Genomic DNA, 230,686 nt, shown 5'->3' on the forward strand with positions numbered 1-230,686 from the left:
CGATTATCCCAGTCTATTATTATACTAGACCACATGTTTATAAAGATAATGTCACTGGTGTCTATACTTTAATTAACCGACAACCACAATTTAAATATGCGGATATCAAGTAATATTTAAACCTAATGAGGTCGAGGTGTGCGGGTCTTTTGCATACCCCGGCCCTTTGTTAGAAAGAAGGGGTTAATATGCTCAAATTTATCGTACAGCGTATTCTTTGGGCCTTAGTCACCATATGGGCAATTATAACGATTACGTTCATTATTATGCACAGCATACCAGGGGATCCATTTGCAAGAGAAGGTACGATGCCTGAGGCAGTCTATCAAAATCTTAGATCCTTTTATAATTTAGATGAGCCACTGTACGTTCAATATGGACTTTATCTCAAACAAATCGCCCAATTTGATTTTGGACCATCTCTAAAATCTTCCACACTGACAGTAAATGATTATCTTGTAAAAGGTTTTCCCGTTTCCATGCAGCTTGGGATTCAGGCTCTACTAGTTGCCATCTGCTTTGGCCTTATCTTAGGAGTAATTGCTGCTTTAAACCGAAATAAATGGCCAGATTACTTTGCAATGGTTCTAGCGATTATTGGAATTTCAGTTCCAAGTTTTATTCTAGCCACCTTTTTAATTAACTTCTTAGCTGTAGAATGGAGACTATTCCCGGTTGCTACATGGCAATCCTGGAAGCATACTGTTCTTCCAACACTTAGTTTAGCGATGTTACCGATGGCCTATATTGCTAGATTAATGCGTTCTAGCATGTTAGAGGTATTAAACCAAGATTATCTGATCACTGCTAAGTCAAAAGGATTAAGTAGAGGATTTATTTTAATTAAATATTCATTAAAAAATGCCATCCTACCTGTTGTTACTGTTCTAGGTATTATAACAGCTAATTTAGTTACCGGTAGCTTTATTGTCGAAATGATATTTGGTGTTCCTGGAATCGGTGAGTTATTTGTAAAAGGAATTTTTAACCGAGATTATCCGGTCATATTAGGATCCACTATTTTATACAGTGTCGTCTTAATTATTCTTATACTGATCGTGGACATCGCTTATACATGGATTGATCCAAGAATTAAAGTAACGGGGGAAAGTAAATAATGGAAAAACAACTCAAATTGACAGAAGATCTGTTTACCCCTGTAACGGACAACTTCAAAGATTCGGAAAAAATTGCCAAACCAAGTATTTCTTATTGGAAAGATACATGGAGGCGTTTAAAAGAAAATAAATTAGCCATGTTTGGGCTTATGATTATTATGTTATTAGTAATCATGGCGATCATTGGACCACATATTAGCGGATATACCTATTACGAACAAGACTTTACTAGGAAAAATTTACGGCCAAATGCAGATCATTGGTTTGGGACAGACACTTCCGGTCGGGACCTATTTACCCGTGCTTGGTATGGAGCAAGAATTTCCTTATTTATCGGTTTAATGGCTGCTCTTATTGATTTTGTCGTAGGGATTATTTATGGCGGTGTGTCAGCTATCCGTGGTGGAAAAACAGATAATTTCATGATGAGATTAGCTGAAGTATTATTTTCAATTCCGTATTTATTAATGGTTATTTTAATGATGATTGTGCTCGAAAGAGGTTTATGGCCGATTATTATTGCCATGACAATTACAGGTTGGATTCCGATGGCAAGACTTGTTCGTGGTCAAGTTTTACAACTTAAAGAGCTTGATTACGTTCATGCCGCAAGCGCAATGGGTGCACCAACCGGATGGAAATTAAGAAAACATATGATCCCGAACACGATGGGACCAATACTCGTCAATGTAACATTAACCGTTCCTACTGCCATCTTTGCGGAAGCCACTTTAAGTTTTCTCGGATTAGGAATTCCTGCACCACAGGCTAGTTGGGGAACAATGGCAAGTGATTCTTTAAGTAGTATTTTAGTAGGGAATTTCTATCAATTAGCAATACCAGCATTATTAATCTCAATCACGATGTTCGCTTTTAATGTATTCGGAGATGGATTAAGAGATGCTTTAGATCCAAAATTAAGAAATTAATAGAAAGATGGAGGTGATGATGATGGAGAAACTTTTACAAGTGGAAAACTTACATGTGTCCTTCAATACGTATGCAGGTGAGGTAAAAGCTGTACGAGGGGTTACTTTTACTGTGAATAAAGGGGAAGCCGTAGCGATCGTCGGGGAGTCTGGCTGTGGAAAAAGTGTTACAGCTAAATCGATAATGAAATTGCTTGCAACACCTCCTGCGAAATATAAAGAAGGGAGAATATTATTCCACAATAAGGATTTATTAACCTGTTCTGAAAATGAAATGAGATCTATCCGCGGAAATCAAATCAGTATGATTTTCCAAGATCCAATGTCTTCCCTTAATCCAACAAGTAAAATTGGGGATCAATTAATCGAGGGTTTGGTTAAACATAAACGGTTATCAAGATCGGCAGCCCTTGGACATGCAATTCAACTACTTGAGAAAGTAGGAATTCCCAATGCGAAAAATCGTTTGAAGCATTATCCACATGAATTTTCAGGTGGGATGAGGCAAAGGGTCATGATTGCCATGGCATTAGCTTGCGACCCACAGTTAATTATTGCCGACGAACCAACGACTGCCCTAGATGTAACGATACAGGCCCAAATATTAAGTTTGATGAAAAATCTTCAAAAAGAAACGAATACCTCCATTATTTTAATCACCCATGATTTAGGTGTGGTAGCAGAAGTGTGTGACAAAGTGATTGTTATGTATGCTGGAGAAGTAGTGGAGTCGGGCACAGTAGAAGAAATTTTCAGTAATCCAACACATCCATATACAAAGGGATTGATGAAATCAGTACCTCGACTAGATATGGACCGTGGAAATAGATTGTATTCGATAGTTGGAAGTCCTCCTGATTTGTTAGATCCACCGAAGGGTTGTTCTTTTTATCCAAGGTGTGAATATGCGATGAAGGTTTGCAAGGATTATCAGCCGAGCTTAGAAAATATACGGGGAACACAAGAATCAGCATGCTGGCTGCACCATCCACTTGCTCAAGCTGCTGCAGCAAAGGTGAAAGGAGGGTAATGAATGTCCGTTATACAAGCGAATAAACCATTATTAGAAATTAAAAATTTGAAAAAGTATTATAAAGTTTCGGGTAAAGAATTAAAAGCCGTAAATGATGTTAGTTTAACGATTTACCCAGGTGAAACCATTGGTTTAGTAGGGGAAAGTGGATGTGGAAAGTCGACTGCAGGAAAAACGATTATTCGTATGCATGAGGCGACAGGTGGAGAGGTACTATTTAATGGAGAGAATATTTTCAAATTAAAAGGAAAAGCTCTCAATAAATTAAAAAAAGACATGCAAATTATTTTCCAGGATCCTTACTCCTCCTTAAATCCGAGAATGACAGTTGAGGATCTTATTGGTGAACCCCTTGATTTACATAAGGTGGTAAAAGGGGCCGAAAGAAGAGCTAGAATTATCGAACTGTTAGAATTAGTTGGCTTAAAGGCCGAGCATATTAGTCGATTCCCACATGAATTTAGCGGTGGACAAAGGCAAAGAATCGGTATTGCAAGGGCATTGGCATTAAACCCTAAGTTCATAGTATGTGACGAACCAATTTCAGCACTTGATGTATCTATACAAGCACAAGTTGTAAATTTATTAAAAGACTTGCAAGATAAAATGAACTTAACCTATCTCTTTATTGCCCATGATTTGTCGATGGTTAAATACATTTCTGATCGGATTTTAGTCATGTATTTAGGAAATATGGTTGAGTTAACAGATAGTGACTCGCTTTACCGTGAACCATTACATCCTTACACACAAGCTTTACTCTCAGCCGTTCCAATACCTGACCCGATGATTAAAAGAGAAAGAATTGTATTAGAGGGAGAAGTTCCAAGTCCAATCGATCCGCCAAGCGGCTGTGTATTTCGGACAAGGTGTAAAAGTAAAATGGACATCTGCGAATCGAGTATACCAGAATGGAAAGAAGTAAAAGAAGGACATTTCACAGCCTGTCATCTATATAATTAATTCAGTGCAATAAAACGCTATCCGAAAAGATGGCGTTTTTTGTATATTTTAATAGTTTCGAATTGACCCATTTTTCCAAATTGTCCATAATAGTAATTGGAAAAGCGTAAGCGCCTTGTTCAGCCCCTTGAACTGGACAATTTTCGAAGTTCATTGATATTACAACTGTTAACATATTAAAGGAGAGAAATTTGTGAAGAAGAAATTATGGTATGGGGTTATTGGTTTTATTTTATTATTAGGCTTAGTAGTCGGAATGGTAAATAAGAAGGAATTAAAAGCAGAGGAAACACCGCTATTTACAAAGGAAAATTTAAAGGATACGAACATCGTGGAAAGTTGGAAAACTTTTAAAAAGGAAAATAAAATATCCTCTGCTGCTAAATTAGAAGATTTTAATTTGGTGTTAGATCATACTGGAAATATTGAATCAATAAAATTAAAACTTATCGAAAAAAAAGAAAATAAATTTACTGTTTTAAATCACCAATATTGTGTAAATTGTCCAAAAGCGCAAAATGTTGGGGTAACCATTTGGTTAGAAACGCACGAGGAATGGCCACAGTATGACAATCAGATGAATGCAGATGAGTTTTTTTCCAACTTAGCAACTGTTCATAAAAAGATGCAATTATGGAAAGACAAGAATAATATCTTATTCTTAGTACGCTCCAGGGAGTGGGATGACGAAATTTCTTTACCAGGGCAATATTATTCACTTGAAAATAAAGCATTGAATAAAATGGATGCCCCACATGATCAACTGACCTACAAAGGCTTCAACTTGCAAATACAAGAAAACGAAAGCATCCGTTTTGAATCAGATGAAAATACTATAAATATCATATTAGCTGATATAGAAAGATAAATAAATTTATAAAAATGGGAGCGAGCCATGTTATACGGTTACGCCCATTTTTGTCTAAATATAAGATAGGCTATGGGGATTTATTTTTTAGAATATTCGATTATTTCTCGGGAAAGCGCAGAATTAGACAATTTTGGTGCGTATGTGTCAATCCGTGTAAAAAATTAATAGATGTATGAAAATAGTGTCGGTATACGCTGTGAGATTGGTCGATTATCAGAATTCGGTGAAAAGTTGATCCTTTAATTTTGAAGAAATAAGTGATTTTTTAAGCTTAAGGACACCGGTTCCCTTATTATGTTGAAAGTCAATTATTTCCTAAACATTTTTAGTAATTAACCTACTTTAGTGACCGCGTGTATTAAAAAATCGATGTATATATTAAAATAATTTATCCTTGTCCGTTTAGAATGCTCTAAGTCAATATCTTTCATAATAATCATGAAAAAAGAAGCACAAAAAAGTGCTTCTTTCTAGTATCAATCTCTCATTTAAAATAAGCATCTCTTAATTAGATAAATTCTGCTTACGTTCCTGCTCAGCGATCATATCGTTATCTTCGGCATTATCTCTTGTTACTTTCTGTGTTAAAATGGCCCCAACTGCCACAAGGATCATTACCGCAATATAATAGCCTTTCTCGTTAAGTTCGAGACTATCTTCGTTGTATAGCCCTAGACAAAACATAACAACACCTGCGAATAAAGTAAAATAAGATAAGACGGTGAATGCCGGAGTATTTCTACGTCTATATTTTTGCATTCTAATAACCTCCATTAAATAATTACTTTAAGTATATTCAATATTCAATGTAAATTTCCTTCTTTGTAGTCGAAAAAAATATCACCCCCACATTAAAGTGGGGGCACTACAATATTTATATTTTTACCGGCATTACTTGTTCTTCCGAGTCTCCAATTTGCTTTTTCAAAAAATAGACAAGTGTCACTAAAACAAAAACGATCATAAAAATACTTAATACGAGCATTTCAGTCCGTAAATCTACAAAATTACCACTCGAAATGATATCTTTAAAACCTCTTATACTATAGGTCATTGGTAGCCAAGGGTTTAGGGCTTGTGCCCATTTTGGCAAAAGTTCCAGTGGGAAAGTGCCTGCACTAGAGGTGAGTTGTAAAATCATCACAACTAAAGCAACAAAACGTCCAGGCAAATCTAACCAAGTGACGATACCTTGGATCACAAACATAAAGGTCAAGGCAACAAGTAAAGTGAAAAGATAAAACAATCCGAGATTTTGTACTTTAAATCCTAGAATAAACACGAGAATGGTGCATACGAGTATTGCTTGTGCGACACTCATTAAACCAAATGTAAGGATTTTACTTACAAATAATCGGAAGCCTGTGGCACCTTCAACAGTTGAATTTCGTGCAGAAAAAACGGTTGTAAATACAAGGGAACCAGCAAACAGCGCAATGGAAATGAAGTAAGGGGCGATTCCCTTTGCATACAATTTAATTTTACGATCATCATTTGCTTTAATTTTGACTGGCTGTGCCATTAATTTAATCATCTGATCATCTGCTTTAAAGTTATCAGTTTTCCTAGCTGCATCTTTCAACTTACTTGCCAATTCACCAGATCCATCTGTTAATTTAACAGTGCCTGTATACAAAGATTCCGTTCCTTTTTCAAGTTGTCTCGTACCATTAGCTATTTTCTCCATTCCATCTGAAAAAGAGCCTAAACCATTCTGTAATTGAACAATTCCTATTGTTACTTGATCTGAACCACTTGCTAGTTGGCTACTACTAGGGACTAATTGAGAAAAATGAGAGTTGTATTGTACCAATCCATCATTTAATTGATGGAGTCCAACTTGTAACTGATCAACTCCCTGGAGCAACTCTTGTTGTCCACTATTCACTTTCTGGCTACCTACTATTAGTTTCTGATATCCCTGTTTCAATGACTGACTACCTGTAAGAAGTTGTTTCTGCCCTGAAAGTAATTCCTTCGAGCCTGTTGACACAGCTTGACTAGCACTCAATAATTTTTGTAAATCTGGGTTTGCAGCTAATTCTGGGTTTGCATTCATAAATTGCTGAAGTCCAAGTGCGACTTTGGAACTTCCATTCGCTAAATTTTCACTTGCCGAGACAGACCGAGTGAGACCACTATCAAGCTGATTGATTCCATCACCTGAACTTTGAACACCGGCAGTTAATTGACTGATACCTGCAAAATATGATTGTAATCCTGATTTTAATACATCTGTCCCCTGGATTGCTTTTGTTGAACCTTGTTGGAGCTCCGTTCCGGCTGTCGATAGTTTTTCGACACCATTAGCCAGCTCCTTAGCACCTGAACTTACCTTAGTTGACCCTTCTTGTAATCTAGATGCACCGTCATGAAGTGCAACTACACTACTATTTAATTTGTTTGCTCCATTGGACAGGGTAGTTAAATTGGTATGAACTTTTGCAACGCCATCGCTTACTTGTATTGATCCTGTATTAATCTCAGTTGCGCCTTTACTCGCATTGTCTAACCCAGTAGCTAATGCTTTAAATTGTGTAAAAATACTACGTGTATAGGCTTCTGTCAGATTTTGCGAAAGCTTTGTCCGAATTTCCTTTGTCGCGGATTCACTAATTTGTCCGCCAATAAAGTTATAATAACTGTTGGATTCGTAAATGATTTCTGCTTGCTTTGATGATTGTTCTGATAGGGAAGTCGCAGCAGCAGAGAAATCTTCTGGAATAGTAACGCTAGCATAGTAACGATTTTTTTCCATTCCAGCTTTTTCTTCTTCTTGATCAACAAATCTCCAATCAAAATTCTTCGTCTTTTTTAATTCTTTTATAAAATCTTTACCGATTGTCATAGACTTACCTTGATATATAGCTCCCTGGTCTAAATTGACAACTGCTACAGGTAGATTTTCTAAATTATTGTAGGGATCCCATGAACCTTTAATTAAAAAACCACTATAAAGAATCGGAATAAATGCAATCGCAATAAAGGAAATAATAAGCATAGGCTTTTTTAAAAAGTAGGCAACATCATGATTAAATACTTGAAAAGCTTTCATCATAAACCTCCAATCATCTTTATACAAGTCTTATGATGACCTAAAAACAGGAATAAAATTGGTTCTAAAAAAAGAAATTAAAAAGCAGAACAAAATAATGGAAAAGGAATACGATATATGGTAAAGTATAATTAACAAATCGTTAATTATAAATAATTTTACATAAATGAGGTGCGATAAAATGGGGAAATACAAATCAGAGCAGAAAGCCATTGATCAGTACGATTCTAGTCAGTACCGTACTCCTGACGGCTATACAAGCGATATTGTTATTTTTACCATTATTTCTAAACAAAATGAAATGTATAAACCACCGTCAAAAACATTGAAATTAATGCTTATAAAACGAACTGAAAAAGATGCGGGGGACGAACCTAATATTGAAGGGGGAAAATGGGCTTTACCTGGAGGTTTTATACATCCATCCGAAACAGCTTTTGAAGCTGCAAAGAGAGAACTGGAAGAAGAGACTGGAGTAACAGGGATCCGTGTTAAACATTTCGGTGTGTACGACAAACCTGAGAGGGATCCAAGAGGATGGATTATCTCTAATGCTCATTACGCGATCGTAACGGAAGAATATCTTTCTAAGAGAAAAGCAGCAGATGATGCATCTGAAGTTGAACTCTTTGAATTGTCTGAAGTATTTGGATTAAACTTAGCATTTGATCACCGGCAAATTATCGAAGATGCACTTTGGTTTATACGAAAAGATATGGCATTAACAACCTTAGCGAAGAATTTTTTACCTGGTGAATTCGTTCTTTCTGAATTACAAGGTGTGTTATTAACAGTATTGGATGACCCTTCGATTAAATTAGATGCTGCATTTTTTAGAAAAGCACCAACCTTACCATTTATTGAAAAAGTAACAGATAGTAGCGGTAATCCTAAAAAGTCAAACAAATATTCGAAAACTCCAGCACAATTGTATTGTTTCAACGATTATCAGCCTTTTGTTTCCGTCTACCAAGGGAAATCATAATTAACAATTAAGAGATTATTAATTTTTAATAATAGGAGATGGTAAAAATGACAAAAAGAGCATTGATAAACATTGATTACACCGTTGATTTCGTTGCTGATAAAGGGGCATTAACCTGTGGAAAGCCTGGTCAAGAAATTGAATATGAAATCGTTCAAATTACAGAAGAATTTATTAAAAATGGGGACTTTACTGTATTTGCTATCGATTTTCACTTGGAGGGTGATGAATATCATCCTGAAACCAAACTATTTCCACCTCACAATATTAAAGGCTCAGGTGGCAGAAAATTATACGGCAACCTAGAAGAAGTATACAATCGTAATAAGGATAAGGAAAATGTTTATTATATAGATAAAACAAGATATAGTGCTTTTGCTGGAACTGATTTAGAAATAAAATTGCGTGAAAGAGCGATTAATGAGGTGCATTTAGTTGGTGTTTGCACCGATATTTGTGTCCTGCACACTGCTATTGATGCGTTTAATAAAGGTTTTCAAATTATCATCCATGAGAAAGCAGTCGCCAGCTTTAACCAAAAGGGACATGAATGGGCACTTGGTCATTTTACAGGTTGTTTAAATGCCATCATTAAATAATTCTCCTGAAAAATTGATTGGAGGAAAATACAGTGAAGAAATATTACCCAGATGATAGCTTAGCTTTGCATACAGATGCTTATCAAGTAAATATGGTTGAAACGTATTGGCACGACGATATTCAGGATCGGAAGGCTGTTTTCGAATTATTCTTTAGAAAACTACCTTTTGGGAATGGGTATGGTGTTTTTGCAGGTCTTGAGCGAATCGTCCAATACGTTCAGAACTTTCGTTTTACAGAATCAGATATCGAATATTTACGCGATGAATTTGGTTACGAGGAAGAATTTTTGCAATATTTAAAGGGGATTACCTTTACGGGGAAAATTCGTTCGATGAAAGAAGGCGAATTGGTGTTTGGAAATGAAACGATCTTACAGGTTGAGTCAACTCTAGCTGAAGCACAATTACTAGAAACCGCTCTTTTAAACATCGTGAATTATCAGACGCTCGTTGCAACGAAAGCTTCACGAATCAAGCAAATTATCGGTTCAGACCAAGCAATGGAATTTGGGACACGTAGGGCACATGAAATGGATGCAGCTATCTGGGGAACTCGAGCAGCTTTTATTGCCGGATTTAATTCAACAAGTAATTTAAGAGCGGGTAAATTATTTGGAATTCCTGCTTCTGGGACCCATGCACATTCCATGATTCAAGCTTACATGGATGATTACACCGGGATGACAAAGTACGCACAAAGTTGTGCGAATCGAAAGAATAAAGTATTCATTCCTCTCGTTGATACTTATGACACATTACGTTCTGGCGTACCAGCAGCGATCCGTGTGGCTAAAGAATTCGAGGGGAAAGTGCAATTTGATGGTATTCGACTTGATAGTGGAGATATGGCTTATCTTTCTAAGGAAGCACGGAAAATGCTTGATGATGCAGGTTTTAAAGATGCTAAAATTGTCGCTTCCAATGATTTAGATGAATACACCATCATGCACCTAAAAGCACAAGGGGCAAGAATTGATATATGGGGAGTCGGTACAAAATTAATAACAGCCTTCGAGCAACCAGCATTAGGGGCAGTCTATAAAATTGTTTCAATTGAAAATGAAAATGGTGAGATGGTTGATACGATAAAAATATCAGCCAATCCAGAAAAAGTGACCACACCAGGAATGAAAAAACTTTATCGAATCATTAATAAAATAAGCCAACGATCAGAGGGCGATTATATTGCCCTTGATAAAGAAACTCCTAATGAAGAGGATCATTTAAAAATGTTTCATCCTGTCCATACGTCAATTAGTAAATTTGTTTCGAATTTTGAAGCAAAAGATCTTCATGAGGATATTTTTGTAAATGGAGAATTGGTTTATGCATTGCCTGACCTAATAGAAATTCAAAAATATTCATTAGAAAATTTAAATGTTCTTTGGGATGAATATAAGCGCTCCATGAACCCTGAAGAATATCCAGTGGATTTAAGCCAAGAATGCTGGGACAATAAAATGTCTGTCATCCAAAAAGTAAAAGAGAAAGTGGCTGCTAATAAGAAATAATGTGGGGGGTGTCAAAAAAATGGGGAAAATTGGAATATACGGATCTTCATTTGATCCAATTACAAATGTACACTTGTGGACAGCATCTACTGTTGCCCACCGAAAGCGACTGGATAAAGTTATTTTTCTACCATCATCTAAAAAGAGAAGAGACAAAACACCTAATATAACCGATGAGCACCGTTTGGAGATGATTCGATTAGCGATAATGGATAATCCGAAATTTGAATTAGATCCATATGAACTCACTGTTTTACCAGGTATGCACTATACCTACTATACAATGGAGTACTTTAAGACGAAATTTCCCCATGATGAAATTTATTTCATCATGGGTGCAGATCTATTAGTAGATATATCCGCAGGGCAATGGAGAATGTCTGATGAATTAATCAATAGAAACCAATTCATCATAATGGCTCGAAATGGAATCGATATGCTCGGGACAATTGCCAAATCACCTTTGCTAAGAAATCATGATGACGGTAGATTTCATTTACTGGATAAAGGGTTAGCAATGGATATTAGTTCATCCTATATAAGAGAAGAGTTTTCACGAGGCGGCGAACCGAGATATCTATTGCCGGAATCATGTTATCAATATATTGTAGACAATGGATTATATAAAGAAAGGCATGATTGAAATATGAGTAGTTTTCAAACAAAGGTTATTGCCGAGCTAAAGACAAAGCCTACTATCGATCCAAAAGAAGAGATTCGAATAAGTGTAAATATGATGAAGGATTACTTAAAAAAATATCCGTTTTTGGAATCGATGGTATTAGGGATTTCTGGTGGTCAAGATTCGACCTTAACTGGTAAGCTGGCACAAATCGCAGTGAATGAGCTGAATGGGGAATTAGGTACAGAAAAGTATAAATTTATAGCCGTTAGATTGCCATATGGCATTCAAGGTGATGAAGATGATTGTCAAGATGCAATTCGTTTTATTTCACCTGATGAGGTAGTTGTTGTAAATATTAAAGACTCAGTAGATGCAAGTGTTGCAGCTGTTGAAAAAGGAATGGGAAAAAAATTAACTGACTTTTTAAAAGGAAATGTGAAAGCAAGGCATCGGATGGAAACTCAATATAGTATTGCGGGTGCTTATAAGGGTATCGTTTTAGGTACTGATCATGCAGCTGAAGCCATCACTGGTTTCTATACGAAGTTTGGAGATGGCGCTGCTGATATGGTTCCTATCTTTAGGCTAAATAAAAGGCAGGGGAAGCAACTATTAAAAGAACTCGGTTGTCCAGAGCACTTATATTTGAAAGTTCCAACAGCCGATTTAGAAGATGATCGACCGCAACTGCCGGATGAAGTAGCATTAGGCGTAACATATGATGAAATCGACGACTATTTAGAAGGTAAAGAAGTAAATGAAAATAGTAAAACAAAAATAGAAACATGGTTCAAAAAATCAGAGCACAAAAGACAAGCACCGATTTCGGTTTTTGATAATTGGTGGAAATAAGAAAAGCGGAAGCGCCCGTTTAGCGCACGACAGGACTGGTCCGTTCCTTAATCTAGCTGCGGCTCCTAGCCCCTCGAGGTCATAAGCCACTCCTGACAAGAAGGTAAAAGGCAACCTTCTTGTCAGGACCGTCTTATGCTTGTCGGGGCTGGTCAGTCGCCACGCTTTTTGATGCATGAGATAAAGGAAACACGAAAAGCGATAGCGCGATTCGATGTTGACTTATCGTAAGGAGGAGAGGGACAGTACACTAGTCGCTGGAGCTAGACAAATTTCAAAGTCTAAATAGATTATGCTTTATAATTTTATAAAATATACAAACGTTGTTCTCTTCGGGACAGCGTTATTTCATTAAGTTAACATCGCCAAAATTACCTGAAGAAAATTGTGATATAAAACTACTATTCTATTGATATCAAACTGCTAGCAAATTGCTATAAACATGATAATACCTAATTATATCATGTTACATTAGATGCTTTCCTTTATTTCAGCTATTTCTAAACATTGTTGGCGAATTTTTTCTAAATGAGCCTTTCCCCAATTACTCATGAAGGTCAAATATGGTGTTAACTCATGACCATATTCGGTTAAGGCATATTCTACCCTTAATACTTTTTCGTCATATTCTGTTCGAATAATAATTCCATCATTTTCAAGCTCCCTTAATACTTGTGAAAGCATTTTTTTCGTGATTTCTGGAATCAATTTTTTCAATTCGCCGTATCGATAATTATTATGGCTTAAATGCCATAAAATCCGCGATTTCCATTTTCCTCCGACGACATCGATTGTGACCTCGACAGGACAATAATATTTTTTCTTCATTGAATGTCACTCCACTCTTCAATATATGCCATTATTTTACTATCAATAAATCAAACTGGATACAAAAAAGTGCCTACTTGTTCGGAAAAGTTCCTGTTGGTTAAGATGAGTTAGGAAAGGGGAATTAAAAATATGAATCTAATAAATAAGTTTAATCGTTCAGTTAGGTTGATCTTACTTTGGAACATCCTATTTTGTTTCGGATTAAGCGTATATACAGTTTTATATAATTTATATTTAATGGAATTTATAAATTTAAAAACGATAGGTACAATTACTGGAACAAGCTATATTTCATTTGCCATATTTTCTGTTGTTGGTGGTATCCTATCTGATCGCTTTGGACCACGGAAGGTTTTACAAATAGGGTTACTTATATTAATTATTGGTTTTATTGGTGGTTTAACAACAAAATCGATCTTTTTCCTATGTGCTTGGGCAGTGTTGATTGGTGTTGGCCAGGCATTTACAAATACCATGTTTGTTCCACTGTTAACTGAGTACTCAAAGGAAGAAGAACGTGTGAAGTTATTTAGTGTCGCTTTTGGAACTGGAAACCTGTTCATGTTTTTTGGAACACTTAGTTCTGGTGTGGTGGCTGAAAAGCTTTCTGGATTATATTCCATCTCAACAATAACTAGTTTACAAATGGTTATTTTCGCTGCTGCTACGATCATTTTTATTAGTGGTATTCCACTTTTATTAGTAAAAAATAGTGCAATTCTAAAACAAAAAAGTACAAAAGGTCAATCTTTTTCTTGGAAAGAAAATAAAAATGTATTTTCATATACAGGAGTAAAATTATTAGAAGGAATAGGCACTGGATTCACGATTCCTTTCATTAATTTGTTTTTAGCATCAAGATTTAATCTGAATTCATTAGAAATAAGTTTGTTTATGTCTGCTGCTGTCTTTATGACTGTAATTATGATTTTTGTTAATCCATATATCACAAGGAAATTTGGTGAAATGAAGATACTCTTTTCTTTACAAGCAATTCTTATCCCATGTTTAATTATTCTTGGATTTTCCACCAATATTTGGATATGCGGAGTTTGTTTCCTTTGTTTCCGTGCTTTGTTATTTGCAAGAATGCCGATTCAGTCAAAAATATTAATGCAGAAAACACCCGAATCGATACGCGGTTTAACGAACAGTGCTGGGTTTATGGCTTCAACAGCGGGAATCGGTATCGCGGGACCGATTAGCATGGCAATTGTATCAAAATTGGGAAGCTTTTTTGGGTATGGGTGGCTATTTACTGTTTCAAGTATATGTTTTGGTTTATCTGTCTATCTATTTTATTATGTTTTTGAAAGACAACATGAAGCTACATCTGTTGCTATAAGGAAAATCGCAAACTAGTCTAAGAAGAGTACATGGTCAATACACCATGTACTTTTTAAATACTAAATAAAGCATAACATTTTCGGACTTAGAAAATTGTCTAGCGCGAAAGTCGTTCTTTAACTTTTTGGGTTTCGAACATTTGATCTCGAGGAGCAAGACGCTTCTGAGTTTCGAAGCATTTGCTTGTCGGGGCTGATCAAGGCGCCAAGCGCTTTTCTTATTTTATAGGTCTCTAGACGGAGAAATAGTTAGAAAATTTCCGACTTGAAATGGAGAAGAATTCAGCACCAAGCTAGGGGTAGGTGTTACCTCTGCGGATTATAATGGAAAAAAAGAACAGGAGGAATTATTATTTTCAAAATTATTTAAATAGTATAAATTAAAATATATAGTCTGTTATAAAAGACTACTGAAGGAGAATACGATGAGAGAATATTCATTTCGGACATTTTTAACGATTTGGCTTGGCCAATTAGGATCTGTTGTAGGTTCTGGTTTAACCTCATTTGGACTTGGGGTTTGGATTTTAAAAGAAACGGGATCAGTTACCCAATTTTCATTAATTATTATGTGTGCCAGTGTTCCAGCGATCATAGCTGCTCCTTTTGCTGGGGTCATAGTTGATAAATGGAAACGGAAATGGGTTATGATCATTAGCGACACCGTAGCAGGTTTAAGTACACTTACGATTTTTCTATTAATCTATTTTAATGCTTTTGAGGTCTGGCATTTATACATAGCAGCGTCTGTTACTTCACTCTTTAGTTCGTTTCAAATGCCAGCCTATCAAGCAACCATTCCACTTCTTGTACGTAAGGAGCAGCTAGGTCGTGCAAATGGTATGCTGCAAATGGCTGATGCTCTTTCGGTCGTATTCGCACCTGTAGTGGCAGGATTTTTAATCATTTCTATTGGAATAAAAGGTATCCTTTTGATTGATTTCATCACATTTTTACTAGCTCTTTCCACGTTATTATTTGTGAAATTCCCTGAACTAAGTAATGAAGAAAAGGATTCAAAGAAAATTTCCTTTTTTCAAGATGCTTTATTTGGGTGGAAATACATTTGGGAACGACCAGGTTTAAGAGGTTTCCTGACTTACTTTGCAATTGCAAACCTTTTGTTAGGCTATTTCAATGTCCTTTTCTCGCCATTATTATTATCATTCACAAATGAGAAGATCCTCGGAGTTGCACTTTCTATAACCGGTGTTGGTATGCTACTTGGTGGAATCATGATGAGCACTTGGGGTGGACTAAAGAAAAGAGTATTATCCGTTCTAGGCTCTGGAGCATTAGGAGGAATCTTCCTCATGATGGCAGGCTTTAAAGAATCTGTTATTCTTGTTACAGCATCCGTTTTCCTACTATTTCTCCTATTGCCAGTAGGAAACGCAGCAAGCCAAGCAATCTGGCAAAGTAAAGTTCCATTAAACATCCAAGGTCGAGTTTTCGCCTTACGTAGAATGATCGCCATTTCACTATCACCGATTGCGTATATTAGTGCAGGACCTATTGTTGAAAAAGTCCTTGACCCAGCTGTACAAAATAGCACCCTCACACCGATGTTTACTCGCTTGATAGGCTCTGGTGACGGCCGTGGAATTGGATTATTATTCATTTTAATTGGACTTTCTTGGACCATCTCATCTGTGCTGATCTATCTCAACCCTCGCGTAAGAGGGCTAGAAAATGAACTACCAGATGCCATTAGCAATGACGAGAAAAGTGAAGGAAAAGAAGTGCTGGCATCGTCACATTAACAGCCTGAAAACAACTTGTATAACTTAGGGAGCATATTCTATTATGCTCTCTTAATTCAGTTTCTTCATTATTATATAATTTTACAAGGTTGTATTAGTTTAGTAGCAAATTTATGGAAAAGGCTATGGATAAATGGCAATGTTGAAATTGGACATGTTATCAAATAAAATTGGTTATACTGTTCAAATTGGATATGATACAATACATATTTTCTAAAGGAGACAAATAAATGAAAAAAATTATTCCGCATTTTTCTATCGACAACTGTAAAGACGCTTTAGCGTATTATCAGGGTTTGTTTGGTGGAAAAATAAAAAATTTGCAAACAGGAGCAGGCATCGAAATGTTTGAAGGGTAAGAAGACAAAATTATTCATGCCGAATTACATATAAACGATGATTGTGTATTATATTTTTACGAATTTTCTGATCCACAGTACAAAATAGGAAAGAATTTTAGTCTAGTTCTTGATATGGAAAGTGAAGAGGAAATCAATCGTATTTACGACGAGCTTGCTAAAGACGGAAATGTAAAAATGCCAATGCAAGATACATTCTGGGGAGCCAAACACGGCGTGATTGTAGATAAAAATGGCATTCAATGGGATCTGAATTTTACAAAAGAATAACTTCAAAAAAAGGTTGCTTTCATAAAGTTAGTTGCTTTTTAGCAAACTTTAACTTTAACATTCTGAGTTGATTGTAGCGGAAGTCACGTGCGATGTAAAAAAGTAAAATAATTTAAAACAAGCATCCGAGTGAAATGATATTCGATGCTTTTTTAAATGTTGTTTTGTGTGTTTGTGCATGTCAAGGGTTGGTCCACTTTCATATTTTAATAAGAAGATAAAAATATAAGAAGGTGAAAGGATGGCAAAATCCCTATACGGTTTTAAAAAGGATGAGAATGGAGTTCTATGGATTTGGAACTATGTAACAAACGCAAAAATTAAAATAGGCTATAAAATTGATACATTATTACATTATGAAAAGTCAGCTTATCAGGAAATTAGTATTGTCGAGTCTAGAGGCTATGGAAGAATACTTGCATTAGATGGAACACCTCAAATATCAACACAAGAAGGCTTTATATACAATGAAATGATTAGCCATATTCCCATCATTACCCATCCAAATCCAAAAAAAGTAGCAATGATTGGCGGTGGGGATTGTGGAAATGCGCGTGAAACGATGAAGTACGAGGGAATTGAGCAAATTGATGTTATCGAAATAGACGAGCGTGTCACAGATATTTGTAGAAAATGGCTAACCCCTGCTTCATATTATGAAAATGATTCTAGATTCCACTTGATTCATCAGGACGGACATGAATGGATTCAAGAGAATAAAGGCAAGTATGATGTACTTATGATTGATCGCCCCGACCCAGTAGGCCCGGGAAAAAAATTATTTAATCCTGATTTTTATCAATATGTTTATGATAGTTTAACAGATGACGGAGTAGTTGTCTTTCAATCAGGTTCTCCGTATTATAATGTTTCCACACTAAAAGGAACAGTCAAAAACTTAAATGGCTTATTTCCCATTGTCCGAACTTATTTAGTTACGATTCCTTTATTTCCATGTGGTGTTTGGAGCTTTACCCTCGCTTCAAAAAAATGGGACCCACTACAGGCAGACCTCAGCAAGTTGCTACAAGATACACAATATATTACACCAGAAGTTTTTTTAGCTGCTTTTGCTTTACCCAAATACGTAAAAAGGATAATTAATGAGGAGTAGAGTAACTAGTTTAGTAAGATGGCTCAACAAATTCTTTCTGAAAATCAGTAATGATTTGACTGTAGATTTCACTAATCTCTTTACAATACTTTTTTCGTAATGTACGCGATATTTCAATTTGAAAGGAATGAAAATTTTGCTGATACCCTAGATAGGAGTGTCCATCTCCCCATCTATGTAATTCGATCGATGGGTTCCCTACAAATTTATTATCCAAAATGATCTTTATCTGAGGGAATTTTTCTTTGCAAATTTTATTTAAATGTAAAAGAAGCCATTCTTTTATATCAGGAGAGCAGGATTTCCCCTTAAGTGTGCCGATTTCAATGGCATATGGACCATAATGTTCGTCTTTCATTCCATGGAAGGATAAATGCAGATATGGCTTGATAATTGTATTATTTTGATTAAGAATTCCTAACGAAGTAACGATATCATTTATAGCGTTTCGATATTCCTTTATACCTTCATCATTCTCCCCATTAGGCAAACGATTCAAATCCACGATATTCCTTGATACGGTACCAATAATACCCGCACATCCTGTTTTTTCTATTATTCTTTCAACTATTGAATCCGTAAAAAGATCGGCCGCTGGAGGCATTGCATGCAAGGCGTCCACGTGGCAACAGATGAATCCTTTGCCTTTATTATATTTCAAGTATTTGTGCTGAATATATCTTAATGGCATTTATCATACACCCCTAATTGTATTGAACTGAATCCTCCAATATTAAATGCAAAGCCATTTATTTTGGTTTCTATTGGATATCCTAACTCATTTAAGCTTGGCTTAAAAAAATATATAACCTTTATCGAATAAGAAAAGAAACTAATTGGGCTTTGCGTAATATATTAATAAAGATACCGGCTTTTTCACACAAATATGTATGGGAATGATATTTAATTACATTGGAGGTTTTTACATATGGAATTGATGGGAAAGCGATTCTGTATGATATCAGATAAGGAGCAGCTCTTACAAACCCTTCATCTGAATAATGTTCCATCAGTTGAACTGGTTGACCCCAACAACTCCAATTATCCGATTATTGGCAGAAAATTTGGCCATCATCAAGGAAAGGACATTGTCATCATACAAACAAAAGAGCAGGCTATGGATGAAGGATCCGATTTCTATACAAAGCTCCATGTCTTCGAGAGTGAATATTATTTAGAAATACAAGAACTTTCCGTGAAAAATGTCAAAATGGCTGTGAGTGAGCAGGTCATATTTAATGAAGTACCTATTCGAACGCCAATTTTCGGCTGGAGTTGGCAAGAAATAGACAGTACCCACTTGCAAGAAGATTGGTTAAATACAGCTGTTCGATCCCTTTATGTAACAGGGCTTCATTCAGGAGTTGTGAAAATCGGACTATTACCAAACGATTTGATTTTGATCATCGATATTAATCCTACCGACACATTGTATTTAGAAAAAATAAATCCAGTAAAACTCCCATTCACAATCGGTGCTGATATTGAATTTATGTTATGCTGCGATAATGAATTGTTGCCAGCCTCCACTTTCTTTCCTGTTGAAGGATCGATTGGCTGCGACGAAAGACAAATTGAACAGGATAGTGGTGAATATGCATTAGCGGAAATCAGACCTGAGCAAGGGGAGTCACCACAAGAGCTTTTTCATAATATAAATAAGTTATTAACCGATGCAGCTCACATGGTTCCTTATAAAAATGTTGAATTTAGAGCTGGAAGTATGCCTTTTTCAGGATACCAATGTGGTGGACATATTCATTTTGGTGTTCCACTTTCATTATCAGTATTACAGGCAATTGATCAATATTTAGCCTTACCTGTAGCTATGATTGAGGATTCAAGGACTGCAAAAAGACGAAGAAAAACAAAGCATGGTGGAATTGGCCGTTATCGTATTAAATCATATGGATTTGAGTATTTATCTTTAAGCTCTTGGATCATTGAACCGAAAATAACCTTGTCCGTCCTATGTCTTGCAGAGCTCGTAGTTGCTCATCATCATGAATTAGAATGTGATTTTCTCTTTCATCCTCTTATACAGAAAGCCTATTATCAAGGGAATCAAATTGTCCTAAAACAAATATGGCCTGAGATTAAAGCAAGACTTATCAAAACATCTAGCTATACACGAAATAAAAATGAATTGGATGATCTATTTGAGGTCATCGAGAAGGGTGAACCCATCCAAGAAAATATCGATATTCGATATAATTGGGAAAAGAACATTACAAAACAAAAATTTGATCGAGGTTTCACCATTCAAATACCGAAAAAGATAAGACTAAAATTTCAATTAAAAGAAGGTCAAAAGACGCTTATTCGTGCGGGCAATCGTTATTCTCAAGCAACGATCCAAGCTTATCCATTTACCTTTCGAAACCCGAATACTGTACAGCTTTCACAATCACTTCGAGACAAACTTTCTCTCCCACATAATTGGAATCCGAAATTAATATTTATGAATGGCCATCTTTCATTAGGTCCGATTATTGGCATTCTTGCTAAACGACCATTTGATCGACAAACAACTTATTTTCAGCATCTATCGCGTCTTGCAGATGTGAAGCAAATGCTTGTGTATGTATTTGAACCGAAAGATATCGATTGGGAGCAACAGCTTATTAAAGGAGTGACAATAAAAGGGGAGGGTATGTTTCCTTTTCCAGCTGTCATTTATGATCGAGCTTTTATTAATGATATTAAGAAAAATGATTTAGATGACGCTCGATTTAAGCTTGAAACTGTTTATAAAATTCCATTTGTCAATCCGACAAGATTATTCCAATTAACAGGGGATAAATGGGAATCACACATTCTCCTTGAACGTGAAAACGAAGAATTTCTTCCTGAATCAAGACTTTTAAAGCAACCATCTGATATGACAGAATTGTTAGATCAATATGGGGAAGTATACTTGAAACCACTCGGAGGAGCCTTAAGCAAGGGGGTTATTCGGGTGATAAGACGTCCAACAGGGATCTTTTTGATGAAAGATAAACTAATTCAGCAAATGAACGAGATAGATCAGTTATTTCATTTCGTATCTTCGCTCATCAAAAATACCCCATATCTCGTCCAAGAAGGAATTAGAAGAAAGAAGTTCAAGAATAAGAATTTAGAAATCCGTGTCTATATGCAAAAAAATGGTCAGCAAAAATGGTTACGTACGGGAATGGTCGCACGGCTAACCAATGAGGATGTACTAACAGAAGAAACAGAAAGTAATTTGCGTTTAAGTAAAGTGTTGAATTACTTGTACCAGGATCCCTCAGAAAAGCGACTCATTTTAAATCAAATTGCCAAAATTTCTAGAAATATTGTTTCAACAGTAGAAAAAGAGGTTGGGCCATTTGGTGAAATAGCGGTGGATGTGTGTATTGACCAATATAATTCCGTAAAACTTCTTGAAATTAATTCCAAGCCAGATAATTTGTTTTCACAAATTAGAGCATATCAATTACGAAATACAGCCGGAGTACGTTTGTTAAATTACGCTGCATCTCTAATCGGTTATGAAAGTGAAGAAAATTAAAATGTGCTTTTGTAGGAGGTGATTTCAAATGAAAAACTTAATGTTAAACGAGATAATCACTCAGATTGGTGGCGATTTTCACCACGGTTCAGGTAATCCAACCATCAAACATGTCCTCGATTACTCAAAAAAAGAAATCGAGGACCACACATTAGTCTTTCATATGGACGGCGAACGGATTAGGGGGAAGCACTGGAAAGAAAATCATTCCATTGTCATCGTTACCGATCAACCAAACCTATGTACAGATCTAGGGAAGAATATCATTCTCATTCAAACAACGGAATTAGAAAAAGCTTATTGGAAATTTATCGAATACTATCGAAGTCTTTTTTCAATTCCCGTTATTGGTGTTTCGGGGACTTGTGGGAAAACAACAACGAAAGAAATGATTCGGCAAATTTTAAATGAAGATTTTAAAGTGAAGGCTACATGGATGAGCATGAATTCAATGTCTGTCAATTTACGTTATTTAACAGGAATCGACGAAAAAACAGAAGTGGCTGTTTTTGAAATGCCTGTTGCCTATCCAGGATATTTACGAATCGCATGCAGATGTTTTCAGCCACAAATTCGGATTCTATTAAATATTGGTGTACATCATTTGGCTGATTGTGAAACACCAGAGGTTTATATGAAAGCAAAAGGTGAGATTGTCGAAGGAATGGATCCTGTAAATGGGAATTTGATTTTAAACGCTGACGATGAAAATATTAGAAAAATCATTGATCCTAGTCCTTATCAGAACATCATATATTTTGGCAAAAATAAGACTGCTCAATTCCGTGCTAAAAATATTCAATATGCAAAAGATGGAATGACATTCACCTTAATTTATGGTGAAAAAGACTATGAAGCTTTTATACCTGGCTATGGGGAACACAATATTTACAATGCTCTTGCTGCAATTGCAGCGGTAACCCTTGTAGGCATTGATATTCAAACTGCCATCAAACGATTAGCAACATTTGAACAGGTGAAGGAACATTTAGAAATGAAAGACGGTACCAACGGATGTACAGTTATTGACGATTCATGGAACTCTTCACCGCTTTCCATGGCAACAGGTCTTCAAGTGCTTAAGGATGTTTCAAGAGGGAAGAAATCGATTGCTCTTTTAGGATATATGCCCCAGCTAGGTGAAGGGCCATATGCAGAAGAGCAATATGCAGAGATGGGAAAAAAAGCATTCGAAACAAAGATAGATTTATTAATAATCGTTGGTGAAAAGGCGAAAGAAATTGGAATTGCTGCTTTAAGGTTAGGAATGAACGCAAACAAGGTTCATTTTTGTGAAACGGGTGATGAAGTATTTGATATATTGCAGCCTCACCTCAATGAAGATTCATTGATTTTTCTAAAAGTCACCCACCGAGTGATGAAAAGACCAAGCTTTCAGGAGCTGAAAAGAAAATTAATTCCTGAGGATGTTTAGTCATAACGAGGAGAATTAGCATGAAGAAAACGACACAACTAAGAAACATCATCTATAGTAATCAATTGGAATTCATTATGGAAGCCCATCATGCTTTATCAGCTAAAATCGTTGAAGAAGCTGGGTTTAAGGGGATATGGGCAAGCGGTTTATCGATTTCAGCTGCATTGGGTGTCCGTGACAATAATGAAGCTTCTTGGACACAAATTTTAGAAGTGTTAGAGTTTATGAGTGATGCCACCTTCATACCTATTCTTCTTGACGGTGATACGGGTTATGGGAATTTTAATAATGCTAGAAGACTAGTAAAGAAGCTGGAACAACGTCAAATTGCTGGTGTTTGTATTGAAGATAAAGTGTTCCCGAAAACCAATTCATTTATCAATGGTGAAGCCCAGCCATTAGCTGACATCGATGAATTTTGCGGAAAAATTAAAGCGATGAAAGACAGTCAAACGGATGATGATTTTGTTTTGGTTTCACGAGTAGAAGCATTTATTGCAGGTTGGGGACTGGAAGAGGCACTGAAACGAGCAGAAGCTTATCGAATTGCAGGAACGGATGCCATTCTCATTCACAGTAAACGATCAGACGTAAAAGAAATCGAAGCATTCATGAAAGAATGGGGCAACAGACTTCCAGTTGTCATCGTGCCTACTAAATACTATTCCGTTCCAACGAACCATCTCAGAGATTTAGGGATTAGTTTGTCAATCTGGGCTAATCACAATTTACGTGCTTCCATTAAGGCAATGCAATTTACTTCAAGACAAATTCACAAAGATGAAAGTTTGTTGCATGTCGAAAAAACAGTAGTTCCATTAGAAGAAGTGTTTCGTTTGCAGGCTGCCCAGGAACTAGCGGCAGCGGAAGAAATTTATTTGGGTACCTCTAAACCAACGATGAATTCTATTATTCTAATTAAACAAAGTGGAAAGACTTCATTATTTTTTGAACAAATGAACCAACTGAAAGCATTTGGAATCAAAGAAATTGATCATGTTGAATTAGGAAATTCAAGTTCGTCAATAGAAGGTGAGCTAGCCTATTTTAGAAATATAATAAACAAAATTGGTGAAAACACCCTTATTAGCTATAGCGATATCATGTATAAGCCACATCTCCTTCAAGAGTTAGCCGCTGAGACAAACGAGATTACGATTGTCGTTGATCCAGATATGGAAAGACAAAGTGAGGAGAAACATTATGTTATAGCTAACAGGTCGTATTCTAAAATGCTATATTCCAAAAATGTAGACTTGGTGAGATTAACAAACGATCCGAATGAACTGGGCTTGAACGGAGAATTTATAGGTCTTTGGAAAATTTCCGGAAAAGGGGTTAATTTAATTAGCGATGTATTAAATCAATTGGCTATGAGAAAAGATTTTGGGAAGCTTACTTTGGTTGATCTATTTAACCAAATCTTAATTACCCATAAAATTGCAGTGAAATATATAAGGGATTCATGGCTTGATATGGATACGTATAAGAAAATTCAGGAAAGTGGGTGATGGTTCATGATCGACACATCCCTTTTTGGTGCTGAACTAAAAAGTTTAGGATTTGAATTTTATAGCGGAGTCCCATGTTCGTATTTAAAGGATTTAATTAACTATGCAATCAATGAATGCGAATACGTCATGGCAGCAAATGAGGGTGAAGCGGTCGCAATATCAGCCGGAGCTGTACTTGGTGGAAAAAAGGCGGTTGTTCTCATGCAGAATTCTGGATTGACCAATGCCACATCCCCATTATCTTCCCTTATTCATACTTTTCAAATACCTATTCTTGGTTTTGTTAGCCATCGTGGGGAACCTGGCATACCTGATGAGCCTCAGCATGAGTTAATGGGGCAAGTCACTTCAGAATTGCTTAGTCTTATGAGAATTAGATGGGAATATCTTTCTACTGATTTCAAAATCGTAAAAGATCAATTGGTTCGAGCAAATAGGGCAATTGAAAACAATGAAACTTTCTTTTTTATTGTAAAAAAAGAGACTCTTAGTCCAGTAGATTTAATAGAACAAATAAAGAAAACTTCCGACAATAAGCACATTCAAATGAAAATAAAAGAAGATCAATTCCCTTCTAGAATGGATACGCTTCGAATCATTAATTCATGTAAAAATCAACATACTATTCAATTGGCAACAACAGGAAAAACTGGCCGTGAACTGTATGAATTAGAAGATGCACCTCATAACTTATATATGGTCGGGTCGATGGGGTGTGTAAGCTCTCTCGGATTAGGGTTGGCTTTAACTAAATCAAACAAATTAATTGTTGCGATCGACGGTGATGGAGCCCTGTTAATGCGATTAGGAAGTCTGGCTACAAACGGATACTATTCTCCTCCTAATTTACTTCATATTCTCCTTGATAATCACACCCATGATTCCACTGGAGGACAAAATACTGTTTCCCAAAATGTTCAATTCGTTGATGCAGCCGCTGCTTGCGGTTACAAACATTCACTTTATGCCCATAATCTTGAAGAATTGGAACAATTCATTTGCCAATGGCACCAATCTCCAGCTTTAACCTTCATATATATAAAAGTTGCAAAGGGCTCTAAAAAAGAACTTGGACGGCCTAAAATGAAACCTTTTGAAGTCAAAGATAGATTGCAGGTGTTTATCAATGATTAACACAGCAGTCATTTTAGCCGCTGGGCTTGGGAGTAGAATTCGAAGTCGGGTAGGAGAGAGGCCAAAAGGTTTTTTAAAATTAGACGAGGTTTCCATCATTGAAATGTCTATCAAAAAGTTAATAGAAATCGGGATTACAAGAATAGTAATAGGAACTGGTTATGCAAAAGAGGATTATGAAAATCTAGCCATGCACTATCCACAAATACATTGTATATACAACTCCAACTACGCAACAACGGGCAGCTTGTACACGCTTTATACGTTAAAGGACATTATTACAAGTGACTTTTTACTGTTGGAGTCCGATCTTATTTATGAAAAAAAGGCTTTAAAAGTGGTTGTAGAACATAATTGTCCAAATGTGATTCTAGCTAGCAAGCTAACAAATAGTGGAGATGAAGTGTACATCGAGGTGGACAATCAAAACTATCTTGTTCAAATGTCAAAAAAACGTGAAAAATTACAGGATATCTATGCTGAGCTTGTTGGAATAACAAAACTATCCCTATCTAGCTATCAAAAATTATGTAGTTGTATAGAAGATCAAAACTGGGATTATGAGACCGGTTTAGTGCAGATTTCTAGTGAAATAAACTTATATGTTCATAAAGTCAATGACCTCGTTTGGTGTGAAGTGGATGATGAATCCCATTGGAAGCGAGCGGTTCAATTTGTTTATCCCATTATTAAGGCCAGAGAAGTAATACCACTTCCTGTAAAGCGTAATATCCTTTTAAATCCGGGACCAGCAACGACGACCGATACCGTAAAATATGCTCAAGTAGTCCCGGATATTTGTCCACGAGAAAAAGAGTTTGGTCAATTGATGAAATCTATTTCAGCTGAATTAACCGAATTTGTTGCAAATAATGATGAATATGTGAGCGTCTTATTTGGTGGATCAGGAACTGCGGCAGTCGAATCAATTTTAAGTTCGGTTGTCGCTCATGGCGCGATCATTATCATTAATAATGGTGCATACGGAGAACGGATGTGCCAAATAGCTGAAATTTACGGAATAAATTATTTAAGATACGAAAGTCCACATGATGAAGCCATTAATTTACAAAATCTAGAAACCTTTATTCAAAAAGCCCATCAACCCATTTCACACCTGGCTGTCGTTCATTGTGAGACGACATCTGGTTTACTTAATGATATTTCTGCTATTGGCGAGCTATGTAAGAACAACAACCTTGCGATGATTGTTGATGCGATGAGCTCCTATGCTGCGATCCCAATTGATATGAATAGCATGAATATCTCCTACCTCGTGGCAAGTTCGAACAAAAATTTACAAGGAATGGCTGGTGTATCATTTGTCATTGCTGATAAGACCGAAATAGAAAAAACAAAAACGATCAAACCACGTAATTTATATCTTCATTTATTTGAGCAATACCGTTACTTCATAGAAACTAATCAAATGAGATTTACTCCACCTGTTCAAACTTTATATGCTCTTAAACAAGCGATTCTTGAAACGAAGTGGGAAGGGATACAGAATCGCTACGTAAGATATTCTCAATCATGGGAAACTTTAATTCACGGAATCAATCGTCTTGGTTTGGCACATCTCATTCATCCAAAGGATCATTCTAAAATCATCACAACGATCATTGAACCCAGCCATCCAAACTACCAATTTAATAAAATGCATGATTTTTTCTATAAGAATGGTTTTACCATTTATCCTGGGAAGTTGGAAAAGAAAAACACGTTTAGAGTAGCAAATATTGGAGATTTAACTCATTTGGATATGGAAAGATTCATATCGCTTCTCGAACAATACCTTGATAGCTTGTAATCTTTGATAGGAGATTGCTTATAGATGGAGCGTGAGGTGGACGATAAGATGAGACATAAATTAGCTGTAGCGGTATTGGTAGTCAATCAGGAAAATAAAATCCTTCTTATAAAGAATTTTGTAAGAGGCTGGGAATTTCCAGGAGGGTTTGTAAATTTCGGAGAATCGATAAACTCGGCGGCGAAAAGAGAAGTATTTGAAGAATCAGGTATCCATATCGAAGTGTTAAAGCTATTAGGATTAGAACAAATCGTTGCCAACTCTACATGTGTCATCATTTTAAAGGGAAAATCTATTAGTGGAAAATTAACCACTTCTAATGAAAGTCAAGAAGTTGGTTATTTCACATTTGATGAAGCAAATAAAATTATGACCCACGAGTGGTTTAGACAAAGACTTATACGTTGTATGGATGATAAAGAAATTCCATATTATATTGATCACTGATTCAAATGGGTTAAAGGGGAAAAGATGCGTTCTTTTCCCCTTTTTTATAAATATATCAAGTTAATAATAAGGGAGAAATCCAGGGCCAGGACCAAGACCAGAAATAGGATGGCAACATGGATCAAACATAGGCATGCAGCAAGGGTTAATAAATGGGACATGACAAGGATTCATCATTGGAAAGCAACAGTTTTGATGGAAACCAAAGCTAGGAAAAGTTGGACATCCCCCAAACATCTGTGGATTAACAATCGGTTGTGTCATTACAGGGGATGGAACAATCGGCTGAGTTGCTACGACTGGCGATGTGACAGCTGGATAAGTGGGCATTACATGTGGACTTACATAGGGCACTTTTTCCATATATATCTCTCCTCTTCATTTTAAACTACAACATAGTGTATGTGTCCCTAATTCTTTTCGAGTAGACGTTTACCTACATAAAGTAAAAGTTTATTAAAATAATCGAATTTTCAAATTCAATTATTTTACAAGCCATTTGCCCAAGCATTATATCCGCTAATGTATATAATACACTGAAAAATAATGAGGAGGGATTACATGCATACAGATATGCAGATTCCGATATTAGAAAATGATGAAAGAAGAATTTTTGGTGGGCATTTTGGCTTTGGAAGACCATTTGGCCATTTTGGAGGCTTTGGTTTCGGAAGACCATTTGGGTTTGGTAGATTTGGCTTTGGAAGACCATTCTTCGGTGGACCTTTTTTCGGAGGAGTATTAGGTGGGTTACTTGGTAGCGCTTTAATAGGACCGTGGGGATATGGTTACGGATATGGATATCCTTTTTATGGTTACGGTTATCCATATATGTACGGATATCCTTTTTATTAATATGAAACAGAGTATTTAATCGGTCGCCAAATTTTTGGGTGACCGATTTATCATGATGCTTATATTTCAAATACTGTAACGTACATCTATTACCATTTTTTTTATTGAAGAACCATACACTATATTAACGGCTTTTTAATAATCTTACCAGATAAAAGGGTGTGAAATCCATCATGATAAACGAAACTTTGGAACATCGTGTAAGATCACAATTAATAGATCGATATAATCAGTTAATTCATGAAGGGGAATCGACAATTGATACTTTCCCATTAGAAGTAAATATACAAAGTCGGGATAATTTAATTGCCTACTTATCAATAAAGAAAAAAAATACACAGGGATTTAGACAAGATTTATTGGATAGTGGCTTTTCCTCACTTGAACATTCTAAGTCACATATTTTATACAGTATGAAAAAAATTCTTACACATTTAGGAGTTAAGAAATTAAAACCAACACCTTTGACTGCAATCACACCTCAAGAATCAAGAAGCCTTATAAATAAACGTTCAGAAAATTTATTTGGCAAAAAAAATGAGCAGCTTCAATCAACTATTATGGTTACATTAGATTCAGAAAACGCAACACAAGAAGAGGCAGTAAAAGATCTTTTGATAAACGGCATGAATATCGCCCGTATTAATTGTGCGCATGATCATAAAGAAATATGGAAAAAAATGATCATTACATTACGTCAAGCAGAAAAAAGTTTACAAGAACAAGGAAACTATTCCAATCAGCGCTGCAAAGTTTTTATGGACATGGCGGGACCTAAAATACGAGTTGGTAAGCTTCTTCATGAATATCAACCACTTAAAATATTTGTTGATTCGTATAGAAAAACTGTTCATAAGACTAATATATATCTAGATTCTCAAGCAGAGCAGACGATAAAATATAAAAATAAGCTTGAACAATCGTATGTTTTGGCCGTGAAAGATCAATCCATTTTAGAACAGTTAAGGGTTGCGGATGAATTAATTTTTACAGATTCAAAAAAACGAGAGAGAAAAATGAAGGTTGTTGAAGTAATCAGTCCCACATGTGTAAAAGTGGAACTAAATAAAACAGCTTATGTTGATGAGGGTACGATTTTATTATATGGAAATTTAAAAATAGAAGTTCACTCGTTTATTCCCGAACCAGTAGAAATTTTCGTGATAAAAGGGGATATACTGCGTTTATATCTTGATCCAGAAAAACTAGGTCACCCCGCATCACTAAATGAGCCAGCAGGTGTTCCCGTTTCTATTGCCAAAGCATTCAAAAATGTGCGAATATCGGATCGGATATTCATAGACGATGGTAAAATCGCAGGAAGAGTAAAAGAAGTGAATAAGGAATTTATTGACATAGAAATATTGTCTCCCATAGTAGAGAAGGCAAAAGTAAGAGAAGACAAAGGGTTGAATTTGCCTGATTCGCTATTAAGCTTAAATCTACCTGCCATAACGAATCAGGACCTATTAGATTTACCTTTTATATTGAATAACGCTGATATTTTAGGTTTATCATTTGTTCATTCACCACTAGACCTCGTGAAATTGAGATATGAGTTAGGAAGATATTCTTCCCATAATATTGCTGTAATTGCAAAAATCGAAACAAAGGATTCCATCCACCATTTGGCTAGAATTATCCTTGAAGGGCTAAAATTCAAAGCATTTGGAATCATGATTGCTCGAGGAGATTTAACAGTTGAGGTTGGTCCTGAAAACTTAGCCTTTGTTCAAAATGAAATCCTTGCAATTTGTTCTGCTGCCCATGTACCTGTTATTTTGGCGACAGGGGTGTTAGAAAGACTAACCAAAAAAGGGGTCCCAACAAGATCAGAGCTTACAGACGCAGCATATGGAAAAATAGCTGACTGTGTCATGTTAAATAAAGGAAAGTTTATAAACGATTCTCTAAAAATGTTATCGATTCTGCTAAAAAAGGAAGAAAATCATTCTGATATCAAACATCTACCTCCACAAACATATGTGGAACAGTATAGAATTTTCTCACAATAATGTAGTTAGGCTAATAATTGACATTCAATAAACAAAACCGCGCTCCATTGCATAAGTATAAACATAATGATTATGGGGTTGGAGTGAAGAGAGAAATGGAAAAAGAACAAACATTGGAATCAAAGTCTCGAGACACTCTAGACGAAAAGGAATTAGAGATATTCCGATTAAAAAAACAAATCGCTATAAACCTATGGTTCCAAAGTATTGCCCAATTTGCTGAAGCAATCGCATTGTCCAAACTATTTTTCTTAGAGGATGGTAATATCGACCAACAAAACTTAGTTACTGCAGTATGGTTTCAAGCATTTGGACAATTATTTGAAGCAATTGGCGTAACAAACCAACTATACGCAGATGATCAGGAAGCACTATTTGCACAACGTATTTCGATAAATGGTGACTGGATGCAATCAATGGGTGCCGGTTTTGAAGCATTAACCGGTGAAAAAATATTCCGTGAAGAATTAAATAATGCGGCAAATGAATTAATACCGTGATTGAGTGCAGGTAAGTTTGGGTGATGAGCAAGTAAATTGAAGTAATGCGCAAGTAAAGGAAGTGAATGAAGATGAGGGGACCTTCCCGAGTGGTGATCTTCCGTCATGCTGAAAAACCAGCATATGTTCATGAAGATGGTTTAACCGAAAGGGGAAAAGAACGGGCAGAATTACTTGCAAATTTATTAATTAATAATTATCCGTCAATGCAAGCCATTTATGCTGCTGGTTCAGGACCAGGCGATTTAAGTGAGAGAAAAATTCAGACAGTTATCCCACTAATCATAAAGGTACTTTTATATGTGAATCAAGGAATTGCTCTTAACACGGTTTACATGAAATATGAAGTAAAAGAAGTAGTGAAAGAGATTATGAATAATCCTGCTTTTCAAAGTCACACCATTTTAATTTGCTGGAGCCACTCTCATATTCCCATGCTTGCAGAAGCCTTCGGTGCTAAAAATGTACCTTCAAAGTGGCCAACAAATCGTTATGATTTGATTTGGGATATAGATATGTATAACCATCGATTAAATCAAATACCGCAATTATTACTTCCAGGTGACTCATCGTCCATCATTCCGAGCTTAAAGTGAAACTCCCCCGAATAAACTATTTCGGAGGAGTTTTTTTCATCTGTTTTATGGGAATACATAAGAAAGATCATCTAATTACTCGATGATTACTATCATTTGCCGAGGTGAATTTAATGGAGCAGTTCCCGATCATTCATACAAATTTTTGGGATGCAATAATTGCGGTTCCAATTGTCATCATTATAACTCAATTAATTAAACTGTTTCTTCCTATTTCTAGAAGTTTTATACCGACGATAGCCAACTTAATCGGGTTAATCATATCGATTATCTTTGCTCATCCACATAATTTATGGGCAGGTATCTTTATGGGGTTCTTTTACGGAAACGCCGCAGTTGGAGTATATTCTTCTTTGAAAACTTCCATCCTTGCCTATAGAAACAAAGGGATGAAATAAGTCTTCCAAAATACCTTTTCAATCAGAGCATTTTTTCGAAAATAGATTCATAAATTCTAATGGTGAAGGGAGGGGGAGATATGGAGAACTTCATTCATTTATTGCATTCCGTTCAACAGTCATATCAAAAATGTGTCCTTGCAACCATCATCCATATCGATGGGTCCGCTTACTTACGCGAAGGAAATTCGATGTTAATTATGGAAAATGGTGAATGTATCGGGATATTATCGCCAGGTTGTTTAGAAGAAGATCTTGTTTTGAGATCAAAGGAAGTCCTTTTGTCTCAAACTCCGCAAACGATTTCTTACGATTTGAGAAGTACGGATGATTTAGGCTGGGGACAAGGTATCGGCTGTAATGGCATCATGCGGATTCTCTTAGAACCGATCACGGAAAATTATAAACATGACCTCCATTCATTATTAGTTTCATTAGAAAATGGCCATTCTGTTATTCGTGTGAAAGAATTTTCAGACGACTTTATCTTAAAAAACTCTACATTTTATTTTCCTCACCAACTTGAGTATAAAGAAATGATGGAAAATATTTTTCCAGAAACAAGCCGACTGATACTCCTAGATAATGTCTATAAATCAATTCATATCTACAAACCATCCCCCGTATTAGTGGTTTTTGGTGCAGGCGAAGACGCAAAGCCATTGGTTTCAATTGCCCTCAACATTGGCTTTAAGGTATTACTTTGTGATTGGAGACCCGGATATTGCAATGAGCAACATATACCTTCCGCTAATCAATACATTATTGGTTCCCCAAAGGTTATTTTAGATTCCATCGATTTTTCAAATCAGCATTATGTAGTAATTATGAGTCATAGTTTTATAAAGGATCAGGAGTTTCTTACATCGATTTTAAAAAAAGATGTACATTATGTTGGTGTGATGGGTTCAAAAAAAAGAACTCAGCAATTATTAGGCGAGGTAAAATTTCCGTCAAATTTATTTTCACCAATTGGGCTTTCTATTGGAGCACAGGGACCTAATGAAATTGCGGTTAGTATAATGGCGGAAATTGTTCAGAAATTTAGAGAATCATGATGAGGTTTGATAGTTTCGTAGATTTTTTAATAGAGGGGGAAAAAGCATGCACATTATCGGGAAGGGGGTATCCCGGAAAGAATCGCTAGATAAAGTTACTGGTCACGCCAAATATGTAGATGATTTTGAAACGAAGGAAATGTTACATGCTAGACTAGTCGTTAGCCCTTATGCACACGCATTGATTAAAAAAATCGACCTAAGTGAAGCCCGGAATATCTTTGGTATTAGGGCAATCGTGACAGGAGAAAAGCTTCCGCTTACTGGCGAAGAGCTTCGGGATCGACCCCCAATAGCGTTTGATCGAGTCAGATTCCACGGTGAAGTGGTAGCTATTGTCGTAGCTGACACAGCTGACATCGCTCAGCTAGGGGTGGACTTGATAAATGTAGATTATGAATTACTTCCAGTAGTCAATTCTCCTTCTCAATCACTAGAAAAAAACGCTCCAATTTTACATGAACATCTTGGAGACTACAAAAAAATTCAAGGAGTGTACCCTGAACCTGGAACGAATATTGCCACTCGAACAAAAATTCGAAAAGGAGATGCTAAGAAGGGCTGGCAAGAAAGTGAGGTGAGCGTCGAAGAAACGTTTGCTTTTCGGCCGTCTGATCATTCAGCTATGGAAACAAGATGTTCATTTGCACAAATCCATCCTGATGGAATGATTGAGATCACATCCTCGTCTCAGGCGCCATTTATGATTAAGAAAATGATCGGAGAGTATTTCGACATTGAGCCTGGGACTATTAAAGTCATTACTCCATTAGTTGGTGGTGCTTATGGGGGGAAAGCTTCGATTCAAATAGAAATTTTAGCCTATCTTGCTTCTAAAGCTGTAAATGGTAGATTGGTAAAAATAAGGAATAGACGTGAAGAAGATATGCTGACCTCACCTGGACACATCGGTCTTGAGGCAAAGGTAAAGCTTGGAGCAACGAAAGATGGACAATTAAAAGTGGCGGAGCTTCTCTATTTATGGGATGGTGGAGCGTATTCTGATAAATCGATTGATTTAAGTAGAGCAGGTGCAGTCGATTGTACAGGTCCGTACAATATAGAAAATATTTGGTGTGACTCTTTATGTATGTATACGAATCATCCGTATGCTGCTCCATTTAGAGGATTCAGCCATTCCGAAGTAGCTTTTGTTTTTGATCGAACAATGGATGTCCTTGCCAAAAAACTAAACATGGACCCTATAGAGCTCCGTCTAAAGAATGCCATTCTTCCAGGTCATACTACTCCTACTCAAGTCCTCTTAAATTCTAGTAATGTTGGTAATTTACCTGAATGCATCCGTCGATTAAAAGATTTAATCCATTGGAAGGAAGGGCAAATCATTGATCTAGGCAATCATAAAATAAGAGCAAAAGGAATTAGCTGTGCTTGGAAAACATCGACAATCGATCCTGATGCAGGCTCTGGAGTTATTTTATCATTTAATGAAGATGGTAGTATCAATTTGATTTCCGGTGTCGTCGAGATTGGCACAGGAACAAAAACGGTATTAGCCCAAATGCTTGCAGAAAAAATGAAAATGGATATAAAAGACATTCATGTTCAGATGCATGTAGACACACTTAATACTCCTGAACATTGGAAAACGGTCGCTAGTAGAGGAACATTTATGGGAGGAAGAGCTTTGTTAGCTGCTGCAGATGATATCATTCGGCAGCTGAAAAATTTAGCCTCCTGTATTTTGAGAGCCCCAGTAGAAGATTTAGATGTGGGATACGGCAAAGTTTTTTTGAGGGATGAACCTTATACGAATATAGCAATCAAGGAAATTGCTTATGGTTATACGTATCCGAACGGTAACTCTGTCGGTGGTCAAATCATTGGAAGGGGACATTATACATTAAGGGGTATTACTTATTTGGATAAGGAAACAGGAGCGGGAAAACCTGGACCCGAATGGACAGTAGCAGCCTATGGGGTAGAAATAGAGCTGGATACAAGGGAGTATAGGTACAAAATAATGAGAGCTGTTTCTGTAATTGATATTGGCAGGGTCCTAAACGAAAAAACAGCTGTTGGTCAAGTAAAAGGTGCAATGAGTATGGGTTTATCTTTCGCTGGACGTGAAACATTTTGGTTTGATCCGAAAGGAAAAGTATTAAATCCACAATTAAGAACGTATCGACCTATTCGATACGGGGAACATCCGAATTATGTAGTAGATTTTGTTAAGACACCTGAAATCGATGCCCCATTTGGAGCGAGAGGGGTAGGGGAACATGGACTACTTGGAATGCCTGCAGCATTGGGAAATAGTCTTTCCACAGCACTAGCATCCGAAATAAATCAATTACCTCTAATTCCTGAATTACTTTGGAAAGTGAAAGAAGGTGGGAAATAGAGTGTTATCAATAAATACGGAGTATTATAAACCGCAAAATATTAAAGAGGCAACAGAATTGTTTTTTTCCCTAAAAGCTGAAGATAAACGCCCTATTTATTATTCAGGTGGAACTGAAATACTTACACTAGAAAGATTAAATTTAATTCAGGCAGGAGCCTTAATAGATATTAAAGGAATACCGGAATGTACTACTTTTGAAATAAGGGATAATTTGTTAATCTTAGGCTCTGCTCTTCCTTTGACTTCTATAGAGGAAAAAAATCTCTTTCCTCTCCTTACAAAAACATCTATGGGTATTGCTGATCGAACAGCAAGAAATAAAATTACTCTCGGAGGAAATATTTGCGGCATAATCTTTTATCGTGAAGCTGTTTTACCTTTTCTTCTGACCAATAGTTTTGTAAAAATTGCCGACACAAATGGAGAACAGCAGGTTCCAATCCATGATGTGTTTAATCAAACACTTCAGTTAAAAGAAGGACAGTTCTTGACTCAAGTGCTTACAGAAAAAGTTGATTTACAACTTCCTTTTATTAGTGTGAAAAAGAGGCAGCAATGGGAAACTGGATATCCTTTATTAACCATAGCTTCAATGAAAAAAGAAAATCAATTGCGCTTTGCCTTCAGCGGTTTATGCCCATTTCCGTTTCGTTCCTCACAAATGGAGGCTGAACTTAATAAAACAGAAGTACCTGTTGAAGAAAGAATTACAAAAGCAATCGAACATATTCCCCATCCAATCCTAGATGATTTGGAAGGATCAAAAGACTATCGGCTATTTGTGTTAAGAAACACATTGACGGATATTTTTTTTGAAATGGAGGGGAAATAGTGGCACAGTCACCGATAAAAAAAATAAATATTTTCCTAGAGATAAATGGAGAAAAACACCAGGTAGATATAAGACCAGCAGATACACTTTTAGATGTACTTAGAAGAGAATTGTCCCTGACAGGAGCAAAACCAGGCTGCCTAAACGGTGATTGTGGAGCTTGTTCTGTTATGGTGAATGAGACAGTATATAAATCCTGTATTATGCTAGCAGTAGAAGCCACTGATGCTAAAATCACCACGATCGAAGGATTAAAAAATGCTCCGATACAAAAGGCTTTCATCGATCATTTTGCTTTTCAGTGCGGTTATTGTACTCCGGGATTTATTATGAACTGCCAGTCCATGCTTTTGAAAAATCCAGAACCTTCTCCTGCAGTTGTTCAAGAATGGTTAGCATCGAATATTTGTAGATGCACATGTTATCAGGAAATTGAAGAAGCTGTATTATCCGTCATTGACGAGCAGGGGAAAAACTGAAGTTAGGCTGACTCTTAAATGAGTTAGCCTAACTTCTCTTTTTTAAATTTGTCCTTCATCGCCACGCTTGTGATCTGTAAAGAAGAATATGAAGATAATGATTGATAGAGCTATAAGAAAAATTTGATTGTCAGTTGGTCTAATCGTTGGTAAATCAGTAAGGGACATGATCACCATTCCTTTATCGATTTTTAAAGAAGTTAGGATCCATTTTAAAATGCTTTGAGACAATTTTTTGAAAAAAATGATAATTCTTCTTAAGTATAGGAAGTGTCGGTTCATACACTGGTGCTCCGAAAATAGGTCCACTCACATCGACTGAAAACCGACTTGGTCCAATTACTGTACTTATCACTCGAATTTCATCAATAATTAAAAGGATGGAAATGATTACATCAATTACATCAATTAGAGCATTAGTAAATTTATCACCGAATTTACTTTCTAGTCGCGTGCCACCAAATAATGGTCCGCTTAAAGAGATACTAAATTCTCCAGGTGTTACAAAAACACCGATGATTGTTATTTGACCTGTCAATAATAATACAGCAGTAGCTAAGTTTAGATCCCGTTGAAGGGAAGCGATAACACGAATCTCCTCTTGAATAGTAGCGTTTTTTATCAATGTAATCACACCCTCCTGCCCATTTTATGCAGAGAGGATCTAGATGTGAATATGAAGTTTCACCTCCTTTATCCACACCATTTTTCCAAACCAAATACAATTATAACGAATTTTAAAAATATTTATTAAATAATGGCAGAGAAAGTTGAATGGGGTTTCTTATAATGCTAATGTGTTAATAGAATTAATTTAAGGAGGTGAAATAATGTTTGATTTTGCAGAAATTAATTACTTAGCTGTACTGCTAGCAACGATTGCAACAATGATTATCGGTTTTTTATGGTATTCACCCGTTTTATTCGGAGATGTATGGATGAAGGAAATAGGTTTGAAACCGGAAAATATGTCTGGAGGAGGCCAGATGACATACGTACTGACCGCTTTAACAGCATTAGGTGGAGCATTTCTCCTAGCGATCCTTCTTACATTAATGGATGAAAGAACGATCTTGAGTGGTGTTACAATGGCATTACTCATTGCTTTAAGTATCTCCTTAAAAATAGGAATGAACTACTTATTCGAAAGTCGTTCAAAAAGACTTTACTTTATCACGATTGGATATCATTTGGTTTCTTATATAGTAGCGGGGATCATTCTCGGGATCATGTAGTAATATGAAAAGGTATGATCCGGATCTAGGGCTAATCTCAAGGTTGAAAACACTCGGTGTTTCCGAAAGATAGGCCCATTCAGACAACACGAATTGGAAATCAACTAAGTTTATCCGAATACAGTGCTCATTCGGACATCACCAGTTGAATATCTACTAAAACTGTCCGAACACCGAGCTCGCTCAGACAACAACTATATGAAATCTATCAGCTTATCTGAATCCAAGTATGATTTCATTTAGTAAAAACATTTAGATGGTTTACCTTGGAATCAATATTTACATGTAGAGTTATCAAAAGCTTAGTGCTTCTTTTATCGATCACTTCATAAAATAATAAAGATTTACAAAGGGAGAGCTACTGACATGCATCGGATAAAATTTTTCATTAAACTATTTATTAAAGAGCCTTGGTGGTTTAAAATCCTCATCGTTACAACTTTGCTAGTTTCCTTCATTTTTAGCAGTTCATTTTTTTCATATAATCCTTATTATGAAAGCTTATCCAAATTAGCTGCGGCGATTTTTTTCGGTGCATATGGTATTAAGATGAGACGAAGTACTTTAACAGCAGTGATTTTAATTACTTTGGCAGCTATTTGTATTTATCTTTCAATCATGGGAATTTTTTAGTTATAACCATATTATTTTACATTATGAAACTACAATTTTATTAAACTTCTTTTTCTACTTGACTTAAAGTCAACTTTAAATCGTAATATTTCTCTTATCAATAGGTAGGAGGAATGAGTATGTATAATCAACGAATCATCATTACAGAAATAGGTCAATTAAAATTAATTGAAGAATGTCTTCTAGAACTGAATGACAATGAAGTTAGGGTAAAAGTTTTGGTAACTGGGGTGGCATTTGCCGATATTATGATGCGAAAAGGTAAGTATCCAGGAGTACCTGATACTCCCTTTACACCAGGCCATGAAGTTGTTGGAATCGTCGAATCGATTGGTAGAAATGTTACTTCCGTTAAAGTAGGTCAAATGGTCGCTGCTTTTTGTAAATATGGTGGATACACTCGGTACATTCACTTGCATGAACAGTCAATGCTTCCCATTCCAACTGGTATAAACCCATATACAGTAGTTGCCATGTTACTAAACTACTTAACAGCATACCAATTACTATTCCGAGTCGCAAAAGTCCAAGAAGGGAATAGTTTACTCATTCATGGTGCTGCTGGGGGAGTGGGCACTGCTCTCTTACAATTAAGTCAAGAAATAAATCTAGAACTCTACGGCACAGCTTCTCTTAAAAATAAGAAAAAGGTCTTATCAATGGGAGCGAAATATATCGATTATCAATCAGAGGATTTCGTGGAAAGAATCGCTACTGAAACAAGTAATGGTGTCGATTTTGTATTTGATAGCATCGGTGGATATCATTGGAATCGATCCTATCGAACGTTGAAACCAAATGGACTATTTGTAGGATACGGATTAGCTTTTGCAAACCAAGACCATGTTAATTTTGAAGAAAAACGTTTTATGATGGAGGAATGGAATCGAATCCTAACTACGAATAAGACATCTTCTGGTCATAAAGGACATTTTTACAGTATTTCTAAAGTTCAACATGTCGTACCGCATTCCATTAAAGAGGATTTAACACAACTCATTAAATTACTATCGCAGAATAAAATAAATCCGATTATTTCACACAAAATCCCGTTATCACAAGCTATAGAAGCTCATCAATTGTTTGAAAGTGGAGTGGATGGTAAAATACTTTTACTTTGTAATTATGAAGGAGAATAATGATGTTAACGATCGGAGAGGCTGCAAAGACAACCGGAATTCCTACTCATACAATCCGTTACTATGAAAAAATAGGGCTTATTCCTACTCCACAGAGAAAAAATGGTAAAGATAGATTATTTTCAGAAAAAGAAATTCAATTTATTAAATTTCTATTAGGTTTAAAAGCAACGGGAATGAGCTTAAGCGATTTAAAAGAGATCGTTGATGCTGGATGTCTTCTAGATGCTTCACCGACCGATCATGCAGAGATAATTTATAAAAGGAAGAAGATTCTTGAAAAGCATTTAGTAAATCTGAAAGAACAGCGCAACTCTATTAATCATGTAATCACGCAAACAGAAGAAAAAATGAAAATATATAATGAACTTTTACCCACTTAAATTGAAAGAGATCTAACTAAATAAAATTAAAGACAAGTGAATAATCAACCCAAAACTAACATAAGGTGGATTCAAAATGGATAAAAGAGTTCAATTTGACTTTGAAATCGAATTTACTAATGGCGGTGGGATACAAGGTCAGGATTTTCGTCTGGATATTGATGGAAATGACATTTCTGACGAAGAGTTAGCTAAGTATATCGTAGAGGATATGAGGTTGCTAATGGTTGGTGAAGTTAGGATACTTAACAAAAAAATAATAATGGAAAAACATAAGCGAATACTTGATGATGAGAATTCTGAGAAATAAACTCACACAAAATGTAAGTGAGAATCAAAAATTCCTTTTCGAATAAGTATTTTAGATTTATCGGTTATTTTGGTGACTTTTCTAGTTAAACTACTGATGCATTAACTGAAGGAGCTTATAAGACACCTTATTTTCAAAAACTGGATAGAAGTAACAGTTGAAACATTCATCTATCCAGTTTTATTACCCTATTTCCGCGACTTTACATAAATGGCACCTGTTGTTTGTAAAGAAATGCACCCTTCTAAATCCTCGTTTTTCAATAATCCAAGATTTAATGCAGCTTTAACCTTTTCTTCATCAGGGCGTTTAATAGTTAGAACTAAATCCACCATATTCAAGCTTTCTAAACGATCTACCGTTTTAACCTCGTCAAATTTTTCCACCCTACGGATTTGCCGTTCAAGCTTTAAATCCTCAATCAATAGTTCACCTTTTTCATTAAAGCCGACAGTCTCATCAAAATAAAGATTAAAGATTTTCTTCATTTCGCTTAAATTCGCTTCAATCTTTTTCTTTTCTTCATTTAGACGATTGTATTCCCATAGCATATTCTTCGTAATTTCTTTATACATCCAATTCCCATCCTCCATCTCCCAACAGATAATTCATCTTATGGTGGGAAAATAGAAAATATTCGTCACCTAGTTTATTAATCTCTCATGTATTTGGACAACCCTGAATAGAATGAAGCAGGAGGGTGAGAGCATGTCCAATAAGTTCATTGTTCGATTTTATTTTTCGGAAAAAGAATTCATCCAATTGCCAATGAAAGCGGCCAATTATCAAATCATATCTGACAAAATTATTTCAGCCTTTAAGGGGGATAAATGGATTTCATTCCCGTCGAAAGAAGGATTACGAAAAATCGACTGCACAACCATTTTCTTAGAAAAAATCATGTATTTTCAAATTGAAAAACCAACTAAGGTTCTGTTGGAAAAATACAGTGAAGAGGATTATATCACTTGGTAAAATAGATCAATCTAAAATCGAGTATAGATTTTCTTAAAATTCCTAAGTAACCTAGTAACTTTTTACAAAAAATTTCGTCTCTTATAGTGCCGGCATTAAAACTAATTGAGGTGCAATGAGATGAAAATCAAGAGCAAATTATCAAATATATTATCAACGTTAATCATACTATTTACCTTAACAGCTTGTGGAACAACAAATATAGATAAGGATGAAAAGAATAAGGTTGTAAATGGATCAAGCCCAACAACTGAAGACAAAAAACCAGCTGGAATTGTCGCAGGAAAGCTAACATCTAGTCTTGAGAATAATAGCCAGAATGGAAATTTCAGCTTTATTTTTTCAATTAAAAACGAAAAAGAAAAAGAAGATATCCTAAAATATAGCAGCACGCAACAATATGATTATTCTTTAAAAGACAGCACAGGTATGGTTGTGTACACATACTCCATGGATAAAATATTTGCTCAACAAATGTCAGAAACAACATTAAAGCAAGGTGAAATCATTTCGATGGAAATCGATTTAACTGAAAGCTTAAATCAACTTAATCCCGGGACGTATCAGTTGGAAGTTTGGTCAACAGCTATCGATCAACCTAACTTAAGAGAGAATACTGAAATTAACTGGGGGGGCATTGGAGAAGGTATGGAGGAAGACGGTAAACTAAAAGGCTTCCCTGTCACTTTTATTGGATTAATGGATAATAACTCCATCGAAGTTCTCAATGAAGAGGGAAATCCAGAGCATTACAGACTATCTGAAAAAGTTAAACCTGATATTGCATTATTTAAGAAGGATGATAAAATCACGATTTATTATAAAACAATTGATGGGCAGAAAGTTATTGAACAGGCGACGAAAGATTAATAGGTTATTTAAAGAACTGCAAAAAAAGCTGCAGTTCTTTCTTTTTATCTATTCTTTTATTCATTTCATTTGGAAAGCAAGCGATTATCCATTATGATGAGAGTGTGGATTTAATTAGCAACAAATCATAGGGGGATACATAATGGAAAATGCAAAATTTCGATTGGAAAAAGATTTTCTTGGTGAAAAAGAAGTTGATGTAAATGCATACTACGGTATTCAAACATTACGTGCAGTGGAAAACTTTCCGATAACAGGATATCGAATTCACACTGAATTAATAAAAGCAATGGCTATGGTGAAAAAAGCGGCTGCACTAGCAAACATGGAGTCAGGTCGACTGTACCATGAAATAGGTGAGGCAATTGTGAAAGCTTCCGATGAAATCATTGAAGGTAAACATCATGATCATTTTATTGTTGATCCGATACAAGGTGGGGCAGGTACTTCCATTAACATGAACACTAACGAAGTTATTGCCAATCGTGCTCTTGAAATCATGGGCAAAGAAAAAGGGAGCTACATTCATTTAAGCCCGAATTCTCATGTAAACATGGCGCAGTCGACAAACGATGCTTTTCCAACAGCTATACATATTTCTACATTATCATTACTAGACTCTTTACTTGTAACAATGAATAAAATGCATGATGTTTTTTCTAAAAAGGCGACTGAATTTGATTCGATTATTAAAATGGGAAGAACTCATTTACAGGACGCGGTGCCGATCCGACTTGGACAAGAATTTGAATCATATCGTCGCGTGTTAGCTCGTGATATTAAACGTATCAGCAACACTCGTGAGCATTTATATGAAGTGAACATGGGTGCGACAGCTGTTGGGACAGGCCTTAACGCAAACCCACAGTATATAAAAAATGTCGTTCTACATTTAAAGGAAATTACTGGATTCCCATTAGTAAATGCTGAACATTTAGTCGACGCGACACAAAATACAGACGCATACACTGAAGTATCTGCATCTTTAAAAGTGTGTATGATGAATATGTCTAAAATCGCTAACGATCTTCGCTTAATGGCATCTGGTCCTCGAGTTGGCTTTAATGAAATTTCCTTGCCAGCTCGCCAACCTGGATCTTCGATTATGCCAGGAAAAGTCAACCCAGTTATGCCAGAGCTTATCAATCAAGTTGCTTTCCAAGTTATTGGAAATGATCACACGATTTGTTTAGCATCTGAAGCTGGCCAGCTTGAACTTAATGTAATGGAACCAGTTCTTGTCTTTAACTTAATTCAATCGATCAGTATTATGAACAATGCATTCAATGCCTTCACTGATTTCTGTTTAGAAGGAATAGAAGCAAATGCTGAGAAGTTAAAAGCGGATGTTGAGAGAAGTGTTGGAATTATCACGGCAATTAACCCGCATCTCGGCTATGAAGCAGTGGCGCGAATTGCTCGTGAAGCGATTCTCACTGGAAAATCCGTTCGTGAGCTTTGCTTAGCTTATGATGTATTAACCGAGGAAGAGCTTGATTTAATTTTAGATCCTTATGAAATGACACACCCAGGTATTGCAGGGGAGTCTTTATTGAATAAAGAGTAATAATTAAAAACGAAAGCTCCGTTTATATGGAGCTTTCGTTTTTTCGTTAATGTCGTTCATAAAGGAAATGAACGACAAATTAAGGTGTTGTGCAATCGAAATGCCATTCATAAGGCAAATGAACGACAAAACTAGGTAAATCTGTAAACGAAATGTCGTTCATAAGGCTAATAAGCTACAAAACTAGGTAAATCCGCAAATTAAATGCCTTTCAGTGAGATAATTAATGACGATAATACTCAAAAAAACATAAGAACAGAGCAGACTATGCACTTTGATTTAAACTAGTATTCTTTTTCTTAATTCGACCTGCATAGATGGCTACAACCACACAAGTTGTGATTAATGTACCATGAAAAACCCAAACCATTTTTGCCAACGATAAGCTTTCTAGTAAAATAGGGGCAACAACAAACCCAAGTGCGAAACCTAATGATTTCAAAAGCATACCTACTCCAAAGATCCTCCCACGAATATGATTCTCCGTTTTTTGAAGAATCGTCGCATGTAATGTCGTAAAGCAAGCATCAAACACTCCAGTTAAAAGTGCAAACGGTAGGACGAGCCATAAATTATGATTAGATAGAAAAATAATGAACCCGGTTGACATCAAAATGGCCGTCAAAAAGCAGGCATAATAAAGTCTATTACTTTGTAAAAATTTTAATTTTGGAAGAATGAGCGTGGCCATCACAGAACCAATTCCCCAAACGCCCCAAATTAACCCATAGAAAAAGCTTTGTTTTGATGCATTGATACTTTCCGCAAGTAATGGAATTCCTAAATTATGTGATGCACCGGCAAATGCCCCAACTAAGAAAACGATATTTACTAAAAATAACATTGGCACCAAAAGGATATAGGAAAAAACTTCTTTTAAATCATTTCCAATATCAACTAGTTTCTGTTTTACTCCGCTTCCAATGGCCATCTTACTAACTGAGGAAGTTTGCCATTTCATTTTTATCAAGACAACAGCTGATAAAATATATGTAATAGCATCAATGACAAGGGTAATTTTATATCCAAGGAAATCAGTAATTACTCCAGCACCGATAAAACCACCAACTAAGCTTATTGAAGTTAAACGTGCAATTAATGAATTCGTTTCTAGAACTTTATCTTGACCAAAAATTTGCGGAATTTCCGCACTATAGCTTACAGCGAAAAAGCTACTAGTAAGTCCAATCAAAAAACAGACAATAATAATCATGATTGGATTTGGAAATGGGATTAAACAAAGAATGATAATCGCTCGAAAAATATCAGTATAAATCATGATTTTTCGTCGATCAAAGCGATCCGCAATGACTCCAGAAAATAAACTAGAAAGAACTCCACCGAGCGTTCGAAACGCCATAGTAGCTGCTAACCAAGCAGAACTGCCAGTTGCCACATACATCAAAACATTGATGGCTATCAAATCCATAAATGTCCCAAGGTCTGAAAAAGCTTTAACATATAGAAAAATTTTGCGATTCATAAATACTCCCTTATTCGTAGTGTTTTCTAATTTATTTTAAATAGTTTGAATTTATTTCGCAATACGAAATTCTAAATATTCAACAATTTCGGTGCAGGATTATGAAACAAAAAAGCGAATGTAATTTAAAGTAGATAATTTAATGGAGGTGTTTTTTTTGAATCATCCAATTTTAAACCAAATCGGAACAGTATTTATACCAGTTAGTAACATAGAGCTTGCAAGAGATTGGTATTGTGATATATTGGGAATTCAAGCAGAAGGAGAAATACAGTTTGGTCATATTTATGTTATCCCTATGAATGGTACGAGAATCGTTTTAGATAGTAAGATTTTTTCAGAAGAAAATATTTTAAATTTCCCGTTATTCCATTTTAATACAACAAATATTGATGATGCCTATTCATTTATAAAGCAAAAAAAGGTTCATTTATTAACTGATATTCAACATAATCACTATTTTAATTTTAAAGATCCTGACGGGAATACACTGATGATTTGTAAATGTTAATTCCAAATAAGGAGAAACAGCTATTATGATAAATAAAACACCAGAACAACTTGCTCAGTTACAATTGGATGCATACAATTCTAAGCAACTACAAGAGTTTATCGATCAGTATGACGATAATATTGTCGTATTGGAGTTTCCATCTAACAAAGTATTGATGGAAGGGAAGGAAGCATTTACTGAAAGATATCGGAAACTATTTTTAGATAATCCAGATTTAAATGCAGATTTAAAAAATCGTACCTTCATGGGGAACCATGTGATTGACCACGAATATTTAACAGGGAGAGCAGATGGGTCTACTGGGGAAGCGATTGCTATATATGAAGTGAATGATACACATATAGTAAAGGTTTGGTTTATTAAATAACCTATAACATAAAAAGTAGCGACCTGGAATTACAGGTCGCTACTATCAAAAGATTAATAATGTTTAATGCCCACTTGCTACACTACCATCGTCTTTCCCATCCTTTGTTACTTTCAAGATACCAACGGCACCTTTTGTTGCATGGTTAAATTGGTGAGTAACGATCGGATAGTTTCCTTCTTTTGTGACAGTGAATTCGACGACAGCACCACCACTAGCAGGTAACATGACAGTTTGCATGCCTTTCATGTGATTAAATGGATTTCCATCTATATATACATCATCGAAAATGGTCCCTACCACGTGGAAACTGCTTACTTCATTTGGTCCAACATTGTTGACATAAAATCGAACGCGATCTCCCACTTTAGCAATAAGAGGAGTGTCTACTAAACTAGTTGTTGTCCCATTAGTATTTAATTGACCTTCTTTAAGTGCTTTTGTTGAAAAAACGACATTTGTAGGGACTCCATTTTTAAAATCTTCAAGATCATTGTATTTATACCATTCATTTTGAACGATAACGAATTCACGGTCTATTTGGCCATCATTTGGATAACCATCTTTAGGCTTAACAATAATGACTCCGTGCATACCGTTCGCAATATGTGAAAGAACTGGCTTTGTTCCACAATGGTACATAAACACCCCAGGTTTATTGGCAGGGTAAGTAAACGAACCGCTTTCATTAGGCATAACATCAATGAAGTCTTTAGACGGTGCTGCGTGTACAGCATGGAAATCCATACTGTGTGGAATCGAAGGGTCCATATTCTTTAATTTAAAGTTAATGGTATCTCCTTCGTTAACGACAACGACAGGACCAGGCGCTTGCCCATTGAATGTCCAGGCTTTATACACATTTCCTTCACTAATCTCAATATCTGTAATCTGAGCGGTCATTTCCACATTCACTTCATTTTTACCAATACGTTCAAGCTTTAACGGAACAGGTGGTTGATTTAAATCTTTATGTGTTTCAATGAGGTTTGGAGTTGAAGCAGTCGTTTCAGCTTTTTTTTCTTGTTGTGGTTTTACAGATGTGGTATCAGTATTGCATGCTGTTAGTAATAGAATCATAGAGGCAGTAGTTAGAGAATATTTCCATAATTTTTGATGAACCTTCATGTTATTTCCTCCTAATAAAAAATTATTTTAATATGTGATTACAAGTTAATTGTATTCTCTGTCATGAATGATTAACGTGACTGCCATCACGCATTTTGAAAGCGTATTTGAACGTTATGTGAACTACTTCACATACATGTGATATATTCCACATTGTTGAATATTAGTCCCTATTTTTATAGTAATAATGTTATATCGGGAAAATTTAAATTAAGTAAATATTTTTTTGGTACATTAATATTTGACATCACAATGGAAAACCATTATAGTAAATTCCAATTAAATATTTCTTATCCAGAGAGGTGGAGGGAATTGGCCCTAAGATACCTCGGCAACAGGCACTACTTAGTGCACTGTGCCAATTCCAACAAGTGTTATTTGCTTGATAGATAAGAGGTGCGGTCGAAGAACATAAATAACCCCTTCTTGCTATTGTAAAAGCGATAAGAAGGGGTTTTTTATTTTATGATTAGATCGGAGGCGTGGTTATGAATATTTTTCGCGAAACAGAAGAGGAAACGAAGAAAGAGTTTCTTATAAATGAACTATTGGAAATGGGAATTTTCAAAAGTAGAAATTTACAGCTTTTCGAACTATCTTTAGCTGAATTGGAAGAGGAATATCAAAAATTTAGAGGAAGTTAACTAAATAGGCACTGGCAGCACTCCCCTTGCATATTGTAAAAGAAAAAAGGTGTGGTGGACAAATGCTCCATACGGTTAAGCTAGGTGAGTATTTGGCTTTAATTGCCTCTAATTATCGAATCTCATTACAAAAATTATTGGCTGCAAATCCAGGAATCAATCCAAATCATTTATTTGTCGGTCAAAAAATTCAAATACCCGGTTTGCCTGATCCAAATACGATTCCTTATCATATTCAAGTTTCTTTAGGACAAAGAAGACTAACATTATTTCATCACGGGCAAATCTTTAAAACGTATCCAATTGCCGTTGGAAAAATACTTACTAAGACTCCGTTAGGTGATTATGTAATCGTTAATCGCGAGCCGAATCCAGGCGGACCGTTCGGAGTTCTATGGTTGTCCCTTTCAAGACGAGGCTATGGTATTCATGGAACGAATAATCCATCTTCGATAGGTAAGGCTGTGTCTCATGGCTGTATTCGCATGCAAAATAAAGATGTATTAGAATTGGCTGGTTATGTTCCGAATGGTACAAGAGTCATCATCCAAGCATGATTTTTTGGGGATATTTTCTAATGTCCTGAGGGATGCTAGTGATAGGCATCTTGTTTGAAATAAGAAATATAGGGGGCTACTATGTGAAGAATGAGCCTAAATTTCCTTCTAGAGAACATCTTGATCAAGCTTTTACCATTCTTCAAGACAAAATTACGAGAATAGCAGTAGAGGAAGAAGAGGAAATGCTGCAGATGGAACAAGAACAAAATAAAACGTAAGATGGTTCTCTCCTAAGAGGACCATCTTACGTTTTTAAGGATTCAAATTCGGAACTTTTTGAAGGATCTTCTTATGTTCCTTTATTACATTTACACGTAATGACCATAAAAGAAAAATCAAACCGAAGAGGAAATATAATGAACCATTAATAACACCCATAGTTCTTGGATCGAAGACCTCGAGTAATACTCCGGTTAAAAACATTGAAAGTCCTAATAAAGTATTCGCCAGTGTCGCAGATAAACCAAAATACATTCCTTGTAATTTTAACGGAACTGTTTCCATTACGACAGTATCAATTAGCGTATTGCTAACACCACCAAAGATGGTTAAAATTCCAAATAACAAAACAACAAGAGCAAAAGATTGAGATTGACTGACGATGAACAAAATTAAACCTTCCACCATCATACAGATAAAAGCGAATAACAGGTAATGACCCTTTATCCATTTCGTTATTATTGGACTAACGATGAACCCCGTGCCAAGTACACTGTACAAAATTCCAACTCCCAAGTCAGCCGCCTGAAAAGTGTCGATCGCATACACACTAATAAGCACATTTTCAATTCCATTTGTTAAAGGTAGGACGAAATCAACGGTTACAAGCATGAATAATAATGAAGAGGAAAGGATAACTGAAAACAAAGTAGTAGCTTTTACTTTTTCACCGTTTACTTTCGTTTCTTTTGCGAAATTAGATTCTAATGTAGGGATCTTCATGATGATCAAACCTGCAATTAAAAACGATAGAATATTGATGACAAAGGCTGCCTTAGCTCCAAAAACAAATGAAACCAATCCCCCAGTTAAAGCTCCAAATATTAACACAAATCCTAAAAGAACCTGTTCCCATGAATTCACTTCCTTCATATTTTTCTGATTAATAATTGCTGGTATACTTGCTCTTCTTGTTGGTGAGTAAAGCGCTTCACCACTTGCTAATAAAAAGGAACCAACATAAACAATCCACATATCATCTGGACTATTTATCCACAAAAATGACAGAGCAATAAAAATTCGAAAGAAATCAGTCATCATTAACAGTTTTTTACGAGTCAATTTTTCTGCTATTGTACTGCTTAATGGACCAAAGAATAGGAAGGGCAGCATCCTTAAGGCTAGAGTGATTCCGACTGATAACCCAGATCCAGTCATTTGTAAAATTAAGGTCAGTAACGCGACTTGACTAAATCGGTCACCAATCCCGTTAATTATTCCTGCATAAAACAATTTTTGATACGATTTTTCAGCTTTAAATGCGTGAAACATAAAATCACCTTCATTCATTTGATTGACATCTAATTTAATAATCATCTAATTAGATAATAATCGAATTGGATGATAAAAGAAACTATTTTTTGGGAAAATTTCATGGTTTAGTCACTTAGGATTGAATTTATCTCAGACGTGAAGGCAGCAGAGAGTGTATAATAGATGAATACAATTACACTAGTCTCCTAGTTAGAGGAGGATTTTTTCATGTTACAAACAGCGCAACAAATATTAAAATCTCATTTTGGCTATGATGAATTTCGTCAAGGTCAGAAAAATACTATCGAACATGTTTTCAGTGGGCAAAATACATTATGTGTTATGCCAACAGGTGGAGGGAAATCGCTATGTTATCAAGTTCCAGCCCTCGTATTTCCAGGGACAACCATCGTCATTTCTCCACTTATCTCCTTAATGAAGGATCAAGTAGACACTTTGGAGCAACTAGGTATTGCAGCCACTTATATTAATAGTAGTTTGACGCAAAAGGACATTCAGGAACGGATGATGTTGGCTAGAAAAGGACACTATAAGCTCCTTTACATTTCACCAGAGCGTCTAGAGTCGGGACTTTTTCTAAAAGAATTAGCAGAAATTGAAATTCCGCTTATTGCAGTGGATGAGGCACACTGTATTTCTCAGTGGGGGCATGATTTCCGCCCAAGCTATATGTATATCTCAAGTATCCTAAACCATATTCAAACGAAACCAATTGTACTTGCGTTAACAGCAACCGCCACTTCACAAGTACGACAGGATATATGTAGATCATTAAGAATCGAAAATGAAGTAGTTACGAGCTTTGAACGGACCAATCTATCTTTTTCCGTGGTAAAAGGGCAAGATCGTGATCGTTTTTTACTTGATTATGTGAAAAAAAATGCAAACGAGTCGGGGATTATTTATGCAGCCACTCGAAAAACAGTCGATCAGTTATACCAAACACTGCAAAAAGCGAAGCTACCTGTCGCACGTTATCATGCTGGTCTTAGTGACAATGAACGTTTAGAACAACAAAATGCCTTTTTACAAGACGAAAAGCCGTTGATGGTCGCAACAAGCGCCTTTGGAATGGGGATTGACAAATCCAATGTACGCTATGTCATCCATTATCAAATGCCAAGAAATATGGAGAGTTATTATCAGGAAGCAGGAAGGGCTGGGCGTGATGGACTTGAAAGTACTTGTATTCTGTTATATGGAGCAAGTGATACGCAAATTCACCGCTTCCTAATTGACCAAACATTAGACCGCGAACGAATCTCAATGGAGCTAGAAAAACTGCATCAAATGGTTGGCTATTGTCATACGGAAAACTGCCTCCAATCGTGGATCGTCGAGTATTTTAATGAAGCTTCACCTGGAAATTGTGGTAAGTGTAGCAATTGCACCGATACTAGATCAGCTGTGGATGTGACAAAAGAAGCGCAAATCGTATTATCATGTATCATAAGGATGGGACAGCGTTTCGGAAAATCTACAGTAGCTAAAGTTCTGACCGGTTCAAAAAGCAAAACAATTATGCAATTTAATTTTCATACCTTAACTACATATGGGTTATTGCAAAACAAAAGTGCGAAAGAAATAACTGATTTTATTGATTATTTGATAACCGAAGAGATTATTGGAATTGAAAATGGACAATTTCCAACCATATATGTTTCCGCAATAGGAAAGAACGTATTAACAGGGAAACAAACAGTCAGTCGCAAAGAGGAGATTCAAGCTAAAACGATCTCTAAGTCTGATCCATTATTTGAGGAGCTTCGAACTTTAAGAAAACGGATTGCGGAAGAAGAAAGGGTACCGCCTTTTGTCATTTTTTCGGACACTAGCTTACAAGATATGTGCGTGAGGTTACCAAAAACGAACGCGGAATTTATGAATGTCAAAGGGGTAGGGGCTCATAAGTTGGAAAAGTATGGGCTGGAGTTCATTCAATTAATCCGGACATTTTGTGAAAAGAATCCAGATAGAGTAATTATAGAAACAACTAGTGATAGGAATGATACAAAAATAATTAAAATCGAAAAACCCAAAAGAGAGCAAAAAGAAGTCTCTAAGGCATCCCATCTTGTCACTTATGACTTATTTAATAATGGTTACACAATCTCAATGATCGCAAAAGAACGAAATATGTCTATTACAACCATCGAATCACATCTTATTAGAAGTGCAGAAGAGGGGAACTACATGGATTGGGACAAGCTTCTTCCCCATGAATACCGACTATTAATCAATGAAGCTGTAAAAAAAGCGGATACAGATAAACTCAAACCCATAAAAGAACTATTACCAGAGGAAATTAGCTATTTTATGATTAAATCCTATTTCTTCTTAAATCAATAGTAATTGAAAAAGATAAGCATCCTTAAAGTGGAGCTTGTCTTTTTCATTATTGAGGAATTATAAGTTATAAAACCTTTGAAGGATAAACTTAATCGTATTTCGTGAAAAATGTCCTTATATGGAGTCTTAAAGACAATACTTGTATTTGTAAGCAGTAAAATGTCTTTGATTAGGGTGAATAATGACAAAGCTAATCCTGAAATTTAGGCAAATGTGTTTATGAGTTAGAACAAAATGCTAATTTTTCACATCATTTACAAAGTATCTTGAATTCAAGATATTTTTCTTGTGCTATTATCATTTGAGTGGTAAAGTGATAGTAACGGAAGGGAGTGAGAACAAAAATGCAGCATAATACTCGCGGATCATTAATCTGGCTAAGACTCACTCGATTTACACATCAAAGTAACTTACTTTCAAATGAATTCTTAAAGCAGTTTGATTTAACAACTGCACAATTTGATGTGTTAATGCAAATATCATCATACGAACCATTAACACAAAGTGAACTAGCTGAGAAAGTCACAGTGACTCAAGGTGGTATTTCGCGTATGCTCGCTCGCCTTGAAAAAGACGGACTCATTGAACGCAAGCAAAAGTGGAAAACGAAAACAATTTTTTTAACAAAGAAGGGTCAGGAAAAACTTGATAATGCGTTTTTTGAACAACTTGCATTCCAATCTTCGTTTTTTGATGAATGTTTATCTAGAGAAGAACAAATAGTTTTATATTCACTTATGACTCGAGTACAAAAAAATAGTGAAAAAAAGAAACTACCGAACAAGTAATTTTCTTATTGAATCACTTGATTAATCAAATGACAAATAGGAGGGGTAATTTATGTATACAATTCCAGGACATCATCATATTTCAATGATTACAAAAAATGCAAAACAAAATAACCACTTTTATCGTAATGTACTTGGTTTACGTCGTGTGAAAATGACGGTGAACCAAGATGATCCGTCGATGTATCATTTATTTTACGGAGATAAAACAGGAAGTGCTGGGACAGAGTTATCATTCTTTGAAATCCCACTTGTTGGAAGCACATATCGAGGCACAAACGCTATTACTCAAATTGGTTTACTTGTTCAAACGGAAGCAAGCTTAACATATTGGAAAGCTCGTTTTGAGGCATATGGTGTACAACACAGTGACATCACAACGTATGCTAATAAACCTGCATTGCTCTTTGAAGATTCTGAAGGGCTCCGCATGGTGCTACTTGTTTCAAATGGTAAGACAGTTCAGCATTGGGAATCGTGGGATAAATCAATCATACCTGAAGAACATCGAATTCAAGGTATGGGATCAGTGGAAATAACCGTTCGCAGGCTCGATAAACTAGCGCGTACTCTTTCAGAAATATTTGGATACACAGAAGTTTCACGTACGGAAGATGTAGTAATTTTTCAATCGGTTCAAGGTGAAGTATTTGGTGAAATCGTTGCGAAATATTTAGACGGTCCTACTGAAAAACCTGGGCGAGGTAGTATTCATCATTTAGCCATTCGGGTCAAGGATGAGGCAGAGCTTGAATTCTGGGATAAACAAGTACGTGCACGTGGCTTCCATACATCAGGCATTGTGGATCGATTCTACTTTAAGAGCTTATACTTTCGCGAATCTAACGGCATTCTATTTGAAATTGCAACCGATGGACCAGGTTTTACAATTGACGGAGACATCGAAACACTTGGTGAAAAATTAGATTTACCACCGTTTTTAGAAAAACGCCGTGTTGAGATTGAAGGTAATTTAAAACCAATTGAGGATAATTAATTTTAGAAAAATATCTTATTGATCCAACAAAAGGTATGAAAGAAGACAAAAAGCCGAAACTCCTCAATTGGAGTTTCGGCTTTAACACTTGCAACTATAATAAAAGCGAAAATTTAACCTTTAAATAAAATAGAATACCTATTACAAGAAGTGCACCTAAAATAATTGGAAGCCAAGCACCTTTTGATGTATGTTTTTCGTTATCTTCCTTTTCAGTTTCAGAAAATGATTGACTGGTCTGATTGTTTTTTCCTTTTAATTTTAAATTAATTTTAGGCGAATTGGACTCGCTTTTATGTTCCGCAGCTGAAGCATATAGTCCTATCTTCTGATTCTTCGCTTCCAGCATAGCTTTTACAACACGTTCCTCATACCGATATGTCCCGTAATCATAGAAATCTTCAACCAAACCAGCAGCTGTGATTACTTCTTGATGCAACTCGTTTCCAACCTACACCCACGCAAGAAGTCGATTATATTTATCGAATAAATCATGACCATCGGTTTCTAACGAAATTGTCCCCTTTTTTAAAAATTGACAAGTAAATTTACTTGCTTCTTTGCCATACGGTTCGATTTGCTTCGTGCTTTCAGGAGTGTCAATGTATAAAAAACGCGTTTTATACGACTTTCCATTGATTGAAAAAGTAGCCGTATCACCGTCCGTACATTTTTCTAAGGTAGCCTTATATTTCTTACCAATTTGAAGCGGTTCGCTAGTATCAACGGTTGTTGGCTCAGACCCTCTGTTTGAAGCGAAAATATAACCCTCTAAGTCAATTTTGTTCACGGTTAGGCTTGCGACACATTTCGAACCATTATGTTTTTTTATAAGCGCTAGGAGCTCGTCTATATTTATAGCCGTTTTTGATAAAAGAGTGGGTTCGTGTAGAAGGTACATACAATCACTTGACCTGAAATGACCACCTAATTCATCCCGTCCACCGTTGTGAGCCATTGTTGTGTTTGCGGAATACATAGATATTCCTATTCTTAGCAAGAAAATGAATGTGACGATTACAATTTTTTAAGAAGCAAAAAAAATCCCCCCAATAAATGAAATCATATCATATCTCATTTTGTTATAGGGGAGAGGGTGATATTTAGTTTTGGTTAACGATTGATACCAATTGCAAATCAGACTTATTTTCATTCGTTTTTTTATAAAAACGAATTGCCCATAACATAAACAGGAACATCATAAACGGTACGGCTAAATCTACTATTTGAGATAGTAAGAATTCCTTACTAGATTCGTTTATAATCAAGAGGCTGCTATTCGGTTTCCCCATCTGACCAAATAATAATCCATAGACCATATTTAACCCAAAATGTATTCCCGTATTCGCCCAGATCGAACCTGTTTTATAAAAAGCATATGTTAATGAAAATCCTAAAACAATTGAGAAAATGATATTATCCAGGCTAAAACCTGCATACCAAAAATCCTCCAAGGCATAGACGGTAATACTGATGGAAAGAACCCATTTCATTGAAAGCTTATCCTTTAATAGGGTGATCAAATAGCCTCGAATCATTATATCATTGATTATTGATCCTAATAAATAGCCGACGATAACCTCTAATAATGGCATTCCGAAAAAGCGTTTATTTACTCCTACGAAAGTGTACTCACCAATCAGAAAATAATACCCATTTAACAGCACCCAAAAGGAAAATCCAATGAGAAAACTTAAAATAAAGTTTCGAGCCCAACCAGAATGGAAATGTACGCCAATACCTGATAACCCATTTAACCCAACAAATTTTGATAAAATATGCGCCAGAGGAAAAAATAAAAGAATGGTAGCCAGTTGTATGTACGAGTTTGATAGTTGAACAGGTAACAAATTAAAATATAAATCTAAGAAAATAAATCCAATGATTCCAACGAAAATGTTTTTTTTCAAAAAAATCCCTCACTAAAAAAAGAATGATTCCATCTTACCACATTTGAAGAAAAATAAGTAAACGGAAAATAATATCACATAATATTATTATGTTAACTAAGAGAAATATTTTAAATAAGAATACATTTAAGGGGTAGCGAATAAATTATTTTATGATAAAATCAATAAGTGAATTAAATACAAACCCGCTTCTTGCGGTAGAGGTTCTAGCTACCCTCTCTAAAAAACTAAGGAAATCAGGACAACTTTCTTAGTTGTGCTGTTTTTTTATTTTTTTAGGAACTTTCTAGAAAAAATAAAAAAGGAGATTACAAAAAATGAGAATCATAATGTACTTAGTTGCTATTATTGCAGCGAATGTAGTAACCGCAGCCTATGCACCATTAAACTTGGGACCGTTTATCGTGCCTATGGGAACCCTTTTAATAGGAGCAACATTTATTTTCAGAGATCTTGTTCAAAATAAATACGGTCGGGGAAAAACATATTTATTTATCGCGATTGCATTATTGCTTTCTGCCTTAGCTTCTTATTTACTTGGAGATACATTACTGATTGTTTTAGCTTCGGCATTATCATTTGCCGTAGCCGAAACAACCGATACGGAAATATATTCACGGTTAAAACTACCGATGGCTTGGAGGGTCTTTTACAGTGGGCTCGTTGGTGGATTGCTAGATTCAGTTATCTTCGTTATTATTGGTCTTAGCCCACTTGGTGCAAACTTTTTACCATGGGAAGCCATTCCATTCGCCATCATCGGTCAAGTATTAGTAAAAACGCTAATTCAAGCTTTAGGTGCCATTGTATTAAATATTATTAATAATCAATTTCATAAAAGTACGCTGGCTAATTAAGTGTATAAATGGACTGCTACAATTTGTGGCAGTTTTTTTTATGAAGTAAGAAAGTATAATTTTTCAGAAATTGAAAATTGTCCAGCGCAAGCGTCCTTGCCCCTCGAGGTCAAATGTTCGCCACCCAAAAAGTCAGAGAACAATTTTCCAGGTGGCTGTCGGGGCTTATCAAGGCGACCCGCGCTTTTCTAAAATTAATTACTAGATTTTAAGACTTGGTAATATAAATCACAGTTTGTTTTAGAGATCACTGTTAAAATAAGTAGAAGTCTAGGTTTCTAGTACTTACATTTTTGAAATGAGGTTTTAAACTTGAAGCTTCCACAATTAAAAATTGGGCATATCATGCCAAAGGTACCCATCCTACAGGGAGGAATGGGAGTAGGAATATCATTAAGTGGTCTGGCCACTGCCGTTGCAAAAGCTGGTGGAGTTGGAATCATTTCTGGAACTGGAATTACAGTTGATGAGCTTCGTGCTCATATTAGGAAAGCAAAGGAAGCGGTAAGGGATGCTGGCTACATCGGTGTAAATGTATTATTTGCGATGAATGATTTTGCTGAAAAAATGAAGACAGCTTTAGAAGAGAAGGTTGATTTTATTATTTCCGGCGCAGGTATTTCACGTGATATGTATGCATGGGGAAAAGAATATGGAATCCCTGTCCTATCTATCGTGTCTTCGGCGAAACTTGCTAAGCTTTCTGAGCGGCTTGGAGCTTCAGCTGTAGTAGTGGAAGGGTTTGAAGCCGGTGGTCATTTAGGAACAGATCGACCGATGTTTGATATTTTGCCTGAAGTAGTTGGAGCGGTAAACATTCCTGTGATTGCAGCAGGTGGAATTTTAACCGGATTTGATGTGGCAAAGGCGATTGAAATGGGAGCATCAGGTGTTCAGATGGGAACAAGATTCGTAGCAAGCGTTGAATGTGATGCTCCATTAGCCTTTAAACAAAAATATGTGGATGCAAAAAAAGAAGATTTGGTTCTTGTTAAAACAACTGTTGGCTTACAGGGAAGAGCAATTAAAAATCATTTAACTGATTTAATTACGGGATCTAACAAAATAAAAATTACCAAATGCCATGATTGTTTGAAAAATTGCTCCTATCGCTTTTGTACTTTAGATTCCTTAATCCAATCACTAAATGGCGATGTTGAAAACGGGTTAGTATTTGCTGGAGCGAGAGTGCATGAAATTGAAGAAATACTGCCTGTCCAACAAATAATCGATCAAATTATCGACGAATACTCTACTATTCAGATTGATAAATTATAATGCAATATCTGTAGAAATGTCTCCCAGTAGATAGACTGGGAGATTTTTTTTTGAAAATTATCACTTTACCTTATGATGCAACTTTTTTGAATGACATTCGTCAAAGTTATTGGAATTAATATCAAAATTAAGTAAATCTGGGGTGTCTTTCATGAAGATGTATCAAAAAATGGCTGCATTATTATTGGTCACGACATCAGTTGTGAGTTTAATGACTGGTTGTGGTTCTGTTGATCAAACACAAACTGAGCCGAAAGATATGGAAAACAAAATTGGGGGAAAGGTAGCAAATGATCAATCTTCAAGTAATATAGAGATAAAACATGAAGGGACTGGCATATTAGTTGGACGGATTGACCCACACAGCATTGAAATAAATATGAATGGGGAGCCCTTTGCTTTTCAATTAACGGACTTCGCTATGGAACAGTTAATTGCTTTTGAAGATGGAGTGGAAGTGAAATTTATTTATACCGATACAAAAATAGAACAAAAAACGATTGAGAAATTTATCGTCGAACCAAATAAGATCGTTCTTCAAAACTCCGTACTTGAATTAGATGAGGAGATATTGGGATTATTTAATCATATTAAAGAAAATCGGAGTTTAGTGGCAGTAGAAGGCTATCAACCATTTGATATTTTTCGACTCTATATGTACACAGAAGCAGGGGAAGATTATGGGACTCTTTACCATTTCTATCCTGAGGGTTCGATGGAAATATCTGAAGATCAGTTTATTAAAGAAGCTAGAAACGAGGTTACCTCTGACAATACTCGTAAGTTTATGACCAAATTAAACAAAGTAAGAGAATTTGAAGTGATTCAAAATGAACACGATGCTGCAGTAAACTTCATTTTTGAAGGGGAAGAACACGGTCATTCCTTTCACCTAAAACGTGTAGGAAACAGCTGGTTTGTGAAACCTTTGCCATTACAATAATGTAGAAAAATCCCTAAAATGGGGATTTTTTTGTATGAAAAAAATAAAAATATTATGTTATTATATTTTTTAATTTATGTCGCAAAAATATTTTGCTTTAGCTTAAAAGTTATTAATTACAAAAACTTCATTATCAATACTATCGTAAATACTGTTTTAAGTTGGATTAAAGATGCTTTTAATGTGAAATTATTATCTAAAGAAAGTATTTTTTGCACTATTTTAGAAGATTATTAATAGATGGCAAAAAAAGTTTGCAGTTATTAGTCTCAAATTATTAGAAAACGCTTTCAAAATAGTATTTATATTTTTGGCATGATACTTGCAAATATTTAATTACCATTTCAAGTAGAATTCATGTCAGTTGTCTCAACTATTTTTTGAATTAGATTTCTGAAAATTCTGCATGTTAATCGGAATTTCTTGTAAGTAATGATAGCTAGTTTTAAAAGCTTACAATCAAGAGGAAACATCTACAGAGGGGGACATTTATGTTAAATGAAAACAAAGATTTAAAAAGGGAATTAAAAGGTCGACATTTATTTATGATTGCTCTTGGGGGAGTCATTGGAACGGGATTATTTCTAGGTTCCGGCTACACCATCGGGGAAGCAGGACCTGGAGGTGCTATTTTAGCTTATTTAGTTGGTGGCTTCGTTATGTATTTAACAATGCTTTGTTTAGGTGAATTAGCTGTTGCTGTTCCAGATGCTGGCTCCTACCAAACATATGCAACAAAATTCATCTCTCCATCTTCTGGATATGTGATCGGTTGGTTATCATGGTTGAATTGGTCCGTGACAGTCGGTTTAGAGCTAATCACCGTTAGTATTTTAATGAAACGTTGGTTTCCAGACACTCCTGCCTGGATCTGGTGTGTGGTCTTCGCTGTTATTTTATATGCGATTAATGCATTATCTTCAAAGAGCTTTGCAGAAGTTGAGTTTTGGTTCTCTAGTATTAAAGTTGTTACCATTATAGGGTTTATTATATTAGGTGGCGCAGCAATGTTTGGCATTATAGATATGAATGGGGGAGACTCAGCACCTTTCTTATCCAACTTTACTGATCATGGCGGACTTTTTCCGAATGGGGTTTTGGCGATTTTGATCACAATGATTGGTGTCAATTTCTCATTCCAAGGAACAGAGCTTGTAGGGGTTGCGGCAGGGGAAAGTGAAAATCCTGAAAAAACAATTCCGAAAGCGATTAATAATACTGTATGGAGAATTCTTATCTTTTTCGTATTAGCCATGTTCGTACTTGCAGGATTGTTCCCATGGAAGGAAGCAGGACTAGTTGAAAGCCCATTCGTTGTCGTATTCGATAGAATCGGAATCCCATATGCAGCTGACATTATGAATTTCGTCATCATTACTGCTGTATTATCCGTTGCAAACTCTGGATTATATGCAACGTCTCGTGTAATGTGGTCGATGTCACAAAAGGGAATGATCTCTCCATTCTTTGGGAAGCTTTCCAAAAGAGGAGTTCCAATCAATGCATTGTCAGCAAGTATGGTAGTCGGTTGTTTATCTTTACTTTGTGGTGTATTTGCTGAAGATACGGTTTATTTATGGCTTCTATCTATCGCTGGTTTTGGTGCAGTAGTCGTTTGGGCATCCATTGCACTTTCGAATTACCTCGGTAGAAAGCAATTTTTAAAACAAGGTGGAAAGATAGAAGATTTAAAATATAAAACTCCTTTATATCCTTTTGTACCACTATTAGCACTAACATTAAATGTATTAGTTATTATAAGCTTAGCTTTCATTCCTGAGCAAAGAATGGCATTATACTGTGGAATACCATTTATGCTCGCTACGTACTTGTATTACCATTTCGTGGCAAAACGGAAAATGGCAGCCTATAACGGGAATAACGAAGTAGAGAAAAAAGTTTCTTAATTCTTATCGAAAGAAAGGACAAGGTGAATCGGAAAAAGCCTTGTTCTTTCTTTTTTTTATAAAATCGTGATGTAAATGGGCACAATGGATTATAATGGACATGATGATTTTTGAAGAGAATGGGGTTTATATGTTGCAGTTCTTTAAAAATAAAAAATGGTTACCGTTATTAAAATTGACCATCCCTTTTGGACTTCTTTTTTTCCTTCTATGGGAAGGTAAGAAATTTACTAAAGACATTGATGTGCATTTATTGCAAAAGCATATGAATGAACTTGGACTTTATCATGTAATCTTGATCCTTATCATTGGTCTAATCAGTGTCAATATCATGAGTTTCTATGATCTAATCCTAAAAAAGAGATTACATATGAATATCCCGATCCCATTACTTTTTCAGTATTCCTTTATTAGTAATACAATGTCCAATTTATTTGGATTTGGTGGGTTTGCTGGTTCAGCTTTAAGAACTTATTTTTACCAAAAATATAAACAAGATCGGATGGATGTGATAAAAGGGATTGCTGAGCTCTCAGCCTTTTATTTATCTGGACTTTCGATTCTTTGTTGGTGTTTCCTTCTTGGGCCATTAGATCATTCGATGTTAATTGAATATCGTTGGCTGTTTTTTGCCGTATGGGGTATTGCTATTTATTTGCCTGTTATGCTTTTAGTGCTATATTTTACAAAAAGAATCAACATCTTTCAAAAACAAGAACGTCGGTTTACTTATAGTCTTCTACTCATCTCCACACTTGAGTGGTTGTTTGTTTTTATTACAATTTTTATGATCGCAAAGGTATTGGGGATATCCGTATCTTTTTCAGAAACTCTCTCCATTGGAATAGTTGCAGCTTCGGCTGGGGTTATAAGTATGATCCCTGGTGGCTTAGGGTCATTCGACTTTATTTTTATGATTGGATTATCCAATCTTGGCGTTTTCGAGGAACAAGCGCTTTTACTCTTACTTTTATACCGTATTAGTTATTATTTCTTTCCTTTTTTCATTGGTCTATTTATGTTGATTCGTCATTTTTGGAAGCAATTGAATGTAAGATGGAGTGGGCTACCAACTGTTATAATTGGGAATGTTAGTCATTTTTTTGTGACGATTTTAGTGTTTTGCTCCGGGGTTATTTTGTTATTATCAGCATCCCTACCAGCTATAATTGAAAGAATTAAATTTATGGATCGACTTTTATCAATGCCGATTATGAATTTATCTCATTTATTATCTATTGGTGTAGGGATTACCTTATTAGGATTAGCTAGAGGGATTGAATATAAAGTAAAGAGGGCTTATTATTTAACCTTCATTATGCTAATAGTCGGAGCCATTTTTACCTTTTCGAAAAACTTCGATTACGAAGAAGCACTTTTTGTACTATTTGTTGCATTTGTTCTCTGGCTTTCAAGACAACGCTTTTATCGAGAAAATTTTGTTTACACCTGGGGAAGAATCCTCTTTGATGTAGTCGTTCTTTTCATCGTATTAGGTTTTTCTTAAGTATCGGATATGCCAATCTACCGAAGAATCCGATTCGAATTCCCGAGAAATTCCGTGATTTTATTTATACAGAACCTTCGGATTTGTGGATGAGTGGATTGATTGGATCTTTGTTCGCTTTTTGTATATTATTTCTTGCTTTTTGGATAAAGCGCCCACCTAAAATGGAAAAAAAAGCGTCAATCAATGAAGCAACAAAAATATCTGAGCACTTACATAAATATGGTGGAACCGTTCTTTCTCACCTTTTATTTTTACATGATAAAGCTGTCTATTGGACGAAGGATAATAAAGTGTTATTTTCCTATCAAACGATTGCAGATAAAGTTGTCGTATTAGGTGATCCCGTTGGGGAAAAGGGAGCAATTTTTAAATCAATTGAAGAACTGAAGGAAAGTGTCGATCGATTTGGATATACTCCCATCTATTATCAGGTAAGTCAGAAAATGCTTCCTTATCTTCATGAAAATGGATATGACTTTATCAAACTCGGTGAAGAAGGGTATGTGGACTTAAAGGAATTTTCATTATCAGGTAAAAAAATGAAGGGATTGAGAGCTGGTAAAAATAAATTAGAACGTGAAGGGTATCGGTTTGAAATCATACACCCACCATTTTCTAATGAGTTGCTTACACAATTAAAATATATTTCGGATCATTGGTTAGGTGGGCGAGCCGAAAAAGGATTTTCATTAGGCTTTTTTAATGAATCTTATATTTCACTTGATCCCATTGCCACTGTTACGAACCAACACGGAGAGGTTGTTGCTTTTTCAACCATTATGCCAGTTTATGATCAACATCAAACGATTTCCGTTGATATAATGCGCTTTTTACCTGATTCACCAAATGGAACGATGGATTTCATCTTTATTAACCTATTGGAATGGGCAAAGGAAGAAGGTTTTGTATATTTCAATTTGGGAATGGCGCCGTTGTCCAATGTCGGAATCTCTAAATATTCTTTTTTAAGTGAAAAAATCGCTGCCCAAATTTATAAACAAGGTCATGTGTTTTATCATTTCGAAGGTGTTCGAAGGTTTAAAGATAAATATGCGGATCTGTGGGAGCCAAAGTATTTAGCTTATAAACGAAAAACATCCTTATTATTTACGATGCTACAGCTAACCTATCTAATTAATAGAAAAAAATGAACGTTAAAAATAGCCCCGACTTCATCAATTAAGATGACATTGGGGCTATTTTTATAAATTATGCTTGACCCGGTATTGTTTTTGGATTTGGTTACGGATTCCTTGCCCAAGTAAATTAAAGGTCATGATAAAGAATGTGATGAATAATGCGGTTGAAAACGGGATCCAAGGATTTTTCTGGATATCGTATAGGATGTTTCCAAGAAGGGTTGGCCAAGCAAGAGATGCATTTTGCATTTCATATATAGGCGGGCCACCAATAATTCCGCCAACCATGACAAATTTTTGGGAAATAAAGATAGAAAAAATCCCAAGTTGTCCAATTAAAAACATGATCTTACCTAATAGCATGACAAAGACAGCAGATAGCTGTGGAAAGATGTATGGCAAATAATAGTGACGAAACATATATAAAGGTTTATTGCCGACGGCTAGCCCTGATAAAATAAACTCTGATGTTTTCAAATCATTAAGCTGCTGACGAAGTATTTCAGCAAGTCTGCCCACTTCAAGAACGATAATAATAACAATTAACCATATCCAGCGTTTATTTGAGAAAATAATCAGTGGATTATTTGCCATAAGTAATATAAAAAACAAGGAAGGAATTCTTGAAAATAAGATATTCCAATTATGTAAGGCCATTTGCCCAAAACGGTTAAAAGCGGCTAGTAATCCAAAAGGGACTGAGATGATAAAGCATAAAACACTAATGACTAATACTGTAAAAAAAGTTTCCTTGGAACCAAGGACAAGAACACTTAATAAATCTCTCCCACTCCGGTCAGAACCGAGTAAAAATTGGCCACTTGGATCATAGGGAGGAGGGATAATCTTATTCTCCGTCTTGAGAAATCCGTGTTTAGTTAATTCAGAATCAATAAATGGCAAATATGGTCCTAATACTATCATGATCAATAAAATAAGAAAAAAGAGCAATCCAATAAAAAGAGGTTTATTATCTACTATTCTCCTCATTAATTAACCTCCTTTGATGTTGGAACAAGATAGTGTGAAATGATGAGTTGAATCCATATAGAGACTAAGATTAATATCATAAATCCGAATGAAAAGCCAACGACGGTTGAAACTTCTACAGGAAAACCTTGTCCAACCATAAATGTGGACTTTGCTTGCAATGAATCAAGTAATCTTTTTCCTGCCCCTCGATAAAACGTTAAATATTCCACAATAATCGAACTAGAAATCAAGATAAGAGTAATCGTAAGAAATTGACTTAAAATTTTGGACCAGCAATTCCAAAGCATATGTTTATAGATGATGATTCTTTCGTTCATTCCTTTTGCTTTAGCAGTGATAATATAATCTTTCCCTTCTTCATTACTCATCGCAATTGAAGTAATACTAGCGATATAGGAAAATGGGTAAAGGGAAAGGAAAAAAATAGGCAAGAGAGTATTGTACCATTTATCATAACCATAAATATCAATATGAGGAAAACTTTGTCTCATCAATAAAATAAGTCCGTATTGAACCGAAATAATAATGAAAAAATCAGGCACAGACTGAAATAGCCAAGTGGTTCCACTCCCAGTCCAATTTTTCCAAGATCTCATATTTCTATAATCATACATTCCTTTCAATATTCCGAGTGAAATGCTGATGATAAATGCTGGTATAATGATGGTCAGCGTTCGTTTCATATAATGAAAGAGTTCTTCCTCTACGGTTGTCCCAAACTTTGTTTCTCCGAAGCTCTTCTTTTCAATGACCATCTGATAATATTGATTAATATTTTCCTTATAGGCATCCCATGAAAATTTATAGGTTCCATTAATATGATGACTTTTAGGATCCGGTTGATAAACCGCATCTCTTGGTATGAGAATGATAAGAAACATCACGATTGTTATGAGTAACCATATGAAAAATCCGCCTATAAGTTTAAAAATTAATTTCATAAAACCACCACTTTCTTCATTGTTCACTACGAGAAATTTTGCAGTGAAGCCTGAATGAATTATCTGAAAAAAAATACAATTTATATTTTACAAGATTATTAGGATATTTTCCATTATTTAGATGCAAAGAAAAGCCACTTGTAGTGATGGTGATATTAGTATTATTAATAATTTATTACAATTGTGTTACAGACGAAATCTTGAAATACCTCGAAAACCTTTAGTAATCTTAATAAAGTCGATTAGACAGTTCATTTTATTTTTGAAATTTTTGTTGATTATTTTCCCATTAGAGTTATAGTTTGCTAGTTCATCCAGTTTTTTAGGCTACCAAATCATTTTTCAGACAATTAGTATGGAGATAGAACATCGAAAAAAAGGAGATGACACATCATGAAGAAGCAACTACTAATTGCCGCAGCAGCTGCAGGATTATTTTTCACAAGTATGAATGGAGCAGCCAGTGCCCACGAAAACACATATAAAGTTCAATCGGGTGATACCCTCTGGAAAATTGCCACAGCAAACGGAATTACTGTAAACGAACTAAAAACATGGAATCAATTAACTTCAGATAATATTTATATCAATCAAACTCTTTCTCTATTAGCTCCACACACACATTCTACTTCAACCACCTACGTTGTAAAATCTGGTGATATGCTTTGGGTTATCGCAAAGAATGCAGGAATCACTGTTGATCAATTAAAATCACTTAATGGATTAATATCAGACATGATCTATGTTGGACAAGTTTTAAAAGTATCGACAGATTCAGGAACTTACGGATCCGTTTCAAAAGTGGATACACTTGTAAGCGAAGCGAAAAAATATATTGGAACTCCGTATGTTTGGGGAGGTTCGACACCATCAGGATTTGATTGCAGTGGTTATTTGAACTTCGTATACTCGAAAGTAGGTGTTTCCATTCCTCGAACAGTGGCCACCATTTGGAGTGCGACCAAGCCTGTATCTACACCAAAAATTGGTGATATCGTCTTCTTTGAAACAACATCTGGACCATCACATGCAGGTATCTATTTAGGTAATAATCAATTCATCCATGCAAGTACATCCTTAGGAGTAATTATCAGTGACCTAAACAACTCATATTGGAAACAACGCTACCTCGGAGCGAAATCACCATTTTAGGACTTTAAAGCCCTGGGGGTCCCCCAGGGCTTTAAAGTGCTAAATAATTACTCATGTTATTTATCCAATACTTCTGGAAAGGATAGGGTGAAGCATGTTCCATTTCCAACCTTGCTATCAATTTTGATTTTTCCATTCATTCTTTTTAATATGTCTAGAGAAATCATTAACCCAAGTCCCGTACCTTTCGTTTTTGTTGAATAATAGGGTTGACCAATTTGATTTAGCTGCTCCTTCGATATTCCGAGGCCTTCATCTTTGATTTTGATAATTGTTTCGTTCAATGTTGAATAAGATTGTATTTCTAACATTCCTCCTTCAGGCATTGACTCTATCCCATTCTTGACAATATTAATAATCAGTTGCTTAAATTCATTGAGATCACCATGAATTCTCAATTCTTCTTGGATCTGGACATTGAAGTCAACACCTGAAATCATGGAATACGGCCGTAAGAATTCTAAGACATCCCGTAAACTATTGGAAACAATAATAGTTTCATTCTCTTGTTTATTGGGTCTAGAAAGGGAAAGAAAATCATCAATAATTTGTTGCGTGCGATCCAGTTCATCTAGTGATAAAGATACATACATATTTTGACTTTTTGTTAAATTTTTTTCGTCTTTTAATAATTGCATAAATCCTCTAATCGTGGTCATTGGATTGCGGATTTCATGGGCAACAGAAGCCGCTAATTGGCTAATCGCATTTAACTTATCAGCATATTGAAGTTTTTTTCTCATCGTAATATGGTATTGATTCATTTCGAGTAAATAAATAACTAGTGTTAATACTCCAAAAGAAATAAACATAAAAGTAAATAAAAAGAAAGATTGGCTTGTTTGTTTTAACCCAATTAAACTAATAAATCTAGTTGTCGACATAAGGAAATACATTAATAAGGCAATCGTGGATTTTCGCAATAAAGAATAAGAATGATAATTTTTTTCAAAAAGAAAAAATAGGATACTCATAATGGTATAGTTTAAAATTAAAATTTGGCTATCATGTCCATTTGAAATTAATTTAAATAGGCATACGATTATAATCATTGTTATGCCTAACTTTTTGTTTAAATAAAAAAAGCTAATAAATATTGGGATAAACTTCATATCGAATAAAAGGTTATCATCCACCTTTACGGGAAATAGCATAGTAAGTATTAGAGATAGGAGTAATGCTGCAGTAAATATGAGGTCAGAATAACTTTCTTTCTCATCTCGTTTAATAAAACTATGGACAAAGGGAATAAATAGCATAATAAAAATATGAAGAAATAATTGTTCAATATTATAGCTCAAGAAAGAACCTCCTATCCAATCATTACCATTATTAGTATAACAGAATAATAGATATATAAAAGTACTAAAAATTGAAATAATTAGTAGAAAGGGAAAATAAAGTACAGTGCGCCTTAATCTACCCCGACAAGCAAATGCTTCGAAATCCAGAAAGTAGTTCTTTGACTTTTTGGGTGGCGAACATTTGATCTCGAGGGGCTAGTAGGCTTGAGCTGTACAATTTTCGAAGTCCAAAAAATTTATACCTATGAAAAGAGACCCGTTTCGTAACGAGTCTTTCATGTTAGTTTAAATTGATTTGATAAGACTTCCATTTCATAAGCTAAATGGACAAGTAGGTGGATAGCTGAAGAAATTTCCTCCATTGAAGCTGTTTGATGTTCCGATGACGCTGCAACTTGTTGCATTTTTAATGATATATCTTTTGATATACGCGTTATTTGATCGATCTGATTATTTGCTTTTTCAATCTCCTGCTGTATGAATAAATTTGTTGTAAATACCTGTGATACTTCATCACTAACTTTCTCGGTCGAGATTTTTATTTCATCGAAAGAAGCGCCTGCCATATTTACTTTTTCCATACCAGTTTGGACCGTTTTCTTCCCGAGTTCAGTAAGCTGAACTGCTTCGGTTGTTTTCTGTTCCATTTCAAAGACTATTCTTTTAATAGAATCAATGCTATTTGATGTTTCTTCTGCTAGATCCCGAATCTTTTCAGCCACAACAGCAAATCCTTTTCCGTGTTCACCCGCTCTAGCACTTTCAATGGAGGCATTTAAAGCTAATAGATTCGTTTGTTTGGATATATTCATAATGATATTTAAAATATTGTGTACTGTATTGGACTTTTCTTGAAGCTCTTTCATCGTTTTCGAAATGTTGTTTGTGCTTAATTGAATATGGTTCATTTGTTGAATAGAATCTAAGATGATTTCATTTCCTTTATGTGCTTTCTTTGATGCTTCAGAAGATTCATAGGAAGTCGTTTTGATTTTATCAGACATTTTAGTCGTTTGGATCTTTAAATTTTTAAATGCATTTTGAATTTGTCCAGCCTCTTCTGCCTGATGATTAGCATACTCAGAAACACTCTGGAATGTATTTGAGATTTCTTCAACGAGACTAGTAATTTCATTAGTATTCACGGAAAGCTCTTCGGTTGAGGATGCCATTTCTTTTGAAGTAAAAGCGGATTGAAGGAGAGCTTTTTTTAAATTCTCTACCATAATATTGAAATTTTCATTTAATAGTTGAATCTCACCAGACGCTTTTAATAATTTAGGTTCGGATCGTATATCACCTTCAGAAATCATCTTCGTATAATTCGTTAAGTCTTTTAATGGCAAAATGGTTTTTCGGACAAAAAGAACAATAATTGTTCCAGCAAGTAAAAGGGATAGGATACCGACGATAATGGTAGAGGAAACCATACTCCATGTTCTTTCAGTTAGTATTTTTGCATTAAAGTCTATCGCGCTGATGGCAACAATCTCACCATGTGTTTCGTGATCTTGAAAAATTGGAGCATATCCAGTTAATCTTTTCATTCCTCCAAATTCATATACTTTTGAAAAAATTGGCTCTTTCTTTGATTTTAATTTTTGTATTATTTTGGAGTCTATTAAAAATGAATCTCCTACATTTATACCTTGTGCTTGAAGATGCTCATCAGCGACAAGAACTTTTCCATCCAGAGATAATAAATATTGATTAGAAAAAATAGGCTTATGTTCTGTTGTCCAGTTTATCTTTTTTCCTAATTCTTTTGCTTCAGAAGAAGAAAGGTCCTGCAGTTTTGAAATATCTTCATTCGTTAATAGTCCTGTAGTAATGTTTGCACATCCTAAAAGTTCAATACCTGCGGCTTCTTTCACTTTTAAATAAGTCATTCGATAGTTTGTAAATGAGATCACAGTTAAACTGATCAAGGTAACTGATATAACAACCCAAGTTAATCTAGATAAAATTGACTTTTTCAAAATAAATCTCCCATTTCCTTCGAAAATGATAGGCAAAATTACCCTACTATTCATATATACGGATTTTGCAAAATTTGAATGTGAGCAAAATCACATAATACATAGAAAATTCCACTTTTATTATTTCGACCATCGTAGTAAAATGGGGTAATATATATATAAATCAACTTCACCGCTTTAAAGTGCCGGGGGACTGACCCCCAGTGCTTTAAAGCGGTAGAGTGTTATTGATTGTAGAAAGAGGATGACTTTTGTGGAGCATGATTTAGATCGGGTAAAGCAGAATGAGAGGTTAAGTATTTTAAATGGGGTTGCTTCGACGATTGTGGCTAATATTAGTAATAATTATTTTACTTTATTCGCCATTAGTGTTTTAGGGGCAACGAATTATCAAGTAGGATTGATTGCGTCGCTTCCACAATTTATTGGGATGTTCGCCATGGTCATTGGTTCATTTTTTCTTGGTAGATTAGAAGAAAAGAAAAGATTTACAGGTCTTTCCATTCTGTTTACAAGATTGTTCGTTTTCTCGATGGTTTTTGTTATGTATGTTCCTGTTGAGTATCGAAGTTGGGTCTTTGTCTTTTTAATCGGATTTATGAATTTCCCGGGGTCATTTGCACTATTAAGCTGGCAAGCTTTTATCGGTGATCTTATTCCAGACAGCCGTAGAAATCGTTTTTTCAGTGAGCGAAATCGCATATTAACTATTGTTGGAATGATTTCAACTTTTTTAATAGGAGTTTTATTACAACAATTCGATAAAGCAAATCCTGTACCGTATCAGTTTTTATTCTTTTTTGCTTTTGTTTTCGGTGTCATCGAAGTATTTTATCTTTTTAAACATGTTGAAAAGAAAAAAGAACATAAAAACAAAGTTAAAGAAAAAAAGGTAAGAAAAAAGATAAATATATTTAAAGATAAACGTTACATTACATTTCTATTATGCAGTCTCTATTTTAATTTTGGTTGGCAAATGGCATGGTCGCTTTTTAATATTTATCAAATTAAATACGCGCATGCGACTGGATTATGGATTAGTCTATTTACGGTAGCTAACCAAATTGCACAAATTGCTAGCTACAAATGGTGGGGGAGAATGGCAGATAAACATGGTAATGCAAAAATGCTTATCGTAGTAGCATTAGGGATGTCAACCGCCCCAGTATTAACCATCCTATCACCTAATCTATATTACTTAATTGCAGTAAACGCTACGTCGGGTTTATTTGTATCAGGTACTGTTCTTCTCTTGTTCAATCAGCTTCTCGAAGTGACAAAAGAAGAAAACCGAAGCAGCTATATTGCCAATTACAATATTTTACTTGCCATTGTTGGTTTCGTCGCACCACAAATCGGAATTTTTCTTTTAGAGTACTCTAGCATTAATATCGCGATGACAACATCGACAATCATGAGAGCGTCTAGCGCGTTTGTATTTTTATGGTTGTTTATGGCATTGAAAAATAAGAGACAACCCAAAGTAACGTCTTCCACTTCTATCTAGTTTGCCTTTAAAATATTGACTATAATAGAAAGACAAACGATTTGATGGGGGAGTTATCATGAGTAAATGTAATTTAGACCATTCTTTAGAAGATGTAATGAAAAAATATGATTCTCAAATCGAGTTTCTACCCAATGAAATTCACGACCTATTTAAACTTTTTATTACGAAAAATCATTCACAAGAAACACTTAATGAAGTTTTCCATTTATTAAAAAAATATGATTTGGCTGATGAAGAGGAAAAGGGCGCACGAAATAAGAAGTTTTTTCAAATTCTAAAATAAAGATAAAAAGGTTTAGACATTCACTTCTAAACCTTTTTTAGTAAATAGAAGAGGGATATTGTGAGTAATCAAATTAAAATCGCAATAAGAGCTCTAGTTGAATATGTTTATCGAAGTGGGAGTATCGATCAAAGATTCCGAACCTCTCATTCCATGATAGAGGGTACGAAAGTCCATCAGAAAATTCAACATACATATCAAGAAAAGGATTTAAAGGAAGTCCATTTACAAACAGTTTTAGAATCGAATGGGTATCAGTACGAAATTGAAGGGCGATGTGATGGGATCTTATTTTATGAAGAAAAAGTTATGATTGATGAAATAAAATCAACTTCGTTGAATATAGCATCCATCACAGAGTCCAGTTATCCAGTTCATTGGGCACAGGCGAAATTTTATGCTTATATTTTTTCCCAAAAAGAAAGCCTAAACGAAATTGATGTGCAAATTACTTATGTTCAATTGGAAAGTGAAGAGAAAAAGCAGTTTGTTCAAACTTTTTCTTTTGATGAACTAGAAACGTTTGCTTTCAATGTTATCGCACAGTTTGCACCATATGCAGAACTCAAAAAAAACCATCAAATAACACGAAATGAAAGTATCGAAAATCTTTCATTTCCATTCGAGACATTCCGACCTGGCCAACGTAAATTAGCAGCGGCAGTTTATAAGACAATCATGGATAAAAAAAATTTATTTGCTTTAGCACCAACTGGAATTGGAAAAACGATTTCAACCACATTCCCAGCGATCAAAGCATTTCCAAACGAGAATCTCGAAAAAATATTCTATTTAACCGCAAAAACCATCACTAGGCAAGCAGCTGAAGAGGCTTTCCAACGGTTGAAGCACAATGGACTTTGCGTCCATTCGGTCACAATTACTGCTAAGGATAAAGCTTGTTTTAAAGAAAAAACATTATGTCAAAAAGACTATTGTGAGTTTGCAAATGGTTATTATGATCGTTTAAATGAAGCTATTTTGGATATTTTTAAGAATGAAAACTCGATAGATCGGGTAACGATTGAAAAATATGCAAGAAAACATACCCTTTGTCCATTTGAGCTTTCGCTTGATCTTTCATATGATGCTGATGTTGTCATTTGTGATTATAATTATATTTTTGATCCAAAAGTATCGCTCAAAAGGTTATTTGAGGATCAAAAGAAAGAAGCGATTCTTTTAATAGATGAGGCTCATAATCTTGTTGACCGTGCTAGAGAAATGTACTCGGCAGATTTACAAAAGTCCAGTTTCTTAACGGTTAAAAGGGAATATTCGGGTAAGAATATGGCGTTATCTCATGCGGCTAAAGAAGTAAATTCAATTTTCTTGAAGCTAAAAAAAGAAGAAAAGTCACTGTATGAGAACATACCTGAGGAGCTATTGGTGGCTATTGAAAATTTCAGAATGGTCGCTGAACAAGAACTACTCTTACAATCAGGTAAAGTAACTGATGAAATTTTACTAGAGACCTATTTTTTAGTCCGAGACTTCTTAAGAATCTCTAAGTTTTACGATGAACGTTTTGTTACTTACTTTGAGTTGAAAAAAAGTGAAGTGAGAATAAAGATTTTTTGTTTGGATCCTTCCTCTCAAATAACACAAATGAGTAAAGGATATCGATCCAAGATCTATTTTTCGGCTACTTTAAATCCGATCGATTATTATCAAAACCTACTGGGGGCTGGGGATGAAGACTATTTTCTTTCCATTCCATCCCCATTTAGCAGTGAACAAACAGATTTTCATATTAAGGCACTTTCGACTAGATTCAAAGACCGTGACCGAACGAAAACGAAAATAGTAGAAACTTTAGTTTCTCTATTAACAAATAGGAAAGGCAATTTTTTAATCTTTTTTCCTTCCTATCAATATATGATGACTGTTTACGAGGTATTTCTGAAAGAAAATTTGCAGGTTGAGATTTTATTACAAGATAAAGGGATGTCAGAGAAGGAGAGGGAAGGTTTTTTAGATGCCTTTCAACCTAGGAGTTCAGGGACTATGATTGGATTTGCTGTCTTAGGTGGAATATTCTCTGAAGGAGTTGACTTGAAGGGGGACCGTTTAAATGGGGTAGTCGTCGTCGGTGTTGGATTACCTCAAATAGGATTGGAGAGGGACCTCATTAAAGATTATTTTCAAAAGACAGGAAAGAACGGCTACGATTACGCATATGTCTATCCTGGAATCAACAAAGTCCTCCAAGCTGGCGGAAGACTAATACGCTCAGAGAAAGATACAGGAACCATCATCCTCATCGATGACCGTTTCCTCCAGCCCAAATACCAAAATCTCCTACCAAACGAATGGAAACAAAGTAGAAGCCACACACTTTAACGCTGCAAAGCATCGGGGGACTGACCCCCGCCCCTTTACAGCGTTAAAGCGGTGGGGGTCAGTCCCCCGGTGCGTTAATGTGGTGAAGTAAGGAGGATAAGATGAAGGATTTTCATTGTTGTGCGAGTTGTGAGCATTTTAGGGTGGATAAGGGGCAATCAGGGGTTCGCTATCATTGTAGCAGACTAGGATATGAGACGAATCCAAAGTATCGATTTCATTGTTGGAGCCCGAAAGAAAATGTAAAGAAACTAATGGATAAAGATAAAGGGGTGCTTGAAAATGACAATTAAAGTTGGAATTATCGGCTTAGGAGCTATTGGAGAACGGGTATTAAATAAATTTTTAAATCATCCAATGACAGAAGTGGTGGCTGCTTGTGACACTAGTATCGATCGATTACATAATATTAACAAGAAATATAATCTTCAAACCTACCAAGACTATAAGGAAATGCTAAATAACGACTCTATTAATTTAGTGTATTTAGCCGTGCCGCCGAAGTACCACCACCGTATTGCACTAGATGTAATCGAAGCAAAAAAACATTTATTTTGTGAAAAGCCGTTGGCTAATTCAATTATTGAGGCAGAGGAAATGACCACTGCTGCCGAAAATGCTCATATTGTGAATGCATTAAATTTTCCGATGCCTTATTCCAATGTTTTTCAAAAGTTTAAGGAAAAAATAACAAACGGAGAGATTGATGAGGTTATCCGTGTCGATGTCCAAATGCAGTTCACGACATGGCCGCGTTCATGGCAGCAAAACGATTGGATCGCTAGTCGTGAACAAGGTGGGTTCATTCGCGAAGTAGGACCACATTATATTCAAATGATTCAAGAAGTGTTTGGAGACTTAAAAAACATTCAATCATTCGTTGACTTTCCCGAAGATCCCTCACTTTGCGAACAAGGCTTTATCGCACGAATGGAGCTCGCAAACGGAACGCCTGTACTATTTAATGGACTAAGTAATTTAGGGCAAAAGGAACATATTTCGTTTAAGGTATACGGTAAAAAAGGGACAGTGGATTTAATCAATTGGAGTGAACTTTTCGTGTCTACGGGCGATTTTGCACCTGCTATTTATCCGTTACAACGTGAGGAAGAAATTGATTTAATAGGAGAATTAATTAAAGCTATCAATGGGGAGAATGCAAAGCTTGTTTCCTTCCGTGAAGGTTATAATGTGCAAAGGGTTTTAGAAAGTCTATTAGGAAACGCATAATAAAAAGCTGACACGAAATTGAACTTACTCAATAAAGTTAGCAAATAGTTTAGGCTGCTTTCAAGACCTGAGTCCGGTATTCGACTGGACTTAGGTCTTTTAATTTTGCCTTCATTCGTTTGTGATTGTAATAATAAATATATTCTTCTAATTCTCGTTCGAAATGTTCCATACTCTCAAATTCTTGCAAATAGAGTAGTTCAGACTTTAATAAGCCAAAGAAATTTTCTATGACTGCGTTGTCTAAACAATTACCCTTACGGGACATACTCTGTCGCATACCATATTCTTTTAATTTATTCTGATATTTACTCATCTGATAATGCCAGCCTTGATCTGAATGGAGGATAACTTCATCACCAGGTTTTATTCTTTTTATTGCTTCTTCAAGCATATCTCCAACAAGAGAATAAACAGGACGGTTCATAACTTTGTACGCAATTATTTCTCCATTGCATAAATCTAAAACAAGCGATAAATATCGTTCTTCCCCAAATAAATGAAATTCGGTAACATCAGTTACCCATTTTTCATTCATGTTACCTGCGTTAAAATCGCGATTCAGTATATTTGGTGCTACTTTTCCAACTGTTCCACGGTATGAACGGTACTTTTTCGTACGTACCTCACATTTTAATCCTATTTCAATCATTAATCGATTAATGGTCTTAGGATCATGGTAAATATTCTTTTTCTCTAATTCTTTAGTGATACGACGGTAACCATAACGTCCTTTATGCTCATGATAAATAACCACAATCGCTTCTTTTACCTTTAAATATTTATCTTCAGTATTTAATCGTTTTTCCCAGTAATAGTACGTGCTACGTGGAATGCCTGCGACTTTAACGAGTTCCACTACATCAAATTCATCCTTTAATTCAAAAATTACTTGCGCTTTGATTTTGTTTGTAATTTTTCCTGTTCTCGTACTAAAGCGTTCAACTTTTTTAAATAGGCATTCTCCATACGTAAGCGATCATTTTCAGCTCGAAGAGCAACGATTGAACCTTCAATTGGAAGTTGTAGTTCTTTGTTTGGCTTTGATACTTTTTTCATGGATGGACGCCCCTTTTTCTTTGATTGTAGGGCATCAATTCCTCCAGTTTCAAAAGCCTTTCTCCAATTTCGGACCATACCAGGTGAAGAAATATTGAAAATGGCAGCTGTGTCATAAGAAGATGTACCCGTTTCGTTCATATAATTGAGTACATTTAGTTTAAACTCCCCAGAATAATTTGTATAGGACTTTATAAATGCTTCTATACCGTGTTGTTCATAGAGCCTAACCCATCCTTTTATAATAGATTTACTAACTCTTACTACTTCCGCAATTTTTCCTAAACTATCATTTCCCTCTAAATACCTTATTACAATTCTTATCTTATCTTCCGAATTAAATTTGGACATAAAAACACCCCGTAAATGTTAGTTTAGTGTCTAACATTTACGGGGCAGTTCAAATAAAATTCGAGTCAGCTTTTTGTACTATAAAGATTCTTCTAGCTCATACCAATAATGACAAAGGGTCTCCATTCCTTTATCAAAATTCTCTAAATTAAAATGCTCATTCGGAGCGTGGAAGTTTTCATCTGGAAGACCAAAGCCCATTAAAACAATCGGCTTTCTTAAACTTTGATCAAATGTTGCGACAATCGGAAGTGAACCGCCACCACGAGTATAAGAAGTTGGAACATTGTACACCTTTTCATATGCTCGACCAGCAGCTTGAATAGCAGGGTGGTCAAATGGTGTAACAAACGGTGCTCCTTTATCAAATAAGGATACATTTACTGTCACTCCAGGTGGTGTATGCGCTTTAATATGTTGTTGTAATAGTGCAGCAATTTCATCAGGATCCTGATTTGGTACTAAGCGACAAGTAATTTTCGCATGTGCTTCTGAAGGTAAAACCGTTTTAATTCCTTCGCCCTGAAAACCTCCATAAATCCCGTTTACCTCGAGAGTTGGTCGGACCCATGTTCTTTCTAATGTTGTGAAACCTTTCTCACCGAACATTTCATTTACACCAAGTTGTTTTATAAATGTTTCATCTTTCATTCCAAGAGATTCATACGCTGCTTTTTCAGCAGCAGTAAGCTCCTGAACTTGATCGTAAAAGCCATCAACTGTGATCTGACCGTGTTCATTGTGGAACGAATTTACAATTTCAACTAATGCATGGATTGGATTTTGGACAGCTCCACCATATAGTCCTGAATGAAGATCGCTTGACGGTCCTTTCACATCGATTTGAACTCCACAAAGACCTCGTAATCCGTAACAAATAGTTGGTTTTCCTCTCTCCATCATCGTCGTGTCTGAGATGACGATTACATCTGATGATAATAAATCCTTATTTTCCTCAACAAATGCAGGGAGATTCGGACTACCAATTTCCTCTTCACCTTCAATTAAAAATTTCACATTAATAGGCAGGGTACCTGTAGATTCAAGAATTGCTTGAAGAACTTTGAAATGCATAAAGGTTTGTCCTTTGTCATCACTAGAACCTCGAGCATAAAGCTTATTATCGCGAATATCCGCTTCAAATGGAGGGCTATCCCATAATTCAAGAGGATCAACTGGTTGTACATCATAATGACCATAAATAAGTACTGTTGGTTTCCCTTCAGCCTTCAACCATTCACCATAAATGACAGGGTGACCTTTTGTTTGATGTACTTCCACATTTTCTATGCCAATATTTTTTAAAGCATCTGCTACCCAATTGGCTGCTTTTTGAACGTCCTCTTTATGATCAGGTAAGGCACTAATACTTGGAATCGCTAAAAATTCTTTTAACTCACTAAGGTGTCTCTCCCTGTTTTCAGCTAAATATGTAAGTATCGTGTTCTCCATAGTAAATCCTCCTTATAAAAAATCACACCTTATACTACTTCTTCATTCACAATAAATATTCCTGCTTTTACGCATTAAAGTGCTGGGGGACTGACCCCCAGCACTTTAACGCGTTAAGCCGTTTTTGTGTGGTTTCGGTGTTCTTCTTTACCTGCGCTTTTTATTCCGATGAAGAAGCGGATGGTGATGATTAGGCTGGCGATGACGATTAAGATTCCACAAACGGCACCTACTTGGTCTGATGCAACCCATTCAGGTAAGTGCTCGGCCCAGCGACGTGGTGTGCTGATTTTTCCTGCATATAAAAACGATCCAGTAAGCCCAAGGAAGAAAATAAAGTAGAGAACAATGCTAAATAGATCCCAGCCATTTTCTTTCACCTTTCCTTCTTGTTGGTTAAAGTAGGACATAAAGCCGAAAATCATGGTTATAACACCCATCCCCATATACATATGGAAATGACCAGGAACCCATTTTGTATTATGCATAATATGATTGATGACAATTGTCGCATCGATTATTGCAGGAATCGCTCCTGCTAACCAACCAAACATAGATAAAAAGAATAGTAAAGAAGGGAAATTCCACTTTATACCTGAGCGATAGACAATCATTAAAGCACCATAGGCGGTTACTACCATAACAGGTAATCCATTAGCATAGGAAAAAACTTGACCAATAATCAGCATCCATTTAGGAACAGCAAAGTCCATAAGTAGATGATGAGTATAAATCATTAATGTAAAAAGGGTAGAGCAATTCCAAGCAATTAAAAACACTTTATTTGACTTCCAAGGTCGATTCGTTGCCGCAGCTAATCCTTCATAAACAGCTATGACTGCCATATAAATCGTACAGTTCGCAAAGATATGGCCAAAAGCATAAGTTAAATGTTTTGCCAATAACGGATTAATTTCAATGGATGGATTTAAAATATTTAGAATCGAAAAAACAATGACAGTCGCACCCGTTAAAATAGCAGTGGAGTTACAAATCACGACCATTGTACTCGCTACAGCCGCAGGCGGCGGACCATAACCTGTTTTTTTACCTAAAATATAATCCCAGCCTAAAGATTTATGAAGACCTCCATATTTCAGTGTTAAATGATAGGCAACATAGCCATAAATCATTAAAAATCCAACACCAAGAAGTAAAAGTCCAAATAAGAAAAATAATGCACCTGCTGACCCATTAAACTCGGCAGATTGAGATGGTAGGGGATAGAGAAAAGTCCAACCATCTGAAAAATTAAAACCAAAAATTCCTAATAAAATGAAAGAAACAGCAATTAAAAACAGTATAAAGTTGGTAATTAACATTTTTGGGTTTAACGGCAAATACTTTGATAGGAAATACCACATGATGGCAAGTCCACCTAATGAAGCAATACCAATCATTCCCGTACCATGAGCAGTCATAATTTTATAAAACCATTGCGGAGAAATCAAAATGAGATTTCCTTGATTTAGAAGCATGACCACACCTAAAACCATCATTAGTAAAATGACTATGGCACTGGTTATAAGCAACCACATGACACCTTTTTTAGTTAAGGGTTTAATAGCATATTCCATTATTCATTTCCCCCTTTTGCATTTTTAACGATGATTTCTTTTACCATGATGTGGTGGCCGACACTGCAATATTCCATACATAGAATTTTGTATTTTCCTGGCTTTTCAAATGTGTGGTAAACAGAATTTGTATATTCCGGCATAGCTTGGGTTTGAGCAATAAGCTGCATGTTTTCATCGTATAATCCAAACCCATGCGTCACGTCTTTACTTGTAACGCGGAATTCTATTGGTTCCCCAACGATAAATTCTTCATCGCTTAGTTCCCAAGCAAATTGAATTCCTTTAACATCGACGGTCTTAAAATTTTCAGCAGCCGTGCCGTGATGGTCATAAGGTAATCTAGTTAATGTGACACCAGACATGATGGCCATTATAGCTAGTAATCCTAGAAAATAGTATTTTCGGATTTTGTAGCCTTTTTTCTGAATCTGAACATAATCTTTGAGTCGTCTTGATTCACCATATACAAAAGCAAATGCTAATGCGATAAGGAAAACCAAAAACAATGTAACAGACCATGCAATTTGTTGATACATTTTATCCCCTCCATTTTCCCATTTAAAAATCTCCCAAAGGTCCCCCAACCTTTTTTGAAAATTTCGATTCCCATTTTACTTCTAATTTAAAACAATTACCGTGATTTGAATCATATTTAATGTTTCAACTGTAGAAATTGAAAAAATCGCACCCAAAGGGTGAGAATTATTCTTAAGGTTTTACAATTTTCTGAAAAGTCTATTGACTTTTTACTATTTACAAGTTACATTTGTTCTAATATATATAACGCTTATTTAGTATTACGATAATTTAACGTCATATAAATTGAGCGCCGAGCATACTAATTAAGATCGTTATCTGGAGGTGGGAGAGAGTGAGTGAAAAAGTTTCTTCAGGGCAAGTAACGGAGGATGAAAATTACCTAAAATTTATGGAGCGGATTCAAGCGGGTGAGAAGATTGAAGCAGATGATTGGATGCCTGAGGATTATCGCAAAACGTTAATTAAATTAATTTCCATGCATGGAATCAGTGAAATTATGGGGGCACTTCCGGAAAAGGAATGGGTCCCAAAAGCACCATCCTTAAGAAGGAAATTGGGCATCATGGCCAAGGTTCAAGATGAGATGGGTCATGGACAGCTGTTATTAAGGGTTGCTGAAGATTTGATGAAACCTTACGGGAAAAATCGAGAAAATATAATGGAAGACTTATTTTCCGGAGACTTGAAGTTTCATAATGTGTTCCATATGGAAGCCCCTACTTGGGGAGATGCTGGACTAATTGGATGGTTAGTAGATGGAGCGGCGATTATATCGCAAACGAATATGCTTGATGCTTCATACGGTCCATATGCTAGAGCATTAAAAAGAATTTGTGCAGAAGAAGTTTTTCATGCTCAGCATGGGGAATCGATTATCATTGCTTTAGCAGAAGGAACGCCTGAACAAAGAGCGATGATTCAAGATTCTATCAATCGTTGGTGGGATGCATTATTAATGTTCTTTGGTCCAAGTGATGCTTCGACAACAGGAACATCTAAACAGGATATCACGATCAAATACGGCATTCGCACGAAAACAAATGAGGAACTGCGTCAAGACTTCTTTACTAAATACATTCCGAGAATGCTTTCTCTCGGACTAAAACTACCAGACGATTCCATGCATTTCGACGAATCAGCACAAATATGGGTATACAAACAACCGGACTGGAGTCAATTTAAAGAAATTATTAAAAATAATGGTCCTAAATCAAAGGATCGATTACGACTGCGAAAAATTTCTTATGAAACTAATGAATGGGTTCGAAAAGCACTTGGAAAACAAAGCTCTTAAAAGGGAGGGATGCCAGATGGGAAGTGAAGGCTTCTATCTAGAATTTGAAGTATTTAGTAAAAGAACAGATACCTCCCCGATGCAATATCAATTTTCATTATTAGCCCCTAACGAAGAGATGGCGTTAGTCATGGCTCAGGAAAATTTCATGAGACGCGAGCCTGTTTCCGACATTTGGGTGGTGAATCGATCTCATGTCCGAAAAATGACAAGAGATGAAAAGGAATCATTGCATCGTTTAGACAACAAGGATTACCGCAACACGAAAGGATATGGGTATCTAAAAAAGAAGTGGCGCTACTATGAACAAGAAATGTTAGATGAAAAAGAAATTTTGTCGTGGGGAGGAAAACGGAATCATGTCGAACAATCAAATGATTAATAATAGTTCCGAAGCCCTTCGAGAATTGCTTTTTCAATTGGCAGATGATGATTTTATCCTTTCATACCGCGGTTCTGAATGGTTAGGATTAGCACCTCATATTGAAGAGGATGTCGCCTTTTCGTCTATTAGCCAAGATACAATGGGGCATGCGGCCATCTTTTATCAACTCCTCGAAAATCTCGGTGTCGGAGACGCAAATGATCTCGCTCATCATCGACCTGCTACAGAAAGACGAAATGCTATTTTACTAGAAAAAGTTAATGGGCCTGGCCATTACTTAGTGGAACCGCGCTATGATTGGGCATTTGCAGTCGTAAGAAACTACTTTTATGTGATGGTAAAGAAGGTGAAAATGGACTCATTGAAAAATAGTAGCCATCAACCTTTGAGCCATGCTGCACTTAGAGTGAATCTAGAACTCTATTATCATATTCTCCACTGGAAAACATGGTTTACCCAATTGTTAAAAGCAGGTGGGGAGGCGCGGACGAGAATGGAGGCAGCCATTGGAATCGTCACTGAAGATATGGAAGGATTATTCCATTTAGGAGCTAAGGAAAACGAAATGGTTGAAACAGGGTTAATTAACAGTTCAAAAGACTTAAATGATCAGTGGTTTCGATTAATGACACCGATTCTTGAAGAAGTTCAAATAACGCTACCACCATTTTCTATGAAAAATGGCAATGGACGAATTGGTGAGCATACAAAGGATTTAGATGAAGCATTAGCAACATTGAAAGAAGTGTACCAGCTTGACCCGACTGCAACCTGGTAAAGGAAGTTGGTGAAATAATGGCGAAGAAGCCAATCCAAGAAACGGAAATTTTAAAGGTACTTCAAACGGTAAAGGATCCTGAAATTACATCGGTTTCCATTATCGATCTTGGCATGATTGAAAAAGTAGAAATCAATCAACCGCAGCTACGTATTTATTTATTACCTACTTTTCTTGGGTGTCCCGCACTTGAAATTATAAAGGGAAATGTAATAAATGCATTAGCTTGCTTCAATGAATTTACTGAAATTCAGGTGGAGTTTCTTCTTCATCCACCGTGGACTTCTGATCGAATATCTGAAGATGGCAGACGTCAATTACTTGAATTCGGCATTGCACCTCCTCCAACTTTCATCACAGAAACTGGAGAATGGACGGTCAATTGCCCTTATTGTAGCTCACCGTATACGACACTTGAAAACCTCTTCGGTCCAACGGCTTGCCGTAGTATTTTGTACTGCAAGAGTTGTAAAAACCCTTTTGAAGCAATGAAGCCGATGGCGAATATGTAAGAAAAGTAGAACATACACTTGTAACCTATAAAATATCAATCTAGGAGATGGAAAAAATGATAAAAATGATCGCATTATACAAACATCCTGAAAACAAGGAAGCATTCGACAAATATTACAACGAGGTACATGCACCACTAACAGCCAAAATCCCTGGTTTACGCAAAATGGAAGTTACGAAAGTAATCGGTAGTCCAATGGGCGGAGAAGGCAAGTACTACTTAATGTGTGAAATGTATTATGACGATATGGCTGCCTTCAAAGCAGCGATGAAAACGGACGAAGCAAAAGCTTCTGGGAAGGATGCCATGTCTTTTGCTGGTGATATCATCACACTTATGATTGGTGAGGAAGTGAATGAGTAGTTCATTTCAATATATTTTAACCAAATCAGATGGGCCAATCGGACATATTCAACTCAATCGCCCAGAAGTCTTAAATGCCTTAAATCGAAAAATGGTTTCAGAAATACTATCTGCCATGGAGGAGTATGATCGCAACGAAAATATCCGCGTCATCCTCTTAAGTGGTGCAGGTCGTGCATTTGCAGCTGGTGCTGATATTGATGAAATGGCTACCGTTAATTCCACTGATTTAGAATTGTTAAATCAATTTACTGACTGGGATCGAATCGCATGGATAAAAAAACCAATCGTTGGCGTCGTACACGGTTTCGCACTTGGAGGCGCATTTGAATTGGCACTTTGCTGTGATTTACTATGGGCCGCCGATGATGCAGAGTTTGGTTTCCCAGAAGTCAATCTTGGGATCATGCCAGGTGCAGGCGGGACGCAACGATTAACCAAACTAGTTGGGAAAACTAAAGCGATGGAATGGCTTTTTACCGGTACCAGAATATCAGCGAAAGAAGCGGCACAATTCGGAGTCGTGAATAAACTTATTTCCAAAGAAGTGTTAATGGAAGAGGCTATGAAATTTGCCCGAAACTTAGCGAATCAACCACCGATTTCGATTCGTTATATAAAGGAAGCGGTGTTAAAAGCGGTCGACCATTCCTTATACGAAGGAATGCAATTTGAGCGGAAAAATTTCTCCCTTTTATTTTCAACAGAGGATCAAAAGGAAGGGATGAAAGCTTTTATTGAAAAAAGAAAGCCAAATTTTACAGGGAAATAAGGGGTGCCGCATATGTTTGAAACCGTTCAATACGAAAAACACAACGGAGTCGCTTGGCTGACGTTAAACCGCCCTGATAAACTAAATGCTTTTACGAAACAGTTAAATAAAGAAATGGAAAAAGCCGTAAAAGATGCTACAAAGGACAAGGAAATCCGCTCCATTGTGATAACTGGTTCTGGCAGAGCCTTTTGTTCTGGTCAGGATTTAGGTGATGTGGACGAGACGATGGATCACGGTGATGTCCTTCGAAATCACTACAACCCAATGATGAAAGCAATCGCAGCATGCGAAAAACCTGTAATAGCCGCTGTAAACGGAGTAGCTGCAGGTGCTGGATTTAGCTTAGCTCTAGCCTGTGACTTCCGAATCGCAAGTGAAAAAGCGAGCTTTATTCAAGCCTTTATTCATGTCGGATTAGTTCCGGACTCTGGTAATCTCTATTTTCTTCCACGATTAATTGGTCATGCAAAAGCACTTGAATTAGCCATTTTAGGAGAAAAAGTGTCAGCGGAAGAGGCCTATCAACTTGGACTTGTTACAAAGGTTGTTCCGATGGAAACGTTTGACAACGAAGTAAGTCAATTTGCGGAACGACTTGCTGCTATGCCAACAAAAGCAATAGGACTTATTAAAAAGAACTTACAGTCAAGCTGGAATGTTCAATATGATCAATTTTTAGAGTTGGATGCTCAAGCACAGCGAATCGCTGGATTAACAAGCGATCATACAGAAGGTGTGAGAAGCTTTATTGAAAAAAGAAAGCCTCAGTTTAAAGGGGTTTAATGAGAAGGAGTGAAGCGTGTGTCTTCAGTTAAAGAACAAAAATTCGAGCAGTTAGAAACAAAGCGCGACCATTATTGGATGATCATTAATGGGGAGCGTGTCGAAAGTAGTACCGGTGAAACGTATATTACATATGCACCAGCAACAGGTGAACCGATCGCTAAAGTAGCAAAAGCATCAAAAGAAGATGCGGAAAAAGCGGTACAAGCGGCGAGAAATGCGTTTGACCATGGAAAATGGCGCCATTTTCCCGTCAACAAAAGATCGAGAACACTGAATAAAATCGCTTCAATCATGCGAGCGCGTTTTAATGAATTAGTAGAATTAGAGATTTTGGATACAGGTAAATCCCTAGGTGCTGCACAAGGTCAGGTTATGCAAGCAATTGAAGATTTTGAGTTTTATGCTGGAGCGATTGTCAGTCACCGCGGAGCCAATAATGCAATGCCAGGAGCTTTTCAAAATATTACCGAAAAAGAACCAGTAGGTGTTTGCGCACAAATCATCCCCTGGAATTATCCAATGATGATGGCGGCTTGGAAAATCGCCCCTGCAATTGCTGTAGGTTGTTCGATTGTTGTCAAGCCAGCCACACTAACTCCACTAACTGCCATCGTACTTGGTGAAATTTGTATCGAAGCAGGGGTTCCTGCAGGGGTTGTCAATATCGTCCCAGGAGCAGGATCAGAAATCGGCAACTATTTAGTAGAGCATCCTCAAGTGGACAAAGTTGCATTTACTGGATCCACACCTATTGGAAAAAATATTATGGCTAAAGCGTCTGAAACTTTAAAACGTGTAACGCTTGAATTAGGTGGTAAATCTCCTAATATCGTTTTCTCTGATGCGGATATTGATGCTGCTGTAGATGGCTCATTATTTGGAATTTTCTATAATACAGGTCAATCATGTGAAGCACGTTCGCGTCTATATGTACAAGAAGATATTTATGATGAATTCATGGAGAAATTTGTCGAAAAAACAAAAAAACTTCAGCTTGGTGACCCAAGCGCTAAAGAAACCCATGTAGGTGCCATCATTAGCCGAGAGCAACTAGAGGTTATTGACGGTTACGTTCAATCAGCGATTTCAGAAGGTGCTACGATTGTTACCGGTGGTAAAGAGGCAAAAGTAGAAGGGTTTGAAAACGGCTTCTGGTATGAACCGACAATTATTTCTAATGTTCATGACGACATGAAAGTTGTGAAAGAGGAAATTTTTGGTCCTGTTGTTGTCGTTTTACCATTCAAGGATGAAAAAGAAGTAATTGGACGTGCAAATAATAGCGAATACGGACTAGGTTCTGCTATTTGGACGAAGGACTATGCCCGTGCGACTCGAGTTTCTAAACAAATTCAAGCAGGAATTGTGATGGTCAATTGTCCGTTCTCGGCATTCCCTGGAACTCCATTTGGTGGCTATAAGCAATCTGGTTTCGGCCGAGAGCTTTGCATCGAGACACTTGATTTATATTGTGAAACGAAAAGCGTCATTTCCTATTTTGGAAGCCGTCCTTTAAATCCATTTGGTTTATAAATTTACCTGAGAGCACTCGTTTCTAAAGAGTGCTTCTCTTCTTTTGGGAGGTATGTCTATGCAAAACATCGTAGTCATTGGTTCAGGAGTCATGGGGCGTGGAATTGCCTATGTGAGCGCATTAGGTGGATTTAAGACGACTTTAGTTGATATCAATGAAAATCAATTGAAAAGTGCAGAAAAAGAAATCGAACTTATTTTTGAAAAAGGAATTCAACGAGAAAAGCTTACCCAGCATGCAGCGGATGAAGCGCGAGCTATACTTACCTATTCAAACCACTTAATTTCTGCAGTGAAGGAAGCTGACCTAGTCATTGAAGCAGTTCCAGAAGTAGCAGAAATAAAAAAATCGATTTTCGAAGTCATTGATCAACATGCAACAGCTGATTGTATCTTTGCATCGAATACCTCAACGATGAGTCCAACCGAAATTGGCTCCTATACTAAACGACCAGATAAAGTAATGGCGATGCACTTCTTTAATCCAGTGCAAAAAATGCGTCTAGTTGAAATGGTTCGTGGTCTTGAGACAAGTGATGAAACAGTTGAAAAAATAAAGCAAGTAGCCATTAGTATGGGTAAAGAAACGGTCACCATTAAAGAATTTCCAGGCTTTGTAACAAGTCGAATGAGTGCATTAGTGGGAAATGAGGCTTTCTACATGCTGCAAGAAGGGGTAGGAACTCCTGAAGAAATAGACAAGGCGATTAAATTAGGGCTCAATTATCCGATGGGACCGTTCGAGCTCGGAGATTTAGTTGGGTTAGATACGAGATTGAACAATTTGAAGTATTTACATGAGAAATTAGGTGAAAAGTATCGTCCTGCGCCACTACTGGAGCAATATGTAAAAGCAGGTCGCCTTGGTAGAAAAACAGGTCGAGGAGTATATGATTATCGCAAATCCGAATAGAAAGAAGGGGTACATATGAAAGAAGTTGTCATCATTGATGCCGTTCGGACCCCGTTCGGACGATACAAAGGTGCATTGAAAAATATTCGTCCAGATGACTTGGGAGCCAATGTAATTAAAGCGCTAATCAAACGAAATCCTGCTCTCATTCCTGCTGAAATAGAAGAAGTTGTTTTCGGTAATGCCAATCAAGCAGGAGAAGACAATCGGAATGTAGCTCGGATGTCTGCACTTTTATCTGGACTCCCGATTGAAGTGGCGGCTACAACAATGAATCGACTTTGTGGATCTGGATTAGATGCAGTAAACTATGCGGCGAGAGCCATTATGGCAGGTGAAGGAGATATTTTCATCGCAGGTGGAACAGAAAGCATGACACGTGCACCATTTGTCATGGCAAAGCCAAACGATGATTTCCCTCGCGGAAATATGGAAATGTTCGATACAACCATTGGTTGGCGATTTACTAATCCATCACTAAAAGGAATGTATGGTACAGATAGTATGCCAGAGACAGCAGATAATGTCGCACGAAAATATGACATTTCCCGTCATGAACAAGATGTATTTGCCTATGAAAGTCAGCAAAAAGCCGCAAAAGCCATAGAAAGTGGAATTTTTCAAAATGAAATCATTCCGGTGGAATACCGCGACAGAAAGGGTAACTTATTCACTATTAATGAAGATGAACATCCACGTCCAGACACCACAATGGAAAAGCTTGAGAAATTGTCACCTCTATTTCCAAATGGAACAGTAACCGCTGGAAATGCTTCTGGTGTCAATGATGGTGCCGCGGCATTACTATTAATGAGTGCCGAAAAGGCAAAACAATTAAATTTGAAACCATTAGCAAAATATATTATTTCTGCTGTTGCTGGAGTCGAGCCCTCTTGTATGGGATTAGGTCCGATCGCTTCTACACGTAAAGCTTTGAAAAGAGCTAATCTATCCATCGATGATCTCGACCTCATTGAATTAAACGAAGCGTTTGCCTCTCAATCTCTCGCCTGTATTCAAGAATTAGGGTTAGATAAGACAAAGGTAAATGTAAATGGCGGAGCAATCGCATACGGTCATCCATTAGGGGCAAGTGGGGCAAGAATATTAACGACTCTCATTTATGAGATGCATAGGCGAGAAGCAAGATATGGACTTGCTACGATGTGTGTTGGTGTCGGCCAAGGAATCTCCACCATTGTAGAAAAGGGAGGTTTCTAAATGAATAATATCCTTTTTGAAGTGAAAGACCAGAAGGCCTATGTAACGATCAATCGTCCTGAAGTCTTAAACTGCTTTAATTATGAAACTCTCTGCGAACTGGGGGAAGTCGTCGATCGTATTGATAAAGATCCTCTAATTCGTGTTGTTATTTTTACTGGAGCTGGCGAAAAAGCCTTTAGTGCTGGAGCGGATCTAAAGGAACGACTAAGCCTTTCAGAATCAGATGTAAGACGAAATGTGAAGAAAATTCGCGATGTTTTTCAAGCTGTTGCGGATCTCCCACAGCCAACAATTGCTGCCATTAACGGTTTTGCCTTTGGAGGTGGATTCGAACTCTTGCTAGCCTGCGATTTTCGAATCTCCGTTGAGCAAGCCCAGATGGGATTAACAGAAGTCAGCTGGGGAATCATCCCCGGTGCGGGAGGAACCCAGCGTTTAACCCGACTAATTGGAGAAATGAAGGCGAAGGAGCTTATATTGACAGCTAAGAAAATATCTACGTATGAGGCTTACCATTGCGGCATATTAATGAAGGTTGTATCTAGAAATAGCTTACAATCTTCTTGTGAAAAATTGGCTAGTGAAATCATTCAAAATGCTCCAATTGCTGTAAAGCAAGCGAAATATGCGATCAACCAAGGAGCAAATGTTGATATCTCCGCTGGCCTAGACATTGAAGCTCAAGCGTATGAAATGACTATACCAACAAGAGATCGATTGGAAGCACTTACTGCCTTTAATGAAAAAAGAAAACCCGTATTCACAGGAAAATAGACATAGAAATTGTCTAGCTTCAGCGCCCAGCAACTAGTGTACTGTCCCTCTCCTCCTTACGATAAGTCAACATCGAATCGCTTACGCTCTTCGTGTTTCCTTTATCTCATACGGAGCGCACCAGTCCATACGTTGCTAAACGGGCGCTTCCGCTTTTCTATTTAATTTAGTAAAATAATATTTAAGTGTGAAAGAAAAGGGATGAATACAATTGTGAATACAAGGTCAATGGTTTTTACATTATATGGAGATTATATTTCTCATTATGGAAATAAAATTTGGATAGGCAGTTTAATAAAATTTTTAAATGAATTTGGTCATAATGATCAAGCCGTTCGGGCAGCCATATCAAGAATGAATAAGCAAGGCTGGGTCCAAGGGGAAAAGATCGGAAACAAAAGCTATTATTCTTTAACTGATCGTGGCGTAAAAAGAATTGAAGAAGCCGCACAGCGGATTTTTAAGTTGAAGCAGGAGAAATGGGACGGCAAATGGCGAATCTTTATGTACACGATTCCAGAGGAGATTCGTAACGTCCGAGATGAACTTCGAAAGGAACTTGTTTGGAGTGGATTTGGAACAATGTCAAACAGTTGCTGGATTTCCGCTAACAAATTAGAAAATACAATACAAGATTTAATCGAAAAATACGAAATTGAGCCATATGTCGATTTCTTTATTGCCGAATATAAAGGTCCGCATCAAAATAAAAATATTGTTGAAAAAAGCTGGAATTTAGAAGAAATCAATCTAAAATATCAGGAATTCATTGGCGAGTATTCACAAAAATATGTTATCGACCGAAACAAAATCCAAAAGGGGCAAATGACAGACGCGGAATGTTTTGTGGAAAGAACAAAGCTTGTTCACGAATATCGGAAATTTTTATTCGTTGACCCAGGATTACCTGAAGAACTTCTTCCCGAACAATGGTTAGGCGGACATGCGGCAGCCCTCTTTAGTGAATATTATAAAGAATTAGCTGAACCAGCCCTACGCTTTTTCGAAGCTGTTTTTCAAGAGGGAAATGAACTGGATTTAAAAGATGAAGATTACGATGTTATGGACCATCCATATATACTTGAATAGAATTCTACTACCGCATCCTATAGGGATGCTCTTTTTTTGTTGTCAAGCGCAAGCGTCCTAGCCCTGACGTATATGATGTACTAGTGTCGACAATGCGACAGGACGTCGCGTTATTGTCGAACTCGAGGTCAAATGTTTCGCCAGCCAAAAAGTCAAAGAACGACTTTGTGGCTGGCGAAGCATTTGCTTGTCGGGGCTAATCAAAGCGTTTGCACTTTTCCTGTTGTTTAAAATTAACAAATAATATAACATTTACTTAACGAAGGGGGAATTTTTGTGCATCAACTTACTAAACTATTAAACATACAATATCCAATCATTCAAGGTGGAATGGGGAATATTAGTAATGCACCTCTCACTGCTGCCGTCTCAGAGGCTGGTGGACTAGGAACAATAGGCGTGGGCACGATGTCCCCAGATGAAGTAGAAGAAATCATCATCGAAACGAAAAAATTAACGAATAAGCCATTTGCTATCAATATCCCCATTAGTGTGACACCTTTTTTAAAAGAAATGCTTTCACTTGTCATAAATTATCAAATTCCAATTGTGTCATTGTCAGCAGGTAATCCAGCTCCATTTATCAAAAAACTGCATGAACATAATATTAAAGTGATTGTTGTTGTCGCATCTGTGAAACATGCATTGAAGGCGGAAGCTGCTGGTGTGGATGTTGTGGTTGCTGAAGGATATGAGGCTGCGGGGATTAACTCGCCATATGAAACAACTACTTTAACGCTTATTCCTCAGATTGTGAATGCCGTCCAAATACCAGTAGTTGCTGCAGGTGGGATCGCAGATGGAAGAGGACTTGCTGCAATGCTTACTTTAGGTGCTAGTGGTGTTCAAATGGGAACAAGATTCATTGCCACTCAGGAAGCACCATTTCATCCTACATATAAGGAAAAACTTCTATCCTCTGATGATACGAGCACAGTGATTGTCGGACGCTCTGTTGGAAAAATTCGTCGCCTCCTCCAGTCTCCTTATTCTTTAAAACTATTAAAAATGGAGCATGTCGGAATGTCTGAGATAGAATATCTGCAACTCACTTCAGAGGATCATCATAAACGTGGAGCATTTGGAGGAAATGATGAAGAGGGTTTCATGAACGCAGGCCAAATTGCAGGATTATTAGGGGATATTCCTACAGTTAAACAGCTACTAGATACGATGATGCGGGATGCCAAGCAAGAACTGCAAAAAGCTGTTCAATTATTCTATTAACTTAACTAACGCGTACTTTGTCGAAACATTGTACGCTTTTTTTATTGTAAAAAATGAGTTTTTTAATTATGCTAAATTTTTAGAATATTATTGACTTTTACGACAATAAAATGATAGTATAACGTTATATTTACGGTGTTAATAGTAAATATCATATTGGTTTTGAGAACGATTACAGAAATGAGCATTTTTTCAGCAAAAATCCAATAAAGAAATAAAGACATTTATTTTTGAGGGGGAAAGTAGATGAAAAAGAAGTTTCATGCTCTATCTTTTGCTTTAGCGGGAATGTTGCTGCTAGCTGGTTGTGGAAGTAACAGCACCAACACTACAAGTGAAAAGCCGAAAGATGACGAGAAAAAGCAGTACAAAATCGGACTCACCCAATTCGGTGCCCATCCTTCATTGGATGCTGCAACAGAAGGCTTTATTAAAGCACTTGAGGACCAAGGCTTTAAAGAAGGGGATAATGTAACCTTCGATATGCAAGATGCACAATTTGATATGAACAATACAAAGCCGATTGCCGAAAAATTTGTCGGGGATAAAGTGGATTTGATTTTTGCTAATGCCACTCCTAGTGCGGTAAGTGCTTTACAAGAAACGAAAGAGATTCCGATCCTTTTTACTTCAGTAACAGATCCAATTGGAGCTGGTTTGGTAAAATCTTTCGATGAGCCTGGAGACAATATAACAGGAACAACGGATAATCACCCTGACGCAACAAAAACAACGATAGATTTTATTACAAATGAAATTGGGGCCAAGAAAATTGGTGTTGTTTATAACTCTGGAGAACAAAATTCGGAGGTTCAAGTGAAAGCGGTTGAAGAATTAGCTAAAGCAAATGGAGCTTCATTGGAAAAAGCTTCTGTTTCTACATCTGCTGAGGTAAAACAAGCAACTGAATCATTAATTGGACGTGTGGATGCGATTTATATTCCAACTGACAATACGGTCGTTTCGGCATTAGAGGCCGTCATTGGCGTAGCAAATGATAAAAAAATCCCATTATTTGTTGGTGAGCTGGATTCAATGAAGAAGGGTGCAGTTGCAGCAAGCGGATTCCAATACTTTGATCTTGGCTATGATACAGGTTTAATGGCAGCGAAAATTTTAAAAGGCGAGAAGAAAGCTTCTGAAATCCCTGTAGAATTACCGAAAACTTTAACAATGGTCATCAATAAAAAAGCGGCTGAAGCACAAGGTGTTGAAATTAAATCTGAGTGGGAAGGAAAAGTAGAGTTTTTCGAAGGCGAATAAAAATGGAACGAAGGAACATAGGTTGTAATCCACCTATGTTCCTTACATAATAAATTCTCGCAGAAAGGATGAGGCCAGTTGTTTACTGCTATATTCGGATCATTTGAATCAGGCATCATCTACGCGATTATGGCACTCGGTGTATATTTATCATTTCGAATATTAGATTTTCCGGATTTAACGGTTGATGGAAGTTTTGTAACAGGTGCAGCCGTTTCAGCTGTTCTAATTATTTCGGGAGTAAATCCGTTTTTAGCAACGGTATGTGCCCTAGTGGTTGGATTTCTTGCCGGTTGCATAACGGGTATCATTCATACTTTAGGAAAAATTAACGCGTTACTGTCAGGAATACTCATGATGATCGCCTTATATTCTATTAATCTTCGAATTATGGGGAGATCCAATATTCCACTACTTAATCAAGAAACAGCGTTAACGAAAGTGCAAGAAGTGTGGGCGAAAACAGGCATCGATCCATTTTTAAACAAAGGACTTATTGCCGTTGGTCTTGGTGATTATCTCCCAAAAACATGGGGAATTTTGTTCTTTATGATTATCGTCACCTTTGTGATTAAGTTTTTGACAGATGCATTTTTAAAGACGGAAGTGGGGCTTGCATTGAGAGCGACTGGTGATAATAAACGGATGATTCGTAGCTTTTCAGCAAATACGAATATTTTGATCATCATCGGATTAGGAATATCAAATGCAATGGTTGCTTTCTCTGGAGCGATTATCGCTCAACAAGGAGGATTTGCAGATGTTGGAATGGGGATCGGAATGATCATTATCGGATTAGCCTCTGTCATCATTGGGGAAGCACTTTTCGGTACGAAATCCATTGCCCGTACGACATTAGCAGTCATTGGTGGAGCGATTATTTATCGGATTGTCGTATCGATGGCTTTACGTGTTGATTTCCTTAAACCAGGTGATATGAAATTAATTACCGCTACGATCGTCATTATCGCTTTAATCATGCCAAAAATAATGGATTCTTACCGTGAGCGAAAACGTAAAGCTTTACGCCGAAAAGGACAATTACATATTAATAGTGCTACATCTAATCGGGAGGGGGATGCCAATGCTGAACTTAAATAATATTCATAAAGTTTTCAATGAAGGAACCCCCGATGAAAAAGTCGCCCTAGATCATGTAAGTCTCTCCTTGAAAAAAGGTGATTTTGTAACGGTGATTGGAAGTAATGGGGCAGGGAAATCCACTTTAATGAATATGATTTCCGGTGTCCTCCAGCCCGATATAGGGTCCATCTTTTTAAATGGACAAAAGGTTACTTATTTATCTGAATACAAACGAGCGAAACTCATTGGACGCGTTTTTCAAGATCCGATGGCAGGAACCGCACCATCAATGACAATTGAAGAAAATTTAGCGATGGCTTACTCAAGGAATAAACAACGGACATTACGGTGGGGTGTGACGAAGGTTAGAAGGGATTATTTCCGTGAAGTATTAGAATCACTTCATTTAGGACTAGAAAATCGTTTGAGTGCAAAAGTTGGTTTGCTTTCGGGTGGAGAACGACAAGCACTTTCTCTATTAATGGCCACTTTTACTGAACCCGCAATTTTGTTACTAGATGAGCATACAGCTGCCCTTGATCCTTCTCGTGCCGAGCTAATTACACAGCTCACTAAAGAAATTGTAGCCAAATACAGTTTAACTACTTTAATGGTTACTCATAATATGCAGCAAGCCATTGATTTAGGAAATCGTCTCATTATGATGGACAAAGGTCAAATTATTTTAGAAGTAGATGAAGCAGCAAAAGAAAAATTAAGTATTGATGATTTGCTAGTTGAGTTTCAACGGATACGCGGGTCAAAAATGACGAACGACAGAGCGTTATTATCATAATGGCGGGTTGGGAGGGTTTAGGATGAAACCAGGATTAGAAGTAGGTCAAACAGAAACGATTTACACAAAAGTAACTCCAAATATGTTTGCCCAATTCGAAGGTAATGTGGTTCATCCTGCTTACTCCACTGTTTCGATGATATACCACATGGAATGGGCTTCTCGTAAAATCATTCTGCCTTATTTAGAGGATCATGAAGAAGGAATGGGTGGAGCCGTTTCAGCAAAGCATATCGCCGCATCACCTGAAGGATCACAACTTACAATCAAGGCCGAATTAATCGAATATAACCGAAATATAGTAGTAACAAAGGTATCTGTATTTCGAGAATCAGAGTTAGTCGGCATTGGCGAAGTAAAACAAGTAATCGTTCCAAAACAAAAAATTATGGAAATGCTTACAAAGCATTCCAGTCCATCTTAAACGAACGACCTCCATGAGGTTGGTTTTTTTGTGTAAAGAAGAATTACATCCTTTAAAGCGGTGAAGTGGTGGGGGTCAGTCCCCCATCGCGTTAAAGCGACGGGGGACTGACCCCCGCTACTTTAAAGGATGAAAGCGCTATTATTTTTTAGGAGGGTTTTTCATGAATGTATTTGAGAAGATTCGCGAGCATGAGCAGGTTGTGTTTTGTAATGATGAGACGACTGGATTGAGAGCGATTATTGCGATCCATAGTACGAGACTTGGTCCAGCCTTAGGGGGCTGCCGCATGTTTCCATATAAAAATGAAGAGGCCGCTTTAGAAGATGTATTGCGATTATCAAAAGGGATGACTTATAAGTGCGCAGCTGCTGATGTTGACTTTGGTGGTGGGAAAGCAGTTATTATCGGAGATCCTTCAAAAGACAAAAGCCCAGAGCTATTCCGAGCTTTCGGTCAATTTGTCGAATCACTAAATGGTCGCTTCTATACAGGAACAGACATGGGAACTAGTCCTGATGACTTCGTTCATGCCTTAAAAGAAACGAATTGTATTGTCGGAGTAGATGAAGCTTATGGAGGAAGTGGAGATTCTTCGATTCCAACGGCTCAAGGAGTCATATACGGAATTCAAGCAACTAGTCAATTCCAGTGGGGAACAACGGACTTAGCAAACCGAAGCTACTCGATTCAAGGACTTGGAAAAGTGGGATACAAAGTAGCAGAACGTTTATTAGAAGAAGGTGCAGACCTTTTTGTTACTGATATTAATCAAGCCGCCATTGATCAACTTGTAGCTAAAGCAAAAGAAATCGGTGCAGGAATTAAAGTTGTTTCAAGTGATGAAATTTATAGCTGTCCAGCCGATGTATTTATCCCATGCGCTATGGGTGGAATCATTAATGACGACACGATTGATCAACTCCATGTAAAAGCAGTCGTTGGCTCAGCTAACAATCAATTACTAGAAATGAGACATGGAAAAATTCTTCACGAAAAAGGAATCATGTATGCTCCGGATTATATTGTCAACGCAGGCGGATTAATTCAAGTGGCTGATGAACTGTATACACCAAATAAAGATCGTGTCATGAGACAAACAAAAGCGATTTACAATTCCTTACTGGATATTTATAAGCATGCAGCTGATGCTGGAATCACAACGATTGAAGCAGCGAATTCATTTTGTGAAAACAGAATCGAAACAAGGACTCGTCGAAACAGCTTTTTCTCACATATGAAGCGTCCTAAATGGTCAGTTAGAACGTAAGTAAAGCATCTAAGGAGTGATAAAGTGATTGAAAATTTCCCCATTTTACAAGTACTAGATGAAAGTGGACATATACAAAACAACAATGTTCGATCAAAAATTACTGATGAAATGACGCTGAATTTCTATCAACACTGCCTTCGAATCCGAACATTTGATCGAAAAGCAATCAGTCTTCAGCGTCAAGGCCGAATTGGTACATATGCACCATTTGAAGGGCAAGAGGCTTCACAGGTCGGAAGTGCATTAGCCTTACAAAAGGATGACTGGTTATTCCCAACGTATCGTGACCACGGAGCAGCGATGACCTTCGGACACTCCTTACGCAATATTTTGTTGTTTTGGAATGGTCGAAATGAGGGATGCATTCCTCCTGGCGGGAAAAAAATATTCCCTCCAGCGATCCCGATTGCCACCCAAATTCCTCATGCTGCCGGTGCAGCTTATGCGGAAAAACGAAAAGGGACTAAAAATGCGGCTATCGTTTATTTTGGAGATGGCGCCACGTCAGAAGGTGACTTTCACGAAGGAATCAATTTCGCAAGTGTCATGAAAGCTCCTGTTGTCCTTTTTAATCAAAATAACGGATACGCGATTTCAGTCCCGATCAATAAGCAAATGAGTAGTGAAACAATTGCACAGAAAGCACTAGCGTACAATATTCCAGGGGTTAGAATCGATGGGAATGACGTATTTGCTGTATATTTTGAGACGCTAAAAGCACTTGAAAGAGCAAGAAATGGGCTAGGGCCAACGTTAATCGAAGCGATCACCTGGAGATACGGTGCCCATACAACAGCTGATGATCCTTCTAAGTATAGAGATCAAATGAGTAGTCAAAGCCGCAGGAATACGACCGATCCATTATTACGTCTTGAGAGATTCATGAGGAATGAAGGGATATATGATGAAAAATGGATCGAAGAAATCGAAGAAAAGTCCCAAAGAGAAATTGATTTAGCTGTCGAAGAAATGGAGAACTTTCCAGCAGCAAATCCGGCAGACATATTTGATCATGTATTTGCCGAACCGACTTGGGGAATTCAAAAACAAAAAGAAGATTATTTGAGATTAATAGGGGTGAATCCATGATGAATTCTATGGTAGAAACGAAAACACTTACTCTCGTTCAAGCCATCAATGATGCCATGGATTGCATGCTCAAGGAGAACGAGCAAGTCATTCTATTAGGAGAAGATATTGGCAAAAACGGCGGTGTCTTTCGGGCGACAGATGGACTTCAAGAAAAATATGGCGAAGCTCGAGTCCTAGATACACCTCTAAGTGAGGCAGGATTTGTTGGGGCTGCGATAGGAATGGCCGTTAATGGTTTTCTTCCCGTCATCGAAATTCAATTTTTAGGTTTTATATACCCAGCATATGAACAAATTATGACACATGCTTCAAGACTACGAATGAGAACAATGGGACATTACACCGTTCCGATGGTTATCCGTGCACCTTATGGAGCTGGAGTCCGTGCACCTGAGATTCATTGTGATAGCACGGAAGCCATATTCACTCACATGCCTGGTATTAAGGTCGTTTGTCCATCCAATCCATATGATGCAAAAGGGCTTCTCATTGCAGCAATCGAGGACCCGGACCCAGTTCTTTTCTTAGAACCAATGCGAAGTTACCGTTCCACACGTGTTGAGGTTCCAGAAGGAAAGTACACAGTAGAAATCGGTAAAGGTAAACGACTAAAGGAAGGTGAAGATGTCACAATCATTTCGTGGGGGGCAATGGTACCTGTAGCACTAAAAGCCGCCGATCAAATGAAGGAAAAAGGAGTACATTGTGATGTGCTTGATCTTCGGACCCTCTATCCTTTAGATCATGAGCTCATAGCTGAATCCGTTCAGAAAACAGGAAGAACGGTCATTGTCCACGAAGCACACGCAACAGGTGGTGTAGGAAATGACATCATTTCAATCATTAATGACACCTCGTTTCTTTACCAAAAAGCACCGGCGGAAAGAGTAACTGGATTTGATGCACCTGTTCCCTATTTCGGATTTGAGGATCATTACTTACCAACTCCACAGAGGGTCATCCAAGCAATTGAAAAAGTAATGAAGTTCTAAGGAGGTGATGTGATGGAAATTAAGCTTAGTGACATTGGTGAAGGGATGACCGAAGCGACAATCAATTGCTTTTTTGTAAAGCCAGGAGATTTTGTCAAAGCTGATCAGCCTCTCGTCGAAGTCCAGACGGATAAAATGACAGCAGAAATTCCAGCACCAGCTTCTGGTGTAATAAAAGAGTTAAAAGCAGTCGCTGGAGAAAATATTCTTGTAGGTTCAACCTTACTCATATTAGAAAAAGAAGCAAATGAACCCTCAGAAACTAGTAAAATGAATCTTCGCATTCTGGCGTCACCCTTTACCCGGAAAATTGCCAGGGAAAAAGGCGTCCTTATTGAAGAAATTATAGGAACAGGTCCAGGTGGTCGCATTACTGACGAAGATGTCTATCGTTTCGTTGACTCAAAATCAAAAGTAGTCGAAAAACAAATCCAAATGGAACGACCAAACGTTATAGAAAAAATCGAGAGCAAGGAAACTACAACGATACAAGGAGACATTTTACCTTTTAGAGGGAAGCGTAAGCAAATCGCTAAAAAAATGGTTCATTCCTTACAAACCATTGCTCATTGTACACATTTTGAAGAGATCGATGTCAGTCAATTGCTTGAATTTCGCAGTGAATTAAAACAAATGAATCGTTCTATTACCGCAACAGCCTTTTTCATAAAAGCTTTATCACTTAGTTTAAAAGAGTTTCCTATTTTTAACGCACAATTAAATGAAGAGAAAGAAAACATTCATTTAATAAACGAACATCATATCGGGGTTGCAGTCGATACTCCAGATGGTTTAATGGTTCCTGTTATCCGTAACGTCGAACAAAAAACGATCACCATCATCCATAAAGAATTAAAAGATCTAACTGAAAAAGCTCTACAAAACCAACTAACAATGAAGGATATTACTGGCGGGACTTTTACCATCAGTAATGTTGGTCCATTAGGTGGAAGTATAGGGGCAACACCGATTATTCAACATCCTGAAGTGGCACTCGTATCGTTTCATAAAACGAAGAAAAGAGCCGTTGTTACCGAACTTGATGAGATTGTCATACGTCCAATGATGAACATATCCATGTCCTTTGACCACCGAGTAGCTGATGGAGCAACAGCTGTTGCCTTCACAAATAGACTAACAGAGTTCATCGAAAACCCGAAACTCATGTTATTGGAGTTGATTTAATGGTAGTTGGTGAACTAGCTCATGAAAAGGATATTGTCATCATCGGTGGAGGACCTGGAGGGTACCACGCAGCCATTCGTGCAGCCCAACTTGGGAAAAAAGTAACCCTCATCGAGAAGAATGAACTCGGTGGAGTTTGCTTAAACGAAGGCTGTATTCCTTCTAAAATTCTCACTACAGCAGCAGCGAGAATAAATTTGTTCAAAGATAGTGAAGAAATGGGAATTGGTGACGCTAATCCAATCTTTCATTATGAAAAATTAAGAAACTATCAACGAAAAGTAATGGATCAACTGAAAAATGGGGTCAAGGCTCTCGTCCAAGCAAATAAAGTTGAAATGGTCCACGGTAATGCTTATTTTCTAAGTGATGACAGAATTGGGATTGACTCAGGAGATCACTTTGAGGTTTTCAAATTTAATCAAGCCGTCATCGCTACAGGTAGCATTCCAGAAGAGATCAATGGGATTATTCCAAATGGTGATAAGATTTTTAATTCAAAAATGATTTTAGACATGACGGAAATTCCTGGTCATCTATTGATTTATGGTCATAATGAAATGGCGCTGGAAATGGCTAGTTCTTTTCATACCTTTGGGTCAGAGGTAACAATTTTACTAGACAAGGAAGACTTCGGTTTCGATCCTTCCATTGAAAAAGAAGTCAAAAGAATATTGAAGAAAAAGAAAATCAAATTGATTAAAAATGTCCAATTAACAGGCGTGCAACGTTTAAATGATGTGATACAGGTGGAAATAACTACCCTTGACGAAAAAGTAAGTGTCTCTGGAACTCATTTACTACTAGCAACAAACACCGTTCCCAATACGAAGCAATTAGGTTTAGAAAAAATTGGAGTCATCTTAGATAAACATGGGTTCATCGTAACAGACAAACAATGTCAATCATCGTTAGCCACGATTTATGCAGTAGGTGATGTTACAGAAGGACCGGCACTTGCTGTAAAGGCAATAAAACAAGGGAAAGTAGCAGCAGAATCCATCGCAGGTAAGTTAGCAGAGTTTGATCCTTTCTTTCTACCAAAAATTGTCCATTTTCAACCACAGATAGCCACAGTTGGCATATCGGAAGAATATGCTATAGAACAAGGACTGAAAGTAAATATAGCCCAGTTTCCATTAGCAAGTAATGGATATGCGACACTTTTAGGAAAGAAAGAAGGTTTTATAAAGGTCATATCTGATGCCGAAAACGAAACAATATTAGGCATTCATATGATGGGGGAAGGAGCCATTGAGCTCATTTCAAGTGGCATTCTTTCTTTAGAAATGGTTGCAAGGGAAGAAGATTTAACATTCCCTCTATATCCACATCCAAGTATAAACGAAGGATTATTAGAAGCAGTCGAATCACTTAAAGATATGGCCGTCCATATTCCACCAAAAAAGATTCAAAATAAAGTAACTATATAAAATTTAAGGAGGAAATAAAAATGAAAGAACAAGCAAATGTAACGAATCAAAAAGTTGAGGATTTTTTCCCAGTTAAGGATGTCGATTATTTAGAAATTTATACAGGAAATGCAAAGCAAGCATGTCACTATTTCTGTACAGCATTCGGATTTAAACCAGTAGCGTACTCTGGATTAGAAACAGGTAATCGTGAAACTGTATCTTATGTTCTTCAACAACGTAAAATCCGTCTTGTCATTACTGGATCGTTAAAAGAAGATACGAGAATTTCACAATTCGTCAAATTACATGGTGATGGCGTGAAAGATATCGCCTTATTGTTTGATGATGTAGAAAAAGCATACCATGAAGCGGTTTCTAGAGGTGCGATTGCGATTACACCACCTTACGAACTGAAGGACGAACATGGAACTGTTAAAAAAGCAGTTATCGGGACTTACGGAGACACGGTCCATACACTAGTGGAAAGAAAAGACTATAAAGGCGCTTTCATGCCTGGATTTGAACCAATTGAAGGCTATTCTATGCCTATTCATGATGCAGGCTTTATTGCCGTGGATCATGTAGTTGGAAACGTAGAAAGCATGCCTGAATGGGTAGACTACTACGCCAATGTAATGGGCTTCAAAGAAATGAAGCATTTTACTGATAAAGACATTACAACCGAGTATTCGGCGTTAATGTCTAAGGTTATGTACAATGGCGGTAGAATTAAATTCCCAATTAACGAACCAGCTGAAGGAAAAAGAAAATCACAAATTCAAGAATACCTTGAGTTTTATAACGGGGCTGGTGTGCAACATCTTGCCATCTTAACAGAGGATATTATTGAAACGGTTCGTATTCTTCGTGATAATGGCGTTGAATTCTTATCTACGCCAGACTCTTATTATGAAATGTTATCAGAACGTGTTGGAAAAATTGACGAAGAAATTGATAAAATTCGAGAGCTCAATATTTTAGTAGACCGTGATGACGAAGGCTACTTACTACAAATTTTCACAAAACCAATCGTTGATAGACCAACCTTATTTGTGGAAGTCATCCAACGTAAAGGGGCAAGAGGATTTGGAGAAGGAAACTTCAAAGCACTATTTGAATCCATTGAACGTGAACAGGAAAGACGTGGAAATCTGTAAATAAGAAAAGCGGAAGCGCCTTGCAGCCCCGATAAAGAAGACTGGTCGATTGGCAAGAGTAGCGAAGCCAGAGACCTAGTCGCACTTATGCAAACCGTTCTTTGGTTTGCTAAGCAAATGCTTATCCACCCGGAAAGTCGTTCTTTGACTTTTTGGGTGGCGAACATTTGACCTCGAGGTCGACAAAAACGCGACGTCCTGTCGCATTGTCGACACTAGTACTTCCTGTACGTCGGGGCTAGGCGCTGGAGCTAGACAATTACAAAAGGGAGGAATTTTTTCCTCCCCTATCTGAGGTGTAGTGATGAACGTAAAAGCAAAAAGAGAAATTGAACAAATTAAGCCATATCCATTAGGTAAAACATTAGAAGATATTCAAAATGAATACAAACCACCGTTCCTTCGAAAAATGTCGGATAACGAAAATGTGTACGGTTTTTCACCAATGGTCGAAGAAGAGTTAAGAAATTCCATTCATTCATTACAGATTTATCCGGATGGAGCAACGGGGAATTTATGTCAACAACTATCCATACATCTTAAAGTATCAAGTGAGAACCTTCTTATCGGTAATGGTTCCGAAGAGCTTATACGGCTGCTAACAAGAGCGTTCATCTCCAATGGAGATGAAGCAATCATGGCTGATATCACATTCCCAATTTATAAATCAAATGTCATGATTGAAGGTGGTACATCTAAATTTGTGCCATTAGTTGAAGGTACGCATGATCTTCAAGGAATGTTTGAAGCCATTAGCGAACAAACAAAGATGATTTTTATTTGTAATCCTAACAACCCAACGGGGACTTGTGTGGATCCGCTTCAATTAAAGGAATTTATTGGAAAGATTCCATCACATATTCTGATTGTGCTTGATGAGGCTTACGATGAGTATATGGCAGATGAACATAAGGTGGACTCGATCTCCTTATTAGCTAAATATTCAAACTTAGTTATACTAAGAACCTTTTCAAAAGTGTATGGACTCGCTGCGCTTCGTGTCGGCTATGGAATCATGCATCCATCCGTTCGAGAACAACTAGTGAAGGTAAAAGAAGTCTTTAACGTGAACCAGTTTGCCCAAAATGCCGCTATTGCCGCATTAAAGGATCAAGCTTTTGTCCAGGCTTGCAAAGATAAAAATGCCATTGAAAGAAATTATTTATCTTCTTCGTTAACTGATATGAATATTTCTTTTTTTCCTTCTCAAACCAATTTCTTATTTATTTATAACCTAGAAAGTCCGGAAGATTTAAATGAAGCCTTACTGCGGCAAGGTCTTGTTGTACGATTTTTCCCGTTTCCAGAATATAATGGCTGCATGAGAATGACGCTTGGAACCCACGAAGACCAAGATCAAATACTCCAAGTCTTTGAACACTTTTATAACAAAAAGGCGGTAATGAATAATGGAAATCAATCCAGCCTCTCTTGATTGGAAAGAAGCGTATAAACTATTAGTAGGCTCGATATTACCTCGGCCAATTGCTTTCGTAAGCACTATAGATGAAAATGGAATTGCTAATGCAGCACCATTTAGTTTTTTTACGGCGATTTGTGCAGACCCTTTGCTTGTCTGCTTTTCACCCATGCGGCGCGGAACAGATGGGGCTAAGAAAGATACATTAGTTAATATTGAAAAGACGAAAGAGTTTGTTATTAATATCGTAAGTGAAGATTTTGTGGAAAAAATGAATGATTGTGCAAAAGAGTTACCAAATGAAATTGATGAGTTTGAATTTTCAGGACTTACTAAGATGAATAGCGTTCAAGTAAAAGCACCGCGGATCGGGGAATCAAAAGTCCAGTTGGAATGTGAATTATTTGAATTATTGGATTTTGGAAGCCATCCAGGAGCAGGAAGTCTTGTCATCGGTAAAGTAGTCCATGTTCATATAATGGATGAACTCTATGATAAAGGTCGTATTTTATCGGAAAAATTATTACCAGTCGGGCGCTTAGCTGGACAAATGTATACGAAACCGTTAGCTGATACTTTTGAATTAATTCGAAAGAAATAGGAGTAGTCTGATGAAATTTGTGACATTTGAGAATAATGAACAAAAAAAGCGTGCTGGCATTTTAGTTGGTACCGAATATGTTGTTGATGTAGCTATTGCGAGTAATGGTGTTCTACCAAACAATATGCTGGAAATCATTGAGTCATATGAGACATTCTTACCTATATTAAGTGTGATAGAAAATTATACAAATCAAGATAAAGGCGTCTATTCACTTTCGGAAGTTAAATTAATGGCTCCATTACCAAATCCTCGAAGTTTCCGAGACTTTTACGCATTTGAGCAGCATGTGAAAACTGCTCGTAGCAATCGTGGACTAGAAATGATTCCTGAATGGTATGAGATTCCCGTTTTTTATTTTTCCAATCATCTTGTGATGAAGGGGCCAGAGGAACTAATTGAACGCCCAAAACAATGTTACTGGTTAGACTACGAATTAGAAATCGCCTGTATTATTGGAAAAGAAGGCAGAGATATCCTTAGAGATCAGGCGGATGATTATATTTTTGGCTACTGTATTTTGAACGATTGGAGTGCACGAGACCTCCAAAGAAAAGAGATGTTAGTTGGTCTCGGACCTGCTAAGGGGAAGGATTTTGCTACTTCGATTGGTCCATATATTTTAACAAAAGACGAACTTCTTGATGCGATCAGTGGCAAAGGTTTTAACATAAATATGACTGCCAAAGTGAACGGAGTTCTTTTATCGGAAGGAAATATGAAGGATCTATTCTATTCTTTCGGTGAAATGATTGAGCGTGCATCAGACGGAGTGACTCTTTTTCCTGGGGAAATCATTGGTTCAGGTACGGTAGGTTCAGGATGCATTCTTGAATTAGGTCAGGAGGTTCATAGCTGGCTTGAACCTGGAGATTTAGTAGAATTAGAGATTGAAAAATTAGGAGTTTTACGAAACAAGATTGCGGAAGGGTGAGAAAATGTACTATCGTCATTTGGGGGAAATTCCTCGAAAACGTCACACCATGTTTAAAAAGGAAGATGGATCTCTATTTAGAGAACAGGTAATGGGAACAAAAGGGTTCTCAGGTACACAATCGATTTTATACCATCACTATATGCCTACAGAGGTAGTAAAATCAGAATATATCGGTAGTTATTTACCTGTTTATGAAGATCAACAGCCATTAAACCATCGTCATTTGATGACTACGAAAATTTCGGAGAAAGGTGATGCGTTAGAAGCGAGACAATATTTGTTAGGGAATAGTGATTTATTAATTGGAACCATCCATGTTGATAAAGAAATGAAAACTTTCTATCGTAATGGCGATGGCGATGAAATGCTTTTTATCCATTATGGAACAGGAAAGATTGAAACGATGTTTGGTATCATTACGTATCGACCAGGTGACTATATTATTATTCCAATTGGTACCATATATAAAGTAATACCTGATGCGAATGAAATGACGAAAATTTTATTCATCGAATCATTTAGCCAAATCACTACTCCAAGAAGATATCGGAATGAATATGGCCAGTTATTAGAGCATAGTCCATTTTGTGAACGCGATATTCGCGGTCCAGAAAGCTTAACAACGATAGACGAACAAGGTGAGTTCGAAGTCATTACAAAATCAAGAGGAGCGCTGCATTCGCATGTATTAGGCCATCATCCTTTTGATGTTGTCGGCTGGGATGGTTATTTATATCCTTGGGCCTTTAATATTGAGGATTTCGAGCCAATTACGGGACGAATCCATCAACCACCACCAGTCCACCAAACATTTGAGGGGCATAATTTTGTCGTCTGTTCTTTTGTGCCAAGATTATTTGACTATCACCCTGAAGCAATCCCTGCTCCGTACTATCATAGCAATGTTAACAGTGATGAGCTACTTTACTATGTTAAAGGGAATTTCATGAGCCGTAAAGGGGTTCAATTGGAATCCATTACTTTACATCCGAGTGGAATACCACATGGACCTCATCCTGGAAAAACAGAGGCGAGCATCGGGAAAAAAGAAACATTAGAGCTAGCAGTCATGATCGATACATTTAAGCCATTAAAAGTCGTTCAAAAGGCTGTAGATATTGAAGATCCAAATTATATGTATAGTTGGATATAGTAAACAAGTGCCCCTAATGCTTATTTGGGGCTTCTTTTTATACTAAAATAATTGATTCTTATTCTAAGATACAGTTTAATTGAAAAAGGAAGTTCTGGCGAATTATGTAATAGACTAATTGTAAAATTTAATAGTAGAAAGTTGGAGTAATCGTGAATATCGAAAAAGTAAAGAAAGAACAAGAAGCGATTTTACATCATATCATGCAGTTTTATATTTATGAGTTTAGTAAGTTTATTCCTGCTATTAAACTAGAAGAGAATGGTGCATACAGTCCGTTCGATTTAAATAAGTATTGGGAAGATGAGCAATTTCATGCATATTTTATAAAACTAGAAAATGAATTAATCGGATTTGCTCTAGTAGAAACAGGTGTAGATCATGAGCCGCATTCAATCAATGAGTTTTTTGTTGTAAAAAAATATAATGGGAGAGGATATGGTGCAGACGCGGCAAAACAAATCTTTGATTTATTTCAAGGAAAATGGCAAATTACCCAAATCCACAACAACTACCCTGCACAAGCCTTTTGGAGAAAGGTTATAAATGAATATACAAATGGGCAATACACCGAATTCTACGATGACAAACGTCGTTCGATACAGGAGTTTGACACTTCAGGATTAACAAGCACTGTAATGAAATAATTAAAATAGTACATACTTTTATATGACGGTTAATAACCGTCTTTTTTAGTGATTAAAAATCCAATATACAGGTAATTATATTGCAATTGTAAATGCGAATGTTAAGATTTTGTAAATTTTTAAATCAACATCTTTTCAATTTCGACATTTTTCGTATAAAATGGTTAAGCTTGGCTAAAAATCATTTTACTGGGTTAAAAAATGGGGGTTACAAAATAATGGCTTTTAAGAAAAAAGACAAATTTTCAGTATTATTAAGTGAGATTGCAGTTAATTTAAAAGAAGGTGCTAATTACTTCGCTGATTATAAACTTAAAAATGTTAGCGATTTGCAAATCTTTTTCGAAAAAATGAAAGAATATGAAACGAAAGGCGATTCTTTTGTTCATGAAGTCATTAAAGATTTAAACAACGCCTTTATTACACCACTTGAGAGAGAAGACATTTTACATCTAGCGATGAGTATGGATGATGTTCTTGATGGTTTCGAACACACAGCTGCACTATTTGAAATGTATTCGATTATTCAAGCAGACGAATATATGTTAAAAATGGTTGATGCCATTCGAAATGCTGTTATTGAAATTGAAAAGGCAATTGAACTATTAACAAATAAAAAATTACTCCAAATTCGTGAGCATGCGATCATTATTAAAGACTATGAATCAAAATGTGACGGTATCTTAAGGCAATCCATTAAGCAATTATTTGCTACTGAAAAAGATCCAATTCGCATTATTCAATATAAAGAAATTTATGAAAACCTTGAAGAAATTGCTGATCATTGTCAAGGTGTGGCAAACACTCTTGAAACGATCATTATGAAGAATGCATAAGGAGCTTATTTAAATGGACTCTCTATTAATCATTACGATTTTAGTTGTCATTGGGGCTCTTGTATTTGACTTTATTAATGGTTTCCATGACACAGCAAATGCTATTGCCACTGCAGTTTCAACTAAGGCTTTAAAACCGCGCCATGCGATCATCATGGCTGCGTTCATGAACTTTCTAGGTGCTATGACCTTTACAGGTGTAGCGAAAACGATTACAAAAGATATTGTGGATCCATTCACATTGCAAAACGGATCTCTTGTCATTCTAGCTGCGTTAATTGCCGGAATCGCCTGGAATTTAATTACCTGGTATTATGGAATACCGAGTAGTTCTTCCCATGCGATTATTGGATCAATCGCCGGGGCTGCCATTGCTGCAGCAGGTTTCAGTTCATTAAATTATGCTGGATTCTTAAAAATATTGCAGGCACTCATCTTTTCACCGATCATTGCCTTCGTCGCAGGATATATTGTATACAGTATTTTTAAGATCGTATTTAAAAATAATAATTTAACGAAAACGAATCGTAATTTTCGATTTGTCCAAATCGCTACTGCTGCATTACAATCCTATACACATGGAACAAATGATGCGCAAAAAGCAATGGGGATTATTACGATGGCTCTTATTGCAAACAATTATCAGCAATCAACAGATATTCAAACATGGGTTCAAGTATCCTGTGCACTTGCCATGGGACTTGGAACTTCTGTAGGTGGATGGAGAATCATCAAAACGGTTGGTGGAAAAATCATGAAAATTCGCCCAGTTAATGGGGTAGCTGCTGATTTAACAGGAGCAATGATCATTTTCGGTGCCACATACATTCATTTGCCTGTTAGTACAACACATGTTATTTCTTCCTCGATTTTAGGAGTAGGATCTGCACATCGCTTAAAAGGGGTAAAATGGGGAACAGCCCAACGAATGTTAGTAACATGGGTAATTACCTTACCAATCTCAGCAACATTAGCTGCACTTGTATATTTTCTGTTAAATTTAATTTTTTAATTATAAAAAAGCCGGAACTCTCAATTGTTCCGGCTTTTTGTGTAATCTAGTTGTTTTCCCAGCCGGTTCCTCCACATTCTTGTTACCTAATCTTCTTAAGATTTAGGTTTGTGTGGCAGACTAGAACGAATGTTCCTTTTTATACTGAGATCAGCATGATCACGGTTATATCAAGAGTCTTGCTCAACTTTTCGCCCATGATAAAATCGTTTATCCTCTACCAATTGGTTTTCTTTCGCTGAGAGGACTTCTGGTTTAATTTCTATAATGGATGTTTTACTCCCTAGAGACGATCGGTACTTTTCTACGTGGGTTGGAGATAAAGACTGTGCATAGTAATTTGGCACATATTTTTCCAACATTTTCTGCATTACTTCTGTCGCTTTTGATAAATCCGTTAATAGCTCAGCTTTTCCAAAAATCATCACACTCATATAGGCAGTGTCCGTTTTTGCTGGAACTGGATCTGCCATCGTTCCATAACTTTCACTAACGGTAAAACAAACATTAGAATTTATCCTTATTATATCCATCTTCTTTCCTTCGGTCGCACCGTGAAAATAAATTTTCCCGTCAAACCAAACATAATTCAAAGGAACAACATAAGGGAAATCCTCATACGAAATCCCTAAATAACCAGTTTCGGTTTGTTGTAAAAAAGAGTCAATTTTCAATTGATCCGTACATTCAAGTTTTTTCATTCTCATCATTTTTCATCAACCTTTCTACTATTCGTGTTACAATCATTTTAAAAAATAATTGACCTATTCAAAAGTGACAGATTTTTTAAAAATAAGAGGGGCAGATGGAGAAAAAATATGGAACGAACACCTTTTTTAGATGAAAATTCATCAACACCTTTATATGTACAACTGTATGAATATTTTAAAAATGAAATTGAAAATCAACGTATTCCCATGAACAGTAAATTACCGTCGATCAGACAGCTGGCGCTTCATTTAAAAATTAGCCGTAACACTGTAGAAACTGCGTACCAACAATTGCATGCTGAAGGTTATGTGGAAAGTAAGCCAAAAAGTGGGTTAATAGTTGTTGAAATAGAAGATGTATTCATTTCAACAACTACGAAAAAAGAGCAAATTTCTCCTGTCTTGCCGCAAAAAGAACAAACTTACATTGATTTTCAATATGGTGAAATTGATGCAAGCAAATTTCCAATTAAGGAATGGAAAAAGTGTTTAGTCAATGTGACGAATTATTCCTATGGTGACAAACAGGGCCATATCGGCTTGAGAGAGGAAATTGCCACTTATTTATTTCAATCTAGAGGAGTCGAATGTCAAGCAGAGGATATTCTTCTATGTGCAGGAACTCAAGCATCGATTCTCCTCCTTACACAATTGCTTCATTTATTTAATCAAAAGGTTGCATTTGAAAACCCTGGTTATGACGGTGCACGTTTAGTCTTTCAGAGACAGCAATGCGAAATGATTCCAATTTCAATAGAAGACGATGGAGTAAATATACATGAAGTCGAAAAAAGTGGAGCGAAAGCCCTCTATTTGACGCCGTCCCATCAATTCCCGTTAGGAATGGTTTTGTCCATTACAAAACGAAAAAAGCTTTTACAATGGGCGGAAAAAGAAAATAGCTATCTGATCGAAGACGATTATGACAGTGAATTCCGTTATCTTGGGCAACCAATCCCTTCTTTAAAGTCATTGGACTTCCAAGAGCGGGTGATCTATTTAGGTACGTTCTCAAAAGCCTTTCTTCCCGCAACAAGAGTTAGTTATATCGTTCTACCAAAAACAATAATGCAAAAATATAAAAATGAATTCCACTTTCTAAATCAATCTGTTTCTCCAATCATCCAAGAAGCTCTTTACCAATTTATGAAAAAAGGTGAATTCGCTAAGCATATTCGTCGAATGAGGAAATGCTATCAAATGAAACATAAAGTACTGTTAAATAGTTTAAATCACCATTTTGGTCATCAAATAAACATCATTGGGCAAAAAGCTGGTTTACATCTATTGGTTCAATTGCATGGACAAGCGGCAGAAGAATTGATTTTTAAAGCAGAAAGTGTTGGAGTAAAAGTTTATCCAACAAATACATTTTGGCTAAACCCAATGATTGATGATGGAATGACCATTATGCTTGGATATGGTGGTTTATCTGAATACGAAATAGAATTAGGAGTCCAAAAATTAAAATTCGCTTGGCTAGGATAACCTATATATAGGGGAAGAATGATCAAAAAATTGTCCATTTCACATGTACATTTTTTAAAAATATGATAAAGTATATTTAGAAAACCTTTGCTATAACAAGGAAGAAAACGTTTTCACCTGTCCATTTAACGTGAACAGCTGTTTTTCTTATACAGACATTTTTTAAGGAGGATCTATTAATGTCAAAGAAACTAAATCAATTTTTAACAGAGAACCTAGAAGATCTTAAAAGTAAAGGTCTATATAATGAGATCGATCCGCTAGAAAGTCCAAATGGACCATTGATCAAAATTAAAGGAAAAGAATTAATTAACCTATCTTCCAATAACTATCTTGGATTAGCTACGGACGAAAGACTAAAAAAAGTAGCAAATGAAGCTGTTGAGAAGTACGGGGTAGGTGCAGGTGCCGTTCGTACCATTAACGGGACATTAGAATTACATACGAAATTAGAAGAAAAATTAGCCGAATTTAAGCATACAGAAGCAGCCATCGCCTATCAATCTGGATTCAATTGTAATATGGCAGCCATTTCTGCTGTTATGGATAAAAATGATGCGATCCTTTCTGATGAATTAAATCATGCTTCCATCATTGACGGCTGTCGTTTATCAAGAGCCAAAATTATTCGCTTTAACCATTCCGACATGGAGGATTTGAGAGCTAAGGCGAAAGAAGCAACGGAGTCAGGCCAATACAACAAAGTAATGGTCATTACTGATGGTGTTTTCTCGATGGATGGTGATATTGCTAAACTTCCTGAAATCGTTAAAATCGCCGAGGAGTTTGACCTTATTACTTATGTCGATGATGCTCATGGTTCAGGGGTTTTAGGTAGTGGAGCAGGTACCGTTAAACATTTTGGTTTATCGGATAAAATTGACTTCCAAATTGGAACATTATCTAAAGCAATCGGAGTAGTTGGTGGGTATGTCGCAGGGAAGAAAGATTTAATCGACTGGTTAAAAGTACGTAGCCGTCCATTCCTATTCTCTACTTCATTAACTCCTGCGGATGTCGCTGCATCGATTAGATCAATCGAAATTTTAATGGAAAGCACGGAGTTAAATGAACGCTTATGGGAAAACGGAAACTATTTGAAAAAAGGACTAAAAGACCTTGGTTTTAATATCGGAGACAGTGAAACGCCTATTACGCCATGTATTATTGGTGAGGAAGTAAAGACGCAGGCATTTAGTAAGCGATTATATGAAGAAGGTGTCTATGCTAAAGCGATTGTTTTCCCAACGGTTCCACAAGGTACTGGTCGCGTTAGAAACATGCCTTCTGCTGCACATACGAAAGAAATGCTAGATCAAGCAATTGCTATTTATGAAAAAGTAGGAAAAGAATTAGAAATTATCTAGGATAAGCATTTTTCAAGACAACATCATGGAGGCAATGTATGAAAAAGATTTTAATTACGGGAGCTTTAGGGCAAATCGGATCAGAACTTACAGGTACACTTCGTAATATTTATGGAAATGACAATGTTTTAGCGACAGACATTCGTAAAAATGAAAGTGATGCAGCCAATACTGGTCCTTTTGAAATTTTAGACGTAATGGACGGCCAAAAGATGGTCGACTTAGCAAAGAAATATGAAGTGGATACGATCATTCATATGGCAGCACTTTTGTCAGCAACTGCTGAAGCAAAGCCAGTATTTGCTTGGAACTTAAACATGGGTGGTTTGATGAATGCACTGGAAACAGCAAGAGAGTTGGGCTGCCAATTTTTCACACCAAGCTCAATCGGTGCATTCGGTCCGACTACGCCAAAGGATAACACCCCACAAGATACGATTCAACGACCAACAACGATGTATGGTGTAAACAAAGTAGCAGGAGAATTACTTGCTGATTATTACTACTATAAATTCGGAGTAGATACTCGTGGGTTACGTTTCCCTGGATTGATTTCGTACGTCACACCAGCTGGTGGCGGTACAACTGATTATGCTGTAGATATTTATTATGAAGCAATCAAAAATGGCAGATATACGTCTTATATTGATAAAGGTACTTATATGGACATGATGTATATGCCAGACGCATTAAACGCGATTGTAAACTTAATGGAAGCAGATGCGAGTAAACTAAAGCATCGCAATTCATTTAATGTCACTGCGATGAGCTTTGACCCAGAGGAAATTGCTGCTGAAATTAAAAAGCATATCTCTGGATTTGAAATTTCTTATGAAGTTGATCCTATCCGCCAAGGAATTGCCAATAGCTGGCCAAATTCCATTGATGCAACAGCAGCAAAAGAGGAATGGGGATTCAAAGCTGAATATGATTTAGCTAAAATGACGAAGGACATGCTTGAAAAACTTGCAGTTAAATTAAAATAGGATTGGCAATCAAAATCGCTCAGAGGTGAACTCTAAGCGATTTTGTTGTTGCAGTTATTTACTTAACAAAAATAAGCTTTTCTTTCTTTTCAATCACTTTCCCAATGATTGCTGCATGCTCCAATCCATGTACATGTAATTCCGCTACATAATGCAATGCCGCTTCTTCAGTCATGGAAACGAGTAGCCCTCCAGAAGTGATCGCATCACAAAGGACCAATTGCTCTTCAGAAGTTAAAATACTGAAATCGATATCATTCTCCAACCATTTTAAATTCGATTTTGAACCGCCAGGCACGACACCATTTTTTGCAAGTTCATATGTACCATCTAAAACAGGAACCGACTGAAGGTTGATTTCAAAGCTCACTTCACTTCCACGCGCCATTTCACTACTATGACCAAGTAAACCGAATCCTGTAACGTCTGTAACGGCATGTGGATCATATTTTTTCAACAACTCAGCAGCTGTTTTATTTAACATCGCCATTGTTTCAGTTACAACTTTTTCTTGCTCATCCGTTACAGCACCGCGTTTAATTCCGGTTGTCAAGATTCCAACACCAATTGGTTTTGTTAAAACAAGAACATCACCAGGTTGTGCACCGACATTTTTCCAAACTTTCTTTGGATGGACAATCCCTGTTACGGATAAACCAAATTTCGGCTCTTGATCATCGATCGAATGTCCACCAACTGTTAGTGCTCCAGCTTCCTTTACTTTATCAGCCGCTCCATTTAGGATTTGTGCTAATAATTCGGAGCCAAGTTTTTTTATCGGGAAGCCAACGATATTCAGAACCGTTTTCGGCTCTCCGCCCATCGCATACACATCACTTAATGCGTTAGCAGCAGCTATTTGTCCAAACATATATGGATCATCGACAATCGGTGTAAAATAGTCAACGGTTTGTATTAAGGCAATCGTGTCTGTTAATTGATACACTCCTGCATCGTCGGATGTTTCGTTTCCGACGAGTAATTCTGGAACAGCTTCTTGCTTTGGTAAAAGACGCAAAACTTGCGCCAAGTCCTCAGGACCAATTTTACAGCCTCAGCCTGCTTTCGTTGATAATGAGGTAAGGCGAATTTTTTCCTGCTCACTCATAAAACCACCTCCATAGACAAGTATATCTTTAAATGGTCCTTAAAGCATAATAGAAACAAATCATTTGCGGAAAAATAATGATTGTACTAAAATATCAATACATTCACGATTAAGAATATTCGTGAAATAAGAATTTAGGAGTGAAGAAATGAATAAGTACGAAGTAAAAGTCGAATTCTGCATGATGTGAAACTACGCACCAAAAGCCGCGAGTTTCGCGGAAGAACTATTTAACCATTTCCGTGCCAACGTTCCAAAGCTAGAACTAATGCCTAGTTCAGGAGGAGCCTTCGAAATAACGGTTAACGGAACTAAAATTTATTCCAAGTTAGACACAGGTGTATTCCCAAACACTCAAGAAATGATTCAAAAAATAGAAAGTCTTTAACACATTAACGCATCGGGGGTCTGACCCCCGATGCGTTAATGTGTTAAAGGAATCGTTTTTCGAATATAGGTCGTGGTATAATAGAAATGAACGATATTTAAAGGAGTTTTCATTGTGAAAGAGTGGCTTCGCCTTATTCCAGCAATACATGAGTGGAAAGCAAATCAACGTTTTTTGGACATAATTGATCAATCTGGTCTAGATGAATATGAACTAACTAATCAACTTCGAAATGTTATCGAAAACATACGTACACAATTATTAAACAATACATGGACAGGATCTAAGCCAGATACGAAAGTATTTATAGATGAGATGTTTACTCTATTAGAAGAGAAAGTGACACACAGCTTTGACTATACTTTAAAAAGAGTAATCAATGGAACCGGAACAATCTTACATACAAACTTAGGAAGATCACGTTTAAGTCAAAATGCAATTAATCATGTAATTGAGACAGCAAGACACTATTCTAATTTAGAATACGAATTAGATGTGGGGAAACGGGGCTCGAGACATTCCCACGTCGAATCTTTAGTGAAAATACTTACGGGCGCAGAAAGTGCAATGATCGTAAATAATAATGCAGCTGCGGTTTATTTAATTTTGCGAGCACTTGCACACCAAAAGGAAGTTATTGTCTCAAGAGGTCAATTAGTTGAAATTGGCGGCTCTTTCAGAATCTCTTCCATAATGGAAGAAAGCGGAGCAACATTAGTAGAAGTAGGAACTACGAACAAAACACATTTAATCGATTACGAAAATGCAATTAATGAAAATACAAAGATGATCTTAAAGGTACATACCTCCAATTTTAAAACCATCGGCTTCACCAAAACGGTTGAAACAGATAAACTTGCAGCGCTTAAGAAAAAACACGAAGATGTAATTTTTTACGAAGACTTAGGAAGTGGGCTCTTATATGACTTCAGTCAACATGGCATTGGGGAAGAACCTGTTGTAAAAAAAGTCATTGAAATGGGTGCTGATCTTGTTTCTTTCAGTGGCGACAAGCTATTAGGCGGTCCACAAGCAGGAATCATTGCGGGGAAAAAAGAATGGATCGACAGGTTGAAAAAGCATCAGCTAGCCAGAGTACTCCGTGTCGACAAAATGACACTTGCTGGTTTGGAAGGAACTCTTCTTGATTACTTAAAAGGGGAGAAAGGAAGAAGGAATATCCCTGTATTTCGTGACATGATGTGGAATCAAGAAGAATTATTGAACCGAGCTGAAAAAATGATGAATCGTATCACAAACACTGCACCACAATATCATGTTTCCATACGAGATGATTATAGTCAGGTAGGTGGGGGAACGATGCCTGATGTTTTACTTTCTACCGTAGTAATTGCACTAAAACATGATAACTTCTCCACCGAAACTTTAGCCAAAAAGTTAAGAACGGAACAACAGCCAGCCGTAGTTGCTCGTATTCAAAATGATGAACTAATCATTGATTTACGAACGGTCGAAACAGAAGAAGAAGAAATCATATTAGATCGTTTAATACGAATAAAGTAGATAAATTAATCGAAAGCTACAGGCCAAAAACCTGTAGCTTTATTTGTGTATTCTAATCGAATGTCTTGCACAAGCGAATTCGATGTTAAAAAGGACTTTCAGCTTTTCTACATATCATGATGTGAATTATGTTTTTGTCTTGTATGGTTACGATTTTTCACCTTTTTTGAGCCGCTTAAAGGTTCTGGTTGTCCAGATTGTTTTGGTGCGTTTTTACGCATGTCTTTTCCATCATTTTTATTAGTCATTGTTATCCCTCCTCAAAGTTAGGATGCTAATCAGCACTATTTTTATTCTTACAAATAATTCTTGAATAATTTTTTTTGCACTGCACAATTTAACCTTACATAAATCAACAAGGAGTGAATGTACATGCCATATAATAAAAATAAGCAACAAGCATTTCAAGCAGCACAACAAGGTGTGGAGGATGCTCAAGAGCTCTATCATGAGATCGTTCGTGATAGTGCGAGCTATGGTCATCAATTAAAGCATTTGAAACAAGAGGTTAATGAAGCATACCAACAAATTGAAAATGCTTTAGAAGTTGCCTCTGAGCATCAAAGAGCACAATTAGAAAGATTTCAACAAGATTTACAACAAATGGTGAACGAAGTAAATATCGATTAAATACAAGAACAGGTCCCTTATACATTTAAGGGACCTAAAATCATGAGCTTACTTCACTACTACTGATTTTTCTTACGCTTCTTATTATTTTGCTTTTGAGCTTCTGTTAACGGCTCATTTGCAAGCTCTTCATTAAATCCTGCACCCATTCCTTGAGCACTTGCAGCATTCGCACCAGGAATCACATGATTTGCCTTTCTTTTTGCCAAAATTGACACCTCCATATGCAGCATTGTTCAAGGGAATATATTTTTCAACAATAAATGTTAAAATTTCCCCTTTATACAAATAGCTTCCCCGATAAAAACATAAATTTGCATGCAAAAATATTTTATTACAAAAATGGTTTGATATAATGAAATAGAAAGGAAAAATAAATGAGAAGTTGATTCTCCATTATTCAAAGAACTTTTGATAAGAAAAACTTATCAAAATCTATAACTTACTTGTTATTTACTTATGTAATTGGTTGTATTAACATAAGAATTGTAAGAGAAGTGAGGATGGATGGGAATGTTCACACTTTTCGACCTTTCATTTACATTTTGGTTTATTTAGTCAAGGGGGTAATAAATTTGTCAAAAGATGTTTTCAATGCACGTCGTTCGTTTGAACTAAACGGCAAAACTTATCATTACTACAAACTATCTGCACTTGAAGATGCAGGAATTAAAAACGTATCAAAGTTACCTTATTCCATTAAAGTGTTACTTGAATCCGTTCTTCGTCAACATGACGGACGCGTGATTACAAAAGAACATGTTGAAAATTTAGCAAAATGGGGAACAAGCGAAGTGAAGGAAGTGGATGTACCATTCAAACCTTCTCGTGTTATCCTTCAAGACTTCACAGGTGTACCAGCAGTCGTAGACCTTGCTTCTTTACGTAAAGCAATGGCTGATATGGGTGGGGATCCTGATAAAATTAATCCAGAAAAAACTGTGGATCTTGTTATTGACCACTCTGTTCAAGTTGACCAATATGGTACAGCTGATTCTTTAGAAGCGAATATGGTTCTTGAATTCGAACGTAATGCAGAGCGTTACCAATTCCTAAGCTGGGCTCAAAAAGCATTCAATAACTACCGTGCAGTCCCACCAGCAACAGGTATTGTTCACCAAGTTAACCTTGAGTTCCTTGCTGATGTTGTTACTGTTTCTAAAAATGCTGATGGTGAATTAGAAGCTTATCCAGATACATTAGTAGGTACAGACTCTCATACAACAATGATCAATGGTATCGGCGTTCTTGGATGGGGTGTTGGTGGTATTGAAGCAGAAGCAGGAATGCTTGGTCAACCATCTTATTTCCCAGTTCCAGAAGTTGTTGGGGTTAAATTAACTGGCGAGCTTCCAAACGGAGCAACTGCAACTGACTTAGCATTAAAAGTAACTCAAGTATTACGTAGTTCAGGGGTTGTTGGTAAATTCGTAGAATTCTTCGGACCTGGAGTTCCTTCATTGCCATTAGCTGACCGTGCAACGGTAGCAAACATGGCACCTGAGTACGGAGCAACTTGCGGATTCTTCCCAATTGACGAAGAATCACTTGATTACTTACGTCTAACTGGACGCGATGAAGAACAAGTTCAAGTAGTTGAACAATATTGCAAAGAAAACGGCTTATTCTTTGATCCAAGTGTTGAGCCAGTGTATACAAATGTGATCGAAATCGAACTTTCTGAAATCGAAGCAAATCTTTCTGGTCCTAAGCGTCCACAAGATTTAATTCCTCTTTCTAACATGAAAGAAGCATTTGTTAAAGCGGTTAGCGCTCCTCAAGGTAACCAAGGCTTTGGTTTAAATGCAGATGAGCTTGACAAAGAAGTGGCTGTGAAATTTGATAACGGTGACGAAACAGCAATGAAAACAGGTGCCGTTGCCATTGCATCGATTACAAGTTGTACAAATACTTCTAATCCATACGTACTAGTTGGTGCTGGATTAGTAGCTAAGAAAGCTGTTGAACTAGGCTTAGAAGTTCCTAAATTTGTTAAAACATCTTTAGCACCAGGATCTAAGGTAGTTACTGGTTACCTTCGTGACTCAGGTTTACTTCCATACCTTGAGCAATTAGGCTTTAACCTAGTAGGTTATGGTTGTACAACATGTATCGGTAACTCTGGTCCATTAAAAGACGAAATCGAAAAAGCTGTTGCTGAAAGCGACTTATTAGTAACATCTGTTCTTTCTGGTAACCGTAACTTTGAAGGACGTATTCACCCACTAGTTAAAGCGAACTATTTAGCTTCACCACCACTTGTTGTTGCTTACGCAATTGCTGGTAATGTGAATATCGATCTTCAAAAAGAAGCAATCGGTAAAGATAAAAATGGCAATGATGTCTTCTTAAAAGATATTTGGCCAACGACTGCAGAAGTAGCTGATGTTGTAAAACAAACAGTAACTCCTGAATTATTCCGTAAAGAGTATGAAAACGTATTTGGTGATAACGCTCGTTGGAACGAAATCAAAACTAGCAATGAGCCATTATATACATTTGATGAGAACTCTACTTATATTCAAAATCCTCCATTCTTTGAAGGATTAACAGCAGAGCCAGGTGAAGTAAAACCTTTATCAGGACTTCGTGTTGTAGCTAAATTTGGAGATTCCGTTACAACTGACCATATTTCTCCTGCAGGTGCAATTGGTAAAAATACACCAGCTGGAAAATATTTATTAGAAAACGGAGTAGAGCCTCGTGATTTCAACTCTTATGGTTCTCGTCGTGGTAACCATGAAGTAATGATGCGCGGAACATTTGCTAACATCCGTATCCGTAACCAAATCGCTCCTGGTACAGAAGGTGGAGTAACAACTTACTGGCCAACTGGCGAAGTTACACCGATCTATGATGCTTGTATGCAATACAAAGCTGATGGAACAGGCTTAGTTGTATTTGCTGGTAAAGACTATGGAATGGGATCTTCTCGTGACTGGGCAGCAAAAGGAACAAACCTATTAGGTATCAAAACAGTTATCGCTGAAAGCTTCGAGCGTATCCACCGTTCTAACCTAGTGTTAATGGGTGTTCTTCCACTTCAATTTAAAGAGGGCGAAAGCGCTGATACTTTAGGATTAACTGGTAAGGAACTAATCGACGTTCAGGTTGACGAAAATGTAAAACCTCGTGATCTTCTGAAAGTGACAGCTACAGATGAAGCTGGCAACAAGAAAGAATTCGAAGTACTAGTACGTTTTGATTCTGAAGTTGAGATCGACTACTACCGTCACGGTGGAATTCTACCAATGGTATTACGTGAAAAATTAAAAGCATAATAAATTGACTGCCCTACAAGATCTGTAGGGCAGTTTTTTAATATCCTAGTCCATTATAATGATCGTATGACTATCTCAATTTATATTCTTATGATAGATTTAAGATGAATGGGGTGATCAATATGGAATCCTTTTTATTGGGACCATTTACAATTAAGTTTATCTGGCTTTTTTTACTAGCTGGATTGTTTTTGGCATATATTATTATGGATGGATGGCTGATGAAAGATCGAACGCTGAATAAGAATTTTTTATATCAAATCATCCTTAATAGTATAATGGTTGTTTTCATTACATATAAATTTAGTTTTTTACTTTTTAGACCAGCTATTCTCTGGGAAAATCCAATTGGAATTCTTTATTTTACAGGTGGTAGTAAAGGAATGGTCATTGGATTTATTCTGGCTTTACTTTATCTTATTAGACAGTTTCACCTTCATCAAATGAATCATTGGCGCTATTGGAGAATCATTGTTTACGGATTCGTCACATTTACAGTGAGTTACTACATTGTGCAAACCATCTTTTCCTTGTTAATATAGGAGTTAAGAATAAACAATAAAGGAGTGATCAGCATTGATTAAAAAAGTCATTGCTGCTGTCGCACTGATCGCCTTATTTACAGTGGCAATCGTACAAGCTATGGATAAAAAAGCAGCTGAAGAGAAACTGATTGATTCACAAGAAGTAACTGGATTGACCATTGGTGTAAAGGCTCCAGATTTCGAATTAAAAACATTAGATGGCAAAAGTGTAAAGCTATCCGATTTTCGTGGGAAGAAAGTGATCCTGAATTTCTGGGCTACTTGGTGCCCTCCGTGTAAGGCAGAAATGCCTGAAATGCAAAAATATCACGAAGAGGCTAGTAAAGACGCCGTTATATTAGCTATCAACATCGATCCTCAACTAAAGGTACAAGAATTTGTAGACGATATGGGCATAACCTTTACCATCCCACTAGATGAAGAAGATACAGTGAATTCTGTTTATCAAGTTTTAACAATCCCAACAACTTATTTTATCGATACAAAAGGGATTATCCGAGCTAAACATATCGGTGCGATGACTTACGATTACATGAAAGAAAGTGTTTCACAAATAAAGTAAATTCTATTTAAGAACTTAACCTCGGTTGAGTTCTTTTTTTAATGTGTGATGACCGACATTTTGATGGTTGTTGAACCACGTTTTATCGTTCATTTAAAGCGTGTTGTCGTAATAGTTCGATGAAACCTTCAGTATATTAATTACCTCCTAAATTTTCAAAAAGTTGTAATAATTCCGCACAGATTTGGAAACAATAATTACGAATAGAGAGAAGGATGTGAAGAAAATGAGAAAACCTAGAAAACGTTCATTCGCAGAGCTTGTCCTAGAAAATAAGCGACAACTTATGAAGGATAGAGACGCGTTAAATAAAATCGAGGAAAGAATTGAGGAAAAGCGGTTAAGCAGAGCGGATTAACCAATTAATTCCTACTATCATAAAACCCCTATGAGGGCATACTTCTACTGAGGGGTGATAGTCGTGAGCAATCCAAAAGGACCAAATCCAAAACGGTTTAAACCGGATCATATTGGCACTCAGCCAAGAGGCTTTGGCGGTAATAAAGGGAAGCAAATGCAAGATAAGTCTGGTCAGCATCCACAAGTGATTCAGACTAAAGGAGAATAACCATACCTAACTCTCACTAGTCCATGGGCTAGTGAGTATTTTTTTAAAAAAATAGCTCCATTATTTTCCTGTGATACAAATGATTATTCATCACATACTAGTTTTGTACCAGTATTATCATTTTGGGAGGAACTCATGATGACTTATAATAACAAACCAAAACCTGATGATCGCTCCGACAATGCAGAAAAACTTCAATCAATGGTCGAAGACACGATACAAAATATCGAAAAAGCAGAAGAGTCATTACAATTGGCTAATAATGACACTCAACGGGCACAAATTGAAGCAAAAAATGAGCGAAGACGTGAAAGTATTGAATCCATGCGTGCAGAAATTCAAGATGAATCTTAATCCATATTACTAAGGGAGCCTAAAAGCTCTCTTTTTTCATGTCCAAAGTGATTTATGTTAAGATATATTTAAAAATAAAAGAAGTGATCAAATGAAACAACGTGTGTCAAATTATACTACATCATTAAAAGAACAAATCAAACAATGGGATGAAGAGATAAAGGATTTCGGAGCAGTTTCTGATGAACGCGAAATCTACCTTGTATTAAAAGATTTAAATGAAGATGCCGAGCCCGTTCTTTATTCAAAAATATTAACCATTTTAGCCATTTCACGTGCTAAAAATGATGAGAATGCTTCAATCATTCAAACTTGGCTAGAAAAAGCATTAGCCATTGACCCGAATAACCAAATTGCAAAAGAGTTCATACTGAAAGATCACTGGAAGGCATTTCATAACAAATTTGATACTTTACATTTTCCCCTTTTTCGAGAAACGGATAATCAAGCTGCGAAGAAGAAAATGGTTGATGAATATATACAAATTTGCCGTGAATTTCTTGAAACAGTTGATGATACAATGGATGAGTTGAACAAGCAGTATGAACTCATCTTACAAAATAATCAGGAAAATATGTTATTTAATATAGAAAAGATTAGGGATTTGTATCAACAGATGTTTGAGGAAATAAGTAATCTTTTGAAAGCATTAATTGAATTTGATGAATCGTTTACAGGTGTTTTCTATGCATCTGTCCATTATGAAAATGTAAAAAGTCATCTTTCAAACATTAATTCATTAAAATCAGAATGGGAAGAGATTTTTATAAAGGAAGATAATACGAAGATAGAGAGAGAAACGAAAGCTTTAGATCAATTAAATGAGATGATTGGTCTACATACTGTAAAAGAACGAATAAACGATTTCTATTCGTTTCTTAAATTTATTAAATCTAGACAATCTTTAGGATTTCAAACGAAAGATGAATTAAGTTTAAATATGATTTTGACAGGGAATCCAGGAACAGGGAAAACAACATTAGCGAGACTACTGGCAAAAATCTATCATGAGCTAGGAGTTTTACCTCGTGAAGAAGTGATTGAAACGAATCGATCACAGCTTGTCGGATCCTATGTAGGTCAAACGGAAGAAAACGTTCAGGCGATCGTCAAGAAAGCAGTCGGTGGCGTGTTATTTATCGATGAAGCTTATAGTTTGAAGAGAGAAGGACAATCTGGAAATGATTATGGTCAAACAGCCATTGATACGCTTGTTTCACTTATGACAAGCCAGGAGTACAGTGGTAAATTTGCGGTTATTCTAGCTGGATATCCAGATGAAATGAGACAGTTTTTAGAGTCAAATACTGGTCTTCGAAGTCGATTCCCAAGCTCCAATTTCATTCATCTTCCTAATTATTCAACAGATGAATTACTCCAAATTGCTGACAAAATAGCGCAATCCAATGATTTTATATTAACCGATGAGGCAAAGGTAGAATTGGCACAGCGCTTAGAGAAAGAAAAGGTAGATGATTCATTTGGAAATGCTCGAACGGTTAAAAATCTTGTCCTAGAAGCGATTTTTCGAAAAGGGTCAAACCGAATCGATAACGATGATTCTTTTATTAATTATATTGTACTTGACAAAGAAGATTTTCAAATGAACGATGAAATAATAAAAACGAATCCACTTGAACAATTAAATCAATTAATAGGTTTAGAAAATGTGAAAAAAGAAGTCGAATCTCTTTTAGCATTTGTAAAGGTTCAGAAACGCAGACATGAAAGCGGGCTCCCCATCGTACCTATTCAGCTACATGCTGTCTTTACCGGAAACCCTGGAACAGGGAAAACAACGGTTGCTAAAATCTATGCTGACCTCTTAAGGGAATACGGAATTTTAAAAAGGGGCCACTTAATCATTACAAGTAGAGCGGATTTTGTTGCTAGTTATGTAGGACAAACCGCGATAAAAACAAAGAAGAAAATTAGAGAAGCATTAGGCGGAGTTTTATTTATTGATGAAGCTTATTCTCTTTTCAGTCCATCAAGCGGGGATTTTGGAAAAGAGATGATTGACACGTTAGTAGATGAAATGACAAAACATAACGAAAATCTAGTCATAGTCTTAGCAGGGTATCCGATTGAAATGGAACAACTTTTACAAAGTAACCCAGGCTTAAAGTCACGATTTAAGAAATTTTTCTTATTTCCAGATTACTCAACAGAGGAACTTGTTAAAATGATGGAGAAGTATGGGAAACGTTATCAATACGAGTTAACAGATGCTGCTAAAAAATATTTGCAAACCGAAATAAAAGGGAAACATCTAGGAGCAAATGGAAGATTTGCAACAAATTTAATGGACGAAGCGATTCAAGCTCAAGCCGTTCGGTTAGTGGCAGAATCTTCTAGTGATATCCTTTCACCAACAACCTATTTAGAGAAGACGGATGTCCAAAATGCTTTAGAAAAAGTGGGAAGAGGAGAGTAAAATGATGTTAGTCTCAACGAAAGAAATAGAAGTACGTTATGCTGAAACAGATCAAATGGGTGTCGTTTACCATGCAAATTATCTTGTTTGGATGGAAGTAGGAAGAACGAAATTAATTCAAGACCTTGGATTCAATTATGCGGAAATGGAAAAGGACGGTATCATTTCACCTGTTCTTGATATTCAAATTTCTTATAAAAAACCACTTCGATACGGTGAGATTGCCTATGTTCATACGTGGATTGAAGAATACGACGGTCTTAGAGTGACATACGGCTATGAAATTTTTACAAATGACAGAGAACTTGCCATTACTGCAACTTCCAAACATGTATGTGTAAAAAAAGAAAATTTCCGTCCAATCTCCGTTCGAAAGCTTTATCCAGATTGGCATCATGCCTATGAAAAAGCAAAAAAACAACAATTTATTTAGAAAGATATGCAAACTTTTTTGTACTTCGAAAATTTTCTAGCGCAAGCGTCAAGCCCCGACGTAAGGGATGTACTAGTGTCGACAAAGCGACAGGACGTTGCGCTAATGTCGACCACAAGGTCAAATGGCGCCCCAAAGATGAGGTTAAAGAGCAAACCTCAGCTTTGGGTCAGCATTTGCTTGTCGGGGCTGATCAAGGCGCTTACGCTTTTATACTGGTGGTGATTTCATTGGCATTTGGTCTAAAGAAGGAACAAGTCAAAGAGTGGAAACGAAAAATCGATGAGGGTGAGATCGCTTTTTTAACACATTATTGGTTGGATGAACGATTTCCAGCTTGTAAAACAGTTACAAAAGTGGGTTGCCGAGACTTGAAAAAGCTTGAAGAGTGGGGAAGAAAGTATCAGTTACAAAGTTCGTGGATTCATCACAGAGCGGATGGATATTCTCATTTTGATTTACTAGGCGAAAAGCAAAAAACGATTCTTTCTAAGGAAGGACTACTAGATCACATTTGGTAAAGATATAAAAATGAGCATTTCATAAATTGAAATGCTCATTTTTTGCTTTTTATAAAGAATATTCGAATTCAGGTTCTTCCCATTTAGTATTTAACTTTACACGTAAATCATGATTGTCGAAATACCACAAATCCTTTTCCTCAATATAAAACAAAATACCTTCGACAGTAGTCTTTGCACCAATATCCGTCGGTTCCTCTTTTTCTATTCCTAAAGAAAAGCCCTTTTGAACCGTGCTTAATCCACCATATCGGACAAAAAAGCGGATTTTATCACCATTTTGTAATGACATTTCTGATTTATACCAATCTGCTGCATCTTTTGTGACTTCTATTTTCATTGTAAGACATCCTTTCCAATCCGATTTGTCATTTATTTTAACCATTCTGTCATATGAAGCATAATTTCTTCATTTTGTTTTACAGCATTCTTTAAGCCGTATGGTGAAGCATTCTTTAAAGGAACAATCCGATATTCCTTTAATCGTTTATTAGACACAAAGGTTGGGAGAAAGGTAGGATTGGATAACTCAATTTTCGTTCCATTTGCGTTTACATGTTTTGTGATGTCAATCGTAGCAAGGCCACCAATATCCTTATAATCCCACATTTGTCCGGATAGGAAATTACCTAATGAATAAACGATAAATGTGTTGCGATCATCTTTAGTTTTCAGCATGTCCATCGGTTGGAGGACATGTGGGTGATGGCCGAAAATGATATCAGCTCCTTCATCTGCCAAATATTGTCCTAGTTCTTTCTGTTCGTTTGTTGGAAAACGTTGATATTCATTCCCCCAATGAATACTCATCACGACAACATCCGCTACTTCCTTGGCTTTATGTATTTCCTCTTTCATCTTATTTTTATCAATCAAATTCACTAAATATTCCTTACCCTCTGGGACGGGGATTCCGTTTGTACCATATGAATATGCAAGAAAAGCGAGCTTTACTCCATTTTTTTCGATGATTCTTAATGTATTTTGATCTTCCTTATCTTTAAAAAAACCTACATATGGCATTCTAACTTTTTCATAATAATCGATTGAACTTAAAACTCCTTTTTCACCTTTATCAAGTGAATGGTTATTTGCAGTAGAAACAATGTCTACTCCTGCATCAATCAAAGCATCCCCTACTTCTTTAGGGCTATTAAACGTAGGATAACTTGATAAACCCATTTCTACCCCACCGAGAACAGTTTCTTGATTTGCAAGCAGAAGGTCAGGGCTTTGCAAGGAGTTCTTTACATGTTGGAACATTGGTTTAAAGTTATAGCCAGAAGCCGTATGGGCATCCTCATAAACCCAATCATGAATTAATATATCTCCAATGGCACCTAATGTCAGGTTTGTCGTCCATTCCTTTCCACTTAAGGAAACTTCTTTGTCTTGGTGTTTCGAAACCTCATACACGATTTCCTCTCGAGATTCTTGATACATATTTATCAGTAGTAGGGAAGAAATCATAATAAGCCCTACAATAAAAAGAATCGAGAAGATGAAAGAACGTTTTTTCATTTACTACTCCTTTGAAAAATTAGGCATATCTATCTAAAGATAAATATAATATATAAAATTGTCGAATGGTGGATTTTTTTAAAAATTTTCCATAAAAATTGAACAAAGGGCTTCAAATTGAAACCCTTTTTATTTGTTCAGCTTAAGGACCCATCGGTTCGATGTCAAAAGCCCGTTTAACTTCCGCTTTTCTAATCTTCCCATTCATCAAGCAAAGAGATTAGTTCATCAAAATTTTTCACAGCCTTTATCGGGGAGCCATCACAGCACCATTCAGGATTATATTCATAAAGCTCTACATCAAATTCAACATCAGAAATACCATCTTTTGTGGTAGTAGAAAATAAATAATTATCGTTATTTTTCTCCATGAGCTTTGGCTCCTTTCAAAGGTGGAAAACTGTTCCTATGACTATCATACCCTATGTGGAGTAAGAAATTTTCACTCCTTTTTGACAATTTTTTGAAACTTTAGCAAAGAAAAAAATAGTAGAGAGATCTACTATTTTTTTCTTTGCATCCACTTTATTTTCGGTTCTGTTTTATTCATTATTCTCTTAATATTCGATCGATGTTTATATATGACAAAGAAAACAAGAATGGAAACGACGTAAATCAATGGTTTGTCCCCAAAAATAATGGAATAAATAAGTGCTGAAATTGCTGCAAGGATAGATGATAATGAAACATATTTGGTAATATACAAACATACCAAGAAAATAATTAGCATAATGACAAACATCGTAGGTGCATAAAATAGAAGAACTCCCCCAGAGGTTGCAACAGCTTTGCCTCCACGGAAATTAGCAAAGACTGGATACATATGGCCGACCACGGCTATGATTCCAGCAATGAGTGCATGTAATTCAACATCTAATAATAAAGGCAAAGCAGCAGCTAATGTTCCCTTTAAAATATCAGCAACGGTTACAACAATTCCTGCCTTTATTCCTAATGTACGGAAGGTGTTAGTGCCGCCTAAATTTCCACTACCATGCTCCCGAATATCTTTTCCGTAAAACCATTTACCAACGATAAGACCAGAAGGAATGGAGCCGAGCAAATACGCTAAAAGGATTACGATTATGTACATGTATATATATTCTTCCCTTCAAAAAATTGGTCTTATTATTGTACCATTAATTTAACGCTATAAGCTATAACTCCAAAGGAAGTTTTCACATCTTTCCAATAAATCTTACTTTTCTTTTCCAAATAATGTAGTAGGATAATAGTAGAGAGGAGAAATCACATGTCAAGAGTTGAATATTACAAAAAGAAAACCACACCTATTAAATGGATTGTTACTGGATTGATCCTAGCTATGGTCATGATCGTCTCTTCGATTCTATTACTCTTGTATCCATTTGCCTCGAAAGAAAAAGCTGACTACTTCCAAGGGGAAAATCCTATTCTTTTTCAAAATAGGCAGAATGGAAATGCTCTAATAGATGGTGAAACAGTTTTCATCCCAATTAGCTTTATCAAAGAGCAGCTCGATGAGTCGATTATTTTCGATGAAAAATCGAATTCTATTATTATTACTACACAAAATAAAGTGATTCAAATGCCAACTGAGTCATTAACTTACTATGTGAATGAAAAACCGGTTAAACTCCATTTTCCAGCTATTCAATCATCCAATGGTGAGCTTTATGTTGCCCTTGAACCATTACTTGCCTATTATCCTATTCAATATAAAAAGTTAGATGGAACGAATGCGATTTGGATTCAAACAGACGGGGAAGAATTGACCAATGGTACAGTTGGGAAAAAAGAAGTTCATGAGGAAAAGCTGCGTTTACGTACAGATGCAACCTTACAATCAGCTTATACGGCGAATATAAAAAATAATGAAAAGATTTATATTGAAGGGGAGAAAGAAGAATACCTTTTCGTTCGAAAAGAAGATGGGACGGCTGGCTATCTTCATAAAGAATTAATTAAGAAAGGGCAGCAAGATCAAATTGTTATTACGAAAGAAGAAAAAACGGCAAATCTGTTGCCGATTAAAGGACCGATTCGTTTAACATGGGAAGCTGTGTACAATCGAAATCCAGATACAAGTCAATTACCAGAAATGCCAGGAATTAATGTCGTTTCTCCCACATGGTTTGAACTCGAAGATGGAGAAGGAAATATTAAAAATCTTGGTTCATTGGATTATGTGAAATGGGCTAAATCAAAAAACTACCAGGTGTGGGGACTTTTTTCGAACGCCTTTGAACCAGAAATGACACATTTAGCTTTCAAAGATTATGAAACAAGGCAAAAAATGATACGCCAGTTACTTCATTACAGTCAAATGTATCATTTAAACGGAATTAATATCGATATTGAAAATGTAAACGTTGAGGATGGTCCATTTATAACTCAATTTGTCAGAGAAGCAACACCATTATTACATGAAGCCGGGCTAACTGTCTCCATGGACATCACATTCATTTCCACGAGTGAAAACTGGTCTGTTTTTTATGAACGTGAAAAGCTTGGTAAGGTGGTCGATTACTTAATAGTTATGGCTTATGATGAACATTGGGGTTCCTCTCCTGTAGCGGGAAGCGTAGCTAGTTTCCCGTGGGTTGAAAAAAATATCGAAAATTTGCTAGCTGTTGTCCCTAACGAACGGCTGATACTCGGTGTACCACTTTATACAAGACTTTGGAAAGAGCAAGTTTTAGCTGATGGTAAAGTGGAAGTGTCATCTAAAGCAATCTCCATGACGAAGGCTAAAGAATGGCTTAATGAAAACGGCATTAAACCCATTTATGATTCTTCAACAGGTCAAAATTATGCTGAATTATTTGTTAAAGCTGAGAATTCCACTTATAAAGTATGGCTTGAAGATGAATTATCACTAAAAAAACGTTCAGAATTAGTAGGGAAATATCAATTGGCAGGAGTGGCAAGCTGGTCTAGGTTTTTCGCAGACAATACAGCTTGGACCGCTTTACACCAAGATGATAAAAATTACACAAAAAAATAATCGTCGTACATCAACCGAGGCAAATTATTAGTCATTTTTTCCCTAAACAAGGTAAGATTAATTAACAAGATGAGCAAAGGGGTGTAATTTAATGAGCATTATCAATCCTTCACGAGAAGAATTAGGTGTATTATTAAAAAAATCCAAACGTATTGCAGTTGTAGGATTAAGTGATAATCCGGTAAGAACTTCCTACATGGTATCAGAAGCGATGCAAAAGGCAGGTTATGAAATCATCCCAGTGAATCCAACGGTTGATCAAGTATTAGGAGTAAAGGCTGTTGCTTCATTAAAAGAGATACAGGGTCATGTCGATATTGTAAATGTTTTCCGTCGTTCTGAATTTTTAATGGATGTGGCAAAAGAGTACGATGAGATCGATGCTGATGTGTTCTGGGCACAACAAGGTGTAGCAAATGAAGAGGCGTATCAATTTTTAAAGGATAAGGGCTATACAGTTGTCATGGATCGATGTATCAAAGTGGAGCATGCCTTAACTAAATAGTTTGTGAAAACATAGGTTCTTTGGACCTATGTTTTTTATTAAATCGATAAATTACTAAAAAGACATTTGCCAAACGGCAATAAATCGCTAAAATAAACGGTAGACATTGGTTAAACTGTGTTAAAATAAGAATGACGAACAATCGTTCGATTTACCATATAAAACTTATTAAAGGAATTTAGAGTATTTTCGCGAATACATTAGCGAAGTATAATGACACACATTTGATCATCTAAAAAAGAGATAAGCTTTAAACTTGAAAGGGGTATACTAGTGGCAAAAAACCAACAAGCATTTGAATATAATGATGATGCCATTCAAGTGCTCGAAGGCCTTGAAGCCGTAAGAAAACGACCAGGAATGTATATAGGTAGTACAGACTCAAGAGGACTTCATCACCTTGTTTATGAAATAGTGGACAATGCCGTGGACGAAGCATTGGGTGGTTACGGAAATCATATTACCGTAAAAATTCATAAAGATAATTCGATTAGCGTTGTCGATCGTGGCCGTGGTATGCCTACGGGAATGCATAAAATTGGGAAGCCAACGCCAGAAGTTATTTTCACCATTTTGCATGCAGGTGGAAAATTTGGACAAGGCGGTTATAAAACGAGTGGTGGATTGCACGGTGTAGGTGCATCGGTCGTTAATGCTTTATCTGAATGGTTAACGGTTAAAATTAGACGTGATGGTTTTGTATACGAACAGCGTTTTGAGCATGGTGGAAAACCAGTCACAACACTTGAAAAAATAGGTAAGACAAATCAAACAGGTACAACGATTCACTTTAAACCTGATCCCCAAATCTTTTCAACTACCACTTATAATTATGAAATCCTTTGTGAACGGTTAAGAGAATCTGCCTTTCTCTTAAAGGGTTTAAAAATTGAATTGATAGATGAACGTCATGATTTACAAGAGGTTTATCATTATGAAAACGGAATAGAGGCATTTGTCGAATACCTAAACGAAGAAAAAGATGAGCTCCACCCTGTTGTAAGCTTTGAAGGTGTACAAAATGGAATTGAGGTTGATTTTGCTTTTCAATATAACGACGGTTATTCAGAAAATGTTCTATCCTTCGTAAATAATGTTCGTACAAAAGATGGAGGAACACATGAAGCAGGGGCTAAAACGGCATTAACAAGAATAATCAATGAATATTCCCGTAAAGTATCATTGCTAAAAGAGAAAGATAAAAACCTTGATGGTTCAGATATACGGGAAGGTCTTTCCGCCATTATTTCCGTTAGAATTCCTGAGGAGATGCTCCAGTTTGAGGGACAAACAAAAGGGAAACTAGGTACAAGTGAAGCGAGATCTTCTGTGGATGCCGTTGTTTCCGAGCATTTATCTTATTTTTTAGAAGAGAATCCAGATATAAGTTCTCTAATCATTCGCAAATCTATTAAGGCATTTCAAGCACGTGAAGCTGCTAGGAAAGCCCGGGAAGAAGCTAGAAGCGGGAAGAAGCGGAAACGCTCTGATGCCGTATTGTCAGGAAAGTTAACTCCTGCTCAATCTAGAAATCCACAGAAAAACGAATTATATTTGGTAGAGGGTGACTCTGCTGGAGGATCTGCTAAACAAGGACGTGACCGTAGATTTCAAGCGATCTTACCATTGCGAGGAAAAGTAATTAATACAGAAAAAGCAAAGCTCGCAGATATTTTTAAAAACGAAGAAATCAATACTATTATTCACGCAATTGGCGCAGGTGTTGGATCCGATTTTAGTATTGAAGATATTAATTACGACAAAGTTATTATTATGACCGATGCGGATACGGATGGTGCTCATATCCAAGTTCTATTACTAACCTTCTTCTATCGATACATGAAACCATTAATTGAAGCGGGTAGAGTCTATATTGCCTTACCTCCACTTTACAAAGTAAGTAAAGGGACAGGCAAGAAAGAAGTCATTGAGTACGCTTGGAGCGAGGATGATTTGCAGTCATCGATAAAGAAAGTCGGAAAAGGCTATATTCTTCAACGTTACAAGGGACTTGGTGAGATGAATGCCGATCAGCTTTGGGATACGACGATGGACCCTGAGACTAGAACATTAATTCGAGTTCGAATCGACGATGCTGCTCGTGCTGAGCGCCGTGTCACTACTTTAATGGGTGACAAAGTTGAGCCACGCCGAAAATGGATTGAGTCCAATGTAGCCTTTGGATTAGAAGAAGATAGTAATATACTTGAAAATGAAAATATCACCGTAATTGAGGAGGATTCTGAAGCATGAGTTTAGGGGAAAAATTTCGGGATCTCCCTCTTGAAGATGTGTTAGGGGACCGATTTGGTCGCTATAGTAAATATATTATCCAGGAACGTGCACTTCCAGATGCACGTGATGGCTTAAAACCTGTACAACGTCGAATTTTATATGCGATGCACGTCGATGGAAACACACAGGAAAAAGGATTTAGAAAATCAGCAAAAACAGTCGGTAATGTTATCGGTAATTATCATCCTCATGGTGATTCTTCCGTATATGAAGCCATGGTACGTATGAGTCAGGAGTGGAAAGTTCGAAATCTCTTGATTCAAATGCATGGAAATAATGGCAGTGTTGATGGAGATCCTCCAGCAGCGATGCGTTATACAGAAGCACGACTTTCTGCTATCGCAGGCGAACTACTTAGAGATATCGAAAAAGAAACTGTTGACTTTATTCCCAATTTCGATGATACCTCAAAAGAACCGACAGTTTTACCAGCCATGTATCCAAACTTATTAGTTAACGGTTCTACAGGAATATCTGCAGGGTATGCTACAGATATCCCACCACATCATCTTGGTGAAGTTATCGATGCTGTCATCATGAAGATGGATCAGCCAAATGCCTCCGTTGAAGATTTGATGACTGTCATTAAAGGACCTGATTTTCCAACTGGCGGAATCATCCAAGGCGTAGAAGGTATTAAAAAAGCCTATGAGACTGGTAAAGGAAAAATCATTGTTCGTTCCAAAACAGAGATTGAAGATATACGTGGTGGCAAACAACAAATTGTCATTACTGAAATCCCATACGAAGTTAATAAAGCAAATTTAGTTAAAAAAATAGATGAATTCCGTCTTGACCGTAAACTGGAAGGTATTTCAGAAATTCGAGATGAAACGGATCGGACAGGCCTTCGTATTGTGATTGAATTAAAGAAGGATGCTCATGCAGAAGGGGTCCTTAATTACCTATTTAAAAATAGTGATCTTCAAGTCACATATAATTTTAATATGGTAGCCATCAATCATAAACGCCCGATGCTAATGGGGCTTCGTGAGCTCTTAAGTGCTTATATCGATCACCAGCGCGAAGTCGTGACGAGAAGGTCCCAGTTTGAACTAAGAAAAGCAAGTGAACGACAACATATTGTTGAAGGTTTAATGAAGGCTCTATCTATTCTAGACGAAGTGATTACGACTATTAGAGCTTCTAAGGATAAAAGAGATGCAAAGGACAATTTGATTGCCAAATTTATGTTCACAGAACCACAGTCAGAAGCGATTGTTTCATTACAGCTCTACCGTTTAACGAACACAGATATTACTGCTTTACAACAAGAAGCTGAAGAATTAGCTAAGAAAATAGAAGAATTAATGGCTATTTTGAATAGTGAATCAAAGCTTTTATCAGTCATAAAAAAAGACCTGAAAGAAGTAAAGAAGAAATACTCAGACGATAGACGTTCCAAGGTAGAAGCTGAAATTGAAGATATTAAAATTAATCTTGAGGTCATGGTACCGAATGAAGAAGTAATCGTTACTGTTACGAAAGAAGGATATGTTAAACGTACTAGCCAAAGATCTTACGCTGCCTCAAACGGGCAAGATTTTGGCATGAAGGATTCCGATCGATTATTGGAAAAGCTTGAAACCAATACTACGGATGTTGTACTTTTGTTTACGAACAAAGGTAACTACTTATACTGCCCAGTACATGAGCTGCCTGATATTCGTTGGAAAGATCTTGGTCAGCATGTAGCAAACATTATCCAAATTGATCGTGATGAATACATCATCAAAGCGATTGCCATTAAAGATTTTGAAAGTCCAGCTTATTTATTATTTATTACGAAAAATGGTATGGTCAAAAAGACGGAGTTAAATCAATATAAGGCACAACGTTACTCCAAGCCTTTAGTTGCCGTTAATTTAAAAGACGATGACGAAGCGATTGATGTTCATTTAACAGATGGAACGAAAGAAGTATTTCTAACAACTTCTTTGGGCTATGCACTATGGTTCCATGAAGAAGAAGTAAATATAGTCGGAGCACGTGCAGCCGGAGTGAAGGGAATTAATTTGAAAGATGGAGATTTCGTTGTAGGAGGAAAAATCATTTCTTCTTCTGAACAAAAGTCCTTGGTCATTGCGACTCAACGGGGTGCCATCAAGAGAATGAAAATATCCGAATTTGAACGTGCGACAAGAGCAAAACGAGGCGTTGTAATCCTCCGTGAGCTAAAATCTAATCCACATCGTGTTATTGGGTTTGTTTTCGCAAATGAAGGTAATTTAGTCTATATTCAATCCGAAAAAGGAACGATCGAAAGTACAGAGATTTCTGAAATCAGATTCAATGATCGTTATTCCAATGGGTCATTCCTAATAGATGAAACTGAAAGTGGTCCAGTAAAAGAAATATGGCTAGTGGAAAACGAAAATAGTAAAACTGAAATGTAGAATAATATGATTTTGTTTAAGCCTCCCATTATTATATGGGAGGTTTTTTTCTAATCTGATATGAACTTTCCATTTTTGGTGATACTAAAAATATGACACTATATCTGGAGGACACGAAATGAGAAAGGCAGTGCTAATTCAGTTGACTACCATTTTACTACTCGCACTATCTACTGGGGTATACGCCACAAAGACCGTTCCAAAGAAAGTTTTACTAATTGAAAGAAATGAAGATATTACTGGCGATGGAATATCTGAAAAAATCATCATTAAAGGCGTACCATTCCAAGATAATGATATTTTTAAGGAATTTCAACTTACCATCAAACTTTCCAATAACAAGGTCATCAAAGAAGAACTAGAATACGGGGTAGAACCTAAAATTTATTTAATTGATTTAAATCATGATCGAATAAAGGATGTATTCATAAGTTTACCTACTGTTCAAAGTGGGGAAGAAGGAAATCAGTATCTTTATTCAGCAAAAGATTTTAAAATTAATAAAATAAATGTACCAGATCTATTAGAAATTGATGGTCAATTTACTGATGAATACAAGGCGAAAATTTCTATTCCTGCGACTAATAAGCACTTAGTCTTTGATCTGATAAATAGAAAAGAAAAATATGATTCACTTGGCATGTATCAAAATAGTAAATTAAATGAACCGTTCGAACTAATGATTTCACCAACCGGAGAGATAAAACCTATTTCAACTGAAGGTAATGGAAATTTACTTAAATGTACCCAGAGAATTTGTGGAACTTCAAAGTCTGATACAATCGCGTTAGTTGAATCTACCTGGAAATACAAAAAAGGCGATTGGCAGCTAGTTGCTGCAGAAGTTAAAGAAATGAATAATTAAATTGATAAAGAAAAGATTCCGATAATTTTATTATGTAAACTAGAAGAGAAAATTAATTGTTAAGTGTGAAAAAAATAGAAATACTAGTCATTTAAGCATTAACCAAATGTAATACATCATTTATATAAGTATTAAAAACGAATCGATTATATATAAAATAATCTCTGTGATCTAAGCCAGAGATTATTTTATTTCAGCAAAAGAAAAATCGAAGCAATAAATAAAATTGCTGTCAGTTTGATTAGAAATTTTTTTTCTGTCTCACTATCTTAAGTAAACTTTGATATTGAGACCTATTCTTTATTTTATTATTCAACTTCCGAGAATAAGTATTATGTAAACTAGGAAAAATCCTTAACAGAACAATAACAACCCTTTCAACTTCTGTACGTTGTAGGAAAAGTGTATACAAGTTGGAACCAAATGTGTCTTAAGTCAACATGACAAATATACAATCTCCATTCCCTTCATTTATACTAGTTCATTGAAACAAAAATGAAAATGATACATAATAAACTGCTTTTTGGAATAAAAAATATTTGTAATTTCTTTTACAATTATCTCTACTCTAGAAAAAATTACGGGTTTAGATCAGCTCATTCATTTCGTTAGGACCAATAAACGCCATTCCAAAAAGATTGCAACTTTCGCAACAGAACAATTTGGCCGAGATGATACGTATCGTACATCATGATATTGCTGAGTAAACGCTCAATAGAGTAACTGTTAGCTGCATACGGAGATGCTAACTTTTTATCGTCAAGGTCCGCAATGACCGTTTGTAATTTATTCATGACTTCATAAAGGCGCTGCACTGTATAGGCCCACCCAATTTCGTCTTCTGGATCCCCCGGATTTCCAAAGGTTTCATCATTGCCTTAAGCTTTATGCGGATTCTCAGTGCCCTTAATTCGATGGATCACATCTTCTTTCCAAAATATCAAGTTGTTGACAATCTGCCAAATCGAATTAGTCATTCCATAACTTGTCCATGCTGCCTCAGCTGAGTTGACTCCATGAAGCGCCTGATCCACGGATGCAAACCACTCATTCTAATTGCAATGCATGTCTAGTTGTTCTAAAAACATTTTGAGTTGCTTTTTTATTCTTAATTACAATAGAATGGCATTCATCAAATTATTCAATTGAGGGAAAAAGTATATAGGATTAATGCTTTTTGAATATGCATTCTTTAACCCTCCTGTCCCGTTTCTCCCATAAGAAAAGGAGCTACTTGCGCAACTCCATTAATACAATCTAGCTCTTCTTTAGTGTATAAAACACAAGAATTTCATATTTTTCATGGGCACCAATACAGGCATATAGTTATTGACCTACATAAAATAAATCATATCAATTTATGTTATTCTATGGAACTCATTGATTTTAAATATAGGGGGATTATATATGTCTGTTTTTAATCCACAGAAATTATCAGTAAAACTTATTCCACCTACCACATTCGTTCAACCAGTTGAAGGAAGAAAATATACTCTCACTCATTCAGATATTACAGCAGAATTATTTTTAGATATTGGATATGTGTACAACAATAAATCCATTAACCCAAAAATGCGTGACGAATTATTAGCAGAATGGAAAAAAGATTCACAAGGTCGTTTAAATATAGTAGGAAAAGCGTATGTGGATGGTGGGGAGTTCAGTCAAAAAGTTGCAGACACTCGTTTTAAAATATTCAAAAAAGAAATGGCTACTGCACTTAATGGAATTGTCTATGGTGACCTTCCCTTTTACGTTCACTATCCCTCCCTCGTCAATTCACCCATTTTTATCCATTTCTTATCAACTTATCCGCAATATAGACAGGTTGCTTTTTATGGTACACCACGCCAATATTTAAACCACTCTATCAAATAACCTGACCTTCCGCACCATCAAATATTGCTCCTATCCATGCACCCTGAATTCCTACGGTTTACTAATTAAGAGTTTTGTGAAGAATTAGTAAAAACACAAGTCATAGCTGTCAAATGATAATAATAAGCAAAAGTTTGTACTTGAATAAGGTCTGAAACTTCATTTTATCATTTATCACAATAGGTTTTTTTATTTTGCTCCACTTTATTTGTGACCACTGTGTAAATGGTATTTGTAGTTGAAATAAATCATACAATTCTTTGCTCTTGAAAACTGAATAAACAAAACACACCATCACCTAGAGCTTCAACACATTCATCAAATAAAGCTCCATAATTATCACATTCCTTTGACTTTCGACATTCTAATAGAAATTCTAACATTTATTTCTATCATTACTTTCCATATCTTTAACATCCCTTATTATTATTAAAAGTAACGCACCACTTTAGTTTAAGTGTAATTGTTCACAAATTTATTAATTAAATAGTTACATCTATTTTTCTTCAATCGCCATACGTAAGTTCGAGATAACTCCAATAAGCAATACTAGCGAACAAACCATTTTTTCAAAAGGTGTTCCAAACAATTGTTGTATAAATCCAAAAGACCAAAGTACAACAAAAAACCAAGATATAACGGTTATTCCTCTTTTGTATTTATATAGTTTAATTCTACCAACAATCAACGTAAAAACTACTCCAATAATAGAAATAACGATATTTATAACAGATATTGGTAGCTGTTCAGCGAATGATTCAGACCTTCCACCATTAACCCATGTGAATGGAATATTTTTGCTTATAATAAGAAAGTGGATTAAGATAGTCAAAGAGTAAAAAATAATTCCCATAAATACAGCAGTTTTCATATTAATTTTCCTGAGTTTTTCTAAAATAAAATCACCTCATTTTTCTTCCTGTTTTAATTTTATTAATCCAGTAAAATACTATTCCTATAACTCTTACCATCTGACAGGTAACTGAAAGTAAGATTTCGAAGAGTTATCAAAAATCACCATTAATCTTAAACAGAGCAAAAAACATCGGCTAGGTATTCTTGTTGAACTAACTCCCCTTTTGTTCCTTAACAAAATATAAAGCGATCTACAGATGCAAATAGCTGTCTTAGTAAACTAAAGCCCCCGTTAGTACAACAAGAAAAAAACTTTTTTCAAAATACTTAATTACATTGTCGATACTTTACAATTGTTAGATGTCCCCACTCTTTATCAAGTTGTTCTTTCGAAAGTATCTTCCAAGGGTTAAACATCGTTTGTCCATGTTTATTGAAATATAATTCATCCCCAATAGAGTAAGCTGCATGTTGAATGGTAGCATTTTCATCTTTCCAAGTTACAATGTCCCCTTGGTGTAGTCCTTCATCTTGAAACTCCTCATAGCGATACTGTTTCAATTTTCAAGAAATGTTTTTTGATGTATCCATTCATAAATAAACCACCCTTGCTTCCCTTTCGAAATAGCAAATAAAACTGCTGCTAAACAATTTGCACCTTAAAAATGACCAAAAGTATTGGCAAATGGTTTGAGAAAACTAGGTAAGGATTTTGGTGTTTCCTCACATTCTCCCTTATCCCACCATTCATAAACCATTGTTGTAAGTAACTGTTCTTTAAATGACTGATCAAACTTTTCCCACATGGAACGCTGAATGACAACGTTCCCATTCACTACATAGCTTGAAGGTATTTTTTCTATTTCATGTATAAATGTAATGGGGAGTACAAGTCCTCTTTCACTTAGCACTTGTGAATTTAGAATTAATTGTTTTTCCTCTTCAGATATGTTTTCAATCCATTCTTTTTCAGCTATGATTACGTACTGAGCGTTCTTTATATTCCAGTACTCATAACCATTTACATAATTTAATTGTCCATACGTACTGTGATTATAAAACTCATCTATTGGCATTAATAACACATCTGTAAAATCTATTTCATTATTAAGATGTTCTTTCGATAGGAAAAATAAGTCTTTTTCTGGTACATAACTATCTATCCATGAAAGTAAAACTTTTTTTGGGGGTTTTATTATCACTATGTATTCCTCCAAGTTAAGTTTAACTGCATATTGTTTTAATAACTATACTTACATTTTAACTACTATTTCTCTGTAATTGAATTTCCTTTTCATGTTCCGCCTTTTCATATGAGACTATATTCGATAATATAGAGCAAAAATCCTTGTTCAACTAAAATGATTCGTTAGTTGATCAACGAAAAAGAGAGCTGCCTGCCGAAATTCCATCTTCAACCTATGCCCCATTTACTTTATGTCCATTTATTCAAATTTTATTTTCTATGATTATTTTTTTAAAAGGACCGCAAAATAAGACGGTTGGGAATGTCTTAGCAAAGGAGGAACACCAATGTCCAAAGATAAGCAGACACCTTCATCAGAGGTAGATCAAAAGAAACTTTTAAATGATAAAGTGGAGAAAGCTCGTCAAAACAATTTTGAAGATAACCACATTCGAAGAGTAACTACAAACGGTGCCCAAGGAGAATAAGTTTTTCTAAGGAGCAGAATATCATTTCACGATATTCTGCTTTATCCATTCAGTTAGTCTAATAGGTGTAGACTCATTACAATGTTCCGCAATTTGTTATCTGAAAAAATGCATTATTATTAATGGAGTTTTCCACAATCGTTCTTCAACTCCCTCAGTTTGATACGAATATCTCTCGATTGCTCACTTATTCGCAGGATTTCAAAACCCTTTAAATTGGATTTACAGGTAATTGAAATGAGTTTAGATCATTTTCGCTTCGTGAAGGCATAGTTAAATAATGGAGTAGATGGTTACTCCATATTTAACATATAATACACATTTACCTATCAGTTTCATTACTGATTTCATTTTTTTAATCTTCTTCTCCTTCACAATAGGAATGGATAGCTTTAAACTCAGGGTTATTCATCACAAGGCTCATAGTTGCTAAGTAGAGAAAGCGTCGAAGCCTTGACCTGCCACGTTTTGAAATAACTATTTGCCCTTTCCATTTACCTGAACTTGCTTCTGCTAAGTGTAATCCTGCATGACGCAATAAGAATTCCCATGAGAAAATCCACTTAGATCCCCTGCTTCACCTAATATTCCTGCTAATGAGATTTCACTTATTCCCTTTATCGTAAGCAGTTTCTTTGCAAACGGTATTTGAATGAGAACTTCTTTTACTTGTTGTTCAACTCTAGTAATTGAGCTTTTTAGGTCCTGGTTGTCTTTTCATTAATGACTTCCATCCCGTCATGACATCTAGTGACTCCATTGAAGATATTTCATCTGGAGTCGGAAACAAACGGATGGTTGCAATGGCCCCTTTGCACGATACATCGTTAAACACTTGTCGCAGCTCCGGAAAGACCACATCTCCCCATCGATTTATTTGATTAATAGACATTACTAGACGTTTTACAATCATATCACTAGTTTTTTATTGAGGTGCAGATGCATTCGTTGAAATGTCAAAACTTTACATATAAGCTAAAAACGGATACTTTTACAAAAAAATCGTTCTAACTATAATAATACGAATAATATAATTATTGAGTAATCATTATGAAAGGAGGTAACGTTTGGAGTTATTCCAAGACATAGGATGAGAAAAAACATCTTTTTATGAATAAAGTGGAGGTGTATCTATTGACTGTGTCTTCATTTATTCGGTTTACAGGCTTTTGTTCAATTATTGCAGGAATTCTTACAGTTTCATTATCCTTATGGTATAACATATCAATGGAAGCGTTTGGCTCTTATGTGAGTTTAATTAGTATGCTTTTCCTCGTACTAGGAATTGTTGGTTTGTATCTTTATCAAGCAAAAGAATTTGGATCAATAGGTTTCGCTATTTTCTTATTAACATTTTTCGGTGCCATAATGTGGGCGGGGCATTCCTGGGTTGAAGCCTTTATGATATCAATATTAGAAGAAACTGCTCCAGCAATAATAGAAAATCCTCCTTCGCTGTTAATGACTGGTGTCACACTTTCATTGTATCCTTTCTTTATTGGTCTTTTATTATTCGGTCTTTGGACTGTTATAAAAGGTGTCCTTCCTCGTATACCAGCAATTATACTTATTATTGTACCAATAATTGACTTTATTCCTTATGGATTCCATATTTCACAACCACTTGCAGGTGTGGCCATAACTTGGCTTGGTTACTCAATCTGGAAGAGTTCTAAAAGTCTGAATAGTTAAATTGAAAGTGAACTGCACCCCAATGGTTAGACATAATAATTGGAGGTGCAGTTTATTATGGATAGATATACTAAGGATTAAATTATAATGTAGATCTAGTCAAGAAGGATTATCGCTTATTTTCGTTGAAGTTAATAAACTAACGGTGAGCAATTATTCCGTAAACAAAAAATCTGAAGAAGCCTAATATATGCAAGATTTTATTCATATTATTGTGTATTATGAGCTTCTTTATTGTTTGAAGCAAGTAAAGAAGCAGTGTAGGTCAACAAGAATTTAACAAAAAATAACCTATAAATCCACAGATGGATGTATTATATTTGATGTAAATATTTTAGGAGGCATACATAATAACAGTAGAATACGGAAAATTAACATTTTTAGAAATTAAAGAAAAAGCAGAAGAAGGCTATATGGCAATTATTCCGACTGGTTGTACAGAACAACAAGGTCCGCATACAAGTGTTGATTTTGATACTTGGTTAGCAACAGAATTAACCATAGAATCAGCGGAAAAAGTAAATGAAAAATACGGAGTGAAATCACTTGTTGTTCCGACTCTTCCATTCGGTCCAACGCCGGAACATCGAAATTATGGATATGGTTTTATTGATATTCCGCAACGTCTTTATGAAGAGTTAATCTATTCCATTTTAAGTTCTCTAGCAGACCAAGGATTTAAACAAATGGTAATTTTCCGTGGTTGTGGCGGTCATTATTTGAATGGAATAGCTGAACGTTTTAATAATGATTTCGAAGGTAAAGCCAACGTAACGATTCCGCACCATCCGTTTTATGAAGTTTGGTGCAAACACGCCGACCCTGAAATTCCAGGTGGACACGCTGACAGCTTCACAACCTCTCTGGCATTTTATAAGCGTCCTGAAGGGGTTAGGAAAGATAAGATTTTTAACCCACAAAGCAGCGAACCTGATTGGGAAGATCCAAATCTTGATTTCTCAAAATACTCTGAAACGGGAGTAATTGGGGATCCAACTTATGCAAGTGCGGAACTAGGAGAAAAACTTTGGAATGGTACGGTTGATGCTGTGGCAGCCACATTACAAGAATTTGCATCTAAGAACATAAAATAGCCCCATTCGTATTAAATAATGGAATAAAGAACCACTATTTTGTGGTCTTTTCTATTGGGATATCAATAAAGTCTAAAATACATTTATTCTAATATTGTGAAAGAATGCACTTAAACTAACGAGGAGCTTTATTATCACATGGGATCGTCAATGGCGGTCTCTTTTTTATGCAAACTAACGGGGCAGAATTGTTGAGCAAGGAGACGGATTATTGTGGTAAAGTTGGATTATAGTGGGCCCGATAGTAGCACAAGAATGTATAAATGAATACATAGCTTTATAAAAAAACTAAGCCATCTGGCTTAGTTTTTACTTTTATATTAATAAATTAAGCTAATTCCTCTAACATTTCCGGTGTCCAATCCCTCACACCATTATCCTCAATAATGCCTAAGACAACATCGGTAATATCCGGATCAGACATTAACTTATCCTGTACTCTAAATTTAATATCATCGGCAGCTGCTAAAGATAAACCTTTCCGTAATTCAATTTGTCCTTCTACATGGTAATAGCGTCCTTCTTGAGTAATACGAATTTTATTGATATCGGTCACATCTTTAACACTAAAAATGATTTTGACAACTCTTGCTTCTATATCGCGGGGAGCTGCTACACCGATTAAACCAACCATATTATCATATCCAACTCGAAAAGCAACACCAACCATTAGAAATCCAATGATGATGGTAATCAATCCATCTAAGATTTCAAAGTTCAAGTAGGCTGTAATCACTACTGCGATTAAAGCTAGGATAGCACCAGTTACGGCTACAAGATCTTCATAGAAAACTAGCCGTGTCGGTGGAGCTGCTCGGCCCACATTTTGAAAAGCACCTCTTATAATTCCAAAACCGGTTGCTTTACTTCTTACTTCTTTGTTTATTTCCTTCATTGCTTTTACTAGGATACCGCCATCAATTAAGAGGTTCAGAATTAAAACGATAACACTTAACCATAACCCTTCCCCTATCTCAGCAGGATGCTGAAGTAAGTGCCAACCTTCTCGAATGGTTTCGTATGCCATAAGGGTTACAACGATTACGGCGATCATACAAAAAATATTTATGACCCGCCCGAATCCTGTAGGGAATCTTCTTGTCGGACTTTTTTCCGCTAAGATACTTCCGACAAATACAAACCCTTGATTCACCGCATCCGCAAGGGAGTGCATGGCTGAAGCAAACATAGCCCCACTTCCACTCAATGTTCCTGCAATGAATTTTGTGGCTGCGATAACCGAGTTTCCTACCATTGCCACCGCAGAAGATTTGTTACCTTTCTTTACCAAACTTAATAAATTTTCACTATCCGGGTCTGAGTCCACTTGTTTGTTCCTCCATAAATAATAATAAGATTTAGCCCATTTTTTAGTAGGCTTATTCCATTATATCAAAAAAGTCAGTTTTTTTGACTATTTTAACTCAAAAAGATGGTTTACATTTTGTAAACCATCTACCGAATATTCAATGTAGTTTTTTAGATTTAGAAAGTCAGTAAAAAAACTGGTAATAATTCACACTAATTTTTCTAACATTTCTGGTTTCCAATCTGCTACACCGTTATCCTCGATAATGCCTATTCCTACATCGGCAATATCTTGGTCAGCCATTAATTTATCTTGTACCCTAAATTTAATATCATCTGCAACAGACAATGACAATCCTTTTCTTAATTCAATTAGTGCCTCCACATGATAATAGCGCCCTTCTTGTGTGATACGTATTTTATTTATATCCGTTACATCGACATCACTTAAAATCATCTTTACCACTCTTTCTTCAATATCACGGGGTGCTGCGACTCCGATAAGTCCAACCATATTGTCGTATCCTACCCGAAAGGCTACACCTACCATTAATAATCCAATTAAAATGGTGATTATTCCATCTAACATATCTAGGTTTGTAAATGATGTAATTACTACTGCGACTAAAGCTAATAAAGCACCCGTTACTGCTACTAGATCTTCATAAAATACTAATCGAGTCGGAGGAGCTGCTCGACCTACATTTTGAAATGCTCCTTTAACAATCCCGAACCCTTTAGCTGTTCCTCTAGCCTCACTATTTATCTCTTTCATGGCTTTAACAAGAATGGCTCCGTCAATTAAAAGGTTAAGAATCAAAACAATTACATTTAACCATAAACCTCCACTAGATATGGCTGGATGCTGAAGTAAATGCCAACCTTCTAAAATAGTTTCATACGCCATTATTGTTACAACAATAACAGCGATCATACAGAAAATATTAATCACCCGTCCGAATCCTGTAGGGAAACGCCGCGTAGGTTTTTTCTCAGCTAATATACTTCCCATAAAAACAAAGCCTTGGTTTACCGCATCTGCTAATGAATGCATTGCTGAAGCAAACATAGCTCCACTACCACTCATCGATCCTGCAATAAATTTTGTTCCAGCAATCACGGCATTTCCTGTCATTGCCACAGCTGAAGATTTATTTCCTTTTTTTATTAAGCTAAAGAAACTCTCTTGTTCTGGATTTGATCCCACTTCTAGCTCTCCTCCATAAATTTGTCTATAACTAGTTTTCCTTAATGCACATTATTAATTAAAACAATTATTACCTTTTTCCCATCATAATCTTTAGTCTTTGCTAGATATACCGGTCAGTTCTTTACTTATTTTTTTATGCAATTCCACAACAAGTAATAAAAAAACAAATAATATATATTAATATTAACAAGTTTAACCCAACCTTTTTTGTACGATCAGTATAAGCTTTTGGAAGGTCATATAAAAAAGAGACCGTCATTGACGATCCCATGTGATACTAAAGCACCCGTTACTTCTATAAGCGATGTCAGTTTTTATCAATTTTGAAATACAAGTTATTTCGTCTCCTGAATTTAGTTCAAACCTAGTTTTAATGTGAGCATATGTCTTTCAACAGAAATAGAATGTATGTACAAACCACTGCCCCACGGCTCATTCATTGGTATATGTATATCGGTTACCCCTTGGAAGATAAACTCGACCTGTTCCCTTTATTTATGCTTTCTATTGAGTAATGTCATTTTTAGTAATGTTCAATGATAAAAAAACGATACCCTCTGTTATAGCTTAACAAGGAGGTAGAAGCATTTGTTCCTTCTATTCTCTTGTTTGAGCTTCTTTATGAAGAAAAAATAGAGCTTCCGACCCTAATGGACCCTTATCTTTTGCATCCGTCAGTTGAACAGTCATCAATTCTTTTTTGGCTCCTATTGTAACAAACAACTGTACTTTTCAAACTATAAATAGGTTAAGAAGAGGGAAAAGACAGAATAGAAATAAACTATGCCCTAAAGTATGGTAGGACATAGTTTGTAAATTATAATTTTTCACGTTTTGACAAATAAGGCTTCCTCATTAATTTATTATTTCAACTGGGATCGAATAAACTCTATATTTGAATAGAACGCCTGCTTTCCTTTCCAGCGCGAATAAGGTTCTGGTATATCAATTAACGTAACATCTGTATTTTGCTTTGATAATTGAATCGTCTCAGTCATATAATTTACTAGAGTAGTAAGGTCACCTTTATTTGCCACTATTCCATGCCCAGGTATCCAATGGGAACATGGATATTCTGAGATTTTTTTTAAAGCCTCTAACCATTCAAAAATATTACCATCTAGCATGTATGGGTGTGTATTTTTTACTAAAATGTCTCCAGTAAATAATATTCCACGTTCAGGTATAAATAAAATGCTGTCATCTTCGGTATGTCCTTGTCCTATGGAAATCAGTTGGGCTGTTAAAAGTGACCCTTTTATGGTTAAACCTTCATTAAATGTGTGACTTGGGCTAATATACTCAACTTCAGGAAGAGTTGAAATAATTTCTTCCATCTGAAGAATGGAATCTGTTAAAGTTTCAATTTCTTCTTTACCCTTCTCAAGTTCTCTTTTTTTACGTAGATTTGTAACATGGTCTTGGTACTGATGTATGGAGTCCTTATGCTCTTTTAATAGTGATGGATGTGTTTCATCCATTTTCATTTTGGTTTTTTGTGAGGCAATAATTGAACAGTCCTTAAACACCATATTTCCACGAATGTGATCTCCATGCCAATGACTATTAATCACATATGTAATGGGGCTCTTAGTAACCTGCTCGGCAATTTGACGTAATTCTTGAGCTGCTTGGATCGTAAAAGATGTATCAAATATGATGGTTTGGTCCCCCAAATCAATAATTCCAGAATTGGAACAAGCCCCCCCTGAATTTTTTGATATAGCAGCAAAAATACCTTCAGAAACTTCTTCTAAAGTGTAATTTTTTAAAAAATTCAACGATAATCTCTCCCTTTTACATTGTTAAATGAATAACATGCGTTTTTATAACTATAACACAAATAACAAACGTTAGTTAGTAAAAATAGAAAAAAATATGCTTTGGAATTAAATCATTGAAAGCTTTTTAATTCATGTTTATAAACTGTTTACCTATATTTCATGTAATCATTAACTCACCAGTACATGAAGGTAAGTAAGTGTTTATCTCAATTTTTTTAAAAATGCTTGTATTCTTTCAGCTACTAATTTTGGTTCCTCTGTTGCAACAAAGTGTCCACCCTTGCCTAATTCTTCCCAACTTACTATATTAGGGAACATTCTCTCCACATACTCAATGGGAGGACGTTCATTTGGTTGAGTGGCTGTTAAAGATACGCCAATAGGAACTTTTGAAATATCTTCTGGGCTAGGCCATTTTGTATGTTTACCTTCAAAGTATAACCTATTTGCTGAATTGATTGTCTGGGTTAGCCAATAAATTGTAACATTTGCGAGAAGTTCATCTTTAGTAAAGTGCTTATACAAATTACCACTTGGTGGATTTGTCCATAAGTACCATTTTTCTAAAATAAATGCCGCAAGTCCTACAGGGGACTCAACCAGTGAATAGCCAATCGTTTGAGGTTTTGTACTAAGCATATGGGCGTATGCACCTTCCTCGTTATACCATTCCTTACATAGCTTAAGATAAGTCTCTTCAGCCTCTGTTAAAATAGCATTTTCCGGAACAAAAGGACTTGGGTTCCCTGGTGAAGTAGTATGATAACCGATTATTTTCTCTGGATGGTCTAAGCATAATAATCCCAGAATACTAGCACCAAGATCATATCCGTGGGCAGCAAATCTTTCGTATCCTAGCTGACCCATTAATTTCACTAAAATATTGGAAACTTGCCGATCCTCAAAAGCTGCTTGTAAAGGTGTATCTGAAAATCCATGACCAGGAATAGAAGGAATAATGACATCAAACGAATCTTCAGGGTTACCACCGTATTTTTCCGGATTTGTCAAATAGGGAATTATGTCTAGCATTTCATAAAACGACCCTGGATAACCATGAGGTATGATAATCGGAATGGAGTTAGCTCCATTTCCGCGCTCATGGATAAAGTGTATATCTAAGTCATCAATACTAACTATAAAATTCGAAAATGAATTAATTTTATTCTGTACTTTCTCCCAATCAAACTCATTTTTCCAATAGTCAACAATATCTTTCATGAAACTTACAGGGATCCCGTACTGCCAATCTGATCCAGGTATTTCATCAGGCCATCTTATATAGTCTAATCGTTCTTTTAATTTTAAGATTTCCTCGGGATCGATAGACAAATGAAATGGTTTTATATTCATAAATTAACTCCTCCAAATCCTCTTATTATTCAATAAGAACATATAATTGATTCTATAAAAATTTATTAAGCTGAATTAGTTTTAACGGTTTTAATAGAAATGGAGAAAAGATTAAGACTAAGAACCCACTTATAGCGCTAACTAAAAGCATCCAATATAATGGTAGAATAGCAATTAATATTCCACTAAGTGCAAAGCCAACTGTATGGGCTGTGTTAATCATACTAAATCCCTCGGTCTTAGATTCTATTGGAATTAGTTCCTCAACAGCAATAGATCGAGCTGTCATAAGTGGTGCTACGGCTAGGCCAATAAAAACTTATAGCTAAAATAGCAAACAGAAATCTAGAGGAATGAGCAAAAAAATAAATACTTATAACCATTAATAATAAAAGGAAACAAGCTTGCAAAGAATAAGGGATATTTATTTTATGGTTGACTAGTGCATAAGCAATACCACTTAAAGCACTACAAATAGCTAATACCGATATTAGTAATGGTCCTAAAGATGCTAAATTTAATTGTTGTGCCAGTGGTAAAGCTCCAACTTCAGCAGAACCCAGAATAGTACCAAAAGAAAAGCTCACAAAAATCCAAAAAACAAAGGTTGGATTTAAATACCAGTATTTATTTTCGTTTACTCCTTCCGTTTTACTTATAAAATTGGATGTAACCAGAAAGTTCTTGGATAACTTTCTAGCGAGAAAACCCGCCATTAGATTAAAAAATATCATTGAAATGATGGCACCATGTTCCCACCACAAAGATGTTATAGTGGCAATTAAAGGAGCTATTACAACTACTATTTCAATAATAGTAGAATCTAATGCAATGGCTGTTGGTAGCTTATCTTTAGAAATTGTACAGCTGAGTAGGGTTCGCATAGCCCCTGGAACACCTGATATACTCCCTCCACTGAGAGTAGCAAAGACAATTAACCAGAATATGTGAAGATGAAAAGTAGACGTTATTATGATCATGACTAGTGAGACTGAAGAAATGAAAAGTAAAATTGGAATGCCTTTATGCAGTCCAAGCCTATCTAGTAATCTTCCACATGGAATAGTTAAGACTGTCAAACCTAATACATACGCTGTAACCATGAGACCACCAATGGAATGATCCTTTGTATGATGGATACTAATAAGCATAAATGTAATAGAAGTCATAAGCATAGGCGTTCGAATAAACTGTAGAGCAACTGACCATTGCAAATACTTTTTTTCTTGCAGTAGGATTTTAATATTAAATTGAAATATTGTATTCACATTTCTCCCCTTTCAAAGTGACCTTTAAATTATATTTAATGGTCACTGAACACTAAAACAATATTAATAGTTATGGGAAAAATAGTCAATAGGAGTGTATTTATGGGAACAGATTATAGTGATCTTGAGATTGTTGCAGACTTTTTTAATACTCACGATAAACGTACTCGCTTTGAAGGAGACGAAGGTGTAGAGCATCTTACTTCTCCAAAAACCCTTTATTCATGGCTATTAAAGCATCATTTTATATTTGAAGAAGATATTGTAACCGATGAGGACTTAAGTCTAGTCATTAAGCTAAGAACTGAAGCCAGAAAAATGATTGTCAATAATCAATTCAACAAAACTGATGATAATGGTTTAAAAACATTAAATAAGTTAATAACTCAATTTACATTTTCAATTGAATTTTCACCTGAATCTGAAAAGCTACTTCCAAATAAAGGAGGGGGTAGTAGCGGAATAGCAAGATTAACTCTGCTAATTTTTGACCTTAAGAGGAGTGGATTATGGCATCGAATAAGGGTATGCTCTGCAGAAGATTGTCAGTGGGTATTTGTTGATTATTCGAAACCTGGCACTGGAAAATGGTGCATAATGAGTGCTTGCGGAAATAGAGCAAAAAATAAAACTTATAGACAAAAATTAAAACATACATCTGATTCACCTTAAAATATCTAAAATAAATGGCTCTTTGTTTCCTGGATATTACGTTTAAGGTACTATATTGGTAACAACACTAGTAAAAGGGAACTAAGAATATGAAGACAGAACGATTATTAGCCATCATTATATTGTTATTGCAACGTAAAAGAATCACGGCAAAAGAGTTAGCTGAGCAGCTAGAAGTATCTATTCGAACCATCTATCGGGATATTGAAAGTATTAATCTGGCCGGTATACCCATAGTTTCTTATCAAGGAAATGATGGTGGTTACGAGATCTTAAGTTCTTTCATGCTACAAAATCAAGCGCTCAATATAAATGACCGAAATATACTAATCAGTTCGCTTAAGGGAATAACTTCTTTATTTGATGATTTAAAAATGGATCATATGCTTGATACCATAACCAGTGCTCAAACGAAAAAGAGTAGAGATGCTCTATCTCCAGTCATCATAGACTTTTCTCCATGGGGGCTTCCAAACCAGCATACCACTCTATTAACCTTATTAAAAAAAGCCATTGAGCAAAAAAGGGAGGTTCATTTTTACTATGTGGATAGTAGTGGCTCAGTGACGGAAAGGAAGGTTCAACCTGCCACGATTATTGTAAAAGCAGGAATTCCGTATCTTTATGGTTATTGCCTGCATAGAGAGGCTTCAAGACTTTTTCGCGTATCAAGAATGAAAGATGCTATTTTAACAGCCAATCAATTTCAATTGCTTCCTGAATTAGATCTGCAAGCAAAAAGCCTTGAGGCGTGTTGGCGAGAATCTAGTAAAATGATTTCCTTAATATTAATCTTTCAGCCTAAGTTAGGAGTACTCGTTGAAGAAACATTTACTCCCAATCAAATAACGATTTTAGAGACAGGATATATTCGGGTTGAATGCCAGTTTCCTGAAGGAGATTGGGTGACTAGGTTCCTTTTATCGTTCGGAAACCAAGTTGAAATCATTGAACCAGAGGAATTAAAAGGCCGAATAAGGGAAGAAGCAAAAAAAATTATACAAATGTATGAGTAACCTGACAAACAGTTGTCAGGTTTCCTTGTGTATAGTTTATATAAATAAGAATTAACGGAGGGGAACCCTATGTCAACGAAGCAAAATGTTTTAAATGAAATGGCGAGAATTCTTGATAAGATTAAAGCACTAGAACTAACCGACAGTAAGGTCTGGCAGAAGCCAATTGCAGAAGGAAAGTTCTCGAAAGCGGCTATTCTGTCCCATCTGATGTACTGGGATTATTTTCTAATTCAAGTGGCTATTCCGGACATTTATCGAAAAAATGAAATTGTCTTTCCTGACCATGATGACAAAAATGAACTAGCCTCCATTTATGCCAAGCTTATATCGAAGGAGCAGTTATTAGGAGAATTTAAGGAAGTACGCGAAAAATTAATTATGTTTGTGAGATACCTTCCAACTAAAGTTCTGGAGAAGGAAATCAAAGTAAATGATGCTACTCATTGTCCAAGAACGAAACAACCTTATACTCTAGAATACATTCTTGAAGAATTTGTTCAACACGATGATCACCATGTGAAGCAGTTGGTGGGGTAAAAATGAATTTCATTTTCTTACGATTAAAGTAATTTCATACAATTACTAGACGTTGAAGGAACTAGGGTCGATTCTTGATAAGAATTGACCCTTACTGTTTTTTTAAATAGGCACTGTTAAAGATTATTGTTGATATTATTAAATAACTAATGTATGAAAAACTTGAATATTTATGGTTGCTTATTATGGTTCTTTAAGGAAGTTAAGCCTCCGTTACTTCCATAAGAAGCACCTAAAACTTTAACCAACTAAATATCCACTCTCCCAACTTTATTTATAACTATTTAAAAATTTTTAAGATGAAGAGACATTATTTTCTAAATGCAACTCCTTCTTTATTACGGGTGCATTTTTCCCGATTATTACGCATATCACAACTATAATAGCTAAAACAATCGTTAGCCATGTAATCGATTCTCCTAAGAATAATACAGAAAATCCTATCATTAAAAAGGGTTGTAAGTATTGTATCTGCCCTACTCTCGCAATGCCTCCTAGAGACATCCCACCATACCATGCAACATATGCTAAAAACTGACTTACAATACCTAAATAAAACAAACTGATCCAAGCTTCGATAGGCGCTTGTAACATATTAACTGATAAGCTGAAGCCGACAGGAATAATAAAAAACGGTACGCCAATTAAGATAGCCCAAGCAATAACTTGCCAACTACCCAGCTCTTTTGATATTTTTCCACCCTCTGCGTAACTTAATCCAAGTACAAATACAGCTACAACTAGGGCAATATCCCCTTTTTGTAGTTGCCCTAATCCTAAATACATTGCATATATAATGACGGTTATCGCACCAATTGTACTAGCGATCCAATAGCGTTTTGAAGGTCGCTCACCCCCACGGCGCATAGCAAAGCCTGCTGTCGCAAGTGGTAATAAAGCCAATTCAATTGCACCATGTGATACAGGCAGTGATTTCATTGCAAATGTAGTTAATAATGGAAAGACAAGTACAGCTCCAAGAGCGACAATAAGCAAACTTTTGAATTGTCTTTTATTCGGTAACGATTGCTTTTTTATCATAAAAATTGTCCCAACGATTATAGCTGCAATAATCGTTCTACCTAATCCTACAATCACCTCACCAAAATAAGGGACAGCAATCCTTGTAGCTGGTAATGTAAGACTAAAACAAACTACACCAATAAAGCCTAATAACATTCCTCTTTTCATACTATTCTCCATATAAATCCCCCTTCACAATCATAAAAAAATACTCCATAATTTTAGTTAAAAGAATTAAGCTAATTAAATATGATTGTAAAGAGTAGCAACTCTTTTTAAAACAAAAAAATTCCCCATCTGTCATGGGACAGATAACTAAGGAGAATATATATGACAACGAAATATAGTGGCATTTTAGAGTAGGTGAAACAACAAATTGAGGATGAGAAGTTAAAGACAGGAGATAAACTACCATCGATTCGGCAACTCGCTGAGCAATTTCAATGTAGTAAAAATACGGTGGTTAAGGCATTACTCGAATTGGAAAAACTGCATATTGTCTATGCTAAACCCAAAAGTGGCTATTACATCGTTGATGATTATCAAACATCGATTCACCATGAAATGGATATTGATTTTTTATCTGCTGGTCCAGATAAACGTATCATGCCTTATGAAGACTTTCAGCATTGTATCAATCAGGCGATTGACCATTATAAAGAACAATTATTTACTTATAGTGAGCAACAGGGACTCTTTTCTTTAAGGAATGAGCTTGCGAAGTATTTACAACATTTACAGGTGTTCACGAAACCTGATCGCCTTGTCATTACTTCTGGATCACAACAAGCGCTTAATATTCTGTCCGTCATTCCGTTCCCTAATGGGAAAAAGAATGTATTAATTGAGCAACCTACATACTTTGGTATGATAGACTCCTTACAGATAAATCAGATTACAACGTTAGGAATTGAATTAACCACGGAAGGCATTGATTTTGAAAGACTTGAGAATTTGTTTCGAACCAATGATATTAAATTCTTTTACATCATTCCAAGATTCCACAACCCACTGGGACATCATTACACAAATGAGGAAAAGAAAAAAATCGTTGCTCTTGCAGAAAAATACGATGTTTACATTGTAGAGGATGATTTCTTAGCAGAATTAGATACGGATTCAAAAGCAGACCCTTTGTTTGCGTACGAACCAAACGGAAGAGTCATTTATGTTAAGAGTTTTTCGAAAATATTTTTGCCCGGACTACGTATTGCTACAGTTGTACTCCCTGAAAAAATAATTCCCTCATTCATCCATCATAAGTTTAGCAGTGATTTCTATACATCACCACTTTCACAAGGGGCATTAGAAATTTATTTAAAAAACGGCATGTTTCAATATCACTTAGATAGTGTAAAAAAATTGTACAATAAAAAAATGAATACATTATTAGAAGCTTGTTCATTGTACTTACCTAACTATGTAAAATTTACAAAACCAAAAAGTGGTTTTTATCTCACGATCTTTTTACCTTCCCATATAGATATCAATAAATTGATTTACCTGCTACATGAAAAACATATATACGTAGACAATGCTTCAAGAATGTACTTAGCCGAAAACAAAAAGAAAGCAATACGACTAAGTATTTCACAAGTAAATGAACAAAAGATCAATCTCGGTATTCAACAATTAGCAGCAACTATAATTGGTCTATGTGAAAAAAAGAAATACTATCCACTCTCGTTTAAATCCAATCTTTAGAGCAATAAGACTTCTTTGTTTCTCAAATTAAGTTCGATTCCCTTAATATACAGGACGTATTGACATTTTTAGGTTGAACTCGGCTCAGCCAAATAAGTTCCGAAATTGGTATTCGCTAAAGGAGTTATTCCACAATTTCCACTGAATTATGAATATAAAGTAATAAAAGTCTGAAAAATTGGAGAGTGGAAACATGATTCATGATATAAAGGAATATGTAAAATATTTAGATGGGATTCATAAACGAACGATGCAATATGTAAAAGCAATACCTAATGAACTCCTAGATTGGAAGCCATCTGAAGATAAATTTTCTACAGGTGATTTATTGCGACATATCGCCTCATCTCGGTTAATGTTTTTAGGTATATTTGAACATGGTTCGTGGACATACACAGGACATGATACTAGTAAGGGAACTTCTATTGAGGATATTTCAAATTATTAGAGGCATGTCAATTTAAATTAACAGAGGGTCTATTAAAAGTTGGCAACGATGCATTGACAAAAAAGGTTTTAACCCTTCATGGTCATGAAGTTAGTGTTTGGAGGATACTTATGGCAATTCCAGAACATGAAATCCATCATCGGGGACAAGTCTCTACTTAATTGCAAATAAACAAATTGAACCTCCTCAAATTTTCGTATTAAAAATCGAGCAAGTTAAAACATTATGATTATAGAAAAGCTTTGGACATCATCGTCTATCCAAAGCTTTATTTTTATGTCTTGTTACACTAAACTGTCCCTTTACTCCTTAAAGGAATGGAAATAAGCCAAAATAAACAAGTTATGTATAAAAACTTGAATATTTTTGGCTAATTGAAATCCTTGCTAAAGGATGGATAGCTCTCCTTTAGATTAAAGATAACTCAGTATTCCTCTTATTTTCGACAAAAAAAATAACCCAATAAACAAATAAATATAGAGTACCTATGACTGCATAAATAGACCAGATTGAACCTTGTTGTAACTGAGTAACTAAATGTTCAAATTCATTTTCACCTTCTACTCTTCCAATGCTATTTATTATACTGATTATTGGAACAGTAATCGTTAGAACAATCGTGATGATCGATAATACCATCATTTTCTTTCGTGAAACATTCATAATTGCAGTTCCGAGTGTTGCAAATAAAAATATATAATAAACTAACCATACCCAACTTGGAAGTGTCTCCCAATACATATTTTCACCTCATATATTTTTCTGAATTTTATCATTAAATTCCATTTATAGGTATAATTTTCCGTTTCCTTCTTCCGCTAAACTCCAGTAAACAGCATAAGGAAAATGCGATACTCCTAGTGAAAGTATCGCCCCCGTTAGTGAATTATTCATTCAGGTGTATTAAACTCTTACAAAAAAGCTTCTATTCTAGTGGTTTTAGTAAGTCTCCAATTAATTCGTTTGATATGTTTAAAGCTTCTATTCTATTTATTGCTGGTCCAGATATTAATATTCCGTCTTCAGGTTCCCACCTATAAGAAGCATTATCCCTTCCAGATTCAACGAGTTCATAAACAATAATGGATAGTTCACTAAAATCTTTGTTTATATAAAGAATACCGTAGGGGGAATCCCAAATAAATAAAGAACCGCTGTTTTCAATAAAAACAACTTCAACTTGTTTTTTATCAATTATAATATTTTTTGGCACTTCTCCATTTATATCAATGGTTCCTTTAAAACGATCTTGGTTAAATATTTTTTTATACAAATTCCCTTTTATTGTAATTGTAACTTTTTTATTTATTTGATTACTTCTATCTCCAACTCCGTAAACGATTCCATCAAATTCTTGGTTGATTTCTTTTGGTATGGAATGCCAAACTATAAAGCTAACTATACCTACAAGACATATGAAAACTAAAAACAACTTCTTTAGTTTTATTGGAATATACCTCCCAATCTTTATAAATAATTTTTTGCTATAATATCGATTTTAATTTACTACCCTTTTTATATAAAGACCTCATTATTTATGTATATTCAACAATAAAAGAAATTTCCCTTTTTATGGTATAACCCTACTGAAATTAGCACATTAGATGCAAAAAAAAATCTAGGATATGAATAAGTTCCTGCATATTTTGGACTTTTTAAGATTGAATAAAAAGAAAAAACGCAGCCGTTAGTTAATTATTCACTTTTTTAAAACTTCGGAACACATCAATAATCAACGGAATACCACATATTCCCAAAAAAATAAATCCAGCATAATCAAATATTATTGAAACGTTATCTATCACATCTTCCCAAAAGAAGAAATTTGGGATTGGTAACACCTGCAATACAAAACCAACAATAAATCCATAAAATAAAGTCCTTTGTTTATCCAAGTTTCCCCATATCCTTTCTGAGAATCAAATGTGCAATACCCATTAATATCTCTTCATTACTTTATCTTTGAGACATATTCAATTTAGCAATGGAAAATCCCTCTCAAATCCACTAAAGTGATTCCTATATTCCAACAAGAAAAAGCGACTGCTCTTATTGAACAATCGCTCCCCTTTAGTTTAAGTGTAATTGTTAATAAACTTATTAATTTAATAGTTACATCTATTTTTTTTCAATCGCCATACGCAAGTTCGAGATAACTCCAATAAGCAATACTAACAAACAAACCATTTTTTCAATAGGTGTTCCAAACAATTGTTGTATAAATCCAAAAGACCAAAGTACAACAAAAAACCAACATATAACGGTTATTTCTCTTTTGTATTTATATAGTTTAATTCTACCAACAATCAACGTAAAAACTACTCCAATAATAGAAATAACGATGTTTATAACAGATATTGGTAGCTGTTCAGCGAATGATTCAGACCTTCCACCATTAACCCATGTGAATGGAATACTTTTGCTTAAAATAAGAAAGTGGATTAAGATAGTCAAAGAGTAAAAAATAATTCCCATAAATACAGCAGTTTTCATATTAATTTTCCTGAGTCTTTCTAAAATAAAATCACCTCATTTTTCTTCCTGTTTCAATTTTATTAATCCAGTAATATACTATTCCTATATCTTTTACCATCTGACAGATAACTGAAAGTAAAATTTCTAATAGTTATGAAAAATCACCATTTTTCTTAAACAGAGCAAAAAACATCGGCTAGGTATTCTTGTTGAACTAACTGCCCGTTAGCACCTTAAGGAAAATGCGATACTCCTTGTGGAAGTATCGCTACCCATTAGTAGAAATAATAACTTCAGCTTCTTTATCACTAAAGCGCCCGATTACATCATTTATTTGGATGTCCATTCATATTGAATATCAGATAAATTCTCCTCATTTTCATGTCCTCTACCTATAATTTCAAATCCATGTTTTTCATAAAATCGTTGTGCATTTTCATTTACTTCAAATGTGTATAATGTTATTCTCCCACTTGATTGAGCTTTTACTCTATCTAGTAATGTTTGACCTATACCCATTCCTTGATAATCTATATGAATATATAGTTGGGTTATTTCCCTTTTATTATATGCAACCACCCCAACTACTTTTTCATCAATTAACGCTAAATCTATTTGACACTGTTTTGGTAATATATGATTTAAATAATAAACGTGATTTCCAAAGCTGTGAATTTCTTTCTGACCAATTGCCTGTTCCTTGCTATCTCGCCACATAGCCACTGTTTGTTCAGCGTATTTGGGGTTAAACTGAGTAATTATCATTTTGTTTTGGTTCACTACAATACCTCCTCAAGTTTTTTTACTGCTTTATATGTTATTTCCCTGACATAAATTCGACGAATACTACCTGTTGCAGGTATTATGCTTCTATAAAATTTCCTCCTAGCCTCTTTCGCTAATCTGCTTCGTTAGCAAGCAAAAAAGATCGCCTTAGCGATCCACTTGAACTAAAGCCCTCCGTTAGTTCCATAGGCATAGTTGCTATTTATTCAATATTTCTCCAATTTTATTATTCATCTCATCAATTATTTCCATTACTTTCTTAATCTCTTTTATTGTATTTATACCTTCTACACCAACTTGTTTTTCTCCATAAAACATATCTTTAAGTTGATCATTATATTTCTTTATGACATTACCAATAGAATGAATTTTATTTTCATCGTTGATTTTACCCTCTATAATCTCAAGCGTGACTTTTTCTATTTTCCATATATAATCTTCATATATCAAACTATCATTAAGACTTTTATCATTTAATAAAAATGATAAACTCGTTCCAGTTTCATTAAGGGTTCTATAGTCTTTATTTAATGAATGTGTAAATATGTCCATATCTTGTTCTGTAAGCCCTTCGTCATATTCACTTAATGTATCTGCAATATCATTTAAATCGCTAGTTAAACTGGTAAAATTTCTTAAAACAATTTGATCTATGACACTATTTAAATGATTAGATTGATTTTTTTCTAGATTCCACCTAATAATGAAAAAAGAACATAATGCTATTAATACTATAGTTAAGAATAAAAGCATTTTCTGAGTTGAATTTTTCATTAAAAGCCTCCTCCTTACAGAAACATTACCATAAATATCCATTGAATTGTAATTTAATCTAAAAATAATTTAACCGAAACCATACAGCAATAAATTTAAACTGCATACTTTCGGCTGGTTGAGATTCAATGATACGGTAAATAAGCTACCCGTTTGTTTAAGTACATATTTTCACATAGTCGTTTTAGCCTTCAAGCAATTTCATATAATAAAAATCTGTTATTCAACAATATTTTTCTTTTAAAATTTGTAATGCACCTTCATTTATTCCGGTTATATTCGAAATAGCTTTTAATTCAATACCTTCTTTAATTGCATTTCTGGCTAACCTTATGCTTTGTTTTATCTTTAAAATTTTACTTTTTGAATTATCGAAATCTAAATAGTTATCTGCAATTTCTCCATTCAAAAAGAATTCCAAATCGTAAGTACCAATATGTTCGTGTAAATAATATATATTAATCGAGTAGAAAATAAAGGCTTCTTCCATTCCAAAACGTAGTTTTAAATACATTTCGCTTTCTTCAACAGTAATAAATTCATTGTATAATTTACCATCAAATGTATCTAAATAATCCTTTCTGTCTTCCTTACGCCACTTATTAAAGCATTCCCAGAAACTTTGAATCGTTTCATTTTTTGCATTATGATTGTTTGCCCATTCAAGCAAGGATTTAGCATTCATTTAATCACCCTTTATGTTAAAGTTTTATGTCAATCCTCAGAAATAAATCCTTATTATTTAGTTCTTCGTTAATATTTGACTTCCTGCTTATGGAAGAAACATTTACTATGATTTCCCAGTGGGTTGTTAAACTAACCTGCCCGTTAGCTTAAGTGAAAATCTTCACATCCTTTACCTTATTACAACAATCTCTGGCCCTTAACATAAAGAAAAAGCACAATTCTTACTGCAGAATTGCGCCCTTTTGTGGAACAAGAAAGGAAATAGGAAATTCCAATTCTATAGTATTAGAGAATCCTTTTGTTATATGTTTCTTAAACATATATACAATATTTGAAATAGAAAAATGTTAAAAAATAGTCGGTACCATTCCCCCATCCATACGGATTGGAGAACCTTTAAATGCGGATGCATAAGGACTACATAAAAATGTAGTTAGTCTACCTATTTCAATTGGCTTGATAAATCGTTGTATTTCAGATTGAGGTAGGTTTGTAATCATAAATTCTATCTCTTTTTCTGAAAAAGTCATATCGTTATTAGGATATATATCCTCAATTATTTGATGAACATTTTCAGAGAGTGTTGGTCCTGGCATGATCGTATTGACTGTAACTTCTGTTCCTATTGTTAATTTAGATAAGCTTTTTGATAATGATAATAGCATTGATTTTGTCATACAATACTGAGGCATTTGTCCAGAAGGCATGATTGCTTCTTCACTCGCAATAAAGATAATGCGACCATAATCATTTTTTAACATTTTAGGTAAATAAAATTTAGATAATCCATTTGCAGCAAGAACATTAGTACGGAAGTATTTTTCCCATACTTCATCGTCAATGTCCTCATATTGCATAATTTCATAAATACCCATATTGTTAACTAAAATATCAATAGCGGGGTATTTTTTAAATAAAGCTTCTCTTTGTTGAATATCAACAATATCGGCTGTAGCATTTTGAGGAGAGGTAGTCGGGAAATCCGATTTAATTTCATTTACAATTCGTTCTACCTCTTCATAATTTCGTCCATTAATTAGTACATTGACACCTTCTTTGGCAAGTTCAATGGCAATTGCTTTACCTATACCTTTCGTTGATCCAGTAACTAAAGCTGTTTTATTGTTTAATCCCATATCCATAATACATTTCCCCATTTCATTTACCTTTTATGATTATATAAAGTTAATATAAAAACGTTTCTACCCTTTGAGGTAATAATTAGGTTAATCTTTTTTAATATAGTGTTAAAAAATATCCTTTTAAGACAAAGTTAGTTTATCGAGTTTGTATCTAAATGTTCAGTACGCCAATTTGAGGGAGTATCACCTTCCCAAATGCGGAAGGCGCGGTAGAACGAGTTCTGGTCTTCATATCCAATCATAAAGGCAACTTCTTTAATATCGAATGAGGGGTCTGCCAAGTACTCTCGAGCCAACTCATGTCGGACTTGTGTCAAAAGGTGTTTGAAGCTCGTCCCCTCGTCAGTAAGACGTCGCTGCAAGGTACGATCGCTCATCCCCAACTCGCTTGCGACAGTCTGAATGTCAGGACGCCCTCCTGCCAGGCCATGTTTCATGATCCACTTGACCATTTCGGTGATTGAGCGACTGCGTTGCTGCTCATCCAACGATTTGTCCAATACGGGAGTCAGAATCTCCAGCAACTCTTGGTTATACGTGACAAAAGGGAGGTCCAGATCTCTTCGATGTAGCGTCAACCTGTTACAATTTGCACCAATTCGGATATGGCAGCCGAAGTAAGCTTCAAGTGCCTGTATATCGCCCATTGAGTGCGAAAATTCGACAAATCTCGCCATCAACGGTTTACCTGTGCCTCGACGTCCAAGCTCCAAAAGAAATGCCATAGTGATTCCAACCAGCATCGGTGGACCTGATTTCTCGGTATACAACCAATCTAGTTCAATTGTACAGTACTCACTTCCCTCGTTGATACGTAAGCTTTCAGGGGGACACAGTTGTTTGTACCGTGCCATTCGTTTTAGGGCGTCACGGTAGTCTCGAGCATGGTATGTCGCTAAGACTGTGGGCGGGAAATGTGCTGTTTCATAGACGGTCGTAAGCTTGATAATTCCTTCGGCAGTGTCATCAATGAGATCCGAATATGCCTGCCAAATCGCGAAATATTGGTCGGTGGTGACAACTGGGTCAGTAATAATGGTTAGTGGTAGTCGTGCTTTTCGAGCTACGTCGTGGGGGGCAATCCCTAAATGATGTATGCCTGCCCAAAATCCTGCCGGAATTTTAATACGAGTATGAGATTTCATAATGGGTCCTCCTTTAGCGATCTGCACATTCACTAGTTTGAGTTGTGATTGCGTTCTGCCTAGTAAACCGGACTGATATTATATTACCTATTCATTGTCGCCTTGTAACTAGCAAAGGACGACATTTTACTAGCCAACTACGTCGATTAAATCCATTAGTATAGGTACCATTTACGTAATGAAGCTGCCGTTTATACAGGCAGCTTTATTAAAAGACCCTTAATAATCCTATTTATCTAATAGTTTAAAAATGTATTAGTGTTTTTGTTATTTGTAATCATGGGGATAAATTGATCTTAGCATTAAATTAAATTAAATTACCAGGTATCAATATGTCTATACTCACAATATGGCCCGACTATTTAATAAGATTTTCAGTCCATTCCTCCCCCACTATACTTAATGTTGTTGAAGAATTTTCACAAAAATAAGCGTTAATCCTTCTTTTACTGAAAAACTGGAATGCAAAAAAATCACTGAATCCCAATGGTATCAAGGGTTTCAAGCGATTTAATCATCTACCTTTATTCACGTTAAAAGGATACATAAGGAGCGAGCCCATTACCCTAGATGTAGGAGACCGTTTAATCCCCCTTTGATTGAAAAAGGGGATTTTTACATCCATTCATCATACATCTCCTTCCGGGCATCATCAAAAGTAGTTATATCTAATATAGCAAACATTAAGTGTCTATTTTAAGTAAAACATTCCACAATCTTTTTTGGAAATCTACCTAAAAAAGCTGAATTAATTAATAGAAAAATAAAAGGACTACCTTTTTGAAAGTCTTAATGCATGTACCTCTTTGTATTAATCTAATCTTCTCGGTTCGCATCACCGTCTTTAGCTTTATCAGCTCCTTCGCCGAGATTGTTACCCATCATTCCACCTGTAATTGCTCCTATTACAGTACCAATCGGACCGTAAGCAAGACCCACAGTAGCACCAGAGACAGCACCAGCAACAGTACCTACAGCCTCACTAACATCGTTATCGACTTGATTGCGTTCGTTTTTATCAGCCATTCATTTCACTCCTTATTAAAAAAAGGGCAGTGCTTTCCAGTACAATCCCTTAACATATTTTGTCCACGAAAGACAGAATTACACGTTAATAATGGAGAATTGGATGGTATGTTGAAACTATTTAGTGATCAAGCACAGAATGAAACATATTTTGGTTTCCAAGAATTTTCTAAAGATGAGATGATTAATAGTTCTCTAAGGTTCGGCCTTCCTGGACATACAGCTAAAGAATTTATTCTATGGAATAAACCAGTCATTATTGTGTTTACTAATGGAGACCAGGGACCTGAAATCCTCGATATTCAATTAAAAGAAATTGAAAACGGAAAAATAGTGAGTCATAAAAGTTATTTCTTTAGAAAAGAGTTTATTCTGTCTGCTGCAAAAGAGCTTGGAATAAAAGCACAGTTGGAAAAACCACCGGTGGATTGGACTTAAGCTTTAAGGGGTAACATTTGTTATCCCTTTTTTGTTTATTACATATAAAAAACTCAAATCTGTGTTTCTATTTGTTTACAGAATCGATATATAAAGTATGTTGTTTATTCAAAGTCCCTATAAAAAGAGTTGCCGTGCAACTCCTTAATTAAGCATAGCCCCCGTTAGTTGAAGAAGAAAGTAATTTTATTTCGATATTTTGTATTTATATCTTTTTAGTCCTGGTTGAGAGAATCCCTCACACCAAGTGGCTTTAATAGAATCTACACCATCTATATCAATCAAAACTTCCTGATGGTTAAATACATCATGAGGAATTTTAGTTATTAGTTCTATTGTATTTATTTCTTTATCCTCGTAATCATCATAATAGCTATCCATTTTGAATTTCAATATTTTTACTGATTGATTATTAACTATTATTCCAAAATGCTTATCTATTTTTCTATGTTTGTTCATATGCCCCCCAATAGTTATCTTATTACGCTATCCTGCCATTTACTTGAAGAAGAAAAAAGCGACCTTCGTAATTGAAGAATTGCTACCCGTTACTTCAATAAGATTAGTTTGAGCACGCCCTTACTAACAAAAGAAGTCCAACTACAATTAAAACAGAAATAATATTAACTAAACAACCACTACCTCGAGCTCCAGTATAAGCTCTGGCCCAAGCGTTGTTCAGGGCACCGACAGGATTTTTCCGAAGTTCTTTTGCCTTCAATCTTTCTCTTTCTTCCTCAGACATAATCCCCCTCCACCTCTGATAATTTCATTAAAATTTATTACGATTTAATGGGGATAAAGTTTCTATCCTTATATGAATTAGCCTTCTTCCTTAATAAATTTACACACGGAAAAAAGTCCAAACACACTCAGTTTTCTATAAACCTTGCATAATTTGGACTTCTACAAATGAATTGTAATGGAACAATTGCTCTCCATAAGCGAAAATTAAAAGTGACTTAAATATCCTTGTTTTGAAGTCTTAATGTATGTTCTTTCTCTAATTCTTGTATATTTTTTTTAAAAATCTCAATGTTGTAATATATCAAATCGTATGTATCAATATTTTCCTCCAAATAATCCCTTAATTCCTGTTCACTTTTTGTTTCATCCATTCCAATCCAAATTAAGGGGTCTGTATCACCTATGTTAAAGCTGAATAAACCAAATTCGTCCCATGCATTCCGAAGGACAGATGCGATACGGTCAGCTCGTGCTTCTTTACTATTACTAACAGTTACATCATCTTTGTTAAGAAAAACATTAACTACTAAAACTGCAACAACACCTACCATTAAACCAGAAATAAACTTTTTCATTCCTTTGCCTCCTTGCTATTTATATTACCATATAAACCCAATTTCTTATTCAACTATTCTGCCCTTTACTCACTGAAGGAATGAAAATAGCCAAAAATAAACAAGTTATGTATAAAGTGTTTATTTTTGGCTTAATGAGATCCTTATTTAAGGAATGATAGCTCTCCGTTAGTGAATTATTCATTCAGGTGTATTAAACTCTTTCAAATAAGCTTCTAACCTCAACCTTAGTACAACAGGGAATGAAACGATTAAATCAACAGGTTGAATCGAACTCTATTCATCATTAGTTTGAAACTGTCATTCCAGCTCAGTCTAAATGGGATAACTAAAGTATTATTAAAACACTTGATATTGAATTTTCAAAATAATAAGATTGAACAAACACTTGGAGGTGGAAGAATTGTATATTGGAAATAGCAAGTATTGTTATGCCAACTCAACATCTATGCTTTTGCAATCAGTTGGGGAATCTATATCCCCAGAGAAGATTGAAGTATTAACTGGAATGGGATTAGGCGCAGTCTTTGAAGGTGACTATCTATTTCTAGATAGCTCTCTTCCTGATATAGGCATAACCAAGGCTTTAACCACACTTGGTTTTACTTTTGAGGAGTGTGTTGAGGAATCACCGGATCATGCCCCTTATGATCGATTAAAAGATATTTTAAGAGAGTCATCCGTTATTGTGGGACCGGTTGATTTAGGTTATTTCACCCACTTGCCCAATCATAAATATCTGCATGGTGCCGATCATTACGTTCTGGTCTATGATATTGACGATCAGTACATCTATTTTCATGATCCAGCTGGTTATCCTTATATGTTACTCCCGTTGGATCAATTTCAAAAGGCTTGGAAAGCTGAAAATATCCAACACAGTCGAGGTTATTTCCGTTTTTGGCATTCTGCTAAACGACAATCTCATCCTAGTGAAGAAGAGATTTATCGAAAGGCAATAGTAAGTTTTCAAACCCAATATTTAAACACTGAAAAAAAGAACTTTCCCAATGGGAGTGAGGCGATACTGGAATTCTCAAGGTCATTTATTTCTGAAGATATTCCTATTGGTATTATAGCTCACGTTACACACTTTCTTTTTCAATTAGGAGCAAAGAGGGCAATTGATTTTGCACACTTTTTTAAGGATCATCATCCTGAGTTGTTCGAATTAAAAATCGTTCAGGCAAAATTGTTGGGACGGTGTCATGTATTAGCTACTCATGAAAGGTGGAATGAACTCACCGTTCATCTACAACAATTAGCTACAGCAGAACATGAATTTCGAAATAAATTAATGAAAATAACGTTCAATCAATTGAAGAAGAAATTCTAACTTAAAAGCAGATATATTTGACAAGATTCCTATGAAATACAGATTCACAAGTCATAATTTACAAACCGTGTTAGAAGAATCTGAGTTACTTATTTATGAACACTTGACACCGGAGGTAATACAGGAACGTTTATTAAGGGGCGAATAAGTTTCTACCTGCTTTTGAGACAATCCATCTTATCCATGCTGTAAAAATGTAACCTTTTAACCTTCTTAATAACCGCTCGAAAGATTATTGAGCGGTTATTTACTTGTCTTAATGAACTAAATGCTTATACTCCCCTCAACATACGAAGTTTGATGGTTAAGGTAAAAAAGCACTCTTTAGTTTGTTAATCTTTATTATCAGTAAATAATTTTATTGCTCCCAATATAATCACTAACGGAAATACAACCAAAACTAATCTGAGAACATAAAATTCTAAAATAAGACTTAATACAACTATGGGTAGCCCAAACATTGCAGTCATTGATGCGAATTTAGTATAGCGGATAGCATCCCTGGAAATTTCTGGTTTTTCTGTGTACATCCACCGTTTTCCAAATAACATACTTTCTTCAGGATAAAAGTAGGTCCAAATTAATAAACCGTATATTGGAATCATAATAACCAGTGAAAAAAAATTGTTGTAACCATTATGTTCCCCCCTAGATTCCGATAGCTTAATCGTTGAGGTCTTCACTTTATTTACGTTTTATATCTAAAAAAGTTTCGAGTAATCTGATAATTATCTTAGGTAAAAATAGACACAAAAAATTATAGGCTTACGCCACTAAACTCCGTCACTTTAATAAGAAAAAACTTTACACCTTATTGAAGTAAAGCCCCTATTAGCCAGTAGAATGGCTTTCCAAGTAGATTTAACAACCAACTGATTCCGCAGCAACCCCTGTCTTTAACTTTAGCTCTCCGTTAGCTCAATAAAAAACAAAATACTACATTGTTTAAAGTCCAACAACAAATTTTAAAAGGATCGGCTGATTACCTGTCCTATGTATTCCATTGCATCCAAAGCCCTTATTCGTTGCACCTCTCCTAATTCATCCAAAGGAAACCATTTATATTCAGAGTGTTCAGCACTAAGTTTGATTTCCTTTCCCTCAGGAAGGGAGCAGCGAAACATTGCAACTTGTGAATTGACTATGCTATGATAGTAAAATCCAGTTAATACCACTTCTTGTACTTCCACACCGAGTTCTTCACGACATTCACGAAGTAGTGCTTCGTGAATAGTTTCACCTGGCTCAATACTGCCGCCAGGTGTACTCCATCCCTTATTTCCGTAGGTCCTCTTTAAGAGAAGTATATGACCTTCCGCATTAAAAATAATGGCATGAGCTCCAAATCTATAAGTATCATTAAAAGCCAATGTAATCCCTCCGTTTTTCCACTTATTTCATATTAACATAAGACTCAGAAAATAATGTTTTGGGTCTTTATTTTTCCAAAACTTCAATAAAAATGCGTTTACCCTATTAGTATACTAATCCATAGCAAAGAGCCGTAAATATACAAGTTAGAATATAAACTTATATATTTGCAGCTTTCTTAGATCATTCGATATGTAACCAATGCAACCGTTAACTTAACAACTTTTTCAAATCAATTCTTGTGTAGACTTTATCATACGCAGTACCATCATCATTATAAAAAACAGCACTTTTTAAGTATGGTTCTGAAATAGCTTCGTAACCATGTGTTTTAATCAACTTTATCATTTTAGGATTTTCAATTGGATCAATACTCACAAATATCTCAGAGTAACCAAAGTCACTTGCAATATTTTCTCTATACCTTATTAAATCTGAACCTATACCATTACCGCGATAATTCTCATTCACCTGCACTTTACTTCAATAAGCAACGGATATTCTCCTTCATGAAGAATATCCCCTTTTACTTTACTAAAACATAGTTAATAACCACTTACTGTTTTGTATCTTCAACAAGGAGATTAGCTATTTATTTTAGTAAAGTATAATACACGTAATTCAGAAATGAACTAATACATTTCCTTTGTAGTTTTTAGTCTAAAAGTTTCACTATTTATATATCAGTTGATAAGAAGTCATCATTTCTAATACAGAATTACTACTTATCCCTTAAAATCTGTCGTGAATTGTCAAGTGATTGTAGTTATTGTCTGAAAATGGCGATTTTTTAATAGAGCAAAGGTCCTGAAATAACCTCATAATAAAAGTACGAAATTGAAATAATTACTAGAGTCACAATTTCATTTGGAGGTGTAATATATGTCTATTAAAAGCAAATTTACAATTATGATTTTGTTGTTTTCTTCTATATTAGTTGGATTATTTGCAACAATTCTTTATATCCAAGAAAGTAAAACCCAACATAAGATTGAAAATACTACAAGTGTTATGACTGACAATTCAAACAAAGACGTTGAAAGACAACTCATGGAGATTTCCTCAATGATTTCTAACTCTGTAGTTACTACTGAATCGGAAATAGATAAGAGCATGTTAAATGCAGCCTATTTACTTCAAGGAAAGGATGGTATTAGTTCCCTCACACTTCCTGATTTAGAACGAATAAATAATCAAACAGGAATGAGTGATCTTTACCTGACCGATTCTTCTGGGAACTTTACCTTATCCACAGAGACAAGTGCCGTGGGGATGAATCTATTTTCTATTTGGGATGGCTATCGAATGCTTTTGAATGGTGAAGCAATGTCGTTACCATCAACTTTGAAAATTAAAGTAGAAACAGGTGAGATATTTAAGTTTATGGCGATCCCTCGCCTTGATGGAAAAGGAATTGTTCAAACGGCTGTTAACGCAACCTCGTTTGAAAAGAATTTACAACAATACATTACAGAACAAAATGGGGTTGAAGCGATATACCTAGTAGACACTGCTAACACAGTTTTAACTGAAAATTTAAAGGAAGAATACCCATCAATCTGGGACAAGGGATCAATTATTGACGACTCACATATAAAACAGGTGTTTGAATCAGGTACCTATAAAATAAATTTTAAAGGAAACAATGCAAATATTTATTTTCCTGTAAAATCTCAAAATTCAGTTCCATATGTTTTATATTTAACTATTAATACTGTGCCTTATTTTACAAATACAGAGATCGCAACAACTACACTCGAGAGTGTGAATCAAGAGTTACATAAAGCTATACAACTTTCTATTGGTTCTTCCATTTTAATTTCTCTAATCTTATTAGTTGGGTTAATTTACATGATGAAAAAGACATTGGGGCGCTTAGTGGTTCTTTCGAACTCTGCACTGGAAGTTGCATCAGGAAATTTACAATTAATAGACATTGATTCCTCCCAAAACGATGAGATTGGAAAATTAACTCTAACTTTTAATCAGATGAAAAACCATCTGTATGCAATCATTAGCCAATTAAAAGACACTACCGTTCACCTTGCTAGTTCTGCGGAAGAGCTTTCTGCAAGTACGGAACAGTGCTCGAATGCTAGTGAACAAGTGGCTGTTACAATAGAAACCGTAGCAAGTGGGTCTGAAAAGCAAAGCAAGGTAGCTAAACAAAGTGAAATAGAATTAGAGGCAATTTTAATCGGCATTGAAAAAGTGACAAAAGATGCTCAAACCATTTCCGCCACTTCTAATCATGCCATGAACGAAGCTAAAGAAGGAGGAATTGCTGTTCAAAAAACCGTTCAGCAACTTCATTCTATTCATAAATCAGTTAATGAATCGGACAAAAACATACAAGCACTTTCAAATCGATCTAGAGAAATAAATTCATTTGTAAAAATGATTACAGATATATCGGAACAAACTAATTTACTTGCTTTAAATGCGGCAATTGAGGCAGCAAGGGCTGGAACACATGGTAAAGGTTTTGCGGTAGTTGCTAGCGAGGTTCGGAAACTGGCAGAACAGGCTGGAACTTCGGCAAGTGAAATATCAAATTTGTTAAGTTTAATTTATCAAGACATTTCAAAATCAGTTTCTGGTATGGCCCTAGTGAAACAGGATGTTAATCATGGGCTTCAGCTAGGAGATGAAATGCAGAAACGTTTTTCAGCTATAATAAATGGACTTCGAAAGGTCTCTGAACAAATTAATAACATGACGATGATAAGTAATGAGATGTCAAAGAATTCTACCAAAGTTAGTATTGCAGTAGAAGAGATGGCGATTATTTCAAAAGAAACAGCCACGAACTCTCAACAAGTTGCCGCCTCTTCTCAAGGACAGTTGGGTTCAATGGAAGAAATAGCAAGTTCAGCTATCTCTTTATCGAAGCTTGCAGATGAACTTCAAGAGGTCGTCAATAAATTCTCATTATAAGTAAAATTTTATGAAATCACATACTAATTGAAATAGAAAACCGAGGTACTTTTCCGTGAAGGATTAGTACCTCATTTTATTTAATGGCACTTTAGCATCAGGTATTTTAAGTTTCCTCGTACAATTTTCATACTGTGAAAGCATTTTAATGGATGTTTGACTAAATCAAGGTAACGTTTTCTAGTAACGGATTAGGTTAATTGTGTTAGGTATTAGTAGGCGAATGATCTGAATGCAAGATTGTGATGAGATGTACTAAACAAACGGGTGCATTAAAAGAAAAAGCGATCCTTCGTTTTAGAAGAATCGCATCTATCGTAGAGTTTTTCACGGTTTGGAGCCATTATCATTATAAAAAAACGAACGGTTTGAATGAAATTCGTAAATATATAATTGCACTTTTAATTTAAATATTTACAGAAGTTTTTGTGCCATTCCCGATTGAATAATCAAGCCAAAGTATGGCAACGCCTGCAAGTGGTTGTGCAATAAAAGATCCATTTGGGATAAAATCAAGTACTGTTACAATGATAAGTAGAATAGCGGGCAAACGAAGAAGGACACCTTTTATTGTAGTCCAAAGACCAAATAATAAAAGACCAATAAAGAAAGGATACAATGAAAGAGTAATACAAGTCATTAACAATGAGGGAGGATTTTCTAAAATTGCTGGATCAGATTTTTCTAATAAAGGTACTATAAAGGAAACCACCCAGGCATGACCTGCCCACATTATAGCACCGAAGAAAGTTAATAAGAAAATAATGAAACCAATTGTACCAAATTCTTTCGCCTGATATAGATACACTCCAACGAGTCCTAATACGAGAAAAAGCATACTAATTAAATCCACATATGAACCAAACGCATCCATCGAAATGTTATACCATAAGGATAAAGAAACAGTGAGTATGCCTGCAATGATAGAACACAAAGCAGTCAACCGAATAAACTAAGATATATTCACTCGCTACACCTCCATAATTGTTCCCTTACCAAAATGTGCTTCTAACAAACTTATAGAGCGTTTCCCTCCTACTCCAAAGATTATATATAATCCCATTGTATTAAGTTTATCACCTAAATTTGAACAATTTGTTTCAAACCAAACCCATTTTTTACACAGTTAAAAAAGATTCTATTTATAAAACCACAACTTAATTACTTTTTTTCTTATTTCCTTTTTGTTCTTATTAAACTATCCCGCCTCTTTAGTTGAATAACAAAATCAGTCGCTAATGGTTTCGTTAAAGGATTATTTCCACTGAATTAAGAATATAAAGTAATAAAAGTCTGAAAAATTGGAGAGTGGAAACATGATTCATGATATAAAGGAATATGTAAAATATTTAGATGGGATTCATAAACGAACGATGCAATATGTAAAAGCAATACCTAATGAACTCCTAGATTGGAAGCCTTCTGAAGATAAATTTTCTACAGGTGATTTATTACGACATATCGCCTCATCTCGGTTAATGTTTCTAGGTATATTTGAACATGGTTCGTGGACATACACAGGACATGATACTAGTAAGGGAGCTTCTCTTGAGGATATTTCAAATTATTTAGAGGCATGTCAGATTAAATTAACAGAGGGTCTATTAAAAGTTGACAACAATGCATTGACAAAAAAGGTTTTAACCCTTCATGGTCATGAAGTTAGTGTTTGGAGAATACTTATGGCAATTCCAGAACATGAAATCCATCATCGCGGACAAATCTCTAGTTATTTGCAAATAAACAAAATTGAACCTCCTCAAATTTTCGGATTAAAAATCGAGCAAGTTAAAACATTATGATTTTAAGAAAAAGCTTTGGACATCATCGTCTATCCAAAGCTTTATTTTATGTCTTGTTACACTATACTGCCCTTTAGTTCCATAAAAAAAGAGATCGCATTACACGATCCGGTTGTGCTACAAAAGATCCTAGTTAGTTGCATAAGGTTAACCTAATTTCCTCAATAGTACTCAATTTTAAACTTAAAAAAGGGCTAAATCCTCCTGAATCTAAGCTCCCTATAATTATGTAAATTAAAAAATCATAAATTCTTATATAATTTGACCAAAAGTCTTACCTAGTCAAAACATAATAAATAACGTAGAACCAACTAAAGATTCCGTGAATTATTGCCCAGAGAACTGATTTATGAATACTCCAAGATATTGTAATGGCTAAAGCAGAACCAAAAGTAATTGTACTTTTAGAACCAACTGGAACATTAAATCTTTTTTCTGCTTTCCTTTCTTTCATACCCCAACCCCCATTTTCTATGAACTTGCATCTCTTTTCTATATGTTAATGTCTATTCTTCATTGAAAAGGTTATTCCCTTAAACCATTAATATTCTGAAAATTGCATTTCCAACTAACATGTCCATTAGTTCCTAACAAAATAAATAGCGATCTGCAAGCGCAGATCGCTGTCTAAGTAAACTCATGCCTTCGTTAGTTAAATCAATCTTCAACTAAACTGCTTCTTTACTCCTGAAGGAATGAAAATAAGCCAAAAATAAACAAGTTAGTATAAAAACTTGTTTATTTTTGGTTTAATGAGATCCTGCTTATGAAGGATAGCTCTCCGTTAGTTACATAACGTTTATTTCTTTTTTGTGTCAAAACACTTCGTATCGATTATTAAAAACATAGTAAAATTGAAAAGCCAATTTTTAGGAATACCAAAAGCTTGATTGCTTCATATTTGTACATTTTCAGAAGGACCTTCTTAGAAGAGGTTCTCAGGAATTTTCAGCATTTCCTCTTTTGTTAAGGTTTCGCTAGATAGGAAATATTTCGTTTTTTTACCATCTCGTTCTTCAATCCAAGTAATACTTTTAGAATCACCATGATTAATATATACAGCTTCCGAATCTCTTACATTTATTTTAGTAACTTCAACCACTTTATCTAAATCAGGAAATTCCATTCCGTCTGCTTGCTGACCAAAGGTTAACCAAAGAGTGAAGTTTGAGTTATTATTTTTGTATTTAAACCACAATCCGGATACTTCATCAGTTACTGGCAGGTCTTTTATAACAATTGGGTTTCCAGTTCTTTTGGCTTCCTCCACCAATGACTCACTATCATATTCACCTATTCTATATGAAATGCTACCTTCACTAAATTGATACTCATTGATGGTTTCACGGGGCAGTTTAATATCTTCTCCTTTTCGCCAATCAGACTGATCCTTACGTAAAGGTAGATAGGTATATTCTTCAATCGTTTTAATCTTAATTTCATTTTCTATTAATTCTAAACTTGTTATAGAAACCGGTTTTTGGATTACTGTTGTTAAATTATAAGGTTTTCCTTCTGTTCTCATTACCCCAGGATTACTTTCTCTAATATAAACCGCTCTAACTTCTCCATTCTTGGTATTATTTCTTATTTCTTCAAGTTCTTTTTCAATATCTAGATCAGATGCAATTTGATCTGTTATCGGGTGATGTGTCTTAACCTCAGCTACTTCTTTTCCTTTATGGAAGAGCTTAATAATGGGCTCTGCATATTGAGCTGCGATTGGAGATACAGTAACACCTATTGAAAGACAAATCAAAGCGATTGCAAAAGTAACACCTAGCTTATACCTAACGACGGGCATTTTAAATCGACGGTTTATCTTTTTAGTCTCAATTTTTAAGAAAATATGTTCTTTGGCCTCATTTGTAAAAGGTACCAACTCGTCTAAAATCTTAGTGGTTTCCTTCAATTCCTTTTGAATATCCACAAAAACTCAACCCTTCCATATGATATAGTTTCTTCAATTTGTCTAAACCACGTCTTAATCGTGTATAAACTGTATTTTTAGATAAACCTAAAATTTCCATCACATCAGAAATGGGTTTGTCTTCTATGTAATGTAGGTAAATAGGAGCTCGATATTTTTCTGGGAGTGTTAGCACTAGATGGATTAATTCGTTTTGGCTACTTTTATTGATTACTAGTTCTTCGGTCGTTTGTTCGTAACTACGTGTAAATTGCTCAATAATAGACTTCTTAGCTCTTCTTAGCGTATTAACCCGAATATAATCTTTACAGTGGTTCACCGCAATTCGGTATAACCAGGTGGAATAACTTGAGCCACCAGAAAACTGATCTAGTTTTTGATAGCATTTTACGAATATATCTTGAGTTAAATCTTCTGTTTCATGGCTGTTTTTTACGTAAGTGTATACTAGACGGTTTATACTTTGCCCATACTGCTCCACTAGATCGGAAATAATTTTCTTTTTGATTAGCTCTTCTTCCATAGATGTTTCTACCTCCTTTCTAATTTCTCCATTACTTAGACGAATGAGATATTCGTTATTGTTCAAATTGTAAATAATTTTTCCTAAAGTCTTTTAATGGCATGAAGTGAACTCCCCATTTAGTTCAATAAGAAAAGCTACCTTCTGGCAGCCTGCTGTTAATATGTTAAGTACATTCTCTAAACAGTTAGCTTATTTCGATTTTGTGTTTATTTAAGGATATCACCTGATAGTTGAAGAAGAATTTTATAATCGCTATTTCCCAATTAGCATCTCATCAATTAATTTTATCAAAGTGTCGTTTTTGGAACTTAAGATTTTATATTTTTTCTCACTATGCATTTCATCTACAACAACATATCCTCTATTGTTTATAACAATTGAATAATTGTTCGAATTATGAACTATTAAAATATCAAACGCGTTTGATTGACTTTGGATGTTCATCTCACCATAAACCCTTCGATACTTGGTCATCTCTAACAAATTTATGAAATATTCCACTTCTTCTATAATTTCGATATTTTTAAACTCAGTATCTTTTTTTTCATCAAACCGCACTACGAAAGTTACCTTTTCTACATTTTCCAATTCAGGAAATACATTATTTGCACTTAAAGGACGAAAATAATATATTGCACCGATAATTGCTATGGTACAAAGAAGAATTATTAGGTTCTGTATATACTTTTTTTTCTTGGTCAATTTATCTCCCCTCTTTGATATCAAAGCCTAAGAATGCCTTTGACACGGGATTACCATTTATTACCAATAGGGTATCAGCAAGAAACCACTTTTACAACGATAATGTTTTGAAAAATAAAAAAGACCTAATCCCTCATTATTTTTAGTGAAGAATTAGGACATGGTTTTTAACAATAATGCCAGCGGAACAAAATAACATAATTCAATTTTTCTAATCTTATAGTTCACAAGCTTTATTCTCAATAAATAACAACTGTTCTAAGTCTTTAGTTTGAACACTTCTTAAAGAAATCATCTTGTTTATAACTCCTTTACTAACTAGATCGACCTAAAAATAGTTAATGATTATTTACTGACTAGCTAGTTAAAAATACTTTCCCTTTAGTTATTTTAGAAGTTTCAACAACATCAATAGCTTTTTTTACTTCCGACAAGTCATACTTAGAATCTACCTTCATCAAATGCAATTTTTTATCAGCAACTAATCTTATTATGTGATTAAAAATTTCTTGCCATTTATCTACCGAGACACTTTGATTCCAATTCCGCAAATGAAATATATTTGCATTCACCCTTGCCTCTTTTACAATATCTGCCCAGTTTACTTGTTTCCCTGATAAAAGACCGATGGTGATAAAGTTCCCATTAGGACGCACACTAAATGCCAAGTCGTTTCCGGATGAACCTCCAACGGAATCAATCGCAGCATTTGCACCCATTCCATTGGTTAATTCTATAACAGTTTCATAAAGCGAAGTTTTAGAGCTATCTATCACATAGGAAGCACCGAGATAAAGTAAATCTTCTGTATATTTATTATTTCTAGTCACTGCAATCAATCGAAAACCTAAAATCTTTGATAATTGTGCAAAAATATGCCCAATAGACGATCCACATGCGTTAACCAATAAAACATCATTTGGTTTTAATTTTAAAACTTCCGTACAAATCACCCACGCTGTAACGGGATTAATATACATTTGTGATGCTGTAAAATCATCAATAAAATTAGGAATAGGAACGGCAAATTCCGACGATGTCTTAACAAACTCTTGCCATGTACCTTCCCCACGCAAAGGTAACACACGTTTACCAATAAGATTTTTAGAAACGAAAGGACCTACTTCTTCTACAATACCTACTCCCTCATACCCAGGAATATTAGGTAAAGACATTCGGTGAGAATAAGAGCCACTGATCGGTATTAAGTCAGAGGGGTTGATAGGGCGAGCTAACATTCGAACAAGGACTTCATTTTCTTTTGCTGGTTCAATACTTTTAGACTCAACTTTTAAAACATCTTTAGCACTACCAAATTCATAGAATTTAATACATGTTGCATTCAAAATTATAAGTCTCCTCGAAATATATTAGATTTATTTCATTATATCACTGGAAAAGGCTTACTCCATTAAATAGCCCATTTCATAAAGAAAGACGCTTTCCTTTTTTCTGAAAAGCGCCATTTAATGGAGTAACTTCAATAAGTTCTTAACCCTTAAATCATTTAATTTATCTTAAATTTAATACATTCCGTTAGAATAAATACAATTTTTTACAAACACACTTACAAACATAAGCTATTCTTATCATTTGAGTTTGCTAAATCATTTGTTCCAATAGGCTTTTGCTTCTTCCTCAAGTACTTTTAACCTTTTGTAATAATCAGGAAATTCATTAAGATGAGCCAGTGCAATTTTCCCAGTAACAATAGGATCATCGTCTGTAACATTAGTTTGACTGAATATTTTTCCATGTTCAAGCTCAGTATTTACTCCCCTCCAAAACTCATCTAAATCAAACATACTTTTATTAAAATCAATGCCTAAAAGTAAAGCGATTGCTGCTGCTTCCTTTTTGGAAAAGGATTTAACTCTATTTGTTAAACGATTATTTGTATACCAGCTCTCAATTCCGGAATATGGATATAGGTGTTTCGAACCATAGTCATAACGGTTAATGAAGTGTCTCAAATACGGATTATTATTGTAGTACAAAACACATCGCTCCTAAAAAGGTAGTTATCATCAATATACTTTAGTTACCTAATTAATTAGCATGTCTTCAAAAGTTAAACGACTAGTGATTTCAACAAAAATACTACTTAGCTAGTTAAACTAACCTACACCTCTTGTATAACGTTAAAGAAATGCAAAAATAGCCATTTTGTTGCCCATTTCAAACAACTACCAGCTAGTGAAATAAATTTAAACTACAGGATAACTGCTTAAAACTGAAAATGAGTGTGCTACTTTTTTCGCAAAATTTAATGGAGGCTCAACAGATTGGATGTGGATGTACATGATTGAAGGCTCGGTATATAACCAGTGATTATGCAAGGCACTAACAATCAATCCTTGTTGGACAATCGAATACATAAAGCGGGGAATCTCATCTTCTAAAATCGCAATTTCAGCCAAGCATAACGCATTCCCGCTTTGATCCAATGCTTCAAAAGAGACCCCTGCTGGAACGACAGACCCGCTCAAGCGTCCTTGAACAATTACATTAAAATTGCGACGTAATGATACAGAACAAGAATCTTGGTTTATGGTGCTCTTTCCATAAAGAATTTTAGCAAATTGTTCACAAATAGAATGAAAGTTATTCATATAATTGAGCCTCCTTTTAATTCCCTAGTATATATTTAATGGAGGCATGGAATATGAAGAAATTCATGTATTTACGCTAAGTTCTATTCATATACCTGAACGGGTATTAAAAAAGATAAAAAAATAAAGTAAAGTATTAGGTTAGTTTTGATTCATCATAGCTATATTTACCGGTTCTACTATTTTCTTAATTCCATTAAATCAATTAGATAAGTTTATTCCAGTTTTTGGCCGACAAATTGAATAACATGTGCTAAGCCAGTATGCAATTCCCCCTCATGTCGTATAGCTTCACCCATGAAGAAATGAACAATTCGCCAATCCGAAAAGGTTTGTAGGAACTCTTCCGGAGAATAGAGAAAACTGATTTCCTTGGGTCCACCGCTTTTATAGGGAAGTTGATGGATCGAATATACTTCGGATACAAAATAGCCGCCAGGTTTTACTGCTCTTTTTACTCCTTCAAGTGTTTTATTACGTGTTTCCTTTGGAAAGTGTCCAAAAACACAAACAATTTCATCCCATTTCTCTGTTTCCCAGACAGCTTCGTTTAAATCGACAAGCATTGTTTGAACATTTACCCCTTTGATCTCGGCTAGCTTCTTCGTTTTTTGAAGCCCTGATTCGGCAAAATCCCAAGCAGTCACCCTCATTCCTTGCTCGGCTAAAAAAACGGCATTTCTGCCTTCCCCTTCGGCAATTGCCAAAGCATCTCCTGATAATCCAAGTTTTTTCTGCATTTCGGATATAAATACATTGGGATCTGTACCATAAAGATAATTCTCAGTTTGAAAGCGATTATTCCATTCGTTATTCATCATATACTCCCTTTAGTCATAATCGAAGAGGTGAAAAAGGGCTAACATAGCCCCTTTTCTTAAACTCGAAGCACGGTAAACTGTCCGCCTCCGAATATTGTCTTTACATAGTCTATCTTTACATGATTAAAATAAACCTGATCTCTTTCATTAACTAAAAAGCCAATTCCATCCTGTTCAGTCATTTCATCATTTTCTAAAGCTGACTCTTCCAGAGTCAGTCGGAGCTGAGGGCCCCCTCAGCCAATGCCCATTGAAAAGCGGATTAGCGGTTTTTTACCCTCATCGAAAACATCTTGAACTTCACTTTTAATGGCTGAAATTGCAGCATGTGTTACTTTGATCATTTTAGTACCTCCATTCTTATTTTTAGCATCTGCATCTATAGAATGATTATAATGCCCCTATGGGTATATGTTAAAGTATATGATCTAGCTTGTCAAAGCTTTTGCTTTGACAGTTTTACCTATAACCAATTGACCGTTAATAATACATGAATTTTACTATATTGCCGTCAACGGATTACTTTTTTTAATTTCTTGTATGGAAAGGTTCAAACTATAATTCCCATGATTGAGAAGTTCATTAAGTAAAAGATTCAATTGTTCTTGGGATTTAACCTTTATTTTTAAATGGTAACAACCTACTCCCGATACTCGGTGAGCTTCAACTACCTCATTTCGATCATTAATATAACGTATGAACGAATCATGGTTTGCTGTTTTCATATAAATTATGACGAAAGCTGTAAAGGTTAGCCCCAATTTCATTTCATCTACTAGTAGAGTGTAGGCTTTAATTACCCCACTTTCCTCAAGTTTTTTAACACGATTTCCGACTGCTTGTCCTGTCATATGAATTTGTTCACCTAAGTCTTTCCATTGTATACGTGAATTTTCTGATAGTAACTGAAGGATTTGAAAATCAATATTATCAAGTTCCATAATTAATTCCTTTCACCATGAAATGCTTTGAACTAAAAGTGTTTCATCAAAGTATCGATAGAAGTCATTATATTTAATATCATCATACTTGTAATAAAAATTTTTTAATGAGGTGGATAAAATGAGAACAGCTTTAATCATTGTCGATATACAAAACGATTATTTTCCAAATGGAAAGTTCGAGTTAAGCAATCCTGATAAAGCAGCCGCTAATGCCGCTAAAGTTCTTGATTGGTTCAGACAAAATAACAAAGATAATATTTTTCATGTTCAGCATATTGCAAGTAGCCCAGAAATAGGGTTCTTTCTTCCAAATACAGTTGGAGCTGAACTACATGAAACGGTTCTACCATTAGAACACGAAAACATTATCGTTAAAAATTTCCCTAACAGTTTTTTGAAGACTGAATTAGAAAGCAAACTAAGAGAGAAAAGTGTAACCAAGGTTGTGGTTGTAGGTATGATGACGCATATGTGTATTGATGCAACAGTAAGGGCTGCAGTTGATCTTGGCTTTGAAACTACACTTATTGAAGATGCATGTGCGACAAGGGACTTATCTTATCAAGAAAGAACAGTCCCAGCTGAACAAGTTCATTATGCGTTTGTTAGTGCTCTTAATGGCATGTATGCCAATGTCATTTCGACCGAGGATTTCTTAAAACAGAACTAACATAAACTTGAATAGTAAAAATTAAATATCAATGGGAGTTGTTCATAAAATAGCTCCCATTTTTACAGATGATAAACTGATTTTAATCTTTATACGTTATATCTTCTGTTCTTGAAAACTATTTGTCAAACATTAATAGATTATTAATTCCATTAACAAGCGCATGAAACGCAATCTCGTCCAGATCCTCAATAATAATTGAGCTCCCTTTTGTTTATTTGTTAATCATTTCCTCAACATAATATTGTATTTGGGAACCCCAGATAGTTATGTATGTCATTTTATCAAAAAATACCCTTAATCCAATAAAAATCATTAAAACATCACCTATTTTCTTTATTATGCTGAATGTTTTATGATAAATTTTTGTTTTACTGATGAAAGAGTGTAATTATGTAGAAATCAAAAAATAAGGTAGTTGACAGCCAAGCACACCCTCCCCACCCAGACATAATCTAATAATAAATGTCTGGAGGTTATCAAGATGAAAAAGGAGCAAGCTTCTACGTCCTCAAGATCATCTTGGCGCATTTGGGAAATCATCGGGATTCTATTAGTCTTTGGTTCTTTAATTCTCCTTTTATTTGCCCCTAATTCCTTATCCAGGTTGTTTGATACCATTATTAAAGAAGTTAAACCGATTGTGGTGGATATCTTTTTAACGAGTGAAGTGGGGATTGCCATTATTGTTAGTGTGATTGTAGGACGGCTATTGGAACGGCTAGGATTTACGGATGGGTTGATTCGACTGTTTGTACCGATTATGAAGTTGTTTAGAATTAATCCTTCGGTGATCATTCCGAGTGTCTATAATATTCTAGGGGATATAAATGCCGCTGGAAAAATTGCGGGACCGATTCTAGTGAAAGCCAATGCTACGAAAGCGGAACAGAAAATTGCTATCGCTACGATGATTCAGTCCCCCCAATCATTTGCGACATTTGTCCTTGGACTCATTGCTTTATCTGCCTTTCACATCAATGCCTTCCCGCTTGTGATAATCGCCATTTTTCTTCCGATCATTGTCGTTCCATTCCTTCTTTCCCGAACCATCTATCGTGACACAAAGAAAGTTGAGCTTGAAGAATTACCGCGGTTTACTCCGACTACTTCATTTATGCAGACCATTTTTTCATCGGCAAAAGAAGGAGCTGAGCTTCTCTTTTTAATCATCATACCCGCTGTAGCTGCCGTTTTCTTTTTCATCGGGGCTTTAAAATTTGTGGGGGTGTGGAGCTTTATTGAATCCAACTTATCATCAGTGCTTACGTTCTTAAGTATTGAACCTGGAACGGGGATTGTTTCTATACTTGCTGCCCCTACCTTAGCCGTTGCTCAGCTGACTGAACTCGCCAACTCCATTGATCCTCGCTTAATCGTTGGATCGTTCGTACTAGCTAATTCCGGCTTACCACTGTCAGTTATTTTCGGGCAAGTGCCTGTGACTTGGGCCGAATCCTCAAGCCTGAATGAACGTGAAGCATTGGTGGCAGCAGTGATTGGGATGGTGATTCGAATAATTACGGCTTGTGCTCTAGGCTATTGGTTAACTCCATTTTTAGTGTGATCTATCATGAAATATATCATTCGAGGAAAAAAACTAGTCACAGTGAGTCAGTTGGGATCCATCGAAAATGGAGCAATGTTAATTGAGAATGAAAAAATAGCTGCGGTTGGGACTTTGGAAATGTTACAAAAGCAATATCCGGCTGTCGAGGTATTCGATTACTCCGAATTTGTCATCACACCATCGTTGGTCGATTGCCACACCCATTTACTTGAATTTGCACCGACCTCCCTTTATCCTGTAACATCCCAAACCCACTTCCTAGCTGGGAAAGCAATCCTTTTTCAAGCCCTAACCTCTGGGATCACGGCATTGGGCGAGCAAATCTGCGGTCACCCGCTATGTGATTTTTCCATCGAAGACTATCGAGAATCCGTTGCCGATTTTCCAATGGATATATCCTTTGCGACAACGAGTATTTCCATTGGTTTTGAGAAGTTAGCCCATTTTACCTCGATTACCCAGTCGCAAGCGCTTGCACAAAACGATTTAAAGGAAGTCTACTTAATTGAAAAAATGGCCCTGCACAGCGATTACCCTGGGGAAAATATTTTTATCAATGCGACACCAGCCAATTTTACAAAAGAAACCGTGCCTCGAGCTGGAGAAATCATCTTTACGCTTGAGGAATTAAAGAAGATTGTTCACATTTTTCATCAACAAGGCAAGGAAATTGGCTGCCATGTTGCTGGTGAGGAAGGAATTGAATTCGCGCTGGTCGCTGGATTTAATGTATTGCACCATGCCCACGGTATCACGGATATTCAGATCGAAAAAGCGGCGGAAAAGGGAGTAAAGATTGTGGCCACTCCGATGGGTGGTACTCACTTAAGACCAAACTCACCTGAAGAAATCGTTCGGCTCGTTAAGAAAAACATTCCCGTTTCGATCTCAACCGATTCGTATTTGCCGCCCTACCCTAATGTTCCCTGGTTACCATTTCGTAACCAATCATTAAAGGGTCCTGATGTTCTCATGCAAATTGCCCAGCCTGCTATGGAACTATTAAAAAGTGAAATAGACGAAAATGACATTCTCGCTTTACTGACTGCCAACCCAGCCCAAATTTTAGGGAAAGAGCATCAGTTTGGGAGACTTCTTCCAGGACTTGAGGCTAATTTTATCGTAACCGAAGGGATTCCAGGACTGGAGATAACTGAAGTGGAAAGGATAAATAAAGTGTTTTATAGAGGGGTAAAAGTGATTGATCGATTAGTTTAGGTACTTAAACCACCCTTTCCGTCAAAAAGTTTGAAGGAAAGGGTGGTTCTCAGTTATTATGAGGACTTTTCAGTGCCCTCAGTTTGTTGTACTCGAATAACGGAATGTAATCTTCAAGAAGATGGTATTTATTTCGATAACCGGAAGAAGCATAGGAACAGTCAGAGATCAGTGAAAAGTAGAGGTTTTTTCCAACTCAGATCTTTTTCTTCAAAATTTTTATCTGTCTTCAAATAAAATTTTTATAAAATTCTTACCCGTATACATACAAAATCTAATTAATAGGAATTGGGCTGCTTAAATTTTCGTGGTCAGAATTTTGTGCGACTAAAAAAAACTTACCGCCTTTAATGTTTAATCCGTTAAACCGTATGATTGATGCATCACCCCGTTCATTTGATGTAAAAGCTTCCATAGGATATTCTTTTGGTTTATCCTCTTCAGTTTGGATATGAAAATAAATATCCTCACTTGTGCTTTGTGATAAATCGTAGTAGATGGCTGTTGAAATAGGAGTTGTAACTACTTTATTAATTGTAACGATTTCTCCGTTGTTTAAAGTAATGGTTTTATTCAATTCAAATACTTTTTTCTCAGCTAGCAAATTAACCTGAGTTACTGTTTCATCAAAAGACCAAGGCTGTTCAATTATTTGTTCATCTTCTAAATGATACCTTATGGTACCATAGCTAATGTCAATATCTACTTCTTTTGTATTAATCTCTTCACTTAAAACAACATCACTGTATATTGTATACATGGATTCATTTAATTTGATAGCTTCCCCGCCTGTTGTTACCGTATATTCTTTTCCATTCACTTTTACAGTCGGTTTAATAAAAGTTTGATAATCAAACTTTACTCCCTCTACTGGCTCAAATGTTGCACTAAATAAGATTTTTTTGTGATCAATCATCACTTCATTTAATGTAAATTTTCCAAGTGAGTTTTCTTTCGTTTCTCCAATGGCCGTCTTATAAGATGCATAGTCGGGAGTATCAATTTGATTGATATATTTTTCAATAGGTTCACTAACAAACAGCATATTGGCAATTGTTCCTTTATCAATGGTTAATGCTAAACTAAGCGTGCAAGTTGCAACCACTGCAGCACCTACGCCCAACCATTTTTTCTTTTGTTTTTTAGGTTGGATTTTGTTTCGTACTTTCTTTAAAATCCGTTTTTGTTCATACTCTGATAGAGGAAGATCATTAAATTCGCTTAAATCTAACTTTACATCATTCAAATCGTTAAAAATGGACATCTCTCATTACACCTCGTTTTTCAATAGAATTGTTTTTAATTTCTTTCTAACCCTTGAGAGCTTATTATGCACCCAGGATTCCTTAGCTTGAAAATCATTGGCAATTTCTTTAGAGGTAACACCCTCAACATAATATTTTTTGAAAATTGTCCTTTCGGTATCAGTAAGTTCTTTAAACAAACTTGATAGTTCAAGACTCTCTGAACTTAATGGACTCAAAATTCTATCGTCCAATTCCTTATTACTGATATGTTGCTTTAATTTAATGGACTTACGCACATAATCAATGGCACGATATTTGGCAATCGCAACAATCCATTGCTTAAATTCATTTTTTGAAGAATCAAATGAATCAATATGGAACCAGATAGAAACTAATACATCTGAAAAGCATTCTTCGATATCTTGTTGATTTCCGTTCAGATATCTTCGAATAACAGCATGGATTAGACCACCGTGTGTCTTCATAAGATAGGATATTGTTTTTTCATTTTTCAACTTTATTTGTTGTACAACGTTATCGTTAGTAACCCTCAATTTAACCTCTCCTTCATTAGTTATTCGGTACCTGCCTATTAATACGTCAGATATTATTCAAACCTATCTAAATCTAAAAAAATTTTTAAAAAAAGTATGGCAACGGAAACTTGAAATCAGAAGATGCAGGTATACAAAAGTTACTTCATCCTTAACCACATCTACGAAAATGTTTACAAGTACAAATAGGATCGTCATTTTGACGATCCATTGTACTAAATCTCATATTTTGGTTATCTAGGGTTGATAAAAATAAGGATTTCAGAATCTAGTCTGAATAATTCTGCTACTAGAAAACGATTTAATAGTTAATAAGTTTAAGTCATTAATCGTTAACGATAACGACATCTAGAAATTTACATTCCGTTTACCACATAGCATTCATGTAAATGTCCCAGTTATTCTTCCTACTTCTTTGCTTCAATACACCAGTGTGCACCTTTATTATGTATTTTGATTTCTCTAAAATGATTCATTTTTAATCTATCTTCTAACTCCTGGTTATCCACTAAATTAAAGTTTTGTGTGCGTTTCATCTTTTTCAAATGGGATTTATCCGTGAAGGAAATAAATAGCGTCCCATTTGGTTTTAACAACCGAAAGATTTCTCTCAACCCCTTGTCTAAATCATTCCAAAAATATATCGTATGAACAGTATAAATCTTGTCAAAAATATCATTGTCAAAAGGTAAATCCTCTATATCAGACTGTTTTACATCCATTTGGCCCGTTTCAATAAAATTTTGGTTTAATTTTCTTGCTGCCCTAACCATTTCTTTAGAAATATCGACTCCGTAATTTTTTCCATTAGTTTTATGATGTGCAACTCTATTTAAAGTGGAGCCATTACCAATTCCAATCTCCAAAATACTTTCATTTCCCCTAATATCTAACAAATTAAATGTCCAATTATTTATTTCATAGTTTCCCTTTTCCATATACTTTCCAATCCATGTTGAAAGAAAACCATTAGGCTTTTTCAACTGATTTCCTAGCCAAATTTGAAACATAATACCTCTTAATTTTTGTACATTTTTTCATAATCAATAGTTGTACTCACTTCTAAAATTAATATAAACGCTTGACCATCATCGGAAGTCTAAGAGCAACTAATATATCGTCTAATAGATTATGGATCCTCTAGCAACCGTTAATATAAATTCACTATAACTAACAAACGTTAGTTATTAACTATTTTTTGAAACCTTTTTCCAATTGATCACATGCTCAACAGATAGAAGAAGCTGAAGCACTGCGTATTCCGTTATTTTTTAGTGAGAAAAAATACATTTAGTATTCCATAAAAAAACACCCTTCTTTATAAAAGAATGGGTGTCAAATCTAATCAATGCTTAGCAAAAGCGAGCTAATTTTGTATCACTTTCAATTCCTTTTTATCAGTGCTAATAATGACGATTTTGTATGGTTCTTCTTGAATCTGATGTTTGACTTCAGATGAATCTAAAAACTCTTGGATGGTTTGAGCAAGTTTGTTGACTACTCCTTCAATGTCTTTATATGTGGATGGAACTGTAGTGCGGACTTCTATATAAAAATAATCTTTTTTACTTGAATAGCCTACACTATCAAATTGGTAGAATTCTGTTTTAGCGGTTAACCCCTCATGTATCGTATGGTAGATAGGCAGAAACTTTCCTTCTCGTTCTCTTGCCTTTTGGTCAAAAAGATGCACCTTGACCTCGTATTCTCCCTTATTCTCACTTCTTAAAGCTTCTATTATAGCAGTTTTGATCTCTTTAACTCTTGTTTCTGTATTAGGGATATTTTCCAGATCAATTCTACCTAATCGAACGCCAAATCCACCTTTGCTATAGCCATATGATTGTAACACGTCTTCTACGATCGCTGAGACTTGTTCAAACTCCTGATCTTCTTCTGGTGGGTTTAGCATTGAATCTTTAAAGAATTTCCCTGTTTCAGGGTCATTAACTATCTTTACAGTAAAATGTTTATGATTTCTCTTAGTTACCTCTTCGACAATGGATTGGAGGGTCTCTTTTACCTCAGCAAAATATTCCTCTGTGTCAAGTACAGCAACGGTGACTTCTTGTTTTGTATTATTTACACTTACAACAATATTGGAAGGGCTAAAATCACCGTTTTCGAAAAGTGCTTCGTTTATTTCCGAAATCAAAGGTTTTGCTTCTATTTTCTTTTCAAATACTAAATGTAAATAAGGGATGGCTGCAGCTATTCTTGCAACAGTTGGAGATGTGAATGCTGCTCCAATAAAGAGACAAAAAGAGGCAGCGATTACGATAGAAAAATAAACAACTTTATTGCTGGTCTTCCTTTTGTCCTTTTTTACACGATGAGTAAAATCGATCCAGTCTTTCTCCACTTGTACTTCTATCTTATGGTCAATCTCTCCATTCTCATAACGGTTAGGCAAATCATTAATGAATGTTTCCAGAGAATGAGGGACCATTAAGTCATTCAATGATTGAAAATCTTCGTTCTTATATGCCATTCACCTTTACCTCCTGTAAAATATGAGATTGCTTCATGATTTGCGCCAACTGTTGTTTTCCGCGTTTCATTCTTGTTTTGACGGTATTTTCATTTTCTCCAAGAATGAGAGAAACTTCCTTTACGGTCAGATTTTCATAGTAATGGAGATAAAGAGGCAAACTCTGTTCTCTTTTCAATTTCATGATATATCCGATCACTTCCGCCTTATTTTCCTTTTGAATCACAACCTGCTGTGCCGATGGATCACTATCAGTTACTTGAACTTCTGCATGCTCAATATCATTATGTATACGACGGTTAATCTTTCTATAAATGTCTATCGAACGAGAATAAACTAGACTGAAAAACCATGCACGAAAATTCGTTATCTCTTTATTCTTCATAATACTTATATAAGCACCCTCTAAGGCATTTTGTATGGCATCTTCTGCATGTTCTTTTGATTTAAGAATTAAGAACGAGGTTTTAAAAGCAGTTGGCAGAAGATTCTTCACAAGCACGCTAAATGATTCTTTATCTCCGCTCCTTATTTTTTTTATTAACTCTTGGTCTTTATTCATGGGGACCTCCTCTTTCAAGTGATTACATATAGTAAACGAAATAAATGGTTTGTTTGGTTTCACTTTTTGAATAAATAAAAAAGTTTTTTATGTAAAAGTACCTTTTGACGTAATTCCTAATATTCTCTTCTTTCAGTTTAACGGGTTGTGAATATAATGATAAGGCTTGAGGAAGGAGAAAAAAATGAGGAAATTCAAGATTAAGCTGGGATAGGGTTAGACGAAGGTTTTACTGTTTTTTGGGGGATAAATACCTTAAAAGAAAACAGCCTAAACCAAAAAAACCGCTCCTAAATAATAGCGGTTATCTGAAAGTTTGAAGGCGATGCTTATCGTTTTTGTAGAAATTGATGAAGAATCTCCATCTCGTCAACCGATAAAATGTTCTCCGCCAATGGAAACAACACTTTTTCTTCGTTAGCGAAGTGTTGTATTAAGGTAGCATAAGCTTGAACGGCATATACGGTAATCCATTTTGCGTCATTTTCATCAATGGTTGATCCTTTACTTTCAGCTTCTGTTAGAAAATCCCGTAGATGCTGCTCTACTTTCTCATGTTCAAATTCCATCATTTCGATTGTTCTGTCCGATTCTCCGAGGTGGCGTCCTATCAAAGGGAACAACCCTTCTTCTTCTCGTTCGGAATGTGCCTTTAGCTTATCATTGAAAGCAAAAATTTGCTGGTACAATTTCGTAAATAATTGAGCCACAACAGGGCCTGACTCGAATTCGATCTCTTCAGTGATCTCAAAAAAACAATTCATATCTGCTCTTAACGAAACATGCTCATCTATTAATTGTTGCAGTGGAGCACTTAATACAACGTTTGTAACCTTCATCGTCAAATCCCTCCACAATCGCTTCACTATACTTCAAAAAGGAAAATATGGCTGTGGCATAATTTATTAAACTACTCAAAGCATACGCCAAAAGAGTTGATTTTTTTGTGATAGTAATCACACAAAAAGCATTGGTACGTCCAGTAGCCTTAGGAGAATTGTTGTTTACATCCAGTAACATCCAGTCTAGTTTTACAATTGAATTTATACTGTATGAAAGAAATAACGATACAGTTTATACTAATTGTATAATGTGAAAAAAGGGATAATAAGGGGTATAAAATGATAAACATACACATTAAATCAGACACTTTAATCATTGTCGTTCATGAAATTTATGGAATTAATCAGCATATAAATCATATCTGTCACTCGTTATCAGAACAAGGGTTTGATGTAATTTGCCCTAATTTATTAAGACAAGAAGCAGCTTATGATTATTCACAAGAGAAAGTTGCTTACCTTAATTTTATGGAAAACATAGGTTTTAACAATGCCTATGATAAAATTAAAAGTGTATTATTAGAAATTGAAGGTAAATATAAAAAAATATATATTATCGGGTTTAGTGTTGGGGCAACGATTGCTTGGTTGTGTAGTCAGGAAGAATGTCTCGATGGAATTGTCGGATACTATGGTTCACGAATTAGGAATTATATAGAAATAGATCCACAATGTCCTGCAATGTTATTCTTTCCGGAAAAGGAACAATCATTTAACGTTGATGAGTTAATTTCATGCCTAGAAGTAAAGAATATTAAGATACATAAATTTTACGGACAACATGGATTTAGTGACCCATACTCTTCTAAATATAATGTAAAATCAGCACAACTAGCATTTAGCAAAATGGTTGATTTTTTTCTTAAACATTGAACATCTCTTTGATGTGAGAACCATTGATATTCCAATAGTTCACACATCAAAGAGATGAACGTTTGAGCAATTTTTATTAAGTAAATTTCAATTAAATGAAAGGTACATACACCGGGAAATCGTTTTCTCCTAACAATCTCATTGTGAATGGCACCTTCGACTACACCAAATTTGAAATGTTTGATTTTGTTTTATAATCATTCAAATACTTTCTGATTCGATTCGATCTTTCACTACTTGAAATTTTAATAATCTAGTTTTCGAAACCATTCCAGCACTTTCTAGAGTTAACTTAGAATTCGTATTGTAATACCAACAGCCACAAATGGGTATTAAGTCATTAAGATAGCACCATTCTTTTAAATTATTTATAATAGTTCGACCGATTCCTTGCTTTCTATGTTCCTCATTTACAAACATACCAACACTTGCATAACCCTTTTGCAACATACTTTTTTCGATGATTCCTGCACCTAGTAGATGATTTTCATTCATAAAAACAAAAATCTCACCAGCTGCAATTCGATCATTTAATCGATCAAAAAAATCCTGACTAACTTCAATAATGCGCTCTGCATCACTATGCGAAGCTTGTCTTAATTTACCGCCTGCAAATAATTTCTCTTTTTTACTCGGAATTTTGCTGTCTTGGAAAAAATATGCTTGTTTAGTCATCTTGAAATCTAGATCTAGGACGGTACTTAACAAAAACTCATCGCTTGTTGGAACAAATATTGATGAAATCGAATGGGATGAAAGAACATGTTCTAATACCTCGCGGCTTTTGCTATACATAGGAACCTTTAGAAAAAATTGTGTCAGCAAATCTTCATTTAATATCGCAAAATAGCCAATTACGTCTTCGTTGACATTGATTTTATAAAAGATAGAGCTTAAAATTCGTTCCTCAAAAAATGAATCAATTGGCGATTGTAAGGTAGATACATATTCTTGGATCATATCTTTTAATTCACTTTTGTTGCATTTCTGAAAATCATAGTTCATTTCACGTGCTCCTGTTAAAAAATATTTTAAAATTACTCTATACTATGAAAATGGACACCACACTTTTTACTCTTAAATAATTATTGCTTAACGGTGTTGTGTTACTGCTACTTTACGTATACATAGAAAAGATCAATTTTATTGCCGTTCAAAAAACCTCTACAGTGAGTCCTTTTGAGTATGAACTACAGAATAACGCCTATCTCTTTAACGGCATAAATAACTCAGGAGTCAATTCTTCACTTTCAATGACAATAGCAGTTAACCCTACATTTGTTTTCGTTTCGTGCCATTCATCTTTTTCCCAAAAGACAGCATCCCCAGACTCAACTTTAAAATATTCATCCTTTTCATTGCGGATATAACCCTCTCCGTTCAATACCAAAAGAAGTTGCGACACTACTGCTTGATGATAGCCTACGATACCATTTTCATCTAAGTGCATACATCCAATGTGAGTTGGTTTACTTGTTTGAATTATACTGACATAATAAAATCCGAATTGAATTTTGAAATCATTTTACCGCTCTCTTTGTTAAATCTATAAAATTCCATATTTAACCTCCTGTAAATAGAAATATTTGATTAATATTGGCACTCTTCTCTTAACTTCAAGTCTTTTAGCTCACATAGTTTAAAATTATGTACTCATTATTATTTAAATTTTTTCCCGTTCAAATAATATGCAGACTCTAAAAATACTGTAAAGGCGATTTCCACCTCATCAATACCAAGTGAATGAATGTGTTTTGTTGTAATTTTTGCAAATTCATCCTGAATCTCCTGGCCACGGTCAAACCATTTCACTTCTATGAATGGAAATCCTGGTACCTCCTCTTGATTAAAAACAAATGTAGAGGGGATGATTTCTAATGTGAAATTGTCCTTTTCACAATTACACAGAACAGCTAATTCTTGGACCAATGGTGTACTTATTTTTTTCACTTGATTAACGGTTATTCCTTTAATAATTAATTGTGGCATTTGGCTTCCTCCAATATAATTGAAAAATTAGTGTCTTTTTAAGTACATTTAACCTTTTCGATCTATTAAACTATTTTTCTCCTTTATAACTAGTTCAAATGAAATTCATAACATGTAACGGCTTCAACTTGTTTGAAGCCCTCTTGAATATATAATGCTTTTGCTCTCTCATTCTCACCATTAACAGATAGAACAGCTCTTTTAAAGGATTTTTCTTTGGCAAAATGTAGGGCAGCCCTTAATAACACTCTTCCTAATCCTCTACCTTGATACTCCGGAATAATAGCAAGCGGTCCGATACTCATGATTGGTTCTCCCTCATATTCGTCTACCGATCCCCTTACAATGCCAACAGGTTTGTCCCTATGGAATAAGATCATCATTCCGCCTTCTATATATTCCTTGCTCAGTACCATTTTCGTAACCATTTCAGGAGTGATTGGTGTTTCACTTCCCTTAAGCTTTGCAAATCCTGCATTTCGAATTTCACACCATATTTCTTCATCATTTCCCGGTATAAAAGACCGTAGGACATATTCATCTGGTAAGCTATAACCCGATACTACTAAGTTCTCTTTTACAAGCATGAAGGAATATCTCTCTACAGTAAAATTCAATTTTTCAATGAACTCCATTACTTTTTTATCCGTTGTAGGAATAAAGATAAATAACTTATCAAGACCACCAGTATGACTTAAAAGAGCTTGCATGAGCGACTTATAGCAATCTATTTCCTGAATTTCCGAATGAAAAATTCTAAAACGTGCTTTTCTACCTCTTCTAAAATAATCCGTCATTATTAATGAAGCTGCCGCTATTATCTCCCCATTTGTATCCGAAATAATATATGTAAGATTTTCATCATTAGGTTCAAATTCCTTTAAATCCTCGTCATAAAGAAATGAGTCGTCTACCTCTTGTCTATGTTTCTTGCAATAATTAATAAAATCCGCTATCCTTTCACTATTCAAAGCCTCAATCTTCATTTATTTCCCCACCTTTACAATATTTTAGATAAGTCCAATTTATTTTGAAATATTTCTTTCTAAATTTCATCAAAGAACAAAGTTATTTTAAGTATAAAAATCTATAGTTCTTCTAGTACCATTATCCGTTATAAAATTTGATCGTTTCCTCTTTGGAATTTTAATATGAACAGCGCCTTTGAATCGTTTTAATGGCAATGTTTCGCCACAGGTAGCAGTTCAATTGCCCTTTACTTTATTTGGAACTTTGATTATAATTTTAATAGATAAACATATACTAAAAAAGAGCTCCAGCTGTAACTGGAAGCTCTTTATACAGCTTACTGCAGTTAGTGCAGTGGCCAGAGGGCGAAATAATCCACCTACTTTGCCAGAGCGGGGTGGGTTATTTCTTTTTACTAGAAGAAATACCAACTGCGATTACTGCAACGATTAAACTAGCAAAACCAATCATGAGACTGATTCCTTCGTAAACAGTAAACATCAGCGTCACCTCCCTTCTTTAAGGAAGTGCCACTGCCCACCCAGCATATAACTGTACTTCTAAATTATACCACAAACTCCCTCATAATGCGAATGTACGTTTGATTAAATCTCCCGTGATAAACCTATCTTTAGGCTTTTAAATTGTATTCTTCACTGTGTCTCTTGCTTGCAGCTTTATGTAATCTATCCTTTATCCTAATACACTTATTCAGATGTAAAAAAATATGTCTTGTCGCAGGCATCAATATTAACCCTGCTATGTTTTTTTTACTCCAGTAATCGGCTAACCATTTTGAATTTTGAGAAACAGCATTTTCTTGAAATAGTCGTGTAATTCTTTTTTGTTCCACTTTTTCCTTTAATTGCCCAGGTCGTAATGAAGATACAACTTGACGAGTTTGTTTACTAACCGCTGTTCTATAGTCTAATAAAACATTAATATCAATTTCTGAACTTATTAAGGCAATTTCCTTTTCACTCATATCATTGCCAGAGTGAACAAATCCTATATTCATTTTTTCAAGCCAACACTCTGCAAAAAGAACTTGTTGTTCATTAGCAAGTAAAATATTCATCGTCATATCTTCAATTCGGGAGATATGCCATAAATGCCAGGCAATCGAATTTTTTGTATCAGGATTGGGTACTGGATAATGTCTAAAGGTTGTTTCATTTAAATTCTTCAATAATTCATCTTCCAGTGTAACTTGAGCAGTTTTATTGAGAGAAGATGAATGTAACAACGAATGCTGAGATAAGAATAATTGAATTGCTCGTGAGTGTTCAGTAGGTTTTAATATTATTTCTGTTAAAATCTTATGATGTTCATTCCATGCCTTTCGTTGACTTATATCCATTAAAATCAACTCATTTCCAATTCTGTTCTTAATAAATACTTCGATTTAGTCGCTCCTGAACCCTTCTTTCCAATTACAATTATACAAATGATTATGTCTTTAATCTTTAATTAAACTACTTCATTAGTTGAAAAGATGATTGAGCCTACTGTGTGACCATTGGTAAGTAAAAGATCTTCATCAGTTCAAATAGTTAAAGCAATCCACTCAAGCCCGAAGTTTTTCTTGTTTATAGTAACTTTTGGGAATAAGTTCCCCGTTTCCTTAAGATGTTGGTGTTCCTCTGTCTCTACATTTAGTCGAGATTTCTCCAACCTTTATCTAATTTTCTAGAGTCATTCCCGTTAGTTTTTCAACCCTTTTTGGAGAATATAGATCGCCATTCCCTCTTTTTAACTTTAGTAATTAAAATAAGCCAAAACTATGCAACTCTGTATAAAAGCTGCATAATATCGGCTCTAAGGATTTAACACGTTATAGAAGATTAGCTTTTCGTTACATTAACAGAGCATTTCTAATTAATAAATTATAGGAAAAGTAAATGTAACGATAGCTGCCCAAAGTCCGTAGATCGGCAAATACTTAGTAACGGCATCTTGGATAGTTGAAGGTCCGGATTTGTTTTGTAGAAAACGCATATAGGAGAGCATAATCCAAATTAGATTTGCCCAGATGAGTATGTTTACTCCTAAAACAGCAAGTCTATTAGGCGTAATCCCATAAGAAGAAAGTCTGAACACGATGGCTGACAAAGCCACACTGTCAATAATAAGCGCAAGAACAATTAAGGCAAAATTTATATAATCTGAAATGGTCTTTTTCCCGTCTGAGTCGCTCTCGATAATGGAAAATATGGTAACGGCCAATACACCAAGGAGTATTCCGTTGAAGGCTATCAAGAAATTGCGGTCCAAGAATGGATTTTTTCCGACCCATATAACCGTTATAAGATAAACCAACAATGTGACCAGGACAAGAGGACTAAAAATTTTAGCTATATATGGTGTAATATTCTTAGCAAGTTTAAGATTCATTGATACTAAATATGCAGCCACAATAGCGAGAGCAGCAGCACCAAATAAGACAACATTACTAAAATAGAAGTCTTCTATATCCAAGCCAACAAAGCTAAATAACTGCATGGTTAATGCTGCTAGTACCATTCCGCTAACTGCCATGCTGGCGTAGAGAATACAATATTCTAAATTAAATTTAATATAGGCTAATCTTGTACTGCCTTCCCGATATTCATTTCCTGTAAATGCAAGCCCTACCAATACCCACAAAAATATGGGAAGGTGTAAATAAGCAAGAATAATACTGTCTTTATAATCTAATGGCAACATATTAAGATATAACCCGGAAATTAGGAACATCGCTGCAAGAGAAAAAATAACACTTTTTTTCGGAGTATTATTGTAAATAAAATAGGCAGCAATAAAAGGAATTATACCGAAAGCCAGGTTAATTGGAGCAATTGCTTCCTGTTCGACAAAATGGAAAATGATCCTGGTGCTTATCCCGGCCAGAATGGCTAAAATGCCCATGAATAAGAAACCTTTTTGAAGCAAGGAAGATTTTTCAGTATTTCCAGACTCTTTGAAATGCAATCTTTCATACCAAACACCAAGAACCTGAGAATCAGGTTTTTGGTCCCATGCGTGTGAGAATGACTTTTTAAAAGCTTTCGGGTCTTTTCGATACATTCTCTCCAACTCATGAGGGTCAGCAATATTTTCAATAATCAAATTGTTAATATCCATAGTTATACCTCCTCTATAATTGTTATATTAAGTTTCCTGCATAATTTTTAACTGTCTTCGTCACTTTTGTATTCCAAAATATCTCCAGGCTGACATTCTAAAGCCTTACAAATTGCCTCTAATGTGGATAATCGAATCGCCTTTGCCTTTCCATTTTTCAATATAGAAAGGTTCGCCATTGTTATTCCAACCTTCTCCGAAAGTTCTGTTACGCTCATTTTCCTTTTCGCTAACATCACATCAATATTAATAATAATTGCCATTGTCATTCACCTCAAACCGTTAAATCATTTTCTGATTTGATATTGATTGCTTCTTTTAAAAGTTTTTGGAGAACGGCCGCAAAGACTGCGATAACCATCGAAGCAAAAGGAACAACCAATCCGACAAAGATAACTCCTGGTGCGTCGTCTACTTCCGCAAAGATATAGAAAAGCGGCAAAACTAGCACATGCAAAATACTGATTGTGATGGCACAGTATTTAATTTTCTTTAAAGCTTTTACAGATAAATCAGAGAAAGCGTTATTTTTGTCAATATAGCGTAAGAGTTTGAAAGCCTGATACAAAGCAAAGTAATAAGGTATCGCCGATGCATCAAAAACGATGAAAACGAGATATTTTATAAAAGCAAACTCAGGAAGCAATTTTGCTGCAAGATTCGCTATCTCAGGCACCAAAAAGATACACAGAGCAAGAACTGGGACTCCTAAAAGAATTACAGCTATTTTTAAAAACAACGTTGTTACTTTTTCCATAAATAGCACCTCACTTAACTTATTGATTCTGATTTTAATATATATTTTATCGTTTTACAATAAAATTTTATTAATTTATATAACATTTTTATTGTACGATTTTAGTTTAAACAAAAATAAAGAGCATTCCTCATTCAAAGAAATGCTCTATAACTTTAAACCATTAAATTTATAACTTGTCCAGCTAACCTGCTCCTATAGTACCTAAAAAATGCGACCACCCTGTCGATCTTTTTGTGAAATACCACTATTCTGAATTGCAGCCGGATCTCCGTGTAACGTTTTTAGGCTATCCACACGGTTCAAATCTTTATGGCAAGTATTCAAGCCAAAGATCCCTAATAATTATTTTACACTGTGGAAAATAAATGATTTGGTTTCTGCAGTAGCATGTTTAAACTCCCAGTCGCCATAAACTTGGATTTGTGAAAACCCTACTTGTTGCAATGATTCATGGATTTCTTCTTGTGTTCGGAATTTTAATTGCATTTTTTTTTGAATTAGTACTTCATCTGTTCGTGCATTTTTCACAGTTTCATAAAACATAAAAACACCGTTCACAAACCCCTCGTATTCTGTCCAAATTTCAAGTGGCTCACCAGTTTCTTGATTTGTTGCAACATCAGGAGTCAAATCTTTTTCCCACTGTTCCCACACTCTTGCTAAGGGGTTACGTGTATCAAAAATAAAATGTCCTCCAGGTTTTAATGCTTGATACGCGTCTGAAATGACGTATTGCCAACTTTTATCTGTCAGAAAAACTTGCGCAACGTTTGCTGTCATAATTACAGCATCAAACGCATTAGTTTGTAATTTTGAACTATCACCAACAAGCCATGTCACCTCGCCTGGATAATTTTTATTTTTCGCATATTCAATTGCTTCTTCATTCGGGTCCACAGCTGTAATATGATATCCTGCTTTAGCAAAATGAGAAGTCAATCTTCCTGTTCCACAGCCCAAATCAGCTATTTTTTTACATTTACTATTTTTTAAAACACTTAAAAAGAATTCATCGTCTTTGCCCCAGTGATTAATTTGGTCATAGACTAACGGAATCATTTAATTACCTACTTTCTATATCATACTTAGTACTTTTTTATAGTTTAGCAATGTACTTATGTCTTTCAATATCCCTCTAAATCTACTGATTCATATTCGCCGAATTTGGCTAAAATCCTTCAATATAGTATAGAATATCTGTAACTATCCTGCTCCTTTACTTCAATAAGAATGGCTATTCTCCTTCAAGCAGAATAGCCCCCTTTTGTTCAAAAATACTATTTTTAATCAGTTAAATTTTCTTTCGTTTGAGGTACGTCCATTAACCAATTATTATTTTCGTTTGCTTCAATTAATTCATTTACTTCATATGTACCATAATATCCCTCTTTAATAAATGGGTCACTTTCAACAAGAGTTATTGCCTCATCAATTGTGTTGCAGATTAATATTTGAATTGCCTTATCATTATCCTTAAATGGTCCACAAATAAAGAGATTTGACTCCTTGGCAAGGTTTTGCAAATGTTTTACGTGTTTGTTTAATAATTCCCTTGTTAGTTCTCCTTTTTTCTTATCTTTTAAAATTGCAATATATTTCTGCATAGATAATCCTCCCTTTTGCAAATGGACGAGTTGAAAGTCAGTAAGAAATAAATTCTAAATCTGCTAAACTGTTTTCTTGGTATTTCTCTGATTGGATGAAAATCACAATAATTATTCTGCTCATTCTTCCACTAAACCGCCTATTTGTTGAAGAGACTATTATTCAGAAATTAATACCTGGACCTTTTTCTCTGTTTTAATTTTTTACTTATTTGTATGTCAATTCTCTTTTTCTTTAAACTTAATCTATAAAGTTCATCATACTGTTTTTTATAACTTTCAAACCTTTCCTTACTGATACTTCCCTCATCAATCGCTCTATTGATTACACACCCTGGTTCGGTTTGATGACTGCAATTGGAATATTTACAGCTACCTAAAAGAACAGTTATATCATTAAAGCTTTCCGCTAAAGATTCTTGATCACCCCAAAGTTGCAGCTCTCTTAAACCCGGTGTATCAATAATAATATATCCTGAATTGGTAATGAGAAGTTCAGCACTTGTAGTCGTATGTTTACCTTTACCTGTAGCCTTACTTGTTGGTTGCTTTTGTTGCTTCTCTTCTCCTAAAAGGTAATTAGTAATAGTAGACTTCCCAACTCCAGATGAGCCTAATAGAGCAACTGTCTTTCCTGTAGATAAATATGGGTGCATACTATCCATATTTATATCTTTATCCACACTAATTGTAAGAATTGGAATATCAAGTGCTATTGATTTTACCTTTTCTAAATATTCATCTACATTGTTACATAAATCTACTTTGTTCAAGACAATTATTGGAACTGCGCCACTGTTATAAGTAAGGGTAATATACCTTTCGATCCTACGAATATCAAAATTACTATCTAATCCGCTGACGATAAAAATTCTGTCAATATTAGCTGCAATTACTTGTTCTTCAGTGGAACCACCATCTATAAAGCCTTTGTTTATCTTCCTACCACCTGAAATTGGTTGTTTTCGAGAGAAACAGCTTTTTCTTGGCAAAACGGCATGAATAGATACAAATTGACTATACGCTTTCGCTTCATAAACTACCCAATCCCCTACTGCTGGAAAGTCCTTTGAGACATGAATATTGTATCTGAATTTCCCTGATAATTTACCTTGGATACTACCATCCCCAGCAATGATTGTATATTGTTCGTTATTTTTCTTTATAACTCTACCAGGCAAATATCCCTTTCCCTGATAAATATTTAAATGACTTTCAAAAAAAGAATCCCAACCTAGATGTTTCATAATTTTTCCTCCAATTTAACTAGAAATTATTTGAAGAAAAATTTAGAAATTACCTTAGTTATTAACAACGAAAAAAGAGCTACAAAGTAATAGTTATGATTACCTTGTAGCTCTTTCCCGTAAATAAGAAGTCGCAAATCCTTCTATTTTCCAAACATAAAATATTAATTAATATTTATCCGATTGAGTGAGTGGAAATGAAGATGAAACTAAGGTAAAATGCATTAAACTTTTCTTCATAAGTAACACTCACCCCTCTCCTAATAATTATGTTTATATTAACATAATAGTAAAAAATATACAATGACTTTTCCTATTTTTGAAATAACCTGTCCATATTATATCAGTGTTGTCTTTACTTCATCATTTCATTAAAATTAATTACCTCGGAAAACCCTGAACCATCACTGTTTATTTTCCCTAATCTCAAATTCCTCTTATCAAAATCCCGGTCAGTATCATAAATGAAATACAGGGTATTATCATTTGCATAAACCATCGACTCTGTTTCTAATTTGGAGAGTGGACTGATTTTCCCTGTACTTATATCAAACTCCGATAACTCTACGTCATAATTCTCATCTTCTGGAGTCCTATCATTATTGAAGGCAACTTTCTTACCATTTGGAGAAATAACTGGAAATGTTTCATATATACCACCAGAAAGCGGAACTGACAGCGCAGTAAACTCATTGGTTTTTATATCGTAAACGACATATTCTGTTTCTTTAGTACTATTTAGGATATTTGCTTTAATCGGGTTATCATTTTTATCAAAAGGCTCCAAAATCATTCCAAGCTTCGTACCATCTGCTGAAATCGATAAGTCATGAATGAAATCACTTGAAAATTTAGTGATCCTATGAATATTCGATCCGTTTATATCTATTGAATACAAATCATAATTATAAGGAATAGCTGCTACTCCAGGATGTTCCGCATAAAATTCCGCAGCTTTTATGTAGTATATTCGATTACCTTTTGGTGAAATCACCGCTTCTGTTACTAATTCATCTTCTGGTGTTAAACGTTTTATTCTCGTTCCATCGACATTCATGATATATATGGCTTGTTTCAATTCTTTTTCATAGGAAGATGAAAGAAAAAGAAGTTTCTGACCATCTGCGAAAAACATCGGGTCGATATAATGATAGCTCTTCTTTGGCTTCGCTAGTTCTTTTACATTCCCCTTTTTATCAGCTAAATAAATCGCACCTTTTCTGTTTTTAAAATATGAAAATGCAATCTGTTCATCATCTGGCGAAATAGAAACTCTCTTATAGGGATTATTCTCAGGGTATGTATCACTAAGCACAACTTCTTTCATAATTCCTTTAAAACCAAACCATATAAGAAATGCTAAACCGATAAATATTGTTAATCCAACCGTCAAACCTATTTTTCGTTTTCTTGTCAAACAGTTTCCCTCCCTTTTATATAATGACTAGTCAGTTTATATATTATTTAACAAATATATACTGAATTATACATTTTTATAAGTTTTTACTCTTTTTTAAGGAAAAAATAGCTTAACTAAATAGAGGAATCTTCTATCACTAACCTGCTTACAAATACTTTAAATGCTATTCTTCACTATATCCCCTAAATAATTTAACATAGTCATTCATTCACAATGAAAGTGAGTGATTCAACCATCTGACCCTTTAATGAGAAAAAACGCTTCCTTGTTTCAGAAAAGCGCCCGAGTGTGGAATTTCCTATTACTATTGCATAGTATCGTTGTACTGCGCAGCAAATGACCTTCTTTTTAGTTGTTCTTCTTATACATATGTTACGTTATACTTCCCTTTAATAATGTATTCGGTAAATAAAACATGCTGTTTATTGAAGCATGTTATATGAATGGAAAAGAGCCTGAATATATAAGAAATGCATAAATTCTTGCATATTATTTGCTCTGAAATTTTATTCCTTGTTGTATTAAAGCCTCCTATAGTTTAAGTACATTTGTTCACAAACTCCTATCAGGAATGTTGCACGTATCTTCAATAAGGGGTAGCGTCAGGATAATGCGGATTTACAACGATAAGGAAATTACAAATTAAAAAGCCCAACTTCACTGCAAAACAAAATAGAGAAAGTGAGCTTTTCCGTTACTTCATTATTTATATTTGAACTAATATAAAACTGCTAAGTAGATTTTTAGCTCAGCTATTTATTGAATTCATTAACTGGAAGAAGTATTCAGATTTATGAGTCTTATTTAGGTTATACCAGGAATGTAATGTATCTGGTGCAAATACATCTAATTTTTTCAGTACTTCCATCGCAAATTCCAGAGGAGCTATTCCTGATGCAGTAACTAAATTCGCATCAGATACCGCTGATCCCACCTCATAGAACTTTTCTCCTTTATAGTTAGGACATACCGTTTTAGTGTATTCTAAATTATTACTTGTATGCTTTCTAGTATCTAAGTATCCCATATTCGCAAGGGCCTCAGTTGCACCACAAATTGCAGCAACAACAGTGCCAAGCTTTAAAGCATGCCCTATTCTTTCCAAGATAGGTTGATGAATTTCCTCACTCCAAGTAGTCCCTCCTGGTAAGATTAAAAGATCTTTACTCTCAAGAGTACATTCATCAAGGGAAATATCTGGTTTTATGCTCAGTCCTCCCATAGTAGTAATCATTTCCTTATTAGCTCCTACTGTAATTACTTTTAAAGGTGCTAAATCTCTTTTGAAATATCTTCCTGAGTTTAGTTCAGCGATTAAATATCCATATTCCCAGTCCGACATTGTATTAAATACATATAGAAAAGCTTTTTTTGTTTGCATCCAATAACACTCCAATCACAATTGATATAGCTAGTATAATAAAACTTCCCTGACAGTTAACGTCAGGGAAGTTATTATACTTGATGAAATTTTATTAAATCCGACAGAACTTCAATAAGTCTTTTCTTAAGACTTATTGGCTCAATAACTTTAATAGATTTATTGTACGGTAAAAGTAAATAAGGTACATATGTATGTATCATATCTTTTTCAAGAAGAAAAACTGCTTGATTTGAAGTCCGTTCTTGTAAATAATGTCCTAAAAACCAATGTTGGCAAATATCAGCTAATACACTTTTATCCCCATTAATAACCAAAGAAATAATCCCTTCCTTATCTTCCATAGTTGGAAGAAGACTTTTTATAAAAAAGTCACGTGCTGAAAAATTTTCTGGCCGGATAAACTTATTTTCGGTTAGCATTAGACTTTCAATTCGATCTACTCTAAAACTACGGATATCATTCCTAAGATGACAAAATCCAATCACATACCACTTATTATTCCAATAGATAATTCTGTACGGATCGACCAATCTATAATTTAATTGCTTTTCGCCACCTTTATGGTAGAGAATTTTTACTGAGTACCCGTCAGCAATGGCCTGCTCCAACTCCTTCAAAAAAGGTTCCATAGAGAGTGAACTTAATCGACTTATTACTTCAAGACTAGTTAAATGTTGGTTTATCTTTGTTTTCTGCTCTTGATTTGAGTATTTACTTAGTTTTGAAATGGCCCTATTTAGTGCTTCACCTCCATAATATCCAGCTTCTTCTGCAAAAACAGCAGCGTGAAATAGTGAAGTTTGCTCCTCAAAATCAAAAAAAAGAGGGGCCTCAATAAAATTGTTCATTAAAGTGTATCCACCGTTATGTCCTGGTTCTGAAATTATAGGTACGCCACTTGTTGAAATTGTATCAATATAACGATACACAGTCCTTATATTCATCTCTAACTTTTCTGAAATTTGTTTTGCAGTAATTTTTTCACCTGAACGAAGCATCCATAGAATTGCTAACATATTGTCAATTTTAGGCATATAATTCTACCTCAATGATGCTGTATTCTATTCTTTCCAGTATTTTTTTCATTTTTCTTTTTAACCCCCGCACCTTTTCAGTCCGCATTTTTTTTCCTTTTAAAGTATTATTTTTGTTCAACTAACCTGCTTCTTTAATGGATCTCGCACAAAAAAATAGTCGAGAAAAACAAGTCTTAATGAATAAAAACTCGTATATTTTAAAGAACACATCTATAATTTTATTTAAAAGTTTGTAACACAGTACCTTGACCATTATCTGATTCAACGTCAGCGAATGCTCCATTTATAAAAGTCATTTGTGGTGGAACATGACCGCAATCAATATCGTACAGAATAGGAATTTGTAGCTCTTTAGAAAGTTCTTTATAAACATCTTCAACTGTATAATTTGTAACAGCTGGATTTGCTGGACTTCTCCCAAACATAATGCCACTACAATCCTCAAACCAACCTGCTAATTTCATTTGCACGAGGGTCCTACGCAATTCAGTTGGCGATAACTGCAAATTTTCGAGATACCAAATAACAGAATCTCCTTCAATATAATTCTCTTTAAAATTTTGTACATTCCCATATGGTGTACCAATCAGATGCCTAATTATATCAATACAACCACCAAGTAATCGCCCCTGTATCTTAACTTTTTCGTTTACAGTTGATTTCCAGTAAGTTTGTTCCGTTAGATTGAAAATATAAGGAGTAGGGTTATCAGGTTGCCATTCTTTTTGATATTTTTCTGATGAATGTTGGAGAATTGATTCATTCATTTTGGTAGACAATACTGTTCGCCACATTGCCGTCGTATCATCAGAATACTCTCCTCTTAAATCCACTAAGTTGGTTCCGTGCGCTGTAGCTGTACCCGTTTTCAATGTAATGGCTAACAGTAGCAGACTTATATCAGAATAACCTAATATCCACTTACTTTTTATATTTTCAAAGTCAATATATTCAAGTGTCTCAATAAGTAGCTCTCCGCCCCAAGGAGGAATAATAAGTTGAATATTATCACTAAGCATCATTTTATTGAACTCTTCTGCACGCTTTTTAGCAGATGCAGACTTTTCCTTATCTTGTGTCCATGCAGTTTCACCGCAGATGAAGTTAAAACCTTTCTTTTCCACACTTTTGAATGCAGATTTCAACAAGTGATGTAATTCACTTGGGACTCCAGAGGATGGTGCAGTTACTCCTATTGTTGCACCTTTTTCTAAGATTGGATATTTTATCATGCTTAGCCACTCTCCCAACGCTTTTTATAAAAATAACATTTTATATGTTATTAAAAAACACTTCTTTTATTACACTAACCTCCTTTTTCATAAAAAAAGCCGTATACTGTTCTATCTCAATTCTAGATGAAAACTCAAGCCTGATTAAACATTTATTTGCTAAAGTCCCATCGGGAAGCTCTATAGTTTTTGACTATGCACTCTATGAAAAGAAAGGCATGTCTAATAGAGTTGAAAATTGGGTTAAAATGGCTTCAGCAAGTGGCGAATCGATCAAATCCAATTTCACAAATAACAAAGTTCAAACCATGTTATTAGAATCAGGTTTGCTTATTTATGAACATTTGACACCTAATGGAATACAGGAACTTTTCTTTAGAGATCGTACAGATTATTTATGTGCTTTTGAGACAGTCTATTTTATCCATACTGTAAAGAGGTAATATATAATTTTAAATACTTTTCATTGTCTGGATTATTGAGCGGTATTTTTTGTTTTTCTTATTGAACTAAACTGCCCCGTTAGTACCTTAATTCGCAAACATAAATATTGTATGTTTATTAATGGATATACACGATGATTCAGAACTTTTATCAAACATTATACCAGCACCCAGAAGAGTTTGTTTCTGTAAATTCCTTTACAAAATCACCAAAGATATTTATTGCATAGTATGAATCTACTACACAATATACAAGTTACTTAACAATCTAGCCCGAATGTTTAATAATAAAAATCCTGCACACAACACAGGATATTAATCTTATAAATAATCGTACTTTGTTATTAATGATCTAACTTATTTATAAAACTACATCACAATCAAAAGAAATGTCGTTGCCAATATCTTATTTCTGTATTTCCTGATTTTAAAAATATCCTTTCGCAATATTTTTCAGTATTAAGATTGTTGAAAATAAAATTATCTTTTGTTTGAAACATTCATAAAGTATCAAATGTTTTCGCTTGACTAATTCGATAGGCAATCAAATAAATCACTGTATATATTGGGAAGGAATAAAAAGCACTCCAGTTTACTTCTGTGTAAAATCCTATCCATTCAAATAGAGGTTCGCCGATAAAAGATGACAAAGCAGAATAGATAATAGCTTTTAAAAATGGATTGTATGTTGGTTTAAATTGCAACCAAAGCATAAGAGTTACTGGTATCAATGAAAAATCCCAAGGTAGAAAGGCTGGAATTGTTGGTAAAACTCTTCCTGAATAATGCCAAAGCCCAAATATTATACCTAGAAAATCTAACCATGAAGCAATGATTAGAGCGAAACTCCCAGCTAAAAGTAGCCTTGCCTCACTTCCTCGTTTCCGAACGATTAACCATACAATCCACGGAAATACTGATAAAAATATGGATAACCAAAATTCCCAATCCCATAATGTATTTTCAATCCAATAATGAAAATATTCTTTTTCAATCTTATGAATTTGTTCAAAAAACTCATCTGATCTATTAATTTCTTCTTCACTGATTAATGGCGCCATTTTGTTTCATTCACCTTCTAATAAAAGACTACCATTAATATTTCCAATAGCTTTTTCAATTAACCGCCTCCTTAATTTAGACCATTTTTTATCATTACTTTAACTATTAGTTTCAAATTTGATTTTCAAATAATCTCTAATAAAAGAGTCATAATATACTTTAACATTTGTTTCTTGTTTCTTTTTAATGTCAATCGGCTTGAACAACATTTGGGTATGATGGTATCTCTTTTACAAAAAAAGAGAGTGTCCCTCCCCACTCTTTATCCGATGGTTCACTAGAATTTTTAAATTGACGTAACTGTTTAAGTAGGTTTTCCACGTCAATAATTTGATTCGTCTCGATTTGCTTTCTCAATATTGCACCGAATTTAAGAATATACTATTGTTGTATTCGTTGATATGGTTCGTCAACTTAAACTATTCAACTGATTATTGGAGGTTTGTAATGGAATGAATAAACATGACCAACTAAATATGATCAAAGAAGATTTTATGAATTGTCAGCAAGTACTACTGGCAATTGGGGACGAAACACGTCAATCAATCTTGTTAGTTTTAATGGGAACGGATTGTCAAACAGGATTACGTGTTGGTGAAATTACTGAACAAACTCATCTTTCACGACCTGCTGTATCACATCATCTTAAAATTTTACGAGATGCTGGTGTTATTTTAATGCGTAAAGAAGGAACAAAGAACTTTTATTACATTAACGTGCGTACAAAATTAGGTTTACTAAAAACGCTTGTGTTGGATATTGAAAAGTTCATGCAGACATTTTATTGAAATGATGAATTATAAACATACATTATTTGGAGGGGTATGCAATGAAAGCAATGGTTATTGATAAGTATGGGAAAGTGCCTATGCGTTTGGCAGAAATACCGACTCCTGAGATTGGTGAATATGAGGTGCTCGCTGAAATTCATGCAGCTAGTATAAATCCTGTTGATTTTAAGATACGCGATGGGAAAGTGAAATTGTTAGTTAAATATAAAATGCCTCTTATCTTAGGGAATGACTTTTCTGGTGTCGTGGCAAAGGTTGGCGCAAAAGTGACTCGTTTTAAAGTTGGTGACGAAATATATGCTCGTCCACGTAAGAGTAAAATCGGTACTTTTGCAGAATATATCGCTATTCATGAAGATGACATCGCCTTAAAACCTAAAAATTTGAGCTTTGAGGAAGCAGCGTCGATCCCTCTAGTTGGGTTAACAACCTATCAAGCCTTAACAGACATTTTGCAATTACAAAAAGGACAAAAGATTTTGATTCATGCTGGATCTGGTGGTGTTGGTACCTTCGCTATTCAAATGGCAAAATTAATGGGTGCCACTGTTGCAACAACGGCAAGTGATGCTGGTACGAATTTGGTGAAATCACTTGGAGCAGATGAAATAATTAATTACAAGACAGAAAAATTTGAAGAGATTCTGAAAAATTATGATGCTGTATACGATACACTTGGGGGCGAGATCCTTGAAAAATCTTTCAATATTCTAAAAGACGGAGGAAAAATTGTTTCCGTATCGGGTTTACCAAATGCAAGTTTTGCTAAAGAATATGGTTCTGGATTTTTTAAAACGTTGTTGTTTTCAGCAGCAAGTCATAAACTTACTGCACTTGAAAAAAAGCATAATGTTCAATATACGTTTTTGTTTATGAAACCAAGTGGAGAACAATTACGTATCATTGCAAACTTTATTGAGTCTGGTAAAATCAAACCTGTCATAGATAGAGTCTTTTCCTTTAAAGATGCTCAAAAAGCGATGGAATATGCAGAGTCGGGAAGAGCTAAAGGGAAAATAATAGTAAAAATTAGATAGTTCTTTTTATAATTCTCAAAAGGTCTATTTGCTAAGAAAGTAATTTCATTTAATAAAGTAAGAATAAATAAGAATAGTGGTTTTTCTTCATCTTCATGATCCTTATCATCATTTATTATATAGGTTTCAAATAGATTTATCGCAGTATTGTGCCATACATCATATACATTTGCTAAAGATAAGATAATTCCAGTATATAATAATATTCGTTCATTAGCCTTAAAATATAATGGATGCAATAGTGTATGCCTCATATGTGTAGAATTACAACATGAAAATGTTATTGTAAATCGTTTTTTTGGGAAATACCCTTAGCAACCAAGGATATTTCCCATATTCTCTATACATGCGACGAATTCCTTAAATCAACCAACAGCCTTTGTATATTTACATCTAGGAAAACTACTGCATCCATAAAACTCTCCCCTATTCCCTCGACGCTTTATCATCTCAGAACCACATTTCGGACAAATATCTTTATTTATATTTTTAATAGTTTCTTCAACGGTAGCTGCTGTTTGGTTCTCATCCAATTGAGAAATCATATTTATAAGTTCATTTCGTTCAATTAATTTAATACCATTTGCTTTAGCCAATTGAACTGCTGCATCAGTGAACTCATTATTTGTAATGGCCCAACCTTCCGATGCCTTATAGAAAGCTATTGAAGAAACAACCTCTTGTATGGCTTTAATTCCTACACGTTTACTATACCTCTTTGCTTGTACCACAATCCGCTTATCTCCAGTAGTCATTACTAAGTCAGCACCATAGTCACCTGTTACTTTTGTTGTTTGAACTTTATATCCTTTTTGCGAAAAAATTAGTTTTAAGAAATACTCAAACTGCACACCAGTCATGGTATCTACATCTTGAATCTTTGATTTCCTAACCTTCTCATTGAATTTCTTTTTCCTAATTATCAAGTATGTAATTGAAAAGATAAAGCCTATTATTCCAATTGTAATGGATGTCTCGAATGACTTAGTGATCATATAAACGATAAAAAACACACCAAGACTTGAAAATCCTATAAAATTATCAACGAATTCCGACTCTCGTTTAGTAGCACTTTTTCTTCTAGCCATTTTTCTCCCTCCAATATTTTTTTAAAAAAGCCCCGTATTTGTTATGATACGAAGTTATTTAGTCTTACGCTCAAAATGATAATGCAATCTATACTCACATATCTCTTTCGTCCAGTTATAAAGAATTTCTTCGTCTTCTGGAAGAACATCAAAATTTAAAGAAAACACATTATCCTCAAAAGTTGTTAAGCTATTTACACTTCCATTCCACTTGGACATAGGCATAGTAGCTATTAGTTTACTTATCCGACCCTCATGATAATTCCATAGCTTAATAGAAGATTTATCTGAGAAATCAATTCGTTTGCGATATTCTGTTTCCATTAAATAATGATGAAAAAATGGAGCTACTTCATTTGAGGTAATCGGTCTATACCAATTAGATGGACCACGCTCTAGCATCGCTAACAAAACAATCATTTTATAGCTTTTCGTCATGACTGTTTTTTCAACATCTACTAGCCATTTCTCATAACGTTCCCAAACTTCCTTCTCTCTCATAGAAAGTTCCTCAGCCCAATCTAAAAAGCCAATATACGAGTTGAATTCTTGTTTATATTGATTGGATTCGGATGCGCCTTTTAGATGTAGTTCTAAATAGGAAGGCCTTCTCCCTAGTTCATTTTTTAATTCAAAGTAGTCATTCAACAATCTATCTTTTCGTGGATGATGTTTACACTTTATTTCATTAAATAGATTTACTACTGCTAAATCTAAATTGATCTCACAAAACTCTGGAACAACCGGATGGGATTGCCTTCCATTACCCTCAGTTACTTCAGTATTAAATAATCCAATTTTAATGTCAGGATTTCGGTAGTTTCCAATTAAGTCGATAATCACACAAGTTTCTTTACCTGGATGCAGTCGTAGACCACGACCAATCTGCTGAGTAAAAACGGTCAAAGATTCCGTTGGACGCACGAACAACAATGTATCAACGGAAGGAATATCGACCCCTTCATTAAATAGATCAACAGTAAAGATTATATCCAGTTCTTGTTTATCTAACTGTTCAATTGCGGTTCTTCTAGAAATATCTACTTGTTGAGAATGAAGGCTAATCGTTTTATAACCCTTTTCATTAAAATATTTTGATAGGAAATTTGCCTGTTTAATGGATGAACAGAATCCTAGTGTTCTAGTTTGTTTTTTTTCTTCCCATGCTAGAAGAATTTTTTCAGCAACATCTTCTCGTAACTGTGCTTGCAGTAATTCCGCTTCATCATAACGATGACCCAGCCAGGTAATTTGACTGTAATCTGTATCATCATATACCCCGAAATACTTAAACGGTGATAACCACTTTCGCTTTATTGCATCCAAAAAATCTAGTCTAAATGCAACATTTCCATCACAAAGCGCATATACATCTTTGTTATCATTTCTGTCAGGGGTTGCGGTAATTCCTAATAGAAATTGTGGTTCAAAGTAATCCAATACTTGCTTATAGGAGTGAGCTGCTGCATGGTGAAATTCATCTATAATGATTAGATCAAAATCATAAGGCTTAAATTTTTCAAGATGAGATCTCATACTTAAAGTAAATATAGAAGCAAAAACTGAGTCCCTATCGCTCTCTTTAAAACTTCCATTAAAAATCCCTGAGGTACGTGTCGGCATGATTTTATTAAATGAGTCCTTAGCCTGATAGAGAATTTCCTCTCTGTGAGCAATAAAAAGAACCCTTTAAAACCGCTCAGCAAAGAATCCAGCTAAATAAGTTTTTCCTAGACCTGTTGCCATAACGACAAGTGCCTTTTTATAATCTTCCTCTAGTGTCTTATCTAACTCTTCTAATGCTTCTAGCTGTGCCCGACGTGGTTTGATTTCTCCATAAGTTGCAGATGGATCATGCACAGTATCTTGATATAAAGGCTTATCTTCGCTAGAAGGTAGCATTAAATCTAATTCATCCTTTGAAGTCCATTCTTCAACAATTGGATTTTTTCTGTGATATAGGCTGTATCTTTCTCTGTACTCTTTCAATGATTCATCATTCAAAGCAACTGTCTGTTCTGACAAAAATAGGCTAATAAAATGCTCTAAAGCATCAGCAAATACATCCTTTTCATAGCTAACAGACAAATTCCACTCAACACCTTGGGTGAGGGCTGATTTTGATAGATTTGATGAGCCAATAAAAAGACATTCCTGATCATTTGTTTGAAAATGATAAGCCTTTGGATGAAAGGATTTCCCATTACTTTTCCATAAGCGGATTTGTATACTTTCATCAATTGAAAGTAATTCTTCTAAGGCATCAGGCTGGGTAATATATAAATAATCACCCGAACAAATTTTAATATCAGCTCCTCGTTCAGCAGCTCTTTTTAAAGGCTTTTTTAAATATTCAATACCTGATTTCATAACAAAGGAGGTTAAAATATAAATCGAAGAAGCAATATCCATCTGTTTAATAAGATGAGTTCCAAGATCCTTTGTTATTAGTTCAACTTTGTTCATCTTCTACCTCGATAAGAAAAATCTTTTCTTTAAAACCACCTCTTTTTTCCTCCTTAACCTTGCGCACTTCTTCTACCTTTTCAATTGAAGATCCGTGCACTTCTGCAAGAGCATGGATAATTTCAAGTAAATCAGCTAGTTCTTCAATTGCATCTTCATTATTTTCCGTTTTCACATACTCCTCAAGCTCTTCAAAACTTTTCTTTTTTAGTTCAGTTATGTATTCTTTATCATTTAATATTCTCGTAGAAAATCTTTTACCAGTTGATTCAATTACATCAGGTATACGATCTCGTACTAGTTTGTTGTAAATAGGCATAGTCATATTCCTCTCTAATCGCCAAATTTCATGTTTTTACCTTTTAATTATACAATAATATCCAATCCATCTTTTGATTATTTTGCATAAAAAAGAGACTAACACTTTAACTAAAGTGTTAGACCAATATAAAAATATGTTTCCAGAAAGTACTTCCCATGATATTCGCTAATATTTATCCAACAGTTTATTAACCTCACCGTTTATAAGTATAAATAAGAAACATAGGTTTTGGAGTTCTGACAAAATACAGATCGAAATATATTGTGAGCAAAACTAATTAAAATAGTACAAAAATAGGTGCCAAACTCCCAGTAGGTTAAATCGCTAGGAGTTTGGCACCAAGGCCTTATCAATGACTAAAACTCTGTATACTTAGCATTACTTCCATATGCATTTTCAACTGGATATTTCTTAATGTTTTTCCTTATCTTTTGTTCTACTGCTTTTCCAATATCGATACCAGTTTCATTTGCGAATAGTAAAGTATATATTAATATATCTGCTAATTCATCCTGTATATTATCTAAATTTTTCTCAATAGCTTCCTCACTTGATTTCCATTGAAAGTTCTCAAGTAATTCACTTGCTTCTAAGCTAAGAGATAACGCTAGATCCTTTGGATTATGGAATTTTTTCCAATCCCGTTCATCTCTAAATATAAGTATTTGGTCTGTTAATTGTTTAAATTCATTCATTACTTTCACCTAAATTATTTTGGTATTTAATAAGTCTATTTCTTAATTGTTCGTCACTGGCATATATATACAATCCTTTAATACCGCGCTTCATTAGAATATTAACCGAATTTAATATTATTCTTTCTTTCGCAGCCTCAACATTATTAATTCCTTCTGTGCCGGAATATGCTCCAACATCTTTATAGGCTTCAGTTTTATCACCATAATCTATCAGATTGAGCAAGGAGCAAACATAAATATTAAGTTACTTTCTTACACAAATTTGTTAGTTGGTACATCTGTGATAACCGTTACTCACTGTTTAAAAATACAAAAAAAAGCAGCAATACAGAAGTATTGCCACATATATTCTTAATTATTTTTGCATTATTGTTCTTTAACACTATTTCTTCATTTGTAAAAACTGAGTTTCCTGCTTGTTCTACTTCTTTATAAAACTGTATTTATTCGGTTCTCTTTCCTGTTTTTCTCTGCTCTTACTAAGAAATCCTTATCTATTTTAATATTAATTTACAGTCCTTGCAGCCCTTCCTACTGGTGCTCAATGTAGCACTTCTGCTCTTTTACACAAACTTCAAACACTATACTATCTTCTGTTTGGTTGAGTTAGTAGACTAATATCTCAATTGTTTAATATTTTGCTGTAAACCTGATATTTTCCTTTACCGAGTTATAGTAATAATTAATATGTTTCTGTTGAATTTAAGGTATTATTAAAGAAATATTCACTAAAATTTTACCTAATACTTACAAGTAATTACTTATTAATCTCATTGTTAAACGCTCTTTTGTGTTCATCACCATTCATTATTGCTAGAAAGATGGTGATAAAAATTTGTGCAGGGTCTTTACTCATACTTGTAACCCTATTAATATCAACTTTTCCTTCACTTTTTGTTAATCGTGATTACAGCCATAGAAATGTACCGCTTCTGTCACGATAATTATCACCTGTTGCCAACGCGTTTATCAATGGAGCAAAAATCAAGAAAATGCATTTCCAACATAAAGGATTTTGAAAGATAAAAAGCCTAATCCCTCCTTATTTTTAACGAGGAATTAGGCTTATGATCTTCAACAATAGCGCCAGATTGCTTAATAACCTAAGAAATTATCGTTCGGTATTATTCTTTATACTTACATTATACCATTATTTTCAATTCTTTTATAGGCTACTCTTTCTAAAATTAACACACTATACTGTTATATATAAACCTAATAATATGAGAGGTGTATCAGTATGAATGACAAAAAAGATGTATTAGATAATGGTCCCTTTTTTCATGGAACTAAAGCTGAACTAAAAATTGGGGATTTATTAGAACCACAATACTTATCAAATTACCAAGAAAAAAAATCTAACTATATATATTTTACTGCAACATTGAATGCTGCTAAATGGGGTGCTGAATTAGCAAGATCTAAATCAAAAGAAAGAATTTATATTGTAGAACCATTAGGTGATTTTGAAAATGATCCGAACTTAACTGACAAAAGATTTCCAGGAAACCCAACACGTTCTTATAGGTCCAAATCTCCTTTGAAAATAGTAGCTGAATTAGGTTCGTGGGAAAGACATTCCGACGAAGAAATAAATCATATGCTTGCATCTTTAAAAAAGTTAACTGAAGAAGGAAAAAATGTAATATACGATTAATCCTCAAAATATAGATAAATAAATTCGAACTCCCTAGCCCCTCAATTCTTGAGGGGCTCCTTTTCAATAAACTGGCCCGATTGTTGAAAACCTACTACTGACAAAATCACTTTACTTTAGAGTACAATCTTTCAATAAATGAAATGCATTTGTTGCGCAGTATGAGTCAAATAGACAGCAACCTATTGAATCAGATACTTTTTATGTTGCTCTCGCTTTCGCTCATGAGTAATCTTGGCATACCTAAGAGTCTTATCTGGAGCACTATGTCCTAAGAGCTCTTGAATCGCCACCAATTCAGCACCATTATTTAATGTTAAAGTAGCAAAAGTGTTTCTTAATACATGTGGAATTACTTTTTCTTGTATACCTGCTTTTTGGGCGATTATACCTATTTCTCTTTGTATTGCCCGTTTGGATAACCTTCTATAAGGTTTTCTCTCTGTAACCATCAAGGCTACCCAATTGTCATTTCTTCTTTTTATATATTTACCTAAATGTTACATTGCTCTAATTGAAAAATAGACTTACCTTTGTTTATCACCTTTACCAATCACTAATGTGCTCATATTCTGTTGATTGATATAAGTTTATTTTATCCATGAACTTCAGATGACCGACTGCCCGTTGCATACAATACTTCTAAAAAAGCACGTTGTCTAACTGTATCACAGGATTCTCTTAACATTTCTAGTTCTTCGATTGATAATGACTTTGGAAGACGGTTTTCATCTTTTGGATCTTTTTGTTTGGTATTCGGATCACGTTTAATATATTCTTCTGAAACTGACCAACTAAAAAAACTCTTTAAGATAGATAGTTTCTTCCTAATTGTGCTCATTTTTAAATTCCCATCTTGACTTAAGTACATTCGAACATCTGCTGTAGCTTTGTCCTCAGCCTTCTTTTTTACAATATCAGCAAACATGCTTAATTCCATTAGATAGTTGTCTAGAGTAATAGAACTTTCCCCATTTACTTTTACAGTAAAGTTTATGTGTTTTTGGGTAAAAGTTCTTGGGTTTATGTCTAGAATTTAGGAATTTAAATAACATACACTGAATTTATTATCATAAAGTATCAATGCACATAATATTTGGGTTGTCTCTCTATTAGAATATTTCACAATTATTGAAAATCCCCTAAATCAGGCTAAATCTATAGATTATTTAACCTAGCTATTGCATACAGTAGGGTGTAGCCGTATTCCCCATAACCATATGAATATAGGGGAGTAATTTAAAACAAAGGCTTTGTTAAATAGCATTGTTGTTTTTCAGGCAATAAATATGGGAACGTCTGATTTGGACGTTCCCGTTCTTATTCCGTTAAAGCACATGTTAATGAAATAAGGTAATTTATTTATTATTATCTTATCAGTGTACTTGAAGTTTATTACCATTTGGGTCATAAAAGTGGAAAAAGGCATGACAATTATCTTCTTTTATATCTTCGACCTTAACTTGATTGTCAATTAAGTGTTGATGAAATTTAGATAATTCTGGACTTGTAAAGCCAATGCTAAATTCTTGTTCATTATCAATTTTAAAATGGTCAAATGTTTCATCTTCGGTAGGAACTAAGATAAGTAAGAAAGGTCCTTCATTTACTTAAAATGGCAAGTTCCTCAGTATTGTTTAGTAACTGGAGCCCTAATACATCTCTATACCATTGTGCTGACAGTTCTAAATCTTCTACAGGAATTCTAATGTAATGTACTTGTTCAATAAATGAATTACTCATAGCCTTCTCCCCTTTATTTAATCTGGTATATCAAATAGTTTCCTTTCTATATACCTTTTTCCTTCCGATTATTGAATTAACCTCCCTCTATAAAGAAACAGTTATCTTCAAATTTCTCTTGTTTTCTCACGTTTTCGATAGATACATTTTTATTGTTAACAGTGAAGTCTGTTTATAAATGTAATTGAGGGGAAATTTGGTACCTCTGAGCAAAAAACGACCATACTACCTAAACACCTTTATCCAAAAAGTGATTATTTAGTTAAATTATGATCGCACTGATAGATGTCCACTTATCTCATGGAGGTGTACAGTTTAACTCACCCATGTCTCACATAGTCAATGCTCCAAAATTCCTTCGTCCAATCTTTCCATGAGGTGGATGTCAGTAATGCTGCCCGACAGGATCGATGCCTGTATTTTAGTTGTGTGACTGACTAATCCGTGCCTCATATGTCAAATAAAAATCAAAACTGTGCCTGAAAACATATAAAACAATAAGAGTAAAAGAGATTAAGCCGCGTTCTTCAAAGTAGCCATGTGTGGTATATCCTTCAACATTTGATCTTCATAAAACTTACATTGTTTCTTACCAATGGTCAATAAAATTCGTATCAATTTATTACATATGGAAATTAGTATGAGCACCAATGAGTTTAGCTGATTTTCGAAGGGAATACCCCTCAATCATACATTCGATAAACTGAAGCCATTTACTCGGCATATGTGTTCTGTGAAGAGGATGTTCGTCATATCTGTGAATGTTTTACAGCACTTTTTGTAGCGGTATCTTTGGAGTTCAATGGTATTGATTGTAGTTTTAACTTGGTATTTACCGAAACAAGTGACGTAGTGGATTGACAATGAGTGCAGTTGTAGCCGTCTTTGTGTTCTCTTCTGATACATCTTTGAATACAGACTCTGTTTCTGCTGCATTCCCTAATGAGTTTGTAAAGAACTCATTCGATCGCTGCTTGTCTCTTCTGCTAAGATTTCTGATTTGGTTAATTATGTCCCCTAAAACCATAAAAACTCACTCGCTATCGGTAATTTAAGTCCATCCGTTACGGAACAACCGTTCGATAAAATCAAATAACAAAATTATTCTTTAACAAAGCCAAAACAAAAAGAGCCCCTAAAAAGGGCTTTCTAATTACTCTAGTTTAATAAAAGACTGTTGCTCCAACGATGATTAACAAGATAAATAATACTACGATTAACGAATTGGCTACATACAAAAAAGCAACTGCCAAAACCGAAACAGCCGCAACCACTATAACAGTATCCAAACAATGTATAGGTCTCCTTTTTACTTATTCCTTACGAAATATGTGGAAGAATAAATAAGGGAAAGGGCTCTTTCACTAAATATTATTTATACACTCCCATAAATTAAATAAACTCTCATTTAGCATAACAAGTAAAAAATACCGCTGCAGCAATCCATCCCTGAACGATCCTTAAACAATTCCATTTACTTCTACAATGATATTTGAATTTAGGTGGGCCACTAGGCATACATCCAATCCAAGTTTTGACCCAGAGCATAAACTTGGTTATAAGTCTAATTTCAAAAAGGAGTGAACCTCGGATTATGATAAATACACGACAAATGCCATCTGTTCTGAATACCTGGGGCCTTCAAAATTGTATTTTTCGTTTCACATATTTGTGGCTTAGAAACGGCGATAATTTCTGGTTTTATTTGACGACTGTCGGGCATCAAAGAGCTTATGGCTATAGGTTTTTCGGCGGAAGATGGAATCAATATTCGGTTGCTTTAAGAGATATTGTTAACTTCCATTGTTCTCCTCCAACTCCAACTCTATATTAAACACTGTGTCTGATCTTCTTAATCGTATCGTCCAGTTTATATTTAGAAGGTTCTGGGCTTTAACATTAACGATTTGAGCTTTATTTTAGGACATTTTTTGTTGGGACCATCTGGATTTTCGTTTTACATTTGGATTGTTTTGGTTAACTTTAAGCCAAAACAAATCTTTTTCACTGCCATTTGCTATGCCCTTGTAATTTATGGCTTCCAATTATTCATAATTCATAAAAAATCCAGTAAGTTAAACTGGATTTTTTTCGTTCGTATTTTGGGTCAAATAAAACATTTAATAACAACTTCTTCTTAAGTAAACTCATCGTAAGTACAACAAGAAAAAAGACCGGGCTATTGGTAGCTTCGGAATAAAATCATCTTTTATCTTACATTCAAACATTAACTGTTCTCCTTCTTGAAGGCTACGAGAAACATTCCAAAACTAAGTAGCACATCTAATGCATCATATGTCACCATGAAATTCAAAATGCCTTTAGTGGTATGAATAAAAACTTGCATATTTTTGGCTTGTTTTAATCTTTCAACATGAAACAATCTCTCGTCATTGGTTACAGAAGGATCTATTTTACTTTAATTTACTCTCAAAACTAATTTGATAAATGTCTATGTACTTTACTAAGTATAATTTATTCCCTTTCCCCACTGCATTGTCATAGTTTAGAGATTTACCCTCTTGATTTGTAGTATGAAATTTCTCTATGCTCTTTTCCAATAAAGAATACAAATAAGCCTCTGGTTTTCGATTATAAAAATGAATAAATATAACAAAATTGTTCATTATGGCAAATGCATGGCTTCCTTCAACTGGGAGATCACGATATTCTCATACCCCATGGTCCCAAATTGCGTTAATTTCATAAATTAAATGTCCATGTTCGTCTGTTTAAAAAGACTTGTCTTCAACTTTCACTCCTATTTCCTTTTTCACTATTGTTCCAAATATATCCTCCTTAATTCTTGAGGAGATTTAGCAATTTCCAAGTTAACTTCAGAACCCAAATTTGTAATTTATGGAGTCGTTTAGTATTTCACTATTCTTGGTGGAATTTCTGAGTCATTTTCAATCTCAGTAGATGTTCCATCGTCGCTATTATATAACCAAATATTAGTTCCTAAAACGGCAATAATTATTGTTAAATTTTAACTCAGATGGTTCTTTAATTATAGATTCTATATCCACAGCAACTTCGACATCAACAACAACCTTTTTCTTGTTGACCACAGTAACTCTGGATAATGGCCAATAATACAAGTTACAATACATTTTTAATTGCAATCCCCCTTTATAAAAAATCTGAAAAAAGTATATAGGATTAATGCTTTTCGAAAATACGTTTTTTAACCTTCCTTTCCCGTTTCCCCAATCAGAAAAGAAGCTGCTTTCGCAACTCCATTAATACAATCTAGCTATTCGTTAGTGTGCAATAAAACACAAAGGATTTCATAGCCTTCATGGGCATCAATACAGTCCTATAGTTATTGACCCACATAAAGTAATACATATCAATTTATGTTTTTCTATGGGAATCATTGATTTTATTTATAGGAGGATTATATATGTCCGTTTTTAATCCACAGAAATTATCCGTAAAACTTATTCCACCTACCACTTTCAATCACCCAGTTGAAGGAAGAAAATATACTCTCACGCATTCAGATATTACAGCAGAATTATTTTTAGATATTGGATATATGTACAACTATAAATCCATTAACCCCAAAATGCGTGACGAATTATTAGCAGAATGGAAAAAAGATGCACATGGTCGTTTAAATATAGTAGGAAAAGCGTATGTGGATGGTGGGGAGTTCAGTCAAAAAGTTGCAGACATTCGTTATAAAATATTCAAAAAAGAAATGGCTACTGCACTTAATGGAATTGTCTATGGTGACCTTCCATTTTACATACAACATCCCGTCCTTCTCGATTCACCCATTTTTATCCATTTTTTATCTACTTATCCGCAATATAGACAAGTTGCTTTTTATGGTACACCACGCCAATATTTGAACCAATCTATCAAATAACCTGACCTTAAGATTCTTTAACAAAGGCATCCATTAACTTTCCTGTAGATGGATAATTTGCTTTTGAAATAAAATGAGCCCCTCCGTAAGATAAAAGAGTATAGACACCACTCTATTAACTCATCATCTTAAGGAGGAAGCTCTACTATGAAGTTTAAAATGCAACAGAAACAAAATCAACTTATTCAACGAGTTTCTGATCAACATCTTGTAGTTGGAATAGAATCGCCCAACAAGTACATGTAGCTCGCTCTGTAAACTTTCGTGGAATTGTCTCAGGAAAACCAATTTCATTTGTCAATGAAGAGGATGGTTTTAAAAGACTACTAGACTGGATTAACAATCTATTACACGAACACTATTTAAATAAAATTATTGTGGGTATGGAACCTACTGGGCAATACTGGTTGAATTTATCCAAATGATTGAAGGAACATAATATTGAAGTGGTTCTAGTCAATCCTCACCTTGTTAAAAAGAATAAAGAAAACCGTGATAATACTCAATCAAAGAGTGACGTTAAAGATGCCCTAGTTATTGCAGATATGATTAAGAACGGATACTATGCATTCACCCGTTCAAACCCAGAAATCTATGAAAAACTGAGGATATTTATGTCTAACCGAGATGTGATTATCAAACGTTTGGTTACCACTAAAAATCAACTCCACCGATGGTTGGAAATGGTGTTTCCAGAGCTACAACAAGTATTCAATGATATTACCTGTAAAGGTGCGATTGCCACACTTCGATTGTTTCCCACCAGGAGAAATATTTACATTAAAACCGGAAGACATAGATATGAAATGGAAATCAATTATGAAACGGCATGCAGGATTATCAAAACTCACTTCCTTATTGAAGTTGCCAAACGTACCGTAGGTACTAAACTGGCTCTAGATGCTCATAAACTACACTTGAGCAATTACTAGAAGAATATGATCTTGCCACAAGGCAACTAGAGATAATTGAAGAAGAAGTCATAAAGATTCTTACTCAAATACCAACTGCCCTGAAGATGCTTGCCATTAAAGGAATGAGCCCCATTATAGTAGCTGGGATTCTAGGGGAATCAGGTGACTTAAGTGGATTCGCTCATGGTAATGCACTTTTACGTCATGCCGGATTGCATTTAGCTGAAGCGAGCTCAGGTAAATGGAAAGGTCAGATAATCCTTTCTAAACGTGGAAGTTCACGACTTAGACGATATAAATTCATGGCAACCATGACCTTAGTTATGAATAATACTGATTTCAAAGCCCTTCATTCAGTGAATGTAAAGGAGAAAAAATTAAAGAAGATTAAATCAATCATGAAACTGTGTGGAAAATTAGCTAGAGTGCTAGTTGGGATGGCACGTAATGGATTAGAATACGCCCCTGATAAACTGTTTCCAGTTGAAGAAGTAGATGCAGCCTAAAAACTATCAGCTTCAGATATTAATATATGATTTTGTTTACGAAAATTGGCTTATTCGTAGGATTTCAAAAAAGCGCGGAGTACCGGATGTACTTTAACAAAAGGGCTCTGACCGGTTCCGTTAGCAAAACCAGCTTCCACCCCTTGGATAGGCGTGACGAAGGAATGAGAGGGCTACGACCCGTTGAGACATGGGAGGGAAAGCCTCCAGGGGCTGTGTGGAGAATGCGTGCATAATCTTTGGTAGTATATAGGATTCCTTACTTGTCCCCTATTTCCTCATGCCCTCATTTAACAAAACGAGTCATAGCACTGATTATTCCTCCATTATCTGTGTTCAAATTAAAATGAAATCCTGCGAATGAGCGAGCATTCGTGAGAAAAACGAATTAAACTGAGGGAGTTTTGTAAGATTTGGTGAAATTTAAGATTACAATTTATTCCTTATTGTTCATTCTACTTCTTTATAAGCTTTATTTTGAGAAAAAATAAATAGTCAATTTCTTCACCTTTTATAGAATAAATAATTGACCCTTTACCTACAAATGTAGCTTCTCCATTTTTCAATTGATAACTGGGATTATCAACTTCCTTACTTCCAGTAACCGCGAAAGAAATCTTACCTAATTCTTATTCAATTTCGTTTTCAGTGATTTCCGCTGTTTTTTCCTCATCATAATAATATTTATTTCCGTTCCAAGCAATTGCATCAACCTATTCCACTGACGATTGAATCTCATCTATTTCATTATTACTCTGAAAAGAACAACCAGCTAAGGGTAAAAATACCGTAATCAAAAAACACGGGGAAGGTTCTTTTGTTTGCGTAGTTTGGAAGCAGAAGAACCGTCCCCGTGTGTTCCCGTGTGTTCAAAAAAGCCTAATCCCTCCTTATTTTTAACGAGGAATTAGGCTTATGATCTTCAACAATAGCGTCCAATTGTGGAAGATCAACTAATTAGATAGAAAGATCACACAGTTTTCTTTTTAATGTCCTGCCATCATTGTTGCATTCGCTTCTTTTGTTTCATCATCTTGTGCATGTTCCGGCTGTTGTTTTGGTCTACTTAGGATTGTTCCTAAAAGCGCCCCTGTTAATGCAATCCCTGCAGCTAGAAGGAACGTGTTACCATAGGCAGAAACGGTAGCTTCAATTGGATCAGCTATTTTTGTCATATGATAAGTAATTCTTGAAGTTAGGAACCCTGTCATACCTGCTACTGCAAATGAAACCATAACTTGTTGGGCTGCAGTTGTTAATGGTGTGACGCGACTTACAAGATGTTTTGGAGCGGATTGAAGAACATGGGTATTAATTGCCATCATGGATAGACCCATTCCTGCTCCCATCATCACTAAACATGTAACGATAAATCCAGTAGTTGAATCCATAGAAATTCGTGAAAGCATAACTAGAGCTGCAGTAATAATAGACAAGCCTATTATAGCTAAAGGACGAGCACCTATTTTATCATATAAACGCCCTCCGATTGGCATCATTACACCTGATGCTAGAGCTTGAGGGAGAAGAATTAAACCAGTATCTAATGCACCGTAACCTCTTACTGTTTGTAAAAATAACGGGACAATAATCATAACCCCAAATAATGCGATTTGGGAAATCCATGTAATCACAATCCCTTTTCTAAAGTCAGATGATCCAAAAACTCTTAACTCTAATAAAGGCTGCTTTTGACGAAGTTCGACGATAATGAATAGAATGAGAGCAACTCCACCTACAATTAATCCGGTAAGAGTTTCCGTTGAAGTCCAGCTTTTGCCCCCTTCACTCACTCCATAGGCTAGCATTGCGAATGCGATAGGTGCAAATATGATTCCTAAATAATCAAGGGATGCAACGGTCTTTCGTTCAACTTTCGGTAAAAATTTCAGTCCAACCAAAATTGCAATAATACCGATTGGCAAATTAATAAGGAATATCCAATGCCAAGTAACGTATTCTACAAGATATCCTGCTAAAACAGGCCCTAGTGCAGGTGCTAATAGCATTGGAACCCCAAGTGTTCCCATAACAGCCCCTATTTTATCCGAAGGAGCAAGTCTGAAAATAATTGTCATTCCAATTGGCGCTACCATTCCTCCCCCCAGCCCTTGAATAACCCGATAGAGGATAAGCTGTTCAGGGTTTCGTGCAACAGAGCATAGAACAGAACCAAGTGTAAACAAGGCGATTGTAATTAAAAATATCCTTTTTGCCCCAAATCGGTCAGTCATCCAACCAGCTAAAGGAATGACAGCTGATAATGCGAGCGTATAACCTGTTATGGACCATTGCATGGTCGAAACATCAGATTTAAAATCTTTCACTATTCCAGGCAAGGCAACATTCATAGCCGTACTATCAAGAATTACCATTATCATACCAACAATGACAGCTAGTAGTGGTCCTATGATGGTTTTAATGGAGAATGCTTCATTGTTATTTTTTGTTTTTACTGACATACGATATCCTTCTCCTATTCAAGTGCTGGTATACAGTTACTATTTGGCAAGCACGGGTACAGTATTCACTTCTTCTTAATCCATTAAGTAATTATCAGACTCTTTCATGAAAACATGTTCAGCAGGTCAGATAAGTTAATAATAGTAATAATAGTTGCCAGTATCGCCAGTATGAACGCCGGAATTGCCTGACTGATACGATCTTTTGCCCTAACATGAGTAATCACTCCGCCAAGCATGGTGATTGCAAGCCATAACCCAGCTAATGCTGTTACTCCAGGATTCCAAAAACCGATAGCTAAACCAGCTACCCCAACTAGTTGTACCCAACCAGTAACCACTCGGAACCATTGAGGTAGGTTGAGGTGCTTGAATGTTTCAACTTGCTGTTTATTACCGGCTATCTTCATGAACCCCGTCATCAAGAACACTAGAGATAACAGGCTTTGAAGAACGATAGATATAATTAACAAGATAATTCCCCCAGTATATTTGTTTTTTCAATATCCTTTATAAGGTACAATGGTAATAATGGATATTGATTTAAAATTAACTGAGTTTACTCACTATGAATTGACTCACCATGAGTTCACTCATTATGAGTTTATTCGATATATTTTAAAGTGTCAAGGGGGATTTTTTATGACAAACCAACATTCTTCAAAAGCATCAGCAGTAGAAGTTGTCCATGCTTTAATTAAGACTTCTCATTATATTCAGAGAGAATATGAAGCACATATTTCAGATCTCGATATGCCGTTTCAAATATCAGGACCCAGACTTCGCGTTCTACTTGCTGTTTCCGAGGTAGGGAAAATACGAATGAACGAGTTAGCAGCCAAATTAGGAGTTAAGGCCCGAACGGTTACTGATTTTGTAGACGCGCTTGAACAGGATGAACTTCTTGTCCGTCTACCTGATCCATTAGACCGACGTGCTACTTTGATACAGCTGACAGATAAGGCCCAAATGCAAATTAAAAAAGTACGATTGCTTGAAGAAGAAGCAGCAGAAATATTGATAAAGAATCTGACTCAAGAGCAGCGACACCAACTTATTGATCTTTTTTCCAAGCTTACAAATTATAATGAAGTTCAATGCTCATTAGATGAATGAAAAAAACCGATTTTCCTTGAGACAAGGAAAATCGGTTTTTTTCATTCATTATTAAAATACATAGAATTTATAATTCACAATCGGACGTTCTTTTTATGTATTTTTACCTTATATAATTCTTATCCTTCTTACTCCCCGTTAATGAAATAACATAGAGCTTCGGCTCACTCTCGAATAATTCCATCTCTTATTCAAGAATATGGTCCGTTTGAAGATTGACCTTATTGAAAATCATTCAAATATGTATAACAACTACAACTATATTGATTAAAATACAATGTTTTTTAATCTTTTAATATCTAGAATGTATGTAGTGGTAAGCAGTTTGTCATTCATTGGTACACTTTTTGTCACTCAGTGGTAAAAAATATGTCAATGATGGTACAGTTTATTGGTTGTAATCAAATCAACCTAAATTTACTTTTTTTCAATTTCATAAGCCCTCTGACTCATCTCATAGTAATCTTCATCTAAATATCCCCAAGATATTCCTTATTAACACTAATTTTACCATAAAGTTCAAAATACTTAATTTTAATTCCTTCTTAATGTTATCGCAGTTTTCCTTAAAATTTATTACGAACATTGGTTCTAAAAATAATTGAAAACAGCACAAATGTTCGTATATAATATGACTAAAAGTAGATGGTGTTGTGATCCGTGATAGAGGCAAAATAAATGGAATGGTTTTTTTATGCCAAAACAAACCCAAATACTTAAACAAATGAAACGGGAAGAATCACAGCTGAAGAAACCGTTCTTGGATGAACATGAACTCGAAGAGATTGGGATCATCAAAAAGGACTCACTTGATTACTCTATACCAGTCAAAATTACAATTTGGGATTATGGCTACTTTTATCATACTTCTGGGATTGTGGTTAAAGTAGATATGCTTGAAAAGAAAATTTTGATTCTGACCGACCTTGAAGAGAAATGCGTTGATATAGAAAAAATGACAATGGTGTCTAAATTATAAAGATTGATTATAGTCGATTTCCAGAGCAAAAAATACTTTGTATAGACTTAAAAAGTTTTTACGCCAGTGTTGCAGCAGTACAAATGGGATTAGACCCACTCACATGCTACCTCGCTGTCGTTGGTAGTACAGATAGGCAGGGTAGTGTGGTGTTGGCTGCTTAATAAGCTAACTAATACTAATACAATTAACCCAAAGAGTAATAATAAATTCACTATTTCTATCCCTCCTTTAAATTACGCATTACCATAAATATCCAAAAATATTAATGGAGTATCCTGCCCCTTACTTTAATAGGAAACGTCGACCTTCGTTATTGAAGAATCACCTCCGTAAGTTTTTTTCTCCTAATTGGCATTATTCATAAAATTCTTTATCGTGACGTGTAATCAATCTGAAACAAAAGCTCTCGTTAGTTCCTTTAACAAATGATGCAATCGTATATTCTGTAAAAGAATTGAAAGACCTTCTTTATATGAATATTCTTATTGAATTTAACTTCCTCCTAGTTCCCTACTAAAATAAATAAACCTAAAATATACATCCGAATGAAAAAAATCATGTATGCTTTCGGCTTTATCGGATTGAAAGTTATTGAAGATCAGCTAATCTTTAGTTCCTTATGATTTATAAAAGTTTCATTGCTTTTAATAGCACCTTTAATTTTTCACTTGATTCGAGTGTAGCAACTTCACCAAAATACATATTAAAAGTAACAACATATCCCTTTGGGGAGTATCTTTCCTTCTTTTAAAGTGCTTGTTTTTTCGGTATTATGTTCTATTTTAATACCTCTTAAATTATTGACCTGTCCAAATTAAAATGCGTTACTATTATTGCAGAAACGCTCGTCGTTAGCTCATCCAACTAAAGGTAACGAGTGTATAGACAATAATTGTAAATGTAATTGCAACCCAAGTAGTATTATTCTCAGTATTTGTATCTCCATTTTTTATCTGTTTGGCTAAATCCACGCTTTTCACAACAAAGATAATACAAATTAAAGGCAATAGATAAATACCAATAAATCCAATTATATCAAAAAACATACGTATTTCCCCCAATGCTATTTCCTTTACATGGTAAATACATATTCAATGACCAAATCGGAAATTCCCTCTTAAGCCACATACTTGCCCCTATAGTTTCTAAATAGAGACCACCTACTTTTACTGATAAGTAAAAATAAATAACCAACCTATCAAAAGTTAGGTTGGTTTGCTGGTTTATTGCTAAATATAGAATTATTTTATTTTCTACTTATTACCTGGAGCTGGCTGGTCAACTCCTTTAATATGGTGTCTATGTCCATCGTCTTCTGTTGTGTAAAAATCATAATAATGAACATGCATTCCATTTCCCACTGGAATAGGGGGTCCTGAATAAGCTTTATAATGATGAGTATGCCCGTTTTCAAAGAGCACATATCCTTCCGTATAATGAATATGGCTATCGTCTTGAGTGGGAATGGCAGGAGAAGTAACATCTAAACACTGATGAACATGCCCTGCCTCCATCGAAGTATAATCAACAGAGCCATGATTATGGTGTGGTACCATACCCTTTACAAAATCATCTTTTCCTACTTTAGCCATTGTCTCCACCCCTTTTCGATTTTGTCATTTGAAATCTTATCTTTAAATGAATCGTAGTTTATAAACTAATTTCATTTACGCAAGGCTCCTCCCCTCTTTTCTACAACTATATTACTAAGGATATTTATTAATAAAACAAAATATGTTCGTGAAAACACGCCCATTACTTGAAATGGAAAAAACGATCCTTCATATATTGAAGAATCGCCTTGTACGTAATAAATTCATTTTTTGAAAATCCGAAACAAGTCTAGAATTAATCGAATCCCACAAATGGCAAATAAAAATATTACTGCTATCTTCTCTATAACGTATAAAGAAAAAATTGGGGATGGTTAACACCATCAAAACAAAAATTACTATAAATCCATAAAATAAAGTCTTTTGTTTATCCATACTCTCCCACGTACTGTATTATTTTTCACTTCTTTATCCACACAGCTTTATTAAGGTATTCTGACCTTTAGTTTATTAAGAATAAGCTCCCTTATCTGAACATTCCATCTGTTAGTACGGCAACAAACTGATATTAAGAATAGTCTTATTTTTAATGTAAATATTAAAGGGGATTAAAAAATATATGTGAGGAGTATAGTAAATGCAAAAAAATAATGACAGCAACTTTTATTTTCTTGGTAAACTAACTTTTATTTTAGTTTTTTTACTACTATTTAGCAGCACTAACCTTAGCACAGGTGTAAATGCTTCCGTAAGAGAGGATGCCCTAAGCACCGTAATTAATTTCTTAAAAGCTCAAAAAAGTTGTAATGTTGATGATATGCTAAAATACTCAGAATATACAACCAAAATGAGTAATCAGAGGGATTTTTACATAAGTCTTTGTAAAGATCAACCTCTAAAACAGGCTAAAATTACCGATCTAACCATAATAAATGACAGTGTGGTTTTAGTATCTATCGAATCTACGTATAAAGATAGAATATATATCAGCACTTCACCTGTTATAAAGAAGGATGGACATTGGAAAATTGTTAAGGGAATAACAGGTCCAGGCTATGTGGATTTATCAAATAAGTCGAACAGGAATAGCCAAGAAGTAATGGTGAAGAAAGCAATCGAAAGTTATTCTAACGCGGTTTACACGGGTGATTTAACAGGAATGAAAAAGTATATAAAAATATTACCTCACACGAACAAAGAAACAATTGAGAACCATCTTAAGGCAATAATTGAAGAACAACCGAGACCTGAAGTTACCCCATTTGGAGTAAAGATCATTTCTGATACCTTTGCCATCGCTCAAATAGAAACAAAGTATAAATATTTCAGCTTTACTCAAAATTATTGTGACTGCTAGAATAAAGTATACAGATTTTGCTTGATTTGATGAAACACTTATTTACCCAAATATACCAGCAAAGAATATTACCCTCCCCCTGTAAAATGAATAATAGTTTCATTACTTACAGTGGAGGTCGGAAAAGGTGGATAAGTGGGAAATGTACATGGAAATAAAGCAATTATTAAAACAAGGGTTTAGTCAAACTAAAGTAGCTGAAAAGTTGGGG

233 protein-coding genes, 10 pseudogenes and 2 riboswitches (1 of these 245 only partly in view) are annotated in these 230,686 nt (G+C 35.4%); of the genes and pseudogenes, 138 read left to right on the forward strand and 105 right to left on the reverse strand.

Annotation, left to right across the window (positions count from 1 at the left end):
* From ACFSO7_RS07760 to ACFSO7_RS07785, 6 genes are all read left to right on the forward strand, one after another.
* Positions 1 to 113: the 3' portion of a peptide ABC transporter substrate-binding protein gene (locus tag ACFSO7_RS07760; RefSeq protein ID WP_377876735.1), read on the forward strand. Its footprint begins 1,630 nt before the window's first position; only the last 113 of its 1,743 coding nucleotides appear in the window; its start codon lies off the left edge, out of view; its stop codon occupies positions 111 to 113.
* 75 nt (positions 114 to 188) lie between these two features.
* Positions 189 to 1,118, forward strand: coding sequence for an ABC transporter permease (locus ACFSO7_RS07765; RefSeq protein WP_377876736.1), 930 nt, complete (start codon positions 189 to 191; stop codon positions 1,116 to 1,118).
* Positions 1,118 to 2,047, forward strand: a complete 930-nt coding sequence (locus tag ACFSO7_RS07770; RefSeq protein WP_377876737.1) for an ABC transporter permease — start codon at positions 1,118 to 1,120, stop codon at positions 2,045 to 2,047. Before ACFSO7_RS07765 ends, ACFSO7_RS07770 begins: the two co-directional genes overlap by 1 nt.
* 22 nt (positions 2,048 to 2,069) lie before the next feature.
* Entirely contained in the window at positions 2,070 to 3,077 is a 1,008-nt protein-coding gene (locus ACFSO7_RS07775) for an ABC transporter ATP-binding protein (RefSeq protein WP_377876738.1), read from the forward strand.
* 3 nt (positions 3,078 to 3,080) lie between these two features.
* A complete protein-coding gene (locus tag ACFSO7_RS07780; protein WP_377876739.1) occupies positions 3,081 to 4,043 on the forward strand; it encodes an ABC transporter ATP-binding protein in 963 nt (320 codons plus the stop codon).
* Positions 4,044 to 4,236: 193 nt separating this feature from the next.
* Complete coding sequence (locus tag ACFSO7_RS07785; RefSeq protein WP_377876740.1) at positions 4,237 to 4,911, forward strand: hypothetical protein; 675 nt, start codon at positions 4,237 to 4,239, stop codon at positions 4,909 to 4,911.
* Between the two features lie 507 nt (positions 4,912 to 5,418).
* Here the strand turns inward: ACFSO7_RS07785 and ACFSO7_RS07790 are convergent.
* Positions 5,419 to 5,673 (reverse strand): YiaA/YiaB family inner membrane protein, encoded by a 255-nt coding sequence (locus ACFSO7_RS07790; protein ID WP_377876741.1) that lies wholly within the window; start codon positions 5,671 to 5,673, stop codon positions 5,419 to 5,421.
* A gap of 115 nt (positions 5,674 to 5,788) precedes the next feature.
* Positions 5,789 to 7,969 carry a YhgE/Pip family protein gene (locus ACFSO7_RS07795; RefSeq protein ID WP_377876742.1) on the reverse strand — a complete coding sequence of 727 codons (2,181 nt, stop codon included), beginning with the start codon at positions 7,967 to 7,969 and terminating at the stop codon, positions 5,789 to 5,791.
* A gap of 181 nt (positions 7,970 to 8,150) precedes the next feature.
* On the opposite strand from ACFSO7_RS07795, the gene ACFSO7_RS07800 reads away from it, so the two are divergent.
* From ACFSO7_RS07800 to nadE, 5 genes are read left to right on the forward strand one after another with little or no spacing between them, the layout of a single operon-like run.
* Entirely contained in the window at positions 8,151 to 8,954 is an 804-nt protein-coding gene (locus ACFSO7_RS07800) for an NUDIX domain-containing protein (protein WP_377876743.1), read from the forward strand.
* Between the two features lie 47 nt (positions 8,955 to 9,001).
* Positions 9,002 to 9,553, forward strand: a complete 552-nt coding sequence (locus ACFSO7_RS07805; RefSeq protein WP_377876744.1) for a cysteine hydrolase family protein — start codon at positions 9,002 to 9,004, stop codon at positions 9,551 to 9,553.
* A 32-nt stretch (positions 9,554 to 9,585) separates the two neighbouring features.
* The gene (locus ACFSO7_RS07810; RefSeq protein WP_377876745.1) at positions 9,586 to 11,067 is read left to right on the forward strand and encodes a nicotinate phosphoribosyltransferase; all 1,482 of its coding nucleotides are present in this window, start codon (positions 9,586 to 9,588) and stop codon (positions 11,065 to 11,067) included.
* Between the two features lie 19 nt (positions 11,068 to 11,086).
* Positions 11,087 to 11,710, forward strand: a complete 624-nt coding sequence (gene nadD / locus ACFSO7_RS07815; RefSeq protein ID WP_377876746.1) for a nicotinate (nicotinamide) nucleotide adenylyltransferase — start codon at positions 11,087 to 11,089, stop codon at positions 11,708 to 11,710.
* 3 nt (positions 11,711 to 11,713) lie between these two features.
* Entirely contained in the window at positions 11,714 to 12,544 is an 831-nt protein-coding gene (nadE, locus tag ACFSO7_RS07820; RefSeq protein WP_377876747.1) for an ammonia-dependent NAD(+) synthetase, read from the forward strand.
* Between the two features lie 471 nt (positions 12,545 to 13,015).
* Here nadE and ACFSO7_RS07825 read toward each other — a convergent pair whose 3' ends face one another.
* Positions 13,016 to 13,372, reverse strand: coding sequence for a winged helix-turn-helix transcriptional regulator (locus tag ACFSO7_RS07825; RefSeq protein WP_377876748.1), 357 nt, complete (start codon positions 13,370 to 13,372; stop codon positions 13,016 to 13,018).
* A gap of 132 nt (positions 13,373 to 13,504) precedes the next feature.
* Here ACFSO7_RS07825 and ACFSO7_RS07830 point away from each other — a divergent pair, with 132 nt between their 5' ends.
* The 5 genes from ACFSO7_RS07830 (at position 13,505) to speE (ending at position 18,227) form a co-directional block, all read left to right on the forward strand.
* Positions 13,505 to 14,737: an MFS transporter gene (locus tag ACFSO7_RS07830; RefSeq protein WP_377876749.1), complete on the forward strand. Its 1,233-nt coding sequence runs from the start codon at positions 13,505 to 13,507 to the stop codon at positions 14,735 to 14,737.
* Positions 14,738 to 15,146: 409 nt separating this feature from the next.
* A complete protein-coding gene (locus ACFSO7_RS07835; RefSeq protein ID WP_377876750.1) occupies positions 15,147 to 16,484 on the forward strand; it encodes an MFS transporter in 1,338 nt (445 codons plus the stop codon).
* Between the two features lie 230 nt (positions 16,485 to 16,714).
* A complete protein-coding gene (locus ACFSO7_RS07840; protein WP_377876751.1) occupies positions 16,715 to 16,843 on the forward strand; it encodes a hypothetical protein in 129 nt (42 codons plus the stop codon).
* A 12-nt stretch (positions 16,844 to 16,855) separates the two neighbouring features.
* Complete coding sequence (locus ACFSO7_RS07845; protein ID WP_377876965.1) at positions 16,856 to 17,113, forward strand: VOC family protein; 258 nt, start codon at positions 16,856 to 16,858, stop codon at positions 17,111 to 17,113.
* A gap of 241 nt (positions 17,114 to 17,354) precedes the next feature.
* Positions 17,355 to 18,227, forward strand: a complete 873-nt coding sequence (gene speE, locus ACFSO7_RS07850; RefSeq protein ID WP_377876752.1) for a polyamine aminopropyltransferase — start codon at positions 17,355 to 17,357, stop codon at positions 18,225 to 18,227.
* Between the two features lie 10 nt (positions 18,228 to 18,237).
* Here the strand turns inward: speE and ACFSO7_RS07855 are convergent, their stop codons facing one another.
* Positions 18,238 to 18,918: a hypothetical protein gene (locus ACFSO7_RS07855; RefSeq protein WP_377876753.1), complete on the reverse strand. Its 681-nt coding sequence runs from the start codon at positions 18,916 to 18,918 to the stop codon at positions 18,238 to 18,240.
* A gap of 237 nt (positions 18,919 to 19,155) precedes the next feature.
* Here ACFSO7_RS07855 and ACFSO7_RS07860 point away from each other — a divergent pair, with 237 nt between their 5' ends.
* Genes ACFSO7_RS07860 through ACFSO7_RS07885 form a run of 6 tightly spaced genes read left to right on the forward strand, consistent with a single transcriptional unit; the run spans position 19,156 to position 28,105 of the window.
* On the forward strand, positions 19,156 to 21,762 hold the full coding sequence (locus ACFSO7_RS07860) for a putative amidoligase domain-containing protein (RefSeq protein WP_377876754.1): 2,607 nt from the start codon (positions 19,156 to 19,158) through the stop codon (positions 21,760 to 21,762).
* A gap of 28 nt (positions 21,763 to 21,790) precedes the next feature.
* A complete protein-coding gene (locus ACFSO7_RS07865) occupies positions 21,791 to 23,197 on the forward strand; it encodes a UDP-N-acetylmuramoyl-tripeptide--D-alanyl-D-alanine ligase (RefSeq protein ID WP_377876755.1) in 1,407 nt (468 codons plus the stop codon).
* Between the two features lie 20 nt (positions 23,198 to 23,217).
* Complete coding sequence (gene aepX / locus ACFSO7_RS07870; RefSeq protein WP_377876757.1) at positions 23,218 to 24,711, forward strand: phosphoenolpyruvate mutase; 1,494 nt, start codon at positions 23,218 to 23,220, stop codon at positions 24,709 to 24,711.
* Positions 24,712 to 24,717: 6 nt separating this feature from the next.
* Positions 24,718 to 25,848: a phosphonopyruvate decarboxylase gene (aepY, locus tag ACFSO7_RS07875; RefSeq protein WP_377876759.1), complete on the forward strand. Its 1,131-nt coding sequence runs from the start codon at positions 24,718 to 24,720 to the stop codon at positions 25,846 to 25,848.
* Entirely contained in the window at positions 25,841 to 27,658 is a 1,818-nt protein-coding gene (locus ACFSO7_RS07880) for a 2-aminoethylphosphonate aminotransferase (RefSeq protein ID WP_377876760.1), read from the forward strand. Before aepY ends, ACFSO7_RS07880 begins: the two co-directional genes overlap by 8 nt.
* A 48-nt stretch (positions 27,659 to 27,706) precedes the next feature.
* The gene (locus tag ACFSO7_RS07885; protein ID WP_377876761.1) at positions 27,707 to 28,105 is read left to right on the forward strand and encodes an NUDIX hydrolase; all 399 of its coding nucleotides are present in this window, start codon (positions 27,707 to 27,709) and stop codon (positions 28,103 to 28,105) included.
* A 60-nt stretch (positions 28,106 to 28,165) separates the two neighbouring features.
* Here ACFSO7_RS07885 and ACFSO7_RS07890 read toward each other — a convergent pair whose 3' ends face one another.
* Entirely contained in the window at positions 28,166 to 28,468 is a 303-nt protein-coding gene (locus tag ACFSO7_RS07890; RefSeq protein ID WP_377876762.1) for a hypothetical protein, read from the reverse strand.
* Positions 28,469 to 28,678: 210 nt separating this feature from the next.
* On the opposite strand from ACFSO7_RS07890, the gene ACFSO7_RS07895 reads away from it, so the two are divergent.
* The 9 genes from ACFSO7_RS07895 (at position 28,679) to ACFSO7_RS07935 (ending at position 37,206) form a co-directional block, all read left to right on the forward strand.
* The gene (locus ACFSO7_RS07895; RefSeq protein WP_377876966.1) at positions 28,679 to 28,960 is read left to right on the forward strand and encodes a hypothetical protein; all 282 of its coding nucleotides are present in this window, start codon (positions 28,679 to 28,681) and stop codon (positions 28,958 to 28,960) included.
* A gap of 173 nt (positions 28,961 to 29,133) precedes the next feature.
* Positions 29,134 to 30,975, forward strand: a complete 1,842-nt coding sequence (locus ACFSO7_RS07900) for a pyruvate kinase (RefSeq protein ID WP_377876763.1) — start codon at positions 29,134 to 29,136, stop codon at positions 30,973 to 30,975.
* A gap of 95 nt (positions 30,976 to 31,070) precedes the next feature.
* Positions 31,071 to 31,475, forward strand: a complete 405-nt coding sequence (locus ACFSO7_RS07905; protein WP_377876764.1) for a hypothetical protein — start codon at positions 31,071 to 31,073, stop codon at positions 31,473 to 31,475.
* An 89-nt stretch (positions 31,476 to 31,564) separates the two neighbouring features.
* On the forward strand, positions 31,565 to 32,071 hold the full coding sequence (locus ACFSO7_RS07910) for a hypothetical protein (protein ID WP_377876765.1): 507 nt from the start codon (positions 31,565 to 31,567) through the stop codon (positions 32,069 to 32,071).
* Between the two features lie 113 nt (positions 32,072 to 32,184).
* Complete coding sequence (locus ACFSO7_RS07915) at positions 32,185 to 32,469, forward strand: hypothetical protein (RefSeq protein WP_377876766.1); 285 nt, start codon at positions 32,185 to 32,187, stop codon at positions 32,467 to 32,469.
* A gap of 80 nt (positions 32,470 to 32,549) precedes the next feature.
* Positions 32,550 to 33,527: an XdhC family protein gene (locus ACFSO7_RS07920; RefSeq protein ID WP_377876767.1), complete on the forward strand. Its 978-nt coding sequence runs from the start codon at positions 32,550 to 32,552 to the stop codon at positions 33,525 to 33,527.
* 46 nt (positions 33,528 to 33,573) lie between these two features.
* Entirely contained in the window at positions 33,574 to 35,892 is a 2,319-nt protein-coding gene (locus ACFSO7_RS07925) for a xanthine dehydrogenase family protein molybdopterin-binding subunit (RefSeq protein WP_377876768.1), read from the forward strand.
* Position 35,893: 1 nt separating this feature from the next.
* A complete protein-coding gene (locus tag ACFSO7_RS07930; protein WP_377876769.1) occupies positions 35,894 to 36,727 on the forward strand; it encodes an FAD binding domain-containing protein in 834 nt (277 codons plus the stop codon).
* Complete coding sequence (locus ACFSO7_RS07935) at positions 36,727 to 37,206, forward strand: (2Fe-2S)-binding protein (RefSeq protein WP_377876770.1); 480 nt, start codon at positions 36,727 to 36,729, stop codon at positions 37,204 to 37,206. Before ACFSO7_RS07930 ends, ACFSO7_RS07935 begins: the two co-directional genes overlap by 1 nt.
* Positions 37,207 to 37,387: 181 nt before the next feature.
* Here ACFSO7_RS07935 and ACFSO7_RS07940 read toward each other — a convergent pair whose 3' ends face one another.
* A complete protein-coding gene (locus tag ACFSO7_RS07940; protein ID WP_377876771.1) occupies positions 37,388 to 37,840 on the reverse strand; it encodes a hypothetical protein in 453 nt (150 codons plus the stop codon).
* A gap of 196 nt (positions 37,841 to 38,036) precedes the next feature.
* Between ACFSO7_RS07940 and ACFSO7_RS07945 the strand changes: the two genes are divergently transcribed.
* The 5 genes from ACFSO7_RS07945 to ACFSO7_RS07965 all read left to right on the forward strand — a co-directional run bounded on the left by ACFSO7_RS07945 (position 38,037) and on the right by ACFSO7_RS07965 (position 40,906).
* Positions 38,037 to 38,441: a DUF1761 domain-containing protein gene (locus tag ACFSO7_RS07945; RefSeq protein ID WP_377876772.1), complete on the forward strand. Its 405-nt coding sequence runs from the start codon at positions 38,037 to 38,039 to the stop codon at positions 38,439 to 38,441.
* 366 nt (positions 38,442 to 38,807) lie between these two features.
* Positions 38,808 to 39,074 carry a hypothetical protein gene (locus tag ACFSO7_RS07950; RefSeq protein WP_377876773.1) on the forward strand — a complete coding sequence of 89 codons (267 nt, stop codon included), beginning with the start codon at positions 38,808 to 38,810 and terminating at the stop codon, positions 39,072 to 39,074.
* A gap of 119 nt (positions 39,075 to 39,193) precedes the next feature.
* Complete coding sequence (locus tag ACFSO7_RS07955) at positions 39,194 to 40,213, forward strand: medium chain dehydrogenase/reductase family protein (protein WP_377876774.1); 1,020 nt, start codon at positions 39,194 to 39,196, stop codon at positions 40,211 to 40,213.
* A gap of 2 nt (positions 40,214 to 40,215) precedes the next feature.
* On the forward strand, positions 40,216 to 40,596 hold the full coding sequence (locus tag ACFSO7_RS07960) for a MerR family transcriptional regulator (RefSeq protein ID WP_377876775.1): 381 nt from the start codon (positions 40,216 to 40,218) through the stop codon (positions 40,594 to 40,596).
* A 76-nt stretch (positions 40,597 to 40,672) separates the two neighbouring features.
* Positions 40,673 to 40,906 carry a cyclase gene (locus ACFSO7_RS07965; protein ID WP_377876776.1) on the forward strand — a complete coding sequence of 78 codons (234 nt, stop codon included), beginning with the start codon at positions 40,673 to 40,675 and terminating at the stop codon, positions 40,904 to 40,906.
* 188 nt (positions 40,907 to 41,094) lie between these two features.
* On the opposite strand, the gene ACFSO7_RS07970 is transcribed toward ACFSO7_RS07965, so the two are convergent.
* A complete protein-coding gene (locus ACFSO7_RS07970) occupies positions 41,095 to 41,481 on the reverse strand; it encodes a hypothetical protein (protein WP_377876777.1) in 387 nt (128 codons plus the stop codon).
* Positions 41,482 to 41,614: 133 nt separating this feature from the next.
* Here ACFSO7_RS07970 and ACFSO7_RS07975 point away from each other — a divergent pair, with 133 nt between their 5' ends.
* The 3 genes from ACFSO7_RS07975 to aspA all read left to right on the forward strand — a co-directional run bounded on the left by ACFSO7_RS07975 (position 41,615) and on the right by aspA (position 44,318).
* On the forward strand, positions 41,615 to 41,881 hold the full coding sequence (locus ACFSO7_RS07975) for a hypothetical protein (RefSeq protein ID WP_377876778.1): 267 nt from the start codon (positions 41,615 to 41,617) through the stop codon (positions 41,879 to 41,881).
* A gap of 120 nt (positions 41,882 to 42,001) precedes the next feature.
* Positions 42,002 to 42,751, forward strand: coding sequence for a BsuPI-related putative proteinase inhibitor (locus ACFSO7_RS07980; RefSeq protein WP_377876779.1), 750 nt, complete (start codon positions 42,002 to 42,004; stop codon positions 42,749 to 42,751).
* Positions 42,752 to 42,893: 142 nt separating this feature from the next.
* Positions 42,894 to 44,318, forward strand: coding sequence for an aspartate ammonia-lyase (aspA, locus tag ACFSO7_RS07985; RefSeq protein ID WP_377876780.1), 1,425 nt, complete (start codon positions 42,894 to 42,896; stop codon positions 44,316 to 44,318).
* A 265-nt stretch (positions 44,319 to 44,583) separates the two neighbouring features.
* Here the strand turns inward: aspA and ACFSO7_RS07990 are convergent, their stop codons facing one another.
* Positions 44,584 to 45,801, reverse strand: coding sequence for an MFS transporter (locus ACFSO7_RS07990; protein ID WP_377876781.1), 1,218 nt, complete (start codon positions 45,799 to 45,801; stop codon positions 44,584 to 44,586).
* 157 nt (positions 45,802 to 45,958) lie between these two features.
* On the opposite strand from ACFSO7_RS07990, the gene ACFSO7_RS07995 reads away from it, so the two are divergent.
* Together ACFSO7_RS07995 and ACFSO7_RS08000 are read left to right on the forward strand one after the other, a co-directional pair.
* Positions 45,959 to 46,312, forward strand: a complete 354-nt coding sequence (locus tag ACFSO7_RS07995) for a VOC family protein (protein WP_377876782.1) — start codon at positions 45,959 to 45,961, stop codon at positions 46,310 to 46,312.
* A 25-nt stretch (positions 46,313 to 46,337) separates the two neighbouring features.
* Positions 46,338 to 46,682 (forward strand): nuclear transport factor 2 family protein, encoded by a 345-nt coding sequence (locus ACFSO7_RS08000; protein WP_377876783.1) that lies wholly within the window; start codon positions 46,338 to 46,340, stop codon positions 46,680 to 46,682.
* A 63-nt stretch (positions 46,683 to 46,745) separates the two neighbouring features.
* Here ACFSO7_RS08000 and ACFSO7_RS08005 read toward each other — a convergent pair whose 3' ends face one another.
* A complete protein-coding gene (locus tag ACFSO7_RS08005) occupies positions 46,746 to 47,810 on the reverse strand; it encodes a multicopper oxidase domain-containing protein (protein WP_377876784.1) in 1,065 nt (354 codons plus the stop codon).
* Between the two features lie 287 nt (positions 47,811 to 48,097).
* Positions 48,098 to 48,206, forward strand: a riboswitch (SAM riboswitch).
* Between the two features lie 92 nt (positions 48,207 to 48,298).
* Between ACFSO7_RS08005 and fbpA the strand changes: the two genes are divergently transcribed.
* The 3 genes from fbpA to ACFSO7_RS08020 all read left to right on the forward strand — a co-directional run bounded on the left by fbpA (position 48,299) and on the right by ACFSO7_RS08020 (position 49,232).
* Positions 48,299 to 48,454 carry a Fur-regulated basic protein FbpA gene (gene fbpA, locus ACFSO7_RS08010; protein ID WP_377876785.1) on the forward strand — a complete coding sequence of 52 codons (156 nt, stop codon included), beginning with the start codon at positions 48,299 to 48,301 and terminating at the stop codon, positions 48,452 to 48,454.
* 62 nt (positions 48,455 to 48,516) lie between these two features.
* Positions 48,517 to 49,011, forward strand: coding sequence for a L,D-transpeptidase family protein (locus tag ACFSO7_RS08015; protein WP_377876786.1), 495 nt, complete (start codon positions 48,517 to 48,519; stop codon positions 49,009 to 49,011).
* Between the two features lie 83 nt (positions 49,012 to 49,094).
* On the forward strand, positions 49,095 to 49,232 hold the full coding sequence (locus tag ACFSO7_RS08020; RefSeq protein WP_377876787.1) for a hypothetical protein: 138 nt from the start codon (positions 49,095 to 49,097) through the stop codon (positions 49,230 to 49,232).
* 34 nt (positions 49,233 to 49,266) lie between these two features.
* Here the strand turns inward: ACFSO7_RS08020 and ACFSO7_RS08025 are convergent, their stop codons facing one another.
* Positions 49,267 to 50,505 (reverse strand): MFS transporter, encoded by a 1,239-nt coding sequence (locus ACFSO7_RS08025; protein ID WP_377876788.1) that lies wholly within the window; start codon positions 50,503 to 50,505, stop codon positions 49,267 to 49,269.
* A 210-nt stretch (positions 50,506 to 50,715) separates the two neighbouring features.
* Between ACFSO7_RS08025 and recQ the strand changes: the two genes are divergently transcribed.
* From recQ to ACFSO7_RS08040, 3 genes are all read left to right on the forward strand, one after another.
* A complete protein-coding gene (gene recQ / locus ACFSO7_RS08030; protein ID WP_377876789.1) occupies positions 50,716 to 52,857 on the forward strand; it encodes a DNA helicase RecQ in 2,142 nt (713 codons plus the stop codon).
* A 344-nt stretch (positions 52,858 to 53,201) separates the two neighbouring features.
* Positions 53,202 to 53,645, forward strand: coding sequence for a MarR family winged helix-turn-helix transcriptional regulator (locus tag ACFSO7_RS08035; RefSeq protein ID WP_377876790.1), 444 nt, complete (start codon positions 53,202 to 53,204; stop codon positions 53,643 to 53,645).
* Positions 53,646 to 53,697: 52 nt separating this feature from the next.
* Positions 53,698 to 54,642 carry a ring-cleaving dioxygenase gene (locus tag ACFSO7_RS08040; protein WP_377876791.1) on the forward strand — a complete coding sequence of 315 codons (945 nt, stop codon included), beginning with the start codon at positions 53,698 to 53,700 and terminating at the stop codon, positions 54,640 to 54,642.
* Between the two features lie 94 nt (positions 54,643 to 54,736).
* Here the strand turns inward: ACFSO7_RS08040 and ACFSO7_RS08045 are convergent, their stop codons facing one another.
* The 3 genes from ACFSO7_RS08045 to ACFSO7_RS08055 form a co-directional block, all read right to left on the reverse strand.
* Positions 54,737 to 55,081, reverse strand: a complete 345-nt coding sequence (locus ACFSO7_RS08045; RefSeq protein ID WP_377876792.1) for a hypothetical protein — start codon at positions 55,079 to 55,081, stop codon at positions 54,737 to 54,739.
* 12 nt (positions 55,082 to 55,093) lie between these two features.
* Positions 55,094 to 55,621 carry a thermonuclease family protein gene (locus tag ACFSO7_RS08050; RefSeq protein WP_377876793.1) on the reverse strand — a complete coding sequence of 176 codons (528 nt, stop codon included), beginning with the start codon at positions 55,619 to 55,621 and terminating at the stop codon, positions 55,094 to 55,096.
* A gap of 124 nt (positions 55,622 to 55,745) precedes the next feature.
* On the reverse strand, positions 55,746 to 56,552 hold the full coding sequence (locus tag ACFSO7_RS08055; protein ID WP_377876794.1) for a CPBP family intramembrane glutamic endopeptidase: 807 nt from the start codon (positions 56,550 to 56,552) through the stop codon (positions 55,746 to 55,748).
* A 194-nt stretch (positions 56,553 to 56,746) separates the two neighbouring features.
* Positions 56,747 to 56,789, forward strand: a riboswitch (PreQ1 riboswitch).
* A gap of 80 nt (positions 56,790 to 56,869) precedes the next feature.
* Here ACFSO7_RS08055 and ACFSO7_RS08060 point away from each other — a divergent pair.
* The 6 genes from ACFSO7_RS08060 (at position 56,870) to ACFSO7_RS08085 (ending at position 64,198) form a co-directional block, all read left to right on the forward strand.
* Complete coding sequence (locus tag ACFSO7_RS08060) at positions 56,870 to 57,409, forward strand: VUT family protein (RefSeq protein ID WP_377876795.1); 540 nt, start codon at positions 56,870 to 56,872, stop codon at positions 57,407 to 57,409.
* A gap of 345 nt (positions 57,410 to 57,754) precedes the next feature.
* A complete protein-coding gene (locus ACFSO7_RS08065; protein ID WP_377876967.1) occupies positions 57,755 to 58,687 on the forward strand; it encodes an NAD(P)H-dependent flavin oxidoreductase in 933 nt (310 codons plus the stop codon).
* Positions 58,688 to 58,838: 151 nt separating this feature from the next.
* Entirely contained in the window at positions 58,839 to 59,630 is a 792-nt protein-coding gene (locus ACFSO7_RS08070) for a hypothetical protein (protein WP_377876796.1), read from the forward strand.
* 491 nt (positions 59,631 to 60,121) lie between these two features.
* Positions 60,122 to 61,537 carry an amino acid permease gene (locus tag ACFSO7_RS08075; RefSeq protein WP_377876797.1) on the forward strand — a complete coding sequence of 472 codons (1,416 nt, stop codon included), beginning with the start codon at positions 60,122 to 60,124 and terminating at the stop codon, positions 61,535 to 61,537.
* 100 nt (positions 61,538 to 61,637) lie between these two features.
* Positions 61,638 to 63,044: a lysylphosphatidylglycerol synthase domain-containing protein gene (locus ACFSO7_RS08080; RefSeq protein ID WP_377876798.1), complete on the forward strand. Its 1,407-nt coding sequence runs from the start codon at positions 61,638 to 61,640 to the stop codon at positions 63,042 to 63,044.
* A 164-nt stretch (positions 63,045 to 63,208) separates the two neighbouring features.
* Positions 63,209 to 64,198 carry a phosphatidylglycerol lysyltransferase domain-containing protein gene (locus tag ACFSO7_RS08085; protein ID WP_377876799.1) on the forward strand — a complete coding sequence of 330 codons (990 nt, stop codon included), beginning with the start codon at positions 63,209 to 63,211 and terminating at the stop codon, positions 64,196 to 64,198.
* A gap of 51 nt (positions 64,199 to 64,249) precedes the next feature.
* Here ACFSO7_RS08085 and ACFSO7_RS08090 read toward each other — a convergent pair whose 3' ends face one another.
* Positions 64,250 to 65,176: an ABC transporter permease subunit gene (locus ACFSO7_RS08090; protein ID WP_377876800.1), complete on the reverse strand. Its 927-nt coding sequence runs from the start codon at positions 65,174 to 65,176 to the stop codon at positions 64,250 to 64,252.
* Complete coding sequence (locus ACFSO7_RS08095; RefSeq protein ID WP_377876801.1) at positions 65,176 to 66,120, reverse strand: ABC transporter permease subunit; 945 nt, start codon at positions 66,118 to 66,120, stop codon at positions 65,176 to 65,178. The genes ACFSO7_RS08090 and ACFSO7_RS08095 overlap by 1 nt, the downstream gene beginning before the upstream one ends.
* Before the next feature lie 393 nt (positions 66,121 to 66,513).
* Between ACFSO7_RS08095 and ACFSO7_RS08100 the strand changes: the two genes are divergently transcribed.
* Positions 66,514 to 67,272 carry a C40 family peptidase gene (locus ACFSO7_RS08100; protein ID WP_377876802.1) on the forward strand — a complete coding sequence of 253 codons (759 nt, stop codon included), beginning with the start codon at positions 66,514 to 66,516 and terminating at the stop codon, positions 67,270 to 67,272.
* Positions 67,273 to 67,328: 56 nt separating this feature from the next.
* On the opposite strand, the gene ACFSO7_RS08105 is transcribed toward ACFSO7_RS08100, so the two are convergent.
* Both ACFSO7_RS08105 and ACFSO7_RS08110 read right to left on the reverse strand, forming a co-directional pair.
* A complete protein-coding gene (locus ACFSO7_RS08105; protein ID WP_377876803.1) occupies positions 67,329 to 68,573 on the reverse strand; it encodes an ATP-binding protein in 1,245 nt (414 codons plus the stop codon).
* A gap of 278 nt (positions 68,574 to 68,851) precedes the next feature.
* On the reverse strand, positions 68,852 to 70,555 hold the full coding sequence (locus ACFSO7_RS08110) for a methyl-accepting chemotaxis protein (RefSeq protein WP_377876804.1): 1,704 nt from the start codon (positions 70,553 to 70,555) through the stop codon (positions 68,852 to 68,854).
* A 244-nt stretch (positions 70,556 to 70,799) separates the two neighbouring features.
* On the opposite strand from ACFSO7_RS08110, the gene ACFSO7_RS08115 reads away from it, so the two are divergent.
* The 5 genes from ACFSO7_RS08115 (at position 70,800) to ACFSO7_RS08135 (ending at position 75,921) form a co-directional block, all read left to right on the forward strand.
* Positions 70,800 to 72,062, forward strand: a complete 1,263-nt coding sequence (locus tag ACFSO7_RS08115; protein WP_377876805.1) for an MFS transporter — start codon at positions 70,800 to 70,802, stop codon at positions 72,060 to 72,062.
* A gap of 58 nt (positions 72,063 to 72,120) precedes the next feature.
* Positions 72,121 to 72,348 carry a hypothetical protein gene (locus ACFSO7_RS08120; protein ID WP_377876806.1) on the forward strand — a complete coding sequence of 76 codons (228 nt, stop codon included), beginning with the start codon at positions 72,121 to 72,123 and terminating at the stop codon, positions 72,346 to 72,348.
* Positions 72,349 to 72,408: 60 nt separating this feature from the next.
* Positions 72,409 to 74,691, forward strand: coding sequence for a helicase C-terminal domain-containing protein (locus ACFSO7_RS08125; RefSeq protein WP_377876807.1), 2,283 nt, complete (start codon positions 72,409 to 72,411; stop codon positions 74,689 to 74,691).
* A 101-nt stretch (positions 74,692 to 74,792) separates the two neighbouring features.
* The gene (locus tag ACFSO7_RS08130) at positions 74,793 to 74,984 is read left to right on the forward strand and encodes a hypothetical protein (RefSeq protein ID WP_377876808.1); all 192 of its coding nucleotides are present in this window, start codon (positions 74,793 to 74,795) and stop codon (positions 74,982 to 74,984) included.
* Positions 74,974 to 75,921 (forward strand): Gfo/Idh/MocA family protein, encoded by a 948-nt coding sequence (locus ACFSO7_RS08135; RefSeq protein WP_377876809.1) that lies wholly within the window; start codon positions 74,974 to 74,976, stop codon positions 75,919 to 75,921. The genes ACFSO7_RS08130 and ACFSO7_RS08135 overlap by 11 nt, the downstream gene beginning before the upstream one ends.
* A 49-nt stretch (positions 75,922 to 75,970) precedes the next feature.
* Here the strand turns inward: ACFSO7_RS08135 and ACFSO7_RS08140 are convergent.
* The 4 genes from ACFSO7_RS08140 to ACFSO7_RS08155 all read right to left on the reverse strand — a co-directional run bounded on the left by ACFSO7_RS08140 (position 75,971) and on the right by ACFSO7_RS08155 (position 80,899).
* Positions 75,971 to 77,331 (reverse strand): IS3 family transposase gene (locus ACFSO7_RS08140; RefSeq protein ID WP_377876810.1). Its coding sequence is split into 2 segments (ribosomal slippage): positions 75,971 to 76,839 and positions 76,839 to 77,331, totalling 1,362 coding nucleotides; the frame shifts between segments, so codons are not numbered across the junction.
* 78 nt (positions 77,332 to 77,409) lie between these two features.
* On the reverse strand, positions 77,410 to 78,783 hold the full coding sequence (locus ACFSO7_RS08145; RefSeq protein ID WP_377876811.1) for a dipeptidase: 1,374 nt from the start codon (positions 78,781 to 78,783) through the stop codon (positions 77,410 to 77,412).
* A 113-nt stretch (positions 78,784 to 78,896) separates the two neighbouring features.
* Positions 78,897 to 80,360, reverse strand: a complete 1,464-nt coding sequence (locus ACFSO7_RS08150; RefSeq protein ID WP_377876812.1) for a cbb3-type cytochrome c oxidase subunit I — start codon at positions 80,358 to 80,360, stop codon at positions 78,897 to 78,899.
* Positions 80,360 to 80,899 (reverse strand): cupredoxin domain-containing protein, encoded by a 540-nt coding sequence (locus ACFSO7_RS08155; protein ID WP_377876813.1) that lies wholly within the window; start codon positions 80,897 to 80,899, stop codon positions 80,360 to 80,362. The genes ACFSO7_RS08150 and ACFSO7_RS08155 overlap by 1 nt, the downstream gene beginning before the upstream one ends.
* A 392-nt stretch (positions 80,900 to 81,291) precedes the next feature.
* Between ACFSO7_RS08155 and paaA the strand changes: the two genes are divergently transcribed.
* The 30 genes and pseudogenes from paaA (at position 81,292) to ACFSO7_RS08305 (ending at position 109,844) form a co-directional block, all read left to right on the forward strand.
* Positions 81,292 to 82,197 (forward strand): 1,2-phenylacetyl-CoA epoxidase subunit PaaA, encoded by a 906-nt coding sequence (gene paaA / locus ACFSO7_RS08160; protein WP_377876968.1) that lies wholly within the window; start codon positions 81,292 to 81,294, stop codon positions 82,195 to 82,197.
* A 16-nt stretch (positions 82,198 to 82,213) separates the two neighbouring features.
* Positions 82,214 to 82,579: a 1,2-phenylacetyl-CoA epoxidase subunit PaaB gene (gene paaB, locus ACFSO7_RS08165; protein WP_377876814.1), complete on the forward strand. Its 366-nt coding sequence runs from the start codon at positions 82,214 to 82,216 to the stop codon at positions 82,577 to 82,579.
* Positions 82,557 to 83,360, forward strand: a complete 804-nt coding sequence (gene paaC / locus ACFSO7_RS08170) for a 1,2-phenylacetyl-CoA epoxidase subunit PaaC (protein ID WP_377876815.1) — start codon at positions 82,557 to 82,559, stop codon at positions 83,358 to 83,360. The genes paaB and paaC overlap by 23 nt, the downstream gene beginning before the upstream one ends.
* A 17-nt stretch (positions 83,361 to 83,377) precedes the next feature.
* Positions 83,378 to 83,872, forward strand: coding sequence for a 1,2-phenylacetyl-CoA epoxidase subunit PaaD (gene paaD, locus ACFSO7_RS08175; protein WP_377876816.1), 495 nt, complete (start codon positions 83,378 to 83,380; stop codon positions 83,870 to 83,872).
* Positions 83,873 to 83,928: 56 nt separating this feature from the next.
* Positions 83,929 to 84,237, forward strand: coding sequence for an EthD family reductase (locus tag ACFSO7_RS08180; RefSeq protein ID WP_377876817.1), 309 nt, complete (start codon positions 83,929 to 83,931; stop codon positions 84,235 to 84,237).
* Positions 84,230 to 85,009, forward strand: a complete 780-nt coding sequence (locus ACFSO7_RS08185) for an enoyl-CoA hydratase-related protein (protein ID WP_377876818.1) — start codon at positions 84,230 to 84,232, stop codon at positions 85,007 to 85,009. The genes ACFSO7_RS08180 and ACFSO7_RS08185 overlap by 8 nt, the downstream gene beginning before the upstream one ends.
* A gap of 12 nt (positions 85,010 to 85,021) precedes the next feature.
* Positions 85,022 to 85,795 carry an enoyl-CoA hydratase-related protein gene (locus ACFSO7_RS08190; protein WP_377876819.1) on the forward strand — a complete coding sequence of 258 codons (774 nt, stop codon included), beginning with the start codon at positions 85,022 to 85,024 and terminating at the stop codon, positions 85,793 to 85,795.
* Between the two features lie 18 nt (positions 85,796 to 85,813).
* On the forward strand, positions 85,814 to 87,331 hold the full coding sequence (locus tag ACFSO7_RS08195) for an aldehyde dehydrogenase family protein (protein WP_377876820.1): 1,518 nt from the start codon (positions 85,814 to 85,816) through the stop codon (positions 87,329 to 87,331).
* A gap of 37 nt (positions 87,332 to 87,368) precedes the next feature.
* Positions 87,369 to 88,244: pseudogene (locus ACFSO7_RS08200) on the forward strand (3-hydroxyacyl-CoA dehydrogenase); the annotation flags it as partial.
* A 15-nt stretch (positions 88,245 to 88,259) separates the two neighbouring features.
* The gene (locus ACFSO7_RS08205) at positions 88,260 to 89,465 is read left to right on the forward strand and encodes a thiolase family protein (RefSeq protein WP_377876821.1); all 1,206 of its coding nucleotides are present in this window, start codon (positions 88,260 to 88,262) and stop codon (positions 89,463 to 89,465) included.
* Positions 89,466 to 90,242, forward strand: coding sequence for an enoyl-CoA hydratase-related protein (locus tag ACFSO7_RS08210; RefSeq protein ID WP_377876822.1), 777 nt, complete (start codon positions 89,466 to 89,468; stop codon positions 90,240 to 90,242).
* Positions 90,243 to 90,455: 213 nt separating this feature from the next.
* Positions 90,456 to 91,331 (forward strand): phenylacetic acid degradation operon negative regulatory protein PaaX, encoded by an 876-nt coding sequence (gene paaX / locus ACFSO7_RS08215; RefSeq protein ID WP_377876823.1) that lies wholly within the window; start codon positions 90,456 to 90,458, stop codon positions 91,329 to 91,331.
* A 276-nt stretch (positions 91,332 to 91,607) separates the two neighbouring features.
* Positions 91,608 to 92,558: an NAD(P)H-dependent flavin oxidoreductase gene (locus tag ACFSO7_RS08220; protein WP_377876824.1), complete on the forward strand. Its 951-nt coding sequence runs from the start codon at positions 91,608 to 91,610 to the stop codon at positions 92,556 to 92,558.
* Between the two features lie 246 nt (positions 92,559 to 92,804).
* Positions 92,805 to 93,821 carry an ABC transporter substrate binding protein gene (locus ACFSO7_RS08225; protein WP_377876825.1) on the forward strand — a complete coding sequence of 339 codons (1,017 nt, stop codon included), beginning with the start codon at positions 92,805 to 92,807 and terminating at the stop codon, positions 93,819 to 93,821.
* 78 nt (positions 93,822 to 93,899) lie between these two features.
* Positions 93,900 to 94,922, forward strand: a complete 1,023-nt coding sequence (locus ACFSO7_RS08230; RefSeq protein WP_377876826.1) for an ABC transporter permease — start codon at positions 93,900 to 93,902, stop codon at positions 94,920 to 94,922.
* The gene (locus ACFSO7_RS08235) at positions 94,906 to 95,700 is read left to right on the forward strand and encodes an ABC transporter ATP-binding protein (RefSeq protein WP_377876827.1); all 795 of its coding nucleotides are present in this window, start codon (positions 94,906 to 94,908) and stop codon (positions 95,698 to 95,700) included. The genes ACFSO7_RS08230 and ACFSO7_RS08235 overlap by 17 nt, the downstream gene beginning before the upstream one ends.
* A gap of 22 nt (positions 95,701 to 95,722) precedes the next feature.
* The gene (locus ACFSO7_RS08240) at positions 95,723 to 96,124 is read left to right on the forward strand and encodes a thioesterase family protein (RefSeq protein ID WP_377876828.1); all 402 of its coding nucleotides are present in this window, start codon (positions 95,723 to 95,725) and stop codon (positions 96,122 to 96,124) included.
* Positions 96,125 to 96,287: 163 nt separating this feature from the next.
* Positions 96,288 to 97,394: a Leu/Phe/Val dehydrogenase gene (locus ACFSO7_RS08245; RefSeq protein WP_377876829.1), complete on the forward strand. Its 1,107-nt coding sequence runs from the start codon at positions 96,288 to 96,290 to the stop codon at positions 97,392 to 97,394.
* A gap of 24 nt (positions 97,395 to 97,418) precedes the next feature.
* The gene (gene pdhA, locus ACFSO7_RS08250; RefSeq protein WP_377876830.1) at positions 97,419 to 98,486 is read left to right on the forward strand and encodes a pyruvate dehydrogenase (acetyl-transferring) E1 component subunit alpha; all 1,068 of its coding nucleotides are present in this window, start codon (positions 97,419 to 97,421) and stop codon (positions 98,484 to 98,486) included.
* Positions 98,486 to 99,481 carry an alpha-ketoacid dehydrogenase subunit beta gene (locus ACFSO7_RS08255; RefSeq protein WP_377876969.1) on the forward strand — a complete coding sequence of 332 codons (996 nt, stop codon included), beginning with the start codon at positions 98,486 to 98,488 and terminating at the stop codon, positions 99,479 to 99,481. The genes pdhA and ACFSO7_RS08255 overlap by 1 nt, the downstream gene beginning before the upstream one ends.
* Positions 99,482 to 99,493: 12 nt before the next feature.
* Positions 99,494 to 100,666 carry a dihydrolipoamide acetyltransferase family protein gene (locus ACFSO7_RS08260; RefSeq protein WP_377876831.1) on the forward strand — a complete coding sequence of 391 codons (1,173 nt, stop codon included), beginning with the start codon at positions 99,494 to 99,496 and terminating at the stop codon, positions 100,664 to 100,666.
* Positions 100,666 to 102,099: a dihydrolipoyl dehydrogenase gene (lpdA, locus tag ACFSO7_RS08265; protein ID WP_377876832.1), complete on the forward strand. Its 1,434-nt coding sequence runs from the start codon at positions 100,666 to 100,668 to the stop codon at positions 102,097 to 102,099. Before ACFSO7_RS08260 ends, lpdA begins: the two co-directional genes overlap by 1 nt.
* Before the next feature lie 20 nt (positions 102,100 to 102,119).
* Entirely contained in the window at positions 102,120 to 103,238 is a 1,119-nt protein-coding gene (hppD, locus tag ACFSO7_RS08270; RefSeq protein WP_377876833.1) for a 4-hydroxyphenylpyruvate dioxygenase, read from the forward strand.
* Between the two features lie 304 nt (positions 103,239 to 103,542).
* Positions 103,543 to 104,673, forward strand: coding sequence for a histidinol-phosphate transaminase (gene hisC, locus ACFSO7_RS08275; protein ID WP_377876834.1), 1,131 nt, complete (start codon positions 103,543 to 103,545; stop codon positions 104,671 to 104,673).
* On the forward strand, positions 104,648 to 105,259 hold the full coding sequence (locus tag ACFSO7_RS08280) for a flavin reductase family protein (RefSeq protein ID WP_377876835.1): 612 nt from the start codon (positions 104,648 to 104,650) through the stop codon (positions 105,257 to 105,259). Before hisC ends, ACFSO7_RS08280 begins: the two co-directional genes overlap by 26 nt.
* Before the next feature lie 10 nt (positions 105,260 to 105,269).
* Positions 105,270 to 106,193 carry a fumarylacetoacetate hydrolase family protein gene (locus ACFSO7_RS08285; protein ID WP_377876836.1) on the forward strand — a complete coding sequence of 308 codons (924 nt, stop codon included), beginning with the start codon at positions 105,270 to 105,272 and terminating at the stop codon, positions 106,191 to 106,193.
* Between the two features lie 4 nt (positions 106,194 to 106,197).
* Positions 106,198 to 107,349, forward strand: coding sequence for a homogentisate 1,2-dioxygenase (locus ACFSO7_RS08290; protein ID WP_377876837.1), 1,152 nt, complete (start codon positions 106,198 to 106,200; stop codon positions 107,347 to 107,349).
* 152 nt (positions 107,350 to 107,501) lie between these two features.
* Positions 107,502 to 107,996, forward strand: a complete 495-nt coding sequence (locus ACFSO7_RS08295) for a GNAT family N-acetyltransferase (RefSeq protein WP_377876838.1) — start codon at positions 107,502 to 107,504, stop codon at positions 107,994 to 107,996.
* Between the two features lie 218 nt (positions 107,997 to 108,214).
* The gene (locus tag ACFSO7_RS08300) at positions 108,215 to 108,832 is read left to right on the forward strand and encodes a DUF47 domain-containing protein (protein ID WP_377876839.1); all 618 of its coding nucleotides are present in this window, start codon (positions 108,215 to 108,217) and stop codon (positions 108,830 to 108,832) included.
* A 13-nt stretch (positions 108,833 to 108,845) separates the two neighbouring features.
* Positions 108,846 to 109,844, forward strand: a complete 999-nt coding sequence (locus tag ACFSO7_RS08305; RefSeq protein ID WP_377876840.1) for an inorganic phosphate transporter — start codon at positions 108,846 to 108,848, stop codon at positions 109,842 to 109,844.
* 170 nt (positions 109,845 to 110,014) lie between these two features.
* Here ACFSO7_RS08305 and ACFSO7_RS08310 read toward each other — a convergent pair whose 3' ends face one another.
* Positions 110,015 to 110,551 (reverse strand): pyridoxamine 5'-phosphate oxidase family protein, encoded by a 537-nt coding sequence (locus ACFSO7_RS08310; protein WP_483861709.1) that lies wholly within the window; start codon positions 110,549 to 110,551, stop codon positions 110,015 to 110,017.
* Between the two features lie 111 nt (positions 110,552 to 110,662).
* Between ACFSO7_RS08310 and pdxR the strand changes: the two genes are divergently transcribed.
* The 3 genes from pdxR to ACFSO7_RS08325 all read left to right on the forward strand — a co-directional run bounded on the left by pdxR (position 110,663) and on the right by ACFSO7_RS08325 (position 114,395).
* On the forward strand, positions 110,663 to 112,042 hold the full coding sequence (gene pdxR / locus ACFSO7_RS08315; RefSeq protein WP_377876842.1) for a MocR-like pyridoxine biosynthesis transcription factor PdxR: 1,380 nt from the start codon (positions 110,663 to 110,665) through the stop codon (positions 112,040 to 112,042).
* A 179-nt stretch (positions 112,043 to 112,221) separates the two neighbouring features.
* The gene (locus ACFSO7_RS08320; RefSeq protein ID WP_377876843.1) at positions 112,222 to 113,409 is read left to right on the forward strand and encodes a glycine C-acetyltransferase; all 1,188 of its coding nucleotides are present in this window, start codon (positions 112,222 to 112,224) and stop codon (positions 113,407 to 113,409) included.
* A 38-nt stretch (positions 113,410 to 113,447) separates the two neighbouring features.
* Positions 113,448 to 114,395: an L-threonine 3-dehydrogenase gene (locus ACFSO7_RS08325; protein WP_377876844.1), complete on the forward strand. Its 948-nt coding sequence runs from the start codon at positions 113,448 to 113,450 to the stop codon at positions 114,393 to 114,395.
* Positions 114,396 to 114,453: 58 nt separating this feature from the next.
* Here ACFSO7_RS08325 and selD read toward each other — a convergent pair whose 3' ends face one another.
* Positions 114,454 to 115,503 carry a selenide, water dikinase SelD gene (gene selD, locus ACFSO7_RS08330; protein WP_377876845.1) on the reverse strand — a complete coding sequence of 350 codons (1,050 nt, stop codon included), beginning with the start codon at positions 115,501 to 115,503 and terminating at the stop codon, positions 114,454 to 114,456.
* Between the two features lie 202 nt (positions 115,504 to 115,705).
* Here selD and ACFSO7_RS08335 point away from each other — a divergent pair.
* Together ACFSO7_RS08335 and selA are read left to right on the forward strand one after the other, a co-directional pair.
* A pseudogene (locus ACFSO7_RS08335) lies at positions 115,706 to 115,891 on the forward strand (Rdx family protein); the annotation flags it as partial.
* Positions 115,892 to 116,005: 114 nt separating this feature from the next.
* Complete coding sequence (gene selA, locus ACFSO7_RS08340) at positions 116,006 to 117,415, forward strand: L-seryl-tRNA(Sec) selenium transferase (protein ID WP_377876846.1); 1,410 nt, start codon at positions 116,006 to 116,008, stop codon at positions 117,413 to 117,415.
* 107 nt (positions 117,416 to 117,522) lie between these two features.
* Here the strand turns inward: selA and ACFSO7_RS08345 are convergent, their stop codons facing one another.
* Positions 117,523 to 117,663, reverse strand: a complete 141-nt coding sequence (locus tag ACFSO7_RS08345; RefSeq protein ID WP_230494712.1) for a small acid-soluble spore protein P — start codon at positions 117,661 to 117,663, stop codon at positions 117,523 to 117,525.
* A gap of 124 nt (positions 117,664 to 117,787) precedes the next feature.
* Here ACFSO7_RS08345 and ACFSO7_RS08350 point away from each other — a divergent pair, with 124 nt between their 5' ends.
* Positions 117,788 to 118,045: a DUF2524 family protein gene (locus tag ACFSO7_RS08350; RefSeq protein ID WP_377876847.1), complete on the forward strand. Its 258-nt coding sequence runs from the start codon at positions 117,788 to 117,790 to the stop codon at positions 118,043 to 118,045.
* A gap of 59 nt (positions 118,046 to 118,104) precedes the next feature.
* Here the strand turns inward: ACFSO7_RS08350 and sspO are convergent, their stop codons facing one another.
* Positions 118,105 to 118,254 (reverse strand): small acid-soluble spore protein O, encoded by a 150-nt coding sequence (sspO, locus tag ACFSO7_RS08355; protein WP_377876848.1) that lies wholly within the window; start codon positions 118,252 to 118,254, stop codon positions 118,105 to 118,107.
* Between the two features lie 366 nt (positions 118,255 to 118,620).
* Between sspO and acnA the strand changes: the two genes are divergently transcribed.
* From acnA to ACFSO7_RS08400, 9 genes are all read left to right on the forward strand, one after another.
* Entirely contained in the window at positions 118,621 to 121,326 is a 2,706-nt protein-coding gene (gene acnA / locus ACFSO7_RS08360) for an aconitate hydratase AcnA (protein WP_377876849.1), read from the forward strand.
* Positions 121,327 to 121,448: 122 nt separating this feature from the next.
* Entirely contained in the window at positions 121,449 to 121,868 is a 420-nt protein-coding gene (locus tag ACFSO7_RS08365) for a hypothetical protein (protein WP_377876850.1), read from the forward strand.
* A 34-nt stretch (positions 121,869 to 121,902) separates the two neighbouring features.
* Positions 121,903 to 122,433, forward strand: coding sequence for a peroxiredoxin family protein (locus ACFSO7_RS08370; protein ID WP_377876851.1), 531 nt, complete (start codon positions 121,903 to 121,905; stop codon positions 122,431 to 122,433).
* A 226-nt stretch (positions 122,434 to 122,659) separates the two neighbouring features.
* Positions 122,660 to 122,791 carry an FbpB family small basic protein gene (locus ACFSO7_RS08375; protein WP_377876852.1) on the forward strand — a complete coding sequence of 44 codons (132 nt, stop codon included), beginning with the start codon at positions 122,660 to 122,662 and terminating at the stop codon, positions 122,789 to 122,791.
* A gap of 63 nt (positions 122,792 to 122,854) precedes the next feature.
* A complete protein-coding gene (locus tag ACFSO7_RS08380; protein ID WP_377876853.1) occupies positions 122,855 to 123,001 on the forward strand; it encodes an acid-soluble spore protein N in 147 nt (48 codons plus the stop codon).
* Positions 123,002 to 123,139: 138 nt separating this feature from the next.
* Positions 123,140 to 123,355, forward strand: a complete 216-nt coding sequence (gene tlp, locus ACFSO7_RS08385) for a small acid-soluble spore protein Tlp (RefSeq protein ID WP_377876854.1) — start codon at positions 123,140 to 123,142, stop codon at positions 123,353 to 123,355.
* Positions 123,356 to 123,446: 91 nt separating this feature from the next.
* On the forward strand, positions 123,447 to 125,792 hold the full coding sequence (locus tag ACFSO7_RS08390) for an AAA family ATPase (RefSeq protein WP_377876855.1): 2,346 nt from the start codon (positions 123,447 to 123,449) through the stop codon (positions 125,790 to 125,792).
* Positions 125,793 to 125,796: 4 nt separating this feature from the next.
* Positions 125,797 to 126,225, forward strand: a complete 429-nt coding sequence (locus ACFSO7_RS08395; RefSeq protein WP_377876970.1) for an acyl-CoA thioesterase — start codon at positions 125,797 to 125,799, stop codon at positions 126,223 to 126,225.
* A 230-nt stretch (positions 126,226 to 126,455) separates the two neighbouring features.
* Positions 126,456 to 126,746 (forward strand): hypothetical protein, encoded by a 291-nt coding sequence (locus tag ACFSO7_RS08400; protein WP_377876856.1) that lies wholly within the window; start codon positions 126,456 to 126,458, stop codon positions 126,744 to 126,746.
* A 49-nt stretch (positions 126,747 to 126,795) separates the two neighbouring features.
* Here ACFSO7_RS08400 and ACFSO7_RS08405 read toward each other — a convergent pair whose 3' ends face one another.
* The 4 genes from ACFSO7_RS08405 to plsY form a co-directional block, all read right to left on the reverse strand.
* Entirely contained in the window at positions 126,796 to 127,086 is a 291-nt protein-coding gene (locus ACFSO7_RS08405; RefSeq protein WP_377876857.1) for a HesB/YadR/YfhF family protein, read from the reverse strand.
* Positions 127,087 to 127,118: 32 nt separating this feature from the next.
* Entirely contained in the window at positions 127,119 to 128,267 is a 1,149-nt protein-coding gene (locus tag ACFSO7_RS08410) for a CapA family protein (RefSeq protein ID WP_377876858.1), read from the reverse strand.
* Positions 128,268 to 128,458: 191 nt separating this feature from the next.
* On the reverse strand, positions 128,459 to 128,638 hold the full coding sequence (locus ACFSO7_RS08415) for a hypothetical protein (protein ID WP_377876859.1): 180 nt from the start codon (positions 128,636 to 128,638) through the stop codon (positions 128,459 to 128,461).
* Between the two features lie 131 nt (positions 128,639 to 128,769).
* Positions 128,770 to 129,360, reverse strand: a complete 591-nt coding sequence (plsY, locus tag ACFSO7_RS08420) for a glycerol-3-phosphate 1-O-acyltransferase PlsY (protein WP_377876860.1) — start codon at positions 129,358 to 129,360, stop codon at positions 128,770 to 128,772.
* A gap of 159 nt (positions 129,361 to 129,519) precedes the next feature.
* Between plsY and ACFSO7_RS08425 the strand changes: the two genes are divergently transcribed.
* The 5 genes from ACFSO7_RS08425 (at position 129,520) to ACFSO7_RS08445 (ending at position 137,314) form a co-directional block, all read left to right on the forward strand.
* Positions 129,520 to 131,253 carry a glycosyl hydrolase family 18 protein gene (locus tag ACFSO7_RS08425; RefSeq protein WP_377876861.1) on the forward strand — a complete coding sequence of 578 codons (1,734 nt, stop codon included), beginning with the start codon at positions 129,520 to 129,522 and terminating at the stop codon, positions 131,251 to 131,253.
* A gap of 91 nt (positions 131,254 to 131,344) precedes the next feature.
* Positions 131,345 to 131,758 carry a CoA-binding protein gene (locus tag ACFSO7_RS08430; protein WP_377876862.1) on the forward strand — a complete coding sequence of 138 codons (414 nt, stop codon included), beginning with the start codon at positions 131,345 to 131,347 and terminating at the stop codon, positions 131,756 to 131,758.
* 273 nt (positions 131,759 to 132,031) lie between these two features.
* Positions 132,032 to 134,011 carry a DNA topoisomerase IV subunit B gene (gene parE / locus ACFSO7_RS08435; protein WP_377876863.1) on the forward strand — a complete coding sequence of 660 codons (1,980 nt, stop codon included), beginning with the start codon at positions 132,032 to 132,034 and terminating at the stop codon, positions 134,009 to 134,011.
* The gene (gene parC, locus ACFSO7_RS08440) at positions 134,008 to 136,449 is read left to right on the forward strand and encodes a DNA topoisomerase IV subunit A (protein ID WP_377876864.1); all 2,442 of its coding nucleotides are present in this window, start codon (positions 134,008 to 134,010) and stop codon (positions 136,447 to 136,449) included. The genes parE and parC overlap by 4 nt, the downstream gene beginning before the upstream one ends.
* A gap of 118 nt (positions 136,450 to 136,567) precedes the next feature.
* Positions 136,568 to 137,314 carry a hypothetical protein gene (locus ACFSO7_RS08445; RefSeq protein ID WP_377876865.1) on the forward strand — a complete coding sequence of 249 codons (747 nt, stop codon included), beginning with the start codon at positions 136,568 to 136,570 and terminating at the stop codon, positions 137,312 to 137,314.
* A gap of 608 nt (positions 137,315 to 137,922) precedes the next feature.
* Here the strand turns inward: ACFSO7_RS08445 and ACFSO7_RS08450 are convergent.
* Both ACFSO7_RS08450 and ACFSO7_RS08455 read right to left on the reverse strand, forming a co-directional pair.
* Entirely contained in the window at positions 137,923 to 138,129 is a 207-nt protein-coding gene (locus ACFSO7_RS08450) for a hypothetical protein (protein WP_377876866.1), read from the reverse strand.
* Positions 138,130 to 138,192: 63 nt separating this feature from the next.
* The gene (locus tag ACFSO7_RS08455) at positions 138,193 to 138,348 is read right to left on the reverse strand and encodes a hypothetical protein (RefSeq protein WP_377876867.1); all 156 of its coding nucleotides are present in this window, start codon (positions 138,346 to 138,348) and stop codon (positions 138,193 to 138,195) included.
* Positions 138,349 to 138,721: 373 nt separating this feature from the next.
* On the opposite strand from ACFSO7_RS08455, the gene ACFSO7_RS08460 reads away from it, so the two are divergent.
* A complete protein-coding gene (locus ACFSO7_RS08460; protein WP_377876868.1) occupies positions 138,722 to 139,192 on the forward strand; it encodes a staygreen family protein in 471 nt (156 codons plus the stop codon).
* A 496-nt stretch (positions 139,193 to 139,688) separates the two neighbouring features.
* Here the strand turns inward: ACFSO7_RS08460 and ACFSO7_RS08465 are convergent, their stop codons facing one another.
* From ACFSO7_RS08465 to ACFSO7_RS08475, 3 genes are all read right to left on the reverse strand, one after another.
* Positions 139,689 to 140,063, reverse strand: a complete 375-nt coding sequence (locus ACFSO7_RS08465) for a hypothetical protein (RefSeq protein WP_377876869.1) — start codon at positions 140,061 to 140,063, stop codon at positions 139,689 to 139,691.
* Between the two features lie 311 nt (positions 140,064 to 140,374).
* On the reverse strand, positions 140,375 to 140,608 hold the full coding sequence (locus ACFSO7_RS08470) for a hypothetical protein (RefSeq protein WP_377876870.1): 234 nt from the start codon (positions 140,606 to 140,608) through the stop codon (positions 140,375 to 140,377).
* Between the two features lie 98 nt (positions 140,609 to 140,706).
* The gene (locus tag ACFSO7_RS08475) at positions 140,707 to 141,249 is read right to left on the reverse strand and encodes a hypothetical protein (protein ID WP_377876871.1); all 543 of its coding nucleotides are present in this window, start codon (positions 141,247 to 141,249) and stop codon (positions 140,707 to 140,709) included.
* A gap of 331 nt (positions 141,250 to 141,580) precedes the next feature.
* On the opposite strand from ACFSO7_RS08475, the gene ACFSO7_RS08480 reads away from it, so the two are divergent.
* Positions 141,581 to 141,721 carry a hypothetical protein gene (locus tag ACFSO7_RS08480; RefSeq protein ID WP_169800445.1) on the forward strand — a complete coding sequence of 47 codons (141 nt, stop codon included), beginning with the start codon at positions 141,581 to 141,583 and terminating at the stop codon, positions 141,719 to 141,721.
* Between the two features lie 321 nt (positions 141,722 to 142,042).
* Here ACFSO7_RS08480 and ACFSO7_RS08485 read toward each other — a convergent pair.
* A pseudogene (locus ACFSO7_RS08485) lies at positions 142,043 to 142,637 on the reverse strand (transposase); the annotation flags it as partial.
* A 218-nt stretch (positions 142,638 to 142,855) separates the two neighbouring features.
* On the opposite strand from ACFSO7_RS08485, the gene ACFSO7_RS08490 reads away from it, so the two are divergent.
* Positions 142,856 to 143,413: a hypothetical protein gene (locus ACFSO7_RS08490; RefSeq protein WP_377876872.1), complete on the forward strand. Its 558-nt coding sequence runs from the start codon at positions 142,856 to 142,858 to the stop codon at positions 143,411 to 143,413.
* Between the two features lie 350 nt (positions 143,414 to 143,763).
* Entirely contained in the window at positions 143,764 to 144,507 is a 744-nt protein-coding gene (locus ACFSO7_RS08495) for a creatininase family protein (protein WP_377876971.1), read from the forward strand.
* Between the two features lie 328 nt (positions 144,508 to 144,835).
* On the opposite strand, the gene ACFSO7_RS08500 is transcribed toward ACFSO7_RS08495, so the two are convergent.
* The 6 genes from ACFSO7_RS08500 to ACFSO7_RS08525 form a co-directional block, all read right to left on the reverse strand.
* Complete coding sequence (locus ACFSO7_RS08500; RefSeq protein WP_377876873.1) at positions 144,836 to 145,834, reverse strand: cation diffusion facilitator family transporter; 999 nt, start codon at positions 145,832 to 145,834, stop codon at positions 144,836 to 144,838.
* Positions 145,835 to 146,023: 189 nt separating this feature from the next.
* Positions 146,024 to 147,022 (reverse strand): cation diffusion facilitator family transporter, encoded by a 999-nt coding sequence (locus ACFSO7_RS08505; RefSeq protein WP_377876874.1) that lies wholly within the window; start codon positions 147,020 to 147,022, stop codon positions 146,024 to 146,026.
* An 866-nt stretch (positions 147,023 to 147,888) separates the two neighbouring features.
* Positions 147,889 to 148,806, reverse strand: coding sequence for an MBL fold metallo-hydrolase (locus ACFSO7_RS08510; protein WP_377876875.1), 918 nt, complete (start codon positions 148,804 to 148,806; stop codon positions 147,889 to 147,891).
* Between the two features lie 204 nt (positions 148,807 to 149,010).
* Positions 149,011 to 150,162 carry an epoxide hydrolase family protein gene (locus tag ACFSO7_RS08515; RefSeq protein ID WP_377876876.1) on the reverse strand — a complete coding sequence of 384 codons (1,152 nt, stop codon included), beginning with the start codon at positions 150,160 to 150,162 and terminating at the stop codon, positions 149,011 to 149,013.
* A 52-nt stretch (positions 150,163 to 150,214) separates the two neighbouring features.
* Positions 150,215 to 150,451: a hypothetical protein gene (locus tag ACFSO7_RS08520; protein ID WP_377876877.1), complete on the reverse strand. Its 237-nt coding sequence runs from the start codon at positions 150,449 to 150,451 to the stop codon at positions 150,215 to 150,217.
* Positions 150,426 to 151,430 carry an MFS transporter gene (locus ACFSO7_RS08525; RefSeq protein ID WP_377876878.1) on the reverse strand — a complete coding sequence of 335 codons (1,005 nt, stop codon included), beginning with the start codon at positions 151,428 to 151,430 and terminating at the stop codon, positions 150,426 to 150,428. The genes ACFSO7_RS08520 and ACFSO7_RS08525 overlap by 26 nt, the downstream gene beginning before the upstream one ends.
* A gap of 102 nt (positions 151,431 to 151,532) precedes the next feature.
* On the opposite strand from ACFSO7_RS08525, the gene ACFSO7_RS08530 reads away from it, so the two are divergent.
* The 3 genes from ACFSO7_RS08530 to ACFSO7_RS08540 all read left to right on the forward strand — a co-directional run bounded on the left by ACFSO7_RS08530 (position 151,533) and on the right by ACFSO7_RS08540 (position 153,658).
* Positions 151,533 to 152,102, forward strand: coding sequence for a CGNR zinc finger domain-containing protein (locus tag ACFSO7_RS08530; protein ID WP_377876879.1), 570 nt, complete (start codon positions 151,533 to 151,535; stop codon positions 152,100 to 152,102).
* Positions 152,103 to 152,191: 89 nt separating this feature from the next.
* Positions 152,192 to 153,118 carry a helix-turn-helix transcriptional regulator gene (locus ACFSO7_RS08535; protein ID WP_377876880.1) on the forward strand — a complete coding sequence of 309 codons (927 nt, stop codon included), beginning with the start codon at positions 152,192 to 152,194 and terminating at the stop codon, positions 153,116 to 153,118.
* A gap of 69 nt (positions 153,119 to 153,187) precedes the next feature.
* Positions 153,188 to 153,658: a DinB family protein gene (locus tag ACFSO7_RS08540; RefSeq protein ID WP_377876881.1), complete on the forward strand. Its 471-nt coding sequence runs from the start codon at positions 153,188 to 153,190 to the stop codon at positions 153,656 to 153,658.
* Between the two features lie 294 nt (positions 153,659 to 153,952).
* On the opposite strand, the gene ACFSO7_RS08545 is transcribed toward ACFSO7_RS08540, so the two are convergent.
* The gene (locus tag ACFSO7_RS08545; protein WP_377876882.1) at positions 153,953 to 154,861 is read right to left on the reverse strand and encodes a DMT family transporter; all 909 of its coding nucleotides are present in this window, start codon (positions 154,859 to 154,861) and stop codon (positions 153,953 to 153,955) included.
* 183 nt (positions 154,862 to 155,044) lie between these two features.
* On the opposite strand from ACFSO7_RS08545, the gene ACFSO7_RS08550 reads away from it, so the two are divergent.
* Both ACFSO7_RS08550 and ACFSO7_RS08555 read left to right on the forward strand, forming a co-directional pair.
* Complete coding sequence (locus tag ACFSO7_RS08550) at positions 155,045 to 156,385, forward strand: aminotransferase-like domain-containing protein (RefSeq protein WP_377876883.1); 1,341 nt, start codon at positions 155,045 to 155,047, stop codon at positions 156,383 to 156,385.
* 193 nt (positions 156,386 to 156,578) lie between these two features.
* Entirely contained in the window at positions 156,579 to 156,833 is a 255-nt protein-coding gene (locus ACFSO7_RS08555; RefSeq protein WP_377876884.1) for a DinB family protein, read from the forward strand.
* Between the two features lie 408 nt (positions 156,834 to 157,241).
* Here ACFSO7_RS08555 and ACFSO7_RS08560 read toward each other — a convergent pair whose 3' ends face one another.
* The 10 genes from ACFSO7_RS08560 to ACFSO7_RS08605 all read right to left on the reverse strand — a co-directional run bounded on the left by ACFSO7_RS08560 (position 157,242) and on the right by ACFSO7_RS08605 (position 164,868).
* Positions 157,242 to 157,574 (reverse strand): hypothetical protein, encoded by a 333-nt coding sequence (locus ACFSO7_RS08560; RefSeq protein WP_377876885.1) that lies wholly within the window; start codon positions 157,572 to 157,574, stop codon positions 157,242 to 157,244.
* 184 nt (positions 157,575 to 157,758) lie between these two features.
* The gene (locus tag ACFSO7_RS08565) at positions 157,759 to 158,265 is read right to left on the reverse strand and encodes a hypothetical protein (RefSeq protein WP_377876886.1); all 507 of its coding nucleotides are present in this window, start codon (positions 158,263 to 158,265) and stop codon (positions 157,759 to 157,761) included.
* Between the two features lie 259 nt (positions 158,266 to 158,524).
* Positions 158,525 to 158,728, reverse strand: a complete 204-nt coding sequence (locus ACFSO7_RS08570; RefSeq protein WP_377876887.1) for a hypothetical protein — start codon at positions 158,726 to 158,728, stop codon at positions 158,525 to 158,527.
* Positions 158,729 to 158,951: 223 nt separating this feature from the next.
* Positions 158,952 to 159,326 carry a hypothetical protein gene (locus ACFSO7_RS08575; RefSeq protein ID WP_377876888.1) on the reverse strand — a complete coding sequence of 125 codons (375 nt, stop codon included), beginning with the start codon at positions 159,324 to 159,326 and terminating at the stop codon, positions 158,952 to 158,954.
* A gap of 312 nt (positions 159,327 to 159,638) precedes the next feature.
* On the reverse strand, positions 159,639 to 160,088 hold the full coding sequence (locus tag ACFSO7_RS08580; protein ID WP_377876889.1) for a GNAT family N-acetyltransferase: 450 nt from the start codon (positions 160,086 to 160,088) through the stop codon (positions 159,639 to 159,641).
* A gap of 204 nt (positions 160,089 to 160,292) precedes the next feature.
* Positions 160,293 to 160,868 (reverse strand): hypothetical protein, encoded by a 576-nt coding sequence (locus ACFSO7_RS08585; protein ID WP_377876890.1) that lies wholly within the window; start codon positions 160,866 to 160,868, stop codon positions 160,293 to 160,295.
* Positions 160,869 to 161,091: 223 nt separating this feature from the next.
* Positions 161,092 to 161,553, reverse strand: coding sequence for a hypothetical protein (locus ACFSO7_RS08590; RefSeq protein WP_377876891.1), 462 nt, complete (start codon positions 161,551 to 161,553; stop codon positions 161,092 to 161,094).
* Between the two features lie 349 nt (positions 161,554 to 161,902).
* On the reverse strand, positions 161,903 to 162,697 hold the full coding sequence (locus tag ACFSO7_RS08595) for an SDR family NAD(P)-dependent oxidoreductase (RefSeq protein WP_377876892.1): 795 nt from the start codon (positions 162,695 to 162,697) through the stop codon (positions 161,903 to 161,905).
* 131 nt (positions 162,698 to 162,828) lie between these two features.
* Positions 162,829 to 163,842 carry a helix-turn-helix domain-containing protein gene (locus ACFSO7_RS08600; RefSeq protein ID WP_377876893.1) on the reverse strand — a complete coding sequence of 338 codons (1,014 nt, stop codon included), beginning with the start codon at positions 163,840 to 163,842 and terminating at the stop codon, positions 162,829 to 162,831.
* A gap of 816 nt (positions 163,843 to 164,658) precedes the next feature.
* Entirely contained in the window at positions 164,659 to 164,868 is a 210-nt protein-coding gene (locus tag ACFSO7_RS08605; protein WP_377876894.1) for a hypothetical protein, read from the reverse strand.
* Positions 164,869 to 164,976: 108 nt separating this feature from the next.
* Between ACFSO7_RS08605 and ACFSO7_RS08610 the strand changes: the two genes are divergently transcribed.
* Positions 164,977 to 165,306, forward strand: coding sequence for a hypothetical protein (locus tag ACFSO7_RS08610; RefSeq protein WP_377876895.1), 330 nt, complete (start codon positions 164,977 to 164,979; stop codon positions 165,304 to 165,306).
* A 186-nt stretch (positions 165,307 to 165,492) separates the two neighbouring features.
* Here ACFSO7_RS08610 and ACFSO7_RS08615 read toward each other — a convergent pair whose 3' ends face one another.
* The 3 genes from ACFSO7_RS08615 to ACFSO7_RS08625 form a co-directional block, all read right to left on the reverse strand.
* Positions 165,493 to 165,765, reverse strand: a complete 273-nt coding sequence (locus tag ACFSO7_RS08615) for a hypothetical protein (RefSeq protein ID WP_377876896.1) — start codon at positions 165,763 to 165,765, stop codon at positions 165,493 to 165,495.
* A 103-nt stretch (positions 165,766 to 165,868) separates the two neighbouring features.
* On the reverse strand, positions 165,869 to 166,051 hold the full coding sequence (locus ACFSO7_RS08620; protein ID WP_377876897.1) for a hypothetical protein: 183 nt from the start codon (positions 166,049 to 166,051) through the stop codon (positions 165,869 to 165,871).
* 217 nt (positions 166,052 to 166,268) lie between these two features.
* Entirely contained in the window at positions 166,269 to 166,628 is a 360-nt protein-coding gene (locus tag ACFSO7_RS08625; RefSeq protein ID WP_377876898.1) for a YolC/YozM family protein, read from the reverse strand.
* Between the two features lie 403 nt (positions 166,629 to 167,031).
* On the opposite strand from ACFSO7_RS08625, the gene ACFSO7_RS08630 reads away from it, so the two are divergent.
* Positions 167,032 to 167,964: a cysteine peptidase family C39 domain-containing protein gene (locus tag ACFSO7_RS08630; protein ID WP_377876899.1), complete on the forward strand. Its 933-nt coding sequence runs from the start codon at positions 167,032 to 167,034 to the stop codon at positions 167,962 to 167,964.
* 965 nt (positions 167,965 to 168,929) lie between these two features.
* On the opposite strand, the gene ACFSO7_RS08635 is transcribed toward ACFSO7_RS08630, so the two are convergent.
* Both ACFSO7_RS08635 and ACFSO7_RS08640 read right to left on the reverse strand, forming a co-directional pair.
* Positions 168,930 to 169,334, reverse strand: a complete 405-nt coding sequence (locus ACFSO7_RS08635) for an NUDIX hydrolase (protein WP_377876900.1) — start codon at positions 169,332 to 169,334, stop codon at positions 168,930 to 168,932.
* Between the two features lie 211 nt (positions 169,335 to 169,545).
* Positions 169,546 to 169,806 (reverse strand): GNAT family N-acetyltransferase, encoded by a 261-nt coding sequence (locus ACFSO7_RS08640; protein WP_377876901.1) that lies wholly within the window; start codon positions 169,804 to 169,806, stop codon positions 169,546 to 169,548.
* A gap of 1,383 nt (positions 169,807 to 171,189) precedes the next feature.
* Here ACFSO7_RS08640 and ACFSO7_RS08645 point away from each other — a divergent pair.
* The 3 genes and pseudogenes from ACFSO7_RS08645 to ACFSO7_RS08655 all read left to right on the forward strand — a co-directional run.
* Positions 171,190 to 171,327 (forward strand): annotated as a pseudogene (locus ACFSO7_RS08645) (HAMP domain-containing protein); the annotation flags it as partial.
* A complete protein-coding gene (locus ACFSO7_RS08650) occupies positions 171,325 to 172,272 on the forward strand; it encodes a methyl-accepting chemotaxis protein (RefSeq protein WP_377876972.1) in 948 nt (315 codons plus the stop codon). The pseudogene ACFSO7_RS08645 and the gene ACFSO7_RS08650, both read left to right, overlap by 3 nt.
* A gap of 245 nt (positions 172,273 to 172,517) precedes the next feature.
* Positions 172,518 to 172,682: a hypothetical protein gene (locus ACFSO7_RS08655; RefSeq protein WP_377876902.1), complete on the forward strand. Its 165-nt coding sequence runs from the start codon at positions 172,518 to 172,520 to the stop codon at positions 172,680 to 172,682.
* Here ACFSO7_RS08655 and ACFSO7_RS08660 read toward each other — a convergent pair.
* Positions 172,679 to 173,206, reverse strand: coding sequence for a hypothetical protein (locus tag ACFSO7_RS08660; RefSeq protein WP_377876903.1), 528 nt, complete (start codon positions 173,204 to 173,206; stop codon positions 172,679 to 172,681). The genes ACFSO7_RS08655 and ACFSO7_RS08660 overlap by 4 nt on opposite strands.
* Before the next feature lie 382 nt (positions 173,207 to 173,588).
* On the opposite strand from ACFSO7_RS08660, the gene ACFSO7_RS08665 reads away from it, so the two are divergent.
* Positions 173,589 to 174,074: a DinB family protein gene (locus tag ACFSO7_RS08665; protein WP_377876904.1), complete on the forward strand. Its 486-nt coding sequence runs from the start codon at positions 173,589 to 173,591 to the stop codon at positions 174,072 to 174,074.
* A gap of 274 nt (positions 174,075 to 174,348) precedes the next feature.
* Here ACFSO7_RS08665 and ACFSO7_RS08670 read toward each other — a convergent pair whose 3' ends face one another.
* From ACFSO7_RS08670 to ACFSO7_RS08710, 9 genes are all read right to left on the reverse strand, one after another.
* Complete coding sequence (locus ACFSO7_RS08670) at positions 174,349 to 174,528, reverse strand: hypothetical protein (protein WP_377876905.1); 180 nt, start codon at positions 174,526 to 174,528, stop codon at positions 174,349 to 174,351.
* Between the two features lie 471 nt (positions 174,529 to 174,999).
* On the reverse strand, positions 175,000 to 176,004 hold the full coding sequence (locus tag ACFSO7_RS08675) for a hypothetical protein (protein ID WP_377876906.1): 1,005 nt from the start codon (positions 176,002 to 176,004) through the stop codon (positions 175,000 to 175,002).
* Entirely contained in the window at positions 175,970 to 176,527 is a 558-nt protein-coding gene (locus ACFSO7_RS08680) for a sigma-70 family RNA polymerase sigma factor (RefSeq protein WP_377876907.1), read from the reverse strand. The genes ACFSO7_RS08675 and ACFSO7_RS08680 overlap by 35 nt, the downstream gene beginning before the upstream one ends.
* Before the next feature lie 255 nt (positions 176,528 to 176,782).
* Positions 176,783 to 177,232: a hypothetical protein gene (locus ACFSO7_RS08685; protein WP_377876908.1), complete on the reverse strand. Its 450-nt coding sequence runs from the start codon at positions 177,230 to 177,232 to the stop codon at positions 176,783 to 176,785.
* Positions 177,233 to 177,588: 356 nt separating this feature from the next.
* On the reverse strand, positions 177,589 to 178,581 hold the full coding sequence (locus ACFSO7_RS08690; RefSeq protein ID WP_377876973.1) for a zinc-dependent alcohol dehydrogenase family protein: 993 nt from the start codon (positions 178,579 to 178,581) through the stop codon (positions 177,589 to 177,591).
* Between the two features lie 258 nt (positions 178,582 to 178,839).
* Entirely contained in the window at positions 178,840 to 179,229 is a 390-nt protein-coding gene (locus tag ACFSO7_RS08695) for a DUF5661 family protein (protein ID WP_377876909.1), read from the reverse strand.
* A 210-nt stretch (positions 179,230 to 179,439) separates the two neighbouring features.
* Complete coding sequence (locus ACFSO7_RS08700) at positions 179,440 to 179,844, reverse strand: DUF1259 domain-containing protein (protein ID WP_377876910.1); 405 nt, start codon at positions 179,842 to 179,844, stop codon at positions 179,440 to 179,442.
* 215 nt (positions 179,845 to 180,059) lie between these two features.
* Positions 180,060 to 180,662: a class I SAM-dependent methyltransferase gene (locus ACFSO7_RS08705; RefSeq protein WP_377876911.1), complete on the reverse strand. Its 603-nt coding sequence runs from the start codon at positions 180,660 to 180,662 to the stop codon at positions 180,060 to 180,062.
* Between the two features lie 503 nt (positions 180,663 to 181,165).
* The gene (locus ACFSO7_RS08710) at positions 181,166 to 181,606 is read right to left on the reverse strand and encodes an Lrp/AsnC family transcriptional regulator (protein ID WP_377876912.1); all 441 of its coding nucleotides are present in this window, start codon (positions 181,604 to 181,606) and stop codon (positions 181,166 to 181,168) included.
* A gap of 121 nt (positions 181,607 to 181,727) precedes the next feature.
* Between ACFSO7_RS08710 and ACFSO7_RS08715 the strand changes: the two genes are divergently transcribed.
* From ACFSO7_RS08715 to ACFSO7_RS08725, 3 genes are all read left to right on the forward strand, one after another.
* The gene (locus ACFSO7_RS08715; protein WP_377876913.1) at positions 181,728 to 182,279 is read left to right on the forward strand and encodes a cysteine hydrolase family protein; all 552 of its coding nucleotides are present in this window, start codon (positions 181,728 to 181,730) and stop codon (positions 182,277 to 182,279) included.
* Between the two features lie 484 nt (positions 182,280 to 182,763).
* Entirely contained in the window at positions 182,764 to 183,846 is a 1,083-nt protein-coding gene (locus tag ACFSO7_RS08720; protein WP_377876914.1) for a hypothetical protein, read from the forward strand.
* A gap of 6 nt (positions 183,847 to 183,852) precedes the next feature.
* Positions 183,853 to 185,067, forward strand: coding sequence for an amidohydrolase family protein (locus tag ACFSO7_RS08725; protein WP_377876915.1), 1,215 nt, complete (start codon positions 183,853 to 183,855; stop codon positions 185,065 to 185,067).
* Between the two features lie 274 nt (positions 185,068 to 185,341).
* Here ACFSO7_RS08725 and ACFSO7_RS08730 read toward each other — a convergent pair whose 3' ends face one another.
* From ACFSO7_RS08730 to ACFSO7_RS08755, 6 genes are all read right to left on the reverse strand, one after another.
* Positions 185,342 to 186,331: a DUF4179 domain-containing protein gene (locus ACFSO7_RS08730; RefSeq protein ID WP_377876916.1), complete on the reverse strand. Its 990-nt coding sequence runs from the start codon at positions 186,329 to 186,331 to the stop codon at positions 185,342 to 185,344.
* A gap of 6 nt (positions 186,332 to 186,337) precedes the next feature.
* A complete protein-coding gene (locus ACFSO7_RS08735; protein WP_377876917.1) occupies positions 186,338 to 186,868 on the reverse strand; it encodes a sigma-70 family RNA polymerase sigma factor in 531 nt (176 codons plus the stop codon).
* A 407-nt stretch (positions 186,869 to 187,275) separates the two neighbouring features.
* Positions 187,276 to 187,878 carry a class I SAM-dependent methyltransferase gene (locus ACFSO7_RS08740; RefSeq protein WP_377876918.1) on the reverse strand — a complete coding sequence of 201 codons (603 nt, stop codon included), beginning with the start codon at positions 187,876 to 187,878 and terminating at the stop codon, positions 187,276 to 187,278.
* Between the two features lie 356 nt (positions 187,879 to 188,234).
* Positions 188,235 to 189,359, reverse strand: coding sequence for a hypothetical protein (locus ACFSO7_RS08745; protein ID WP_377876919.1), 1,125 nt, complete (start codon positions 189,357 to 189,359; stop codon positions 188,235 to 188,237).
* On the reverse strand, positions 189,349 to 189,921 hold the full coding sequence (locus ACFSO7_RS08750; protein ID WP_377876920.1) for an RNA polymerase sigma factor: 573 nt from the start codon (positions 189,919 to 189,921) through the stop codon (positions 189,349 to 189,351). The genes ACFSO7_RS08745 and ACFSO7_RS08750 overlap by 11 nt, the downstream gene beginning before the upstream one ends.
* A gap of 329 nt (positions 189,922 to 190,250) precedes the next feature.
* Complete coding sequence (locus ACFSO7_RS08755; protein ID WP_377876921.1) at positions 190,251 to 190,760, reverse strand: hemerythrin domain-containing protein; 510 nt, start codon at positions 190,758 to 190,760, stop codon at positions 190,251 to 190,253.
* A 282-nt stretch (positions 190,761 to 191,042) separates the two neighbouring features.
* Between ACFSO7_RS08755 and ACFSO7_RS08760 the strand changes: the two genes are divergently transcribed.
* Entirely contained in the window at positions 191,043 to 191,636 is a 594-nt protein-coding gene (locus ACFSO7_RS08760) for a dienelactone hydrolase family protein (protein ID WP_377876922.1), read from the forward strand.
* Positions 191,637 to 191,837: 201 nt separating this feature from the next.
* On the opposite strand, the gene ACFSO7_RS08765 is transcribed toward ACFSO7_RS08760, so the two are convergent.
* The 16 genes and pseudogenes from ACFSO7_RS08765 to ACFSO7_RS08840 all read right to left on the reverse strand — a co-directional run bounded on the left by ACFSO7_RS08765 (position 191,838) and on the right by ACFSO7_RS08840 (position 206,401).
* Positions 191,838 to 192,641 (reverse strand): GNAT family N-acetyltransferase, encoded by an 804-nt coding sequence (locus ACFSO7_RS08765; RefSeq protein ID WP_377876923.1) that lies wholly within the window; start codon positions 192,639 to 192,641, stop codon positions 191,838 to 191,840.
* 199 nt (positions 192,642 to 192,840) lie between these two features.
* Positions 192,841 to 193,196, reverse strand: a pseudogene (locus ACFSO7_RS08770) (cupin).
* A gap of 99 nt (positions 193,197 to 193,295) precedes the next feature.
* The gene (locus ACFSO7_RS08775; protein ID WP_377876924.1) at positions 193,296 to 193,625 is read right to left on the reverse strand and encodes a DUF1904 family protein; all 330 of its coding nucleotides are present in this window, start codon (positions 193,623 to 193,625) and stop codon (positions 193,296 to 193,298) included.
* Positions 193,626 to 193,714: 89 nt separating this feature from the next.
* Positions 193,715 to 194,611 (reverse strand): GNAT family N-acetyltransferase, encoded by an 897-nt coding sequence (locus ACFSO7_RS08780; RefSeq protein WP_377876925.1) that lies wholly within the window; start codon positions 194,609 to 194,611, stop codon positions 193,715 to 193,717.
* Positions 194,612 to 194,996: 385 nt separating this feature from the next.
* Positions 194,997 to 195,095 carry a putative holin-like toxin gene (locus ACFSO7_RS08785; RefSeq protein ID WP_377876926.1) on the reverse strand — a complete coding sequence of 33 codons (99 nt, stop codon included), beginning with the start codon at positions 195,093 to 195,095 and terminating at the stop codon, positions 194,997 to 194,999.
* A gap of 130 nt (positions 195,096 to 195,225) precedes the next feature.
* Positions 195,226 to 195,954: a DinB family protein gene (locus ACFSO7_RS08790; RefSeq protein WP_377876927.1), complete on the reverse strand. Its 729-nt coding sequence runs from the start codon at positions 195,952 to 195,954 to the stop codon at positions 195,226 to 195,228.
* 518 nt (positions 195,955 to 196,472) lie between these two features.
* Positions 196,473 to 197,717: a DUF4153 domain-containing protein gene (locus tag ACFSO7_RS08795; protein ID WP_377876928.1), complete on the reverse strand. Its 1,245-nt coding sequence runs from the start codon at positions 197,715 to 197,717 to the stop codon at positions 196,473 to 196,475.
* Between the two features lie 47 nt (positions 197,718 to 197,764).
* Positions 197,765 to 197,980, reverse strand: coding sequence for a helix-turn-helix domain-containing protein (locus ACFSO7_RS08800; protein ID WP_017153334.1), 216 nt, complete (start codon positions 197,978 to 197,980; stop codon positions 197,765 to 197,767).
* Positions 197,981 to 197,991: 11 nt separating this feature from the next.
* On the reverse strand, positions 197,992 to 198,474 hold the full coding sequence (locus ACFSO7_RS08805) for a DUF2975 domain-containing protein (protein ID WP_377876929.1): 483 nt from the start codon (positions 198,472 to 198,474) through the stop codon (positions 197,992 to 197,994).
* A 345-nt stretch (positions 198,475 to 198,819) separates the two neighbouring features.
* A complete protein-coding gene (locus ACFSO7_RS08810; protein WP_377876930.1) occupies positions 198,820 to 199,536 on the reverse strand; it encodes a class I SAM-dependent methyltransferase in 717 nt (238 codons plus the stop codon).
* Between the two features lie 224 nt (positions 199,537 to 199,760).
* Positions 199,761 to 200,081 (reverse strand): YciI family protein, encoded by a 321-nt coding sequence (locus ACFSO7_RS08815; RefSeq protein WP_377876931.1) that lies wholly within the window; start codon positions 200,079 to 200,081, stop codon positions 199,761 to 199,763.
* 170 nt (positions 200,082 to 200,251) lie between these two features.
* Positions 200,252 to 201,328 (reverse strand): ribosome small subunit-dependent GTPase A, encoded by a 1,077-nt coding sequence (gene rsgA, locus ACFSO7_RS08820; RefSeq protein WP_377876932.1) that lies wholly within the window; start codon positions 201,326 to 201,328, stop codon positions 200,252 to 200,254.
* 355 nt (positions 201,329 to 201,683) lie between these two features.
* Entirely contained in the window at positions 201,684 to 202,745 is a 1,062-nt protein-coding gene (locus ACFSO7_RS08825; protein ID WP_377876933.1) for a TolB-like translocation protein, read from the reverse strand.
* A gap of 751 nt (positions 202,746 to 203,496) precedes the next feature.
* Positions 203,497 to 204,129 carry a type 1 glutamine amidotransferase family protein gene (locus ACFSO7_RS08830; RefSeq protein ID WP_377876934.1) on the reverse strand — a complete coding sequence of 211 codons (633 nt, stop codon included), beginning with the start codon at positions 204,127 to 204,129 and terminating at the stop codon, positions 203,497 to 203,499.
* Positions 204,130 to 204,203: 74 nt separating this feature from the next.
* The gene (locus tag ACFSO7_RS08835; protein WP_377876935.1) at positions 204,204 to 205,166 is read right to left on the reverse strand and encodes a helix-turn-helix transcriptional regulator; all 963 of its coding nucleotides are present in this window, start codon (positions 205,164 to 205,166) and stop codon (positions 204,204 to 204,206) included.
* A gap of 221 nt (positions 205,167 to 205,387) precedes the next feature.
* The gene (locus ACFSO7_RS08840; protein ID WP_377876936.1) at positions 205,388 to 206,401 is read right to left on the reverse strand and encodes a S66 family peptidase; all 1,014 of its coding nucleotides are present in this window, start codon (positions 206,399 to 206,401) and stop codon (positions 205,388 to 205,390) included.
* Positions 206,402 to 206,619: 218 nt separating this feature from the next.
* Here ACFSO7_RS08840 and ACFSO7_RS08845 point away from each other — a divergent pair, with 218 nt between their 5' ends.
* Entirely contained in the window at positions 206,620 to 206,844 is a 225-nt protein-coding gene (locus ACFSO7_RS08845) for an SAM-dependent methyltransferase (RefSeq protein ID WP_377876937.1), read from the forward strand.
* A gap of 500 nt (positions 206,845 to 207,344) precedes the next feature.
* Here the strand turns inward: ACFSO7_RS08845 and ACFSO7_RS08850 are convergent, their stop codons facing one another.
* On the reverse strand, positions 207,345 to 207,905 hold the full coding sequence (locus tag ACFSO7_RS08850; protein WP_377876938.1) for a CBO0543 family protein: 561 nt from the start codon (positions 207,903 to 207,905) through the stop codon (positions 207,345 to 207,347).
* 453 nt (positions 207,906 to 208,358) lie between these two features.
* Here ACFSO7_RS08850 and ACFSO7_RS08855 point away from each other — a divergent pair, with 453 nt between their 5' ends.
* The gene (locus tag ACFSO7_RS08855) at positions 208,359 to 208,694 is read left to right on the forward strand and encodes an ArsR/SmtB family transcription factor (protein WP_377876939.1); all 336 of its coding nucleotides are present in this window, start codon (positions 208,359 to 208,361) and stop codon (positions 208,692 to 208,694) included.
* A 41-nt stretch (positions 208,695 to 208,735) separates the two neighbouring features.
* Entirely contained in the window at positions 208,736 to 209,734 is a 999-nt protein-coding gene (locus ACFSO7_RS08860; RefSeq protein ID WP_377876940.1) for an NADP-dependent oxidoreductase, read from the forward strand.
* Between the two features lie 365 nt (positions 209,735 to 210,099).
* On the opposite strand, the gene ACFSO7_RS08865 is transcribed toward ACFSO7_RS08860, so the two are convergent.
* The 5 genes and pseudogenes from ACFSO7_RS08865 to ACFSO7_RS08885 all read right to left on the reverse strand — a co-directional run bounded on the left by ACFSO7_RS08865 (position 210,100) and on the right by ACFSO7_RS08885 (position 214,531).
* Positions 210,100 to 210,822 carry a restriction endonuclease gene (locus ACFSO7_RS08865; protein ID WP_377876941.1) on the reverse strand — a complete coding sequence of 241 codons (723 nt, stop codon included), beginning with the start codon at positions 210,820 to 210,822 and terminating at the stop codon, positions 210,100 to 210,102.
* Between the two features lie 54 nt (positions 210,823 to 210,876).
* Positions 210,877 to 213,288, reverse strand: a pseudogene (locus tag ACFSO7_RS08870) (DEAD/DEAH box helicase family protein).
* Positions 213,275 to 213,607 (reverse strand): phosphoribosyl-ATP pyrophosphohydrolase, encoded by a 333-nt coding sequence (locus ACFSO7_RS08875; RefSeq protein WP_377876942.1) that lies wholly within the window; start codon positions 213,605 to 213,607, stop codon positions 213,275 to 213,277. The pseudogene ACFSO7_RS08870 and the gene ACFSO7_RS08875 overlap by 14 nt, the downstream one beginning before the upstream one ends.
* A 359-nt stretch (positions 213,608 to 213,966) precedes the next feature.
* Entirely contained in the window at positions 213,967 to 214,305 is a 339-nt protein-coding gene (locus tag ACFSO7_RS08880) for a nucleotide pyrophosphohydrolase (RefSeq protein WP_377876943.1), read from the reverse strand.
* Positions 214,298 to 214,531: a DNA/RNA helicase domain-containing protein gene (locus ACFSO7_RS08885; protein WP_377876944.1), complete on the reverse strand. Its 234-nt coding sequence runs from the start codon at positions 214,529 to 214,531 to the stop codon at positions 214,298 to 214,300. Before ACFSO7_RS08885 ends, ACFSO7_RS08880 begins: the two co-directional genes overlap by 8 nt.
* 1,017 nt (positions 214,532 to 215,548) lie before the next feature.
* Between ACFSO7_RS08885 and arr the strand changes: the two genes are divergently transcribed.
* A complete protein-coding gene (arr, locus tag ACFSO7_RS08890; RefSeq protein WP_377876945.1) occupies positions 215,549 to 215,965 on the forward strand; it encodes an NAD(+)--rifampin ADP-ribosyltransferase in 417 nt (138 codons plus the stop codon).
* 182 nt (positions 215,966 to 216,147) lie between these two features.
* Here the strand turns inward: arr and ACFSO7_RS08895 are convergent, their stop codons facing one another.
* From ACFSO7_RS08895 to ACFSO7_RS08920, 6 genes and pseudogenes are all read right to left on the reverse strand, one after another.
* Entirely contained in the window at positions 216,148 to 216,417 is a 270-nt protein-coding gene (locus ACFSO7_RS08895; protein WP_377876946.1) for a tyrosine-type recombinase/integrase, read from the reverse strand.
* 143 nt (positions 216,418 to 216,560) lie between these two features.
* Positions 216,561 to 216,893: a site-specific integrase gene (locus ACFSO7_RS08900; protein ID WP_377876947.1), complete on the reverse strand. Its 333-nt coding sequence runs from the start codon at positions 216,891 to 216,893 to the stop codon at positions 216,561 to 216,563.
* A gap of 448 nt (positions 216,894 to 217,341) precedes the next feature.
* Positions 217,342 to 217,708 (reverse strand): annotated as a pseudogene (locus tag ACFSO7_RS08905) (VOC family protein).
* Positions 217,709 to 218,348: 640 nt separating this feature from the next.
* A pseudogene (locus tag ACFSO7_RS08910) lies at positions 218,349 to 218,735 on the reverse strand (transposase); the annotation flags it as partial.
* Between the two features lie 136 nt (positions 218,736 to 218,871).
* Positions 218,872 to 218,997, reverse strand: a complete 126-nt coding sequence (locus ACFSO7_RS08915) for a YjcZ family sporulation protein (protein ID WP_377876948.1) — start codon at positions 218,995 to 218,997, stop codon at positions 218,872 to 218,874.
* A gap of 938 nt (positions 218,998 to 219,935) precedes the next feature.
* Positions 219,936 to 220,055 (reverse strand): putative holin-like toxin, encoded by a 120-nt coding sequence (locus ACFSO7_RS08920; protein ID WP_377876974.1) that lies wholly within the window; start codon positions 220,053 to 220,055, stop codon positions 219,936 to 219,938.
* Between the two features lie 1,059 nt (positions 220,056 to 221,114).
* Between ACFSO7_RS08920 and ACFSO7_RS08925 the strand changes: the two genes are divergently transcribed.
* Positions 221,115 to 221,585 (forward strand): staygreen family protein, encoded by a 471-nt coding sequence (locus ACFSO7_RS08925; protein ID WP_377876949.1) that lies wholly within the window; start codon positions 221,115 to 221,117, stop codon positions 221,583 to 221,585.
* A 147-nt stretch (positions 221,586 to 221,732) separates the two neighbouring features.
* Positions 221,733 to 223,005, forward strand: a pseudogene (locus ACFSO7_RS24025) (IS110 family RNA-guided transposase).
* Between the two features lie 986 nt (positions 223,006 to 223,991).
* On the opposite strand, the gene ACFSO7_RS08940 reads toward ACFSO7_RS24025, so the two are convergent.
* Complete coding sequence (locus tag ACFSO7_RS08940) at positions 223,992 to 225,467, reverse strand: MDR family MFS transporter (RefSeq protein ID WP_377876952.1); 1,476 nt, start codon at positions 225,465 to 225,467, stop codon at positions 223,992 to 223,994.
* Positions 225,468 to 225,571: 104 nt separating this feature from the next.
* Positions 225,572 to 225,940, reverse strand: a complete 369-nt coding sequence (locus ACFSO7_RS08945; RefSeq protein WP_377876953.1) for a DoxX family protein — start codon at positions 225,938 to 225,940, stop codon at positions 225,572 to 225,574.
* A gap of 169 nt (positions 225,941 to 226,109) precedes the next feature.
* Here ACFSO7_RS08945 and ACFSO7_RS08950 point away from each other — a divergent pair, with 169 nt between their 5' ends.
* From ACFSO7_RS08950 to ACFSO7_RS08960, 3 genes and pseudogenes are all read left to right on the forward strand, one after another.
* Entirely contained in the window at positions 226,110 to 226,583 is a 474-nt protein-coding gene (locus tag ACFSO7_RS08950) for a MarR family winged helix-turn-helix transcriptional regulator (protein ID WP_377876954.1), read from the forward strand.
* A 694-nt stretch (positions 226,584 to 227,277) separates the two neighbouring features.
* On the forward strand, positions 227,278 to 227,562 hold the full coding sequence (locus tag ACFSO7_RS08955; RefSeq protein ID WP_377876955.1) for a YolD-like family protein: 285 nt from the start codon (positions 227,278 to 227,280) through the stop codon (positions 227,560 to 227,562).
* Between the two features lie 2 nt (positions 227,563 to 227,564).
* Positions 227,565 to 227,723, forward strand: a pseudogene (locus tag ACFSO7_RS08960) (UV damage repair protein UvrX); the annotation flags it as partial.
* A 693-nt stretch (positions 227,724 to 228,416) separates the two neighbouring features.
* Here the strand turns inward: ACFSO7_RS08960 and ACFSO7_RS08965 are convergent.
* Entirely contained in the window at positions 228,417 to 228,611 is a 195-nt protein-coding gene (locus ACFSO7_RS08965) for a hypothetical protein (protein ID WP_377876956.1), read from the reverse strand.
* 207 nt (positions 228,612 to 228,818) lie between these two features.
* Positions 228,819 to 229,157: a YmaF family protein gene (locus tag ACFSO7_RS08970; RefSeq protein WP_377876957.1), complete on the reverse strand. Its 339-nt coding sequence runs from the start codon at positions 229,155 to 229,157 to the stop codon at positions 228,819 to 228,821.
* Between the two features lie 598 nt (positions 229,158 to 229,755).
* On the opposite strand from ACFSO7_RS08970, the gene ACFSO7_RS08975 reads away from it, so the two are divergent.
* Positions 229,756 to 230,475, forward strand: coding sequence for a nuclear transport factor 2 family protein (locus ACFSO7_RS08975; protein ID WP_377876958.1), 720 nt, complete (start codon positions 229,756 to 229,758; stop codon positions 230,473 to 230,475).
* Positions 230,476 to 230,686 lie beyond the last annotated feature (211 nt).

It is taken from the genome of Bacillus sp. CGMCC 1.16607, assembly GCF_042683745.1.
Lineage (GTDB): Bacteria > Bacillota > Bacilli > Bacillales > Cytobacillaceae > Pseudoneobacillus.

Coding starts and splice junctions, on each gene's coding strand:
- ACFSO7_RS08245 (WP_377876829.1), top strand. CDS start 96,288: ATGAATGTATTTGAGAAGATTCGCGAGCATGAGCAGGTTGTGTTTTGT.
- ACFSO7_RS08350 (WP_377876847.1), top strand. CDS start 117,788: ATGCCATATAATAAAAATAAGCAACAAGCATTTCAAGCAGCACAACAA.
- ACFSO7_RS07860 (WP_377876754.1), top strand. CDS start 19,156: ATGGAATTGATGGGAAAGCGATTCTGTATGATATCAGATAAGGAGCAG.
- ACFSO7_RS08150 (WP_377876812.1), bottom strand. CDS start 80,360: ATGGAATATGCTATTAAACCCTTAACTAAAAAAGGTGTCATGTGGTTG.
- speE (WP_377876752.1), top strand. CDS start 17,355: ATGGCAAAATCCCTATACGGTTTTAAAAAGGATGAGAATGGAGTTCTA.
- ACFSO7_RS07895 (WP_377876966.1), top strand. CDS start 28,679: ATGCAGATTCCGATATTAGAAAATGATGAAAGAAGAATTTTTGGTGGG.
- ACFSO7_RS07990 (WP_377876781.1), bottom strand. CDS start 45,801: ATGAATCGCAAAATTTTTCTATATGTTAAAGCTTTTTCAGACCTTGGG.
- ACFSO7_RS08850 (WP_377876938.1), bottom strand. CDS start 207,905: ATGGCGCCATTAATCAGTGAAGAAGAAATTAATAGATCAGATGAGTTT.
- ACFSO7_RS07830 (WP_377876749.1), top strand. CDS start 13,505: ATGAATCTAATAAATAAGTTTAATCGTTCAGTTAGGTTGATCTTACTT.
- ACFSO7_RS08895 (WP_377876946.1), bottom strand. CDS start 216,417: ATGGTTACAGAGAGAAAACCTTATAGAAGGTTATCCAAACGGGCAATA.
- ACFSO7_RS07970 (WP_377876777.1), bottom strand. CDS start 41,481: ATGTATAAAGAAATTACGAAGAATATGCTATGGGAATACAATCGTCTA.
- ACFSO7_RS08745 (WP_377876919.1), bottom strand. CDS start 189,359: ATGGCATATAAGAACGAAGATTTTCAATCATTGAATGACTTAATGGTC.
- paaA (WP_377876968.1), top strand. CDS start 81,292: ATGGAGCGGATTCAAGCGGGTGAGAAGATTGAAGCAGATGATTGGATG.
- ACFSO7_RS07920 (WP_377876767.1), top strand. CDS start 32,550: ATGGAGAACTTCATTCATTTATTGCATTCCGTTCAACAGTCATATCAA.
- ACFSO7_RS08130 (WP_377876808.1), top strand. CDS start 74,793: ATGAAGGATTTTCATTGTTGTGCGAGTTGTGAGCATTTTAGGGTGGAT.
- ACFSO7_RS08775 (WP_377876924.1), bottom strand. CDS start 193,625: ATGCCACAATTAATTATTAAAGGAATAACCGTTAATCAAGTGAAAAAA.
- paaC (WP_377876815.1), top strand. CDS start 82,557: ATGTCGAACAATCAAATGATTAATAATAGTTCCGAAGCCCTTCGAGAA.
- ACFSO7_RS08875 (WP_377876942.1), bottom strand. CDS start 213,607: ATGCCTATTTACAACAAACTAGTACGAGATCGTATACCTGATGTAATT.
- ACFSO7_RS08845 (WP_377876937.1), top strand. CDS start 206,620: ATGTCTAATAGAGTTGAAAATTGGGTTAAAATGGCTTCAGCAAGTGGC.
- ACFSO7_RS07950 (WP_377876773.1), top strand. CDS start 38,808: ATGCATCGGATAAAATTTTTCATTAAACTATTTATTAAAGAGCCTTGG.
- ACFSO7_RS08185 (WP_377876818.1), top strand. CDS start 84,230: ATGAGTAGTTCATTTCAATATATTTTAACCAAATCAGATGGGCCAATC.
- ACFSO7_RS08760 (WP_377876922.1), top strand. CDS start 191,043: ATGATAAACATACACATTAAATCAGACACTTTAATCATTGTCGTTCAT.
- paaB (WP_377876814.1), top strand. CDS start 82,214: ATGGGAAGTGAAGGCTTCTATCTAGAATTTGAAGTATTTAGTAAAAGA.
- ACFSO7_RS08325 (WP_377876844.1), top strand. CDS start 113,448: ATGAAAAAGATTTTAATTACGGGAGCTTTAGGGCAAATCGGATCAGAA.
- ACFSO7_RS08375 (WP_377876852.1), top strand. CDS start 122,660: ATGAGAAAACCTAGAAAACGTTCATTCGCAGAGCTTGTCCTAGAAAAT.
- ACFSO7_RS07800 (WP_377876743.1), top strand. CDS start 8,151: ATGGGGAAATACAAATCAGAGCAGAAAGCCATTGATCAGTACGATTCT.
- ACFSO7_RS08285 (WP_377876836.1), top strand. CDS start 105,270: ATGAAATTTGTGACATTTGAGAATAATGAACAAAAAAAGCGTGCTGGC.
- tlp (WP_377876854.1), top strand. CDS start 123,140: ATGACTTATAATAACAAACCAAAACCTGATGATCGCTCCGACAATGCA.
- ACFSO7_RS07890 (WP_377876762.1), bottom strand. CDS start 28,468: ATGGAAAAAGTGCCCTATGTAAGTCCACATGTAATGCCCACTTATCCA.
- aepY (WP_377876759.1), top strand. CDS start 24,718: ATGATCGACACATCCCTTTTTGGTGCTGAACTAAAAAGTTTAGGATTT.
- ACFSO7_RS08790 (WP_377876927.1), bottom strand. CDS start 195,954: ATGGATATAAGTCAACGAAAGGCATGGAATGAACATCATAAGATTTTA.
- ACFSO7_RS08600 (WP_377876893.1), bottom strand. CDS start 163,842: ATGAAATCTCATACTCGTATTAAAATTCCGGCAGGATTTTGGGCAGGC.
- ACFSO7_RS07915 (WP_377876766.1), top strand. CDS start 32,185: ATGGAGCAGTTCCCGATCATTCATACAAATTTTTGGGATGCAATAATT.
- ACFSO7_RS08410 (WP_377876858.1), bottom strand. CDS start 128,267: ATGAAAAAACGTTCTTTCATCTTCTCGATTCTTTTTATTGTAGGGCTT.
- ACFSO7_RS08460 (WP_377876868.1), top strand. CDS start 138,722: ATGTCTGTTTTTAATCCACAGAAATTATCAGTAAAACTTATTCCACCT.
- ACFSO7_RS08040 (WP_377876791.1), top strand. CDS start 53,698: ATGTATACAATTCCAGGACATCATCATATTTCAATGATTACAAAAAAT.
- ACFSO7_RS08795 (WP_377876928.1), bottom strand. CDS start 197,717: ATGGATATTAACAATTTGATTATTGAAAATATTGCTGACCCTCATGAG.
- ACFSO7_RS08515 (WP_377876876.1), bottom strand. CDS start 150,162: ATGAATATAAAACCATTTCATTTGTCTATCGATCCCGAGGAAATCTTA.
- nadE (WP_377876747.1), top strand. CDS start 11,714: ATGAGTAGTTTTCAAACAAAGGTTATTGCCGAGCTAAAGACAAAGCCT.
- paaD (WP_377876816.1), top strand. CDS start 83,378: ATGGCGAAGAAGCCAATCCAAGAAACGGAAATTTTAAAGGTACTTCAA.
- pdxR (WP_377876842.1), top strand. CDS start 110,663: ATGGAACGAACACCTTTTTTAGATGAAAATTCATCAACACCTTTATAT.
- arr (WP_377876945.1), top strand. CDS start 215,549: ATGAATGACAAAAAAGATGTATTAGATAATGGTCCCTTTTTTCATGGA.
- ACFSO7_RS07960 (WP_377876775.1), top strand. CDS start 40,216: ATGTTAACGATCGGAGAGGCTGCAAAGACAACCGGAATTCCTACTCAT.
- ACFSO7_RS07865 (WP_377876755.1), top strand. CDS start 21,791: ATGAAAAACTTAATGTTAAACGAGATAATCACTCAGATTGGTGGCGAT.
- ACFSO7_RS08430 (WP_377876862.1), top strand. CDS start 131,345: ATGAGCATTATCAATCCTTCACGAGAAGAATTAGGTGTATTATTAAAA.
- ACFSO7_RS08710 (WP_377876912.1), bottom strand. CDS start 181,606: ATGGAACTTGATAATATTGATTTTCAAATCCTTCAGTTACTATCAGAA.
- ACFSO7_RS08865 (WP_377876941.1), bottom strand. CDS start 210,822: ATGGCTAGAAGAAAAAGTGCTACTAAACGAGAGTCGGAATTCGTTGAT.
- ACFSO7_RS08755 (WP_377876921.1), bottom strand. CDS start 190,760: ATGAAGGTTACAAACGTTGTATTAAGTGCTCCACTGCAACAATTAATA.
- ACFSO7_RS08655 (WP_377876902.1), top strand. CDS start 172,518: ATGAGATGTACTAAACAAACGGGTGCATTAAAAGAAAAAGCGATCCTT.
- ACFSO7_RS08090 (WP_377876800.1), bottom strand. CDS start 65,176: ATGAGGAGAATAGTAGATAATAAACCTCTTTTTATTGGATTGCTCTTT.
- ACFSO7_RS08050 (WP_377876793.1), bottom strand. CDS start 55,621: ATGTATTCCGCAAACACAACAATGGCTCACAACGGTGGACGGGATGAA.
- ACFSO7_RS08280 (WP_377876835.1), top strand. CDS start 104,648: ATGGAAATCAATCCAGCCTCTCTTGATTGGAAAGAAGCGTATAAACTA.
- ACFSO7_RS08970 (WP_377876957.1), bottom strand. CDS start 229,157: ATGGCTAAAGTAGGAAAAGATGATTTTGTAAAGGGTATGGTACCACAC.
- ACFSO7_RS08155 (WP_377876813.1), bottom strand. CDS start 80,899: ATGTATCAACAAATTGCATGGTCTGTTACATTGTTTTTGGTTTTCCTT.
- ACFSO7_RS08255 (WP_377876969.1), top strand. CDS start 98,486: ATGAATTCTATGGTAGAAACGAAAACACTTACTCTCGTTCAAGCCATC.
- ACFSO7_RS08060 (WP_377876795.1), top strand. CDS start 56,870: ATGAGAATCATAATGTACTTAGTTGCTATTATTGCAGCGAATGTAGTA.
- ACFSO7_RS08015 (WP_377876786.1), top strand. CDS start 48,517: ATGCTCCATACGGTTAAGCTAGGTGAGTATTTGGCTTTAATTGCCTCT.
- ACFSO7_RS08190 (WP_377876819.1), top strand. CDS start 85,022: ATGTTTGAAACCGTTCAATACGAAAAACACAACGGAGTCGCTTGGCTG.
- ACFSO7_RS08650 (WP_377876972.1), top strand. CDS start 171,325: ATGAAAAACCATCTGTATGCAATCATTAGCCAATTAAAAGACACTACC.
- ACFSO7_RS08810 (WP_377876930.1), bottom strand. CDS start 199,536: ATGATTCCGTTAGTCTATGACCAAATTAATCACTGGGGCAAAGACGAT.
- ACFSO7_RS07925 (WP_377876768.1), top strand. CDS start 33,574: ATGCACATTATCGGGAAGGGGGTATCCCGGAAAGAATCGCTAGATAAA.
- ACFSO7_RS08520 (WP_377876877.1), bottom strand. CDS start 150,451: ATGACAGCTCGATCTATTGCTGTTGAGGAACTAATTCCAATAGAATCT.
- ACFSO7_RS08805 (WP_377876929.1), bottom strand. CDS start 198,474: ATGGAAAAAGTAACAACGTTGTTTTTAAAAATAGCTGTAATTCTTTTA.
- ACFSO7_RS08800 (WP_017153334.1), bottom strand. CDS start 197,980: ATGGCAATTATTATTAATATTGATGTGATGTTAGCGAAAAGGAAAATG.
- ACFSO7_RS08680 (WP_377876907.1), bottom strand. CDS start 176,527: ATGGAAGAAGAGCTAATCAAAAAGAAAATTATTTCCGATCTAGTGGAG.
- ACFSO7_RS08345 (WP_230494712.1), bottom strand. CDS start 117,663: ATGACTAATAAAAATGATGGAAAAGACATGCGTAAAAACGCACCAAAA.
- ACFSO7_RS08180 (WP_377876817.1), top strand. CDS start 83,929: ATGATAAAAATGATCGCATTATACAAACATCCTGAAAACAAGGAAGCA.
- ACFSO7_RS08785 (WP_377876926.1), bottom strand. CDS start 195,095: ATGTTTACTGTTTACGAAGGAATCAGTCTCATGATTGGTTTTGCTAGT.
- ACFSO7_RS08135 (WP_377876809.1), top strand. CDS start 74,974: ATGACAATTAAAGTTGGAATTATCGGCTTAGGAGCTATTGGAGAACGG.
- ACFSO7_RS08390 (WP_377876855.1), top strand. CDS start 123,447: ATGAAACAACGTGTGTCAAATTATACTACATCATTAAAAGAACAAATC.
- ACFSO7_RS08715 (WP_377876913.1), top strand. CDS start 181,728: ATGAGAACAGCTTTAATCATTGTCGATATACAAAACGATTATTTTCCA.
- ACFSO7_RS07855 (WP_377876753.1), bottom strand. CDS start 18,918: ATGCCATTAAGATATATTCAGCACAAATACTTGAAATATAATAAAGGC.
- ACFSO7_RS08925 (WP_377876949.1), top strand. CDS start 221,115: ATGTCCGTTTTTAATCCACAGAAATTATCCGTAAAACTTATTCCACCT.
- ACFSO7_RS08750 (WP_377876920.1), bottom strand. CDS start 189,921: ATGAATAAAGACCAAGAGTTAATAAAAAAAATAAGGAGCGGAGATAAA.
- ACFSO7_RS08535 (WP_377876880.1), top strand. CDS start 152,192: ATGAAGACAGAACGATTATTAGCCATCATTATATTGTTATTGCAACGT.
- aspA (WP_377876780.1), top strand. CDS start 42,894: ATGGAAAATGCAAAATTTCGATTGGAAAAAGATTTTCTTGGTGAAAAA.
- ACFSO7_RS08085 (WP_377876799.1), top strand. CDS start 63,209: ATGGAAAAAAAAGCGTCAATCAATGAAGCAACAAAAATATCTGAGCAC.
- ACFSO7_RS08480 (WP_169800445.1), top strand. CDS start 141,581: ATGTCCAAAGATAAGCAGACACCTTCATCAGAGGTAGATCAAAAGAAA.
- parC (WP_377876864.1), top strand. CDS start 134,008: ATGAGTTTAGGGGAAAAATTTCGGGATCTCCCTCTTGAAGATGTGTTA.
- fbpA (WP_377876785.1), top strand. CDS start 48,299: ATGAATATTTTTCGCGAAACAGAAGAGGAAACGAAGAAAGAGTTTCTT.
- ACFSO7_RS07900 (WP_377876763.1), top strand. CDS start 29,134: ATGATAAACGAAACTTTGGAACATCGTGTAAGATCACAATTAATAGAT.
- ACFSO7_RS08605 (WP_377876894.1), bottom strand. CDS start 164,868: ATGGCTGATAAAAACGAACGCAATCAAGTCGATAACGATGTTAGTGAG.
- ACFSO7_RS08530 (WP_377876879.1), top strand. CDS start 151,533: ATGGGAACAGATTATAGTGATCTTGAGATTGTTGCAGACTTTTTTAAT.
- ACFSO7_RS08095 (WP_377876801.1), bottom strand. CDS start 66,120: ATGAAATTAATTTTTAAACTTATAGGCGGATTTTTCATATGGTTACTC.
- ACFSO7_RS08235 (WP_377876827.1), top strand. CDS start 94,906: ATGCTGAACTTAAATAATATTCATAAAGTTTTCAATGAAGGAACCCCC.
- ACFSO7_RS08305 (WP_377876840.1), top strand. CDS start 108,846: ATGGACTCTCTATTAATCATTACGATTTTAGTTGTCATTGGGGCTCTT.
- ACFSO7_RS07840 (WP_377876751.1), top strand. CDS start 16,715: ATGAAAAAAATTATTCCGCATTTTTCTATCGACAACTGTAAAGACGCT.
- ACFSO7_RS08740 (WP_377876918.1), bottom strand. CDS start 187,878: ATGTTTCAAATTTGGCTAGGAAATCAGTTGAAAAAGCCTAATGGTTTT.
- ACFSO7_RS08075 (WP_377876797.1), top strand. CDS start 60,122: ATGTTAAATGAAAACAAAGATTTAAAAAGGGAATTAAAAGGTCGACAT.
- ACFSO7_RS08240 (WP_377876828.1), top strand. CDS start 95,723: ATGAAACCAGGATTAGAAGTAGGTCAAACAGAAACGATTTACACAAAA.
- ACFSO7_RS07825 (WP_377876748.1), bottom strand. CDS start 13,372: ATGAAGAAAAAATATTATTGTCCTGTCGAGGTCACAATCGATGTCGTC.
- ACFSO7_RS08920 (WP_377876974.1), bottom strand. CDS start 220,055: ATGCAAGTTTTTATTCATACCACTAAAGGCATTTTGAATTTCATGGTG.
- ACFSO7_RS08405 (WP_377876857.1), bottom strand. CDS start 127,086: ATGAAAATAGAAGTCACAAAAGATGCAGCAGATTGGTATAAATCAGAA.
- ACFSO7_RS08300 (WP_377876839.1), top strand. CDS start 108,215: ATGGCTTTTAAGAAAAAAGACAAATTTTCAGTATTATTAAGTGAGATT.
- ACFSO7_RS08765 (WP_377876923.1), bottom strand. CDS start 192,641: ATGAACTATGATTTTCAGAAATGCAACAAAAGTGAATTAAAAGATATG.
- ACFSO7_RS08205 (WP_377876821.1), top strand. CDS start 88,260: ATGAAAGAAGTTGTCATCATTGATGCCGTTCGGACCCCGTTCGGACGA.
- ACFSO7_RS08950 (WP_377876954.1), top strand. CDS start 226,110: ATGACAAACCAACATTCTTCAAAAGCATCAGCAGTAGAAGTTGTCCAT.
- ACFSO7_RS07905 (WP_377876764.1), top strand. CDS start 31,071: ATGGAAAAAGAACAAACATTGGAATCAAAGTCTCGAGACACTCTAGAC.
- ACFSO7_RS08080 (WP_377876798.1), top strand. CDS start 61,638: ATGATGATTTTTGAAGAGAATGGGGTTTATATGTTGCAGTTCTTTAAA.
- ACFSO7_RS08855 (WP_377876939.1), top strand. CDS start 208,359: ATGAATAAACATGACCAACTAAATATGATCAAAGAAGATTTTATGAAT.
- ACFSO7_RS08780 (WP_377876925.1), bottom strand. CDS start 194,611: ATGAAGATTGAGGCTTTGAATAGTGAAAGGATAGCGGATTTTATTAAT.
- ACFSO7_RS08465 (WP_377876869.1), bottom strand. CDS start 140,063: ATGAAAACTGCTGTATTTATGGGAATTATTTTTTACTCTTTGACTATC.
- ACFSO7_RS07955 (WP_377876774.1), top strand. CDS start 39,194: ATGTATAATCAACGAATCATCATTACAGAAATAGGTCAATTAAAATTA.
- ACFSO7_RS07770 (WP_377876737.1), top strand. CDS start 1,118: ATGGAAAAACAACTCAAATTGACAGAAGATCTGTTTACCCCTGTAACG.
- ACFSO7_RS08830 (WP_377876934.1), bottom strand. CDS start 204,129: ATGCAAACAAAAAAAGCTTTTCTATATGTATTTAATACAATGTCGGAC.
- ACFSO7_RS08560 (WP_377876885.1), bottom strand. CDS start 157,574: ATGTATTGGGAGACACTTCCAAGTTGGGTATGGTTAGTTTATTATATA.
- ACFSO7_RS07795 (WP_377876742.1), bottom strand. CDS start 7,969: ATGAAAGCTTTTCAAGTATTTAATCATGATGTTGCCTACTTTTTAAAA.
- ACFSO7_RS08555 (WP_377876884.1), top strand. CDS start 156,579: ATGATTCATGATATAAAGGAATATGTAAAATATTTAGATGGGATTCAT.
- ACFSO7_RS08025 (WP_377876788.1), bottom strand. CDS start 50,505: ATGTTTCACGCATTTAAAGCTGAAAAATCGTATCAAAAATTGTTTTAT.
- plsY (WP_377876860.1), bottom strand. CDS start 129,360: ATGTACATAATCGTAATCCTTTTAGCGTATTTGCTCGGCTCCATTCCT.
- ACFSO7_RS08725 (WP_377876915.1), top strand. CDS start 183,853: ATGAAATATATCATTCGAGGAAAAAAACTAGTCACAGTGAGTCAGTTG.
- ACFSO7_RS08005 (WP_377876784.1), bottom strand. CDS start 47,810: ATGAAGGTTCATCAAAAATTATGGAAATATTCTCTAACTACTGCCTCT.
- ACFSO7_RS07980 (WP_377876779.1), top strand. CDS start 42,002: ATGAAAATCAAGAGCAAATTATCAAATATATTATCAACGTTAATCATA.
- ACFSO7_RS08260 (WP_377876831.1), top strand. CDS start 99,494: ATGGAAATTAAGCTTAGTGACATTGGTGAAGGGATGACCGAAGCGACA.
- ACFSO7_RS08120 (WP_377876806.1), top strand. CDS start 72,121: ATGAGTAAATGTAATTTAGACCATTCTTTAGAAGATGTAATGAAAAAA.
- ACFSO7_RS08585 (WP_377876890.1), bottom strand. CDS start 160,868: ATGAAAAATTCAACTCAGAAAATGCTTTTATTCTTAACTATAGTATTA.
- ACFSO7_RS08840 (WP_377876936.1), bottom strand. CDS start 206,401: ATGATAAAATATCCAATCTTAGAAAAAGGTGCAACAATAGGAGTAACT.
- ACFSO7_RS08595 (WP_377876892.1), bottom strand. CDS start 162,697: ATGGATATGGGATTAAACAATAAAACAGCTTTAGTTACTGGATCAACG.
- ACFSO7_RS07780 (WP_377876739.1), top strand. CDS start 3,081: ATGTCCGTTATACAAGCGAATAAACCATTATTAGAAATTAAAAATTTG.
- ACFSO7_RS08115 (WP_377876805.1), top strand. CDS start 70,800: ATGACTTTTGTGGAGCATGATTTAGATCGGGTAAAGCAGAATGAGAGG.
- aepX (WP_377876757.1), top strand. CDS start 23,218: ATGAAGAAAACGACACAACTAAGAAACATCATCTATAGTAATCAATTG.
- hppD (WP_377876833.1), top strand. CDS start 102,120: ATGAAAGAACAAGCAAATGTAACGAATCAAAAAGTTGAGGATTTTTTC.
- ACFSO7_RS07775 (WP_377876738.1), top strand. CDS start 2,070: ATGGAGAAACTTTTACAAGTGGAAAACTTACATGTGTCCTTCAATACG.
- ACFSO7_RS08545 (WP_377876882.1), bottom strand. CDS start 154,861: ATGGAGAATAGTATGAAAAGAGGAATGTTATTAGGCTTTATTGGTGTA.
- ACFSO7_RS08705 (WP_377876911.1), bottom strand. CDS start 180,662: ATGAATAACGAATGGAATAATCGCTTTCAAACTGAGAATTATCTTTAT.
- ACFSO7_RS07885 (WP_377876761.1), top strand. CDS start 27,707: ATGAGACATAAATTAGCTGTAGCGGTATTGGTAGTCAATCAGGAAAAT.
- hisC (WP_377876834.1), top strand. CDS start 103,543: ATGAACGTAAAAGCAAAAAGAGAAATTGAACAAATTAAGCCATATCCA.
- ACFSO7_RS08035 (WP_377876790.1), top strand. CDS start 53,202: ATGCAGCATAATACTCGCGGATCATTAATCTGGCTAAGACTCACTCGA.
- ACFSO7_RS08625 (WP_377876898.1), bottom strand. CDS start 166,628: ATGAAAAAGTTTATTTCTGGTTTAATGGTAGGTGTTGTTGCAGTTTTA.
- ACFSO7_RS08225 (WP_377876825.1), top strand. CDS start 92,805: ATGAAAAAGAAGTTTCATGCTCTATCTTTTGCTTTAGCGGGAATGTTG.
- ACFSO7_RS08000 (WP_377876783.1), top strand. CDS start 46,338: ATGATAAATAAAACACCAGAACAACTTGCTCAGTTACAATTGGATGCA.
- ACFSO7_RS08065 (WP_377876967.1), top strand. CDS start 57,755: ATGCCAAAGGTACCCATCCTACAGGGAGGAATGGGAGTAGGAATATCA.
- ACFSO7_RS07880 (WP_377876760.1), top strand. CDS start 25,841: ATGATTAACACAGCAGTCATTTTAGCCGCTGGGCTTGGGAGTAGAATT.
- ACFSO7_RS08395 (WP_377876970.1), top strand. CDS start 125,797: ATGTTAGTCTCAACGAAAGAAATAGAAGTACGTTATGCTGAAACAGAT.
- ACFSO7_RS08320 (WP_377876843.1), top strand. CDS start 112,222: ATGTCAAAGAAACTAAATCAATTTTTAACAGAGAACCTAGAAGATCTT.
- ACFSO7_RS08700 (WP_377876910.1), bottom strand. CDS start 179,844: ATGAATAACTTTCATTCTATTTGTGAACAATTTGCTAAAATTCTTTAT.
- ACFSO7_RS08835 (WP_377876935.1), bottom strand. CDS start 205,166: ATGCCTAAAATTGACAATATGTTAGCAATTCTATGGATGCTTCGTTCA.
- rsgA (WP_377876932.1), bottom strand. CDS start 201,328: ATGAAACATCTAGGTTGGGATTCTTTTTTTGAAAGTCATTTAAATATT.
- ACFSO7_RS08860 (WP_377876940.1), top strand. CDS start 208,736: ATGAAAGCAATGGTTATTGATAAGTATGGGAAAGTGCCTATGCGTTTG.
- ACFSO7_RS07765 (WP_377876736.1), top strand. CDS start 189: ATGCTCAAATTTATCGTACAGCGTATTCTTTGGGCCTTAGTCACCATA.
- ACFSO7_RS08720 (WP_377876914.1), top strand. CDS start 182,764: ATGAAAAAGGAGCAAGCTTCTACGTCCTCAAGATCATCTTGGCGCATT.
- ACFSO7_RS08100 (WP_377876802.1), top strand. CDS start 66,514: ATGAAGAAGCAACTACTAATTGCCGCAGCAGCTGCAGGATTATTTTTC.
- ACFSO7_RS08620 (WP_377876897.1), bottom strand. CDS start 166,051: ATGTCTGAGGAAGAAAGAGAAAGATTGAAGGCAAAAGAACTTCGGAAA.
- ACFSO7_RS08615 (WP_377876896.1), bottom strand. CDS start 165,765: ATGAACAAACATAGAAAAATAGATAAGCATTTTGGAATAATAGTTAAT.
- ACFSO7_RS08210 (WP_377876822.1), top strand. CDS start 89,466: ATGAATAATATCCTTTTTGAAGTGAAAGACCAGAAGGCCTATGTAACG.
- ACFSO7_RS07805 (WP_377876744.1), top strand. CDS start 9,002: ATGACAAAAAGAGCATTGATAAACATTGATTACACCGTTGATTTCGTT.
- ACFSO7_RS08975 (WP_377876958.1), top strand. CDS start 229,756: ATGCAAAAAAATAATGACAGCAACTTTTATTTTCTTGGTAAACTAACT.
- ACFSO7_RS08145 (WP_377876811.1), bottom strand. CDS start 78,783: ATGGAGAACACGATACTTACATATTTAGCTGAAAACAGGGAGAGACAC.
- ACFSO7_RS08590 (WP_377876891.1), bottom strand. CDS start 161,553: ATGAATGCTAAATCCTTGCTTGAATGGGCAAACAATCATAATGCAAAA.
- ACFSO7_RS08665 (WP_377876904.1), top strand. CDS start 173,589: ATGATTCATGATATAAAGGAATATGTAAAATATTTAGATGGGATTCAT.
- ACFSO7_RS08575 (WP_377876888.1), bottom strand. CDS start 159,326: ATGAAAACTGCTGTATTTATGGGAATTATTTTTTACTCTTTGACTATC.
- nadD (WP_377876746.1), top strand. CDS start 11,087: ATGGGGAAAATTGGAATATACGGATCTTCATTTGATCCAATTACAAAT.
- ACFSO7_RS08540 (WP_377876881.1), top strand. CDS start 153,188: ATGTCAACGAAGCAAAATGTTTTAAATGAAATGGCGAGAATTCTTGAT.
- ACFSO7_RS08730 (WP_377876916.1), bottom strand. CDS start 186,331: ATGTCCATTTTTAACGATTTGAATGATGTAAAGTTAGATTTAAGCGAA.
- ACFSO7_RS08290 (WP_377876837.1), top strand. CDS start 106,198: ATGTACTATCGTCATTTGGGGGAAATTCCTCGAAAACGTCACACCATG.
- ACFSO7_RS07965 (WP_377876776.1), top strand. CDS start 40,673: ATGGATAAAAGAGTTCAATTTGACTTTGAAATCGAATTTACTAATGGC.
- ACFSO7_RS08445 (WP_377876865.1), top strand. CDS start 136,568: ATGAGAAAGGCAGTGCTAATTCAGTTGACTACCATTTTACTACTCGCA.
- ACFSO7_RS08965 (WP_377876956.1), bottom strand. CDS start 228,611: ATGTTTTTTGATATAATTGGATTTATTGGTATTTATCTATTGCCTTTA.
- ACFSO7_RS08415 (WP_377876859.1), bottom strand. CDS start 128,638: ATGGAGAAAAATAACGATAATTATTTATTTTCTACTACCACAAAAGAT.
- ACFSO7_RS08955 (WP_377876955.1), top strand. CDS start 227,278: ATGCCAAAACAAACCCAAATACTTAAACAAATGAAACGGGAAGAATCA.
- ACFSO7_RS08365 (WP_377876850.1), top strand. CDS start 121,449: ATGGAATCCTTTTTATTGGGACCATTTACAATTAAGTTTATCTGGCTT.
- ACFSO7_RS08900 (WP_377876947.1), bottom strand. CDS start 216,893: ATGTTTGCTGATATTGTAAAAAAGAAGGCTGAGGACAAAGCTACAGCA.
- recQ (WP_377876789.1), top strand. CDS start 50,716: ATGTTACAAACAGCGCAACAAATATTAAAATCTCATTTTGGCTATGAT.
- ACFSO7_RS08670 (WP_377876905.1), bottom strand. CDS start 174,528: ATGAAAGAAAGGAAAGCAGAAAAAAGATTTAATGTTCCAGTTGGTTCT.
- lpdA (WP_377876832.1), top strand. CDS start 100,666: ATGGTAGTTGGTGAACTAGCTCATGAAAAGGATATTGTCATCATCGGT.
- ACFSO7_RS08815 (WP_377876931.1), bottom strand. CDS start 200,081: ATGCAGAAATATATTGCAATTTTAAAAGATAAGAAAAAAGGAGAACTA.
- ACFSO7_RS07975 (WP_377876778.1), top strand. CDS start 41,615: ATGTCCAATAAGTTCATTGTTCGATTTTATTTTTCGGAAAAAGAATTC.
- ACFSO7_RS08880 (WP_377876943.1), bottom strand. CDS start 214,305: ATGAATGAATTTAAACAATTAACAGACCAAATACTTATATTTAGAGAT.
- ACFSO7_RS07790 (WP_377876741.1), bottom strand. CDS start 5,673: ATGCAAAAATATAGACGTAGAAATACTCCGGCATTCACCGTCTTATCT.
- ACFSO7_RS08310 (WP_483861709.1), bottom strand. CDS start 110,551: ATGAGAATGAAAAAACTTGAATGTACGGATCAATTGAAAATTGACTCT.
- ACFSO7_RS08940 (WP_377876952.1), bottom strand. CDS start 225,467: ATGTCAGTAAAAACAAAAAATAACAATGAAGCATTCTCCATTAAAACC.
- ACFSO7_RS07835 (WP_377876750.1), top strand. CDS start 15,147: ATGAGAGAATATTCATTTCGGACATTTTTAACGATTTGGCTTGGCCAA.
- ACFSO7_RS08610 (WP_377876895.1), top strand. CDS start 164,977: ATGTTGAAACTATTTAGTGATCAAGCACAGAATGAAACATATTTTGGT.
- ACFSO7_RS07945 (WP_377876772.1), top strand. CDS start 38,037: ATGTTTGATTTTGCAGAAATTAATTACTTAGCTGTACTGCTAGCAACG.
- ACFSO7_RS08070 (WP_377876796.1), top strand. CDS start 58,839: ATGAAGATGTATCAAAAAATGGCTGCATTATTATTGGTCACGACATCA.
- ACFSO7_RS08425 (WP_377876861.1), top strand. CDS start 129,520: ATGTCAAGAGTTGAATATTACAAAAAGAAAACCACACCTATTAAATGG.